Annotated in this window: 192 protein-coding genes, 3 tRNA genes, 5 pseudogenes and 1 riboswitch (1 of these 201 running past the window's edge); of the genes and pseudogenes, 117 read left to right on the top strand and 83 right to left on the bottom strand. The window is 72.5% G+C overall.

The annotated features are described in order from the left end of the window. Both ACZ4M8_RS07535 and nudC read left to right on the top strand, forming a co-directional pair. Positions 1-707, top strand: the 3' portion of a protein-coding gene (locus tag ACZ4M8_RS07535; RefSeq protein WP_467604190.1) for a dipeptidase. It extends 694 nt beyond the left edge of the window; only the last 707 of its 1,401 coding nucleotides appear in the window; its start codon lies beyond the left edge, outside the window; the stop codon is at positions 705-707. A 72-nt stretch (positions 708-779) separates the two neighbouring features. After that, positions 780-1,715, top strand: coding sequence for an NAD(+) diphosphatase (nudC, locus tag ACZ4M8_RS07530; RefSeq protein WP_467604187.1), 936 nt, complete (start codon positions 780-782; stop codon positions 1,713-1,715). Between the two features lie 163 nt (positions 1,716-1,878). Here the strand turns inward: nudC and ACZ4M8_RS07525 are convergent, their stop codons facing one another. Then, on the bottom strand, positions 1,879-2,136 hold the full coding sequence (locus tag ACZ4M8_RS07525) for a glutaredoxin family protein (RefSeq protein WP_467604185.1): 258 nt from the start codon (positions 2,134-2,136) through the stop codon (positions 1,879-1,881). Between the two features lie 549 nt (positions 2,137-2,685). Between ACZ4M8_RS07525 and ACZ4M8_RS07520 the strand changes: the two genes are divergently transcribed. The 5 genes from ACZ4M8_RS07520 to ACZ4M8_RS07500 all read left to right on the top strand — a co-directional run bounded on the left by ACZ4M8_RS07520 (position 2,686) and on the right by ACZ4M8_RS07500 (position 6,621). After that, the gene (locus tag ACZ4M8_RS07520) at positions 2,686-4,935 is read left to right on the top strand and encodes an ATP-dependent DNA helicase UvrD2 (protein WP_467604183.1); all 2,250 of its coding nucleotides are present in this window, start codon (positions 2,686-2,688) and stop codon (positions 4,933-4,935) included. A 142-nt stretch (positions 4,936-5,077) separates the two neighbouring features. Further along, positions 5,078-5,401, top strand: a complete 324-nt coding sequence (locus ACZ4M8_RS07515; protein ID WP_467604180.1) for a hypothetical protein — start codon at positions 5,078-5,080, stop codon at positions 5,399-5,401. Between the two features lie 116 nt (positions 5,402-5,517). Continuing rightward, positions 5,518-5,871 carry a WhiB family transcriptional regulator gene (locus tag ACZ4M8_RS07510; protein ID WP_030280963.1) on the top strand — a complete coding sequence of 118 codons (354 nt, stop codon included), beginning with the start codon at positions 5,518-5,520 and terminating at the stop codon, positions 5,869-5,871. Continuing rightward, positions 5,868-6,185: a hypothetical protein gene (locus ACZ4M8_RS07505; protein WP_467604178.1), complete on the top strand. Its 318-nt coding sequence runs from the start codon at positions 5,868-5,870 to the stop codon at positions 6,183-6,185. Before ACZ4M8_RS07510 ends, ACZ4M8_RS07505 begins: the two co-directional genes overlap by 4 nt. Positions 6,186-6,357: 172 nt before the next feature. Beyond that, positions 6,358-6,621: a hypothetical protein gene (locus ACZ4M8_RS07500; RefSeq protein ID WP_467605388.1), complete on the top strand. Its 264-nt coding sequence runs from the start codon at positions 6,358-6,360 to the stop codon at positions 6,619-6,621. Positions 6,622-6,657: 36 nt separating this feature from the next. Here the strand turns inward: ACZ4M8_RS07500 and ACZ4M8_RS07495 are convergent, their stop codons facing one another. After that, the gene (locus ACZ4M8_RS07495; protein ID WP_467604175.1) at positions 6,658-8,067 is read right to left on the bottom strand and encodes an ABC1 kinase family protein; all 1,410 of its coding nucleotides are present in this window, start codon (positions 8,065-8,067) and stop codon (positions 6,658-6,660) included. 34 nt (positions 8,068-8,101) lie between these two features. Beyond that, positions 8,102-9,238 (bottom strand): ThiF family adenylyltransferase, encoded by a 1,137-nt coding sequence (locus ACZ4M8_RS07490; protein ID WP_467604172.1) that lies wholly within the window; start codon positions 9,236-9,238, stop codon positions 8,102-8,104. 249 nt (positions 9,239-9,487) lie between these two features. On the opposite strand from ACZ4M8_RS07490, the gene ACZ4M8_RS07485 reads away from it, so the two are divergent. The 4 genes from ACZ4M8_RS07485 (at position 9,488) to ACZ4M8_RS07470 (ending at position 13,386) form a co-directional block, all read left to right on the top strand. After that, on the top strand, positions 9,488-10,060 hold the full coding sequence (locus tag ACZ4M8_RS07485) for a M48 metallopeptidase family protein (RefSeq protein WP_467605291.1): 573 nt from the start codon (positions 9,488-9,490) through the stop codon (positions 10,058-10,060). Between the two features lie 107 nt (positions 10,061-10,167). Continuing rightward, positions 10,168-11,913 (top strand): TerD family protein, encoded by a 1,746-nt coding sequence (locus ACZ4M8_RS07480; RefSeq protein WP_467604169.1) that lies wholly within the window; start codon positions 10,168-10,170, stop codon positions 11,911-11,913. A 14-nt stretch (positions 11,914-11,927) separates the two neighbouring features. Then, positions 11,928-12,611 carry an AIM24 family protein gene (locus ACZ4M8_RS07475; protein ID WP_399086148.1) on the top strand — a complete coding sequence of 228 codons (684 nt, stop codon included), beginning with the start codon at positions 11,928-11,930 and terminating at the stop codon, positions 12,609-12,611. A gap of 16 nt (positions 12,612-12,627) precedes the next feature. Continuing rightward, the gene (locus ACZ4M8_RS07470) at positions 12,628-13,386 is read left to right on the top strand and encodes an AIM24 family protein (protein ID WP_467604166.1); all 759 of its coding nucleotides are present in this window, start codon (positions 12,628-12,630) and stop codon (positions 13,384-13,386) included. Positions 13,387-13,570: 184 nt separating this feature from the next. Here ACZ4M8_RS07470 and ACZ4M8_RS07465 read toward each other — a convergent pair whose 3' ends face one another. Beyond that, entirely contained in the window at positions 13,571-14,101 is a 531-nt protein-coding gene (locus ACZ4M8_RS07465; RefSeq protein WP_467604164.1) for an NUDIX hydrolase, read from the bottom strand. Continuing rightward, complete coding sequence (locus tag ACZ4M8_RS07460; protein ID WP_467604161.1) at positions 14,098-15,558, bottom strand: zinc-dependent metalloprotease; 1,461 nt, start codon at positions 15,556-15,558, stop codon at positions 14,098-14,100. The genes ACZ4M8_RS07465 and ACZ4M8_RS07460 overlap by 4 nt, the downstream gene beginning before the upstream one ends. Before the next feature lie 191 nt (positions 15,559-15,749). Here ACZ4M8_RS07460 and ACZ4M8_RS07455 point away from each other — a divergent pair, with 191 nt between their 5' ends. The 4 genes from ACZ4M8_RS07455 (at position 15,750) to ACZ4M8_RS07440 (ending at position 19,056) form a co-directional block, all read left to right on the top strand. Next, entirely contained in the window at positions 15,750-16,901 is a 1,152-nt protein-coding gene (locus ACZ4M8_RS07455; protein ID WP_467604158.1) for an SDR family oxidoreductase, read from the top strand. Positions 16,902-17,022: 121 nt separating this feature from the next. After that, positions 17,023-17,502: a molybdenum cofactor biosynthesis protein MoaE gene (locus ACZ4M8_RS07450; protein WP_467604156.1), complete on the top strand. Its 480-nt coding sequence runs from the start codon at positions 17,023-17,025 to the stop codon at positions 17,500-17,502. Positions 17,503-17,679: 177 nt separating this feature from the next. Next, positions 17,680-17,853, top strand: a complete 174-nt coding sequence (locus ACZ4M8_RS07445) for a hypothetical protein (protein WP_399086130.1) — start codon at positions 17,680-17,682, stop codon at positions 17,851-17,853. Positions 17,854-17,967: 114 nt separating this feature from the next. Further along, positions 17,968-19,056, top strand: a complete 1,089-nt coding sequence (locus ACZ4M8_RS07440) for a YlbL family protein (RefSeq protein ID WP_467604155.1) — start codon at positions 17,968-17,970, stop codon at positions 19,054-19,056. A 90-nt stretch (positions 19,057-19,146) separates the two neighbouring features. Here the strand turns inward: ACZ4M8_RS07440 and ACZ4M8_RS07435 are convergent, their stop codons facing one another. Then, on the bottom strand, positions 19,147-19,701 hold the full coding sequence (locus ACZ4M8_RS07435; RefSeq protein WP_467604153.1) for a PPA1309 family protein: 555 nt from the start codon (positions 19,699-19,701) through the stop codon (positions 19,147-19,149). A gap of 214 nt (positions 19,702-19,915) precedes the next feature. Here ACZ4M8_RS07435 and ACZ4M8_RS07430 point away from each other — a divergent pair, with 214 nt between their 5' ends. The 4 genes from ACZ4M8_RS07430 to ACZ4M8_RS07415 all read left to right on the top strand — a co-directional run bounded on the left by ACZ4M8_RS07430 (position 19,916) and on the right by ACZ4M8_RS07415 (position 25,227). Next, on the top strand, positions 19,916-22,741 hold the full coding sequence (locus ACZ4M8_RS07430) for a UPF0182 family membrane protein (RefSeq protein WP_467604151.1): 2,826 nt from the start codon (positions 19,916-19,918) through the stop codon (positions 22,739-22,741). Positions 22,742-22,858: 117 nt separating this feature from the next. After that, positions 22,859-22,932 (top strand) — tRNA-Met (locus ACZ4M8_RS07425). 238 nt (positions 22,933-23,170) lie between these two features. Continuing rightward, positions 23,171-25,033 carry a tetratricopeptide repeat protein gene (locus ACZ4M8_RS07420; protein WP_467604148.1) on the top strand — a complete coding sequence of 621 codons (1,863 nt, stop codon included), beginning with the start codon at positions 23,171-23,173 and terminating at the stop codon, positions 25,031-25,033. A gap of 120 nt (positions 25,034-25,153) precedes the next feature. Further along, positions 25,154-25,227, top strand: a tRNA-Met gene (locus tag ACZ4M8_RS07415). Between the two features lie 161 nt (positions 25,228-25,388). Here ACZ4M8_RS07415 and ACZ4M8_RS07410 read toward each other — a convergent pair. Further along, positions 25,389-25,808: a Fur family transcriptional regulator gene (locus ACZ4M8_RS07410; protein ID WP_399086115.1), complete on the bottom strand. Its 420-nt coding sequence runs from the start codon at positions 25,806-25,808 to the stop codon at positions 25,389-25,391. Between the two features lie 157 nt (positions 25,809-25,965). Between ACZ4M8_RS07410 and ACZ4M8_RS07405 the strand changes: the two genes are divergently transcribed. Next, complete coding sequence (locus ACZ4M8_RS07405) at positions 25,966-27,429, top strand: catalase (protein WP_467604145.1); 1,464 nt, start codon at positions 25,966-25,968, stop codon at positions 27,427-27,429. 136 nt (positions 27,430-27,565) lie between these two features. Here ACZ4M8_RS07405 and hisN read toward each other — a convergent pair whose 3' ends face one another. Further along, complete coding sequence (gene hisN / locus ACZ4M8_RS07400) at positions 27,566-28,372, bottom strand: histidinol-phosphatase (RefSeq protein WP_467604142.1); 807 nt, start codon at positions 28,370-28,372, stop codon at positions 27,566-27,568. A 154-nt stretch (positions 28,373-28,526) separates the two neighbouring features. Between hisN and ACZ4M8_RS07395 the strand changes: the two genes are divergently transcribed. Then, complete coding sequence (locus tag ACZ4M8_RS07395; protein ID WP_467604139.1) at positions 28,527-29,324, top strand: TetR/AcrR family transcriptional regulator; 798 nt, start codon at positions 28,527-28,529, stop codon at positions 29,322-29,324. 257 nt (positions 29,325-29,581) lie between these two features. On the opposite strand, the gene ACZ4M8_RS07390 is transcribed toward ACZ4M8_RS07395, so the two are convergent. From ACZ4M8_RS07390 to ACZ4M8_RS07375, 4 genes are all read right to left on the bottom strand, one after another. Next, positions 29,582-29,905, bottom strand: coding sequence for a DMT family transporter (locus ACZ4M8_RS07390; RefSeq protein WP_467604136.1), 324 nt, complete (start codon positions 29,903-29,905; stop codon positions 29,582-29,584). An 89-nt stretch (positions 29,906-29,994) separates the two neighbouring features. Continuing rightward, positions 29,995-31,002, bottom strand: coding sequence for a ribosome small subunit-dependent GTPase A (rsgA, locus tag ACZ4M8_RS07385; RefSeq protein WP_467604133.1), 1,008 nt, complete (start codon positions 31,000-31,002; stop codon positions 29,995-29,997). A 13-nt stretch (positions 31,003-31,015) separates the two neighbouring features. Beyond that, positions 31,016-32,368 carry a 3-phosphoshikimate 1-carboxyvinyltransferase gene (gene aroA / locus ACZ4M8_RS07380; RefSeq protein WP_467604130.1) on the bottom strand — a complete coding sequence of 451 codons (1,353 nt, stop codon included), beginning with the start codon at positions 32,366-32,368 and terminating at the stop codon, positions 31,016-31,018. A 223-nt stretch (positions 32,369-32,591) separates the two neighbouring features. Beyond that, entirely contained in the window at positions 32,592-33,332 is a 741-nt protein-coding gene (locus ACZ4M8_RS07375; protein ID WP_467604128.1) for a M50 family metallopeptidase, read from the bottom strand. A gap of 210 nt (positions 33,333-33,542) precedes the next feature. Here ACZ4M8_RS07375 and ACZ4M8_RS07370 point away from each other — a divergent pair, with 210 nt between their 5' ends. Then, positions 33,543-34,376, top strand: a complete 834-nt coding sequence (locus ACZ4M8_RS07370; RefSeq protein WP_467604126.1) for an SOS response-associated peptidase — start codon at positions 33,543-33,545, stop codon at positions 34,374-34,376. Between the two features lie 181 nt (positions 34,377-34,557). Then, entirely contained in the window at positions 34,558-35,205 is a 648-nt protein-coding gene (locus tag ACZ4M8_RS07365; RefSeq protein ID WP_467604124.1) for an alpha/beta hydrolase family protein, read from the top strand. Between the two features lie 230 nt (positions 35,206-35,435). Here the strand turns inward: ACZ4M8_RS07365 and ACZ4M8_RS07360 are convergent, their stop codons facing one another. Continuing rightward, entirely contained in the window at positions 35,436-36,044 is a 609-nt protein-coding gene (locus ACZ4M8_RS07360; RefSeq protein ID WP_467604122.1) for a helix-turn-helix domain-containing protein, read from the bottom strand. Between the two features lie 324 nt (positions 36,045-36,368). On the opposite strand from ACZ4M8_RS07360, the gene ACZ4M8_RS07355 reads away from it, so the two are divergent. From ACZ4M8_RS07355 to def, 6 genes are all read left to right on the top strand, one after another. Then, complete coding sequence (locus tag ACZ4M8_RS07355) at positions 36,369-37,061, top strand: sigma-70 family RNA polymerase sigma factor (RefSeq protein WP_399096799.1); 693 nt, start codon at positions 36,369-36,371, stop codon at positions 37,059-37,061. Continuing rightward, on the top strand, positions 37,058-37,483 hold the full coding sequence (rsrA, locus tag ACZ4M8_RS07350; protein WP_467604119.1) for a mycothiol system anti-sigma-R factor: 426 nt from the start codon (positions 37,058-37,060) through the stop codon (positions 37,481-37,483). The genes ACZ4M8_RS07355 and rsrA overlap by 4 nt, the downstream gene beginning before the upstream one ends. A gap of 160 nt (positions 37,484-37,643) precedes the next feature. After that, positions 37,644-39,095 (top strand): HD-GYP domain-containing protein, encoded by a 1,452-nt coding sequence (locus ACZ4M8_RS07345; protein ID WP_467604116.1) that lies wholly within the window; start codon positions 37,644-37,646, stop codon positions 39,093-39,095. Continuing rightward, positions 39,092-40,402, top strand: coding sequence for an HD-GYP domain-containing protein (locus tag ACZ4M8_RS07340; RefSeq protein ID WP_467604113.1), 1,311 nt, complete (start codon positions 39,092-39,094; stop codon positions 40,400-40,402). The genes ACZ4M8_RS07345 and ACZ4M8_RS07340 overlap by 4 nt, the downstream gene beginning before the upstream one ends. Positions 40,403-40,683: 281 nt before the next feature. Beyond that, positions 40,684-41,670, top strand: coding sequence for a tetratricopeptide repeat protein (locus tag ACZ4M8_RS07335; RefSeq protein ID WP_467604110.1), 987 nt, complete (start codon positions 40,684-40,686; stop codon positions 41,668-41,670). Positions 41,671-41,738: 68 nt separating this feature from the next. Then, the gene (def, locus tag ACZ4M8_RS07330) at positions 41,739-42,380 is read left to right on the top strand and encodes a peptide deformylase (RefSeq protein WP_467604107.1); all 642 of its coding nucleotides are present in this window, start codon (positions 41,739-41,741) and stop codon (positions 42,378-42,380) included. An 85-nt stretch (positions 42,381-42,465) separates the two neighbouring features. On the opposite strand, the gene ACZ4M8_RS07325 is transcribed toward def, so the two are convergent. Both ACZ4M8_RS07325 and ACZ4M8_RS07320 read right to left on the bottom strand, forming a co-directional pair. Beyond that, on the bottom strand, positions 42,466-43,521 hold the full coding sequence (locus ACZ4M8_RS07325; protein ID WP_467604104.1) for a ribonucleotide-diphosphate reductase subunit beta: 1,056 nt from the start codon (positions 43,519-43,521) through the stop codon (positions 42,466-42,468). Then, on the bottom strand, positions 43,522-45,948 hold the full coding sequence (locus ACZ4M8_RS07320; protein ID WP_467604103.1) for a ribonucleoside-diphosphate reductase subunit alpha: 2,427 nt from the start codon (positions 45,946-45,948) through the stop codon (positions 43,522-43,524). A gap of 158 nt (positions 45,949-46,106) precedes the next feature. Further along, positions 46,107-46,264, bottom strand: a riboswitch (cobalamin riboswitch). Positions 46,265-46,392: 128 nt separating this feature from the next. On the opposite strand from ACZ4M8_RS07320, the gene ACZ4M8_RS07315 reads away from it, so the two are divergent. Next, positions 46,393-46,980: a Uma2 family endonuclease gene (locus ACZ4M8_RS07315; protein WP_467604102.1), complete on the top strand. Its 588-nt coding sequence runs from the start codon at positions 46,393-46,395 to the stop codon at positions 46,978-46,980. Between the two features lie 79 nt (positions 46,981-47,059). Here ACZ4M8_RS07315 and mctP read toward each other — a convergent pair whose 3' ends face one another. From mctP to ACZ4M8_RS07300, 3 genes are all read right to left on the bottom strand, one after another. Next, entirely contained in the window at positions 47,060-48,724 is a 1,665-nt protein-coding gene (mctP, locus tag ACZ4M8_RS07310; RefSeq protein WP_467604099.1) for a monocarboxylate uptake permease MctP, read from the bottom strand. Then, complete coding sequence (locus ACZ4M8_RS07305; protein ID WP_467604097.1) at positions 48,721-48,981, bottom strand: DUF3311 domain-containing protein; 261 nt, start codon at positions 48,979-48,981, stop codon at positions 48,721-48,723. The genes mctP and ACZ4M8_RS07305 overlap by 4 nt, the downstream gene beginning before the upstream one ends. Positions 48,982-49,146: 165 nt before the next feature. Then, a complete protein-coding gene (locus ACZ4M8_RS07300) occupies positions 49,147-49,908 on the bottom strand; it encodes a GntR family transcriptional regulator (RefSeq protein WP_467604095.1) in 762 nt (253 codons plus the stop codon). Positions 49,909-50,150: 242 nt separating this feature from the next. Between ACZ4M8_RS07300 and ACZ4M8_RS07295 the strand changes: the two genes are divergently transcribed. The 4 genes from ACZ4M8_RS07295 (at position 50,151) to ACZ4M8_RS07280 (ending at position 55,024) form a co-directional block, all read left to right on the top strand. Next, positions 50,151-51,416, top strand: coding sequence for an extracellular solute-binding protein (locus ACZ4M8_RS07295; RefSeq protein WP_467604094.1), 1,266 nt, complete (start codon positions 50,151-50,153; stop codon positions 51,414-51,416). Positions 51,417-51,565: 149 nt separating this feature from the next. Beyond that, positions 51,566-52,555: a carbohydrate ABC transporter permease gene (locus tag ACZ4M8_RS07290; RefSeq protein WP_399086052.1), complete on the top strand. Its 990-nt coding sequence runs from the start codon at positions 51,566-51,568 to the stop codon at positions 52,553-52,555. Next, positions 52,552-53,382 carry a carbohydrate ABC transporter permease gene (locus ACZ4M8_RS07285; RefSeq protein ID WP_467604091.1) on the top strand — a complete coding sequence of 277 codons (831 nt, stop codon included), beginning with the start codon at positions 52,552-52,554 and terminating at the stop codon, positions 53,380-53,382. The genes ACZ4M8_RS07290 and ACZ4M8_RS07285 overlap by 4 nt, the downstream gene beginning before the upstream one ends. Positions 53,383-53,392: 10 nt before the next feature. After that, positions 53,393-55,024 carry a glycoside hydrolase family 3 N-terminal domain-containing protein gene (locus ACZ4M8_RS07280; RefSeq protein WP_467604089.1) on the top strand — a complete coding sequence of 544 codons (1,632 nt, stop codon included), beginning with the start codon at positions 53,393-53,395 and terminating at the stop codon, positions 55,022-55,024. Between the two features lie 78 nt (positions 55,025-55,102). Here the strand turns inward: ACZ4M8_RS07280 and ACZ4M8_RS07275 are convergent, their stop codons facing one another. Beyond that, positions 55,103-55,885: a glucosamine-6-phosphate deaminase gene (locus tag ACZ4M8_RS07275; protein WP_467604087.1), complete on the bottom strand. Its 783-nt coding sequence runs from the start codon at positions 55,883-55,885 to the stop codon at positions 55,103-55,105. Positions 55,886-56,785: 900 nt separating this feature from the next. Between ACZ4M8_RS07275 and ACZ4M8_RS07270 the strand changes: the two genes are divergently transcribed. Then, positions 56,786-58,255: a sensor histidine kinase gene (locus tag ACZ4M8_RS07270; RefSeq protein WP_399096794.1), complete on the top strand. Its 1,470-nt coding sequence runs from the start codon at positions 56,786-56,788 to the stop codon at positions 58,253-58,255. 160 nt (positions 58,256-58,415) lie between these two features. On the opposite strand, the gene ACZ4M8_RS07265 is transcribed toward ACZ4M8_RS07270, so the two are convergent. After that, positions 58,416-58,673, bottom strand: coding sequence for a WhiB family transcriptional regulator (locus tag ACZ4M8_RS07265; RefSeq protein ID WP_003983230.1), 258 nt, complete (start codon positions 58,671-58,673; stop codon positions 58,416-58,418). A gap of 319 nt (positions 58,674-58,992) precedes the next feature. Next, positions 58,993-59,976: a diacylglycerol/lipid kinase family protein gene (locus ACZ4M8_RS07260; RefSeq protein WP_399086040.1), complete on the bottom strand. Its 984-nt coding sequence runs from the start codon at positions 59,974-59,976 to the stop codon at positions 58,993-58,995. 219 nt (positions 59,977-60,195) lie between these two features. Between ACZ4M8_RS07260 and ACZ4M8_RS07255 the strand changes: the two genes are divergently transcribed. Next, the gene (locus tag ACZ4M8_RS07255; protein ID WP_467604085.1) at positions 60,196-60,654 is read left to right on the top strand and encodes a hypothetical protein; all 459 of its coding nucleotides are present in this window, start codon (positions 60,196-60,198) and stop codon (positions 60,652-60,654) included. A gap of 64 nt (positions 60,655-60,718) precedes the next feature. Here ACZ4M8_RS07255 and ACZ4M8_RS07250 read toward each other — a convergent pair whose 3' ends face one another. The 4 genes from ACZ4M8_RS07250 to ACZ4M8_RS07235 form a co-directional block, all read right to left on the bottom strand. Then, complete coding sequence (locus ACZ4M8_RS07250) at positions 60,719-61,705, bottom strand: RNA polymerase sigma factor SigF (RefSeq protein WP_467605288.1); 987 nt, start codon at positions 61,703-61,705, stop codon at positions 60,719-60,721. Positions 61,706-61,748: 43 nt separating this feature from the next. Continuing rightward, complete coding sequence (locus ACZ4M8_RS07245) at positions 61,749-62,162, bottom strand: ATP-binding protein (protein ID WP_003985353.1); 414 nt, start codon at positions 62,160-62,162, stop codon at positions 61,749-61,751. A 284-nt stretch (positions 62,163-62,446) separates the two neighbouring features. Beyond that, entirely contained in the window at positions 62,447-62,950 is a 504-nt protein-coding gene (locus ACZ4M8_RS07240; protein ID WP_467604082.1) for a GNAT family N-acetyltransferase, read from the bottom strand. A 130-nt stretch (positions 62,951-63,080) separates the two neighbouring features. After that, entirely contained in the window at positions 63,081-63,341 is a 261-nt protein-coding gene (locus ACZ4M8_RS07235; RefSeq protein ID WP_467604081.1) for a UBP-type zinc finger domain-containing protein, read from the bottom strand. Between the two features lie 93 nt (positions 63,342-63,434). Here ACZ4M8_RS07235 and ACZ4M8_RS07230 point away from each other — a divergent pair, with 93 nt between their 5' ends. Further along, positions 63,435-65,033 (top strand): Na+/H+ antiporter, encoded by a 1,599-nt coding sequence (locus ACZ4M8_RS07230; protein WP_467604079.1) that lies wholly within the window; start codon positions 63,435-63,437, stop codon positions 65,031-65,033. A 105-nt stretch (positions 65,034-65,138) separates the two neighbouring features. On the opposite strand, the gene ACZ4M8_RS07225 is transcribed toward ACZ4M8_RS07230, so the two are convergent. Then, a complete protein-coding gene (locus ACZ4M8_RS07225; protein WP_467604077.1) occupies positions 65,139-65,372 on the bottom strand; it encodes a hypothetical protein in 234 nt (77 codons plus the stop codon). Between the two features lie 228 nt (positions 65,373-65,600). On the opposite strand from ACZ4M8_RS07225, the gene ACZ4M8_RS07220 reads away from it, so the two are divergent. Together ACZ4M8_RS07220 and ACZ4M8_RS07215 are read left to right on the top strand one after the other, a co-directional pair. Further along, on the top strand, positions 65,601-66,515 hold the full coding sequence (locus ACZ4M8_RS07220; protein WP_467604076.1) for a glutaminase: 915 nt from the start codon (positions 65,601-65,603) through the stop codon (positions 66,513-66,515). Between the two features lie 97 nt (positions 66,516-66,612). Then, positions 66,613-66,834: a hypothetical protein gene (locus ACZ4M8_RS07215; protein ID WP_467604074.1), complete on the top strand. Its 222-nt coding sequence runs from the start codon at positions 66,613-66,615 to the stop codon at positions 66,832-66,834. A gap of 18 nt (positions 66,835-66,852) precedes the next feature. Here ACZ4M8_RS07215 and ACZ4M8_RS07210 read toward each other — a convergent pair whose 3' ends face one another. The 3 genes from ACZ4M8_RS07210 to ACZ4M8_RS07200 all read right to left on the bottom strand — a co-directional run bounded on the left by ACZ4M8_RS07210 (position 66,853) and on the right by ACZ4M8_RS07200 (position 70,629). After that, the gene (locus tag ACZ4M8_RS07210; RefSeq protein ID WP_467604072.1) at positions 66,853-67,791 is read right to left on the bottom strand and encodes a beta-ketoacyl-ACP synthase III; all 939 of its coding nucleotides are present in this window, start codon (positions 67,789-67,791) and stop codon (positions 66,853-66,855) included. A gap of 409 nt (positions 67,792-68,200) precedes the next feature. After that, positions 68,201-70,459 (bottom strand): heavy metal translocating P-type ATPase, encoded by a 2,259-nt coding sequence (locus ACZ4M8_RS07205; protein WP_467604070.1) that lies wholly within the window; start codon positions 70,457-70,459, stop codon positions 68,201-68,203. Beyond that, positions 70,456-70,629: a hypothetical protein gene (locus ACZ4M8_RS07200; protein ID WP_467604067.1), complete on the bottom strand. Its 174-nt coding sequence runs from the start codon at positions 70,627-70,629 to the stop codon at positions 70,456-70,458. The genes ACZ4M8_RS07205 and ACZ4M8_RS07200 overlap by 4 nt, the downstream gene beginning before the upstream one ends. Before the next feature lie 219 nt (positions 70,630-70,848). Between ACZ4M8_RS07200 and ACZ4M8_RS07195 the strand changes: the two genes are divergently transcribed. Then, a complete protein-coding gene (locus ACZ4M8_RS07195; RefSeq protein ID WP_467605286.1) occupies positions 70,849-71,937 on the top strand; it encodes a magnesium and cobalt transport protein CorA in 1,089 nt (362 codons plus the stop codon). Between the two features lie 87 nt (positions 71,938-72,024). Here ACZ4M8_RS07195 and ACZ4M8_RS07190 read toward each other — a convergent pair whose 3' ends face one another. The 3 genes from ACZ4M8_RS07190 to snpA all read right to left on the bottom strand — a co-directional run bounded on the left by ACZ4M8_RS07190 (position 72,025) and on the right by snpA (position 75,103). Further along, positions 72,025-73,290 carry a CynX/NimT family MFS transporter gene (locus ACZ4M8_RS07190; protein WP_467604066.1) on the bottom strand — a complete coding sequence of 422 codons (1,266 nt, stop codon included), beginning with the start codon at positions 73,288-73,290 and terminating at the stop codon, positions 72,025-72,027. Next, entirely contained in the window at positions 73,283-74,029 is a 747-nt protein-coding gene (locus ACZ4M8_RS07185) for a FadR/GntR family transcriptional regulator (protein WP_467604064.1), read from the bottom strand. Before ACZ4M8_RS07185 ends, ACZ4M8_RS07190 begins: the two co-directional genes overlap by 8 nt. Before the next feature lie 414 nt (positions 74,030-74,443). Further along, on the bottom strand, positions 74,444-75,103 hold the full coding sequence (gene snpA / locus ACZ4M8_RS07180) for a snapalysin (protein ID WP_467604062.1): 660 nt from the start codon (positions 75,101-75,103) through the stop codon (positions 74,444-74,446). Between the two features lie 214 nt (positions 75,104-75,317). On the opposite strand from snpA, the gene ACZ4M8_RS07175 reads away from it, so the two are divergent. Beyond that, the gene (locus ACZ4M8_RS07175) at positions 75,318-76,289 is read left to right on the top strand and encodes a LysR family transcriptional regulator (RefSeq protein ID WP_467604060.1); all 972 of its coding nucleotides are present in this window, start codon (positions 75,318-75,320) and stop codon (positions 76,287-76,289) included. Positions 76,290-76,314: 25 nt separating this feature from the next. Here ACZ4M8_RS07175 and ACZ4M8_RS07170 read toward each other — a convergent pair whose 3' ends face one another. Continuing rightward, positions 76,315-76,785, bottom strand: coding sequence for a flavodoxin family protein (locus tag ACZ4M8_RS07170; protein WP_467605284.1), 471 nt, complete (start codon positions 76,783-76,785; stop codon positions 76,315-76,317). A 307-nt stretch (positions 76,786-77,092) separates the two neighbouring features. Here ACZ4M8_RS07170 and ACZ4M8_RS07165 point away from each other — a divergent pair, with 307 nt between their 5' ends. Next, positions 77,093-77,701, top strand: coding sequence for an ALF repeat-containing protein (locus tag ACZ4M8_RS07165; protein WP_467604059.1), 609 nt, complete (start codon positions 77,093-77,095; stop codon positions 77,699-77,701). A gap of 250 nt (positions 77,702-77,951) precedes the next feature. Here ACZ4M8_RS07165 and sodN read toward each other — a convergent pair whose 3' ends face one another. After that, positions 77,952-78,347: a superoxide dismutase, Ni gene (gene sodN / locus ACZ4M8_RS07160; RefSeq protein ID WP_399085961.1), complete on the bottom strand. Its 396-nt coding sequence runs from the start codon at positions 78,345-78,347 to the stop codon at positions 77,952-77,954. Positions 78,348-78,554: 207 nt separating this feature from the next. On the opposite strand from sodN, the gene sodX reads away from it, so the two are divergent. Then, the gene (sodX, locus tag ACZ4M8_RS07155) at positions 78,555-79,004 is read left to right on the top strand and encodes a nickel-type superoxide dismutase maturation protease (RefSeq protein WP_467605281.1); all 450 of its coding nucleotides are present in this window, start codon (positions 78,555-78,557) and stop codon (positions 79,002-79,004) included. Here sodX and ACZ4M8_RS07150 read toward each other — a convergent pair. Further along, a complete protein-coding gene (locus ACZ4M8_RS07150; RefSeq protein WP_467604056.1) occupies positions 78,908-79,537 on the bottom strand; it encodes a CGNR zinc finger domain-containing protein in 630 nt (209 codons plus the stop codon). The two genes, sodX and ACZ4M8_RS07150, sit on opposite strands and share 97 nt — an antisense overlap. A 93-nt stretch (positions 79,538-79,630) precedes the next feature. Here ACZ4M8_RS07150 and ACZ4M8_RS07145 point away from each other — a divergent pair, with 93 nt between their 5' ends. Both ACZ4M8_RS07145 and ACZ4M8_RS07140 read left to right on the top strand, forming a co-directional pair. After that, the gene (locus tag ACZ4M8_RS07145) at positions 79,631-80,392 is read left to right on the top strand and encodes a class I SAM-dependent methyltransferase (protein ID WP_467604055.1); all 762 of its coding nucleotides are present in this window, start codon (positions 79,631-79,633) and stop codon (positions 80,390-80,392) included. Between the two features lie 147 nt (positions 80,393-80,539). Beyond that, complete coding sequence (locus ACZ4M8_RS07140; protein WP_467604052.1) at positions 80,540-81,337, top strand: SDR family NAD(P)-dependent oxidoreductase; 798 nt, start codon at positions 80,540-80,542, stop codon at positions 81,335-81,337. Positions 81,338-81,464: 127 nt separating this feature from the next. On the opposite strand, the gene ACZ4M8_RS07135 is transcribed toward ACZ4M8_RS07140, so the two are convergent. From ACZ4M8_RS07135 to ACZ4M8_RS07125, 3 genes are read right to left on the bottom strand one after another with little or no spacing between them, the layout of a single operon-like run. Further along, on the bottom strand, positions 81,465-82,217 hold the full coding sequence (locus tag ACZ4M8_RS07135; RefSeq protein ID WP_467605278.1) for an amino acid ABC transporter ATP-binding protein: 753 nt from the start codon (positions 82,215-82,217) through the stop codon (positions 81,465-81,467). A 32-nt stretch (positions 82,218-82,249) separates the two neighbouring features. Beyond that, positions 82,250-83,185 (bottom strand): amino acid ABC transporter permease, encoded by a 936-nt coding sequence (locus ACZ4M8_RS07130; protein WP_467604051.1) that lies wholly within the window; start codon positions 83,183-83,185, stop codon positions 82,250-82,252. Positions 83,186-83,245: 60 nt separating this feature from the next. Next, complete coding sequence (locus ACZ4M8_RS07125; RefSeq protein ID WP_467604049.1) at positions 83,246-84,217, bottom strand: ABC transporter substrate-binding protein; 972 nt, start codon at positions 84,215-84,217, stop codon at positions 83,246-83,248. 532 nt (positions 84,218-84,749) lie between these two features. Between ACZ4M8_RS07125 and ACZ4M8_RS07120 the strand changes: the two genes are divergently transcribed. The 3 genes from ACZ4M8_RS07120 to ACZ4M8_RS07110 all read left to right on the top strand — a co-directional run bounded on the left by ACZ4M8_RS07120 (position 84,750) and on the right by ACZ4M8_RS07110 (position 88,089). Continuing rightward, positions 84,750-85,958, top strand: a complete 1,209-nt coding sequence (locus ACZ4M8_RS07120; RefSeq protein ID WP_467604048.1) for an NAD(P)-dependent malic enzyme — start codon at positions 84,750-84,752, stop codon at positions 85,956-85,958. Positions 85,959-86,295: 337 nt separating this feature from the next. After that, positions 86,296-87,258: a zinc-binding dehydrogenase gene (locus ACZ4M8_RS07115; RefSeq protein ID WP_467604045.1), complete on the top strand. Its 963-nt coding sequence runs from the start codon at positions 86,296-86,298 to the stop codon at positions 87,256-87,258. Positions 87,259-87,390: 132 nt separating this feature from the next. After that, positions 87,391-88,089 carry a HutD/Ves family protein gene (locus tag ACZ4M8_RS07110; protein WP_467604044.1) on the top strand — a complete coding sequence of 233 codons (699 nt, stop codon included), beginning with the start codon at positions 87,391-87,393 and terminating at the stop codon, positions 88,087-88,089. A gap of 165 nt (positions 88,090-88,254) precedes the next feature. Here ACZ4M8_RS07110 and ACZ4M8_RS07105 read toward each other — a convergent pair whose 3' ends face one another. From ACZ4M8_RS07105 to ACZ4M8_RS07065, 9 genes and pseudogenes are all read right to left on the bottom strand, one after another. After that, entirely contained in the window at positions 88,255-88,953 is a 699-nt protein-coding gene (locus ACZ4M8_RS07105) for an antibiotic biosynthesis monooxygenase family protein (RefSeq protein ID WP_467604041.1), read from the bottom strand. A gap of 628 nt (positions 88,954-89,581) precedes the next feature. Next, a pseudogene (locus tag ACZ4M8_RS07100) lies at positions 89,582-90,436 on the bottom strand (SCO6745 family protein); the annotation flags it as partial. 655 nt (positions 90,437-91,091) lie between these two features. Then, positions 91,092-92,261: a PadR family transcriptional regulator gene (locus ACZ4M8_RS07095; RefSeq protein WP_467604040.1), complete on the bottom strand. Its 1,170-nt coding sequence runs from the start codon at positions 92,259-92,261 to the stop codon at positions 91,092-91,094. Positions 92,262-92,263: 2 nt separating this feature from the next. Further along, complete coding sequence (locus tag ACZ4M8_RS07090) at positions 92,264-93,139, bottom strand: DUF4097 family beta strand repeat-containing protein (RefSeq protein ID WP_467604039.1); 876 nt, start codon at positions 93,137-93,139, stop codon at positions 92,264-92,266. A gap of 436 nt (positions 93,140-93,575) precedes the next feature. Then, positions 93,576-93,755, bottom strand: a complete 180-nt coding sequence (locus ACZ4M8_RS07085) for a DUF6104 family protein (protein WP_018536135.1) — start codon at positions 93,753-93,755, stop codon at positions 93,576-93,578. A gap of 281 nt (positions 93,756-94,036) precedes the next feature. Then, the gene (locus tag ACZ4M8_RS07080) at positions 94,037-97,819 is read right to left on the bottom strand and encodes a multifunctional oxoglutarate decarboxylase/oxoglutarate dehydrogenase thiamine pyrophosphate-binding subunit/dihydrolipoyllysine-residue succinyltransferase subunit (RefSeq protein WP_467604037.1); all 3,783 of its coding nucleotides are present in this window, start codon (positions 97,817-97,819) and stop codon (positions 94,037-94,039) included. 259 nt (positions 97,820-98,078) lie between these two features. Continuing rightward, positions 98,079-99,203, bottom strand: coding sequence for a HAMP domain-containing sensor histidine kinase (locus tag ACZ4M8_RS07075; protein WP_467604035.1), 1,125 nt, complete (start codon positions 99,201-99,203; stop codon positions 98,079-98,081). Next, positions 99,200-99,940: a response regulator transcription factor gene (locus tag ACZ4M8_RS07070; RefSeq protein ID WP_030280798.1), complete on the bottom strand. Its 741-nt coding sequence runs from the start codon at positions 99,938-99,940 to the stop codon at positions 99,200-99,202. The genes ACZ4M8_RS07075 and ACZ4M8_RS07070 overlap by 4 nt, the downstream gene beginning before the upstream one ends. 146 nt (positions 99,941-100,086) lie before the next feature. After that, a complete protein-coding gene (locus ACZ4M8_RS07065) occupies positions 100,087-100,833 on the bottom strand; it encodes a spermidine synthase family protein (protein WP_467604034.1) in 747 nt (248 codons plus the stop codon). Between the two features lie 291 nt (positions 100,834-101,124). On the opposite strand from ACZ4M8_RS07065, the gene ACZ4M8_RS07060 reads away from it, so the two are divergent. Continuing rightward, entirely contained in the window at positions 101,125-101,937 is an 813-nt protein-coding gene (locus ACZ4M8_RS07060) for a rhomboid-like protein (RefSeq protein WP_467604032.1), read from the top strand. Positions 101,938-102,064: 127 nt separating this feature from the next. On the opposite strand, the pseudogene ACZ4M8_RS07055 reads toward ACZ4M8_RS07060, so the two are convergent. After that, positions 102,065-102,262: pseudogene (locus ACZ4M8_RS07055) on the bottom strand (GNAT family N-acetyltransferase); the annotation flags it as partial. A gap of 271 nt (positions 102,263-102,533) precedes the next feature. Here ACZ4M8_RS07055 and lon point away from each other — a divergent pair. Then, positions 102,534-105,005, top strand: a complete 2,472-nt coding sequence (gene lon / locus ACZ4M8_RS07050) for an endopeptidase La (protein ID WP_467604031.1) — start codon at positions 102,534-102,536, stop codon at positions 105,003-105,005. 70 nt (positions 105,006-105,075) lie between these two features. Here lon and ACZ4M8_RS07045 read toward each other — a convergent pair whose 3' ends face one another. After that, positions 105,076-105,933 carry a lysozyme gene (locus ACZ4M8_RS07045; RefSeq protein WP_467604030.1) on the bottom strand — a complete coding sequence of 286 codons (858 nt, stop codon included), beginning with the start codon at positions 105,931-105,933 and terminating at the stop codon, positions 105,076-105,078. Positions 105,934-106,366: 433 nt separating this feature from the next. Between ACZ4M8_RS07045 and ACZ4M8_RS07040 the strand changes: the two genes are divergently transcribed. Beyond that, positions 106,367-106,861, top strand: a complete 495-nt coding sequence (locus tag ACZ4M8_RS07040; RefSeq protein WP_467604027.1) for a MarR family winged helix-turn-helix transcriptional regulator — start codon at positions 106,367-106,369, stop codon at positions 106,859-106,861. A 55-nt stretch (positions 106,862-106,916) separates the two neighbouring features. Here the strand turns inward: ACZ4M8_RS07040 and ACZ4M8_RS07035 are convergent, their stop codons facing one another. Continuing rightward, entirely contained in the window at positions 106,917-107,762 is an 846-nt protein-coding gene (locus ACZ4M8_RS07035) for a hypothetical protein (protein WP_467604026.1), read from the bottom strand. A gap of 614 nt (positions 107,763-108,376) precedes the next feature. Here ACZ4M8_RS07035 and ACZ4M8_RS07030 point away from each other — a divergent pair. The 5 genes from ACZ4M8_RS07030 to ACZ4M8_RS07010 all read left to right on the top strand — a co-directional run bounded on the left by ACZ4M8_RS07030 (position 108,377) and on the right by ACZ4M8_RS07010 (position 114,359). Then, positions 108,377-111,493 (top strand): sensor histidine kinase, encoded by a 3,117-nt coding sequence (locus ACZ4M8_RS07030; RefSeq protein ID WP_467604025.1) that lies wholly within the window; start codon positions 108,377-108,379, stop codon positions 111,491-111,493. Continuing rightward, positions 111,493-111,981: a roadblock/LC7 domain-containing protein gene (locus tag ACZ4M8_RS07025; protein WP_467604024.1), complete on the top strand. Its 489-nt coding sequence runs from the start codon at positions 111,493-111,495 to the stop codon at positions 111,979-111,981. Before ACZ4M8_RS07030 ends, ACZ4M8_RS07025 begins: the two co-directional genes overlap by 1 nt. Continuing rightward, positions 111,978-112,379 carry a DUF742 domain-containing protein gene (locus ACZ4M8_RS07020; protein ID WP_399085889.1) on the top strand — a complete coding sequence of 134 codons (402 nt, stop codon included), beginning with the start codon at positions 111,978-111,980 and terminating at the stop codon, positions 112,377-112,379. Before ACZ4M8_RS07025 ends, ACZ4M8_RS07020 begins: the two co-directional genes overlap by 4 nt. A gap of 31 nt (positions 112,380-112,410) precedes the next feature. After that, positions 112,411-113,031, top strand: a complete 621-nt coding sequence (locus tag ACZ4M8_RS07015; protein ID WP_467604021.1) for a GTP-binding protein — start codon at positions 112,411-112,413, stop codon at positions 113,029-113,031. Between the two features lie 65 nt (positions 113,032-113,096). Next, a complete protein-coding gene (locus ACZ4M8_RS07010; protein ID WP_467604020.1) occupies positions 113,097-114,359 on the top strand; it encodes a styrene monooxygenase/indole monooxygenase family protein in 1,263 nt (420 codons plus the stop codon). A gap of 42 nt (positions 114,360-114,401) precedes the next feature. Here the strand turns inward: ACZ4M8_RS07010 and ACZ4M8_RS07005 are convergent, their stop codons facing one another. The 5 genes and pseudogenes from ACZ4M8_RS07005 to ACZ4M8_RS06985 all read right to left on the bottom strand — a co-directional run bounded on the left by ACZ4M8_RS07005 (position 114,402) and on the right by ACZ4M8_RS06985 (position 119,676). Next, positions 114,402-115,616: a C40 family peptidase gene (locus ACZ4M8_RS07005; protein ID WP_467604018.1), complete on the bottom strand. Its 1,215-nt coding sequence runs from the start codon at positions 115,614-115,616 to the stop codon at positions 114,402-114,404. 233 nt (positions 115,617-115,849) lie between these two features. After that, positions 115,850-116,857: pseudogene (locus tag ACZ4M8_RS07000) on the bottom strand (chitinase); the annotation flags it as partial. Between the two features lie 567 nt (positions 116,858-117,424). After that, positions 117,425-117,691: a hypothetical protein gene (locus ACZ4M8_RS06995; protein ID WP_467604015.1), complete on the bottom strand. Its 267-nt coding sequence runs from the start codon at positions 117,689-117,691 to the stop codon at positions 117,425-117,427. Positions 117,692-117,915: 224 nt separating this feature from the next. Continuing rightward, positions 117,916-118,656, bottom strand: a complete 741-nt coding sequence (locus ACZ4M8_RS06990; RefSeq protein WP_467604014.1) for a TetR/AcrR family transcriptional regulator — start codon at positions 118,654-118,656, stop codon at positions 117,916-117,918. A gap of 72 nt (positions 118,657-118,728) precedes the next feature. Further along, the gene (locus ACZ4M8_RS06985; RefSeq protein ID WP_467604013.1) at positions 118,729-119,676 is read right to left on the bottom strand and encodes an AurF N-oxygenase family protein; all 948 of its coding nucleotides are present in this window, start codon (positions 119,674-119,676) and stop codon (positions 118,729-118,731) included. 221 nt (positions 119,677-119,897) lie between these two features. On the opposite strand from ACZ4M8_RS06985, the gene ACZ4M8_RS06980 reads away from it, so the two are divergent. Beyond that, the gene (locus ACZ4M8_RS06980) at positions 119,898-121,028 is read left to right on the top strand and encodes a ferritin-like domain-containing protein (protein ID WP_467604011.1); all 1,131 of its coding nucleotides are present in this window, start codon (positions 119,898-119,900) and stop codon (positions 121,026-121,028) included. A 120-nt stretch (positions 121,029-121,148) separates the two neighbouring features. On the opposite strand, the gene ACZ4M8_RS06975 is transcribed toward ACZ4M8_RS06980, so the two are convergent. The 5 genes from ACZ4M8_RS06975 to ACZ4M8_RS06955 all read right to left on the bottom strand — a co-directional run bounded on the left by ACZ4M8_RS06975 (position 121,149) and on the right by ACZ4M8_RS06955 (position 126,391). After that, on the bottom strand, positions 121,149-121,622 hold the full coding sequence (locus tag ACZ4M8_RS06975) for a VOC family protein (RefSeq protein WP_467604010.1): 474 nt from the start codon (positions 121,620-121,622) through the stop codon (positions 121,149-121,151). A gap of 100 nt (positions 121,623-121,722) precedes the next feature. After that, entirely contained in the window at positions 121,723-122,634 is a 912-nt protein-coding gene (locus ACZ4M8_RS06970; protein WP_467604008.1) for an ABC transporter ATP-binding protein, read from the bottom strand. 270 nt (positions 122,635-122,904) lie between these two features. Next, positions 122,905-123,390: an HD domain-containing protein gene (locus ACZ4M8_RS06965; RefSeq protein WP_467604005.1), complete on the bottom strand. Its 486-nt coding sequence runs from the start codon at positions 123,388-123,390 to the stop codon at positions 122,905-122,907. Between the two features lie 101 nt (positions 123,391-123,491). After that, a complete protein-coding gene (locus ACZ4M8_RS06960; protein ID WP_467604003.1) occupies positions 123,492-124,946 on the bottom strand; it encodes a penicillin-binding transpeptidase domain-containing protein in 1,455 nt (484 codons plus the stop codon). Further along, positions 124,943-126,391, bottom strand: a complete 1,449-nt coding sequence (locus ACZ4M8_RS06955; protein ID WP_467604000.1) for an FtsW/RodA/SpoVE family cell cycle protein — start codon at positions 126,389-126,391, stop codon at positions 124,943-124,945. The genes ACZ4M8_RS06960 and ACZ4M8_RS06955 overlap by 4 nt, the downstream gene beginning before the upstream one ends. 600 nt (positions 126,392-126,991) lie before the next feature. On the opposite strand from ACZ4M8_RS06955, the gene ACZ4M8_RS06950 reads away from it, so the two are divergent. From ACZ4M8_RS06950 to ACZ4M8_RS06940, 3 genes are all read left to right on the top strand, one after another. Beyond that, on the top strand, positions 126,992-128,278 hold the full coding sequence (locus ACZ4M8_RS06950) for a cytochrome P450 (RefSeq protein ID WP_467603998.1): 1,287 nt from the start codon (positions 126,992-126,994) through the stop codon (positions 128,276-128,278). Between the two features lie 214 nt (positions 128,279-128,492). Next, positions 128,493-129,875, top strand: a complete 1,383-nt coding sequence (locus ACZ4M8_RS06945; RefSeq protein WP_467603997.1) for a M64 family metallopeptidase — start codon at positions 128,493-128,495, stop codon at positions 129,873-129,875. A gap of 327 nt (positions 129,876-130,202) precedes the next feature. Then, a complete protein-coding gene (locus ACZ4M8_RS06940; protein ID WP_467603995.1) occupies positions 130,203-133,064 on the top strand; it encodes an FUSC family protein in 2,862 nt (953 codons plus the stop codon). A 134-nt stretch (positions 133,065-133,198) separates the two neighbouring features. Here ACZ4M8_RS06940 and ACZ4M8_RS06935 read toward each other — a convergent pair whose 3' ends face one another. Next, positions 133,199-133,843: a hypothetical protein gene (locus ACZ4M8_RS06935; RefSeq protein WP_467603992.1), complete on the bottom strand. Its 645-nt coding sequence runs from the start codon at positions 133,841-133,843 to the stop codon at positions 133,199-133,201. A 235-nt stretch (positions 133,844-134,078) separates the two neighbouring features. Between ACZ4M8_RS06935 and ACZ4M8_RS06930 the strand changes: the two genes are divergently transcribed. From ACZ4M8_RS06930 to ACZ4M8_RS06875, 12 genes and pseudogenes are all read left to right on the top strand, one after another. After that, positions 134,079-134,351 (top strand): hypothetical protein, encoded by a 273-nt coding sequence (locus ACZ4M8_RS06930; protein WP_467603991.1) that lies wholly within the window; start codon positions 134,079-134,081, stop codon positions 134,349-134,351. Between the two features lie 2 nt (positions 134,352-134,353). After that, the gene (locus tag ACZ4M8_RS06925) at positions 134,354-135,640 is read left to right on the top strand and encodes a putative T7SS-secreted protein (protein WP_467603989.1); all 1,287 of its coding nucleotides are present in this window, start codon (positions 134,354-134,356) and stop codon (positions 135,638-135,640) included. Then, a complete protein-coding gene (locus tag ACZ4M8_RS06920; protein WP_467603988.1) occupies positions 135,637-136,359 on the top strand; it encodes a hypothetical protein in 723 nt (240 codons plus the stop codon). Before ACZ4M8_RS06925 ends, ACZ4M8_RS06920 begins: the two co-directional genes overlap by 4 nt. Next, positions 136,356-136,976 carry a hypothetical protein gene (locus ACZ4M8_RS06915; RefSeq protein WP_467603986.1) on the top strand — a complete coding sequence of 207 codons (621 nt, stop codon included), beginning with the start codon at positions 136,356-136,358 and terminating at the stop codon, positions 136,974-136,976. Before ACZ4M8_RS06920 ends, ACZ4M8_RS06915 begins: the two co-directional genes overlap by 4 nt. Before the next feature lie 120 nt (positions 136,977-137,096). After that, positions 137,097-138,112 (top strand): annotated as a pseudogene (locus ACZ4M8_RS06910) (cytochrome c oxidase assembly protein). Positions 138,113-138,389: 277 nt separating this feature from the next. Then, on the top strand, positions 138,390-140,537 hold the full coding sequence (locus ACZ4M8_RS06905) for an N-6 DNA methylase (protein WP_467603984.1): 2,148 nt from the start codon (positions 138,390-138,392) through the stop codon (positions 140,535-140,537). A gap of 89 nt (positions 140,538-140,626) precedes the next feature. Then, positions 140,627-142,618, top strand: a complete 1,992-nt coding sequence (locus tag ACZ4M8_RS06900) for a type I restriction-modification system subunit M (RefSeq protein ID WP_467603982.1) — start codon at positions 140,627-140,629, stop codon at positions 142,616-142,618. Then, a complete protein-coding gene (locus tag ACZ4M8_RS06895; protein ID WP_467603980.1) occupies positions 142,619-143,929 on the top strand; it encodes a restriction endonuclease subunit S in 1,311 nt (436 codons plus the stop codon). Further along, complete coding sequence (locus ACZ4M8_RS06890) at positions 143,926-147,117, top strand: type I restriction endonuclease subunit R (protein WP_467603978.1); 3,192 nt, start codon at positions 143,926-143,928, stop codon at positions 147,115-147,117. Before ACZ4M8_RS06895 ends, ACZ4M8_RS06890 begins: the two co-directional genes overlap by 4 nt. A 664-nt stretch (positions 147,118-147,781) precedes the next feature. After that, positions 147,782-149,380, top strand: a complete 1,599-nt coding sequence (locus ACZ4M8_RS06885) for a serine/threonine-protein kinase (protein WP_467603976.1) — start codon at positions 147,782-147,784, stop codon at positions 149,378-149,380. A 105-nt stretch (positions 149,381-149,485) separates the two neighbouring features. Further along, a complete protein-coding gene (locus tag ACZ4M8_RS06880) occupies positions 149,486-151,627 on the top strand; it encodes an AIPR family protein (RefSeq protein WP_467603974.1) in 2,142 nt (713 codons plus the stop codon). A 22-nt stretch (positions 151,628-151,649) separates the two neighbouring features. Next, a pseudogene (locus tag ACZ4M8_RS06875) lies at positions 151,650-153,796 on the top strand (UvrD-helicase domain-containing protein). 253 nt (positions 153,797-154,049) lie between these two features. Here the strand turns inward: ACZ4M8_RS06875 and ACZ4M8_RS06870 are convergent. Continuing rightward, positions 154,050-154,121, bottom strand: a tRNA-Arg gene (locus ACZ4M8_RS06870). A gap of 335 nt (positions 154,122-154,456) precedes the next feature. Here ACZ4M8_RS06870 and ACZ4M8_RS06865 point away from each other — a divergent pair. From ACZ4M8_RS06865 to ACZ4M8_RS06745, 25 genes are all read left to right on the top strand, one after another. Beyond that, the gene (locus tag ACZ4M8_RS06865) at positions 154,457-155,041 is read left to right on the top strand and encodes a response regulator (protein WP_467603973.1); all 585 of its coding nucleotides are present in this window, start codon (positions 154,457-154,459) and stop codon (positions 155,039-155,041) included. 222 nt (positions 155,042-155,263) lie between these two features. Beyond that, the gene (gene nrtL, locus ACZ4M8_RS06860) at positions 155,264-156,514 is read left to right on the top strand and encodes an ArgS-related anticodon-binding protein NrtL (protein WP_467603971.1); all 1,251 of its coding nucleotides are present in this window, start codon (positions 155,264-155,266) and stop codon (positions 156,512-156,514) included. Between the two features lie 28 nt (positions 156,515-156,542). Beyond that, positions 156,543-157,934, top strand: coding sequence for a diaminopimelate decarboxylase (gene lysA / locus ACZ4M8_RS06855; protein WP_467603968.1), 1,392 nt, complete (start codon positions 156,543-156,545; stop codon positions 157,932-157,934). Between the two features lie 138 nt (positions 157,935-158,072). Next, positions 158,073-159,374: a homoserine dehydrogenase gene (locus ACZ4M8_RS06850; protein WP_467603967.1), complete on the top strand. Its 1,302-nt coding sequence runs from the start codon at positions 158,073-158,075 to the stop codon at positions 159,372-159,374. Between the two features lie 8 nt (positions 159,375-159,382). Then, a complete protein-coding gene (gene thrC / locus ACZ4M8_RS06845; protein WP_467603965.1) occupies positions 159,383-160,468 on the top strand; it encodes a threonine synthase in 1,086 nt (361 codons plus the stop codon). Positions 160,469-160,786: 318 nt separating this feature from the next. After that, positions 160,787-161,704: a homoserine kinase gene (gene thrB, locus ACZ4M8_RS06840; protein ID WP_467603963.1), complete on the top strand. Its 918-nt coding sequence runs from the start codon at positions 160,787-160,789 to the stop codon at positions 161,702-161,704. A gap of 377 nt (positions 161,705-162,081) precedes the next feature. Next, positions 162,082-164,088: a transcription termination factor Rho gene (rho, locus tag ACZ4M8_RS06835; protein ID WP_467603960.1), complete on the top strand. Its 2,007-nt coding sequence runs from the start codon at positions 162,082-162,084 to the stop codon at positions 164,086-164,088. Positions 164,089-164,498: 410 nt separating this feature from the next. After that, positions 164,499-165,623: an LCP family protein gene (locus ACZ4M8_RS06830; RefSeq protein WP_467603959.1), complete on the top strand. Its 1,125-nt coding sequence runs from the start codon at positions 164,499-164,501 to the stop codon at positions 165,621-165,623. A 210-nt stretch (positions 165,624-165,833) separates the two neighbouring features. Next, positions 165,834-166,058 carry a 50S ribosomal protein L31 gene (rpmE, locus tag ACZ4M8_RS06825; protein ID WP_399085801.1) on the top strand — a complete coding sequence of 75 codons (225 nt, stop codon included), beginning with the start codon at positions 165,834-165,836 and terminating at the stop codon, positions 166,056-166,058. Between the two features lie 163 nt (positions 166,059-166,221). Continuing rightward, positions 166,222-167,301 carry a peptide chain release factor 1 gene (gene prfA / locus ACZ4M8_RS06820; RefSeq protein WP_467603957.1) on the top strand — a complete coding sequence of 360 codons (1,080 nt, stop codon included), beginning with the start codon at positions 166,222-166,224 and terminating at the stop codon, positions 167,299-167,301. A 45-nt stretch (positions 167,302-167,346) separates the two neighbouring features. Then, positions 167,347-168,192, top strand: a complete 846-nt coding sequence (gene prmC, locus ACZ4M8_RS06815) for a peptide chain release factor N(5)-glutamine methyltransferase (protein ID WP_467603956.1) — start codon at positions 167,347-167,349, stop codon at positions 168,190-168,192. Positions 168,193-168,242: 50 nt separating this feature from the next. Continuing rightward, complete coding sequence (locus ACZ4M8_RS06810; RefSeq protein WP_467603954.1) at positions 168,243-168,890, top strand: L-threonylcarbamoyladenylate synthase; 648 nt, start codon at positions 168,243-168,245, stop codon at positions 168,888-168,890. Continuing rightward, a complete protein-coding gene (locus ACZ4M8_RS06805) occupies positions 168,887-169,615 on the top strand; it encodes an arsenate reductase/protein-tyrosine-phosphatase family protein (RefSeq protein ID WP_399085789.1) in 729 nt (242 codons plus the stop codon). Before ACZ4M8_RS06810 ends, ACZ4M8_RS06805 begins: the two co-directional genes overlap by 4 nt. Before the next feature lie 139 nt (positions 169,616-169,754). Further along, positions 169,755-171,074, top strand: coding sequence for a serine hydroxymethyltransferase (locus ACZ4M8_RS06800; RefSeq protein ID WP_467603953.1), 1,320 nt, complete (start codon positions 169,755-169,757; stop codon positions 171,072-171,074). Between the two features lie 141 nt (positions 171,075-171,215). After that, positions 171,216-172,559 (top strand): MraY family glycosyltransferase, encoded by a 1,344-nt coding sequence (locus ACZ4M8_RS06795; protein WP_467603952.1) that lies wholly within the window; start codon positions 171,216-171,218, stop codon positions 172,557-172,559. Positions 172,560-172,860: 301 nt separating this feature from the next. Beyond that, a complete protein-coding gene (locus tag ACZ4M8_RS06790) occupies positions 172,861-173,298 on the top strand; it encodes a hypothetical protein (RefSeq protein WP_399085780.1) in 438 nt (145 codons plus the stop codon). Between the two features lie 279 nt (positions 173,299-173,577). Next, positions 173,578-174,375, top strand: coding sequence for a F0F1 ATP synthase subunit A (gene atpB, locus ACZ4M8_RS06785; protein ID WP_467605276.1), 798 nt, complete (start codon positions 173,578-173,580; stop codon positions 174,373-174,375). Between the two features lie 76 nt (positions 174,376-174,451). After that, on the top strand, positions 174,452-174,694 hold the full coding sequence (atpE, locus tag ACZ4M8_RS06780; protein WP_143940224.1) for an ATP synthase F0 subunit C: 243 nt from the start codon (positions 174,452-174,454) through the stop codon (positions 174,692-174,694). A gap of 47 nt (positions 174,695-174,741) precedes the next feature. Beyond that, complete coding sequence (locus tag ACZ4M8_RS06775) at positions 174,742-175,305, top strand: F0F1 ATP synthase subunit B (protein ID WP_399096779.1); 564 nt, start codon at positions 174,742-174,744, stop codon at positions 175,303-175,305. Beyond that, on the top strand, positions 175,302-176,117 hold the full coding sequence (locus ACZ4M8_RS06770) for a F0F1 ATP synthase subunit delta (protein ID WP_467603949.1): 816 nt from the start codon (positions 175,302-175,304) through the stop codon (positions 176,115-176,117). The genes ACZ4M8_RS06775 and ACZ4M8_RS06770 overlap by 4 nt, the downstream gene beginning before the upstream one ends. A 217-nt stretch (positions 176,118-176,334) precedes the next feature. After that, positions 176,335-177,927: a F0F1 ATP synthase subunit alpha gene (gene atpA, locus ACZ4M8_RS06765; RefSeq protein WP_391640231.1), complete on the top strand. Its 1,593-nt coding sequence runs from the start codon at positions 176,335-176,337 to the stop codon at positions 177,925-177,927. Between the two features lie 20 nt (positions 177,928-177,947). Beyond that, positions 177,948-178,871 carry a F0F1 ATP synthase subunit gamma gene (locus tag ACZ4M8_RS06760; RefSeq protein ID WP_467603948.1) on the top strand — a complete coding sequence of 308 codons (924 nt, stop codon included), beginning with the start codon at positions 177,948-177,950 and terminating at the stop codon, positions 178,869-178,871. A gap of 5 nt (positions 178,872-178,876) precedes the next feature. Continuing rightward, positions 178,877-180,331 (top strand): F0F1 ATP synthase subunit beta, encoded by a 1,455-nt coding sequence (atpD, locus tag ACZ4M8_RS06755; protein ID WP_467603945.1) that lies wholly within the window; start codon positions 178,877-178,879, stop codon positions 180,329-180,331. 108 nt (positions 180,332-180,439) lie between these two features. Beyond that, complete coding sequence (locus ACZ4M8_RS06750) at positions 180,440-180,823, top strand: F0F1 ATP synthase subunit epsilon (protein ID WP_399085766.1); 384 nt, start codon at positions 180,440-180,442, stop codon at positions 180,821-180,823. 148 nt (positions 180,824-180,971) lie between these two features. Beyond that, the gene (locus tag ACZ4M8_RS06745; RefSeq protein WP_345086176.1) at positions 180,972-181,421 is read left to right on the top strand and encodes a DUF2550 domain-containing protein; all 450 of its coding nucleotides are present in this window, start codon (positions 180,972-180,974) and stop codon (positions 181,419-181,421) included. A 208-nt stretch (positions 181,422-181,629) separates the two neighbouring features. Here the strand turns inward: ACZ4M8_RS06745 and ACZ4M8_RS06740 are convergent, their stop codons facing one another. Both ACZ4M8_RS06740 and ACZ4M8_RS06735 read right to left on the bottom strand, forming a co-directional pair. Further along, entirely contained in the window at positions 181,630-182,316 is a 687-nt protein-coding gene (locus ACZ4M8_RS06740; protein ID WP_467603943.1) for a response regulator, read from the bottom strand. Continuing rightward, positions 182,313-183,611, bottom strand: coding sequence for a sensor histidine kinase (locus tag ACZ4M8_RS06735; RefSeq protein ID WP_467605273.1), 1,299 nt, complete (start codon positions 183,609-183,611; stop codon positions 182,313-182,315). The genes ACZ4M8_RS06740 and ACZ4M8_RS06735 overlap by 4 nt, the downstream gene beginning before the upstream one ends. Positions 183,612-183,771: 160 nt before the next feature. On the opposite strand from ACZ4M8_RS06735, the gene ACZ4M8_RS06730 reads away from it, so the two are divergent. Then, on the top strand, positions 183,772-184,377 hold the full coding sequence (locus ACZ4M8_RS06730; RefSeq protein ID WP_467603941.1) for a hypothetical protein: 606 nt from the start codon (positions 183,772-183,774) through the stop codon (positions 184,375-184,377). 66 nt (positions 184,378-184,443) lie between these two features. Here ACZ4M8_RS06730 and ACZ4M8_RS06725 read toward each other — a convergent pair whose 3' ends face one another. Continuing rightward, positions 184,444-185,016, bottom strand: a complete 573-nt coding sequence (locus tag ACZ4M8_RS06725) for a cob(I)yrinic acid a,c-diamide adenosyltransferase (protein ID WP_467603939.1) — start codon at positions 185,014-185,016, stop codon at positions 184,444-184,446. Between the two features lie 241 nt (positions 185,017-185,257). Here ACZ4M8_RS06725 and ACZ4M8_RS06720 point away from each other — a divergent pair, with 241 nt between their 5' ends. The 3 genes from ACZ4M8_RS06720 (at position 185,258) to ACZ4M8_RS06710 (ending at position 189,406) form a co-directional block, all read left to right on the top strand. After that, on the top strand, positions 185,258-186,106 hold the full coding sequence (locus tag ACZ4M8_RS06720; protein ID WP_467603938.1) for a 3-hydroxyacyl-CoA dehydrogenase family protein: 849 nt from the start codon (positions 185,258-185,260) through the stop codon (positions 186,104-186,106). A gap of 241 nt (positions 186,107-186,347) precedes the next feature. Then, positions 186,348-186,671: an STAS domain-containing protein gene (locus ACZ4M8_RS06715; protein WP_467603936.1), complete on the top strand. Its 324-nt coding sequence runs from the start codon at positions 186,348-186,350 to the stop codon at positions 186,669-186,671. Positions 186,672-186,958: 287 nt separating this feature from the next. Beyond that, entirely contained in the window at positions 186,959-189,406 is a 2,448-nt protein-coding gene (locus tag ACZ4M8_RS06710) for an ATP-binding protein (RefSeq protein ID WP_467603933.1), read from the top strand. A gap of 138 nt (positions 189,407-189,544) precedes the next feature. Here the strand turns inward: ACZ4M8_RS06710 and nucS are convergent, their stop codons facing one another. Beyond that, entirely contained in the window at positions 189,545-190,207 is a 663-nt protein-coding gene (gene nucS / locus ACZ4M8_RS06705; protein WP_467603931.1) for an endonuclease NucS, read from the bottom strand. A 248-nt stretch (positions 190,208-190,455) separates the two neighbouring features. Between nucS and ACZ4M8_RS06700 the strand changes: the two genes are divergently transcribed. Next, positions 190,456-190,848, top strand: a complete 393-nt coding sequence (locus ACZ4M8_RS06700) for an SCO5389 family protein (RefSeq protein WP_399085738.1) — start codon at positions 190,456-190,458, stop codon at positions 190,846-190,848. A 180-nt stretch (positions 190,849-191,028) separates the two neighbouring features. On the opposite strand, the gene ACZ4M8_RS06695 is transcribed toward ACZ4M8_RS06700, so the two are convergent. Continuing rightward, on the bottom strand, positions 191,029-192,078 hold the full coding sequence (locus ACZ4M8_RS06695) for an LLM class flavin-dependent oxidoreductase (protein ID WP_467603928.1): 1,050 nt from the start codon (positions 192,076-192,078) through the stop codon (positions 191,029-191,031). Between the two features lie 190 nt (positions 192,079-192,268). Between ACZ4M8_RS06695 and ACZ4M8_RS06690 the strand changes: the two genes are divergently transcribed. Beyond that, complete coding sequence (locus ACZ4M8_RS06690; RefSeq protein ID WP_467603925.1) at positions 192,269-192,586, top strand: ATP/GTP-binding protein; 318 nt, start codon at positions 192,269-192,271, stop codon at positions 192,584-192,586. 273 nt (positions 192,587-192,859) lie between these two features. Here the strand turns inward: ACZ4M8_RS06690 and ACZ4M8_RS06685 are convergent, their stop codons facing one another. The 7 genes from ACZ4M8_RS06685 to mce form a co-directional block, all read right to left on the bottom strand. Then, positions 192,860-193,882 carry an ABC transporter permease subunit gene (locus ACZ4M8_RS06685; RefSeq protein WP_467605271.1) on the bottom strand — a complete coding sequence of 341 codons (1,023 nt, stop codon included), beginning with the start codon at positions 193,880-193,882 and terminating at the stop codon, positions 192,860-192,862. Between the two features lie 380 nt (positions 193,883-194,262). After that, complete coding sequence (locus ACZ4M8_RS06680) at positions 194,263-195,498, bottom strand: ATP-binding cassette domain-containing protein (protein WP_467603924.1); 1,236 nt, start codon at positions 195,496-195,498, stop codon at positions 194,263-194,265. A gap of 143 nt (positions 195,499-195,641) precedes the next feature. Then, positions 195,642-196,412, bottom strand: a complete 771-nt coding sequence (locus ACZ4M8_RS06675) for an ABC transporter permease (RefSeq protein ID WP_467605269.1) — start codon at positions 196,410-196,412, stop codon at positions 195,642-195,644. Positions 196,413-196,414: 2 nt separating this feature from the next. After that, positions 196,415-197,416, bottom strand: coding sequence for an ABC transporter ATP-binding protein (locus ACZ4M8_RS06670; RefSeq protein WP_467603922.1), 1,002 nt, complete (start codon positions 197,414-197,416; stop codon positions 196,415-196,417). A gap of 121 nt (positions 197,417-197,537) precedes the next feature. Continuing rightward, the gene (locus ACZ4M8_RS06665) at positions 197,538-198,473 is read right to left on the bottom strand and encodes a cellulose-binding protein (RefSeq protein ID WP_467603920.1); all 936 of its coding nucleotides are present in this window, start codon (positions 198,471-198,473) and stop codon (positions 197,538-197,540) included. 114 nt (positions 198,474-198,587) lie between these two features. After that, positions 198,588-202,847 (bottom strand): polarized growth protein Scy, encoded by a 4,260-nt coding sequence (scy, locus tag ACZ4M8_RS06660; RefSeq protein ID WP_467603917.1) that lies wholly within the window; start codon positions 202,845-202,847, stop codon positions 198,588-198,590. 236 nt (positions 202,848-203,083) lie between these two features. Continuing rightward, positions 203,084-203,524 carry a methylmalonyl-CoA epimerase gene (mce, locus tag ACZ4M8_RS06655; protein ID WP_345086139.1) on the bottom strand — a complete coding sequence of 147 codons (441 nt, stop codon included), beginning with the start codon at positions 203,522-203,524 and terminating at the stop codon, positions 203,084-203,086. 173 nt (positions 203,525-203,697) lie between these two features. Between mce and ACZ4M8_RS06650 the strand changes: the two genes are divergently transcribed. Together ACZ4M8_RS06650 and meaB are read left to right on the top strand one after the other, a co-directional pair. Beyond that, on the top strand, positions 203,698-204,873 hold the full coding sequence (locus ACZ4M8_RS06650) for an acetyl-CoA C-acetyltransferase (protein WP_467605268.1): 1,176 nt from the start codon (positions 203,698-203,700) through the stop codon (positions 204,871-204,873). Between the two features lie 69 nt (positions 204,874-204,942). Beyond that, positions 204,943-205,899 (top strand): methylmalonyl Co-A mutase-associated GTPase MeaB, encoded by a 957-nt coding sequence (gene meaB / locus ACZ4M8_RS06645; protein ID WP_467603914.1) that lies wholly within the window; start codon positions 204,943-204,945, stop codon positions 205,897-205,899. Positions 205,900-206,122: 223 nt separating this feature from the next. On the opposite strand, the gene ACZ4M8_RS06640 is transcribed toward meaB, so the two are convergent. Continuing rightward, entirely contained in the window at positions 206,123-206,797 is a 675-nt protein-coding gene (locus tag ACZ4M8_RS06640) for a PepSY domain-containing protein (protein WP_467603913.1), read from the bottom strand. Between the two features lie 122 nt (positions 206,798-206,919). Between ACZ4M8_RS06640 and ACZ4M8_RS06635 the strand changes: the two genes are divergently transcribed. Together ACZ4M8_RS06635 and ACZ4M8_RS06630 are read left to right on the top strand one after the other, a co-directional pair. Beyond that, a complete protein-coding gene (locus tag ACZ4M8_RS06635) occupies positions 206,920-207,609 on the top strand; it encodes a response regulator transcription factor (protein ID WP_467603910.1) in 690 nt (229 codons plus the stop codon). Continuing rightward, positions 207,602-208,996 carry a sensor histidine kinase gene (locus ACZ4M8_RS06630; RefSeq protein ID WP_467603909.1) on the top strand — a complete coding sequence of 465 codons (1,395 nt, stop codon included), beginning with the start codon at positions 207,602-207,604 and terminating at the stop codon, positions 208,994-208,996. Before ACZ4M8_RS06635 ends, ACZ4M8_RS06630 begins: the two co-directional genes overlap by 8 nt. Before the next feature lie 228 nt (positions 208,997-209,224). Here ACZ4M8_RS06630 and ACZ4M8_RS06625 read toward each other — a convergent pair whose 3' ends face one another. From ACZ4M8_RS06625 to ACZ4M8_RS06610, 4 genes are all read right to left on the bottom strand, one after another. Further along, on the bottom strand, positions 209,225-209,701 hold the full coding sequence (locus ACZ4M8_RS06625; protein ID WP_467603908.1) for a MarR family winged helix-turn-helix transcriptional regulator: 477 nt from the start codon (positions 209,699-209,701) through the stop codon (positions 209,225-209,227). 144 nt (positions 209,702-209,845) lie between these two features. Next, positions 209,846-210,610 (bottom strand): AIM24 family protein, encoded by a 765-nt coding sequence (locus tag ACZ4M8_RS06620; RefSeq protein ID WP_467603906.1) that lies wholly within the window; start codon positions 210,608-210,610, stop codon positions 209,846-209,848. Next, positions 210,607-211,257 carry an AIM24 family protein gene (locus ACZ4M8_RS06615; protein WP_467603904.1) on the bottom strand — a complete coding sequence of 217 codons (651 nt, stop codon included), beginning with the start codon at positions 211,255-211,257 and terminating at the stop codon, positions 210,607-210,609. Before ACZ4M8_RS06615 ends, ACZ4M8_RS06620 begins: the two co-directional genes overlap by 4 nt. Continuing rightward, a complete protein-coding gene (locus ACZ4M8_RS06610) occupies positions 211,257-211,895 on the bottom strand; it encodes an AIM24 family protein (protein ID WP_467603902.1) in 639 nt (212 codons plus the stop codon). The genes ACZ4M8_RS06615 and ACZ4M8_RS06610 overlap by 1 nt, the downstream gene beginning before the upstream one ends. 240 nt (positions 211,896-212,135) lie before the next feature. On the opposite strand from ACZ4M8_RS06610, the gene ACZ4M8_RS06605 reads away from it, so the two are divergent. The 5 genes from ACZ4M8_RS06605 to ACZ4M8_RS06585 all read left to right on the top strand — a co-directional run bounded on the left by ACZ4M8_RS06605 (position 212,136) and on the right by ACZ4M8_RS06585 (position 215,812). After that, positions 212,136-212,480, top strand: coding sequence for a DUF3817 domain-containing protein (locus ACZ4M8_RS06605; protein WP_467603900.1), 345 nt, complete (start codon positions 212,136-212,138; stop codon positions 212,478-212,480). Next, the gene (locus ACZ4M8_RS06600; RefSeq protein ID WP_467603897.1) at positions 212,477-212,800 is read left to right on the top strand and encodes an MTH1187 family thiamine-binding protein; all 324 of its coding nucleotides are present in this window, start codon (positions 212,477-212,479) and stop codon (positions 212,798-212,800) included. Before ACZ4M8_RS06605 ends, ACZ4M8_RS06600 begins: the two co-directional genes overlap by 4 nt. Positions 212,801-212,968: 168 nt before the next feature. After that, the gene (locus ACZ4M8_RS06595) at positions 212,969-213,478 is read left to right on the top strand and encodes a MarR family winged helix-turn-helix transcriptional regulator (protein ID WP_467603896.1); all 510 of its coding nucleotides are present in this window, start codon (positions 212,969-212,971) and stop codon (positions 213,476-213,478) included. Between the two features lie 146 nt (positions 213,479-213,624). Next, positions 213,625-213,957 (top strand): DUF3817 domain-containing protein, encoded by a 333-nt coding sequence (locus tag ACZ4M8_RS06590; protein ID WP_467603895.1) that lies wholly within the window; start codon positions 213,625-213,627, stop codon positions 213,955-213,957. A 154-nt stretch (positions 213,958-214,111) separates the two neighbouring features. Then, positions 214,112-215,812, top strand: coding sequence for an acyl-CoA mutase large subunit family protein (locus tag ACZ4M8_RS06585; RefSeq protein ID WP_467603892.1), 1,701 nt, complete (start codon positions 214,112-214,114; stop codon positions 215,810-215,812). Between the two features lie 439 nt (positions 215,813-216,251). Here the strand turns inward: ACZ4M8_RS06585 and ACZ4M8_RS06580 are convergent, their stop codons facing one another. After that, complete coding sequence (locus ACZ4M8_RS06580; protein ID WP_467603891.1) at positions 216,252-216,896, bottom strand: TetR/AcrR family transcriptional regulator; 645 nt, start codon at positions 216,894-216,896, stop codon at positions 216,252-216,254. Between the two features lie 327 nt (positions 216,897-217,223). Between ACZ4M8_RS06580 and ACZ4M8_RS06575 the strand changes: the two genes are divergently transcribed. The 4 genes from ACZ4M8_RS06575 to ACZ4M8_RS06560 all read left to right on the top strand — a co-directional run bounded on the left by ACZ4M8_RS06575 (position 217,224) and on the right by ACZ4M8_RS06560 (position 221,556). Next, positions 217,224-218,189: a tetratricopeptide repeat protein gene (locus ACZ4M8_RS06575; RefSeq protein ID WP_467603889.1), complete on the top strand. Its 966-nt coding sequence runs from the start codon at positions 217,224-217,226 to the stop codon at positions 218,187-218,189. A gap of 600 nt (positions 218,190-218,789) precedes the next feature. Then, positions 218,790-219,407 carry a DUF6230 family protein gene (locus ACZ4M8_RS06570; protein ID WP_467603887.1) on the top strand — a complete coding sequence of 206 codons (618 nt, stop codon included), beginning with the start codon at positions 218,790-218,792 and terminating at the stop codon, positions 219,405-219,407. Positions 219,408-219,695: 288 nt separating this feature from the next. Next, on the top strand, positions 219,696-220,238 hold the full coding sequence (locus ACZ4M8_RS06565) for a DUF6114 domain-containing protein (protein WP_467603885.1): 543 nt from the start codon (positions 219,696-219,698) through the stop codon (positions 220,236-220,238). Beyond that, positions 220,228-221,556 carry a hypothetical protein gene (locus tag ACZ4M8_RS06560; protein ID WP_467603884.1) on the top strand — a complete coding sequence of 443 codons (1,329 nt, stop codon included), beginning with the start codon at positions 220,228-220,230 and terminating at the stop codon, positions 221,554-221,556. Before ACZ4M8_RS06565 ends, ACZ4M8_RS06560 begins: the two co-directional genes overlap by 11 nt. A 73-nt stretch (positions 221,557-221,629) precedes the next feature. Here the strand turns inward: ACZ4M8_RS06560 and pyk are convergent, their stop codons facing one another. Genes pyk through pta form a run of 3 tightly spaced genes read right to left on the bottom strand, consistent with a single transcriptional unit; the run spans position 221,630 to position 226,461 of the window. After that, a complete protein-coding gene (gene pyk / locus ACZ4M8_RS06555) occupies positions 221,630-223,054 on the bottom strand; it encodes a pyruvate kinase (protein WP_467603881.1) in 1,425 nt (474 codons plus the stop codon). Positions 223,055-223,114: 60 nt separating this feature from the next. Next, positions 223,115-224,326 carry an acetate kinase gene (locus tag ACZ4M8_RS06550; RefSeq protein ID WP_467603878.1) on the bottom strand — a complete coding sequence of 404 codons (1,212 nt, stop codon included), beginning with the start codon at positions 224,324-224,326 and terminating at the stop codon, positions 223,115-223,117. Positions 224,327-224,370: 44 nt separating this feature from the next. Continuing rightward, positions 224,371-226,461 carry a phosphate acetyltransferase gene (gene pta, locus ACZ4M8_RS06545; RefSeq protein ID WP_467603876.1) on the bottom strand — a complete coding sequence of 697 codons (2,091 nt, stop codon included), beginning with the start codon at positions 226,459-226,461 and terminating at the stop codon, positions 224,371-224,373. Between the two features lie 255 nt (positions 226,462-226,716). Here pta and ACZ4M8_RS06540 point away from each other — a divergent pair, with 255 nt between their 5' ends. Next, positions 226,717-227,742, top strand: coding sequence for an ATP-dependent 6-phosphofructokinase (locus ACZ4M8_RS06540; protein ID WP_467603873.1), 1,026 nt, complete (start codon positions 226,717-226,719; stop codon positions 227,740-227,742). Positions 227,743-227,894: the final 152 nt, after the last annotated feature.

Below are 227,894 nucleotides of genomic sequence, written 5' to 3'. Positions count from 1 at the left end.
CCGCCACCGAAGCCGCCCGCCTGGCCGCCGCCCTCCACGACACCGACCGCCGCGTCACCATCCCCGGCTTCTACGACGGCGTCATCCCCCTCACCGACCAGGAACGCGCCCTCCTCGCCGAACTCCCCTTCGACGAAGCCGCCTGGCTGCGCACCGCCCACTCCCACGCCACCCTCGGCGAGGCGGACCACACCACCCTCGAACGCATCTGGGCCCGCCCCACCGCCGAAGTCAACGGCATCTCCGGCGGCTACCAGGGCCCCGGCGGCAAAACCATCGTCCCCGCCACCGCCCAGCTGAAGCTCTCCTTCCGCCTCGTCGCCGGCCAGGACACCGACGCCGTCCAGCAGTCCGTACGCGACTGGGTCGCCGCCCGCCTCCCCGACGGCATCCGCCACACCCTCACCTTCTGGGGCGCCACCCGCCCCTGCCTCACCCCGCTCGACCACCCCGCACTGCAATCCGTCGTCCGCGCCATGGGCCGCGCCTTCGACCAGAAGATCCGCTTCACCCGCGAAGGCGGCTCCGGACCCGCCGCCGACCTCCAGGACGTCCTCGGCGCACCCGTCCTCTTCCTCGGCATCTCCATCCCCTCCGACGGCTGGCACGCCCCCAACGAAAAGGTGGAACTCGACCTCCTCCTCAAGGGCGCCGAAACCACCGCCCACCTCTGGGGCGACCTCGCGGAGAACTGGCACACCACCTGACCCCCCGTACGCACACCGCCCGCGCCCCGCACGCAGCAACCACCCACGCCACAGGGGAAGTTGGAGACCGCAGTGACCACCTGGACCGACCACAGCGCTGACCGGCCGATCACCTTCAGCGCACCGAGCGGCATCGACCGCGCCGCGCACCACCGCCTCGACGAGGCCTGGCTCGCGGCCGCCTGGAGCCACCCCTCCACCCGCGTCTTCGTGGTCTCCGGCGGCCAGGCCCTCATCGACGACACCCCCGACGGCCGCACCGAACTGATCATGACGCCCTCCTTCGAGGCGCCGCTGACCGAAGCCCACCGCTACTACCTCGGCACCGACGACGACGGCATCAGCTACTTCGCCCTCCAGAAGGACTCCCTTCCCGGCCGCCTCGACCAGTCCGCCCGCGCCGCCGGACTCCGCGAAGCCGGACTGCTCCTCTCCCCGCGCGACGCCGGACTCCTCGTCCACGCCGTCGCCCTGGAGAACTGGCAGCGCCTCCACCGCTTCTGCTCCCGCTGCGGCGAACGCACCGTCATCGCCGCCGCCGGACACATCCGCCGCTGCCCCGCCTGCGGCGCCGAGCACTACCCCCGCACCGACCCCGCCGTCATCATGCTCGTCACCGACGACCAGGACCGCGCCCTCCTCGGCCGCCAGGTCCACTGGCCCGAAGGCCGCTTCTCCACCCTCGCCGGCTTCGTCGAACCGGGCGAGTCCATCGAACAGTCCGTGGCCCGCGAGGTCTTCGAGGAAGCCGGCGTCGTCGTCGGCGACGTCGAGTACGTCGCCAGCCAGCCCTGGCCCTTCCCCTCCAGCCTCATGCTCGGCTTCATGGCCCGCGCCACCTCCTGCGACATCCAGGTCGACGGCGAGGAGATCGAGGAAGCCCGCTGGTTCTCCCGCGACGACCTCACCGCCGCCTTCGAATCCGGCGAGGTCCTGCCCCCGTACGGCATCTCCATCGCCGCCCGCCTCATCGAACTCTGGTACGGCAAGCCGCTCCCCAAGCCCTGACCGGCTGACGCGCGGCGGCGCCCCCCTCCACACCGGACGGGGACGCCGCCGCGCGCGTACCCGCGTCGGCGCCCGGCGCGCCCTCCCTCTCCCGCGCAGCCGCGTCCGGACACGACTGTGCCCTCCCCGGAAGAACCCGGGGAGGGCACAGGAACGCGGTACCTCAGCCGGCCAGCGCCTGCTTGACCTGGTTGAGACTCGGGTTCGTCATGACGACGTTCTCGCCGCCGGACGGGGGAACCACCAGCACGGTCGGCACCGTCTGGTTGCCGCCGTTCGCCTTCTCCACGAACGCCGCGGAATCGGCGTCATGCTCGATGTTGATCTCGGTGTACGCGATGCCCTCACGGTCCATCTGGCTCTTCAGCCGACGGCAGTAACCGCACCAGGTCGTGCTGTACATCGTCACAGTGCCCGCCATGCGCCCCGCGCTCCTTCGGTAAGACTCTCGCAACAGAAGCCGCCACGAGGACGGGACCTACGACCCGACCCACCCGAACCGGAACCCCGAAGCCCCGGTCGGAAGCGGCGACACCACGACAACGTGGCGGGGGGCCGGAGCATTCCCGGGGGGCGGGGAGGGGCGGGGCGTGGCTGAGGAAAGTGGGGCGGAACGAGGAGTGGCGTGGCGGGGGAGGGGCGTGGGGGAGAGGGGGGCTTCGTCGGGCCCTGGGGTTTTCCGCTTCGGTCTCCCTTCCCCCGTCCCTCCCCCCTGGGGGCCCGCCCCCACCCCACCCCTCCTCCGCCCCCACCACGATCAGCCCCACACCCCCAGCCCTCCGACCGCGCTGCGGGGCCGCCCCACGTGACCTCCTCGCCCCACGTGGCCTCCTCGTGTCTCCCCTCACTCCAGCACATTCCGGCGCGGAGCGTCGTCGGCTGTCCACAGCGGGCGGTTGCGGTCGTACCGGTGCCGGGTGCCCTGTGGACGGTTTGGGGTGTCGCCCGGCGGACCTGGCAGCATGGCGGGGTGACTGAAGCATCGGATTCTTCGCTTTTCCCGCAGGTCCCGGATTCGGCCGATGCGGTGCTCGACGGGCTCGATCCGGAGCAGCGTGAGGTGGCGACGGCGCTGCGGGGTCCGGTGTGTGTGCTGGCGGGTGCGGGCACGGGCAAGACGCGGGCGATCACGCATCGGATCGCGTACGGCGTGCGTTCGGGGGTGTGGCAGCCGGCGAGTGTGCTGGCGGTGACGTTCACGGCGCGGGCGGCGGGGGAGATGCGGGGCCGGTTGCGGCAGCTCGGTGCGGGCGGGGTGCAGGCGCGGACGTTCCATTCGGCGGCGTTGCGGCAGTTGCAGTTCTTCTGGCCGAAGGCGGTGGGCGGGGAGGTGCCGCGGTTGCTGGAGCGGAAGGTGCAGGTGGTCGCGGAGGCGGCGGCGCGGTGCCGGGTGCGGTTGGACCGCGCGGAGCTGCGGGAGGTCACGGGGGAGATCGAGTGGTCGAAGGTGACGCAGACGGTGCCGGCGGACTATCCGGCGGCGTTGGTGAAGGCGGGCCGTGCGGCGCCTCGTGACGCGGCCGAGGTCGGGCAGATCTACGCGATGTACGAGCAGCTCAAGCGGGAGCGCGGCGTCATCGATTTCGAGGACGTGTTGTTGCTGACGGTGGGGGTGCTGCAGGACCGGCACGACATCGCGGAGCAGGTCAGGGCGCAGTATCAGCATTTCGTCGTCGACGAGTACCAGGACGTCAGCCCATTGCAGCAGCGTCTTCTGGAGCTGTGGCTGGGGGAGCGGGATTCACTGTGCGTGGTGGGTGATCCGGGGCAGACGATCTACAGTTTCACCGGCGCGACCCCCGATCACCTGCTGAATTTCCGCACCCGCCATCCGGGCGCGACGCTGGTGAAGTTGGTGCGGGATTACCGTTCGACGCCGCAGGTGGTGCACCTTGCGAACGGTGTGCTGGCACAGGCGACCGGCCGGGCGGCGGAGCACCGCCTGGAGTTGGTCTCGCAGCGCGCGCCGGGCCCGGAGCCGGTGTTCGTCGAGTACGCCGATGAGCCGGCGGAGGCGGAGGGCGTGGCCCGGCGTGTCGGGGAACTGATCGCGTCGGGGGTGTCGGCGGGTGAGATAGCGGTGCTGTTCCGCATCAACGCCCAGTCCGAGGTGTACGAGCAGGCGCTGGCGGACGCGGGCGTGCCGTATCTGCTGCGGGGCGCGGAGCGGTTCTTCGAGCGCCCGGAGGTCCGGGAGGCGGGGGTCGCGCTGCGCAGCGCCGCGCGTTTCGGGGGGAACGATGCGCTGCTGGACGACGCGGTGGACGTCCCGTCGCAGGTCCGGGCGGTGCTGAGCACGAAGGGCTGGACGAGTCGGCCGCCGGAGGGTTCGGGGGCGGTGCGGGATCGCTGGGAGTCGTTGGCGGCGTTGATGCGGTTGGCGGAGGACTTCGCGAGGGCCCGTCCGGAGGCGTCGCTCGCGGATCTGGTGGCCGAGCTGGACGAGCGGGCGCGGGCGCAGCACGCGCCGACGGTCGAGGGTGTGACGCTGGCCTCGCTGCATGCCGCGAAGGGCTTGGAGTGGGACGCGGTGTTCCTGGTGGGGCTGACCGAGGGCATGGTGCCGATCTCCCATGCGACGTCCGACGCGGAGGTGGAGGAGGAGCGGCGCCTGCTGTACGTGGGGGTGACGCGGGCGCGGGAGCATCTGGGCTTGTCGTGGTCGTTGGCGCGTTCGCCGGGGGGTCGGGCGTCCCGGCGCCCCAGCCGGTTCCTGAACGGTCTGCGGCCCGGTGGCGGCGGTACGCCCCGCCGCGCGGCCGGCGTGGCCGTGGGCGGTGTCGAACGGGGCGCGGGCGGCCTGTCGGGCGGCTTCCGTCGCCGGGACCGCAAGCCCGCCCGGTGCCGGGTGTGCGGCCGGACCCTGACGGACGCGGGCGAGATGAAGCTGATGCGTTGCGAGGACTGCCCGTCGGAGCTGGACGAGGGGCTGTACGAGCGGTTGCGCGACTGGCGTGCGGAGCAGGCGGCACGGCTGTCGCAGCCGACGTACTGCGTGTTCACCGACAAGACATTGATGGCGATCGCGGAGGCGGTGCCGGATTCGGCGGGGGAGCTGGCGCAGATCTCCGGTGTGGGGCGGCGGAAGCTGGACCGTTTCGGGGCCGAGGTGCTGGCTCTGTGCGCAGGTCAGGAGCTTGACGCCGGTGCTGCGGACGGCCTTGCGGGGGGCACCGGCGCGGACGGCGGGGAGTCCGCGGAAAACTCGTCGGAAAAATAGTTTGCGCACGCGGACGGCATCCCCATAGCCTTCGGAAGCACGGTGATGACGGGCTTCCGGGTCCGGAAACTTCCGTGTTGTACTTGAACATGTTTGGAACGGGATTCCCGGTCCACCGAGACGCCGAGAGGAGGCGAGACCAGTGATCAGCTTTATCGAGATGAACAAAATGACCGATCGTTCGGTCGTCGCCCCCTGCGCTCTCGGCTCCTCGCTCCTGGGCACCGGTATGTCCGGCTTCGGCCGCCTCTCCGGTGTCGAGGTCAAGCGTCCCGAGTCCCTCCTGTCCCTCGTGGCGGAGGAGCGCAGTGCGCGACCGGCGCAGGCACCTGCGGTAGCGGCAGTGGCGGCAGTGGCGAATGCCTCTGTCCCCGCGGCAGCCAATGGTGCCGGATCCCAGCAGCAGTACCGCCAGCATGAAACGTGGGCCTACCGCGGCCTTGAACCCTGGAGAGATCCAGCCTGATCGGCATGATCAGGTCGGCGCCTTCCAGGGCCGCGGAACCCCCACCGGGATCCGCGGCCCTTTTGTTTGCCCAGCGCCCGGCCACCGCCGGGCCACACAGACGAGGAACACACACCGTGCAACTGCAGACGCACACCCCGTCCGTTGCGACCGACCTGATCCCTCCGCCCGATCCTCAGGAGAACTCCTTGCTGCCCCTCACCGAGCTGGACAACGAAATCGACCGTCTCGGCGCCGCCGTGCCGTGCCGGACCTACGACCCCGAGGTCTTCTTCGCCGAATCCCCGGCGGATGTGGAGTACGCCAAGTCGCTCTGCCGTACCTGTCCGGTGCGTGAGGCGTGCCTGGCGGGTGCCAAGGACCGCCGTGAGCCGTGGGGTGTCTGGGGCGGAGAGCTGTTCGTCCAGGGCGTCGTCGTGGCGCGGAAGCGTCCGAGGGGCCGTCCGCGCAAGAACCCGGTCGCGGCATGAACACCCCCGGCACAGGAACGATCGACCGTCCCGGCACGCGGGACCCCCGGAAGCAGGACCCAGTCATGAACCCCACCGTCACCGAAATGCCCGCACCCGTGAACTCCGGTGCGATCGAGTCGCGTCAGAACAGGAACCTCGAAATGCAACTCATCCCAGAAGCCCTGGCGCGTGCCCATATGCACGAACGCCTGCAACAAGCCGAGTCCGAACGCACCGGCCACCGGCTCGCGGCCGCGCGGCGTATGCAGCGGCGCGCGGAACGCGCGTCGCTCCGCGCCCGTCGCGCTCTGGCCATGGCCGTGATGCAGTGACGCGGTAGCAGGATCACGAGAGCGGGCGCGTGCGGTCCCTCCCCGGCCGGGCGGCCGTGGCAGGGGCTCCACGGGGCCCGCTCCGTGTGCTGTGCGCCGAGGCCTGTCCTGCCGGATGGGCCCCGGGCGCGTGTCTCCGCTGCGGCGGGGCCTGCGGAGATATCGTCGTACGGTGGACCGCACGACACATGGCACGGCGCAGCAGCCGACGGCCGGGACCGACACCGAAGCCGAGGACGGCCCGGGAACGAACACGGGCAGCCGGGACGGTGCTGCTCCCGGCATCTCCTGCGCCCGCTGCGGCGCTGTTGCCGAGGGAAGCCCGCCGCTGTGGACCTGTTCGGTGGAGAACGGTGTCCGGCGCTACCACTGTGACGGCTGCGCGCGGGAGAACCTCCGTGCCATCGAAGGACGCCTGGACTCCGTCCACTGGTGACCTGCCGACGCCGTGCGGGCCGGGGTGTCCCCGGTGTCAGCCGGTGGCTCCTTCCGTGGCCACCCGGTCGTCCGGCTCCACCGCCCCCGTCTCGTCCGGTTTGTCGGCGGGGGCGTCCGGAGAGACGAAGCCCGGCAGCCAGTCGGTGAGTTCGCCGCGCAGCCGGACCGTCGCCCCCAGTTGGCACAGCACGCCGATGGTGCTCAGCGTGACCCGGTGTATCAGCAGGTAGGCGGGGGGAAGGTTGAGCTGTTTGCCCAGCTGGTGGGCAGGGGAGCGGGGGTCGCTGATGCGGGCGGCCTGACGCCGCATCCACTCCCGGGTGAAGGTGAACTCCTCGGCCTGTGCCGGTTCGATGATCGGCAGCAGATACTCCAGCACCTCCTCCGGGTCCAGTTCTACGGACTCCTTCACGAATCCTTCGTCGCACAACTGCTGATGGACCACCTCGGCCCGGCCGTCCAGCGTCATCCGCAGTGCGGTGCCGATCGTCGGGGGCAGCCCCTCGGGCAGCCGGTCCACCGTCCCGAAGTCCAGGACTCCGAGCCGCCATTCGCTCACCGGCCCGTCGTCGGCCAGCAACCGGAAGTTGCCCGGATGCGGGTCGGCGTGCAGCAGACCCGTACGTGCCGGGCCGGAGAACAGGAACCGTGCCAGCAACTGCCCCGCGCGGTCCCGCTGCTCCGGGGTGCCATAGGCGATGATCTCTGCCAGCGGTATGCCGTCCAGCCACTCCGTGACCAGGACCTGATCGCTCTGGTGGACCACGGCCGGGACCCGGACGTCCCCGTCGCCGCCGAACTCCGCGGCGTGCGCCTGCTGTGCCTCGGCCTCCAGCGCGTAGTCCAACTCCTCCGCGACCCGGTCGCGCAACTCGGTGATCAGCGGTTTGACGTCCATGCCGGGGATCAGCGGGCCCAGCAGGCGGGCGAAGCGGCTCAGTTGGGTGAGGTCCGACAGCAGCGCCTCGCCGGCGCCCGGGTACTGCACCTTGACCGCCACGGCACGGCCGTCGTGCCACACCGCCCGGTGCACCTGGCCGATGGAAGCGGCCGCCGACGGCTTGTCCTCGAACTCCTGGAACAGCTCCCGCCACTCCTCGCCCAGCCGTTCGGCGAGGACGGCGTGCACGGTGCTCGTCGGCATGGGTGGCGCCGCCTCCTGAAGCTTGGTCAGCGCCGCGCGGTACGGGCCGGCCACCTCCTCCGGCAGCGCCGATTCGAAGACGGACAGCGCCTGCCCGAACTTCATCGCCCCGCCCTTCAGCTCACCCAGCACCTTGAAAAGCTGTTCGGCGGTGCGTTGTTGCAGCTCACGGCCGACGATCTCGGCGGACCGGCCGCCGATCCGCTTGCCGAGACTCCAGGTGGCGCGGCCGGCGAACCCCAGGGGCAGCGCGGCCAGCTTGGCGGTACGGGTGACTGCCTTACGGGGAAGATCAGACATGCGCCCCTCCAACTCACACTGTCCCCGAGCGGGGTTACTCCGTCATTGTGGCGTGCTGCCGCTCCGGGACCGAGGCGGCCTCGGATGCCGCGGACCGCGCGGCACCGCACCCGCACTCCGGGTGCGGCACGATCGACGAGGTGCGCATGCCCGCACCCGGCAGCGCGAACTCCCACCGGGCGCCGGTGCACGGCGGCAGCGTCCCGTCGAGGAACGTCAACGCCTGCGCTGCGGCCTGCCCGGCGACCAGCGTGGCCAACGAGGCGTCACACGCCGGCACCGCGGAGGAGGCCCGGCCCGACCGCCACTGCGCCAGCAGCCTCGGCCACGCCGGCTCCGCCTCCGTACGCCGCAGCTCATCGCACCCGGCACACGCGGACAGGCCCGGTACCACCAGCGGACCCACCACACCCGTCCCCTCGATCACGCCCGCGTACAGATGCGGGATACCGGCCGTCAGCAGCGGCTCGGACAGCAGCGGGTCGGGGGTGTACGCGCCCAGCCCGTCCCGCGGGGTGAGGACCACCAGGGACAGGCCCGGCTCGCCCGTCTCGCTCACCGGGACCACCGGCCGAGGGACCCGCTCCCATGGCGACGCCTCGCGCACCAGCCGCCGTGCGGCCGTGGCCCGCCGCTCTCCGATCTGGTCCGCGCGGTACCCGCCGGGCAGTACGTCCCACGGCTCGACCTTCCCGCCGTCCAGCACCTCCACCCGGCCGATGCCCGACGCGGCGAGCAGCGCGGCGACGGCCGCCCCCACCCGACCGGCGCCCCGCACCCGCGCGCGGACCGCCCGCCGCGCCCCTATACGCCCCCACGCACCTGCGGTCTCCGGATACCGCGCGGACAGCGACGCCAGGTCCGGGCGGAGACGGGCACAGGCCGCGGCGTCCGCCCGGACCGCGTCGGCACCGGGACCGCCCCCGGACGCCACCTCCAGCAGCCCCGCCGCGCCCAGCCGGTCCAGCACGCCCCGCGCGCGGGCGGGCGCCAGATCCAGCGCACGGGCCTGGGCGAGCAGCTCGTCCAGGGTGCGGGTGCCGTCGATCAGATCGAGGAAGTAGCCCGTCGCGATGTCGATGGGCCCCACCACCACCGCGTGCGCGGGCGCCACTCCGTACTGCACCGTCGCCCTGTCCCGCCAACCGCGCCGCAGCGCCGGCTTGATCATCGGACGCATCGCATCCGCCCCCGTTCACCGGTCCTTCCGCGGGCCCTCCGCGGACTGAGAACACAGCATGCGCCGGCGGCCGGAAGCCCCCGCGAGTTGTCCACAGGCCGATGCCACGCGGTCATACGAATCTGGCCGCCTGTGGACAACCGGCCTGGCTCCGGGCCGGGACGGATGTCGGTGGCCGCGAGTAGCCTCGGGCGCGGCACACCCGCCACGCACCCCGTACGCCCCGGAGAAGGAGGACCCCTGCGACCCGCCGCCCCCGACCCTCGTGACTCCCGTTCCGGCGCCCCGGCGGCGCCCGGTCCCGTCGAGGTGCGGCGCAGCGCCCGGCGGCGCAGCACCGTCTCCGCCCGCCGGGAGGGCGACCGCACCGTCGTCCTGATACCGGACCGGATGTCCCGCGCCGAGGAGGAACGCTGGGTCGCCGTGATGCTGGAGCGGCTCGCCGCGAAGGACGGCAGGCGGCGCCCCGGCGACGCCGAGCTGGCCGAACGCGCCGCCGGACTGTCGGCACGGTTCCTGGACGGCGCCGCCCGCCCGGCGTCGGTGCGCTGGGTCACCAACCAGAACAGCCGCTGGGGCTCGTGCACCCCTGCCGAGGGCACCATCCGCCTCTCGCACCGCCTCCAGGGCATGCCCGAATACGTGGTCGACTACGTCCTGCTGCACGAGCTCGCCCACCTCCTCGTACCCGGCCACGGGCGGCGGTTCTGGGAACTGCTCGACGCCTATCCGCGCACCGAACGGGCCCGCGGCTACCTCGAAGGCGTCGCCGCCGCCGGCCGTCTGCCGCACCCGCCCGCAGCCTCCGGCTGACCCCGGACCCGCACCGATCACGCCCCGGCGCCCCGCACTGTCGGTGGCAGCGGATAGCCTGACCCGCAGTACCGACCCACAGCCGGAGCGGGGGACAGGCGTTACCTATGGCCAGGGAATTCCAGCGGGGCCACAAGGCCAAGATCGGTGATCTGACGGCAGGCACCGACCTGTACGTCGGCGTGCAGATCGGCGGACCGGGGCTCACCTTCGACATCAGCTGTTTCGGTCTCGACGCCGACGAACGGCTCTCCGACGACCGGTACTTCATCTTCTTCAACCAGCCCGCCTCGCCCGAGCAGGCCATCCAGCAGCTCGGCGAACAGGCCGGGGACACCCAGTCCTTCCGGGTCACGCTCGACCGCGTCCCGCCGCACATCCGGAAGCTGTCGTTCACCGCGGCTCTCGACGGCGCCGGCCAGGTCTCCCAGATCGGCCCCGGCTACCTCCGCATCGTCGCGGGCGGCGAAGAGGTCGCCCGCTACTCCTTCAACGGCTCCGAGTTCAGCACCGAGCGCGCCGTCATGCTCGGCGACTTCTACCTCAAGGACGTCTGGCGGTTCGCCGCCGTCGGCCAGGGCTTCGACGGCGGCCTGGAGGCGCTGCTGAAGAACTTCGGCGGTGAGGTCGCCGAGGAGGAGGCGGCCCCTGAGACCGCCGCGTCCGAACCCGCGCAGGCCGCGCCCGCCTTCGCCCCGCCTGCCGGGCCGGCCCCGGCCTTCGCCGCCCCCGCCGCGCCGCAGGCCCCGGCGCCCCCGCAGCCCCAGCCGGCCGCCCCGCAGCAGCCGGCCCCCGGCTTCGGCGCTCCCCAGGGCACCCCGCCCGCACCCCAGCAGCCGCAGCCCGCCGCGCCCCAGGTGCACAACGCGCCCACCATGGCCGCGCCCCTCGTCCCGCCCGGCGCCCCGATGACGCCGGCCGCCGCACCCGTACCGCCGCCCGCCGCCCCCGGTATCCCCGGAGGCCAGCACCCGGCGCCGTACGGACAGCCCGCACCCGGCCCCGACCCGTACGGGCAGACCCCCTACGGCACCCCGGGGCAGGCGCCCTACGGCGGGGCACCCGCGCCCGGCGGCCCCGGCGCGCCGCAAGGGCCGCCCGGACAGTTCCCGCCGCAGGCCCCCGCCCCGTACGGGCAGGCGCCCGGCGCGCCCCACCCCGGTCAGGCACCGGCCGTGCCGCAGGACGGCGGGCCCGGTCTCGGCGTCGTCCTGGAGAAGTACAAGGAAGCCCCCACCGGGCAGCGCTGGACGCTCCAGAACGGCAAACTGATCCGCGTCGACCTCGGTGTCGACGGCCAGGCGGTCCTCGCCCGCCAGGGCAGCATGGTGCTTTACCAGGGCAAGGTCGACTTCAACTACAAGGGCGCGGGCCTGCGCGGCCGCCTCGTCGGCAACGCCACCGGCCAGGAGATGCAGCTGATGCGCTGCACCGGCCAGGGCCAGGTCTTCTTCGCGGAGGAGGGCACCCACATCCACCCCGTGGAGCTCCAGGGCGACGCCCTGTGCGTCTCCGCGGACAGCGTCCTCGCCTTCGACGAGTCGCTCCAGCACGAGGTGCGCCGTATCGAGGGCCACGGCATACCGGGGGGCGCCCTGTTCACCCTCCAGTTCCAGGGCACCGGCACCGTCGTGATCAAGACCCACGGCACCCCCGTCGTCCTGCCCGTCACGCCCACCACCTTCGCCGACGCCAACGCCGTCGTGGCGTGGTCCGCCGCCGCGCAGGTGATCGTCTCCAGCCAGGTGAGCATGCGCCGCCACGCCTACCCCGGCCACTCCGGCGAGTCCGTGAACCTCCAGTTCCGCGGCGCGCCCGGCAACTTCATCGTCGTCCAGCCCTACGAGGTCTGAGGGAGCCCGCCATCATGACCCAGCAGCAGCTGTCGGGCTACGCCCCGACCCCGCCCGCCGCCCGCATGGAGAACCACGGCAGCGCCATGGCCAAGATCGCCATGCAGAGCGGCCACGACGTCTACGCCCGCACCGGATCGATGATCGCCTACGAGGGCTTCATCCAGTACGAGCCCAACCCGCCCGCCGTCCGTCAGATGGCCTCCCAGTGGATCACCGGCGAGGGCGCCCCGCTGATGAAGTGCAGCGGTGACGGTGTCCTCTACCTCGCCGACTACGGCGCCGACGTCGTCTGCATCCACCTCAACGGCGAGTCGCTGTCCGTCAGCGGCACCAACCTCCTCGCCCTCGACGCCCAGCTCCAGTGGGGCGTCCAACGCGTCAAGGGCATGGCCAAGTTCGCCGGTCAGGGACTGTTCAACGTCGGCATATCCGGCACCGGCTGGGTGGCCCTCACCTCCCGCGGCACCCCCATCGTCGTCGACTGCGGACGCGGCGAGGACGAGACGTACGTCGACCCCGACGCCCTCGTGGCCTGGTCGACCAACCTGAAGATGAAGGGCAAGCGCAGCTTCAAGGCGTCCTCGATGATCGGACGCGGCAGCGGCGAGGCGTACCAACTCGGCTTCTCCGGCCAGGGTTTCGTCGTCGTCCAGCCCAGCGAGGACAGCACCGACCGGCTCCGGGCCCGGGGCTGAAGGGGGACCGAGGAACATGCAGAGCCCGCTTTTCGCCCACACCGAGGCGCAGACCCAGGACCGCTACGCACTGCAGAACTCCCAGCTGCTGCGCGTCGCCCTCGAAGGACACGAGGACCTCCTCGCCCGTAAGGGCTCCATGGTCGCCTACCAGGGACTCCTCGAATTCGAGGGCGACTACCAGACCCAGGGCCAGCACCGCGCCCGCGCCGTCACCGGTGAGGGCCTGGACCTGATGCGTATCTCCGGCCAGGGGACCGTCTACCTCGCCAACCTCGCCCAGTACGTCCACATCCTCGACGTCGACCACCAGGGCCTCACCGTCGACAGCAGCTACGTCCTGGCGCTCGACTCCGGTCTCCACTGGGACGCCGTCTCCGTCGACAGCCAGTACGGCATCTCCGGCACCGGCAAGTACCAGCTCAACATCGCAGGTCAGGGCAAGGTCGTCCTCATGACCTCCGGCCAGCCGCTGATGCTGCCGGTCACCCCGGAGACCTACGTCAACGCCGACGCCGACGCGGTCGTCGCCTGGTCCGCGTCGCTGCGCGTCCAGATGCAGGCCCAGACACACTCCTCCGGCGTCTGGCGCCGCCGCGGCAACACCGGCGAGGGCTGGGAGCTGAGCTTCCTCGGTCAGGGATACGCCCTGGTCCAGCCCAGCGAACTGCTCCCGCCGCAGAACGCCGTCATCGGCTCCGGCCTCGCCGCCCAGTTCGGCATGGGCCAGCAGGGCGCCCGCGGCTACAACCAGGGCAACATCTTCACCAACTGACGGCGCGGGTCCGGGCCCGGGACGGCGAAGCCACCCGGGCCCGGATCTCCTCCGACCGCGGAGCCGCGGAGCCTGCTCTTCACGGCTGCGGAGACGGCGCTCCGGCGGCAGCCCGTACGGCGGCCGACCGGGCGCCGCCGCCGGCCGTGCGGCACCCGCCCGTACGGCGCCCCGGGCATGCCCGCTACAGCAGCGCCCGCGCGCCTTCCATCAGCCGGACCACCGAGTCGTCGGCGACCGCCGCGACCTCGTCGTAGCGGAACCACAGCAGATCCAGCGATTCGTCGCTGATCCGGGCCACCGCGCCCTCGGGCACCACCGCGGCGTACTGCACATCCAGATGCCAGGCGCACGGTGTGTGATGGCGGTCCAGCCGCACCGGGCCGCCGGGCAGCAGCTCCAGGCCCCGCGTGATGCCGGACTCCTCACGCGCCTCACGCAGCGCCGCGTCCGCCAGCGTCGCGTCCTCCGGCTCGCAGTGACCGCCCATCTGCAGCCACATCTTCAGCTTGCGGTGCAGCGTCAGCAGCACCCGCCCGCCCACCGGATCGATCACCAGCGCGCTCGCCGTCAGATGCCCCGCCCGGCAGGGCTTGCCCGTACCGTCGGGGTGCGCGGCCAGATGCTCCAGGTACGCCAGCCGCAGCTTCTCCTGGGTGGGCGACGGCGCGGACCACTCCTTGAGCGCCCGCACCGCCTCGTCGTGGAGGCTCATCGGCCGCCGTCGCCCTTCGTGTCACCCTCGCCGTCCGCGCCGGAACCGCCGTCCGCCTGCGGCTTCCGCGGCCCCTCGGTACCGCTCGCCGCATCGCCCAGCATCTTGTCCAGCTCGGAGAAGTCCATCTGCTCGTGGTGGACGAAGCCGTCCGGATCGTCGAGATCGGCGGCGGTCGGCAGCATGTCCGGGTGCGCCCACAGGGCGTCGCGGCCCTCCAGACCCCGGGCGTCCGTCAGCGACGCCCACAGCCGGGAGGCGTCCCGCAGCCGCCGCGGCCGCAGCTGGAGCCCGATCAGCGTGGAGAACGTCTGCTCCGCCGGGCCACCGGTCGCCCGCCGCCGCCGCAGCGTCTCCCGCAGCGCGTCCGCGGACGGCAGATGCGGCGCCGCGGCGGCGTGCACCACCGCGTCCACCCAGCCCTCGACCAGCGCCAACGCCGTCTCCAGCCGCGCCAGCGCGGCCTTCTGCTCCGGGGTGTCCTCCGGCTGGAACATGCCCTGCTGAAGGGCGTTCTGCAGCTCCTCGGGGTGCTGCGGGTCGATCTGGCCGACGACGTCCTCCAGCTTCGAGGTGTCGACCTTGATGCCCCGGGCGTATCCCTCCACCGCGCCGAACAGATGCGAGCGCAGCCACGGCACATGCGCGAAGAGCCGCTGGTGGGCGGCCTCCCGCAGCGCCAGATAGAGCCGCACCTCCTCCTCGGGCACGCCGAGCCCGGAGCCGAACGTCGCGATGTTCTTGGGCAGCAGCGCCGCCTTCCCGGCCGGGCCCAGCGGCAGCCCCACGTCCGTGGAGCCGACGACCTCGCCCGCCAGAACGCCCAGCGCCTGCCCGATCTGGGTGCCGAACATCGCACCGCCCATGGAGCGCATCATGCCCAGCAGCGGACCCGCCATGGCCTGCATCTCACCGGGCAGCACATCGCCCATCGCCGACCCGACCCGCTCCGCGAGCGGATTCACCAGGTCCTTCCAGACCGGCAGGGTCTCCTCGACCCACTCCGCCCGGCTCCACGCCACGACCGTCCCGGCACCCGACGGCAGCGACGTCACACCGTCCAGCCACAGGTCGGCCAGGCGGACCGCCTCCTCGACCGCGGTGCGCTCACCCGGCGAGACGGAGGCGTCCTTGCCGCCCTCCTCGGTGCCCTGCGCGACCGTCTGCCGCGCGATGTCCTTGGCCATCTCCCAGTTCACCGGCCCGCCCTCGTACGAGAGCATCTGGCCCAGCTTCTGGAAGGCGGCGCCGAGGTCGCCGGGGCTCATCTGGCCCTCCGGGCCGCCCATGCCGCCGAAGAGCGCCGCGAACGGATTGTCCGCGCCACCGCTCCCGCCGCCGAACCCGAACGGGTCCGCGGGGCCCTGGCTACCTCCCTGGCCGCCCTTCTTCTTGCCGTTGTCGCCGTCCTCCGGCTCCTCCGGCGGAAGGCCGAATCCGAATGGGGTGTCACTCACGGGTTTCCTCGGCTCGTAGGGCCGCCGGCCCCGGGCCGACGGCGGCTGCCCGACATCACCCTCCAGCCTAGACACCCCGAGAGCTTCGGGGCTCGGTGCTCCGCTGTCGGGACGCCTGCGGCAGGATGGACGCCACCTGTACGTACGCGCCGGTACGCATACGTACTGAAGACAACCGCTGGAGACGCCCGGTGAGTTCCCCAGATCCGACCGTTCGCGCAGCGCGAAACGCTGACGCCCCGACCCCGCAGACCGGGCCCGGCACCGAGGGCCCGGCCCCGCGGCCAGGCCGCCGCCCCGTCATCGCCGTCACCGGAGCCGCCACCGGCGTCGGCGCGCTGCTGACCCGCGCCCTGGCCGCATCCGACGAGGTCAAGCAGGTCATCGCCATCGACGAGCGGCGCGGTGACGTCCCCGAGGCCCACTGGCACGTCCTGGACATCCGGGACCCGGCCATCGCCGGGAAACTGCAGGGCGCCGACGTCGTCGTGCACCTCGCGCTCGACCTCGACCTGGAGTCCGACGCCGCCGCCCGTACCGCCTACAACGTCCGCGGCACCCAGACCGTCCTGACCGCCGCGGCCGCCGCCGGGGTGCACCGCGTCGTGCTCTGCACCTCCGCGATGGTCTACGGCGCGCTCCCCGACAACGACATCCCGCTGGCCGAGGACGCCGAGCTGCGGGCCACCGCCGACGCCACCGGGGTCGGCGACCTCCTGGAGATCGAACGCCTCGCCCAGCGCGCGCCCCGCGCCCACCCCGGCCTGAACTGCACCGTCGTCCGGCCCGCCGTCCTCGTCGGCGGCACCGACACCGCCCTGACCCGCTATTTCGAGTCGCCGCGCCTCCTGGTCGTCGCGGGTTCCCGCCCCGCCTGGCAGTTCTGCCACGTCGAGGACCTGGTCGGCGCCCTGGAGTACGCCGCCCTGGAGAAGGTCGAGGGCGAGCTGGCGGTCGGTTGCGACGGCTGGCTGGACCAGGAGGAGGTCGAGGAGCTGTCCGGCATCCGGCGCATGGAACTGCCGTCCTCGGTCGCCCTGGGCGCCGCGGCCCGGTTGCACCGCATCGGGCTGACCCCCTCGCCCGCCGGGGACCTCGCGTACACCATGCACCCCTGGGTGGTCAGCGGCAGCCGGCTGCACGAGGCGGGCTGGCGGCCCCGGTGGACCAACGAGGAGGTCCTCGCCGAGCTGCTGGAGGAGGTCGCCGGACGGCACACCGTCGCCGGACGCCGTCTGGGCCGCAAGGACGCCACCGCCGCCGGCGCCGCCGGTGCGACCGTCGCCCTTCTGGGCACCGCCGCGCTGGTCCGCCGCGCCCGGAAGGCCCGCCGCCGGATCTGACCGGGCCCGCCGTGTGCGGCGCCCGGGGGCCTGTGCCTGTAGGACCCTCCAAGTGCGGGCGTCCCGCGCCCGGGGGAAACGGCCATTCCCGTTCCGGGGCCCGGTGCGGCACGATGGCGGCATGTCTGGCACGCACGTCACCCCGACCCCAGGCCGTGACCACCCCGGAGAGCGGGCGGCGGCCGACCCCGTACGGCTGCTGGCGATCCGCGAGACGCCGCTCTCCGTCGACGAGGTGTTCGCGGCCGTCGGCGACGCCGCGGCGGGCGGCACCGCGCTGTTCGTCGGCACGGTCCGCTCCCACGACGGCGGCACCGACGTCGACGGGCTCGGCTACTCCGCGCACCCCACGGCCGAGGCGGAGCTGCGGCAGGTCGCCGAGAAGGTCGCCGCCGACTTCCCGGTCCGCGCGCTGGCCGCCGTCCACCGCGTCGGCGATCTGGCCGTCGGCGATCTCGCCGTCGTCGTCGCGGTCTCCTGCCCGCACCGCGCCGAGGCGTTCGCCGCGTGCCGCAGGCTGATCGACGACCTCAAGGCGACGGTGCCGATCTGGAAGCACCAGACCTTCTCGGACGGCACCGAGGAGTGGGTCGGCGCCTGAACGCACCCCGGATCACGCACCCGGCCCCGGCACACCGCCCGGACGGCCCCCGGACACGGAGCCGACCGGGTGGGTGGATTCCGGTTGCGTAACCCGCCCCCTGGCGTGAGCGTTGAGCTGGCAGATGGTTAATCTGCTTATTCGTCGATCGCGGTGGGACATTTTCAGGAGGCCACTATGGGTGCGCTCCTCTGGCTGTTGATTCCGGTTCTCGCCGCGCTCGCCGCCGTCCTGTGGAGCACCTGGGCACAACGCAACCGCAAGAGCGGCGGTGACATCGCGGAACTCGCCGGATACGAACGCTTCCGGGCCGCGATGGAGCGCGAGCACTCCGGATCCGATCTGGTCTGACCCGACGGCCGCCCGCCGCACCGGAACGTCCGGGCGGCGGGCGGCCGTCGGCCGATCGCCTCGTACGGACGGCCCCGCGAGCCGGTTGTCATACCCGTCCCGTACTGTCGTTCCATGCCACGCCGCACCGCGACGCTGCTCGCCTCGACACTGATGCTGATCGCGCTGCTCTGCGCCGGGGTGCTCATTCCCGTGCCGTACGCCGAGATGTCACCGGGCCCCACCGTCAACACCCTTGGCGACCACGACGGCCAGCCGGTGCTGCGGATCTCCGGCCACAAGACGTATCCGACGACCGGTCACCTCAACATGACCACCGTCCGCGTCACCGGCCCCGACTACACCATGAATCTCCTGGAAGCGGTCTACGGCTGGCTCGACCCCGACGCCGCCGTCGTCCCGCACAAGACGCTCTACCCCGAGGGGCAGACCGCCGAGCAGGCCGACCAGGAGAACGCCGAGGAGTTCTCCCAGTCCCAGGAGAGCGCCAAGGTCGCGGCGTTGAAGCAGCTGAACATCCCCGTCGCCACCCAGACCGTCGTCGCCTCCGTGCTCAAGGGCAAGCCGGCCGACGGCCTGCTGCACGCCGGCGATGTGATCAAGGCCGTGGACGGTACGCCGGTGAAGGCGCGGGACGACGTCACCAAGCTCGTCACCCGTCACAAGCCCGGGGACAAGGTCGTCTTCACGGTCATCCCCGCCAAGAACGCGGCGGCGGACGAGAAGAAGGGGAAGCAGCCCGGGAGCGGCCGCAAGGACATCACGGTCCCGACGGTGAAGGCCGACGGCCGCGCCCTCGTCGGCATCCAGGCGGGCGTCGACCACGTCTTCCCGTTCACCATCGACGTCAAGCTCGCCGATGTGGGCGGCCCCAGCGCCGGGCTGATGTTCGCCCTCGGCATCGTCGACAAGCTCAGCGAGCAGAACCTCACCGGCGGCAAGTTCATCGCGGGCACCGGCACCATCGACGACGACGGCAAGGTCGGCCCGATCGGCGGTATCTCCATGAAGACGGTCGGCGCGCGCGCCAAGGGCGCCGAGTACTTCCTCACCCCGAAGGACAACTGCGCCTCCGCGGCGAAGGACACCCCCGAGGGGCTCACCCTCGTCAAGGTCGACACCATAGGTGACGCCGTCAAGGCACTGCAGAAGATCAGCAGCGGGCATCCCGAGGGTCTGCCCAGCTGCTCCCCGTCCCACTAGGGCATCGCACGCCGGGCGGGGCGCGGCGGGCGCGCCCCGGGGCCGCGTCCGGCGTACGGGGGAGTCATCCCGTACGCCGCCCGCCCCGGGTCACGCCTCGAACGTCGCCGCCAGCGCGTCCGCGAGGCCCGGTACCAGCGAGGCGCCCGTCAGCACCTCGGACGTCGCGTCCTTCTCCCGCAGCCGCAGCGCCGACTCGCGGTCACCGTCACGCAGCACGGCCACCGTCATCCGGACCTCCTGACGGTCCGGGTGCTCGGCCACCCACGCGGCGAGCTGCTTCTCGTCCAGCCCGGCGGGCACCGCGTCCTCGGCCGACGGCGGCAGCATCAGCCGCTCCACGGTCAGCGCGCACCCGGCGACCGCGTCCGGCCAGGCGATGGTGGCGAGGAATTCGTCGAGCGGGGTCCCGGCGGGGATCTCGTCCTGCTCGACAGGGGTCAGCGACGCGGCCGCGTCGTCGTCGATGCCCAGCTGGGAGGCGAGTGCGGGCTCCTGTTCCCGCAGCTTGGCGGAGTCCACGAGGGCGAAGAGGCGGGCGGGCTGGTCCCAGCCCAGTCCGGCGCTGTACTCGTCGATCTCGAGTACCGCGCGGGTCAGCGGAGAGGCGGCGAGCGGGGTGCCGTCCACGGGGAGGTTCGTCATGTTTCACATCGTGCCCTGTGAACCCCGGAAATCGGGAACCGGGTAAAGCCTTCGTAAGTTGGTTCAGTGGGTCCTACTATCTCCGGGCCTGTTCCACACGACAGCGATCTTCGAGGTGCGCACCTTGGCTTTCCAGATGCCGGACCGCGGCGGAGGCCCCACCGGGCCGCGGATGAGAGTCGGCCGGCCGTCGCGGCGGGCCCGGACCCTCTTCATGACGGTGGGCGTGCTGGCCGTCCTGGCCATGCTCTTTGTGATGTTCTCCGGGTTCTGGACCGACTGGCTCTGGTACCGCTCGGTGAAGTACGCCTCCGTCTTCACCACCACCCTGTGGACGAAGATCGGCCTCTTCGCCGTCTTCGGCGTGCTGATGGCCGTGGTCGTCGGCGTGAACATCTGGCTGGCCCACCGCCTGCGGCCGCCGCTCAGCGCGATGTCCATGGAGCAGCAGAGCCTGGACCGCTACCGCATGAGCCTGGCGCCCTTCAAGAAGTGGGTGCTGCTGGCGATCGCCACGGTCGTCGGACTGGTCGCCGGAGCCTCCGCGTCCGGTGAGTGGCGCACCTGGCTGCAGTGGATCAACGGCGTGCCGTTCGGCCGGAAGGACCCGCAGTTCGGCAAGGACGTCGCGTTCTACGCCTTCGACCTGCCCTGGTACCGCACCCTGCTGAGCTTCGGCTTCGCCGCCGCGGTGCTCTGCCTGGTCGCCGCCGCGCTCACCCACTACCTCTACGGCGGACTGCGGCTCACCAGCCCCGGCCAGCGCGCCACCGCCGCCGCCACCGGCCATCTGTCGGTGCTGCTGGGCATCTTCGTCTCGCTCAAGGCCATCGCGTACTGGCTCGACCGCTACGGCCTCGCCGTGAAGTCGAGCGGACTGCGCTCCGCCGACGGCTGGACGGGCCTGCGGTACGTCGACGCCAATGCCTACCTCCCGGCGAAAACGATCCTGTTCTTCATCGCGGCGATCTGCGCGGTGCTGTTCTTCGCGACCCTGTGGCGCCGCACCTGGCAGCTGCCGGTGATCGGCTTCGGCCTCATGGTCCTCTCGGCGGTGCTGATCGGCGGCCTCTACCCCGCGATCGTGCAGAAGTTCCAGGTCCAGCCGAACGAGCAGGCCAAGGAAGCGCCGTACATCCAGCAGAACATCAAGGCGACGCGGGACGCGTACGACATCCAGGACTCGGAGGTCACCGGCTACAAGGGTGACTACCAGCCCGGCAGCAAGACCGAGAGCCAGAAACTCCGGGACAACGCCGACACCACCGCCAGCATGCGGCTGCTCGACCCGAACGTCGTCTCCCCGGCGTTCCAGCAACAGCAGCAGGTGCGCGGCTACTACCAGTTCCCCTCCACCCTCGACGTCGACCGCTACAAGGACAAGGACGGCGCCGAGCAGGACACCGTCATCGGTCTGCGCGAGCTGAACATCGCCGGTATCCCCGAGCGCAACTGGATCAACGACCACTTCAAGTACACCCACGGCTACGGTGCCGTGGCGGCGAAGGGCACCGAGACCTCCGAGGGCGGCGGCCCCAAGTACACCGAGTCCGACCTGCCGTCGAAGGGGCAGCTGCCCAAGTACGAGCAGCGGATCTACTACGGCGAGAAGACCACGCAGTACTCCATCGTCGGCGGTCCGCAGAAGGAGCTGGACTACTCCGACGACAGCGGTGAGAAGAGCTACACCTACCGGGGCAAGAGCGGCGTCAGCCTCTCCAACCCGGTCAGCCGCGCCGCCTACGCGGTGGCGTTCGGCGAGCCGCAGATCCTCTACTCCGGCGCCATCGGCGACGGCTCGAAGATCCTCTACAACCGCACGCCCAAGGAGCGCGTCGAGGCGGTCGCGCCGTGGCTGACCATCGACGGCGACGCCTACCCCGCGGTCATCAACGGCCGCGTCCAGTGGATCGTCGACGCGTACACCACCAGCAACGGCTATCCGTACGCCTCGCGGACCACGCTCGGCGACACCACCGCCGACTCGCTCACCAACGGACAGCGGGCGGTGATGGCCCAGCAGAACCAGGTCAACTACATCCGCAACTCCGTGAAGGCGACGGTCGACGCGTACGACGGCACCGTCAAGCTCTACCAGTGGGACAAGGCGGACCCGGTCCTCAAGACCTGGATGAAGTCCTTCCCCGGGACGGTCGAGCCGCGCAGCAAGATCAGCCCGCAGCTGATGGAGCACCTGCGCTACCCGCAGGACCTCTTCAAGGTCCAGCGGCAGCTGCTGACGACGTACCACGTCACGGACCCGGGCACCTTCTACACCGGCTCCGAGCGCTGGCAGATCCCCAACGATCCGACCAACAAGTCGGGCAACTCCGTGCCGCCGTACTACCTCAGCATGAAGATGCCCGACCAGAAGGACCAGACGTTCTCGCTGACGACGACGTTCACGCCCAACAAGAGGGACAATCTCGGCGCGTTCATGGCCGTCGACGCGAACGCCACCAGCGGCGACTACGGCAAGATCAGAATCCTGAAACTGCCGTCCGAGACACCGGTGCCGGGCCCGCAGCTGGTGCAGTCGAAGTTCAACTCCGATCCGCAGATCGCCAACGAACTGAACATCCTCAAGAAGTTCGGTGACTCGGAGATCGAGTACGGCAACCTGCTGACCGTGCCTCTGGACGGCGGTCTGCTCTACGTCGAGCCGGTTTATCTGCGCGGCGCCAACACCAACTACCCGCTCCTGAAGAAGGTGCTGGTGAGCTACGGCGACAACAAGCCCGTCCTGGAGAACTCCCTCAAGGACGCGCTCGACGTCGTCTTCGGCAAGAAGGCACCGACCAGCACCACACCGGGCGAGGAACCACCCGCGGGCGGTGAGACGACCCAGCCACCGTCCGACCAGACGGTGCAGGAGGCGCTGACCGACGCGCAGAAGGCGTACGAGGCGGGCGAGAAGGCCCGGGTCGACGGCGACTGGAGCGCGTACGGCGAGGCGCAGAAGAAACTCAAGGAGGCGCTGGACCGCGCCGCCGCCGCCGAGAAGAAGGCGGGCAAGAAGGGCGGCGGCTCGGGCGGCTGACCGCCTCCGCCGCCCGCGGTGGCCGCCGGACACCCGGCGGCCACCGGGCACCGCCGACGTGGGGCGGGGTTTGTGCGAGGCCCCGCCCCGCGTCGTGGTAGGTTGAGGACACAACGACGCGGGGTGGAGCAGCTCGGTAGCTCGCTGGGCTCATAACCCAGAGGTCGCAGGTTCAAATCCTGTCCCCGCTACTGAAGACGAAGGCCCGGATTCCTCAGAGAATCCGGGCCTTCGTCATGAACGCGGCCGCATCGGGTACCCGCCCGGCGCGACCGCGTTCTCCCTGCGTGCGACCGGGTCGAACGGCCGATGTGGGGAACCTGTGTGCTGGAGTTTGGCAAGTCGTTGTGTCGGGAAGTCGACAAAACGCTGAAGTGACCTCGCCGGGTGCTGTATACCAGGTGTACGAGGGTTACGGGTGGTGCGACGATGGCTCTTATGGGGGACAAGGCAAGGTTGTTGGAGACGGACCGGTTTGTGCATGCGCCCGACGAAGGGCGCGCATCCGAGTTGCCGATGGACGAGATGGACGCCGCGGAAGCGGCCGAGGCGTCGGAGGCGGTGACCGAATCCGGTCACCGCCGCGCCGCCGAGGCCGGTGACACCGCGGCCATGAGCGCACTGGGCGCACTGCTGCTGCGCCGGGGGGACCTCGACGGCGCCGAGCCGCACCTGCGCTCCGCGACCGTCGCGGGCGACCGCGCGGCCGCGAACAACCTCGGCGTGCTGCTGCACCAGAGGGGGTACACCGACGAGGCGGCCGGCTGGTGGCGGATCGCCGCGGTCGCCGGTTCCGCCGCCGCGGCACACGCCCTCGGGCGGCACCACCGGGAGCGCGGCGACGAGCCCGCCGCCGAGTACTGGCTGCGCCAGTCCGCCGAATCGGGCCACTGCCTGGGCGCGTACGCCCTCGCCGACCTGCTCGAACACCGCGGGGACGTGGGCGCCGAGCGCTGGTTTCGCACCGCGGCCGAGCGCGGGCACCGCGAGGCGGCCTACCGCCTCGCCCGGCTCGTCGAGGAAGGGCGCGGCGGGGACGGGCGTACCGCGACCGCCTACGGCGAGCTGAGCCGTGAGGCCGAGGCGGAGCAGTGGTACCGCCAGGCCGCCGCGCGCGGGCACCGGCGCGCGGCGCTCCAGCTCGGCACGTTGCTGGAGGAGCGCGGCGACGTCCAGGAGGCGGGCCGCTGGTACCTCTCCGCCGCCCAGGACGGCGAGGCGAAGGCCGCCTGCGCGCTCGGCTTCCTGCTCCGCGACGCGGGGGACACCGAGAGCGCCGCGGAATGGTGGCGCCGCGCCGCCCAGGACGGCGACGGCAACGCCGCCAATGCCCTGGGCGCGCTCCACGCCGACCGCGGAGAACTGCAGACCGCCGAGCGCTGGTACCGCGCGGCGCTCGACGCGGGCGACGTCAACGGTGCCTACAACCTCGGGCTGCTCTGCGCCGAGCAGGGCCGGGCCGGGCGCGGTGAGCAGTGGTACCGCCGCGCCGCGTACGCCGGTCACCGCGAGGCCGCCAACGCCCTGGCCATCCTGCTGCTCCAGCGCGGTGACGCGGCCGGCGCCGAGCCGTGGTTCTCCAAGGCGGCCGAGGCCGGCAGCGTGGACGCGGCGTTCAACCTCGGCATCCTGTTCGCCGGGCGCGGCAGCGAGCGCGCCGCGCAGATCTGGTACGAGCGGGCGGCCGCGGCCGGGCACACCGAGGCGGCGCTCCAGGTCGCCATCGCGCAGCAGCGGGACGGCGAGGACGAGGCGGCGGAGCGCAATCTGCGGTGCGCGGCGGACGGCGGCAGCGCGGAGGCGGCGTTCCGCCTCGCCGACCTGCTGGACCGCCGGGCCGCGGAGAGCACGGACCCCGACGACCCGTGGCCCACGGGCCAGGCGCGGACGCCGGACGCGGAGTCCAGTCGCTGGTACGAGAAGGCGGCCGCCCAGGGGCACCGCCGCGCCCAGGTACGGGTTGGCATGTTCGCGGCGGCCCGGGGTGAGACGGTCGAGGCGGCCCGCTGGTACCGCGCCGCCGCTGAGGCCGGCAGTCGTAACGGCGCCTTCAACCTCGGGCTGCTCCTGGCCCGGGAGGGCAGTCTGCCCGAGGCCGCCCTGTGGTGGCAGCGCGCCGCCCGCGACGGTCACGGCCGGGCCGCACTCCGGCTGGCGTTGCTGGCCGCGCGGCGCGGGGCGCTCGCCGAGGCCGGTACGTGGTGTGCGCGCGCCGTGGAGCTGGGGCCGCCGGAGGTCGCCGAGCGCGCGGCCCGGCTGCGCGCCGCGCTCCAGGAGGAGCTGAGCGCCTGACGGCGCTCTCCGGTGGCGGTGCCGGTCGGGGCGCCGCCACCGGGGCGGCGTCCCGAGCCGCGCTCGGGACGCGGATTTGCGCTGGTCGTCGACGTGGGGCTAGAGTAAACATCGCAACGGCGCGGGGTGGAGCAGCTCGGTAGCTCGCTGGGCTCATAACCCAGAGGTCGCAGGTTCAAATCCTGTCCCCGCTACTGAAGGCGAAGGCCCGGATTCTTTCGAGAATCCGGGCCTTCGTCGTATGCGTGGAGGGTGTCGCACGCCGGGCGCGGGCATGGCAACGGGCCCGCACCCGGGCGGGGTGCGAGCCGATCAAGGGGGCGGGGCGGCCCGGACGGGGGCGGGCCCGCGGTGCTCAGGAGGTGGCGGCGCAGGTGGGGCACAGGCCCCGGTAGGTGACCGTCACCTCGGAGACCTGGAAGCCGTACCGCTCGGGCTCGGGGAGAGCGGAGAGCGGGTCGCCGTGGAGGTGGACGTCCCGGATGGTGCCGCAGCGCGAGCACACCAGGTGCTGGTGGTCGTGGTGGGCGTTGGGGTCGTAGCGCTTGGCGCGGCCGTCCGTGCTGACTTCCAGTACCTCGCCGAGCGAGACCAGCTCGCCGAGGGTGTTGTAGACGGTGGCGCGGGAGATCTCGGGGAGCCGTTCGGTCGCGCGGGCGTGCACCTCGTCGGCGGTGTAGTGGACGTGGTCGCCGTCCAGCACCTCGGCGACCACGCGCCGCTGCGCGGTCAGTCGCCAGCCGCGGTCCCGAAGCCGTTCCAGCAGGTCACTCATGCCATTCACCTATCAGTCAGATACGCCCAGGGTAACAGTGCACCGTCCATCACCGGATCAGGTACGACTCTCGGTCCCTTCTTGACTTAGACAATGTCCAATGTAGGATCGGCGACGGCGCAAGCCAAGGGCAGGTAGCAGACTTCAGGAGGCGCACGTGTCGGTAGAGAGCACCACGGGACCGCTGACCACGGAGTCCGGAGCTCCGGTTGCGGACAACCAGAACAGCGAGACGGCCGGCCTGGGCGGACCCGGACTGATCCAGGACCAGCTCCTGATCGAGAAGCTCGCCCACTTCAACCGCGAGCGGATCCCGGAGCGCATCGTCCACGCCCGCGGCGCCGGCGCGTACGGCACCTTCACCGTCACCGCGGACGTGACGAAGTACACCCGCGCGAAGTTCCTTTCCGAGGTCGGTAAGCAGACCGAGACATTCCTGCGGTTCTCGACCGTCGCGGGCAACCTCGGCGCGGCCGACGCGGTCCGTGACCCGCGGGGTTTCGCGCTGAAGTTCTACACCGAGGAGGGCAACTACGACCTCGTCGGCAACAACACCCCGGTGTTCTTCATCAAGGACGCCATCAAGTTCCCCGACTTCATCCACACCCAGAAGCGCGACCCGTACACCGGCTCGCAGGAGGCGGACAACGTCTGGGACTTCTGGGGCCTGTCGCCCGAGGCGACGCACCAGGTGACGTGGCTCTTCGGGGACCGCGGCATCCCGGCCTCGTACCGGCACATGGACGGTTTCGGCTCGCACACCTTCCAGTGGAGCAACGAGGCGGGCGAGGTCTTCTGGGTCAAGTACCACTTCAAGACCGACCAGGGGATCAAGAACCTCACCAGCGAGGAGGCCGCCAAGCTCGCCGGTGAGGACCCCGACAGCCACCAGCGTGACCTGCGGGAGTCCATCGAGCGCGGCGACTTCCCGAGCTGGACGGTGGGCGTGCAGATCATGCCCGCCGCCGAGGCCGCGAACTACCGCTTCAACCCGTTCGACCTCACCAAGGTGTGGCCGCACGCGGACTACCCGGTCATCGAGATCGGCAAGCTGGAGCTGAACCGCAACCCGCAGAACATCTTCGCCGAGGTCGAGCAGTCGATCTTCTCCCCGCACCACTTCGTGCCGGGCATCGGCCCCTCGCCCGACAAGATGCTCCAGGGCCGTCTCTTCGCGTACGGCGACGCGCACCGCTACCGCGTCGGCATCAACGCCGACCACCTGCCGGTCAACCGCCCGCACGCCACCGAGGCGCGCACCAACAGCCGGGACGGTTTCCTGTACGACGGCCGCCACGCGGGTGCGAAGAACTACGAGCCGAACAGCTTCGGCGGTCCCACCCAGACCGGTCGGGCGCTGTGGGAGCCCTTCCAGCTCTCCGGTGCCACCGGTGAGAGCGCGGCGCCCTCGCACGCCGAGGACGACGACTTCGTCCAGGCGGGCAACCTCTACCGCCTGATGTCGGAAGAGGAGAAGGAGCGGCTGGTGGGCAACCTCGCCGGCTTCATCGCCAAGGTCTCCCGCGACGACATCGCCCAGCGTGCGATCGAGAACTTCCGCAAGGCGGACGCGGACTACGGCAAGCGGCTCGACGCCGCGGTCCAGGCCCTGCGCGGCTGACCGGCCACCCCGTGCACGGGCCGGCTCCCTCCGGGGCGGGCCCGTGCACGGGCGGCCACCCGCTTGCCGTACCAGCCGAAGAGGCCGGATGCCATGGGGCTCCGGCCTCTTCGTACGTTCGGTACCGGGTGCGGCGTCAGCTGGGGGCGTCGCCCACGTACGACAGCAGATCCTCGTGGAGCAGGCCGTTGGAGGCCGCGGCGTTGCCGCTGTGCGGGCCCGGCCTGCCGTCCAGCCCGGTGAAGCGGCCGCCGGCCTCCTGCACCACGACGGCGCAGGCCGCCATGTCCCACAGCGACAGTTCCGGCTCCGCGCAGATGTCCACCGAGCCCTCGGCGACCATCATGTAGGGCCAGAAGTCGCCGTACGCGCGGGTGCGCCAGCAGTCGCGGCTCAGGTCGAGGAAGCCGGGCAGCTTGTTGCGCTCCTCCCAGCCGGTCAGCGAGGAGTACGCGAACGAGGCGTCCCGGATGCTGCCGACCTCGGAGACGCGCAGGCGGCTGGCGGAGGTCAGACTGCGGCCGGTGAAGGCGCCGAGCCCCTCGGCCGCCCACCAGCGACGGCCCAGGGCGGGGGCGGAGACGATGCCGACGACCGGGCGGTCGCCGCCCGTGCCCCGCTCCATCAGCGCGATCAGGGTGGCCCAGACCGGGACCCCGCGCACGTAGTTCTTGGTGCCGTCGATCGGGTCGATGATCCAGCGGCGCGGGCCGGTGCCCTCGGTGGTGCCGAACTCCTCGCCGAGGACGGAGTCACGCGGCCGGGCCCGCTGGAGATGACCGCGGATCAGCTCCTCGGCGGCCTTGTCCGCCTCGCTGACCGGCGTCATATCCGGTTTGGTCTCCACCTTGAGGTCGAGCGCCTTGAACCGCTCCATGGTGGCGGCGTCCGCGGCGTCCGCGAGAACGTGTCCGAGACGGAGATCATCGTGATAGTCGGGCATGTACGAACAGTATCTACTGGTATACGCCGACAGCCACATGGTCGGGCTCCGCGGGGCGGATAGGCCCCGGACGGCCGCACGCGGCGCCCCTTGACAGCCCCTGACGGCGCCTCAATTCTGTGCGCACACGCCCCGTCACCCAGGGGAGGCGACGATGCCGACAGCGCGGGAAGCCCTGCTCGACGCCGCCTACGCGGCGCTCGCGGACCGGCCCTGGGCGGTGGTCCGGATGGTCGAGGTGGCCGCCGCCGCCCGGGTCTCCCGGCAGACCCTCTACAACGAGTTCGGCAGCAAGGACGGGCTGGCCCGCGCGCTGGTGCGCCGTGAGACGGACGCCTATCTGGCGGGGGTCGAGCGGGCGTTGGGCGGGACGCCGGGCGGCCCGGCGGGGCTCGGCGGCGCGGCGGCCCGGCCGGGTGTGCCGACCGGACCACCCGGTGACGGAGCGGACCGGGTCGCCGCAGCCGCCACCTGGACGCTCCGTACGGCTCGGATGAATCCGCTGGTCAGGGCGGTGCTGACCGGGTGCTGGGGAGACCGGTTGCCGCCCCGGACCGCGGCCGCGCCGCCCCCGGCGCGGCGCCGTGGCGTACGGCGGTCCGTCCCGGCGCAGCGGTCGGGAGGGGTGGACGAGAGGGAGGCGCCTCCCGGGCCCGCCGATCTCGTCGGGCGGTTCCGGGAGCGCGCGGTGGCGGCGCTGGCCCCGCACTGGCCGGACGAGGAGTTGCCCGCGCTGGACGCCGCGTGTGAGGCGGCCGCCCGGCTCACCCTCTCCTGTGTGGTCGCGCCTGCGGGGGCGGATGCGCCGGAGCCTTCCTGGTCGGGGCCCGGTCGGGGCGGTGCCCGTACGGCCGTGGCCGGTGGTGGCCGGGACGCGGAGAGCGAGGCGGTGGCGCGGTTGGTGCGTGGGGCGTTCGCCGGGGTACGGGGGAGGGGCGGTTCGGGCGGCTGACCTGGTGGGACGGCGGGTGAGGTGGGTGGTGTGGCTCGCGCCCGGCCGGGGGTGCGCCCCGGGAGGTGGGGCCGGGTGGCGGCCCGGCGGGTCCCCGGCCGGGCGCGGGCCGGGTGGGGAGGGCGGAGAGCCGTGGCCCCGCGCGGGGCCGGAAAGCGTGCGATGCCGCGGCCCGGCCCCGGAGAGCGCGGTGGCTGTGCCCTCAGATGGACCGGCCCCGGGCGGTGTGGCCCGGAAGGACCGGCGGGCGCCGCGGGTCAGTGTGCCGAGCCCGAGAGCTGCAGGCCGATCACGCCGACGATGACGAAGCCGATGGAGACGAGCTTCAGGGTGGAGACCAGGTCACCGAGGAAGACCATGCCGTAGACGGCGGTGCCGGCGGCGCCGATGCCCGTCCACACCGCGTACGCCGGGCCGACGTCCAGCTTCCGCAGGGACAGGGTCAGCAGGCCGAAGCTGCCGAGGGCGAACGCGGCGAACGCGATGGTCGGCCAGAGGCGGGTGAAGCCGTGCGACAGCTTGAGGCAGACGGCGAAGCCGGTCTCCAGGAGACCCGCCACCACGACGAGCAGCCACGCCATATCCCATGCCTCCGTCAGTCGGTGACCGCTTCGTCCGCTTCGGTGTGATTATGCAGTTACCTCGGACGGTGGGCAGGGGATTGGGCGGCTCAGTCGCCTTCGCGTCGCTCGCGGGTCGCCAGGAGCCGGCGCAGCGAGTACAGCCGCGCCGGATCGGCGTGCCCCTCGGCGACCCAGTCGTCCAGCGCGCAGTCCGGCTCGTCGTGACTGCAGGCCCGGGGGCAGCCGTCGGTGCCCGGCACCAGATCGGGGAAGGCCAGCACCACACGGGACGGGTCGACGTGGTGCAGCCCGAAGGAGCGGACGCCCGGGGTGTCGATCACCCAGCCGCTGTCACCGGGCAGTGGCAGCGCCAGCGCGGAGGTGGTGGTGTGACGGCCGCGTCCGGTGTGCGCGTTGACATGGCCGGTGGCCCGGCGGCGCTCCGGCACCAGGGCGTTGACCAGCGTCGTCTTGCCCACGCCGGAGTGGCCGACGAACGCGGTCATCCGCCCGGCCAGCCGCTCGCGGACCCGGTCGGCGGCGGAGCCGTCGGCCAGCTCGTCGCGGTTGGTGACGAGATAGGGGACGCCGAGCGCACCGTAGGAGGCGAGGAGGGCGTCGGCCGGGGCGAGGTCCGACTTGGTCAGCACCAGCAGCGGATCGAGCCCCGCGTCGTACGCCGCCACCAGACAGCGGTCGATGAGCCGGGGGCGCGGCTCCGGGTCGGCGAGGGCGGTGACGATGGCGAGCTGATCGGCGTTGGCGACGACGACGCGCTCGTACGGATCGTCGTCATCGGCCGTCCGGCGCAGTGTGGAGGTGCGCGGCTCGACCCGCACGATGCGGGCCAGGGTGTCCTTGGCGCCGCTGAGGTCGCCGACGACCGCGACCCGGTCGCCGACGACGGCGCTCTTACGGCCCAGCTCACGGGCCTTCATCGCGGTGACCTTGCGGTCGTCGATGAGGACCGTCAGCCGCCCCCGGTCGACGGTCAGGACCAGGCCCTCGCTGGCGTCCTCGTGCTTGGGGCGGATGCTGGTACGCGGGCGGTTGCCCTTGCGGTTCGGGCGGACCCGGACGTCGTCCTCATCGGGGTTCTTGCCGTAGCGGCGCATGGCGGCGGGGCCCTCAGCCTCTCCGGGCGGCCGGTACGGCCGGGTCGAGCATCGCGTTCCACAGCGCGGGGAAGTCCGGGAGGGTCTTGGCGGTCGTCGCGACGTTCTCCACCTGCACCCCCTCGACGGCGAGGCCGATGAGCGCGGCGGCGGTCGCCAGGCGGTGGTCCTCGTAGGTGCGGAAGACGCCGCCGTGCAGCGGGCGCGGGCGGATGTGCAGGCCGTCGGCGGTCTCGGTGACGTCACCGCCGAGGTTGTTCAGCTCGCGGGTGAGCGCGGCCAGGCGGTCCGTCTCGTGGAGCCGCAGGTGGGCGACGCCACGGAGGGTGGACGGGGAGTCGGCGAGAGCCGCGACGGCGGCGATGCCGGGGGTCAGCTCGCCGACCTCGCCGAGATCGACGTCGATGCCGTGGATCGCGCCGCCGCCGGTGAACGTCAGCCCGGCGTCGGTCAGTTCGCAGGAGCCGCCCATGGCGGTGAAGATCTCGCGCAGCGCGTCACCGGGCTGTGTGGTGTGCGCCGGCCAGTCCGGGATGGTGACGCGACCGCCGGTGACCAGCGCCGCGGCCAGGAACGGCTGCGCGTTGGAGAGATCCGGCTCGACGACGAGATCCCGGCCCAGCAGGGCGCCCGGGGTGACCCGCCAGACGTTCGGCTCGCCGCCCGCCTCCGGGGTGTCGACCTGGGCACCGGCGGCGCGCAGCATGTCGACCGTCATCCGGATGTGCGGCATGGACGGCAGCGAGGTACCGGTGTGCCGCACCTCCACACCCTGGTTGAAACGGGGCGCCGAGAGCAGCAGGGCGCTGACGAACTGGGAAGAGGAGGAGGCGTCGATGGCGACCGGGCCGCCGTCGAGGGCACCGGTGCCGTGCACCGTCATGGGGAGCGCGCCGCGCCCGTCGTCGTCGATCCGGGCACCGAGGGCGCGCAGCGCCTCGATGACCCCGCCCAGCGGACGCTCGTACGACCGCGGGTCGCCGTCGAAGCGGACCGGGCCGTCGGCGAGCGCGGCGAGGGGCGGCAGGAAGCGCATGACCGTACCGGCGTTGCCGACGTCGACGGTGGCGGGGCCGCGCAGGCCGGAGGGGATGATCCGCCACGCCTCGCCGCCGCCGGGCTCGGCGGAGCTGGAGGAGGCGGTCTCCTCGATGCCGACGCCCAGGGTGCGCAGCGCCTCGGCCATCAGGAGGGTGTCGCGGGAGCGGAGCGGGCGGCGCAGCCAGCCGGGCTCGGCGGCGAGGGCGGCGAGCACGAGCCCGCGGTTGGTGACGGATTTCGAGCCGGGCACGGTGACGGTCGCGTCGACCGCCCCCGACGCGACGGGGGCGGGCCAGAGGGCGGGGAGTGCGGTGCTCTCGGTCATGCCCTCACTTTAATCGCTGGGCTTTAGTGCCCATCTTGATCAAAAACGGTGCGACTGCGACGTACCTGCGACGCACACCGCGCTGATCAGGCAACAGTCCTGCCACGCCGCTGCTCGTGCCGCCCGCGATGCGCACGATCGAGGGATGCGCACCCGGGGAGGGCCGGTTCCGCGGCGGTCCGGGCCGGACCGGCGGCGCCGGAAGCCCGCCGCAAGGGGTGGGTCAGAGGCCGAGCAGCCAGCGCCCGCCGCCGAACAGCGAGCAGAGCGTCACCACGTGGAAGAAGCCGATCCAGACGAACGCCGGGGCGTGCGTCAGCCGGGCCAGCTGGTCGGGGTCGGAGTCCGGCGCACCGCTCGGCGACCCCGGGCGCGGTGCGGGCCCGCGGCGGCGCTTGCGCTGCAGTTCGAACACCGGCCGGACGCCGCCGAGCAGCAGGAACCACACCGCCGCGTAGGCGAAGGCCGCCTGGACGTCGGCGGAGGTCAGCCAGGAGACGAGGAGGAAGGCGGCGCCCGTGAGGACGACGGTGAGCACCCCGTAGGCGTTGCGGATCATCACCAGCATGACGAGGAGCAGCAGCGTCGCGCCCCACAGCAGCGCCGTGATGTGGCCCGCCGCCAGCAGCGCCGCGCCCGCCAGGCCCAGCAGGGACGGGGTGATGTACCCGGCGGCCGCGGTCAGGATCATGCCGGGGCCGGTCGGTCTGCCGCGCGAGACGGTCAGCCCCGAGGTGTCGGAGTGCAGCCGGATGCCCTCCAGGCGGCGGCCGGTGAGCAGCGCCAGCAGGCCGTGGCCGCCCTCGTGGGCGATGGTCACCGCGTTCCGGGCCAGCCGCCAGGCCGGGTGCGGCAGGACGACGGCCAGCGCCAGCACCCCCGTCGCGACCACCAGCCAGACCGGCGGGTCGGGCTGGGTCCCGAAGACGCGGCTCCCTATGTCGGTGAGGCGATCGGTGTCCATGACGTCCCTTCGTGTGGCCTGGCAGTGTGGCACGCCCCCGGGACGGTACGCGGCGGGCCTTGGCCCCCGGGGCACGGCAGGGCGCGGAGCGGGAACGGGGAGCGGGAACGGAGGGGCGCCCGGCGGCGGTCCGCGCGCCGGTCGTACCGGGCCGCCGGCCGCCCCGGCCGCCTAACCTGGTGGAGCAGCAGGTCGAAGGGGTGGATTGCGGTGTGTGGCAGGTACGCGGCCAGTCGTGGGGCCGAAGAGCTGACGGAGACCTTCGGGATCGGGCATCTGGTGCCCGAGGAGACGCTCGCACCGGACTACAACATCGCCCCGACCGTCCCCGTACAGGCGGTTCTGGAGCGTCCGCTCAAGGGCGCCGCGGCGCAGGCGTTCCCTCCGGGGGCGCCGGTGCGGCAGCTGCGGACGCTGACCTGGGGCCTGGTGCCGTCGTGGTCGAACTCGCCGGACGGCGCCGCGCGGATGATCAACGCCCGCTCCGAGACGGTCCACGAGAAGCCCTCCTTCCGGCAGGCGTTCGCCGCCCGCCGCTGCCTCCTCCCCGGGGACGGCTACTACGAGTGGGTGACCGCCCCCGAGGAGCGTGAGCTGGAGGAGCGCGGGGTGAAGAAGCGCCCCCGTAAGCAGCCGTACTTCGTCACACCCGCCGACGGTTCGGTGATGGCGATGGCCGGGCTGTACGAGTTCTGGCGCGACGCCACGCTCCCCGCCGATCATCCGCGGGCCTGGTGGGTGACGTGCGCGGTCCTCACCACGGCGGCCGAGACCACGCCGCTGGCCGGGGCGGACGGCGGCGAGGGGCCGCAGTCGCTGGCCGACATCCACCCCCGGATGCCGCTGGTGATGACGCCCGACCGCTGGGACGCCTGGCTCGACCCGGCCCACACCGACCCCGACGGGTTGCTCGCTCTGCTCGCCCCGCCCCCGGCCGGGCTGATGCGCGCGTACCCGGTGCCGACGGCCGTCAGCAACGTCCGCAACAACGGCCCGGAGCTGCTCACCGAACTCGACGGGCCCGAGGTCGGCACCCTGTTCTGAGCTGCCCCGGGGGAGAGGGGCATCGGCCCCGGGACGGGCGGCTTCCGGACCGGTCCTCCCGGGTGCGCCGCGTCTTCCGGGTGTTCCGGGGCGTACGCCCGGCTCTCCCGTGGAGCCGCCCGTACGCCGCCCGGGGCGGGTCCGCGCGGCCGCGGTGTTCCCGGGGCGGGAGGATGGGCGTATGAGTTCCGGTGAGCACGAGAGCGAGACGGTCGCCACGCCCGTGGGCGAGGCGCGGATCACCTGGTACCGGGCGCCCGTACCGGCGCGGGCGGTGCTGGCGGTGAGCCACGGCGCCGGAGGCGGGATCGAGGCGCGTGACCTGCGGGCACTGGCCGCCGCGTTGCCCGGCCGCGGTTACACCGTCGCGCTCGTGGAACAGCCGTGGCGGGTCGCCGGGAAGAAGGTGGCGCCCGCCCCGAAGACCCTCGACGCCGGGTGGACGGCGCTCTGGCCGGCCCTGGAGAAGCCCGGACTGCCGGTCGTCGCCGGCGGCCGCAGCGCGGGGGCGCGGGTCGCCTGCCGCACCGCGCGCGAACTGGGCGCGCACGCCGTCCTCGCGCTGAGCTTCCCGCTGCACCCGCCGGGCCGCCCGGAGAAGTCCCGCGCCGACGAACTGACCGCCACCGGGGTGCCGGTCCTCGTCGTCCAGGGGGACCGGGACCCCTTCGGGCGGCCCGAGGAGTTCCCGCCCGGTACCGAGCTGCGCGAGGTGCCCCACGGCGACCACGGTTTCGCGGTCCCCAAACGGGCCGGGGTCACCGAGGACGCGACGATGGCGACGCTGACGGACGCCGTGGCGGGGTGGCTCGACGGCCTCTTCGGCTGAGCCGAGGGGCCGCGGGGCTCAGGCCCCCGGCCGGGCCCGCGGCCCCCGGGCACCATGGCCCGAGAACGCACGGTCCGCGCCCCGACCCGCCCGGTCCCGGCCCCACACCGGGACACCCGGGAAGCCCGGCCGCCGCCCACCGGCCGCCGCCCGGCCCCGTGCCCCGGCGCACCGCCGTCCGCCCCCGGGGCGAGGACCCGCCCCTCCGCCCCGGCGCCGGGCCGGGCCGCTCATCCCCCGTGCCCCGGGCCCTCATCCCGCGTGCCCCGGGGCCGGGCGCGGACGTGCATCCGTTCGCCCTGGCGGCCGAAGAGGCTGAGCAGCTCCACCGGCTTGTCGTCCGCGGGCCCGAACCAGTGCGGCAACCGGGTGTCGAACTCGGCCGCCTCACCCGCCTTCAGCTCGACGTCACGGTCGGCCAGCAGCAGCCGCAGCCGCCCCGACAGGACGTACAGCCACTCGTACCCCTCGTGGGTGCGCCGCTCGGGCGGGCCCGGGACCGGGTCGACGACGAGTTTGAACGCCTGGAGGGAGCCCGGCTGCCGGGTCAGCGGGACGAACGTCATGTGCGCCCGGCGCTGCGGGACCGCCCGCACCCGGGGGTCACCGACCTCGGGGGCGCCGACCAGTTCGTCCAGCGGCACCTGATGGGCGCGGGCCAGCGGCAGCAGCAGCTCCAGGGTGGCGCGGCGGCGCCCGGACTCCAGGCGGGAGAGGGTGCTGACCGAGATGCCCGTCACCTCCGACAGCGCGGCCAGGGTCACCGAGCGCTCCTGCCGCAGCCGCCGCAACCGCGGTCCGACCTCGCCGAGCACCCGTTCGTACGCGTCATCCGTCATCCCCCTATTGCCGAACCGGCAAGCCACCTTGTCAACCGCCGCCCTCCGGTGCCCGCCGGGAAAAGACCGCCGCGGGCCGGGAATGCGGCGTGGGGCGCGGCTGTTGACCGTGGCGTAAGACGTCCGAACACCACTCGCGCAGTACGAGGAATGGGAGCCCGCCGCATGGGAATCGCCTGCCCCGCCCGTCCGGCCGCCGATCTGCGATGGCTGCAGACACAGGTACCTCAGGCCGCTCCGGCTGGAGCGGCGGCGGTCCGGGAACGTCGTCTATTCTCCGAATCGAGTGGATCCGCATCCGGATCCGTCACGGTGTTGGAGGAGGTGGGTCCGGTCACCGGTACCGACGCAGGGACCGACGGCGCGGCACAGGAGCACACCGCGGACCGGAAGGAGAGCCCCGCCGAGCGCAACGCACGCTTCGAGCGCGACGCCCTCACCTTCCTGGACCAGATGTACTCCGCCGCGCTGCGCATGACGCGCAATCCGGCCGACGCGGAGGACCTGGTGCAGGAGACGTATGCCAAGGCGTACGCGTCCTTCCATCAGTTCCGGGAAGGCACCAACCTCAAGGCGTGGCTCTACCGCATCCTGACCAACACCTTCATCAACTCCTACCGCAAGAAGCAGCGTGAGCCGCAGCGCAGCGCGGCGGAGGAGATCGAGGACTGGCAGCTGGCGCGCGCCGAGTCGCACATGTCCACCGGACTGCGCTCCGCCGAGTCGCAGGCGCTCGACCACCTGCCCGACTCCGATGTGAAGGCGGCGCTCCAGGCCATTCCGGAGGAATTCCGCATCGCGGTGTATCTCGCGGACGTCGAGGGCTTTGCGTACAAGGAGATCGCGGACATCATGGGGACACCCATCGGCACGGTGATGTCCCGTCTGCACCGCGGCCGGCGCCAACTGCGCGGCATGCTGGAGGACTACGCCCGGGAGCGCGGGCTCGTCCCGGCCGGGGCAGGGGCCGCCACGCAGGCACCGCAGCCGCACGACCGGAAAGGCTCGGGATCATGAGCTGCGGAGATCCGCACGACAAGGACTGCTCCGAGGTGCTCGACCACCTCTACGAGTATCTCGACCGTGAGATGCCGGAGGGCGAGTGCGAGAAGTTCCAGGTGCACATCGACGAGTGCTCGCCGTGCCTGGAGAAGTACGGTCTCGAACAGGCCGTCAAGAAGCTCGTGAAGCGCTGCTGCGGCCACGACGACGTCCCCAGCGACCTGCGGTCCAAGGTCATGGGCCGGATCGACCTGATCCGGGCCGGTGAGACCGTCCCGGAGGTCAGCGTCCTCGACCAGATCCGTCATGACGCGGCCCGGAGTGACACCGCCACCGGCGCCCGGGAGACGGGCGGCGCGGCCGACGCTCCCGCCGCCTCCCCTGAGGCAGCGGCGGAATCCGCCGATGCACCTACCGAGGCAGCGCGCGCCGAATAACGCCGCGTATCACCCGAAGGGATGAGTGGCGGGGTTTTTCTCCGCGCTCGGCCCCCGATGCGCCGTCGTGCCCGCCCGACCCCCTCTATCCTCGCCGCACCCCCCACACCGCACAGGACACTGCGCGGAATCGGGCCGTGGTTTCGGGGAGGAGGGCGCGATGCGGGCACTGCCGGCAGCCGCACGCGGCTGTATCGGAGGCGCCGTACTGGCCGCGGCGGTGTGCGCCGCCCCGGCCGTCCGGCTCGGGCCCGGCGCCCCCTGGGCGGACGCCGCCGCCCTCGCCGCCCTCCACGCGGGGTGCGAGACGGTGCGCCGCCGCCCGCCGCCGGGCATCCGCCTCCCGGCCGGTACCGGACCGTTCCTCACGGCCCTGCCCGTCCTGCTCGCCGGAGCGTTTCTGCTGCCTCCGCCGCTGGCCGCGCTGACGGCCGTCCCGGGCGCGCTGCTCGCCCCCGCCGAGGAGCCCGCGCGCACCGCCCGCCGTATCTGGCACGCCGCCGGGCTCGCCCTCGCCTGCTGGGCCGCCGCCCGGCTCTTCGCCGCCGCCGGGGCCGACCCGCTCGCCGCTCCGCGCCTGCCCTGGGTGCTGCTGCCCGCCCTCGCCGCCGCGGCGCTCTTCAGCGCGGTGCTCGCCGCGCTCGACGGCGCGGTGCGCGTCACCGCCGAGCGACAGCCGCCGCGTACCGCCTGGCGCGGTCTGCTGCGCGGCGCCCTGGGCCCGCACCTGGTGCACGGCCCGGCCGGGCTGATGGCGGCGGTGCTCTGGCGCAGTGCGTACGGACCGGCGGCGGCGCTGCTGGTGCTGCCGCCGATGTACCTCTCGTGCTGGGTCTTCGCCCAGTACCACCAGGAGCGCGCCGCCCACCGGGCCACGATCCGGGCGCTGGTGCAGGCCGTCGACATCAAGGACCGCTACACCCGTGGCCACGGCGAACGCGTCGGCCGCGCCTCGGCGCTGATCGCCCGGGAGCTGGGCCTGCCCGAGGACCGTACGGAGGCGCTGCGGATCGCCGGGATCCTGCACGACGTCGGCAAGCTCGGCGTCCCCACCCGGCTGCTGCGCAAGGACGGACCGCTCACCCCGGAGGAGCGCCGCCTGATCGAACTGCACCCGGAGTACGGCCACGAGATCGTCCGCGGGATCGGCTTCCTCGGGGAGGCGCGGGAGGCGATCCTCCACCATCACGAACGGCTCGACGGCCGCGGTTATCCCTACGGCCTCAAGGGCGCGCAGATCCCCGAGTGCGCCCGGGTGGTGGCCGTCGCCGACGCCTTCGACGCGATGACCTCCACCCGTTCCTACCGCCGGGCCAGGCCGGTCCCGGTGGCGGTCGCCGAACTGCGGAAATGTGCCGGGAAGCAGTTCGACCCGCGGATGGTGCGGGCGCTGGCCGCCGCGTTGGAGCGGCACGGCTGGCACCCGGACCTGATCATGTCGGCCGACCCCGCCCCCGAGCCGCCGCGCGGGGCGGGCGGCCCGCCGCCGGGGCCGCAGCTCCCCGCGCCCGGCGGAGCCCGCCACGGCGGTACGGGGACGCCGCGCGGCCGTCACGCCGCCCCGCGCGGCGGACGGGCCCGGCACCACTCCGGCCGGTCCGGTGACGTGTGAGCGGCCCGGCCGTCCGCCCGGACACCCTGCCGCCCCCGGGAGCGGCGCCCCCCGACGGCGCGCGGCGGGCGGCCCGGACCGCACCGGGCGCCGCGCTCGCCCTGGCGGTCCGTACGGTCGCGGCCGGGCTCGGCCTCTGGGCCCTCGTCCACACGGTCCGGTCCGGCCTCGCGCAGCCCGGTGTCGCGCTGGCCTTCGGGACGCTGATCGCCGTGGGGGAGCTGGCCCGTCACGGGCCCGCCGGGGCGCGGGCGCCCGGGGAGTGCGTACGGGCGCCCCTGGGAGCGGCGGCGGGGCTGGCGTACGCGCTGCTCGGTGAGGTGGCGCAGGTTCCCGCCACGCACGGTCCGGCGCAGACCCTCGTGGTCGTCGGCGTCGCGGGGCTGGCCGGGGCGGTGCGGGGGCCGGGCCCGGGGCCGGTCTGCGACCCGCTCGTACGACACCTGCTGACCTGCGGTTTCGCGGCTGTCTGCGGGCAGTCGCTGTATGCCGCGGGGCTCCTGGCGTACTGGGCGGGGCCCCTGGCGCTGTTCGGGCTGCTGGCGCTGACCGTGCTGGGCGACACGGCGCTCGCCGCGGTGTTCGTCCGGGCCCGCACCGGCCGTCCGTACAAGGTGCTGCTCCGCCGGGAGCTGCGGGCTTCCGGCGGCCTCGGGCCGGCGATCGGCGCCACCGGTGTGGTCATCGCGCTGGCCACCGCCCTCGCCGGGCTGTGGGCGCTGCCGGTGTTCTCGCTGCCGCTGCTGCTGACGCAGTTCGCGCTGCGCCGCTTCGCCGCCGCCCGTGCCACCTACCGCCAGACCATCGCCTCGCTCGCCCGCGCCACCGAGATCGCCGGGTACACCCCGCACGGCCACGCCCGCCGGGTCGCCGCCCTCAGCCGGGCCGTCGGAAGTGAACTGGGGCTGCGCGAGCCGGAGCTGGATCTGCTGGAGTACGCGGCGCTGATGCACGACATCGGGCAGCTCTCGCTGGTCGACCCGGTGCCGTCGGGGGCGACCGCGCCGCTGCCGCCCGCCGAGCAGCGCCGGATCGCCCTGCTCGGCGGCGCCGTCGTCCGGCAGACCGGCGCCCCCGCCGAGGTCGCGGTGATCGTCGAGCGGCAGGCCGATCCGTACCGCGAGCAGCCGGTCACCGCGCGCATCGTGCGGACCGTCAACGCGTACGAGGACTGGGTGGGGCAGGCGGCCGGACCGGGCGGGCCGGGGGCGCTGGAGCGGCTGCGGGCGGCGGGCGGGCGGGACTTCGCGCCGGAGGTCGTGGCGGCGCTGGCGCGGGTGCTGGCCCGGGGCGGCCGTACGGAGTGAGGACCGGGGCGCCGGAGCCTTCCCCAGAGTTCCGCCCCTGGTGAACGCGGTGGGGAACCCATGGGTAATGAGCGCCCGCCGAGATGGGCATGGTTGGATGCGAAGGAAGCCCCGTCGAGGGGATTCAGGGGGAGCACGCAGGGCAAGGGAGCCGCAGGGGCCCCGGCGACGACGCTGAGGCCGACGGCGATCCGTGGCAGGTTGCCGGTGGGCCCCTCAGGTGGCCCCGGGCACCGCTCGGGACCCCTCCAGCGGCATCGAGCAACCAGCAGGCGGGAATCGTGAAGATCTTCGGCAAGGTACGGCACCGGCCCTCCGCCTCGTGGCGGCAGGCGACCGACCGGGCTTTCACGCTGATCGGCGACGGCCGTTACGACGACGCGGGCGCGCTGCTGACGCGCGCCGCCGACATGGAGCCGTGGCTCTCGGAGTCCTGGTTCAACCTCGCCCTGCTGCACAAATTCCGGCACGACTGGGAGCAGGCCAGGTCCGCCGGGCTGCGCGCCGTCGCCCTCCTCGACCGTTCCCCGGGCGCGCCCGACTGGTGGAACGTCGGCATCGCCGCCACCGCCCTCCAGGACTGGCCGCTGGCCCGCCGCGCCTGGCAGGCGTACGGCCTGAAGGTCCCCGGCGGCGGCGTCGCGCAGAGCGAGCCGTCCGGGATGGCGCTGGGCAGCGCCGCCGTCCGGCTCTCCCCGGAGGGCGAGGCGGAGGTCGTCTGGGGCCGCCGGCTGGATCCGGCGCGGATCGAGGTGCTGTCCATCCCGCTGCCGTCCTCCGGGCGCCGCTGGGGCGAGGTGGTGCTGCACGACGGCGTCCCGCACGGTGAGCGTGTCACCGCCGCCGGGCCCTCGTACCCGGTCTTCGACGAGATCGAGCTGTGGGCGCCGTCGCCGGTGCCCACCTGGGTCGTCCTGCTGGAGGCCGCCACCGAGGCGGACCGGGACGCGCTGGAGCGGCTGGCGGCGGACGCCGGGTTCGCCGCCGAGGACTGGTCGTCGTCGGTGCGGCTGCTGTGCCGGACGTGTTCGGAGTCGAGCATGCCCAGCGACGAGGGCGACGGTGAGCACCTCGACCCGCACGATCACAGCGAGCCGGGTCACCCCGGGCCGCTCGGCCACCGCACCACGGGCTCCGGTTCGCTCTGGGTGCCCGAGCGGGAGTGCGGCATAGCGGCGCCCGCCGCCCTGGTGCGCGGGCTGCTGGACGGCTGGGTCGCGGACAGCCCGGACACCCGCGAGTGGCGCGATCTGGAAGAGGTCTGCTGACCGCTGCGGCGCCCCCGTAGTCTTGAGGGTGACTGAGTTAAGGGTTCCAAGGAAGGCGTACGGCGGAGATGGCCCAGCAGCCTGTGTTTGATCAAGACGGTGAGCAGCGCGTGGACGAGTTCGTCGACGACACGACGGACGCGGCGGAGCGGGAGCGCGCCCACCGTGAGCGGGGCACGTCCCGGCCGATCACGGTTGTCGGCAACCCCGTGCTCCACAAGGAGTGCCAGGACGTCACGGAGTTCGGCGACGAGCTGGCGCAGCTGATCGACGACATGTTCGCCAGCCAGCGCACCGCCGAGGGCGTGGGCCTGGCGGCCAACCAGATCGGTGTGGACCTCAAGGTCTTCGTCTACGACTGCCCGGACGACAACGGCGTCCGCCACGTCGGCGCGGTCTGCAACCCCGTCCTCGACGAACTCCCCGCCGCCCGCCGGGTGCTGGACGACTCCAACGAGGGCTGCCTGTCGGTGCCCGGCGCCTACGCCGAGCTGCCCCGCCCCGACTACGCCGTCGTCCGCGGCCAGGACGCCAAGGGCAACCCGATCTCCGTCGAGGGCACCGGCTACTTCGCGCGCTGCCTCCAGCACGAGACCGACCACCTCTACGGCTACCTCTACATCGACCGCCTCTCCAAGCGGGACCGCAAGGGCGCGCTGAAGCAGATGGCCGAGCAGGAGCCGCGCTACCCCGTCGTCGCCAACGACTGACCGGCGGAGCGGGAAAACGCGGCGCGGCCCGTGGACGGGAACTCCGTCCACGGGCCGCGCCGCGTCGTACGGTCCGGAAGCCGGCCTAGAAGTCGTCGTCGAACGAGACCGAGCCCTCGACGGCGACCTGGTAGGCCGACGCCCGGCGCTCGAAGAAGTTCGTCAGCTCCTGGACGTTCTGCAGCTCCATGAAGGAGAACGGGTTCTCCGAGCCGAAGACCGGCGCGAAGCCCAGCCGCTGGAGGCGCTGGTCGGCGACGCACTGGAGGTACTCGCGCATCGACGCGGTGTTCATGCCCGGCAGACCCTCACCGCACAGGTCGTGCGCGAACTGCAGCTCCGCCTCGACGGCTTCCTTCAGCATCGCGGTGACCTGCTGCTCCAGCTCCGCGTCGAAGAGGTCGGGCTCCTCGGCGCGGACGGTGTCGACGACCGAGAACGCGAAGTCCATGTGCATCGTCTCGTCGCGGAACACCCAGTTGGTGCCGGTGGCCAGGCCGTGCAGCAGGCCGCGGGAGCGGAACCAGTACACGTAGGCGAACGCGCCGTAGAAGAACAGGCCCTCGATGCAGGCGGCGAAGCAGATGAGGTTGAGGAGGAAGCGGCGGCGGTCGGCCCGGGTCTCCAGGCGGTCGATGGACTCGACGGAGTCCATCCACTTGAAGCAGAACTCCGCCTTCTCCCGGATGGACGGGATGTTCTCGACGGCGGCGAACGCGGCGGCGCGGTCGTCCGGGTCGGGCAGGTAGGTGTCGAGCAGCGTCAGATAGAACTGGACGTGCACGGCCTCCTCGAAGAGCTGACGGCTCAGGTAGAGCCGCGCCTCGGGGGAGTTGATGTGCTTGTAGAGCGTCAGCACGAGGTTGTTGGCGACGATCGAGTCACCGGTGGCGAAGAACGCCACCAGCCGGCCGATCAGGTGCTGCTCGCCCGGGGAGAGCTTGGCGAGGTCGGCGACGTCGGAGTGGAGGTCGACCTCCTCGACGGTCCAGGTGTTCTTGATCGCGTCGCGGTAGCGGTCGTAGAAGTCCGGGTACCGCATGGGCCGCAGGGTCAGCTCGAAGCCCGGGTCGAGGAGGTTCTTCGTGCCGGTGGTGGCGGTGTGCGCCGCGGCGGCGTTCGTTTCGGGGACGGTGGACATTTACTGGCAGGCCTCGCAGGACTCGGGGTTTTCCAGGGAGCAGGCGACCGCTTCGGGGTCGGCCACCGGCAGCTGCGCGGGGACGGCCGCGCGGGCGGACTGCGCGATCCGGGTGGCCGGACGCGAGCGCAGGTAGTACGTGGTCTTGATGCCGCGCTTCCAGGCGTAGGCGTACATCGAGCTGAGCTTGCCGATGGTCGGCGACGCCATGAAGAGGTTCAGCGACTGGCTCTGGTCGAGGTACGGGGTACGGGCCGCGGCCATGTCGATCAGCGCGCGCTGCGGGATCTCCCAGGCGGTGCGGTACAGCGCCCGGATCTCCTCGGGGATCCACGCGACGTCCTGGACCGAGCCGTTGGCCTCGCGCAGCGCGTCCCGGGTGCGGGCGTCCCACAGCCCCAGCGCCTTCAGCTCCTCGATCAGATATGCGTTGACCTGGAGGAACTCACCGGAGAGGGTTTCGCGCTTGAAGAGGTTGGAGACCTGCGGCTCGATGCACTCGTAGACGCCCGCGATGGAGGCGATCGTCGCGGTCGGGGCGATGGCCAGCAGCAGGGAGTTGCGCATCCCGGTCGCGGCGACGCGGGTGCGCAGCGCGGCCCAGCGGTCGGCCCAGCGCGGCTCGGCGTCCGGGTAGTGGTCGGGGTGGAGCACCCCGCGGGCGGTGCGGGTGGCCGACCACGCCGGGTGCGGGCCGTGCCGCTCGGCGAGGTCCGCGGACGCCTCGTACGCGGTGAGCATGATCCGCTCGGAGATCCGGGTGGACAGCGCGCGGGCCTCGGGGGAGTCGAACGGCAGCCGCAGCCGGAAGAAGACGTCCTGGAGACCCATCAGGCCCAGGCCCACCGGGCGCCAGCGGGAGTTGGAGGCCGACGCCTGCTCGGTCGGGTAGAAGTTGATGTCCACGACGCGGTCGAGGAAGGTGACGGCGGTGCGGACGGTGGCGTCCAGCCGCTCCCAGTCCATCGCGTCCTCCCAGCCGGCGCTCACGTCGCCGAGGTGGGCGGCGAGGTTGACCGAGCCGAGGTTGCAGACCGCGGTCTCACCGTCGTCGGTGACCTCCAGGATCTCCGTGCAGAGGTTGGAGGAGTGGACGACCTTGCCGGGCTCGGCGGTCTGGTTGGCGGTGCGGTTGGCGTGGTCCTTGAAGGTCATCCAGCCGTTGCCGGTCTGCGCCAGCGTCCGCATCATCCGGGAGTACAGCACCCGCGCCGGGACCTGCTTGAGGGCGCGGCCCTCGGCCTCCGCCTTCCGGTACGCGGCGTCGAACGCGTCGCCCCACAGGTCGACCAGTTCCGGCGCGTCCGAGGGGGAGAAGAGCGACCAGTCGGCGTCCGCCTCGACGCGGCGCATGAACTCGTCGGGGATCCAGTGCGCGATGTTGAGGTTGTGGGTGCGCCGCGCCTCCTCGCCGGTGTTGTCGCGCAGCTCCAGGAACTCCTCGATGTCCGCGTGCCAGGTCTCCAGGTAGACGCAGGCGGCGCCCTTGCGCCGGCCGCCCTGGTTGACGGCGGCGACGGAGGCGTCCAGCGTCCGCAGGAACGGCACGATGCCGTTGGAGTGCCCGTTGGTGCCGCGGATCAGCGAACCGCGGGCCCGGATACGGGAGTACGACAGGCCGATCCCGCCGGCGTGCTTGGAGAGCCGGGCGACCTGGTGGTAGCGGTCGTAGATCGAGTCCAGCTCGTCCAGCGGCGAGTCCAGCAGGTAGCACGAGGACATCTGCGGGTGGCGGGTGCCGGAGTTGAAGAGCGTGGGGGAGGACGGCAGGTACGACAGTGAGCTGGTCAGGCGGTACAGCTCGGCGACGTCGGCCAGCGCCCGCGCCGAGTCGTCCTCGGCGAGCCCGCAGGCGACCCGGAGCAGGAAGTGCTGCGGGGTCTCGATGACCTGCCGGGTGGTGGGGTGGCGCAGCAGGTAGCGGGAGTGGACGGTGCGCAGCCCGAAGTAGCCGAACCGGTCGTCGGCGCCGTCGGCCAGCGCCCGGGTGACGAGCGCGTCCAGCTCGGCGGCGTGGGTGGCGACGAACGCGGCGGTGGCGTCGGCGATCAGGCCCTCGCGGTGGCCGGTGGCGACCGACGCGGAGAACGACGTGGCGCCCTCGCCCGCGGCCTCCTCGGCGATGGCGAGGGTCAGCAGCCGCGCGGCGAGCTTGGAGTACTGCGGCTCGTCGCCGATCAGCCCGGCGGCCGCGTCGATCGCCAGCTCGCGCAGTCCGGCCGCGTCGGAGCCGGGGTGGCGGCCGCGGAGCGCGGCGGCGGCGACCTTGCCGGGGTCGGTGGCGGTCAGGTCGGCGGTCAGCTCGGTCAGGGTGCGCAGCAGGGCGGTGCCGGGCGGGTCCTGGCCGGGTACGCCGGCGGGGAACGTGGCCGTCTCAAGCGCTGCGGCCTCGGCGTCGGTCGCGGACTGCGGTGGCGCGGTGGTCACGTGGTGCTCTCCCTCACTCGGCGGGGGCCGGAGGGAGGCGCGACGGGCGCACGGCGGGCGGCGGCGCCCGGCAGCGCACAGGCGCGGGCGCACGGGAGCCCGCGCGGCGTCCACCGGCCCATCCCTCGGGGCCCGGACATCTCGACGTCCGGCCAGGCGGCGCGGACGTACCATCGGCAGGTCTTCGGACTCACGGGCACATCCCGGGCCGGCCGGGCGATATCAAGGGATATCCATGTGCTCGTACACCGTTGCGGGACAGTTCCGGACTCACACCGGATTCCCCTGCGACGACAGCGAGGATGAGCATACATGTGGTGGTGGCCTCTTGGGTGCACCCCCATATCTAGTGCGGTGCGGTGAGCGGGCGGTGGCTGTCGGTGGTCTCGGATATCGTCGGTACCGCAGTCCCCGCAGGGCTTGGCGACGCACGAGGAGGCTCCCGTGACCGCGCTCATCGACCGGCCGCACGCCACGCTCACCGACTACTTCGAGGAAGCCGCCCGGATAATCGACAGGGCGGAAGAAGGTGTACGGCTGGAACTCATCGACGGGAAGATCAGGAGCAAGGCCGTGCCGGACGGGGACCACGGGCGGATCATCCAGTGGCTGACACGCATCTGCATGCAGCACCGGCCGGAGCTGTGGCTCAACCCTGACCAGGGCCTGAAGGTGGAGACGTACCGCAGTGGCCGAGCGCGCCCGGACGGTTCCCTCGCGGCCAGCGAGGCGTTCGTGGGGCAGGGCGAGTGGGCCGATCCGGACTCCGTGCTGATGGTCGTCGAGGTCACCTCCCACGACTCCGACACCGACCGCCGCGACCGGGTGGAGAAGCCCCGGGCCTATGCGGAGTCCGGCATCCCCCTCTGCCTGCTGATCGACCGGGAATCCTGCGAGGTGACCCTCTTCAGCGAGCCGGACGGCTCCCGCTACGAGGACGTCCACACCGTCCCGTTCGGCAAGGCGCTCCACCTGCCGGACCCGGTGAACATCACGCTGGAGACCGAGCCGCTCAAGGACTGGGTGAGCTGACGCCGCCGTCCGCAGCAACGACAGCAGGCCGCCGCTTCCCGTGCGGAAGCGGCGGCCTGTGCGGAGCGGGTGCGGGGTGTCAGCGCCCCGCCGGCGCCTCCGCCGCGGCGGCCGGCCGGTCCGCGGCGGCGCTCTCGTCGCCGACGTCCGCGGTGTAGTCGCCGGGGCTGGTCTCGTCGGCGCCGTCGGGGGCCTTGAAGGCGCGGAGGGCGAAGGTCAGGGCGACCGTCACCGCGATGTTGAGAACGAACGCGGTCAGGCCGATGTAGCCGATCTGGCCGATGCCGGGGATCTCCGCGCTGGAGCCGCCGAAGTGGGCCTGGGTCGGGCTCGCCACGCCGTAGGCGGCGAGCGTGCCGTAGATCATGCCGGCCGCCCAGCCGGCCAGCAGCGCCCAGCGGTGGAACCAGCGGGTGAACAGGCCGCCGACCAGCGCCGGCATGGTCTGGAGGATCCAGATGCCGCCCAGCAGCTGGAAGTTGATGGCCACGGTCTTGTCCATGCCGAGTACGAAGACCAGCGCGCCGACCTTCACCAGCAGCGACACCAGCTTGGCGACCTTGTGCTCCTGCTCGGGCGTGGCGCCGGGCTTGAGGAAGTCCTTGTAGACGTTGCGGGTGAAGAGGTTGGCCGCGGCGATGGACATGATCGCGGCGGGCACCAGCGCGCCGATGCCGATCGCGGCGAACGCCACGCCCGAGAACCAGCTGGGGAACATGTCCTCGAAGAGCTGCGGGATGGCGAGTTGGGCGTTGCCGTGGGTGTCCGTGCCCGCCTTGATCGCCATGAAGCCGAGCAGCGCGAGGAAGCCGAGCATCAGCGAGTACAGCGGCAGGATGGTGGTGTTGCGGCGGATCACGTTGCGGTTGCGGGAGGAGAGCGTCGCGGTGATCGAGTGCGGATACATGAACAGCGCGAGCGCCGAGCCGAGAGCCAACGTGGCGTACGCCCACTGGTTATGGGGGCCGCTGGCCAGCTCACCGCGGGGCTTGCCGGTCGGTCCCGGCTCGGCGAACGCCTTGCCCGCCGCGTGGAAGACCGCGTCGAACCCGCCGAGCTTGATCGGGATGTAGATGATCGCGACGCCGATGACCAGGTAGATCAGCCCGTCCTTGACGAACGCGATCAGCGCCGGCGCGCGCAGCCCCGAGGAGTAGGTGTACGCGGCGAGCACCGCGAACGCGATCAGCAGCGGCAGGTCCTTGACGAACCAGTTGGTGTTCTCGCCGCCGCCGACGCCCATCACGTCCAGCACCGCCTGGATACCGACGAGTTGCAGCGCGATGTACGGCATCGTCGCCAGGATGCCGGTCAGCGCGACGGCCAGCGACAGGCCCTTCGAACCGAAGCGTCCGCGCACGAAGTCGGAGGTGGTGACGTAGCCGTGCTTGTGCGAGACCGACCACAGGCGGGGCAGGAAGGTGAAGATCAGCGGGTACACGAGGATCGTGTACGGCACCGCGAAGAAGCCGGACGCGCCCGCCGCGTAGATCGCCGCGGGGACGGCCACGAAGGTGTACGCGGTGTAGAGATCGCCGCCGAGCAGGAACCACGTCACCCAGGTGCCGAAGCTGCGGCCGCCAAGACCCCATTCGTCGAGGTTGGCGGACTGCTCGGCCTTGCGCCAGCGGGCGGCGAGAAAGCCCATGACGGTGACGGCGACGAAGAAGAGGACGAAGACGGTGAGGGCGACGCCGTTGACGCCGCCCGAGCCGGACGCGGCGAGCGCGGAGGAGGCGATCACTTGGCCGCACCGCCCTTACGCGCGCGGTTCTCCCGCTGGATCAGCTTGTACGCGGTCATCGTCAGCGCCGTGGAGATCAGCACCCACAGCATCTGGTACCAGTAGAAGAACGGGATGCCGATGAGTGTCGGCTCGATCCGCGCGTACGAGCCGACCCAGAGCATCGCCACGAACGGAGCGATCAGGCACAGACCGGCCACCACACGCGTCGGTGTGACGACCGGTCCGGAGGTGGATATTCCGTCGTGCTCCGTCATGGCGGCTCCGTCCCTGGCGATCTCCTGCGATGGGCTGGAAATCTATGGCAGGTTCGCGTCAGCCGTCACTAGGTGTCCGCATATCGGTACGGCAACGGCGGCTGCCGGAGGGCCACTCGGGCACCTCCCGCCGACCGCCGCCGCCCCGCGCGGACCGCCGCCGCGTCACTCCACCGGACGGCTCAGCCGGGCCACGAACTTGTAGCGGTCGCCGCGGTAGACGGACCGCACCCACTCCACCGGCCGCCCCTGCGCGTCACGCGAATGGCGGGAGAGCATCAGCATCGGCAGCCCGACATCGGCGCCGAGCAGTCCCGCCTCGCGCGGGGTGGCCAGCGAGGTCTCGATGGTCTCCTCCGCCTCGGCGAGCCGCACGTTATAGACCTCGGCCAGCGCGGTGTAGAGCGAGGTGTACTTGACGAGGTTACGGCGCAGCGCCGGGAACCGCTTGGCGGACAGATGGGTGATCTCGATGGCCATCGGCTCACCGCTGGCCAGCCGCAGCCGCTCGATGCGCAGCACCCGGCCGCCGGCGGCGATGTCCAGCAGTCCGGCGAGCCGGTCATCGGCGGTGACGTAGCCGATGTCCAGCAGCTGGGAGGTGGGCTCCAGCCCCTGGGCGCGCATGTCCTCGGTGTAGGAGGTCAGTTGCAGCGCCTGGGAGACCTTCGGCTTGGCGACGAACGTGCCCTTGCCCTGGATGCGTTCCAGCCGCCCCTCGACCACCAGCTCCTGGAGGGCCTGGCGGACGGTGGTGCGGGAGGTGTCGAACTCCGCGGCCAGCGCCCGCTCCGGGGGCACCGGGGTGCCCGGCGGCAGCGTTTCGGTGATCTCCAGCAGGTGCTTCTTGAGGCGGTAGTACTTGGGTACGCGGGCGCTGCGCGTCGTTGTCGCGCCGTTCTCCGCACTGCCCCCGTCGGTCTGCATGACCCGCCCTTCCGCCCTCTGTCGTGCTGCCGTCACCGGCTCCTCCGTACCTTGCGCCTCACATCGTGGCACGGGCGTGGTCGCCGGGCCCTTCCGCGGGCCCGCACCCGGCAGATGTCGGTCCGGTAACGGAGCCGACAGCGACTCTTATACACCCTTGACACCCCAAAAGGTCTAGGCCAAGCTGCGGGGCACTGGTCTAAACCATTAAAGACCACACCCGGCCTCTAGGGGAGAGCGCAATGAAGCGTGGACTCATAGCAGCGACCGCGGTCGCGGGAATGCTGATGAGCGTCGCTGCCTGTGGGTCCAGCGGCAGCGGGAACGGCGCGGACGGCTTCAAGGGACAGAAGCTGACCGTGTGGGTGATGTCAGGGTCCAACCCGTCGCAGTGGACGGCCCAGGTCTCCGAGGAATTCGCGAAGAAGACCGGCGCCACCGTCGACTTCAAGGTCCAGCAGTGGGACGGCATCCAGCAGAAACTGACGACCGCCCTGTCCGAGGACAGCCCGCCCGACGTCGTCGAGATCGGCAACACCCAGACCGCCGCCTACGCCAAGGCGGGCGCCCTGCTCGACCTCGGCGACCTCAAGAAGGAGATCGGCGCCGACTGGAGCGACTCCTTCAACAAGGCGGCGATGGCCGACGGGAAGCAGTACGCGCTCCCGTGGTACGCCGGCAACCGCGTCGTGATGTACAACAAGAAGATCTGGGCGAAGGCCGGGATCAAGGACCTCCCGAAGACGCGCACCGAGCTGTTCAAGGCGTTCGACACCATCAAGGACAAGACCGACGCCGAACCGCTCTACCTGCCCGGCCAGAACTGGTACTTCTTCGACGGTCTGACCATCGGCACCGGCGCCGATCTCGTGAAGAAGAGCGGCGGCAAGTGGGTCTCCAACCTCGCCGACCCCAAGGTCGCCAAGGCGATGGACATCTACAAGACCTACCAGTCCTTCAGCGACGCCCCCACGAACAAGGACGAGGCGACGCCGCAGCAGGCCGAGGTCTTCGCCAAGGGCCGGACGGGCGCCATCATCGCCATGGGCTACGAGGCGGCCACCGCGATCAAGGCCAACCCGGACATCAAGAAGGACATCGGCTTCTTCACCATCCCCGGTGAGACCGCGGACAAGCCCGAGGGCGTCTTCCTCGGCGGCTCCAACTTCGCCGTCGCCGGCGGCAGCACCAAGCAGGACCTCGCCAAGGAGTTCCTCAAGATCGCGCTGTCGAAGAAGAACGACGCGCAGATGGTCAAGGAGGTCGGCTGGAGCCCCAAGTCCCCCGACCTGGCGAGCGCCGCCAAGGGCAACCCGGCGGCCGAGGCGGCGGCCCCCGCGGCCGCGAAGTCCGGCGGCACCACCCCGCTCATCCCGGAGTGGGCGGCCGTCGAGAACGTCCCGAACCCGATCAAGAACTACATGACCGCCGTGCTGAACGGTAAGACCGCCGACGACGCCGCCAAGGCCGTCGAGCCGGAGATCAACAAGCGGCTCGCCCAGAAGTAGGCGACCGCCACCGAAGGGGCGCCGCCCGTCCGGGGGCGCCCCTTCGCGGACCCGGCACACCCGGTCCCGGCGTACGGCCCGGCCGCCCCGGCCCGTACGCCAGGCACCCGCAACGCGCGCGACATCGGTACGAAGGGGAGCGAACGGCCATGGCAGTGCAGCTCGACGACGCGGTGGACAAGAGGGCGCCGCGCATCGGCAAGGGCGGTGCGCCGCCCGCCGGCCGCGCCACCGGAGCCCGGCGGACCCGCACCGGGAGAGCCACGCCCTATCTGCTGCTGCTCCCCGCGCTGCTGGCCACCGCCGTCTTCCTCGGCTGGCCGATGGTCCGCAACATCCTGCTCTCCTTCCAGACCCTCAACATGAAGGAGTTGATCCAGCACCTGACGGTCTGGCGGGGCACCGGCAACTTCCAGGAGATCCTGGGCAACGAGGAGTTCTGGCGGGTCACCCTCCGCACCCTCGTCTTCACCGCCGTCAACGTCGTCCTGATCATGGTGCTGGGTGTCCTCATCGGCCTGCTCCTCGCCCGCCTCGGCAAGAAGATGCGCCTGGCGCTCTCCGTCGCGCTGGTGCTGGCCTGGGCGATGCCGGTCATCGCCGCCACCACCGTCTTCCAGTGGCTCTTCGACTCCCGCTACGGCGTCGTCAACTGGGTCCTGGACCAGCTCGGCTGGCACGCCATGGCCCACTACGACTGGGTCGGCACCCAGCTCTCCACCTTCTTCGTCATCACCCTGCTGATCGTCTGGCAGTCCCTGCCGTTCGTCGCCCTCAACCTCTACGCGGCGACCACGACCATCCCCAAGGAGCTGTACGAGGCGGCCCGGATGGACGGCGCCGGCACCTGGAAGGTCTTCACCACCGTCACCTTCCCCTTCCTCAAGCCGTTCTTCCTCGCCACGACGTTCCTGGAGGTCATCTGGGTCTTCAAGGCGTTCCCGCAGATCTTCGCGATCAACAAGGGCGGCCCCGACCGGCTCACCGAGACCCTGCCGATCTACGCGTTCACCGAGGGCGTCGGCAACCTCCACTTCGGCATGGGCGCCGCGATCTCCCTGCTCACCATCGCCGTCCTGCTCGCCGTGACCGCGTACTACCTGCGTCTGACGCTCAAGCAAGAGGAGGACGAGCTGTGAAGCGCTCGCTCGCCGGCCGGATCTGGCCCAACGCGACGGCGGTCGTGCTCGCCATCGGATTCGTCTTCCCGGTCTACTGGATGTTCAACACGGCGTTCAAGCCGACCGGCGACATCATCAGCGACGTGCCCGTGTGGTTCCCGCTGCACGGCACCTTCCAGCACTTCGCGACCGCCGTGGGCGCCCCCGACTTCTGGACGCTGGCGGGCAACTCCGTCCTCGTCACCGCCCTCGCCGTCGGCCTCTCGCTGCTCATCGCGCTCTGCGCCGCCTTCGCGCTGACCCGGATGCGGTTCAAGGGACGCAAGGCGACGCTGCTGGTCTTCATGGTCGCGCAGATGGCGCCCTGGGAGGTCATGGTCATCTCGATCTACATGATCGTCCGCGACGCCGCCATGCTGAACAGCCTCGTCCCGCTGACCGCCTTCTACATGCTGATGGTGCTGCCCTTCACCCTCCTGACGCTGCGCGGCTACGTCGCCGCCGTGCCCAAGGAGCTGGAGGAGTCCGCGATGGTCGACGGCTGCTCGCGCCGCCAGGCGTTCACCAAGGTCGTCTTCCCGCTGCTCGCCCCCGGTCTGATGGCCACCTCGCTCTTCGGCTTCATCACCGCCTGGAACGAGTTCCCGCTCGTCCTGGTGCTCAACAAGGAACCGGCCAAGGGGACCCTGCCGCTGTGGCTGTCGCAGTTCCAGAGCCAGTTCGGCGACGACTGGGGCGCCACCATGGCCGCCGCGTCGATCTTCGCCGTACCGATCCTGGTCCTCTTCCTCTTCCTCCAGCGCAAGGCCGTCGGCGGTCTCACCTCCGGCGCCGTGAAGGGATGACGCGGACCCCATGAACACCACCCGGACCCGCGCGGCCACCGACACCCTCACCCGCGACGCCCTCGCCGTCCTCCAGCCCGGCTTCACCGGCACCACCCCGCCCGACTGGGTGCTGCGCCGCCTCGACGAGGGCCTCGCCGCCGTCGCCGTCTTCGGCCGCAACGTCGTCGGCCCGGACCAACTCGCCGCCCTCACCGCCCGGTTGCGCACCGTACGCGACGACGTCCTGGTCGCCGTCGACGAGGAGGGCGGCGACGTCACCCGCCTGGAGGTCCGTACCGGCTCCTCCTACCCGGGCAACCTCGCGCTCGGCGCCGTCGACGACCCGGCGCTCACCCGCGCCGTCGCCCGCGATCTGGGCAGCCGCCTCGCCGCCTGCGGCATCAACCTCAACTGGGCGCCCTGCGCGGACGTCAACTCCGACCCGGACAACCCGGTCATCGGCGTCCGCTCCTTCGGCGACACCCCGGCGCTCGTCGCCCGGCACACCGCCGCGTACGTCGAGGGCCTGCAGTCCGCCGGCGTCGCCGCCTGCACCAAGCACTTCCCCGGCCACGGCGACACCGCCGTCGACTCGCACCACGACATGCCGCGGGTCGGCGTGGACCTCGCCACGCTCCGGGAGCGCGAGCTGGTGCCGTTCCGCGCCGCCGTCGCCGCCGGCACCCGCGCCGTCATGAGCGCCCACATCCTGCTGCCCGCCCTGGACCCGGCCCGCCCGGCGACGCTCAGCCCGGCCGCCCTGCACGGTCTGCTGCGCGCCCCCGAGTCCGACGGCGGCCTCGGCTTCGAGGGGCTGATCGTCACCGACGGCATCGAGATGCGCGCCATCTCCGCCGCCTACGGCATCGAACGCGGCAGCGTCCTGGCGCTCGCCGCCGGCGCCGACGCGCTCTGCGTGGGCGGCGGCCTCTGCGACGAGGCCACCGTCCTCCGTCTGCGCGACGCCCTCGTCCGCGCCGTCCACGACGGCGACCTGCCCGAGGAACGCCTCGCCGACGCCGCGGCCCGCGTCCGCGCCCTGGCGGGGTGGGTACGGCAGGCCGGGGGAGCGGACCCCACGCCCGCGGCCCCGGCACACCCCGTCACCGTGGCCCCGGCGACGGGCACGGAGGAGGGCATCGCCCCCGGGCCGGAGGGGCCCGCACCCGCCCCGGAGGGCACCGCCCCCGGCCTGATCGCCGCCCGCCGGGCGCTGCGCCGCACCGCGCGGGAGCCGTTCACCCCGCTCGGCGCACCGGTGCACGTCGCCGCGTTCACCCCCGCCGCCAACATCGCCGTCGGCGACGAGACCCCCTGGGGCGTCGCCGCCGAGCTGACCCGGCTGCTGCCGGGCACCACCACGACCGCGTACGGCGCCGGACGGGCCACCGCCGAGGGCACCGACCGGCTGGTCGCCGCGGTGCTCACCGAGGCCGGGCGGCGCCGGCTGGTCGCCGTCGTCCGCGACGTGCACCGCCACCCCTGGATGGCCGAGGCGCTCACCGCCCTGGTGGCCGCCCGCCCGGACACCGCCGTCGTCGAGATGGGCGTCCCGCAGGCGGCGCCGTGCGGGGCGCTCCACCTCGCCACCCACGGCGCCGCCCGGGTCTGCGCCCGCGCCGCCGCCGAGGCGCTGACGGCGGACGCGGCGACGGGCTGACCGCCGCCCCGCAGACCGACGGCCGGTGCGCTCCCACGTGGGGGGAGCGCACCGGCCGTCACCTGTCCGGGGCAGCGGCTACAGCCCCTGCCACGCGGGCTTGGCCGCGTACGTCGCCCGGAAGTAGTCCGCGAGCCGCAGCTCGGCCGCGGCCGCCTCGTCCACCACGACCGTGGCGTGCGGGTGCAGCTGGAGCGCGGACGCCGGCACCACCGCGGCGACCGGGCCCTCGACCGCCTGCGCCACGGGGTGTGCCTTGCCCGCGCCGGTCGCCAGCAGCACCAGGTGGCGCGCCTCCAGGATCGTCCCGATGCCCTGGGTGATGACGTGGTGCGGCACCTCGTCCGGACTGTCGAAGAACCGCGCGTTGTCCTCACGGGTCTGCCGCGTCAGCGTCTTGATCCGGGTACGCGAGGCGAGCGAGGAGCACGGCTCGTTGAAGCCGATGTGCCCGTCCGTGCCGATCCCGAGGATCTGGAGGTCCACCCCGCCGGCCGCCCGCAGCGCCGCGTCGTACGCCGCGCACGCCGCCGGGATGTCGTCGGCGGAGCCGTCCGGGCCCATGAAGGACCCCTTGTCGATCCCGAGCGGTTCGACGACCTCGCGCAGCACCACCGAGCGGTACGACTCGGGGTGCCCGGCGGGCAGCCCCACGTACTCGTCGAGCTGGCAGACGCGCATCCGCGAGGCGTCCACCGCACCCGAGGCGACCTGCGCGGCGAGCGCTTCGTAGATGGGCAGCGGGGTGGAGCCGGTGGCGACGCCGAGCAGCGCGTCGGGCTTGCGGCGCACCAGGGCGGCGACGGCGTCGGCGATGAGCCTGCCGCCGGCGGGGGCGTCCGGAACGATGACAACTTCCACGCGTGGCCTGCCGTTCTGAAGATGGACTCTGGTGGTATAGACCAATCTATCAGAGGGGGCGCCCTCGGGCCGGGCCCACGGAAAAACCGTCACCCTCCGTTCCCCCGCCCTTTCCCCGCGGCGCCGAATTCCCCGCCCGGCCCCATTTCCCACCCTCCGTATCCACCTCCGGACACTCCGCATTTCCACCGCCCGGCTATTACCGTACGGAATTCCGTAATTCCCTTACCGGAAAGGGGAAATGAGGGTGGCGAACGGCGGCGGAAAGAGCGGGCCGCGGCCGGAAAAAAGGGGTGCGCCGCCGGAGCCGGCCCGACGGGGGACGGGCGGATCCGGCGGCGCACCCGGGCGGCCGCCCGGGGGGAAGCGAACGGGCGGCCGAGCGGGGAGGGTCGCGTGATGACGCGCTTCCAGCATGGGCGCGGCGCATCAAATGGCGGTCAACGGCAGATCAACGCGGGATCCCGCCGCGGAAGGGGCCGGGCCCGGGAGGCCGCCCGCCGGATCGGCCCCGGAAACACCCGCGGGCCGCGGCGCCGGGACAGGACCCTCAACCTGTCCGGCACCGCAGCCCGGAGCTACATCGGCCGGCTCCGTGGACGGTCGGACACCCCGAGTGCGGTAGGGGCGGCCCCCGTCCGGGAACCGGTCGATCGGAGACCGCCGCGTAGTCAGGGCAGAGAACGCGCCGGTCTCGATCCGCCCCCCTGTGCGGGGAGGGCGGAGGTCTGTGATGGAAACATTGTGGACTAGACCATTCTGATCTGTCCATGCCCATGCGGCGCGGAAGCTCCGCGCCGCTCCTCGTACGGGACGGCCGCCCCACGAGAGGCTCTCCGTACGGAGAACACGGGAAGAACAGGGACACCGTACGCCGGTAGGCTCGCAGACGTGCCCTCCATGAACGATCTCGTACGCCAGCACACCGCTCTGAGCGACTCCGACCTCGAATGGCTGCACCTGCTCGTCTCGGAATGGCAGCTGCTGTCCGATCTGTCCTTCGCCGATCTGGTGCTGTGGGTGCCCACCCTCGACGGGACCCGCTACGTCTCGGTCGCCCAGATGCGGCCGAACACCGGGCCCACCTCCTACCAGGACGACATGGTCGGCCACCTCGTCCCGCGCGGTCGCCGCCCGATGCTGGACTCCGCACTGGACGAGGGGCGGATCGTCCGCGAGGGCGACCCGGAGTGGCGGGAGGAGGTGCCGGTCCGTGTCGAGTCGATCCCGGTCCGCCGCGAGGGCCGGGTGCTCGGCGTGATCGCCCGCAACACCAACCTCCTCACCGTCCGCACCCCGAGCCGCCTGGAGCTGACCTACCTCCAGAGCGCCTCCGACCTGGCCCAGATGATCGCCGCCGGAACGTTTCCCTTCCCCGGCCAGCAGGTCGACATGGATGCCTCACCCCGCGCCGGCGACGGCCTGATCAGGCTCGACGCGGACGGTGTCGTCCAGTACGCCAGCCCCAACGCCCTCTCCGCCTATCACCGCCTCGGCCTCGCCGCCGACCTGGTCGGCCACCACCTCGGCCGCACCACCGCCGAACTGGCGCCCGCCCGCGGCCCGGTGGACGAAGCGCTGGTCAAACTGGCCAGTGGCTGGGCGCCCCGGGAGTTCGAGGTCGAGGGCGACGAAGGCGTCATCCAGCTCCGGGCGATCCCGCTCAAGCCCAAGGGCACCCACAGCGGTTCACTGGTCCTCCTCCGCGACGTCACCGAACTCCGCCGCCGCGAACGGGAATTGATCACCAAGGACGCCACCATCCGGGAGATCCACCACCGGGTGAAGAACAACCTCCAGACCGTCGCCGCCCTGCTCCGCCTCCAGTCCCGCCGGATGGACTCCGCCAAGGGCCGCGAGGCGCTGGACGAGGCGGTGCGCCGGGTCGGCTCGATCGCCATCGTCCACGAGACGCTCTCCCAGAACCTCGACGAACGCGTCCAGTTCGACGAGATCGCCGACCGGGTCCTCGCGATGGTCGCCGAGATCTCCCCCGGCAAGGTCACCACCCGCCGCACCGGCCGTTTCGGCATCCTCGACGCCGAGGTCGCCACCCCGCTCTCCATGGTGCTGACCGAGATCCTCCAGAACGCCCTGGAGCACGCCTTCGACGAGGGCGAGTCGGGCGCGGTCGAGGTGGGCGCGGTACGCGGCGGCAGCCGCACCGAGCCGAGGCTGCTGGTCACCGTCCAGGACAACGGCCGCGGTCTGCCCGAGGGCTTCGACCCGCACAGCGCCGGAAACCTCGGGCTCCAGATCGTACGCACCCTGGTCGAGGGGGAGTTGGGCGGCGCGTTCGACATGGTCCGCGGCGCCGAGGGCGGGACGCAGGTGCTCCTCGACGTACCGGTCCGGCCCGAGAAGAGCTGAACGGGCCGGGCGCCGGGGTCGCCGGGGGAGCGGCGCGTACGACGGCGGTCCGCACAGCAGTAAGCCCCGGACCATGGGATGGTCCGGGGCTCAAAGCTCACGTTGCTCTGCGCATCGGGGGTACTGCGCGCTGCGGCTCGGGGGCCACGGGGAGTCTGTGTCAGGCGCTGGCGTTGCGCGCCCGGTTGCGAGCTGCACGGCGCTTCATCGCGCGGCGCTCGTCCTCACTCAGACCACCCCAGACGCCGGAGTCCTGGCCGGACTCGAGCGCCCACTGCAGGCACTGCTCCATGACGGGGCAGCGGCGGCAGACGGCCTTGGCTTCCTCGATCTGCAGGAGCGCAGGACCGGTGTTGCCGATGGGGAAGAAGAGCTCGGGGTCTTCTTCGCGGCAAACGGCGCGGTGACGCCAGTCCATGGCTGCTCCATCTCCTCGTATAACGGGAACGTTGCTTGTGAATGTGAACGCTTTCACGAATCCCTCCGCAGGGGAAGGGCCGAATGCCAGTCGACAAACTGGTGCGGTCCTGTGGAATGAGGAGGGGATTCGGGCTCTCAAGGGGGCCGGTGAAGCGGCCGTCCCGATCGCCATGAAGAGACTCGCAAACCTCGGCGACGGATACAACCCCTACCGGAAACTTTTTTTGATTCCTCGGTGTCAGCTAGGTCACAGCCGTACTTCTAGGGGGTGGAAGTCAGCCTAAACGTTCGAGTGAAAGGACTTTAGGCCCTACTGCTCACACAATCACACGCAGTGCACGGCGAACGCCTGTGAACGTCACACTTGTACGCAGTCCGAGGTGGTCGCCGTCCATCTGAAACGGCAGCGGGACCTGTGAATGCAAGGTGAAGGCCGTCAGGTCGTGGAGTGACAGTGCGTGCTTGCCGTGGGGGCCGCGCTCCGGCGTGGAGGCCAGCAACTGGGTCGCGTAACGCGTCACGGCGGCGGGGGAGAGGCGGCTCAGCGCGAAGACGTCCAGCGCGGTGTCGAACGAGGCTTCCGGGAGCGGGTAGAGCGGGCGATTGCCCAGGTAGCTCCAGGGAGAGGTGTTGCAGATTATCGACATCACCAGGCCGTCGGTGATCTCCGGGGCGCCGCCGCCGGGGGCCGGGCGCTCCAGGGTGATGGCGCCCTCCCGGCGGTTCTGGTCGCCCAGGAACTGCCGGACGACCTGACGGACGTAGAGGCTGTGGGTCGAACGCTTGCCGCGCTCGCGCTGCTGTTCGACGCGGCCGACCACGCCGGCGTCGAAGCCGAATCCGGCGCAGAAGGTGAACCAGCGTCCCGGGGCGCCTTCGTCCTCGCTGCCGCGGGTGCCCGCCGCGTGGCCGAGGCCGACCGTCCGCTCGCTGCCGTCCCGGAGCGCGTCCAGCAGCGCGCCGGTCGCCTCCACGACGTCGTTGGGCAGGCCGAGCGCGCGGGCGAAGACGTTGGTGGAGCCGCCGGGGACCACGGCGAGGCGGGGGTGGGACTCCGGGTCGGGGCCGTGGGTCAGCAGGCCGTTGACGACCTCGTTGACGGTGCCGTCGCCGCCGAGCGCCACCACCAGCTCGGTCCGGCCGTCCTCGGCGGCGTGCCGGGCGAGATCGCGGGCGTGGCCGCGGTACCGGGTCTCGGCGACCGTCAGATCCAGATCGCTGGCGAGCGCGTGGGCCAGAACGTCACGGGTGCGGGCACTGGTGGTGGTGGCAGCGGGATTGACCACGAGAAGCGCGCGCATGACCGCCAGCGTACCTACCCGGGGGTACCTGCCCGGCGACGCACCTCCTCCTGGAGGGGCGCGGGCGGGCGGCCGCGCGCCGCCGGCGGGGCGGACGCCGGGCGGTACGGGTGACGGAGCGCGGCGGCCGGAGCGCGGGAGGCGGGCGCCCGGGGCGGAGCGCGGCGGGCGGTGCCGGGGGCGGCCGGGGCGGGGCGGGCCCGGCGCTACCCTGCTGGGGTGAGCAGTGAGCAGCAGAAGAAGTCCGCCCGCCAGGCCGCCGCCGCGCCCGCGGCCCCCGAGCCGACCGGACCGCGGCCGGCCCGGCTGAGCGCCGCCGCGGTGCTCACCGCTGTCGAGGGCGTCGCGCTGGCCACCCTCGGTGTCTGTCTGCTGATCGAAGGCGTCACCGGTTCGCCGGACAGCCCGCAGCAGGCCGTGACCGGCGCGGTGACGGTGCTCGCGCTGGCGGTGTTGCCGCTGGTCGCCGCACGCGGGCTGTGGCTGCTGCGCCGCTGGAGCCGCGGCCCTTCGCTGATGACGCAGATCGTGGCGCTGCCGGTCGCCTGGACGCTGATCAACGGCGGTGGCGCGCTGATCGCCGCGGGCGCCGGGCTGGCGGTCGTGGCCTTCGTCGTCCTGGGGCTGCTGGTCAACCCGACGGCCACCGTGGCGCTCGGTATCGCCCCCCGGGAGTGACGGGGCGGAACGGTGGAGGGGGCGGGCCCGTGCGGGCCCGCCCCCTCCGTGCGTCAGCGGACGCTCACTCCTCGACGAGGAGACGGTCGCGCAGCTGGGCCAGGGTGCGGGCCAGCAGCCGGGAGACGTGCATCTGCGAGATGCCGACCTCCTGGGCGATCTGCGACTGGGTCATGTTGCCGAAGAACCGCAGCAGCAGGATCTTCTTCTCGCGCGGCGGCAGATCCTCCAGCAGCGGCTTGAGGGATTCGCGGTACTCGACGCCCTCCAGCGCCTCGTCCTCCGCGCCGAGGGTGTCGGCCACCGCGGGGGACTCGTCGTCGGTGTCGGGGACGTCGAGGGAGAGCGTGGAGTAGGCGTTCGCCGACTCCAGGCCCTCCAGGACCTCTTCCTCGGAGAGCCCCAGATGCTCCGCCAGCTCGTGGACGGTCGGGGCCCGGCCGTGGCGCTGGGACAGCTCGGCGGTGGCCGTCGTCAGCGACAGCCGCAGCTCCTGGAGGCGGCGCGGCACCCGGACCGCCCAGCCCTTGTCCCGGAAGTGGCGCTTGATCTCGCCGACGACGGTGGGCGTCGCGTACGTCGAGAACTCCACCCCGCGGTCCGGGTCGAAGCGGTCGACGGACTTGATCAGGCCGATGGTCGCGACCTGGGTGAGGTCGTCCAGGGGCTCGCCGCGGTTGCGGAATCTGCGGGCCAGGTGCTCGACCAGCGGGAGGTGCATCTGGACCAGGGTGTTGCGCAGCTCCGCGCGCTCCGGGGAGCCGTCGGGGAGTTCGCGCAGCTCGTGGAACATCGCCCGCGCACCGCTGCGGTCGTGCGGGTCGTGGGCGTGTGCCGGGTCGTGGGCGTGCGGGGGCTCCGGGGCGTCGGGCTCCGGGGTCTCCTGGGGCGGGCGCGGCGTGTGCTGTGCCCGCCCGTCCTGCTGCTCGCTGTCGTCCATGTGGTCCGCCCGCTCTGCCTGCTCCGCTGCGTCCGGCCGGCTGCCGGGGTCGTCCGCGCCCGTCGGGTGCGGCCGGGCCTGCTGGTCCGGGATGGTCGCACCCGGCGCGATCCCCGCGCCGCGTTCGAGATCTTTCACGGGGCCCCCTGTTCGGTCATGACGGTCCGGGACCGGCGCCGCGCTCCTTGTAGAGGCTGATGGTGACCGTACGGTCCTCGGCGACGGTGGAGTCGACCTTGCCGGCCAGTGCGGAGAGCACCGTCCAGGCGAAGGTGTCGCGCTCGGGTGCGCGGCCGTCGGTGGTCGGCGCCGAGACGGTCACCTGCAACGCGTCGTCGATGAGGCGGAAGACGCAGCTCAGCACGGAGCCGGGGACGGCCTGCTGGAGCAGGATCGCGCACGCCTCGTCCACCGCGATGCGCAGGTCCTCGATCTCGTCGAGGGTGAAGTCCAAGCGGGCTGCGAGACCGGCGGTGGCCGTCCGCAGCACGGAAAGGTAGGCACCCGCAGCGGGCAGCCGGACTTCCACGAAGTCCTGGGTCCCGGGCTCGCCTGCGATCTGGGACACCCTCACCTCCAAGGTGGCACAAGCTGGATTGAGCTGATACGAGTTGAGCTGATGTGCGGCCGCTGTGCCGCTCCGGGCGGGGGGCCGGTCGATCCCGCGGGATCGGGCGGTGGCGCGGCGCAGCACATGGGTCGGCTGTGACGCTACCGCGATCCGCGGGCCGGTGTCGCCCGGAAGGAGCAGGGCGCTCGTCCGGAATGCGAACGGATCCGGGAGGGCCCGGAACCGCTGTCGTCACTCATTGTAAACACATGCGTACGCACAGTGGCTAGGGGTCGGGGGTGTCAAATCCTCGACGGTGACGCTCCGTTGACCTGTGCGGTGCCCGCGAGGTCGCGCAGCGCCTCTCCAGTGAGCCGGAAGACGGACCATCCGTCCATGGGCCGCGCGCCGATCGACCGGTAAAAGCCGATGGACGGTTCGTTCCAATCCAGGACGGACCACTCGAAACGCTCGTAGCCGCGGGCGACGCAGATCTCCGCGAGCGCCGCCAGCAGCGCCTTGCCGTGGCCTGCGCCGCGTGCCTCGGGGCGGACGTAGAGGTCCTCCAGGTAGACACCGTGCGTGCCCGTCCACGTCGAGAAGTTGCGGAACCACAGGGCGAAGCCCACCGGCTCGCCGTCCGCCTCCGCGATCAGCGCGAAGGCGGCGGGCTGCGGACCGAAGAGCGCCTCGGTGAGCTGCGCCCGCGTCGCCCGCGCGGCCTCGGGGGCGCGTTCGTACGCGGCGAGTTCGCGGATCATGGCCAGGATGACGGGGACGTCGGCGACGGCTGCTTCGCGGATCATGCCGTCAGGCTAGACCGCGCCGGTGACAGGCCGGCAGGGAGGCCGGGGGCGCCGGGTGGGAAGGCCCCCGGCGGCACCGTCGCGCGCCGGGCCGTACGCGCTCCCGGCCGGGGCCGTCCCGTCGCCGTCCTCAGACCAGGAGCTGGTCGGCGAAGCACCAGCGCCAGGTCTCACCGGGCTCGAAGGAGCGCATCACCGGGTGGCCGGTCTGCTCGTAGTGCGCGGTGGCATGGCGGAACGGTGAGGAGTCGCAGCAGCCGACGTGGCCGCAGACCAGGCAGAGCCGCAGCTGGACGGGGTGGCTGCCCGCCTCCAGGCACTCCGGGCAGGTGTCGGTCAGCGGGACGGGTTCGGCGCGTGGCAGATCACGGACGTGCACACACTCGCTCATGATGGCCAGGTTACGACCCGGGGAGCGCCGGCCCCGGGCACGGGACCGGCGGCGCCGCACACGGGCCGCTCCGGGGACGGACGGGACGGGCCGATGGACGTCATGCCGCTGCTGTTGCTGATCGCCGGGAGCGCCGCGGTCGCCGCGCTCGCCCGGCGTACGCCCGTCTCCGCACCGCTGCTGCTGGTCGCGGTCGGGCTCCTCGCGGCGTACGTCCCCGGGGTGCCGGACTACACGCTCGATCCGCACATCGTGCTGCCGTTGGTGCTGCCGCCGCTGCTGCACACCGCGGCGCTGGAGAGCTCCTACCTGGACCTGCGGGCCAACTGGCGGCCGGTGGCGCTGCTCTCCGTGGGGTACGTGCTCTTCGCCACCGTCGCCGTCGGGCTCCTCGCCCACCTGGCGGTGCCGGATCTGCCGCTGCCCGCCGCGCTCGTCCTGGGGGCGGTGGTCGCGCCGCCCGACGCCGTCGCGGCGACCGCCATCGCCCGGCGGCTGGGGCTGCCCGGCCGGATCACCACCATCCTCCAGGGTGAGTCGCTGGTGAACGACGCCACCGCCATCACCGCCTACAAGGTGGCCCTGGCCGCGGCGGTCGGGGTGGGCGCCACCTGGGCGAGCGGCGCCGAGGAGTTCGCCGTCGCCTCCCTGGGCGGTATCGGCGTCGGGCTCGTCCTGATGGTGCCGCTGCACTGGCTGCGCCGCCGGCTGCGGGACGCGCCGCTGCTGGAGAACACGCTCTCGCTGCTCATCCCGTTCGTGGCGTACGCCGCCGCCGAGCAGATCGGGGCGTCCGGGGTGCTCGCCGTGGTCGTCGTCGCCCTCTATCTGGGGCACCGCTCCTGGCAGGTGGACTTCGGAACGCGGCTCCAGGAGGCGGCGGTGTGGCGGATGGTGTCGTTCCTGCTGGAGTCCGCGGTCTTCGCGCTGATCGGGCTCCAGTTGCCGGTGGTGCTGCGCGGGCTGGGGGAGTTCAGCGGCGCGCAGGCCGCGTGGTACGCGGCGCTGGTCTTCGTGGCGGTGGTGGTGGCGCGGTTCGTGTGGGTCTTCCCGGCGACGTATCTGCCGCGGCTGTCGGCCCGGATCCGGGAGCGGGAGCCGGATGTGACGGTCGCGGCGCCGCTGATCGTCGGCTGGGCGGGGATGCGGGGCGTGGTGTCGCTGGCCATCGCCTTCTCCATCCCGGCGACGGTGCACGGCGGCGGCCCCTTCCCCGCCCGCAACCTGGTGCTCTTCCTGACGTTCACCACCGTCATCGGCACGCTGGTCGTCCAGGGGCTGACGCTGCCGCCGCTGATCCGCGCGCTGAAGCTGCCCGGCCGGAACGCGCGCACCGAGACGCTCGCCGAGGCGCAGGCGCAGAACGAGGCGTCGCGCGCCGCCGAGGCGCGCCTGGACCAGCTCCTCGCCGACGACCGCAACGCGCTGCCGGGGCCGTTGGAGGACCGGCTGCGCACGGTCATGGAGCGGCGCCGCAACGCCGTCTGGGAGCGGCTGGGCGCGGTCAATGAGGCGACCGGTGAATCCGCCGACGAGACGTACCGGCGGCTGGCCGGCGAGATGATCGACGCCGAACGGCGGGTCTTCGTCCGGCTGCGCGACACCCGCCGCATCGACGACGAGATGCTGCGCACCCTGCTGCGCCGCCTCGACCTGGAGGAGGCGGCGGCCTACCGGGAGGAGCGGGGGTGAGGGGCCGGGCGTGCGGCGCCGGGCGGGCCGCCGCTCCGGCGCCGTGGTGCGGCGGGACCGGCCGCCCGCCGTGCCGCCCGGCGCCCGCCCGCCGTCACCCGGGAGCTATCCCTTCAAGAACGCGTCGCCGTGGGCGCTGATGTGGGCCTCCAGTGCGGCCAGGGCGCTTCCGGTGGCCTCGGGGGTGCCGCTGCCGCGCCGTTCGGCGTAGTAGGCGGCGCCGAGCTTCTTGAGGAGGTCGTTGCCCGCGCGCTGCTGCTGGACCTCGTCCACCTTCTGCTTGCCCTGTTCGAGGGCGCTCTGGGCCTGCTCCTTGGCGCGGTCGAGAAACCCTGCCATCACTGCCTCCTGTGAACGATTCGGTCTCATCGGGATCAACGGTCCGCCCGGCCGCCGGGTTCCCCGTGCCAGGCTCCGCCACCCGGGCGGCGGACGCGAGACGGGCGGGCCATCGGGCGGTCCGCCGGGCGGGTCCGTGGACGGGACGAGAGCCCGTCGCCCGGTGGCCGGTGCGGTAAAACGGGCCCCGCCGCCGGGCGCGGGAACGGCCGGGTTAGCGTGTCCGATATGGACTACCAGGCCGTTCTTGATGAGGTAGCGGCCCATGCGCGGCCGTATGCGGGGCAGGGCGCGGTCGCCGATTACATCCCGGCGCTCGAACGTGTCAGCCCCGACCGTTTCGGTATCGCGCTCGTCGACATCGACGGCTCGGTGTACGGGGCGGGCGATTGGGAGACACCGTTCTCCGTGCAGTCGATCTCGAAGACCTTCTCGCTGGCGCTGGTGATGGCGCACGCCCACGACGAGGAGATCTGGACCCGGGTGGGCCGCGAGCCGTCCGGTACGCCGTTCAACTCCCTGGTGCAGCTGGAGTGGGAGAACGGCATCCCGCGCAATCCCTTCATCAACGCCGGCGCGCTCGTCGTCACCGACCGCCTCCAGACCCTCACCGGTGACGCCAGTACGACGATGCTGCACTTCCTGCGGGAGGAGAGCGGCAACGAGGAGCTGGCGTTCGACCAGGCGGTGGCCGGTTCGGAGGCCGAGCACGGGGACCGGAACGCCGCGCTCGCGCACTTCATGGCGTCGTTCGGCAATCTGGAGAATCCGGTCCCCAGCGTCATCGAGCACTACTTCTGGCAGTGCTCGATAGAGATGAGCTGCCGGGACCTTGCGACCGCCGGCGGTTTCCTCGCCCGGCACGGGCTGCGTGCCGACGGCACCCGCCTGCTGGAGGCGCGGGAGGCCAAGCGGATCAACGCGGTGATGCTGACCTGCGGCACCTACGACGCGGCGGGGGAGTTCGCGTACCGGGTGGGGCTGCCCGCCAAGAGCGGGGTCGGCGGCGGGATCCTCGCCGTCGTACCGGGCCGCTGCACGCTGTGCGTCTGGAGTCCGGGGCTGGACCGGCGCGGCAACTCCGTCGCCGGCGCCGCCGCGCTCGACCACTTCACGACGCTCACCGGCTGGTCGGTGTTCTGAAGCCACCCGGGCGGGCCCGCCGTGCGCCCGCCCGGCTCAGGCCGCGTTGTGGCGGCGATCTTCCGGGCGCATCGTGGGCGTAGGGAGGTGCACCGCCATGGAGCACGAGATGCGCGCGGAGTACGAGGACGGCGTGACACCGGGAGAGGGCGCCCCGGTCAAGATCTGGCACATGGTCCGTCTCGACGGGATCAAGGCGATGTGCGGCCGGATCCTGGCGGAGTCCGCCGCCGTCCAGCCGGCCGATCTGTGGGGCACGCCCGAGGGCGAGCCGTTCTGCCATTCCTGCGGTGCGATGTACCTGCGTGAGGTGCCCTGAGCGGCGGCGTCCGCGGCGTCAGGGGCAGTGGATGATCTGGCCCGCGTAGGAGAGGTTGCCGCCGAAGGCGAAGAGGAGGACCGGGTCGCCGGTGGTGATCTCGCCCCGTTCGACCAGCTTGGACAGGGCGAGCGGGACGGACGCGGCCGAGGTGTTGCCGGAGTCGACGACGTCCCGGGCGACGACGGCGTTGACCGCGCCGATCTTCCGGGCGATCGGTTCGATCATCCGCAGGTTGGCCTGGTGGAGGATGACCCCGGCGAGGTCGGCGGGGGTGAGGCCGGAGCGTTCGCAGACCTGGCGGGCGATGGCCGGCAGCTGGGTGGTGGCCCAGCGGTAGACGGTCTGTCCCTCCTGCGCGAAACGGGCCGGTTCGCCCTCGATACGGACCGCGTGGCCCATCTCGGGGACCGAACCCCACAGCACCGGGCCGATCCCCGGCTCCTCGGAGGCGGTGACCACGGCGGCGCCCGCACCGTCCCCGACCAGGACGCAGGTCGTACGGTCCGTCCAGTCGGCGACGGCGGTGAACTTCTCGGCGCCGATGACCAGCGCCCGCCGCGCGGAGCCGGCGCGGATGGCGTGGTCGGCGGTGGCGAGGGCGTGGGTGAAGCCGGAGCAGACGACGTTGATGTCCATCGTCGCGGGGGCCGTCATGCCGAGCGTGGCGGCGACGCGGGCGGCGGTGTTGGGGCTGCGGCCGGTCGCGGTGCAGGTGGCGACGAGGACGAGGTCGATGTCCTCGGGCGGGACGCCGCCGGCGGCGAGGGCCTTCGCCGCGGCCTGGGAGGCCATCGCGTCGACGCTCTCGTCCGGTCCGGCGATGTGCCGGGTGCGGATGCCGACGCGGCTGCGGATCCAGGCGTCGTCGGTCTCCACCATGGCGGCGAGATCATCGTTGGTGAGCACGCCCGGCGGCTGGTAGTGGCCGACCGCGAGAACGCGTGAACCTGGCATGTCATCCCCTTCCGGACCTGCGGTGTCGTGCGACCAGTGTGACCCGCTGCGGCCGGGCGTCCCTTGCGAGAACCACCAATCTTCCGCCGTCTTCTCTGGAGAGATCCGACTCCTGCCGGACCAGGCCCCGCAGACGCGTTCGACGGGAGCGGGCCGCGGCCGGCGAGGAGGTACGGGCCGGGGAGGGTGAGCCGCGTCACCGCAGGCCGGACGGGGTGCCGGGCCCCGCACACGTGCCACCCGGTACGCGCACCGGGCCGCATTCCGTACGCCCGCCCCGTACGCACCTTCGTACGGCACCTTCGTACGGCATCTTCGTACGGCGCCTTCGTACGGAGGCGGGGCCCCGGCCTTCCCGGCCCGGGGCCCCGCCTGCCGTACGTCCGCTCCGCCGCGGGTCGCTCCGGTGTCATTCCGCCGTCGCGCGGAAGCGGCGCAGGCGGAGGCTGTTGCCGACGACGAAGACCGAGGAGAAGGCCATCGCGGCGCCCGCGATCATCGGGTTGAGCAGACCGGCGGCGGCCAGCGGCAGGGCGGCGACGTTGTAGCCGAAGGCCCAGAAGAGGTTGGTGCGGATGGTGCCGAGGGTGGCGCGGGCCAGCCGGATGGCGTCCGCCGCGGCCCGCAGGTCGCCGCGGACCAGGGTCAGGTCCCCGGCCTCGATGGCGGCGTCGGTGCCGGTGCCCATGGCCAGGCCCAGATCGGCGGTGGCCAGCGCCGCCGCGTCGTTGACACCGTCGCCGACCATCGCGACCGTACGGCCCTCGGCGCGCAGCCGCTCCACCACGGCGACCTTGTCCTGCGGCAGCACCTCGGCGATGACCTCGCCGATCCCGACCTCGGCGGCGACCGCCTCGGCGACCGCGCGGTTGTCGCCGGTCAGCAGCACCGGCGTCAGACCCAGTGCGCGCAGCCGGCGGACCGCTTCGGCGCTGGTCGGCTTCACCGCGTCGGCGATCACCAGGACCGCGCGGGCGGCGCCGTCCCAGGCGACCGCGACGGCGGTGGCGCCCGCCTCCTCGGCCCGCCGCTTCGCCGCCGCCAGCGGCTCGGGCAGCGTCAGCCCGGCATCGGCCAGCAGCCGCTCCCGGCCGACCAGCACGGTGTGGCCGTCGACCGCGCCGCGGACGCCGAGCCCGGGGACGTTCTCGAACCGCTCGGGCGCCGGCAGCGCGCCGGGGGCCGCCTCCTCGGCGGCGGTGGCGACGGCGCGGGCGATCGGGTGCTCGGAGGCGTGCTCCAGCGCGCCGGCCAGCCGCAGGGCGGTGGCGCGGTCGGTGCCGTCGGCGAGGTGGACGCCGGTCAGCGTCATCACGCCGGTGGTGACCGTGCCGGTCTTGTCCAGGACGACGGTGTCGACGGCGCGGGTGGACTCCAGCACCTCCGGGCCCTTGAGCAGGATGCCCAGCTGGGCGCCGCGGCCGGTGCCGACCATCAGGGCGGTCGGGGTGGCCAGGCCCAGGGCGCACGGGCAGGCGATGATCAGCACCGCGACGGCGGCAGTGAACGCGGCGGTGGCCCCGGCGCCCGTCCCGAGCCAGTAGCCGAGGGTGCCGACGGCCAGTGCGATGACGACCGGGACGAAGACGGCGGAGATCCGGTCGGCCAGCCGCTGGGCCGCGGCCTTGCCGTTCTGCGCCTCCTCCACCATCCGCGCCATCCGGGCGAGCTGGGTGTCGGCGCCGACCCGGGTCGCCTCGACGACGAGGCGGCCGCCGGCGTTGACGGTGGCGCCGGTGACGGTGTCGCCGGGGCCGACCTCCACGGGGACGGACTCGCCGGTCAGCAGGGCGGCGTCCACGGCGGACGAGCCCTCGGTGACCCGGCCGTCGGTGGCGATCTTCTCGCCGGGGCGGACGACGAAGCGGTCACCGACGGCCAGCTCGGCGGTGGGGATACGGATCTCCCGGCCGCCGCGCAGCACCGCGACGTCCTTGGCGCCCAGCTCCATCAGGGCGCGCAGCGCGGCCCCGGCCTTCCGCTTCGCGCGGGCCTCGAAGTAGCGGCCCGCCAGGATGAAGGTGGTGACCCCGGCCGCGGCCTCCAGGTAGATCGAGCCGCCGCCGTCACCGCGGGTCAGGGTCAGCTCGAAGGGGTGGCGCATCCCGGGCATCCCGGCCGTACCGAAGAACAGTGCCCACAGGGACCAGCCGAACGCGGCGAGCGTGCCCATGGAGATGAGGGTGTCCATGGTGGCCGCGCCGTGCCGCAGGTTGGTCCAGGCGGCGCGGTGGAACGGCCAGGCGGCGTAGACCACGACCGGGGCGGCGAGGGTCAGCGAGAGCCACTGCCAGTTGGTGAACTGCAGGGCCGGGACCATCGCCATGAGGATCACCGGGACGGACAGCACCAGCGCGGTCAGCAGCCGCTGCCGCAGCGTGGTGAGGCCGTCGTCCTCCGGGGCGCTCCCCTCGTCGTCCGGCTCCGGCTCGGGCGGCGCCGGGACCGCGGCGGTGTAGCCGGTCTTCTCGACGGTGGCGATGAGGTCGGCGGCGCCCAGGGGGCTGCCCTCGTCGAGGGAGACACGCGCCTTCTCGGTGGCGTAGTTGACCGAGGCGGTGACGCCGTCCATGCGGTTGAGCTTCTTCTCGACGCGCGCCGCACACGAGGCGCAGGTCATCCCGCCGATCTCCAGCTCGATGTACTGCTCTCCGGGCACGGTGATCACGACTGCTCCTCGTGGTACGGGTGGGGGGTATGCGGGGTGCTGTGCGGCGCGGGGTGTGCGGGCGGCGCCGGGGCGCCGGCGGTGCGGCCGAGGCCGAATCCGGCGGCGAGCACGGCCAGCAGGATCAGTGCGTAGCCGCCGAGCAGGACCGGGGTGGTCGGTGCCGTCATTGCCGTACTCCTCACAGGGATACCGGAACCGGGGGACGCGGGCGCTCCCGGGGGGTGGGGACGGCGGCGCCACCGGCGTCCCTTCCTCTCCAACTGTATACCCCCCAGGGGTATTCCGTCACGGGGTGGCGGCCCCGCCCGCGGCGCCCCGCGGCCGCCGCCCCGGGCGCCCGGTCCCTGCCGTCCGGCGGGCCGGGGCGCCATACTGACCCGGTGTCGATGATCCGTAGCCTCCGCCGCGCCGTCCGGTTGCCGCAGCCGCGCACCCGCGGGGTCGACCTCAGCCACCCCGCCCGCTCCCCGCTCGGCACCGCCGTCGTCAACTGCGCGATCTACGAGAACGGTGTGCGCCAGCCCGGCGACCACCCCGCCGACGAGGCGATCCGCCGGGTGCGCCGCTCCGGGACGGGCTTCGTGTGGATCGGGCTGCACGAGCCCGGGGAGGCCGAGTTCGCGGGCATCGCCGAACTGTTCGGGCTGCACCCGCTCGCCGTCGAGGACGCCGTCCTCGCCCACCAGCGCCCGAAGATCGAGCGGTACGACGGCTCGCTGTTCACCGTCTTCAAGACCGTCCGCTACGTCGAGCACGAGCAGCTCACCGACACCAGCGAGGTCATCGAGACCGGCGAGCTGATGGTCTTCACCGGAGCCGACTTCGTCATCACCGTCCGGCACGGCGGCCACGGCTCCCTCGGCCCGCTCCGCGAACAGCTGGAGCAGGACCCCGAACAGCTGGCCATCGGCCCGTCGGCGGTGCTGCACGCCGTCGCCGACCTCGTGGTGGACGACTACCTCGACGCCGCCGCCGAGATCCAGGACGACATCGACGACGTGGAGAGCGAGGTCTTCTCCGTCAGCGGCGGGCGCGGCGGCGCCGGCCGGATCTACCAGCTCAAGCGGGAGCTGCTGGAGCTCAAGCACGCCGTCGCCCCGCTCGACCGGCCGCTGCAGACGCTCGTCACCCGCCCGATGCCGTTCGTCGACGCCCGGCTGCGGACGTACTTCCGGGACGTCGCCGACCACCTCGAACGGGTCGTCGAGCAGGTCACGTCCTTCGACGAACTCCTCAACTCCATACTCCAGGCGCACCTCGCGCAGGTCACCGTCGCGCAGAACGAGGGGATGCGCCGGATCAGCGCCTGGGTCGCGATCCTCGCCGTCCCGACCATGGTCTGCGGCGTCTACGGCATGAACTTCACCTACATGCCGGAGAAGGACTGGACGTTCGGCTACCCGCTGATCATGGCCATCACCCTGGCCCTGTGCTGGCTCATGCACCGCGGCTTCAAGCGCAACGGCTGGCTGTGACGGGCCGGGGCTCAGGCTGATCCCCGGACACGGCGGACCGGGCCGCTTCCGCGAGGAGGAGACCCGGTCCGGGAAGCGTCCGGCGCGCTACCGCCCGGCGACGTGGCGCGGGCGCGCCGCCCCGAAACCCACCGCGATCTGCGGGACCAGCAGCACCAGCAGCACCGCCAGCGGCACCGTCCAGCCGCCCGTCGTGTCGTGCACCGCGCCCAGCACCGCCGGGCCGGTCGCCGCCAGGATGTAGCCGAAGCACTGCGCCATGCCGGACAGCTGCGCGGTGTGCCGGGCGTCCGGCGCCCGCTCCACGATGAACAGCAGCGCCAGGCTGATCGCCCCGCCCTGCCCCAGCCCCAGCAGCGTCATCCAGACGTACGCCCCGCCCACCGGCGCGGCCGGCAGTCCGGCGAACGCCGCCGCGCACAGCACCGCGCTCACCGCGGCGAGCGTCCCGGCGCGCAGCCGCCGCCCCACGATCACCGGCGCGAGGAACGAGCCCGCGATGCCCAGCAGCGACGAGTACGACAGCATCCACCCGGCGTCGCCCGCCGGCATCCCGGCGTCCTTGAGCACCGTCGGCAGCCAGGCGGCGGCCGCGTAGTAGCTCAGCGACTGGAGTCCCATGTAGCCGGTGACCTGCCAGGCCAGCGGGGAGCGCCACAGGCCGCGCACCGGGTGCGCCGCCGCGGACGCCGCACCGGCCCCGGGCCGGGTACGGGCGCCGGTCTGCGGCAGCCAGCACACCAGCGCCACCACCGCCAGGGCGCCCCAGCCCGCCAGCGTCGCCTGCCAGCTCAGCCCGGCGGCCCGCTGTACCGGGACGGTCACCCCGGCGGCCAGCGCCGCGCCGCCGAACAGCGACATCGAGTACAGGCCGGTCATCAGCCCGGCGCGGGCCGGGAAGTCCCGCTTGATCAGACCGGGCAGCAGCACGTTGGCGACCGCGATCCCGGCGCCGATCACCACCGTCCCGGCGAACAGCGCGACCACCGAGTCCACCAGCCGCAGCGCGGTCCCGGCGCCGATCAGCGCCATCGTGCCGAGCAGCGTCCGCTCCGCGCCCAGGCGCCGGCCCAGCCGCGGCGCGATCGGCGCCAGCAGCCCGAAGCAGAGCAGCGGCAGCGCGGTCAGCAGGCTCGTCGCCGCCGCCGACATCCCGCTGTCGTCCCGGATGGTTGCGGCCAGCGGCGCGACCGCGACCAGCGCGGGCCGCAGGTTGAGCGCCAGCAGGACGACGCCGAACCCGAGGTACAGCGCGCGGCGCCCGGTCGGTACGGGCGGCGCCCCGAGGGCGGCGGGGCGCGGCGGCGCGGCGGATATCGGGCCGTCCGCGACGGCGGATCCGGGGTCAGGCACGGTGGTCTCCGGTGGTGTGCGGAGCCCCGGCGGTGCGGGCGCCGTCGCCCGTGTCCCCGCGCAGGGCGTCCCTCGCTTCGGTCAGATGCGCCAGGACGGCGCGTTCGGCGGCGTCCGCGTCGCCCGCCTCGATGGCGTCGACGATCGCGGTGTGCCCGTCGAGCTGGTGGTGGACCGCGTCCGGTACGTGCGCGGCGAGCACCGCGTGCAGCGTGGCCCGCAGCGCGTCGCTGAGGTGCGCGTACAGATCCGCCAGCACACCGTTGTGCGCGGCCTGCGCGATCAGCTGGTGGAAGCGGACGTCGGCCGCCACGAACGCGTCGGTGTCCCCCGACTCCCAGGTCCGCACCCGCTCGGCCAGCACTGCACGGAGCGCCGCCAGATCCTCCGGGGTGCGCCGCACGGCGGCGTGGCGCGCGGCGTCCCGCTCCAGTGCGGCACGGACCTCGTACGCCTCCAGGCTCTCCGCGCGGCGCAGCCGGCGCTGCACCGCGGCGCCGAAGTCGCTGCGGGCGCGGACGTAGGTGCCGTCGCCCTGCCGGGCCTCCAGCAGTCCGGTGTGGACCAGCGCCCGGACCGCCTCGCGGACGGTGTTGCGCCCCACGTCCAGCTGCTCGACGAGTGCGGGCTCCGGCGGGATCTTCGTCCCGACCGGCCACTCGCCGCCCGCGATCAGCGCCTCCAGCTGCTCGATGACGAGGCCGACCAGGCTGGTACGGGCGGTGTTGCGCAGCGGCATCGGTGCGGCGTCCTCTCCTCGGACCAAGGCGGCGGACCGCCTCCCGGCCCACCGCATTCTCCGGGTCATGGGAACATCCCATGTTTCCGCCTGTCAAAAGAGACGGACCCCGCACACACCCGCGGCGGAGTCCGTGAGGACTCCGCCGCGGGGCGCGTACGGGGAAGACGTGCACGGGGCGGCCGTACGCGGGGCCGCCCGGTGATCCGGGCAGGGGACCGCCGCCGTCCGGCCGCCGTCCTCCGGTGGCCCGCGCCGGTCGGGCGCGGGCGGCCGGGGTGAGGGGCCGGGCGGCAGGCGGGTGGGGAACCCCTGCCTCCGGGGCGCGGCGTACCGCGCCGGGGTGCCGTACCGGCGGGCGGCGCCCGACGGAGCGTCAGGACGGCGCGGCGGCCGGTGCGCCGGGCGGACGGGTCAGGACGCCTTGGCGAAGAGCTTCGCCAGACCGTTCGCCCAGAGCTGGTCCACCTGCGCGCGCTCGTTCTCGTCCGGCTGGGTGTTCTGGCAGGACGGGCCGGGGCCGCCGCCGGACATCAGCTCGCTGCACGGACCCTCGTAGTGGTCCGGCAGGCCCAGCACGTGACCGGTCTCGTGGGTCACCACGCGGGTGGAGTTGTACTGCTGGTTCTGCGCGTAGTCCAGGAAGACGAAGCCGCTGCCGTGGCCGTCGGTGCTGGCGTACGAACCGCGCGGGTCGTTGCCCTCGCGGTACTGGAAGTCGCCCCCGCTGCCTTCCTGGAGCTTGACGTTGGAGACCGCGCTGTTCCAGATCTGCGCGGCCTGCGATATCTGGTTCGCGAACGTCGGGGCGGCGCTGGCGTCGTAGGTCACGGTGACCGACTGCGCGTGCGGGTTCGCCTTGAGCTTCTTCGCCACCGACTTCACCACGGCGTCGAAGAACGCCTTGTTGTCGGCCTGCTGCGCGGCCGAGCCGGTGTACGCGGCCACCGTGGCGGCCGTGGAGCGGTGGGAGGCGGGGGAGGAGGGCGTCGCGGACGCCGGGACCGCCGCGGTGAGTGCGGCGGCGAGGCCCAGGCCGAGCGCCGCCGACAGCGCCGTCTTGGGAGATCTCATGTGGGGGCTCCTTAATTTCCGAGGGCTACGGCCGCCGTGTGGGGCGGCGGCCGGGGCCCCGGATTTCTTGGTGCCGCCGAGTCTGGACGCAGTTCACCCGCCGGGCGGAGATGCCAGGAGGCGATAGGACAGGCCAATACCCCGGGCAAAAGAGCCAGTTCATGGCGGTTCAGGAGTCTGGTGCCAGGCCATCGCGCATGGCTATGCTCCGGACGTGGAGCTAGAGGTGAGGCATCTTCGAGCCCTGTGCGCCATCGCCGACTCCGGCAGCGTACGGAAGGCGGCCCGTCAGCTGGGCATGACCCAGCCGTCGTTGACCACGCAGCTCCACCGCATCGAGAAGGCCCTCGGCGGCCAGCTCTTCTTCCGCGCCGCCACCGGCAGCCGCCCCACCCCGCTCGGCCATGTGGTGCTCTCCCGCGCCCGCCCGATCGTCGCCGACATGCGCGCCCTGGTCGACGAGATCACCGCCGTCTCCGTCCGCGAACAGGGCGCCCGGCTGCGCATCGGCAGCACCAGCAGCCGCGCCGTCGCGGGCTGGCTGCGCCGGATGCGCGACCGGCTGCCCGGCGCCGATCCGGCCCTGCGCATCGACGTCTCCGCCAACGCGCTGCTGCAGATGGTCTCCTCCGGCCAGCTCGACGCCGTCTTCGTCCACGAGGTCGAGGGCGCCCCGCTGCGGGTCCCCGCCAACCTCGTCCAGCACGAACTCCTGGCACGCGAGCCGCAGTTCATCGCGTTGCCCGCCACCCACCCGGCCACCGCCAAGGAGGTCGTCGACCTCGCCGACCTCGCGGGCGACCCGTGGATGGTCGATCCGACCGTGGACGGTGAGTGGGCCGGGCTGCGCCGCATCTGGGCCGCCGCCGGCGTCAACCCCCGGGTGGTGCACGGCGATTACCTCACCGCCGCCGATCTCGTCGCCGCCGGTGAGGTCGTCACCCCCTGCCAGCCGACCTCCCGCCCCCGCCACGGGATGGACATCCGGCCCCTGCGCGGCGATCCCCTCGCCGTCCGCCTCTTCATGGCCTGCCGCTCCGACGCCACCCTCGCCGTACCGCCCGAAGCCCTCTTCGCCGACCTCACCGCCTCCTACAGGGAGATCGCCTGGGCCAGCGGCGTGTACCGCTCGTGGCTGATGCGGCACGGGGAGGGGGCGCTGCGGAGGGGGCTGGCGTCGGCCTAGGGCCTCCGGTCCGCGGCCGCGGGTGTCAGGACGCCGGGGGCCGCCCGTCCCGGAGCCGGGCGGCGAACGCGCGGGCGGCGGCCAGATCGCCGTCGTCCGGCCGCTGTTTGCGGATACCGCCGATGAGTTTGAAGGGCAGCATGGTGTCGCGCGCCCGGCAGGTGAAGCGCCCCGCCACCTCGTAGCCCTTGCCTTCGAGGAGCCGGACCAGCGGGCGGGTGAACGGCGCCGGCGCCAGTTCGGGGAACCCGCTGGTGGCGAAGACGAACGCCCGGCGCCTTCCGGCGGGAAGCGTCTCGGCGAAGCCGGTCAGACGGGGATGGAGCCGCTGGTGGAAGACGCCCGAACCGAATCCCACGAGGTCGGCGGCGGCCAGCTCCGCCGGGTCGGCCTGTTCGGGGGTGACGACCTTCGCGTCCAGTACCTCGGCCATGGTGCCGGCGATCCGGCGGGTGTTGCCGTGCGACACGGAAGCGCACACGATGACGGCCTTCATCCTCACGATCCCTTCTCCCGGTTCGGCCCCCAGGACAGCACGAAGGACAGCGCGGCGGCACGGGATGTGACACCGCGCCGCCCGGAGCGGGCGGTGCGGCGCCGGCCGGGGCGCGGGCGGTCAGCCGGGGCGGGGGCGCGTAGGCGCAAAGGGCAACCGCCTCGGCCGCGATTCCCGCCGGGCGGCCCACCAGGACCTCCCGCAGGGCGAACCCCCGGCAGACAACGGGACCCTGGCGGTGACCTCGTGCACCACCACCGGGCAGAATGACCGCGCCCCCCCGCGCGACCCTTCTGGAGGCAATCCCGTGAAACCCGCTCGCGCCGCACTGCTCCTCGCGTCCGCCGCCCTGGCGTCCGCCCTGCTCCTCGCCACCCCGGCGTCCGCCGCGTCCCCGTCCCCGTCCGGCGCGGTGACGGCCCCGACGGCCGCAGCCGCCGACGGCACCCCGGTGGACGAGATGTCCGAGGACGATCTCCGTATCGCCGTCCTGCGGATCCTGGCGGACAAGACCAGCGGCCGGGCGGTCGTCCGCGAGGCGAACAAGGCCCTCGACGGCACCGTCGACGACCTGCGCACCTTCCTCAAGACCGGCTACCGGCTGGCCCGCGCCGAGGACGACCGTGTCGAGATCGCCCGGCTCCTGGCCGACCCGGCCTCCGGCAAGGCGGTGCTGCGTGAGGCCGGCAAGGCGCTGGACGACGGCAGCCCGGAGGTGGTGCGCGCCTTCCTGGAGACCGGTCTGCGGCTGGCCCGCGCCGAGGACGACCGCGTCGAGGTCGCCCGCATCCTGGCCGACCCGACCATCAGCGACGCCCTGCGCGCCGCCGCCGAGAAGGCCATCGACGGCACCCCGGAGGAACTGCGGTACTTCCTGGAGACCGGCCGCTACGAGGCGGACCGGCCGGCGTCCTGACACCGGTCCGTCCGGGCGGGAGCCCGTGACGCGGGCCGGCCCGGACGCGAGCCCCTGCCCGGCCACCGGCCCCGGACCGGCCACCGGTCCCGGACCGGCCCTGGACGCCCCCGGCGTGACCTCGCGTCACCCGGGCCGCGTCATCTGAAGACCGCGTCACCTCAACCCGAAGGGGCCCGGCGGAACATCCGCCGGGCCCCTTCGCGCGGCGCCGGCCCGCTGAGGCGCGGGGCGGCGGCCTGGCCTCGGATCAGGCCTTCTTGGTCTCCCAGAAGATCTTGTCGACCTCGGCGATGAGGTCCAGGGCCTTCTGGCCGGTGGCCGGGTCGTTCGAGCCCTTGGCGGCCGAGAGGGCCTTGAGGGTGTCGTTGACCAGCTGGTGCAGCTGGGGGTACTTCTCGAAGTGCGGGGGCTTGAAGTAGTCGCTCCACAGCACCGAGATGTGGTGCTTGGCCAGCTCGGCGCGCTGCTCCTTGATCAGGACCGCGCGGGTGCGGAAGTCCGCGTCCTCGTTGGCCTGGTACTTCTCCTGAACGGCCTTGACCGACTCGGCCTCGATACGGGCCTGGGCGGGGTCGTACACGCCGCAGGGCAGGTCGCAGTGGGCGCTGACCTTCACCTTGGGGGCGAACAGGCGGGAGAGCATGTTCAGTCCTTCCTCGTGATCGTCTTCTCACGGGCGAGATTACTCGGTGCCGGAAGGCTTTTCTCGGGCGGGCCGGGGGTCTTAGGGCAAAAGTCCGGCCGCCCGTGGGACCGGAGCCCGGCCACCGGGCGGAACTGATGGAGGATGAACCCCGTGAGCTGGAGGAAGGGTCCGGTGGCTGCCGGAGCGGACCGGGAGGTGGGCCGGATGCCCGAGCGGACGGACGGGCGCGGGCCCAAGGGCGGCGGCGGGGCGCGGCGGCGCGGCCCGGTGTTCGGGCTGGCCGAGGTGTACAACCCGTCGATGCTGCCGACGCTCCGGCCCGGTGACCGGCTGCTGCTGCACTACGGCTGCGTGGTCCGGCCGGGTGATGTCGTGGTGGTCCGGCATCCGTTCCGGCAGGACCTGCTGATCGTCAAGCGGGCCGTGGAGCGGCGGGACGGCGGCTGGTGGGTGCGGGGCGACAACCCGCGGGTGGTCAACGACAGCCGGGAGTTCGGGGCGGTGCCGGACGAGCTGGTGGTGGCCCGCGCCCGGGTGCGGCTGCGGCCGCTGGGGGCTCAGCGTTCGCCGCTGGCGGTGGTCGCCTGGGCGCTGTCGGCGGTGCGTCCGCTGCGGGCGGCGCGTTCGCTCTCCAGCTTCTTGCGGGCGCGGTAGGCGGCGACGTTGGCGCGGGTCGCGCAGCGGTCGGAGCAGTAGCGCCGGGAGCGGTTGGTGGAGGTGTCGAGGTAGACGTTCCGGCAGGGGCGGGCCTCGCAGACGCCGAGCCGGTCCACGCCCAGTTCGGTGAGGTGGAAGGCGAGGCCCATACAGGCGGTGGCGGTGTAGCCGGCGGTGGCGTTGGCGGCCTGGTCGGCGATGTGCATGTGCCAGTCGGGGCGATTGTCCGCGTCGCGGTACTCGTGGCCGGAGATCTGCGGGCTGACCGGGAACTCCATCATCAGCGCGTTCAGCAGGTCGACGGCGCGGACCTCGTCCCCCTCGGCCGCCGCCTCGAAGACGGTCCGCAGCCGGGTGCGGACCGCGCGCAGCCGGGTCACGTCGCTCTCCGTGGCGCGGCGGGCGATCTGCTGCGCGGGCCCGAAGAGCGCGCGGACCGCCTCGACGGAGGTCAGGCTGTCGCCGCCGCGCTCGGGCTGCTCGGTGTTGACGAGCCGCACGGCATAGTCCGAGTAATAGGCCAGTTCCACTTGTAGTCCTTACGGGCGCGGGCTATCGTTCCGGGCGGGTAGCCGTAATGGGTGTTGTGGCTACGAGGGTATTACATGCGGAAGGGGTTCGTGATGACCGAGACCGTGTCCGGGGCCGACTGGCAGGCGTGGCAGGACAGTTGGGACCGGCAGCAGGAGTGGTACATGCCGGACCGCGAGGAGCGGTTCCGGGTGATGCTCGACATGGTCGAGGCGCTGGTGGGCACCGCGCCCCGGGTGCTCGACCTCGCGTGCGGCACCGGCTCCATCTCCGACCGGCTGCTCAAGCGCTTCCCGGAGGCCGAGAGCGTCGGCGTCGACCTGGATCCCGCGCTGCTGGCCATCGCCGAAGGGTACTTCGCCGGTGACGAGCGGGTCCGCTTCGTCCGCGCCGACCTGAAGGACCCGTCCTGGACGGAGCGGCTGCCGCACACGTCGTACGACGCGGTGCTCACCGCCACCGCGCTGCACTGGCTGCACACCGAGGACCTGCGCGGGCTCTACGGACAGTTGGGCACCGTGGTGCGCGACGGCGGCGTGTTCATGAACGCCGACCACATGCCGGAGGAGTCCACCCCGCGCATCAACGCCGCCGACCGCGCGCAGCGCCATGCCCGGATGGACCGCGCCAAGGCCGCCGGCGCGCTCGACTGGGCCGACTGGTGGAAGCTGGCCGCCGCCGACCCGCTGCTGGCCGGGCCGACCGCCGAACGGTTCGAGATCTACGGGGAGCACGCCGACGGCGACACCCCCTCCGACCGGTGGCACGCCGAGGTCCTGCGGGACTCCGGCTTCGCCGAGGCGCGCACGGTGTGGCGCTCGCCGAGCGATGCGCTGGTGCTCGGACTGAAGTGACGCCGGTGCGGTCCGGGGTGCGCTCCTCGTGAGTGTGCCCCGGGCCGTCGCCGTACGCCCGCGCCCGGCCCGGCGCCGTACGGCCCGCGCCGTCCGAGGGCCGGGACGGACCGCCGCCGCGCGGTGCGGCCCGTTTATGGTGCGGGCATGACATCTCAGACCCCGCAGCCGCCCGACCGCTACCTGACCGGCCTGTTCTCGCTGACGGGGCTGAACGCCGTCGTGACCGGTGGCAGTTCCGGTATCGGCCGGGCGATCGCCGGGGCGCTCGCGCGGGCCGGGGCGCGGGTGGTGATCGTGGCGCGCCGGGAGGCGGAACTCGCCGCCGCCGTCGGCGAACTGACCGGCGAGGGCTGCCGGGCCGCCGCCGTCAGCTGCGATCTGGGCGACCGGGCCGCGCTCCGCGCTGGTGCGGAGGAGATCGCCGCCGTCTTCGGTGAGCCCGACATCCTGGTCAACAGTGCCGGGATCAATCTGCGGCCGCCGATGGGCGAGATGACCGACGAGGTCTGGGACGCCACGATGGCGGTCAACCTGGAGGCGCCGCATCTGCTGGGGCGGCGGTTCGGCCCCGGCATGGCCGAGCGGGGCTTCGGCCGGATCATCCACGTCAGCTCGCAGCAGGCGCACCGCGCGTTCGTGCAGAGCGGGGTCTACGGGGTGTCCAAGGGCGGGCTGGAGTCGCTGGCCCGCTCGCAGGCCGAGGCGTGGTCCCCGCACGGCGTCACCTGCAACACGCTGGTGCCGGGCTTCGTGATGACCCCGCTCAACGCGCGGCTGTCGTCCGACCCGGAGCGGGTGGCGGCCCTCGCCGGCCGCACCCTGACCGGCCGCAACGGCCTGGCCGAGGACTTCGCGGGCGCCGCCGTCTTCCTGGCGAGCCGCGCCGCCGCCTACGTCACCGGGCAGAGCCTCTTCGTCGACGGCGGGTTCTCCGTGCACTGATCCGTGCACTGATCCGTGCAGTGAGGGGCCGCTCGGGGCGCCCGCCCCCCCCACACACACCGGAGGCGGTACGGGCCCCGGGCCCGTACCGCCTCCGGTCACACCCGCCGGGGCTCCCGGCCCCCGCTCACAGCACCTTGGACAGGAACGACTTGGTGCGCTCGTGCCGCGGTGCGCCCAGGACGTCGCGGGGGTGGCCGGATTCGACGACCACGCCGTCGTCCATGAAGACCAGCGAGTCGCCGACCTCGCGGGCGAAGCCCATCTCGTGGGTGACCACGACCATCGTCATCCCGTCCGCGGCCAGGTCCTTCATCACGTCGAGGACGTCGCCGACCAGCTCCGGGTCGAGCGCGGAGGTCGGCTCGTCGAAGAGCATCAGCTTCGGCTCCATCGCCAGCGCGCGGGCGATGGCGACGCGCTGCTGCTGGCCGCCGGAGAGCTGCGAGGGGTAGTTGCCGGCCTTGTCCTTCAGGCCGACGCGGTCCAGCAGCTTGCCGGCGCGCTCCCGGGCGGACGCCTTCGACTCGCCCTTGACCTGGACCGGCGCCTCCATGACGTTCTCCACCGCGGTCATGTGCGGGAAGAGGTTGAAGCGCTGGAAGACCATGCCGATGTCGCGGCGGCGGGCCGCCACCTCGCGGTCGCGCAGCTCGTAGAGCTTGCCGTTCTGCTCGCGGTAGCCGACCAGCTCACCGTCGACCGAGAGCCGGCCGGCGTTGATCTTCTCCAGGTGGTTGATACAGCGCAGGAACGTCGACTTGCCGGAGCCGGACGGGCCGATCAGGCAGAAGACCTCCTTGGGCGCCACCTCCAGGTCGATGCCCTTGAGGATGTGGGCCGCGCCGAAGGACTTGTGGACACCCTCGGCCTTCACCATCGGGACGGCCTTCGAGGCGGTCGGGCTGGCGGTCATGCGGCACCTCCGGCGCGGTTGAGGCCCGCCAGCTTCGCCTTGACGCGCTGGAGGGGGGTGGGCGGCAGCTGGCGGCTGGCGCCGCGGGCGTAGTACCGCTCCAGGTAGTACTGACCGATGCTGAGCACCGTCGTGGCGATCAGGTACCAGGCGGCGGCCAGGATGAGCATCTCCACCACGACACCGGAGTCCCGGCCGACGTTCTGCGCCGCCTGCAGCAGGTCGTAGTACTGGACGGCGATCACCAGGGAGGAGGTCTTCAGCATGTTGATGACCTCGTTGCCGGTCGGCGGGACGATCACCCGCATCGCCTGCGGCACGATGATCCGGCGCAGCGTCTTCGCGTGGCTCATGCCCAGCGCGTGCGCCGCCTCGGTCTGGCCCTCGTCGACGGCGTTCAGCCCCGCCCGGCAGATCTCCGCCATGTACGCCGCCTCGTTGAGCCCCAGGCCCAGCAGCGCGCACAGGAACGGCGTCATGAAGTCCGACCACTCGTCCTTGTAGATCGGCATGATGTCGATGTACTGGAAGACGAGGCCGAGGTTGAACCAGAGGAAGAGCTGGACGTAGACCGGCGTGCCGCGGAAGAACCAGATGTAGAACCACGAGACCGACGAGGTCACCCAGTTCTTCGACTGGCGCATCACGGCGAGGATCACGCCGAGCACGATGCCGATGACCATCGACAGCACGGTGATCAGCAGGGTGTTGCGCAGACCCTTGAGGATGTCCGCGTTGAAGAGGTACTCGGGGATGGCGTCCCAGTTGACGTTCCCGGTGGCGAAGGCCCGCACGAGAGCCGCGATCACCCCGAGGACGACGAGCGCCGCCACCCAGCGGCCGTAGTGGCGGACGGGAATGGCCTTGATGGACTCGGGCGGGGACGGGGTCCCGGCCGGGGACCGGTCCGACTTCTCGACGTCGACTGACACGGATGCTGCCTTTCGGAGGTTCAGCGGATCGGCGGACGGGGCGGGGAGGCGGGGCGGCGGTCAGGAACCGCCGTTGAGCTTCACTTCCTCGACCGCCGCGTCCTTGACGTCCCACTTGTCGAGGACCTTGGCGTAGGCGCCGGTCTTGATGGCGCGCTCCAGCGCCGCCTTGAGCGCGTCGCGCAGCTTCTCGCTGCCCTTGGGTACGGCGATGCCGTACGGCGCGGCCTTCACCGGCGCGCCGCCGACCATCTGGAAGTCGTTGCCGTGGCCGGAGACCTTCACGGCGTACGCGGCGACCGGGTAGTCGCTGGAGACCGCGTCCACCCCGCCGGTGCGCAGCCGGGTCTGGGCCTCGGAGTCGTTGTCGAACGCCTCCATGGCGATCGGCTGCTCACCGTTCTTCTCGCACGTCTTCGACTGCTCCTTGGCCAGGTCGTGCGAGACGGTGCCGCGCTGCACGGCGATCTTCTTGCCGCACAGGGCGTCCCAGCCGTCGATCCCCTGCGTCTTGCCCTTCTGGGTGTAGATCGAGACGCCGACGTTGAGGTAGTCGATGAAGTCGACGCCCTCACCGATCTTCTTGCCGGTGTTGGAGTCGATGCCCTGCTGGCGCTCCTTGGTATCCGTCATCGCGGACATCGCGATGTCGTACCGCTTGGACTTCATACCGCCCATGAGGGTGTCGAAGGTGGCGTTGTTGAAGTTCAGCTTGACGCCCAGTTCCTTGCTGAGCACGGCCGCCAGATCGGGGTCGATGCCCTCGATCGCGCCGTTGCTGCGGAATTCCACGGGCTTGTACGTGATGTCCGAGCCGACCTGGATGAGCGCCTTCTCCTGGATGTCCTTGGGGAGCATCTTGAAGAGCGGGGCGCTGGTGTCACGATTCTTCACCGCCTCGCGGCGGGCGATCGCCGCGTCGGTCTGGTCCCCGCAGGCCGTCAGCAGCAGCGCGGCCGCGACCGCGGTCGCCCCGGCCACGGCCGTACGGGAGCGGCCGGCGGCGGGGCGACGGGTGGGGCGTGCGGTCATGCTGATCCTCCTGCGGGTGGGGAAAAGCCGGCGGGTGACGGCCGGGAGGGGCGCTCACGGCCACCGCGACCTCGGTCGATGGACGGAATCCTGCCATCAGGAATCCGGTATTCGGACTGCCGTTCAGGTCAAAATCGGATAACGGACGACCGGCGTTCGCTCCGTCCTGCTCCACCGCCGGGCGGTGACCGGCGGCGACGGCGGCCCCGCCGTCCGCCCCCGCCCGTCCCGACGTCTCGGAATGTGGACGCGGACCCCTAACCCGCCCGGGGATTCGCCCCATTGATGTTCAATACCCGATCCGCCGGGGCCGGGGTGACCGATCTGGCTCGTCGCCCGCCACGCCCGTCCGGTAGAAAGGGGCGTTACACCCCTCATCCGGGGCTCAGGGCGCGTGTGCGGCGCGCCCGGTGTCCGTACCTCCCCCCGCGCACCGGCCATCCGGCGCGCAGGGAACGGACGCGGTGCCCGCCCACCTCCCAAACCAGGGGGTGGCCACCCTCACCATTTACGAACAAAGGGGTTCAACAAAGTGGCAGCGGAGATCGTCAATCCTCGCAGCGACAGCACCGACGAGGCGCCCGACGGCGCCTTCGACCCGGCCTTCGCGCTGCACCGTGGCGGCAAGATGGCCATCCAGGCGACCGTCCCCGTCCGCGACCGGGACGACCTGTCCCTCGCGTACACGCCCGGCGTCGCCAAGGTCTGCAGCGCCATCGCCGAGCAGCCCGAGCTGGTGCACGACTACACCTGGAAGTCCCAGGTCGTCGCGGTCGTCACGGACGGCACCGCGGTGCTGGGCCTGGGCGACATCGGCCCGGAGGCGTCCCTCCCGGTGATGGAGGGCAAGGCCATCCTCTTCAAGCAGTTCGGCGGCGTGGACGCGGTGCCGATCGCGCTCGCCACCACCGACGCCGACGAGATCGTCGAGACCGTCGCCCGGCTGGCGCCCTCCTTCGGCGGCGTCAACCTGGAGGACATCTCCGCGCCGCGGTGCTTCGAGATCGAGCGCAAGCTCCAGGAGCGGCTGGACATCCCGGTCTTCCACGACGACCAGCACGGCACCGCCGTCGTCACGCTCGCGGCGCTGCGTAACGCCGCCAAGCTGACCGACCGGACGCTGGGCCAGCTGCGCGCGGTCATCTCGGGTGCGGGCGCCGCCGGTGTGGCCATCGCCAAGATCCTCATCGAGGCGGGCATCGGCGACGTCGCGGTCTGCGACCGCAAGGGCATCGTCTCCACCGACCGCGGCGACCTCACCGAGGTCAAGCGGGAGCTGGCGGGCTTCACCAACAAGGGCGGGCTGACCGGTTCGCTGGAGGACGCCCTCGACGGCGCGGACGTCTTCATCGGTGTCTCCGGCGGTACGGTCCCCGAGTCCGCGGTCGCCACCATGGCGAAGAACTCCCTGGTCTTCGCCATGGCCAACCCGAACCCGGAGATCCACCCGGACGTCGCCCACAAGTACGCGGCCGTCGTCGCCACCGGCCGCAGCGACTACCCGAACCAGATCAACAACGTGCTGGCCTTCCCCGGCATCTTCGCCGGTGCCATGCAGGTGCGTGCCTCGCGCATCACCGAGGGCATGAAGCTCGCCGCGGCCGAGGCGCTGGCCACCGTCGTCGCCGACGAGCTGAGCGCCGACTGCGTGATCCCCTCGCCGTTCGACGAGCGCGTCGCCCCGGCGGTCACCGCCGCCGTCGCCGCCGCCGCCCGCGCGGAGGGTGTGGCCCGCGCCTGACGCGCGCCACGCTGCCGAACGGGCCGGGCCCGCACCTTTCACGGGGTGCGGGCCCGGCCCGTTTCCGCGCGCGGGGCGGCGCGGGCCGGGCTCCGGGTGCGGCCCGGCTCCCGGCGGAGGCCGCGGCCGGCTCAGGAGGGACGCTCCGGGGCCTGGCCCGGCCGGCCCGGCCGCGCGGTGCCCGCGGAGCGGCGCGGCCGGTTCCTCCTCCCGTCGCCGGACGTCGCCGGACGTCGCTCGTCCCGCGACGTCACCGCCGTACGCCGCCGCGCGCACGCGGTGCGCGTCACAGTCACGCCCCGTACCGCGCCGGGCGCGGGCGGCCTAGGTTGGCCTCATGTTTGCTGCCTATGCCGCGCGCATCGACCGTGACCAGCCGCTCGACGGCCTCGAACTGGGCGAACGGCCCGCCCCGGAGAGCCGGCCGGGCTGGACCACCGTCAACGTCAAGGCCGCCTCCCTCAACCACCACGACCTGTGGACGCTGCGCGGGGTCGGGATCACCGAGGACGCGCTGCCGATGATCCTCGGCTGCGACGCCGCCGGTACGGACGCCGACGGCAACGACGTCGTCCTGCACTCCGTCATCGGCCAGACCGGTCACGGCACCGGACCCGGCGAGACCCGCTCCATCCTCACCGAGCGCTACCAGGGCACCTTCGCCGAACAGGTCACCGTCCCCACCTGGAACGTCCTGCCCAAGCCGAAGGAGCTGACGTACGAGGAGGCCGCCTGCCTGCCGACGGCGTGGCTCACCGCGTACCGCATGCTCTTCACCAACGCCGGGGTGCGGCCCGGTGACAGCGTCCTCGTCCAGGGCGCGGGCGGCGGGGTGGCGACCGCGGCGATCGTGCTGGGCGCCGCCGCCGGTCTGCGGATCTTCGCCACCAGCCGCGACGAGGCCAAGCGGCGCCGCGCCGTGGAGCTGGGCGCCGAGGCGGCGTTCGACAGCGGGGAGCGGCTGCCGCACCGGGTGGACGCGGTGATCGAGACGGTCGGCGCCGCCACCTGGGCGCACTCCGTCAAGTCGCTGCGTCCCGGCGGCACCCTCGTCATCTCGGGCGCCACCACCGGCTTCCACCCCGACCGCACCGAACTCAACCGGATCTTCTTCCTGGAGCTGAAGATCATCGGCTCCACGATGGGCAGCAAGGAGGAACTGGCCTCCCTGCTCAGCTTCTGCGCCGCCAAGGGCGTCCGCCCCGTCATCGACTCGACCCTGCCCCTGGACCGGGCACGCGAGGGCTTCGCGAAGATGGCGGAGGGCGACCTGTTCGGCAAGGTCGTCCTGACGGTCTGAGGGGCTGACGGTCTGAGGGTCTGACGGTCTGAGGGACGGCGGCCGGACCAGCCGGCCGGTGATCCGACGGATCGATGGTCCGGCGGGCCGGCGGCCGACCGGATCCGGCAGGACGGCGGGAGGCGACGGAGGATGAGGGGCCATATGACCGGCGGCGTACGGGTGTTGCGGGCGGTGGGGCGGGCCGCCGCGCCGTGGAGCAACGGCGGTGGGGTGACGCGGGAGATCGCCGCCCACCCCGAGGGCGCGGGCTGGTCCGCCTTCCACTGGCGGGTCAGCCTGGCCGACGTCACCCGCGACGGGCCGTACTCCCCGCTCCCCGGCATCCGCCGCGTCCTCACCGTCGTCGACGGCGCCGGGCTGCACCTGACCGTCGACGGCACGCCCCACCCGCCGCTGCCCCGCCACACCCCCTTCGCCTTTCCCGGCGCCGCCACCACCGACTCCCGTCTCGTCTCCGGCCCGGTCGTCAACCTCAACGTCATGGTCCGCGAGGGCCGCACCCGCGCGGACGTCACGCTCGCCCGGGGCACGTACGGCCTGCCGCGTACGCCCGGCGTACGGCTGGTGGTGGCGTTGCCGGACGGGGAGGGGGAGCGACCGGGCGGCCCGGAGGGCGCGGCCGTGGCCCCGGGCGGCGCGGTCGTGACCTCGGGCGGCGCCGTGGTGGCCGAACTCGGTGTGTACGAAGCGGTGTTGCTGCCGACCGGAACGGCCGCGGAGCTCCGTACGGAGGGGATCGCCGCGGTGATCACGCTGACGGAGGAAGGCGCGGGGACCGGAGCGGGGGCGGAGCCCTCGGCGGGGGAGGAGGGAACGGGGAGGGCGTAGGGGGCGGTAGGGGAGACGACGGGCCCGGCGCCGCTGATCACGCTGACGGGGGAGGGGCGCGGGGGCGACGGCCCGAGGCGGCGGTGGCGTTGACGTTGCCGGGCGCCGGGGAGGGTGGGCCCGCGGGTGCGGTCTCCGGGGTGGCGCACCTCGGGCCTCGCGGGGTCAGGCCGGAGGTGCCACGTTCTCCAGGGCGCCGTGCAGGCGGTAGCGGGGGACGCCGTTCGCGCCGCCGGGCAGCGGGGTGACGCCGTCCAGCGCCGCGATCCGCGCCGCGATCCGCGCCGACACCGGGCCGTCGGCGAACGCCCGCCACGCCGCGAGATCCTCCCACTCCGCGTGGTTGAGCACCCGCGAACCGTCCTCGCTCACGTGCAGATGCGCGCCGAGCAGCCCCGGCACCCGCGCGTCGGCCAGCGCGCCGAGCACGGTGTCCGCCAGCGCCCGCCGGGCCGCCGGCCCCGAGACGGCGAAGACCGGTGTGACCAGCGCCCCCGGCTCCTTCCCCGATGCCCCTTCCGGCACATGGCCGCGGTCGGGGCGGTAACGGACCGGACCGGGCCGCCGGATCCCCGGGACCGCCGCGTCGAGCGGGGCGAGAGCGGCCGACCGGTGCGCCCGAGCCCACTCCCGGTGCGCCTCGTCACTCGTCCACTGCGCGTGGTGCAGGATCTCCGTGCCGTCGAGACCGACGAACACCGAGAGCGACAACATCGCGTCCGGCCGCTCCTGCGCCTCCCAGATCCCGAGCACGGCATCGGCCACCGTGCTCTGCACCGCGGGGTCCGGCACGATCCAGCTGCTGATCAGCACGGTCGCGGCATCGGCCCGCCGCACATCGGGGAAACGGGAGGTCCTGGGCATCACATGCTCCGTTCAGGTCGGGACGGGAGGACGGGTCGGGAGGGCGGGGCGAGGGGTGGAAACGGGCCCACGGACTCGCGCGCTCCTCCCGCCGCCCGGTGACCCGCGCTCTTCCAGGAGTCTCCTTCCTCAAGTGCGGTTGAGGTCAAGGCGGTTGCCGGGGGGCCGGGCCGGAGGTCTCCCGACAGGGCCGCGAGAGGCACTGGGACGCGACGCCCGGGGCTCCCGACGGGGCGCGAGGCGTACCGGTACGCGGCAATGAGGCCCGGCCTCCGGTAACGCGCAACCGGCCGCGGCCCCTACGCACCGGTACCCGGGCACCAGGCCCCGGCCGCCCGCAGTCCGCCCGGCACCCCCGCCCGCCCCGGCGCTACGACGCGCCCCCGGGGCCCGTGAGCGCGGCCACCGGGGCGGACGGCCCGGCGTACCGCGGCGACGAGGGCGACGGGGGCGGTACCGGGGACGGCGCGGACGGAGGCGGCGGCGTCGACGGCTGGGGTATCCGGCCCGGCGGGAGCGGACCCACCGCGCCCACGGTCTCCGCGCCCCGCACCGCACCCACAGCCGGCCGCCCCGCCGGCAATGTCCCCCGGGGGTACGGCGGTACGGGCTCGGGAGCCGCGTCCGGAGGCCGGACACCCGCCGCGAACAGGGCGTGGTTCAGCGGACGCAGCAGCAGGGACAGCCGCTCGGCACCGGACAGACCGAGCGCCCGCCACGGCCCCGCCGCCAGCTGATCCGTCATCCGCTCGATCGCTTCCCGCTCCCGCAGTCCCAACGGGGTGGCGCCGCCGTCCGCCGTGAGCCAGCCGCGCGCCGCGAGCCGGTCGTGGGCATCGCTCCACTCCCGGGCGCTCCAGCCGCGCGCCGCCGCGGACACGGGTGCGATCCAGCCGTCCCGCTCGCGCCCACCGCCCGCCGCCGCATGCGACACCAGCGCCTCGCACGGATCAAGCCCCCAGGTCAGCAGGGCCGCGAGATGGCCGTCACCACGATGCTCACGGAGCACCGCCGTGGCCTGCCACAGCATCAGATGCGGCGGCGCCGGCCACGGCAGGTCGCGGTTGGCGGCGGCGAGCGGACGTCCCGCGGCAGGCGCGTTCTCCGCGGCGCGCCGCGCCAGTTGGGCGGCCTCGGCCATCTCGGGGCCGGACAGCCGGTCGCCCAGCAGCCGGCTCAGCGCGCGGTCGACGGCCCGCAGCCGCGCGTCCAGCACCGCACCCGGCCGGGCCGTCGCCCAGACCCGCGGTACGTACTGGGCCACCAGCCGTGGCGCGAAGGTGTAGTACGTCGCGGTCACCAGCTCCGGCCCGACGGCCCCCAACGGGGCCGTGCGCCAGGCGAAGTAGCCGGGGCGGCGCGACGTGGTGTCGTAACCGAGACCCGCCGCGACCCACTGGGCCTCGGGGGTGGAATAGGCGGTGGCGTGCAGCGGTTCGAGCCGCTGCCACATGCGGCGGGCGACCGAAGGGTAGTCCGACATCGCTGTACCTCATGGCCTTCACGATGCGTGCGTGCAGAGAGGAAACGGCCGTTGGCGCGCGCCGCGAGGGCCAGGGGTCCACGCCTCGGGCGCGTCCGCGGACCGTGTGGTGCCGGTACGGGGCGGCGGACGCCGTACGGAGAACAACTCCGCACGGACCGCGGGGCACACTCACGCGCGCCCCGCTCCGCACACGGCCCGCCCGGCCCCGAGCCGGGAAACCCACCCCGGCACCGAACGAAAAACCGTGCGACAGATGACGTTCCCCGATTACGTCCGGTGAATCCTGGCTCCAGGAAATAACTCTCCGTAAAGGGGTCGGGAGTGTGCGCGAAGCGGCACAGTCATCCCGGGAGGAGCCACGGCCACGAGGAGCCAGGGCGGTCCACCGCGGTGACACGGAGACGGGAGAGGCGGCCCGCGACGCCGCACCGCACCGCGCCACGCGATGGGACGAACACCCGGGCCCCGAGGGCCACTTCCTCCCACACGGACGGGCACCCACTCGCATCCGCCGCGGTGCTGCGACGAACTCCCGCCCACACCTGCCTCGGTGCCGCGTGGCACTCGGCTGCGCCGACCCGCACGCCGCGCCGCCGCCAGGCCCGGCATGTCTGCCCGGCGATACGCCGCCCGGCCGCCTCGCCCCCGCCACCTACACGCCGCTCAGCCCCTCGCCCGGCTCCCGCAGCAGGGCGTCGATCTCCGTGGCGGCTGTCGCCAGACGGTGCCTGGCCCGGTGGACCTGATCGGCGGTGACGCCGTGGTCGCGAGCGGTGTCCCGGAGGTCGTCGCGGAAGCGGTCCAGCAGGCGGTCGAAGTCCCGGGCCGGATCGGGGCCCGGCGGCTCGTCCGCCCACGCGGGCGCGGCCGATGCCCCGGCCCGCTCCGACGCGGTCGCCGCCGGGCCCGCGTCCGGCCCCGTGGCGTTTCCCGCGGTCTTGCCGAACCGCGCGCCCTCGGGCGCTGTCCCGTCCGGCCCGGCGCCGGCCACCGGCCCGTCCGTCTCTTCCGGACGGGCGTCGTGCCCGCCGCGCGGCCGGGCTCCGCCGTCCGCCGCAGGGCGCGTGGCGCTCTCCCGCCCCGTGTGATCGTCGGCGTACGGGCTGCCCGCGAAGCGGCCGACCTCGCGGGAGACCTCGGAGAGCGCTTCGCGGACCGCACCCGCCCAGTCGCCGGAGCGGACCCGCTCCTGTGCCTGCTCCTGCACCCGCCGGAGGGCCCGCTGCACCTCTTCGCGGGCGAACGCCTGGGCCTCGCGGGCCTCTTCGCGCGCGCGGCGGGTCTCCTGCTCGGCGCGGCGGCGTTCGTCCTTCGCCCGGCGGGCCTGCTCCTTCCACTCCTCCTTGGCGCGGCGGAACTCCTCCTTCGCCTGCCGCCACGCCTCCTTGTCGCCGGGCTCGGGGCCGGTGCCGTCGCGCCCCTGACGGCCCTGCGCCCGTGCCTGCTGGGCGGCCTCACGGATCTCGCGGCGCAGGTCGCTCGCCGAACCGCTCACATCCGCCCGGATGTCGGAGGCCAGCGCGGCCACCGAATCGCGTATCTCCAGCTCCAGTTCGGCCAGTTCACCGCCGCGCCCGGCCAGCTCCGCGCGGCCCGCGTCGGTCAGTGAGTAGACCTTGCGGCCGCCCTCGGTGGCGTGGGTGACCAGGCCCTCGGCCTCCAGCTTCGCCAGCCGCGGATAGACCGTACCGGCCGACGGCGCGTACAGGCCCTGGAAGCGCTCCTCCAGCAGACGGATGACCTCGTAGCCGTGGCGCGGGTTCTCGTCGAGGAGCTTGAGGAGGTAGAGGCGCAGACGGCCGTGGGCGAAGACGGGGGGCATGCTCAGAGCACCTTCTTCTCTATGGGCGGGGTGGCCGGGCCGTCGCCGGGGTGGCCGCCCGCGGTCTCGAAGACCGGCCGGCGCAGCAGCGCGAGGCCGCCGGAGACCGTGGTCGCCTTCAGTCTGCCCGCACCGGAGCCGAGCGTTCCGCTGATGTTCTTCGCGCCCCACCCGCCGCCGACCCGCAGCGTGTCGAAGGCGTTGGAGACCGTGCCGCTGGTGGTGCCGGCCTCCACCCGGGTGTCGGCGGGCTCCGGCAGCCGGATCGCCACCTCACCGGAGACGCTGGTCAGCTGGATGTCCGCGCCCCGGTCCGACGCATCGAGGTCAAGGGCCATGTCGCCGCTCACCGAATCCGCCCGCACCCTCGACGCGCCGCCGTCCAGCACCGTCAGATCCCCCGAGACGGAGTGGAACCGCAGGCCACCGGTGACGCCTTGCGCCTCGACGCGGCCCGAGACGGTCTCCGCGCGCACCTCGCCGGTCAGCCCGACGAGCGTGCTGTCGCCCGAGACGGTGTGGACCCGGGTGGGACCCGCCACGCCCGTCACTATCGCCGTGGCGCCGACCGAGCTGACGTCCACCCGGGCGGTGGCCGGGACGGTCACCGACACCACCGCGCCGTGGTCGCGCCACCCCTTGTGCTGGAGGAAGGCGAACAGCTTCTTCCAGGGGCCCTTCCAGGGCGGGTTGTCGTACCCGATGGAGAGGGTGCCGCCGTCGAGGGAGACGGCCAGCGGCTCGCCCGTGACCTCGCCGATCTCCACCCGCGCCGGGCCCTCCTCGGCCGTGCCCACCACGTTGACCGCGCCGCCGCACAGCCGGATCTCCAGGGCCCGCACGGGCTCGTCGATCTCCAGGGTGCGGGGCTCGGCCACGCGGAGCGGATATCGCGGCCGGGAACTCCCCGGCGTACCGGCCCCGGGCGCGGAAGAACTCGACGTACCGAAACTCGACGTGCTGGACATATCGATCCCCCCGGATGACGGAAACCCAACGCAACATATCGCGTCTTCGTCATACACGATATATCGCGCTCGGTCGAAGTCAAGAGTGAAGCCGGGGACCGGCGAGCGGAGGCCGCTGACACGACTGCGACCCGGGACGAGAGGGACGGAGCCGCGTGCCGGAAGACGCAAGCCGGAAGCCGCAAGCCGGAAGCCGGAAGCCGGAAGCCAACGGCCGGGTGCCGGGAAAGCTCCGGACGCCACAGACGCCCGCAGACACCGCAGACGCGACAGGGCCGGCGGCCGGGAGGCATCCCCCCGGCCGCCGGCCCCGGTCCCGTCGCCCCCGTGGGGCGCGCGCCTGCGGCTACTCGTCGTCCTCGTCGTCCAGCCGCGCCAGCCAGGTCGCCAGCCGCTCCACCGGCACCTCGAAGTCCGGGTTCAGGTCGACGAACGTACGCAGCTGTTCGGCCACCCAGCCGAGGGTGACCTCCTCCTCGCCGCGTCGGCTCTCCAGCTCTTCGATGCCGCGGTCAGTGAAATACACGGGCTCTCCACCAGGGGTCAGTAGGACGTTCCCGGCCAGGATAGGCAGGCCGGACAGACCGCCGCGCACGGCCCGCCCCGCACCGGCCCCGGCCCGTACGGCCCGCCCCGGCACCTCCCGGCGACCGGCCCCGGCACCGGGCCGCCCCGGGCCCGCCACCGGCCGCACACCGGCCCCGAAGCCCGCCCGCGCCCCGGGGACGCGCGCCCCGGCACGGCGAAGGGCCCGCCCCCTCGTGGGGGCGGGCCCATCGCGATGTCCCGGATCTCCGGGGCGGACGACTACGCGTCGAACGCCTCCGCGATCAGCTGGGCCTGCTCCGCCTGGTGACGCTTGGCGGAACCCACCGCGGGCGACGAGGAGTGCGGCCGCGAGATGCGGCGCAGACGCTCACCGTGCGGGATGTCGGCACCGACCGCCAGGTCCAGGTGGTCGATGAGGTTGAGCGCGATGAACGGCCACGCACCCTGGTTGGCCGGCTCCTCCTGCACCCACAGGTACTTGCCGGCGTTCGGGTACTTGGCGATCTCTTCCTGGATCTCCTTGCCGGGCAGCGGGTACAGCCGCTCCAGCCGGATGATCGCGACATCGTCGGCACCGCGCTTGTCCCGCTCGGCGGCCAGGTCGTAGTAGACCTTGCCGGAGCAGAGCAGCACCTTGCGGACGTTCTTCGGGTCCGCCTTCGCGTCGCCGATCACCGGGCGGAAACCGCCGGTGGTGAACTCCTCCGCCTTCGACGCCGCGGCCTTCAGACGCAGCATCGACTTCGGGGTGAAGACGACCAGCGGCTTGTGGTGCGGGTTGTGGACCTGCCAGCGCAGCAGGTGGAAGTAGTTCGACGGCAGCGTCGGCATGGCGACCGTCATGTTGTTCTGCGCGCACAGCTGGAGGAAGCGCTCGATACGGGCCGAGGAGTGGTCCGGGCCCTGGCCCTCGTAGCCGTGCGGCAGCAGCAGCGTGACGCCGGAGGTCTGGCCCCACTTCTGCTCGGCGGCGGTGATGTACTCGTCGACGACGGTCTGCGCGCCGTTGACGAAGTCACCGAACTGCGCCTCCCACATGACCAGCGCCTCGGGGCGGGCCAGGGAGTAGCCGTACTCGAAGCCCATGACCGCGTACTCCGAGAGCAGCGAGTCGTAGACGTTGTAGCGCGCCTGGTCCTCCGAGAGGTACAGCAGCGGGGTGTAGTCCTCGCCGGTCTCCCGGTCGACCAGCACCGCGTGACGCTGGCCGAAGGTGCCGCGGCGGCTGTCCTGGCCCGACAGGCGGACCGGGGTGCCCTCCAGCAGCAGCGAACCGATGGCGAGGGTCTCGCCCATGCCCCAGTCGATCGTGCCGTCCTCGATCATCGAGGCGCGGCGCTGGAGCTGCGGCAGCAGACGCGGGTGGACGGTGACCCGGTCGGGGATGTTGACCTGCGACTCGGCGATCCGCTTGACGACCTCGTGGGAGATCGCGGTCTTCACCGCCACCGGGAACTCCGCCTGCGGGTCCGGCACCTCGGCTGCACTCGGGGCGGCGACGGCCTCGCGGACCTCGGCGAAGACCTTCTCCAGCTGGCCCTGGAAGTCCTGGAGCGCCTGCTCCGCCTCCTCCAGGGTGATGTCGCCCCGGCCGATCAGCGACTCGGTGTACAGCTTGCGCACCGAACGCTTCTTGTCGATCAGGTCGTACATCAGCGGCTGGGTGAAGCCCGGGTTGTCGGTCTCGTTGTGACCGCGGCGGCGGTAGCAGATGAGGTCGATGACGACGTCCTTGTTGAACGCCTGCCGGAACTCGAAGGCCAGCCGGCCCGCGCGGACGACGGCCTCGGGGTCGTCGCCGTTGACGTGGAAGATCGGCGCCTCGATCATGCGGGCCACGTCGGTGGCGTACATCGACGAACGCGACGACTCCGGGGCGGCGGTGAAGCCGACCTGGTTGTTGATGACGATGTGGACCGTGCCGCCCGTGCGGTAGCCGCGCAGCTGCGACATGTTGAGCGTCTCGGCGACCACACCCTGGCCCGCGAAGGCCGCGTCACCGTGGAGGGTGACCGGCAGGACCGTGAAGTCCGTGCCGCCCTTGTTGATGATGTCCTGCTTGGCGCGGGAGATGCCCTCGATGACCGGGTCGACCGTCTCCAGGTGGGACGGGTTCGCCGCGAGGGTCACCTTGATCTGCTCACCGTCCAGGCCGGTGAAGACACCCTCCTGGCCCAGGTGGTACTTCACGTCGCCGGAGCCGTGCATCGACTTCGGGTCGAGGTTGCCCTCGAACTCCCGGAAGAGCTGCGCGTAGGACTTGCCGACGATGTTGGCGAGGACGTTGAGACGGCCGCGGTGGGCCATGCCGATGACGACCTCGTCCAGCCGCGACTCGGCGGCCGAGTCGATGACCGCGTCCAGCAGCGGGATGACGGACTCGCCGCCCTCCAGCGAGAAGCGCTTCTGGCCGACGTACTTGGTCTGCAGGAACGTCTCGAACGCCTCGGCGGAGTTCAGCCGGCGCAGGATGCGCAGCTGCTCCTCGCGCTCGGGCGAGTTGTGCGGCCGCTCGACACGGTCCTGGATCCACTTGCGCTGCTTGGGGTCCTGGATGTGCATGTACTCGATGCCGGTGGTGCGGCAGTACGAGTCGCGCAGCACGCCGAGGATGTCGCGGAGCTTCATCATCGACTTGCCGGAGAAGCCGCCGACCGCGAACTCGCGCTCCAGGTCCCACAGGGTGAGGCCGTGCTCGATGATGTCGAGGTCGGGGTGCTTGCGCTGGTGGTACTCCAGCGGGTCGGTGTCGGCCATGACGTGGCCGCGGACCCGGTAGGAGTGGATCAGGTCGAAGACCCGGGCGGCCTTGGTGACGTCGTCGTCGTGGGAGACGTCGATGTCGCGCAGCCAGCGGACCGGCTCGTAGGGGATCCGCAGCGACTTGAAGATGTCGTCGAAGAAGTCGTTCTCGCCGAGCAGCAGCTGGCTCATGATCCGCAGGAACTCGCCGGAGGCGGCGCCCTGAATCACGCGGTGGTCATAGGTGCTGGTCAGCGTCATGACCTTGGAGATGCCCATCTTGTTCAGGGCATCCTGCGAGGTGCCCTGGAACTCGGCGGGGTAGTCCATGGCGCCGACGCCGATGATGAGGCCCTGACCGGGCATCAGACGCGGCACGGAGTGAACGGTGCCGATACCGCCCGGGTTGGTCAGCGACGCGGTGACTCCGGTGAAGTCCTCCATCGTCAGCTTGTTGTTGCGGGCGCGGCGGACGATGTCCTCGTACGCCTGCCAGAACTCGAAGAAGGTGAGCGTCTCGGCCTTCTTGATGGCGGCGACGACGAGCTGGCGGTCACCGTTGGGCTTCACCAGGTCGATGGCGAGGCCGAGGTTGACGTGCTCGGGCTTGACCAGCGTCGGCTTGCCGTCCTTCTCCTGGAAGGAGTAGTTCATCGACGGCATGGCCTTGAGGGCCTGCACCATCGCGTACCCGATGAGGTGGGTGAAGGAGACCTTCCCGCCCCGGGCGCGCTTGAGGTGGTTGTTGATGACGATGCGGTTGTCGAACAGCAGCTTCACCGGGACGGCGCGGACGGACGTGGCCGTCGGCAGCTCCAGCGAGGCGTTCATGTTCTTCGCGACGGCGGCCGACGGGCCGCGCAGCGTCACCAGCTCGGGGCCGGCCGGGGCCTCGGTGGCCTTCGTGGCGGCGGGCTTCGCGGCCGCCGGCTTCGCGGCGGGCGCGGCCTTCGCGGGCGCCGGGGCCGCCTTGGCGGGGGCCGGGGCGGTCGCGGCGGGCTGCGCCGGGGCGGCCGGGGTCGCGGGCTGGGCGGACGCCGGGGTGGCCACGGGCTTCTCCTGGGTCGGCGGTACGGGGGCGGGGCCCTCGGCCGGCTGGCTCGGCGCGGCGGTGGCGCCCTGCTTGTAGTCGGCGAAGAAGTCCCACCAGGCTCGGTCTACCGAGTTCGGGTCCTGGAGGTACTGCTGGTAGATCTCGTCAACGAGCCACTCATTCGCACCGAACGCGGCGGCAGGGGACTTCCCCTGCCCGTCTTGGTCGGTCGAGATGTTCGAGCTGTTGGGGGACTGTGGCGACACGGCGGCAACCGCCCTCTTCCGCTTCCTAAGGTGGTGGACAGCGGAAATAAAGGCTACGCCTCTTGGAACCTTTGGTGCAGTCCGGGAGGGGTACAGGTAGCGCACGTCACATTCGCCGACGGGTTTCGCGGCATGACTTGGCGGGAAACACTCGGGGTTCGTCCGCGCGCGGGTACGCCTCGGCGCGGGGAGACGTCCCTGATCAGGGACGTGCACCGCCGTTCGTGTGCTTCCGGCACCGACCCTACGCCACGGGTCGTCAGCCGCGGCCGGACTCCGTTCCCGGAAGAGTGACCCGGATCCGGCAACCGCGCTCGGATTCGGCCACGCCGATGCGTCCGCCGTGCAGGTCCACCGCCCAGCGCGCGATGGCCAGACCCAGACCCGTACCGCCGTCGGTCCCCGGGCCGGACGGTGCGGGACCGCCGCGGTTGAAGCGTTCGAAGACGCGGTAGCGCTCCGCCTCCGGGATGCCCTCGCCCTCGTCCTGCACCTCCAGCTCCAGGCTCTGCGGGCCCTCGCCGCGCCGGGCGTGCACGGTGACCCGGCCGTGGCGCGGACTGTGCTTGATGGCGTTGTCGATGAGGTTGGCGACGACCTGGTGCAGCCGCTCGGCGTCCGCGTACGCGGTCAGCTCCGGCGGCGAGACGTCCAGGTGGAGATGGACATCTGTACGGGTGTGGGTGCCGGACCCGGCGGTTCCGGCGAGGGTGGAGGCGCCGCGGCTCATGTTGGCCTCCTTCAGCACCCCGGACAGGTACGGCCAGACCTCGAAGCGGCGGCAGTGCAGCGGGACGACGCCGTTGTCCAGCCGGGAGAGATCCAGCAGATGCTCGACGAGCCGGCCCAGCCGCTCGGTCTGCTTCAGCGCCGTCCGCATCGTCTCCGGGTCGGGCTCGGAGACGCCGTCGACGACGTTCTCCAGCACCGCGCGCAGCGCCGCGATGGGGGTGCGCAGCTCGTGCGAGACGTTGGCGACCAGCTCCTTGCGGTGGGTGTCCACCGCCTCCAGATCGGCGGCCATGCGGTTGAAGGCGCTGGCCAGGTCGCCGAACTCGTCACGCCGCTCGGCGCGCACCCGGCGGGTGTAGTCGCCCTGCGCCATCGACCGCGTCACGTCCGTCATCTCGTCCAGCGGCGCGGTCAGGCTGTTCGCCACGAACTGCGTGATCAGCAACGAGGCGATGATCGAGAAGACGGTGATGACCCGCAGTTCGGTCGCCGAGTGGATGGCGACGAAGACCAGCAGGGTGGTGATGATCACCGAGACGACGACCAGCGCGCCGAGCGCCGCCTTCACCGAACGGTAGGGGTCGAGCGGCCGCAGCCCCTCCCACAGGCGCCCGGCCAGGGCGCGCCCGCGCGCCCGCCAGCCACGGGTCATGCGGGCGGGGTCTCCAGGGCGTAGCCGACGCCGTGGACCGTACGGATGCGCTCGGCGCCGATCTTGCGGCGGAGCGCCTTGATGTGGCTGTCGACCGTGCGCGTCCCGGACGCGTCGGCCCAGTCCCACACCTCGGCCAGCAGCTGCTCACGGGAGAGCACCGCGCGCGGGGTGTTGGCCAGACAGACCAGCAGGTCGAACTCGGTCGGCGTCAGATGGACGTCGGCTCCGCGCACCCGCACCCGGCGCTGCGCGTGGTCGATCTCCAGCTCGCCCAGGCGCAGGATGCCGCTGCGCGGGGTGTGCGCGGCGAGCGCCGCCCGCTCCACGCGGCGCAGCAGGACGTGCACCCGCGCGGCCAGCTCCCGCATGGAGAACGGCTTGGTCATGTAGTCGTCGGCGCCGACGCCGAGACCGACCAGCATGTCCGTCTCGTCGTCACGCGCGGTCAGCATCATCACCGGCACCGGGCGCTGCGCCTGCACCCGGCGGCACACCTCCAGGCCGTCGAAGCCCGGCAGCATCACGTCGAGGACCAGCAGGTCGGGCTGCCACGCCTCGGCGGTGTCGACGGCCGCGGGGCCGTCCGTGGCCGTCTGCACCTGGAAGCCCTCGGCGCGCAGCCGGGTCGCGATGGCGTCCACGATCGTCGGGTCGTCCTCGACGACCAGCACCCGGCGCTGGGCGCCCGGCGTGGCCGCGGCGGTGCCGCCCTGGCTGGTCTGAGTCTGGTCCATCGCCCGCCCCTGCATGTCCCCGTGTGCCTGGTCGCGTAGTGACTGGATGTGCGGCCTCACGGCGCGCGGCGGCCCGTCGCGGGCCGTGTGCCGCGGCGCCGCGTCACATCCAGGGGAGCAGCGTAAGCGCACGGTGTGACTGTCGGCTACGCGCCCTTGTGCGCGAGGTGAACGACGTCGGGGACACCTCGGGCAACGGGCACCTCTTCCGTGCGAACGTGACAGAACCCGGCATTCCGGAGGGCCTGGTCGAAGGCGGGTGACGGCTGCGCCGACCAGACGGCCAGCACCCCGCCCGGCGTCAGCGCCGCACGGCAGCCCGCGAGCCCGGCGGGGGAGTAGAGCCCGTCGTTGCCGTCGGTGACGGTCCAGTCCGGGCCGTTGTCGATGTCCAGACAGAGCGCGTCGTACGCACCGGGCGCCGTGTCCTCGCGCAGATGGGCCACGAGATCGGCGTGGACGATCGCGGCGCGGGGGTCGGCGAGCGCCCGGCCGGTGAGTGCGGCGAGCGGGCCCGTGCGGTGCCAGTCGATCACCGCGGGCTCCCGCTCGATCACCTCGATCCGCCCCCAGCGCTCCTCCTCCACCGCCCTGACCAGCGAAAATCCCACACCGAGACCGCCGATCAGGACGGCCGGACGCTCCCGCTCGGGCGGCAGGGAGGCGAGCGCCGCGTCGATCAGCAGCCGTTCGGAGCGGCCGTCGGAGGTGTCCATCAGGAAGCAGCCGTTGGCGATGATCTCGAAGACCGGCGCGCCACCGGAGCCGTCCGCGCCGTCACGCCGGCGCAGCACCACCTCGCCGTACGGGCCCTCGCGGCGGTCCAGTGTGACGGGCCCCGCCGCGGGGCCGGCCGGGGACGGGAAGGTCGGGTCGCAGGGAACGGGAGTCATACGGCCATCCTGGCCAACGTCCGCGTCGCCGGTCCAACCGGCGGCGCGGACGACGCGGCACACCCCGCCCGGGTTGCGCACCGTGACGTACCTCACCCGGTGCGGACCGCCGGGGGGTGAACGGCCGGGCGCCGCCGCGCGTTGAGTACGCGGACGCCCCGGGGGCGCGGGGCGGCGGGACCGGACGGGGCGACGGGGAAGGGGAGGGGCGGTGCGATGGGGACGGACGGTGGGGCGGCGGTGCCGTCCCGGGGCGGGTGCGTGGCCGGAGCCGGGCGGGTCGTTCGGGGCGTGCGGCAGGGATTCGCCGTTCGGGCGGCCGGTTCCGGGGCACCGGCGGGCGGGCCCCGCCGGACGGAGGCGGCGGACGGGCCGCCCGGCGGCACGGCGCGGTCGCGGTGGTGGCCGGGGCGGCTGCTGCCGGGGCCCCGGGCGACGCCCTTCACCTTCTGGTACACGCTGCTGCTGGTGGCGACGTCGCTGTTCGCGGCGTACGCGGACCCGGCGCGGGTGACGGAGCTGCTGCGGGCCTCCAGCACCGACGCGGCGCATCTGGCCGCCGCGCCGCTGCGGGTGCTGGTGGCGAGCGCGCTGTGGAGCGACGGCGGGATGCTCTCCGGGTTCGCGCTCGCCTTCGTCGTGGTGCTGACCGCGCTGGAGCGGCGGGTCGGCGCCGCGCGCACCCTCGCGGTCTTCGCCGGCGGCCATGTGCTGGCCACCCTCGCCACCGAACTGCCGGTGGGTGCCGCGGTCGCCGCCGGGACGCTGCCGCCCGGTGCGGCGCACCGCCTCGACTACGGCATCAGCTACGGCGTGATGGCCTGCGCCGGAGCGCTGGCCGGACTGCTGCCGGGGCGGCTGCGGTGGCCACTGCTCACCGGCGCCGCCGGCTACGCCGCGGCCGGTCTGCTGACCTTCGCCGATCCGCTCAGCTCCTGCGGCCATCTCCTCTCCCTCGCCATCGGCGCCGCCGCCCGGCACCCGCTGCGCCGCGGACGCTCCGGCCCGCGCCCGGCCCGGCTCCACGGCGACCTCGGCCATCCGGCGCTGCGCCGGGCGCCGGGCCGCCCGGGGCCGGTCGCGGGGGCGCGCCGGCGGGGGTGAGCCCGGAGGGTGGGGCGGACGCCGACCGCCCGCGTGAGACCGCCTCACCCGGGGGCGGCCTGTTTCCGCAGGTCACCGGCGTGTGCATGCCCGTTGGTCCGCCCCGTCGCGCCGGGTCCGGGCGCCCTCAGGCGCCCGGCGGTGTCCATACGTACGGCGTGGTGGTGGTGACGGCGTGGAGGCCGAGGCGGCGGAGGATGGGGGCGCTGTCGGCGGAGGCGTCCACCTGGAGGAGGTCCACGCCGTGGGCGACGGCGAGGGTGGCGCGGGCGGCGACCAGCGCGCGGTAGAGGCCGCGGCCGCGCCAGGCGGAGAGCGTCGAGCCGGGGCCCGTCCCACCGGGCGGCGCCCGGCCGGAGCCGCGCCCGGCACCGTCCGCGCCCCGTCGAGCGGAGGGCACGGGCCGGGGCCGCTCGCGCCCCGTCCGCCGGGCCGCCCGCGAGGGCCGCCGCCCCGCCGCCGGTCCGGAGCCGCCCCGGCCCGTGCCACCGCCCCGTCCCCCTCTGATCGCTCACAGCGAACACCGGTCGGGGAACATCCGGCCGCGCAGCTGCATTGAGTGAGTACAGCTCAACTTGCCTGCCGAAGGGGAGATCATGGCTTCGTCGTCCCACACGCTCACTCTGCCCGTGCTGCCCCTCGATGACGAGGTGGTCCTGCCCGGCATGGTCGTGCCGCTGGACCTGTCGGACGCGGACGTGCGCGCCGCCGTCGAGGCCGCGCAGTCCGCCGCCGACCAGGGCAACAAACCGGAGGTGCTCCTTGTGCCCCGGGTCGACGGCACGTACGCGGCGATCGGCACGCTCGGGCGGATCGAGCAGGTCGGGCGGTTGTCCGACGGCGACCCGGGCGCGCTGATCCGCGGCCTGCGCCGGGTGCGCATCGGCTCCGGCACGACCGGGCCGGGCGCCGCCCTCTGGGTGGAGGGCACCGCCGTCGAGGAGACGGTGCCCGGCGCCGGAGGTGAGGGCGGCCGTACGCTCCCCGGCGCCGTCACCGAACTCGTCACCGAGTACAAGGCGCTGGCCACCAGCTGGCTGCGCAAGCGCGGTGCCTGGCAGGTCGTCGACCGCGTCCAGCAGATCGAGGACGTCGCAGCCCTCGCCGACAACGCCGGCTACTCGCCCTTCCTCACCACCGAGCAGAAGGTCCGGCTGCTGGAGACCACCGACCCGGTGGCCCGGCTGAAGTTCGCCACCGAGACGCTCCGCGACCACCTCGCCGAGCAGGACGTCGCCGAATCCATCGCCAAGGACGTCCAGGAGGGCGTCGACAAACAGCAGCGGGAGTTCCTGCTGCGGCGGCAGCTGGAGGCGGTCCGCAAGGAGCTGTCCGAGCTGAACGGCGACGACGGCGACGAGAGCGGCGACTTCCGTGCCCGTGTCGAGGCCGCCGCCCTCCCCGAGGACGTCCGCAAGGCCGCCCTGAAGGAGGTCGACAAGCTGGAGCGGGCCGGTGACCAGAGCCCCGAGGGCCCCTGGATCCGCAACTGGCTCGACACCGTCCTCGAACTGCCGTGGAACGAGCGGAGCGAGGACGCCTACGACATCGCCGGTGCCCGCGCCGTGCTCGACGCCGACCACGCCGGTCTGGACGACGTCAAGGAGCGCATCACCGAGTACCTCGCGGTCCGCAAGCGCCGCGCCGAACGGGCGGCCGGGGCCGCTCCGGAGGGCCCGGAGGCCGGCGGCGCCCGCCGCGCCGGGGGCGCCGTGCTGGCGCTCGTCGGCCCGCCCGGCGTCGGCAAGACCTCGCTCGGCGAGTCCGTCGCGCGGGCCATGGGCCGCTCCTTCGTCCGCGTGGCGCTCGGCGGTGTCCGGGACGAGGCGGAGATCCGCGGTCACCGGCGGACGTACGTCGGCGCGCTGCCCGGCCGGATCGTCCGGGCGATCAAGGAAGCCGGTTCGATGAACCCGGTGGTGCTGCTCGACGAGATCGACAAGGTCGGCTCCGACTACCGCGGCGACCCCGCCGCCGCCCTCCTGGAGGTCCTGGACCCGGCACAGAACCACACCTTCCGCGACCACTACCTGGAGGTCGAACTCGACCTCAGCGACGTGGTCTTCCTCGCCACCGCCAACGTCCTCGACGCCATCCCCGGCCCGCTGCTGGACCGTATGGAGCTGGTGCGGCTCGACGGCTACACCGAGGACGAGAAGATCGTCATCGCCCGGGACCACCTGCTCCCGCGCCAGCTGGAGCTGGCCGGACTCGCGCCCGGCGAGGTCACCTTCGACGACGCCGCGCTGCGCAAGCTGGCCGGGGAGTACACCCGCGAGGCGGGCGTACGGAACCTGGAGCGCGCGGTAGCCAGGCTGCTGCGCAAGGTGGCCGCCGGGCACGAACTGGGCGAGCGGGAGCTGCCGTTCACCGTCACCGCCGAGGAGCTGCGCCCGCTGATCGGGCGGCCGCACCACACCCCGGAGGCGGCGCAGGATCCGGCCGTGCGGCGCACCGCCGTGCCCGGGGTGGTCACCGGCCTCGCGGTCACCGGCGCCGGCGGCGACGTGCTGTACGTCGAGGCGTCGCTCGCCGACCCCGAGACCGGCGCCTCGGGGCTGACGCTCACCGGGCAGCTCGGCGACGTGATGAAGGAATCGGCGCACATCGCGCTGTCGTTCCTGCGCTCGCGCGGCGCGGAGCTGGAGCTGCCGGTCGGCGACCTCAAGGAGCGCGGCGTCCACCTGCACGTGCCCGCCGGAGCCGTCCCGAAGGACGGGCCGAGCGCGGGCGTGACGATGACGACCGCGCTGGCCTCGCTGCTGTCGGGCCGTCAGGTGCGGCCGGACGTGGCGATGACCGGTGAGGTGTCGTTGACCGGGCGGGTGCTGCCGGTCGGCGGGATCAAGCAGAAGCTGCTCGCCGCGCACCGCGCGGGCATCACGACAGTGATCATCCCGCAGCGCAACGAACCGGACCTGGACGAGGTCCCTGAGGAGGTCCTGACCGCCCTCGACGTGCGGCCGGTCGCCGATGTGCGCACCGTGCTGGAGCTGGCGCTGACCGACGCCGCCGTGCCGGTCCGCGACGTGGCCGCAGTGGACGGGGCGGTGCCCGCCGCGGCGTGAGGGACGCGGCGGTCACCGCACCGGGGCCCCTCCCGCACCGCGCGGGAGGGGCCCGTTCGTGCGGGGCGGCTCAGCCGTTGGCGAGCGCCTGGAGCCGGTCGTAGGCGCCGTTGAAGGAGTTGTGGTCCCCCACGGTCGGGCCGGTCGAGGTGTACTGCCAGATGGTGTGGAAGCCCCAGCCGGCCGGGAGTTCGCCGACCGAGGAGCCGTAGCGCGGCACCCACAGCGGGTTGACGGAGCCGAAGCCCGCGTAGTTGCCGGTGCACTGCTTCCACCAGCTGGTGGAGGTGTAGATGACGGCGTCCCGTCCGGTGCGCGACTTGTACGTCGCGAACCAGTCCTTCATCCAGTTGACGAGTCCGGTGGCGCTCATGCCGTAGCAGGTGGAGCCGTACGGGTTGTACTCCATGTCCAGGGCGCCCGGCAGGGTCTTGCCGTCCTTGGACCAGCCGCCGCCGTGGTCGACGAAGTAGTTGGCCTGGGCGGCGCCGCTGGAGGTGTTCGGCGTGGCGAAGTGGTACGCGCCACGGATCATGCCGATGTTGTACGAGCCGTTGTACTGCTGCGCGAAGTACTCGTTGACGTAGCTGGTGGACTCCGTCGCCTTGACGTACGCGAACTTCACGCCGCTGTTCCACAGCGTCTGCCAGCTGACGTTGCCCTGATGGCCGCTGACGTCGACACCCTCGACCCCGGCGAGCAGCCCGGTCGCCGGGCGGCCGGTGCCGGTGCCCTCGTGTGCGGCGATCTGTGAGCCGGCCCAGTCCTGGCCGGGGTGGGACGGTTCGGGCGCGTCGCCGGCGGGCGTCGCGGCGGTCGCGCTGCCGCCGGACAGGCCCAGCAGCAGCGCGAGGGCCGTGAGCAGGGCGCCGGCCACGGCGGCCAGGGAGCGGGTGCGGTGCGGGGAGCCCGACCTGTGCACGAGCATGCGTGTCTCCGGTTTTCGTGTGGTGACCTGAGGGGGGACGGAGCCACGGCGTGCCGGGCTCCGGGTGTTCGCGCGCCGCCGGGTACGGCGACCGCGTGGTGCGTGATGGTGCGCGGTACGTGGTGCCGAGGTGCGAGGTGCGCGAACGCGCCGTACGGAAGTGCGGAGGTGCGGAAAGTGCCGACGTGCGCGGTGCGGTGGTGCGTGGTGCGCGCGGGCGCCGTCGGTGCGTGCGCGCCGCGTGGACCGGCCCTGACCACATCTGACTTGGTGTGGTCATGCCAGAAATGACGATACGCGCGTAGACCGCGGCGATAAAAGGGGGGCACGGGGCTGCCGTTGGTCTAATCCTGCGAAATACTGGCGGAGCTGCGGCTTCGGCCGCGACGAGCGGAAACTTTTCACGAACGGAAACGCCGGAAAGGGTGCTGACGTGCGCGACACCGGAGCCGACGGAGCGGCGGAGCAGGGCGACGCGGCAGGTGTGGACCAGGTATTCCTCGCCCTGGAGCGCGAGTTGGCGGTCTTCCTGCGCCGGGCCCGCGCGTCCTCCGGCGAACTGGCCCGCGAGGTCCACCCCGATCTGGAGCCCGCCGCGTACGGCCTGCTGGTGCGGCTCGACGACGCCGGGGCGCAGCGCGCCACCGACCTCGCCGGGTACTTCGGCGTCGGCAAGGCGACCATGAGCCGTCAGCTGCACGCCCTCGAAGGGCTCGGACTGGTCGCCCGGGAGCCGGATCCGGCCGACGGCCGCGCCGTCCTCGTCCGCCTGACCGACGAGGGGCGCGAGCGCTACAGCCGCGTCCGCCTCGCCCGCCGCGCCCGCTACGCCCGCCGCCTCGCCGCCTGGGACCGCAGCGAGATCGCCGAACTGAGCCGCCTGCTGCACCGCCTCAACGCGGAACAGGAGGGCGAGGAGGCGCCGTAGGGCGCGGACGCCGGGGCGCGCGCCGACCGCCCCGCCGTCCCCGCGGGCGCGCCCCTCACGGCTCCACGTACACCACCGCCGCGTCGTCGTGGCGCTTGCCGCGCGGGTACGCGGCGCCCTGCGGGTCCGCCTCCTCCGCCGCGCGGACCGCGTCGATCAGCGCCTGCGGACCGCGCTCCGCCACCAGCGCCGCGCACTCCCGCCAGGAGCCCTCGCCGAACACCTCGACCCAGCGCCCCGCGCCGTCGCTGAGCGCGGTGAGCGCCCGCACCTCCTCGCGCGGCGTCCGGCCGGTCAGCGCGCGGGCGGCCACCGACGGATCGGCCGCCGCCGTGAAGAACCCGCCCTCGGCGTTGCGCAGCGCCTCGACCGAGCGCACGTACGCGCGCACCGCCGCCTCCCGCCCGGCCGCCCCGGGGGGCATCGCCCGCAGCGCCTCGCGCTCGGCGCGGACGTGCGGCGGCAGGTCGGCGAGCCGGGTGTCGCGGACCGCCGTCACGGCACCGTCCGCACCCTCCAACAGCAGGACCGAGTCGGAGAGTACGAGGTGCTCGACGCTCTCCTCGGACCACCGCACGGCGACCACTGTGGCCTGCGGAGTACGGGGGTGAGAAAGGTCACACGTCGAGCGGTGAATGGCGGCCGTACGGGAGATGGCCTCCGCGAGCACCTCAGGGAGCGTCATGTCCCGGTGCGAACCCGACAGTTCGAGCATCGCGCCCCCGAGCCGCGCGGTGAACCACGCCACCGGATGCCCGCAGCCGTAACCGCCCTCGGGCGGCGTCACCCCGTCCAGCAGGACGAGAGTCCCTCCCCGGCCGGACGCGGGAAGGGCCACGGACGCGTAGTCCTCGTTCGGGTGTTGGGGATCGCCGGGGGCGACGGCGAGTTCGATGCGCATGGCGGGCAGTCTGCCGGAGGGGCGCCGGGCGGCGGCGGTGGCGGCGCGGCGCGGGCGGAGGAACGGCGGTGCGCCGCCCGTCCGTACGCGGCGGGGCGCCCCGTGCGGGGGCGCGCGGTGCGGGCGCGCATCTTTGCAGGCGCCGACCGGTTCTCCAAACGGGTCGCCAGGTTGCGCATGGTTGCACCGGGAATCGGCCCCGCGCGGAAGTTGATGGTCAACTTCCGATTGTTGTTCACTCATTCGCGTGGCCGGGCAGGTGTTGCCGAGCCACTGCGCGGAGCCGGTGGAAAGGTCGTTTCCCGGATCATGGGGGCGGGCCGGGACATTCGTCGCGCCGCGCAAAGCCGGGCTGTTTCCCTTCGCGGAAGTGTGCACTGCTGCGGTTTCGCGCAGGTTCGCCCCGCGAGCGGAAACCGAGCCGGACCCGCGCGCCACACGGCGTGGGCAGGCGAGAAACAGGAATGCGAGCAGCGGTGCGGAAGAAGCGGCTTCGGGGCAGCGCAGGGAAGCCGGGTACACCGGCCCGACCGGTCCCGGTACCGGACACGGGCACGGGCCCCGGCGCGGACGCGGCGGCCGGTGGTGACCGGACGGGCAGGCGTCCCGCGCGCGTGCGCAACCGTCTGATGGGCGCGGTGGCGGTGGTCGCGGTCGCCGTGGCCGGCGCCGGCGCCCCCGGCATCAGCGCCGCGGTGGACGACACCCACACCAGCCAGCGCCTGGTGGACCTCGCCCAACTCGACGCACGGGCCATCGCGCTCTCCCACTCCCTCGCCGACGAACGCGACGTCATGACGTCGTACGTCGCCACCGGACGCGGCGGGAACACCGCCGCCGGGTACGCGTCGCTGCGCGCCCGCGTCGACCGGCAGCTGCGCGATCTGCGCGCCGCGGCGCAGGGCGCGGCCGGTGAGACCGCCGTCTACACCACCGCCGAGAAGCAGCTCGCCACGCTGGCGCAGACCCGCCAGGAGGCCCTGGCCGGACCGACCACCGCGGACGCCACCTACGAGGCGTACACCCGCACCCTCCAGGCGCTCGGCGCCATCGCCGACGACATCGCCCGCTCCCTGCCCGGACGCGCGGACGCCGACGACGCCGGCACCCGCGCGCTGCCCGCGCTGGGCCGCGCCGTCGAACAGGCCGCCGGGACCCGCGCACTGCTGCTCGCGGCGCTGCGGGCGGGCGGCGAACAGCCCCGCCTGACCGCCGCCGCCCAACTCGCCCACCTGCGCGAACAGGGCGCCCTCGCGGACTTCACCCAGCTCGCCGGGGAAGCCGCCCAGGACCGCTACGACGCCACCGTCAACGGCGCCGACGTCACCACCGCCGAGCGGTACCTCACCCGCCTCACCGACCAGCCGCGTCTGGACGCCGCCGACACGGCGCTCAGCCGCTCGCGGGTGCAGGCCAGCCTCACCGCCCGTACGGATCTGATGCGCGGCGTCGAGTCGGCCCTGGCCACCCAGGAGATCCAGCGCCTGTCCGCCCTGCGCGACGACGACGTCACCGCGCTGGAGATCGAGATCGCGCTGGTCGGCATCTGTCTGCTGCTCGCGCTCGGCGTCTCGGTCTCCGCCGCCCGCTCCATGACCCGTCCGCTGGCCGCGCTCCGGCTCGGCGCCAGGCGGGTCGCCGCCGACCCGGCGCACGAGGAGCCGATCGCCTTCAAGGGCCGCAACGACGAGTTCGCCGCCGCGGTCCGCTCCGTCAACGCCCTGCACGCGCAGGTCGCCGAGGTCGCCCGGCGCACCGCCGAGCTGGAGGGCGAGCGCGGCCGGCTGATCACCGCCCGGCAGCGCCTCGCCGACGAGCGCGAGGTCCTCGACGGCGAACGGGCGGCGCTCAAGACCGAGGTCGCGGAGTTGACCGAGCGGCTGGCGACGCTGCGCACCGGGGTGCACGGCCGGTACGTCAACCTCGCGCTGCGCACCATCAGCCTGGTCGAGCGGCAGCTCCACGTCATCGAGTCGATGGAGGAGCAGGAGCAGGACCCCGAGGCCCTGCAGACCCTCTTCAAGCTCGACCACTTCGCCGCGCAGATGCGCCGCTACAGCGAGAACCTGCTGGTCCTGGCCGACACCGAGCACGGCACCAGCAACGCCGGCCCGGTGCCGCTGCTGGACGTGCTGCGCGCCTCGGTCAGCGAGATCGAGCGGTACGACCGGGTGGTCATCCAGGCGCTGCCGCCGCACGCGCAGGTCGCCGGGTTCGCCGCCGACGACGTCAGTCACCTGGTCGCCGAACTCCTGGAGAACGCCACCGCCTTCTCCCCGCCGGAGGCCCATGTCGAGCTGTCCGGCTGGCTGCTGGAGACCGGTGAGCTGATGCTCTCGGTGCAGGACGAGGGCATCGGCATGACCGCCGAGCGCCTCGCCGAGCTGAACGAGCGGCTCGCCGACGCGGAGACCGCGTCCACCTCCGAGACCATCGACGACGCCCTGGGCCTGGGCCTGTACGTCGTGGTGCGGCTCGCCGCCCGGCACGGCGTCCGGGTGCAGCTCCGCGCCCAGCAGCAGGGCGGCGTCACCGCCGTCGTGGTGCTGCCCGGCTCGATCCTGCCGACCCGTCCGGGCCCGGTGAACACCCGCGCGGGCGCCCCGGCCCCCGGCCCGGCCCTGCCCGGCTCGGTCGCCGAGGCGAACTCCAACGCGCTCCAGTCGCGGGTCCCGCGCGCCGACCCGTCCGCCCTCCCGAAGCGCGGCGCGACCCCGGCGCGGCAGGCCCCGGCCCCGGCGCCCACCGGGCCCGTCCCCGCGCAGCCCGCGCCGGCACCCGCCCCGCAGGCCCACCCCGCGCCGGCACCCGCCCCGCAGGCCGACCCGCTGGTCGCCGCCGCCGAGCGCGCCATCGACGCGGCCGGCCTCCCGGACCGGGGCGCCCCCGCCGGCCCGGCGGCCCCGCAGGCCCCCGCCGCGCCCCCCGCACCTGCGACGCCCCAGGCGCAGTCGCCCGACGGGCCGCAGGCACCGACGGAGCCGCAGGCACCGGCCCCGCGGCCCCCGGGCGCGCAGTCGCCCGCCGCCCCGGGCGCCCCGGGCGCGGCGCCCGGCCGTCCGGCCCCGGCCGGTCCCGTCGCCCCGTACGCCGAGGCGCCCGCCGGGCCGCGGACGCCCGCGCCGCAGGCGTCCGGCATACCGCAGGCACCGGCGCAGCCGCAGGCACCCGCGGCCCCGCAGCCGTCCGGCGCGGACGGCGGCAGCCCGTACGGGCCGCGGTCGTCCGGCCCGTACGGGCCCGGCACCGGCAGCCACCGCCGTCCGGAGGCGCCCGCCGCCCCGGCCGACCCGTACGCCATCGGGCCCGACCAGCACAGCCGGCCCGCTCCGGCCCCGGAGACCGGACCGGTGGCCGCACCGCACGGCGGTGAGGCCGCGGCGGGGGCGGGGGAGCAGCCCGCGGTGCCCGAGCAGCGCCGTACGGACATGGGCCTGCCCAAGCGGACGCCGAAGATCGTCGCGCCGAAGGCGACCAACGCCGCACCGCGCAAGAGCGGCACGGCCAACGCGGAGGCGCTGCGCCGGCGGCTCGGCGGCTTCCAGCAGGGCGCGCGCTCCGGCCGCCGTGAGGTCGAGGCGGAGCTCGCGGGCGGGACCGAAGGACTGTTCGGGGGCGCGCCGCAGCCGGCGGCGCAGCCCGGGACCGGGCAGCAGACCAACGCAGAGAAGGACACCGACGGAGCGGGGGCCCCGGGTAAGAGCCACATGGCCGAGGAGGCACGCGATTGATGGCCCGAGTACCCATTGCCCACGGAGCAGGCCGGAGCACCCAGGCCCGGAACCTGCACTGGCTGCTGACCAATCTCGTCGACGAGGTCCCGGGGATCCTCTCCGTGGCCGTCGTCTCCTCCGACGGGCTGCTGCTGCTCTCCTCCGACCCCGGACGGAACGAGGCGGCGGGCCGAAGCACCGGCGGGGGCCCGAGCGGCTCCAGCGCCGATCTGGCCACCATCGTCTCCGGACTGGGCAGCCTCACCTCCGGCGCCGCCAAGCTGATGTCCGGCGGGCTGGTCAAACAGACCATGGTCACCATGGACGAGGGCAGTCTCTTCGTCATGTCGATCAGCGACGGTTCGCTGCTCGGCGTGCACGCCACCCCGGACTGCGACATGAGCGTCATCGCGTACCACATGGCGCTCTTCGTCGGCCGGGCCGGACATGTCCTCACCCCCGAACTCCGCAGCGAACTGCGTAAGTCGATGGAGAGCGCCCAGTGAGCACCACACCCCAACTCCCCGTGCGCGGCGGGGACCGCAAACCCGCGCGCGTACGACCGTATTCACTGACCGGCGGCCGGACCCGCTTCGGTCACGTCCTGCTCGTCGAGACGTTCGTGGCGGCGCTGGACGCGCCCGGGGAGCGGCCGGAGCTGACCTCCGGTGGCTGGGGCGACCGGGTCATGCCGGAGATGCGCGCCATCGTGGAGCTGTGCCGCCGGATGCGTTCGGTGGCGGAGATCTCCGCGCTGCTCAAGATGCCGCTCGGCGTGGTCCGGGTGCTGCTGAGCGACCTCGCCGACCAGGGAAAGATCCGCGTCTACGGCACCGGGCACGGCACCGGCCGGCCCGACCGCGCGCTGCTGGAAAGGGTGCTGAGTGGACTTCACAGGCTCTGACACGATAACGGCCGGTGCGGCGGGCTCGGACGTGGACCTGTTCGCCGGCGGTGCGCAGTCCGCCGCCGACGCGGGCCTGCAGAGCTGGCAGACCGACCGCTCCCGGGCCCCGATCGCCACCAAGATCGTGGTGGCCGGCGGTTTCGGCGTCGGCAAGACCACCTTCGTCGGCTCGGTCTCGGAGATCACCCCGCTGCAGACCGAGGCGGTGATGACGCAGGCCAGCGCGGAGACGGACGATCTGTCCGCCACGCCGGAGAAGAAGACCACCACGGTCGCGATGGACTTCGGCCGCATCACCCTCGATCAGGAGCTGGTGCTCTACCTGTTCGGCACGCCCGGACAGCAGCGCTTCTGGTTCATGTGGGACGACCTGGTGCGCGGGGCGATCGGCGCGATCGTGATGGCGGACACCCGGCGCCTGGAGGACTGCTTCCCGGCGCTCGACTACTTCGAGAGCTGCCAGCTGCCCTACGTCGTCGCCGTCAACCACTTCGAGGGAACACCGATGTACGCGGTGGAGGACGTACGGGACGCGCTGACGGTGCCCCCGCACGTACCCGTCGTGATCATGGACGCGCGGAGCCGGCCCACGGTCGTCGAATCGCTGCTGGCACTGGTCGGCCACGCGCTGGCCGAAACGCCCGAATAGGCTTCCCGCCGGCACCGACCCCACCCCCCTCCCCGAAGCAGCAGCAACGCAGAGAAGAGCCCGCCATGCGGAAGATACTCGTCGTGGGAGCCGGCCAGTCCGGCCTCCAGCTCGCCCTTGGCCTCCAGTCCAAGGGGTACGAGGTCACCCTGATGTCCAACCGCACCTCCGACGAGATCCGCTCCGGCCGGGTCATGTCGACGCAGTGCATGTTCCACACCGCCCTCCAGCACGAGCGCGACCTCCAGCTGAACTTCTGGGAGAACCAGGCCCCGCGGATCGAGGGCCTCGGCGTCTCGGTCGCCGCCCCCGGCAGCTTCGAGTCGCCCGAGGGCTCCCAGCGCGCCATCGACTGGGTCGGCAAGCTCGACGGCTACGCCCAGTCCGTCGATCAGCGGGTCAAGATGGCCGGCTGGATGGAGACCTTCGCGCAGCGCGGCGGTCAGCTCGTCATCCACGGCGCCGCCGTTTCCGACCTGGACTTCTTCGCCTCCCGCTACGACCTGACGCTGGTCTCGGCGGGCAAGGGCGAGCTGGTCTCGATGTTCGGCCGTGACGCGTCCCGTTCGCCGTACGACGCCCCGCAGCGCGCGCTGGCCGTCGCGTACGTCCACGGCATGGGGCCGCGTCCGGAGCACCCCGAGTTCGACGCGGTGCGCTGCAACCTCGTGCCGGGCGTCGGTGAGCTGTTCGTCATGCCGACGTTCACCAACACCGGCCGGGCGGACATCCTCTTCTGGGAGGGCATCCCCGGCGGGCCGCTCGACGCGTTCCAGGGTGTCAAGGACCCCAACGAGCACCTGGCGCTCACCCTCGAACTGCTGGAGAAGTTCCTGCCCTGGGAGTACGCCCGCTGCACGAAGGTCGAACTGACCGACGCGCAGGGCACGCTGGCCGGGCGGTACGCCCCGACCGTGCGCAACCCCATCGGCCGGCTGCCCTCCGGCGGTCTGGTCCTCGGTGTCGCGGACGTCGTCGTCGCCAACGACCCGATCACCGGCCAGGGCTCCAACTCCGCCTCCAAGTGCGCCCACGCCTACCTGCAGTCCATCGTCGAGCGCGGTGACCAGCCGTTCGACGCGGCGTGGATGCAGGCCACCTTCGACCGCTACTGGGAGACGGCGCAGCACGTCGTGAAGTGGACCAACGCGATGCTGGCGCCGCCGCCCGAGCACGTGCTGAACCTGATCGGCGCCGCCGGGCAGATCCAGCCGGTCGCCGACCGCTTCGCCAACGGCTTCAACGACCCGGCCGACTTCGACAACTTCTTCTTCGAGCCCGAGAAGACCGCGGCGTACCTCGGCTCGTTCGGCGGTCCGGCCGCCTGACCTCCGGCCGCGCCCACCGCTTCGCCGTCCGCCGTCCCCGGCTCAGTGCCCGGGGGCGGCGGACGTCGCGTATCCGGCGTCCGCCGCGCCGGGCGCCGGGCCGTCCGCCGTGACCTGGCGGGGCGCGGACCAGCCGGTGACCGGCCGGGCCTCCGGGTCGGGGCGGACGGCGCCGAGCGGCGGGTTGGCGGCGAGCGGCGAGAGACGGACGGCGGTGCCCGGACGCGGCGCCTGGACGACCTTGCCGCCCCCGACGTACAGCGCCACATGGGTCGCGCCGGGGAAGTAGACGACGAGGTCACCGGGGCGCAGCCGGTTCAGCGGGACGCGCGGCAGCCGTTTCCACTGCTCCTGGCTGGTGCGCGGGACGGCCCGCCCGGCGTGCGACCACGCCTGCGAGGTGAGGCCCGAGCAGTCGAACGCGTCGGGCCCGGCGGCGCCCCAGACGTACGGTTTGCCGATCTGGCGCAGTCCGTAGGCGACGGCCCGGTCGCCCGCTGACGAGGGGGCGCCCGCCGCGCCGAGGGCGCCGCGCGAGACCAGCGCCCGCTGCGCGGTGGCGGCGCCGTCGCGCTCCAGCCGGTCGAGCGCGGTGAGCTGGTCGTCGGAGAGCCGGGCGAGCAGCCGCTCGACGTCCTTCAGCCGCTGCTGCACGGTGGTCCGCTGCCGGGCGCGCTGTGCGGTGAGGGTGCGCTGCCGGGCGAGAGCGGCGTCCGCCTGCCGGGCCAGGGTGTCGGCCCGCCGCGCGCCGCGGGCCGTCCGCTCGACGGTGGCGGCGGCCTCGGCGGCGGCGGTGCGCAGCAGATGGCCGCGGTCCATGGCCTGTTCCGGGTCGGCGGCGAGCAGCACCCGGACGTACGAGGCGAGGGTGGCGGGGCCGCCGCCCTGGTACTGCTGGCGGGCGAGGCGCCCGGCGTCGGCGCGGGCCCCGGCGAGCCGGGCGCGGGCCTGTCGCAGCTGCGCGCCGAGGCGGTTGGCGCGGCTCTGCGCGGTCCGCAGCGCCTCCTGGGTGGCGTTGTACGCCTCGGTCGACTCCTCGGCGGAGCGGTAGAGGCCCTGGAGCCGGCGGAGGAGAGCGGCCGGACTCGTGGCGCCGGGGGCCGGGTCGTCCGGAGAGGCGGCCGTCGCCGCCGGGTCCGGTGCGGGCGCCGCGGCGGCGGGGGCCGCGGGTGCGGTCAGCGCGGTCGCGCCGAGGAGCAGCGCGGCACCGGCCGACCGCAGGGAGCGCGACGACCACGGCAAGGGACCGGACCTCATCTGACCACCTCCGACGCCGGCGGCCGGTGCCCCGGGACACCCGGTGCGCCGGCCGCCCGCCCGTTTCCGTGACGTGCGGACGGAGGGATGCTGCCACGGAGGGGGGCGATTTTCGTACGAAGGCGGGGGAAGTGGACGGCCGGCTCACCCGATCGGCGCCGGACGGGGGCGTGACCGGATCTCCGGGCCACGCTCCGTCCCGGAGGTCCGGGCCGATCGGCGGACGGCTGCGCTCAGCGGCCGAAGTAGGCGTCGAAGTTCTTCTGGAACTCGTAGTTGTGGAAACGGTCCCAGTTGATCGACCAGGTCATCAGGCCACCGAGGTCGGGCCAGGCGCCGTGCGGGGTGTAGCCGCCGCAGTCGGTGTTCCGGGTGAGGCAGTTGAGGGCCTTGGTGACGTCGCCGGTGGAGGTGTGGCCGTTGCCGGCGTTGGGCGAGGCGGGCAGGCCGATCGCCACCTGGGAGGGTTTGAGCGGCGGGAAGACCTTGTCCTTGTCGCCCGCCACCGGGAAGCCGGCGAGCAGCATGTCCGTCATCGCGATGTGGAAATCCGCGCTGCCCATGGTGTGGTACTGCTCGTCCAGCCCCATGATCGGGCCCGAGTTGTAGTCCTGGACGTGCAGCAGCGTCAGATCGTCGCGGAGCGCGTGGATCACCGGCAGGTACGCCCCGGCGCGCGGGTCCTGACCGCCCCAGGGGCCGGAGCCGTAGAACTGGTGGCCCAGCTGGACGAAGAAGGTCTCCGGCGCCATCGTCAGCGTGAACTTCTCGCCGTACTTGGCCTTGAGCGACTTCACCGCCGCGATGAGGTTGACGACGGAGGGCGTGGTGGGCTTGGTGAAGTCGGTGTCGCCCTCGTCGAGGGAGAGGGAGTGGCCCTCGAAGTCGATGTCGAGGCCGTCGAGTCCGTAGCGGTCGATGATGGCGCCGACGGACTTCACGAATGTGTCCCGGGCGGCGGCGGTGGTCAGCTGGACCTGGCCGTTCTGGCCGCCGATGGAGATCAGCACCTTCTTGCCCGCGGCCTGCTTCGCCTTGATCGCGGCCTTGAACTCGTCCTCGCTCTCCACCCCCGGGCACTCGCTCCGCGGGCACAGCGAGAAGCGGATGTCGCCGGAGGTGGCGGAGGTCGGCTCGCCGAAGGCCAGATCGATGATGTCCCAGCTGTCGGGGACGTCGGCGAGGCGGGTGTAGCCGGAGCCGTTGGCGAAGCTGGTGTGGAGGTAGCCGACGAGGGTGTGTCCGGCGGCCGCGGCGGCGGGCCGGGCGGCGGCCGGGGCGGGAGCCGGTGCGGCGTGCGCCGGTCCGCTGCCGGCCAGTGCGGTGAGCGCCGCGGTGGTGGCGACGGCGGCGAGCGCGGCGGGCAGGGCGCGGCGCCGGCGGGCGGCGGTGCGGCGGACGCGGGCGGGGCGGGGCGGGCCGGGGCGCATGGCGGGTGCTCCTTCGGTCGACGGCGCGGAACGGTGGCACGGGGCGGTGCACGGGCGGTGGCGCGGTGTCGAGACGGGGGAGGCCGCCCCTGAAGGGGTCGGTCCGGTCAGGGAGGCGGGGCGGCTCCCCCGAGCAGGAAGCAAACAGGACTAGACCATTGAGTGTCAATGGTCCGGACCAGAGGGGAATCGGGGTGCGAGGAACGGGGGTTGGCCGCGGGGGCGCAGAGGAACGGGCGCGGCCGGACCGGGCGCCGCGAGGTGCGCGGGGCGCGGGACGGGCGTCGCGCCGGAGGGCGGGTGCCGACCGGATCCGCGCGGTGGGCGCTCACCGGGCCGACGCGCCCGCCGTCCGCCGGGCCCGCGCGGCAGGGCGTCTCAACTCTCCCTGGACCAGGGCCACCTGATCCGCCGCAGACCGGACTCCCCGGCCGGGTCGTACACGTAACGCCAGCCGCGTGGCAGGCCGAGGCGGCCGGCCGGGCCGGGGACGCGGCGGTAGACGTGCACCGTCGGCGGGGTGCCGTCGTCGTGCGGGACCGGCACGGTGTACACCTTCGGCGGGCGGCCGGTCGCGCCGGTCAGGACCGGCAGGACGCGGCCGTCCAGCGGCCCGCCGGTGAACGGGGTGTTCTCGCTTCTCACGGCCCCAGTGTCACACCGGCGGCGGGGCCGTGGCGGGTCGGCGCGGGGCGGTCGGCGGCGCCGGGGGCCGGGCGCGTCCGCCCGGGGCACGTGCGGAGCGCCGGAGTTCCCGGCCGGAGCCGGTCCGGACGTGGCCGGTGGCCGGGCCGGGTGCGGCGGTACGGCCGGGGCGCGGTCACGGTGCGGCGCCGGATCGGCCGCGCCCCGGCCACCGCCCCGCCCCGTCAGAGCAGATGCCCCGCGTCGCCGAGGACCGGGAGGGCGCGGCGGGCCAGGTCGCCGACGCGGCCCTCGCGGGTCTCCAGGGCCAGGACCCGCCGCACCACCCGGGCGGTCTGCGGGTCACGGGCCGCTGTCGAGGTCAGCATGGCCATGAAGTGGTCGACCAGCCAGTCCCGCAGTTCGCCCAGGTCGGGGTGTTTCTCCTCGTCCAGCCAGATCAGCGAGGCGGCCTCCACCGTCGTGATCCACATCCGGACCGTCATCCGCAGCGGACGGCCCGGCTCCGCCTCGCCGAGGTGGTGCAGGATGTGGTCGGCCGCGGAGCGCCGGATGCCGTCCACGATCGCCGACGTCCGTGACGTCTCGACCACGCTCCCGCCCTGGAGCAGGGCGCTGAACCCGGTGTCGTGCTCGTCGACGAAGGCGAGGTAGCGGTCGAGGGCGTGGGAGAGGCGCTGGGTGGCGGGGCCGGTCTCCGGCTCGTCGAAGCAGTCCTTCAGGGCGTCGGCGGCGGTGTGCAGCGCCGCCTCGTACAACTGCTGCTTGCCGCCGGGGAAGTAGCGGTAGACCAGCGGGCGGGAGACGCCGGCGGCGGTCGCGACGTCGTCGAGGGTGACGTCCTCGGGCGCGCGGTGGGCGAACAGGCCCAGCGCGGCGCTGAGGAGTTGGCTACGGCGCTGCTCCACGCCCATCCTGCGGTAGGCGGGTCGGGGTACTGCTGGGGCGGTGCCGCTGCCGTTCATGGACAGCAGCGTATCGGCCCCGTGTTCGCGGCCGCACAGCTCCCCGGGGGCCTGCCCGCCGGGCCGCGCGGATCAGGCCAGCAGCCCGGAGCTGCGCCACAACTTGCGGCCCGCGCCGCGCAGTACGCCGATCTCGTCGAGGAAGTCGGTCAGCCGCTTCGCGCCGGACTGCATGACCTCGCGGCGGTGCCCGCTCGCCCTGACCTGCGCGACGGCCTCCCGCCGGTCCAGCCCGACATCGCTGTAGACCCGCGGGTTGACGAACGCCACGGAGAAGACCCGCGCCGCCTCGCCCGCGCTGACCCGGGTCAGCTCCCGCTCCCAGCGCGGCGCGGTCACCATCTGCCGCCGCAACTCCTCACGGGCGTAGCGCACATGGCGCGCCTCCTCGACGACGTGGATGCGGGTCACCCCGCGCACCAGCGTCTGCACCCGCTCGTCCGGGAAGGTCAGCCGCTGCATCCAGTCGAGGATCTCCTCGCCGAGCAGGGTGCAGGCGAACGAGCCGGGCGTGGTGGAGATGGTCTTGAGGAGCCGGGCGAGGTTGTGGTTGAGGCGCGAGACCGGGTACGCGGGCGCGCCGCTGCGGGTGATCAGCCGCGCGAACATCTTCGAGTGGCGGCACTCGTCCGCGATCTCGGTGAGCGCGTAGCGGACGTGCGCGCTGGTCACGGGCTTGTCGTAGATGTGCCGGACCAGCAGCTGCATCAGGATGATCTCGAACCAGATGCCCAGGGAGGCCAGGGACGCGGCCTCGTGGCGGGAGAGGTCCTGCTGCTGTTCCACGGACATCTTGTGCCACAGGGGCGTGTCGTAGAGGGAGACCAGCTCCGGGGGCCAGTACCACTTGCCCGCTTCGAGCGGGGCGTCCCAGTCGAGTTCGGTGTCGGGGTCGAAGGAGTGCTTGGCGGAGGAGTCGAGCAGGCGCTCGGCCACCTGTTCCCGGTCCTTGAGGAGCCCGAGGGCGTCCCGCAGGACTTCGGTGTCCGGCACGGTCATCGCGGTCGTCGCGCTCGTCATGGCTGTGGCTACCTCGCTGTGGGGTTACCGGCGGTCACGTCTTATGAGACTGCCTGTCAGCAAGGTCGTCAATCCCTCTCACACGACTTCTTGACCCGCCGGTAAGGAGCGTGTGAGCCTGCGGGAGAACCCGCCGCCGCACCGCCTGTACGGCGCGTCCACGGCCGGCGGGCGGAGCGTGACGACAGGTTCCAGCAGCCCGGTGAGCCGAGGAGGCCCCCGTGTCGAGCCGCGAGACCTACACCCAAGACCCCGGCGACACCCTCCTGTGGGAGGTCCCCGCCACCGGTGCCGCCCGCTTCACCTGGGAGTACGACGAGGGGCGCGCCCGCCTCCTCGCCCTCTACCAGAAGGGCAAGGACAAGCAGTGGGACGCCACCACCCGCATCGACTGGGACCAGGAGGTCGACCCGTTCGACCCGCTCGGCACCCCCGACGAGGCGATCGCGCTGTACGCCACCCCGTACTGGGACAAGATGTCCGCCCGGGAGCGCGGTGAGCTGCGGCAGCACTTCGCGTCCTGGCAGTTCAGCCAGTTCCTCCACGGTGAGCAGGGCGCGATGGTGTGCGCCGCGCGGATCACCGAGGCGGTCCCCGACCTCGACGCGAAGTTCTACTCCGCCACCCAGGCCATGGACGAGGCCCGGCACGCCGAGATCTACAGCCGCTTCCTGCACGAGAAGATCCAGCTGCTCTACCCCGTCAACGACAGCCTGCGCGGCCTCCTCGGAGACACCCTGCGCGACGCCCGCTGGGACATGCCCTACCTCGGGATGCAGGTGCTCATCGAGGGGCTGGCGCTGGCCGCCTTCGGCATGCTGCGCGACACCACCACCAAGCCGCTGCCGCACCAGATCCTCGCCTACGTCATGCAGGACGAGGCCCGGCACGTCGCCTTCGGCCGGATGGCGCTGCGCGACCACTACCGGCAGCTGTCCGACGCCGAACTGCGCGAGCGCGAGGAGTTCGTCATCGAGGGCTGCTACCTGATGCGCGACCGGCTGCGCGGTCTGGAGGTCCTGGAGAACTTCGGCGTCCCGCACGCCGAAGCCGTCGACCTCACCGAGCGGTCGGAGTTCCTGCACCTCTTCCGCAAACTGCTCTTCAGCCGCATCGTGCCGTGCGTCAAGGACATCGGCCTGTGGGGCCCCCGGCTGCGCCGCGCCTACGCCGACCTGGGCGTCCTCGACCTGGGCGACGCGGAGCTGGACGCGCTGATGGACCAGGACGAGGAGATCGCCGAGCAGCTGGACGCGCGGCGCTTCGCCGCCGAGGAGGCGGACCGCACCGCGGAGGTCGCCGCGACGGTGGCGGAGGGAGCCGCGCAGGACGGGGGAGCGGGGCGGAGCTGAGGCCGGGCGCGGGCCGGGCCTCCCCGGGTCGGCGGGAGCCCGCCGTCGCGGGAGGCCGCGGCGGTACGGGACGGCGGGCCGCCGTGCCGCGGGGCCGGGCCCCCGGCCGGCCCGGCCCGCTCAGTCCCCGTCCGCCGCCGCCCGCAACGCCTCGACGTCGAGTTTCTGCATGCCCAGCATCGCCTGGAGCGCCCGCTGGGCGCGGGCCGGATCGGGGTCGGTCATCAGCTCGCCGAGCGCGTCGGGGACCACCTGCCAGGACAGTCCGTAGCGGTCCTTGAGCCAGCCGCACGGACCGGTGCGGCCGCCCTTGCCGAGGGCGTCCCAGTAGTAGTCGACCTCCGCCTGGTCCGCGCAGTTGATCAGCAGCGAGATCGCCTCGTCGAAGGTGAACTCCGGGCCGCCGTTGATCGCGGTGTACGGCTGCCCGTCCAGTTCGAAATCGACGGTCAGCACCGTCCCGGCCGGCCGCGGACCTGCCTCGCCGTAGTACGAGACCTGGTTGATGCGGGAATTGGGGAAGACCGAGACGTAGAACTCGGCGGCCTCCCGGCCCTGGGTGTCGAACCAGAGGTTCGGGGTGATCTTCGGCACGGTGCGCTCCTGGTGTCGGCGGGCGGGACGCGTGTCCCGCTGCCCTGACAACGACGGCCCCGCCCCGGGGCGGCGCCGCCATTGGGGTGCGCGCGCCCGCTCAGCGCAGGGGGGCACGGCCGGAGCGGGCCGCCCAGCGGCCGGCGTGCCGGGACACCTCGATGGGGCGCCCGAAGCACGCCGTCATCCGGGGCCCGGTCAGCACCTCGCCGACGGGCCCGCGCGCCTGCACCCGGCCCTCGCGCAGCAGCAGCGCGTGCCCGATGGCTGGCGACAGCTCCTCCAGGTGGTGGGTGACGGTGACGGTCGCCAGCTCCGGGCGGTCCACGGAGAGCCGGTGCACCGCGTCGATCAGATCCTCGCGCGAGGGCAGATCCAGGGCGTTGAACGGCTCGTCCAGCAGGAGCAGCGACGGATCGGCCATCAGCGCGCGGGCGATCAGGATCCGCGCCCGCTGCCCGCCCGAGCACACCCCGTAGGGCCGGTCGGCCAGCTCCTTGCAGTCCAGTTCCGCCAGCAGCGCGTGGGCCCGCTCCCGGGTGGCGTCGTCGTACTTGCGCCACAGCGGCTGGACGGTGCCGGTCGCGCCGGTGAGCACCACGGTGTGGCCGCTCGCGTCCTGCGGCACCTTCTGAGCGCCGGACACCAGCCCGATCACCGCGCGCAGCTCCCGTACGTCGACGGAGCCGAGCCGGTGCCCGAGGACCTCGACGGTGCCGACCGTGGGGAACATCAGCGCCCCGATCAGCCGCAGCACGGTGGTCTTGCCCGCACCGTTCGCACCGAGCAGCGCCCAGTGCTCACCGGCGCGGACCGTCCAGTCGACGTCCTCCAGGATGGCCTGCTCGGTGCTCTGCCGCCGTACGCCGACCCCGGCCAGCGCGGCGACGACCCGGGGGCCGGCGGCGGGCGTGACGGCGGCCGGTGCGGCGGTGTGCGGGGCGTCCAGGGGCCGCGCGTCCCGCGGCCGGGTGTCGGGTGACGGGGCGTCCGAGGGCTGCGGAAGAGACATACGGCGCAGGGTAGCTGCGGTGACCATCTTTCGGCGGGGGCGTCCGGGAGGTGGACCCCGGGCGGGGCGGCCCCCTGCCGGGTCCGGAGCGCGCGGGGCCCGGCCGCTGCCCCCGGGACGGGCCGCTCCCGGGCCCGGGAGCGCGGGGGCCGGCCTTGCTTCCGGTCCGGCCCGCTCCCGGGCCCGGTGCCGCCCAGGGCCGGGCGACGCGCGGCCCGGGTCCGCCCCCGGGGCCCGCTCGGATCCGGACCCCGGGACACGAAGCGGCGGTTACCCGTCCAGCCCCAGCAGCGCCCGCATCCGCGCGTACTTCGCGGTGAGCCGTTCGCGGGTCGGGGCGTCCAGGGCGGCGAGGCGGGAAGGGTCGGCGTTGTGGGCCAGGTCGGCCGTCTTGACCAGCAGGGCGCCCGGGGTGGCCAGGATGCGGGCGGCATACGTCTCAGGGGGCTCGCCGGTCCGCTTGGTGACGGCGAGGACCATCGCCTTCGTCGCGTCGGTCAGCGCCGCCCGCGCCAGCCACTCCTCGGTGAGCGCCCCGTCCTCGACGGCGTCGTGCAGCCACGCCGCGGCGATCTGCTCCGGGCCGCCGCCCCGCACCCGTACGCCCTCGGCGACCGCCGCCAGATGCTCCGTGTACGGACGGCCCGCCTTGTCGGTCTGTCCGGCGTGCGCCCGCCGCGCCAGCGCCTCGACCTCCGCCGTGCCGAGCAGGGGCCCCGCCCCGGACACCGCCGTACCGCCGTCAGTTTCCGTCATGCGGGCCATTGTGCCGGGGCGCCCGGAACGGCCTCCGGGCCGGGCGGCACCGGCCACGGCCGCCCGGCGCCCGCGCGGCCGGCCCCTCCGCGCCCGCCGCCTCAGCGCAGCGCCGCCCGCATCACCGCGCCCGCGAGGGGGGCGGCGCTGCCGCCGCCGCTGATCTCGGTGCGGTCGGCGGCGGCGTCCTCGACGACCACCGCCACCGCCACCGCCGGTTGGGGAGCGTCCGCGCGGCGGGCCCAGGAGATGAACCACGCGTAGGGGGTGCCCTCGTTGTGGACGCCGTGCTGGGCGGTGCCGGTCTTGCCGCCCACGATCGCGCCGGGGACCGCGGCGCGGTGCCCGCTGCCGTGCTCGACCACGTCCACCATCAGCTCCTGGAGCCACCGGGCGGTCGCCGGACCCATCGCCCGGACCGGCGACGGGCGCTCCGGGGCGGGCAGCGCCGTCCCCGACGCGTCGGTCACCTCGTCCACCAGGTACGGCGCCACGCGCTCCCCGTCGTTCGCCACCGTCGCCGCGACCGACGCCATCTGGAGAGGTGTCGCCGTCGTGTCGTACTGGCCGATCGACGACAGCGCCAGCTGCGCGCGGTCCATCCGGGTGTCGAAGGTGCTCGGCGCGACGGGGGAGGGGATGTGCCTGACCTTCCCGTCGAAGCCGAAGGCGCGGGCCGTGCGCACCATCGTCTCCAGCCCCACGCCGACGCCCAGCCGTGCGAAGACCGTGTTGCACGAGACGCGGAACGCCTCCCGCAGCGAGGCGTCCTCACAGTCGTCCGCCTCGTTGACCAGCACCGTCCTTGTCCCGGGCAGGGTGTACGGATCGGGTGAGCCGGTGGGCGCGTCCGGATCGGTGACCAGTCCGCTCTCCAGCGCCGCCGCGGCGGTGACGACCTTGAACGCCGACCCGGGCGGATACGTCTGCCGGATCGCCCGGTTGAGCATCGGCTGCCGCGCCGCCCCGGTCAGCCGCTGCCACGCCGCCGTCACCTTCCGGCCGTTGCCCGACAGCTCGGCCGGGTCGTACGAAGGCGTGGAGACCAGCGCCAGGATGCGGCCGGTACGCGGTTCCACGGCGGCGACCGCGCCGGTGCGGCCGCGCAGCCCGGCGAAGGCGGCGCGCTGCACCGCCGGGTCGATCGTCGTCGCCACCGCCCCGCCGCGCGGCCGCGCCCGGGTCAGCCCGTCCCACCAGGGGAACGCCGACAGCCGCGGATCGGTGCCGGACAGCACCCCGTCCTCGGCGCGCTCCAGCAGCGAGGTGCCGTACGTCTGCGAGGAGAAACCGGTGACCGGCGCGTACAGCGGTCCGTCGGTGTACGTCCGCTCGTGCCGCAGCCGTCCGCCGCTGTCCCGGGAGCCGGTCACCGGCCGCCCGGCGACGAGCACCGCGCCGCGCGGCTGGGCGTACCGCGCGATCTGCGCCCGCCGGTTCGCCGGATCGGCGGCCAGCTCCGGCGCGCGGAAGACCTGCAGCCAGGCCGCGTTGCCCAGCAGCGCGACGAAGAGCAGCAGACAGAAGACGGCGGCATGCCGTGAGCAGCGGATCACCGGCCGGCCTCCGGGGCGCGTCCGGCCGCCGGCACCGCCGCGGTCCCGGCGGTGTCCCACGGCCCGTCCGCCGCGCCCGGCGCCGGGCGCGGCGGTCTGCGGGAGCGGTCGCTCAGCCGCACCAGCAAGGCCACGACCAGCCAGTTCGTCACCAGCGACGAGCCGCCCTGGGCGAGGAACGGCAGCGCCATGCCGGTCAGCGGGATCAGCCCCATCACCCCGCCCGCGATCACGAAGACCTGGACCGCCGGGAGCGAGGCGAGCCCCACCGCCAGCAGTCCGCCGAACGGGTCGCGCAGCCCGAGACCGGCCCGGAACCCCCGCGCAACCAGGATCGCGTAGAGCAGGAAGAGCGCCGTCAACCCGGCGAGCCCCAGCTCCTCCCCGAACGTCGCCAGCAGGAAGTCCGACTTCATCGCGAAGCCGATGAGATACGAATCGCCGCGCCCGAGCCCGGTGCCCAGCAGCCCGCCCGCCCCGAACGCGTACAACGACTGCGCCAGCTGTCCGGGACCCGCGCCCGACGCCAGGCCCGCGAACGGATGCAGCCAGTCCGCGACCCGGCCGTGCACATGCGGCTCCAGCGCCGCGACGGCGCTCGCGCCCGCCCCCGCCAGCAGCAGCCCGAGCACCAGCCAGCCCAGCCGGCCGGTCGCCACGTACAGCAGCACCACGAAGACGCAGAAGAACAGCAGCGAGGTGCCCAGATCGCGTTCGAGGACGAGGATCGCGACGGACAGCAGCCAGACCGCGGTGACCGGGCGGAGCATCCGCAGCGCCGCGCGGCGTGCGGCGCCGGGACCCTCCGGCCGCGGCGCGGCGCGGTGGGCCGCCAGCCGCGCCGCGAAGAACACCGTGATCAGCACCTTCGCGAACTCGCCCGGCTGGATCGAGTACCCGGCCAGCCGGATCCAGATCTTCGCGCCGTTGACCGCCGGGAACGCCAGCGGCGCGAGCATCAGCACCAGCGCCGCCGCCGCGCACAGCGGCCCGTACCGCGCCAGCCACCGGTGGTCGCGCACCAGCAGCACCGCCGCCGTGAACAGCGCGATCCCCACCGCCGTCCAGAGCAGCTGGGCCGGCGCCGCGCGGTGGCCGGGCGTGGCCAGGTCCAGCCGGAAGATCAGGACGAGGCCGAGCCCGTTGAGGAGGACGGCCACCGGCAGCAACAGCGGATCGGCGCAGGGGGCGCCGAACCGCACCGCCAGATGGGCCACGAGGGCGAGGGCGCCCAGCCCCGCGCCGTACTCCGCGGCGCCGCCGGGCACCGCGCCGCGCACCGTCAGCCCGACGACGGCGTACCCGCAGACGCTGATCAGCACCGCGCCGGTGAGCAGCGCCAGCTCGGTGCCGCGCCGCCGGGGCCGCGGGGGCGGCGGCGGGGGACGGTCCGCCGCGGGGGCGGCGGACGGCGCCGGGGCGGGAGGCGGGGCCGTTGCCGTCATGTCTGGCAACGTAGCAAGTAAGGCGGCTTATATGTGTTATGTCGGTTCGCGCGGCGCTCATGTCGGAATACCCCTTCCTGGCCGGGGTGTTCCGGTTCATTCCTCCGGAGGTACGGGCACGGCGGCGGATCGTGGTGCCCGGAACCGGGACGCGTACGCCCCGGCGCGCGGTGACCGGGTCCGCGCACCGGGGCAACTCCGTAACGGAAACCGGCGTCCTGATAGGGGAAGTTCAGCGGTGGCGCCTCGGCCGGTACGGGAGCGGTGATGAAGGTCGGGTGGGGGATCGGGGAAATTCCAGGGATGTCCCCGACGTTTGTCAGGGCCGTTCTCTCGGAGCCGTCCGAGGCGCTTTGTAAACTCGACGGGAAAGACAAGGGCCGAGCGCGTCACGCCGGCCGCGGGCGACCGGCGATGCCGGTCGACGTCACGGACCCGCGCCGTGACCGCCGCAAGCGAGGGGCGGGGGGTGCCGGAAAACACCCCCTGCGGCGTTCGGCAGCATTGCGCACGCCGAGCGGACGCCCCGCGCTTCCTCGGTCCCTCCGGGCCGCCGAGTGCGGATGACCGTCCCCCTCGACGAAAGGCAGTATTGACGTCATGACGACACTCCGTTCCCGGATCATCGCCTGGGCCGGCCGGCTGTATCTCGCGAGAACGCGGAAGAAGGGCTTCGACCTCTCGCGGATGTCCTTCCTCCCCGAGTCCGTGCTGATGCCGCTGCGGCGCGACGGCCTCGACCCGGTGCCCGAGCTGGGAGCCGTCCGGGAGAAGGAGCCCATCACCAAGCTGCCGGTCCCGATAGCCGCGAACGTCTGGCTGGTCACCGGCTACGACGAGGTCAAGGCGGTCCTCGGCAAGGCGAACGCCTTCAGCTCGGACTTCACCCACCTCGTCGGCAAGGCGGGCGCGGAGGCGGAGCAGAATCCGGGCGGACTGGGCTTCGCCGACCCGCCCGTCCACACCCGGCTGCGGCGGCTGCTCACCCCGGAATTCACCATGCGCCGGCTCAGCCGCCTCACCCCGCGGATCCACGAGATCGTGGAGGAGCGGCTGGACGCGATGGAGCGCGCCGGGAAGAACGGCGAACCGGTCGATATCGTCCAGGATTTCGCGCTGCCCATTCCGTCCCTGGTGATTTGCGAACTCCTCGGTGTGCCCTATGAGGACCGCGCCGATTTCGAGCGGCTGAGCGCCGCCCGCTTCGACCTCTTCAGCGGAGCCAACGCGTCCTTCGGCGCCATATCGGAATCCCTGACGTATTTCCGGGAGGTCGTCAAGAAGCAGCGCAAGGACCCGGGCGACGGCCTGCTCGGAATGATCGTCAAGGAGCACGGCGACTCCGTCAGCGACGAGGAGCTGGCCGGTCTCGCCGACGGCGTCCTCACCGGCGGTTTCGAGACCACCGCCAGCATGCTGGCGCTCGGCGCCCTCGTCCTCCTCCAGGACCCGGACCACTTCGCCGCGCTCAAGGACGGCGACGACGCCGTCGAGCGGTACGTCGAGGAGCTGCTGCGCTACCTCACCGTCGTCCAGGTCGCCTTCCCGCGCTTCGCCCGCGAGGACCTGGAGATCGGCGGGGTGCGGATCTCCGCCGGCGACGTCGTGCTGTGCTCGCTCAGCGGCGCGGACCGCGACGGCGGTCTCGGCCCCGACATGGAGCGCTTCGACCCGGAGCGGAACGTCCCCTCCCACCTCGCCTTCGGCTACGGCATCCACCGCTGTGTCGGCGCCGAGCTGGCCCGCATGGAGCTGCGCGCCGCCTACCCCGCCCTCGTCCGCCGCTTCCCCACGATGCGCCTCGCGGTCGAGCCGGAGGACCTCAGCTTCCGCAAGCTCTCCATCGTCTACGGCATCGACTCGCTCCCGGTCCACCTGGGCGGCTGAGCCCCGCCCCGGCACGCCGCCCCGGCGCGCCCGTCCGGCCCCTCGGCACGGACGGACGCGCCGGGGCGGCGTGCTTCCGGCCCCCGTTTCCGCCAACTCCCGTACCTCCTGGGCGAGTTGACGGCACACCGTTGCCGGTCCCCGCCCCGCGGCCTAGATTGAGCCGGCCCATCCGGCTCACCCGCCGTACGGTCGGCGGGACTTGGGAGGATCCATGCGTATACGCGCCTCCGTCCGCACGTCCGGCGACGCCCCCGTGCGCCGCCGCGGCGCCTCGCCCGGCCGCCGGCGCACCGCGCCCCTGCGCGCCGCCGCGGCCGCCGGTGCGGCCTTCGCCGCCGCCCTGGCGCTGACCGCCGCCGCACCCGCGGGCGCCGCCCCGGCCCCGGCGGGCGCCCCGAAGGTCGGCCCGGCGCAGCCCGTCGAGTACTTCACCGGACCCGGCGGCCACCCCCGCCACACCACGGTGCCCGCCTCCGCCCCGCTCACCCCGGCCGCACGCACCGCCATCGCCGCCGACGGGGACGTCACCCCGCTCGTGCAGAACGGCCCGGTCGCCGACAAGCTCGACGTCGTCTTCATCGGCGACGGCTACACCGCAGATCAGCAGGGAGACTTCCACAAGGCGGCCCGCGCCAAGTGGGAGAAGATGACGGCCGTCGAGCCGTACGCCTCGTACACCACGCTCTTCAACGTCTGGGCGGTCGACGCCGTCTCCCGGGACTCCGGCGTCTCCGGCGACCCGACCCAGGACGTCGTCCGCGACACCGCCCTCGGCTCCGCCTTCTTCTGCAGCGGCACCGAGCGGCTGCTCTGCGTCGACACCGCGAAGGTCGAGGCGTACGCCGCCAAAGCGCCCGCCGCCGACCTCGTCGTCGTCCTCGGCCACTCGTCCAAGTACGGCGGCGCCGGGTACAACAACGTCTCCTCGCAGGTCGGCTACGACGGCATCGCCACCGCCTCGTCCGACCACGACCAGTCCGACCAGATCGCCGTCCACGAGACCGGCCACTCCCTGGGCAAGCTCGCCGACGAGTACGACTACGGGCAGGAGGGCACCTACACCGGCCCGGAGCCCACCGACGCCAACCTCTCCACGCTCGGCGCGGACGCGATGAAGTCCCAGCGGAAGAAGTGGTACCGCTGGCTGGGCCAGGAGTCCCCGGACGGCGGCACCGTCGGCACGTACGAGGGCGGCGGCTACTACGAGAAGGGGCTCAACCGCCCCACCGACAACTCGATCATGCGGACCCTGGGGCGGGAGTTCAACCTCCCCGGACGCGAGGCGATGATCGCCGGGTTCCACCGGCACGCCAAGACGCTGACCTCCGACGTCCCCACCGGGCGGCCGCTCGCCCGGAGCAGCACCCTCCGCGTCACCGCGCTGCCGGGCGCCGCCTTGCACTGGTACGTCGACGGACGCGAGGCCCGCGCGGCGCGCGGCGCGGCAACGGTGCGCCCCGCCGCCCTCGGCGTCCCCGCCGACGGCCGGACGCACACCGTCTCCGTCCGTGCCACCGACCCCACGGGCGCCGTCCGCGACCCGGCCCTGCGCCCCCTGCTCACCTCCGCGCTGAGCTGGCGCGTCACCGGCTGACCCACGCGCGCGGCGCCTCTCGGGGACGGCCACCGGGGCGAAATCCCCGGTGGCCGTCCCCGTCGGCGTATATGATTGCGATATGCATCTATCGCCGCCGCCGGAGCCCGTACGGAGCCCGGCGCCGGACGAGGGACAAGCCGGGCACCCCGCCCGTACCGCACGGGTCCCGCGCCGCACCCCACCGGGTCTCACCCCCCAACTTCCGTGCCGCGCCGCACCGTTGACCGCCCGTCGCCGCCCCGGCCCCCGGCTCCGCGCCGCCGTCGCCCGCCGGCTGCCGGACGCCGCCGCGCCCCCGCCCCACGCCACCGAACCGGAGGTCAGTTGACCACCCCAGCCGACGCCAGGACCCAGGACACCGCGGCACCCCGCCGCGCCGCGACCACCGCCGGCGACCGCGCCGAGCCGGCGCCCCGGCCCCGTACCGGACCGCTCGCGCCGTACCGCGTCGCCGGGCCCAGACGCTGGTGGGACCGGGTCCTCGCGGCCGACCCGGGGCTCGGGCAACTCCAGTCCGGGTGGCGGTCGCTGGTCTCCATGACCGCGTCGCTGGCCACCGGCTACGGCATGTCCGTCGCGCTGGACCTGCCCGCCGTCCTCGCCATGACGGTGGCCGGGATGATGGGCCTGATGAGCGCGTTCGTCATCGCCGAGAACACGCCGCTGCGGCTGGCCCGCGCCTCCCTCTGGATGCCGCTGCCGTACTCCGCCGCGCTGCCGCTCGCCGCCTGGCTCCACCAGGACCGGCTGCTGGAGATCGTCCTCATGGTGACGGCGCTGGCGCTGACGTTCTTCCTCGCCCGCTTCGGCACCCTCGCGCTGCTCGCCGGAATGATGGTCTTCAACGCCTTCATGGCCGCCATGCTGGCCGCCGTCCCGCTCGCCCTCTGCGGGGAACTCTTCGTCGTCGCGCTGACCGCCTCCGCCGCGGTTCTCGCCGCCCGTCTCCTGCTGTGCTACCCGATGCCGCGCGAGGACCTGCTCCGCACCCAGCGCGCCTTCGTCGTCGAGGCCCGCCGCGTCGCGGACGCCGCCACCGCCGCCCTCGACCCGGACGCCGACCACGAGGTCGCCGTCGCCCGGATGCGCCGCAGCCTGCGCCGCCTCAACACCACCACCGTCACCATCGACGGCCGCCTCGCCCAGCCCGAGGTCGCCGCCGACCCGGTCGCCGCCGAACTCCTCCACCGCCACCTCTTCGACGCCGAACTCGCGCTCCGCGGTATCGGCGAGGCGATCACCCGCCTCACCCGCCTCCAGGCCCCCGCCCACCTGCGCGAAGCCATGGTCGTCGGCCTCGTCATCGCCCGCGACACCCCGCTCGGCCGCGCCGACGCCCTCCACCCCGCCGCCCAGCTCATCCGCCAGCAGGCCGCCTTCGTCCTCGACGACCCGCAGGCCGGGCCCGCCGACGCGGAGGCCGCCGCCCTCGCCCGCCGCGTCGGCGACCTGCTGGACTCCCTCGCCGACTCCCTCGCCCACTGGCTCGACCTCGGCAGCGCCCCCACCACCCGCGCCGATGTCCCGTTCCGGCCGACCGTCGCCCTGGAGAAGGGGCAGCCCGCGGGCACCGGCGCGGTCGCCCGGCGCGTCGTCGCCGCCCGCGACGGCCACGGCTGGCGCCGCGCCGTCCCGTACCTGCGCGTCCCGCTGCACGCCGCGGTCGCCTCGGCGATCGTCTGCCCGCTCACCGACGCCATCGACCCGCGCCGCTTCTACTGGGGCCTGGTCGGCGTCATGATCACGCTGTTCGGCACCAGCACCACCCACGAACGGCTGCGCAAGTTCGCCCACCGCATGGCCGGCACCGTCGCCGGGGCCGTCCTCGGCATCCTCCTGCTCCACCTCATCGGCCCCGGCCACGTCTACGCCACCCTCGCCGTCATCGTCCTCGGCCTCGCCGCCGGCTCCTGGGGCATGCAACGCCGCTACGCCTACTGGGTCGTCGGCCTCGTCACCGCCCTCACCCAGCTCTACGGCATGACCACGCCGTACGACGCGATGGAGGGTCTGCTCGCCGAACGCCTGCTGGACAACGGCCTCGGCGTCCTCGCCGCCACCGCCTGCGCCGCGCTGATCTTCCCGGTCTCCAACCGCCGCGTCGCCCAGGAGGCCGAACGCGGCTACCTCTCCGCGACGGAACACCTCCTCGACCAGATCGCCCTGCGCTGGGACAACCCGGACGCACCGGTCCGGCTGCGCGGCGCCGCCCGCGCCATCGACGCCGCCCTCGTCCCCGTCGACGGAGTGCTGCGCCCGCTGGTCCGCATGCCGCTCGGCATCCGCGGCCGCGGCCCCGAGAACCGCCTCGCCCTCCTGACCAACGCCACCGCCCACGCCCGCGCCCTCGCCGCGGCCGCCGACACCGACCTCGACCTCGCCCCGCACCTCGGCGCCCGCGTCCGGCAGATCCTCACCACCCTCACCGCCTCCCTCCACGCCCTGGACCGGCACGCCGCCGGCGACACGGCCCCCGGCCCCTGGACCCGCGTCAGCCCCCTCGTCCGCGACCTCACCGCCCAGCTGAAGGCCCCGGCCGGCCCCCGCGCCGACCGCCTCCACACCGCCCTGCGCGAACTCGCCGCCCTCGACGAGGCGCTGGCCGCCTACGCCGAACACCGCGGCCTGACCCTCACCACCGCCGCACCCGCCGCCCCGGCCCCCCGCCCCGCGACCCCCACCGCCCCGGCGTCCGCCCCCGCCACCACCGCCGCCGAGCGCCGCACCCAGCAGGCCCTCGCCGCCTGGGCGGCCCGCAACCAGGCCGCCCACCCGCGGGGGACGGCAGCCGTGGACCACACCCCCCGGCCGACCCCGCCGGCCGCACCCCGGAACGACGCGGCCCCGGCCCCGGACGGAGCCACACCCCCGACGGCCCCGGCCCCGGCCCCCGCGCCCGCCGCCCGGCCGCGCACCCCGGGCGCCACGGTCACCGGCGCCCTGCGCTGCACCGACCACCCCGGCGGCTGCGACGCCTGGATCACCATCGTCAACGCCCGCGGCAAACGCCGCGCCACCAGCCGCGCCACCGCCGGCCACTACCGCATCCCCGCCGTCCCGTCCGGCAGCTACACCCTCATCGCCTCCGGCTCCGGCCACCCCCCACGCGCCGCGTTCCTCTCCGTGAGCCCGGACGCCCGCGAGGTCCGGCACGACATCGCGCTGGGGGCGGTGGACGGGGGGTGAAGGTGGTCGGCGGCCGTCCGCACACCGTCACCGTCCGTGCCGCCGGTCCCACGGACGCGGTCCGTGCCCCGTCGCCGTGTTCCTCGCCCACCACCACCGCGCCGGGCCGGTGCGTCACGGGCTGACCGGCCGGGCTACGCCGATCCGCGCGGGCGGTCCGGGATGGATCCCCGCTCCGCCCGCGTGGCGTAGGTGATCACCCCTCCACGAACGCTGATCTCCATGGGGCGTCCGCCGCCGGGAAGCGCGAGCACGCCCGTGCGCTGCAGGTCTCCGGCGTGCCAGGCGCCCCGCTCCAGCGCCTCGGGCCACTGCCGTCGCGGCCGGGTCCCGCGGGTGGACATGTCCCTGGTCCACTCGCCCCCGTCCTCCAGGCGCAGCCGCACCGGGACGCCGGCGTCCTTGTTCCGCGGCAGCCGCCGCACCGCGGACACCGGGCGCCAGGGGTGTGCCTCCAGGATCCGGCGAATGCGCTTCAGGGCACGCAGGAGCATGACGTGGTAGCAGAGGACGGCGAAGTAGCCGAGCAGGCTCATGCCACCGATCGCGCCGAGCAGATTCCCGGCACCTCGCCCCCGGCGGCCGCTCCACTTCACGTCGGACAGTGAGATGACCCCGAATCCATCGAGCACCGAGAGCGCGAGGACACCCCCTGTCCACAGGACCGTCCAGAGCATCAGGCGGATCCGCACCCGCCGCCGCTCCGCGTCCCAGGCGGACCGTGTCCCCGCGTCCTCGAAGGCGGCCGTGGCCGGAACCGTATGCTCCGCAGACTTCACCGGAAAGTCCCCCTTTTCGCACGTCGGACCGTTGCCGGGAGGGTCGTCCCGGGCCGGGTATTACAAGAACTTGGTACTTGCTATACCTTAGCTTCGCGTCACGCCGGGCGGCACATAGGTGCCCCAATTGCCCCTCGTGTGACGTATGTTCGCTTCGTTTCCCGGGGGAAGAAGAGGTTTACCGGTGTCTGACGAGTTCAAGGTGGATCTCACCCAACTCGGAGAATTCGGCCGCGTGTTGAAAAAATCCATCTCGGATCTGGAGAGCGCCCGCAAAGCCCTTTCGTCCGTCAGCGCCGAACAGATCGGAACGGCGCGGCTGGACGAGGCGTGCGAGACCTTCCAGGAGCGGTGGAAGTACGGCACCGGTGAGCTGAAGGAATTGATCGAGGCGGTCGACGAAGGCGTGGAGAAGACCGCATTGAGCTACAAGGAGCTGGAGGACAACCTCTCCAAAGCGCTCAAGAAGATGGAAGAGACCGCAGCCACCAACGCGGGGGAGCGCTGATCATGGCGGCAAATCCTTATCCGAGCCTGGGCTGGAACCCGGTCCCCGGACTGCCCGAGTCCGTCACCGGTCTCTACACCAAGGTGAAGGCGGCAGCCGACACCCTGAACAACTGCTACCGGCAGATCGATTACCTCCTCGGCGCCAGCTCCAGCTGGCAGGGGGATGCCGCCAGCGCATTCCGCGACACGGTGGACGGCGACCTCAAGCTCGCCGTGATGAACGCGGGCCACTCCCTGGAGAAGGCCGCCAATTGCCTCAAGGGCTGGGAAGGCGACCTCTCGTCCCACCGCGATCTGGCGAAGAAATACGATGACGCCGCGCGGGAGAAGAAAGCCGACGCGGAGAGCGCCCGGAAGCGCTACGACACGGCCAAGGCCGACCCGGACCTCAAACTCGGTGGCAAGGAATACCCCAGCCAGGCGGAGGCGGATGCCGCCACGGACCGCCTGCGCGCCGCCGAACGCGCGCTCAACGAAGCGTCCCAGCAGGTGGAGAACGCCAACTCCGCCTACGACGACATCGTGAAGAAGGCGCGCGAACTCGAAGACCTCCACAGCCGTCGCGCCAATGAGGTCGCCGGAAAACTCGACGAAGCCGACGACAAACTCGCCCCCAAGGAACCGGGCTGGTTCAGTAAAACGGTCAGCGCCATCGGCGAAGGGCTCGCGGCGGTCGGCAAATTCCTCGTCGATCACGCCGGAACCATCGGCGCCATCGCCGGTCTCCTGGCGCTGCTCCCGACCCCGGCGGCGCCGCTCTTCGCCGGAATCGCGGTAGCCGCCAGCGCGGTGTCCATGGCCAAGAACCTCGCCAGCGAGGACTTCAGGGACGCCTTGACCGGGAAATACGGCTGGAAGGAAGGGCTTTTCGCCAGCGCCTCCATGGTTGGCGACACCCTCGGCATGGTGCCGGGCGTCGGCGCCCTCGCCCGCGCGGGCAGTGAGGCGGGGCTCGCGGCGGCGGTCGCGCGTGAAGGCGGCGAGGCCATGTCGATCGGCTCGAAACTGGGCACCTTCGGCCGTGAAATCGTGCCCGCCTTCAGCTACAAGGCACTCGACGTCGCCACCGACGCCACCACCGGCGCCCTCCAGTACGGCATCAACGGCGTCAATGTCGCGGCCAACATGGCGTCGTCCCTCGAAACCGTCGGCGTCCTTCCGAAGGACGGCCCCGGGCACGACAGCGCCGAGATCACCAAGGGAGTCGCTGCCGGTACCGGCGTGACGGGCGGGGTCTCGGAAATCGCCACCGACGTGGCAGAACTGGTGAGGGGAATCCGGCTGTGAACGGCCTTGTCGACACCACGGTGACCGAACCGAAGCCGGAATTCTGGTACGGAATGCCCTACGGCTACCTCCCGCTGGATCTCCGGCCCGCCCCCGAGGCGATCCAGGAGGCGGCCCGCCAGATCACCCTGCTGCCTCCCGAACACCGCGACCGCGCCGACCAGGTGTTCCGGCTCTACGCGGCCGTGCTGACGATGCTGCGCAAACGCGAGGTGATGGGGTGCGCCCTCGGCATGCATCCCGACGACGACGGCGAGCCCACCCTCTCCGTCCTCACGGTCTCCACCGTGACGACCTCGGGCGCCAATCCCCACGCCGTTCTGATGCAACTCCTGGGCGGCGAAAGCACGGGAGCCGGCCGCGCCGACGGCATCGCTCCCGTGGAAATCCCCGCCGGCACCGGATATCTGTGGGAAACGGTCCGCCGCGCGCCTTCCCCGGCCGCTCCCCCCGAGGGATCGGAACCGGAAGAGGAGACGGATACCCGCGAAGGCACCGTCTGGCAGGGCACGGTGGCCGTCCCCCGCCCCGGCGCCGCGTCGATCGTCATGCTGCAGATCGTCACCCCCGCCGTGGAATCCGCCCAGGACTACCGCGGCGTACTGCTCGGAGTCGCCCGCACCCTTTCCTTCACCGACCCGGCGGCACAGCCGGCGGGGAACGGAATTCCGGGCTCGCCCGCCACCCCTGACCCGTCGGAGCGGAGCCCCTTCGGGTGACCCCGGCACCACGCGGGGAAGGCACCGTCAGAAAGGCCGTTCCAGCGCCCTACCCGACCGACGGCACAGACTTCTCCGGGGCGCTGAAGCACCATTACGCCGTCGCCACGAAGAAATTCCTGACATTCTTCCCTGCGTGTGTCCTGCTCTGGGTCCAGCTGTACCTCTTCAAGAACACCTCGCTCCTGTCCGTGGCCGTCATCGGCCTCTTCGGTGGCCTGATCTCCTTGCTGGCATTCCGGCAACGTATCGCCCTGACCCGTAAATGCGCCCGGGTGCTCCGTACCTATCCCCTGGAATTCCGCTCCCCCGTGGAGCAGGCCCACCGGCAGGCCTCCCGCACCCTCTTCCTCCGCCTCGGCGCAGGGGCGGACGCCCGGACCCTGAGGGCGAAGGACCCGCTGGGCCGCTCCGTCCGGCCGGATCTCGCCGCAGGCGTCCGGTTCGCCGGGGACGAGCCGTTCGGCGGCGTCGCCCTGGTCCCGAGCACCGGCGAACTGCTGTTCCTGCAACCGGAACCCTGGGAGGGCAGCGCCCCGGCACGCGCCAACGCGAGCCCCGACCGCACACGGCAGGCAACCCGCGCCGGCATCACCCGGCCCGCCCGCATCCGCTGACCGGGGCGCCCCTGCCCCGTCGCCGCGGACCGTCCGTCCGCCCCGCCCGGACACCGGCGGCCCCGCCCCCACTCCGCACCCCGCCCCGCGGCAGGTCTAGCGTGGTCCCCCGTGACACCGATCCCGCTTTCCACCGGTTTGCCGGAGCTGACCGCCGCCCGGCTGGCCGGCAACTGGCAACTGGATCCGTACGCCTTGCCCCTGGTGCTGCTGCTGGGCGGCTTCTATGCCTGGGGCGTCGTACGGCTCGCGCGTCGCGGTGAGCGCTGGCCGCTAGCCCGCAGCGCCGCGTTCGCCGGCCTCGGACTCGGCGCGATCACCGTGGCGACCATGTCGGGACTCGCGGTCTACGACCACGAACTCTTCTGGCCTGCAGCGGTGCAGAACATCGTCCTCGACCTGATCGCCCCGCTCGGCCTGGCACTCGGCGACCCCCTGGCACTGGCCCTGCGCGCCCTGGACACACGGTCGCCCACCGCCCGCCGGCTACGCGCCGCACTCTCCGGCCGCGCCCTGCGCCTGCTGACGTTCCCCCTGGTCAGCACCGTCCTGGTACTCGCCTCCGAGCTGGCGATCTACTTCACGCCGTACTTCCCGACGGCCCTGCGGCACGGCCCGCTGCACGAGCTGATGTATCTGCAACTCCTCGTCATCGGCAGCCTTTTCGTCCTGCCGATGCTCACCCGCGAGGCACTGCTCTGCCCTCCTGGTGCAGTCACCCCGTCCGCGCCCTCCTCGTCCTCGTCGACGGACTGGTCGACTCGGTCCCCGGCATCGTCGTGATGACCAGCGGCACTCTCGTCGCGGGCGGCTGGTACACCGCCCACCACCGCCCCTGGGACCCCACCCCGCAGCGCGACCAGATGATGGGCGGCGGCCTCATGCTCACCCTCGCCGAACTGATCGGACTCCCCTTCCTCATCGCCGTCTTCGCGGAGTGGGTACGTGCCGAACGCGGCAGAACGGCGGCGCTGGACGCCCGCCTGGACCGCGAACTGACCCCGGCCACCCCGACCCCCGCGCCGGCCACCCTCACACCCCTGCTCACCGAACGGACCCGCCCCTGGTGGGAGACCGACCAGGGCACGGTGGGGGAGCGATACCGGCGCGAGGGAGGGGGAGCTCCGAGGGGCTGAGCCGCAGCTGGGGGTGGCGACGCGACCTTGGGCCGAGGCGGCGACCAGGCGAAGAGGTTCTGGTCCGTGTAGCTCTTTCGGTCGATCTCCCGTGACGCGGGGGAGCGTGGGAGGGCTGCCGGGGCGAGTGGCATGAGGCTCCTGGGGATGCGATCCGAGACGTAAACGACGGGCGTTCGAGCTAGGCGTGAAAGCGCCGTCAATCATCAATTTTCGTTTGGCTCGTGGTGTAGGGTGTGGACGGTTCAGTCAGGGAGAGATGAGGTGTCGCCCGGCCATGCCCGAGTCCATCGCCCACGTGACAGCCGCGGAGATTTCCCGCCTCGCCGGCGTCACGCGGGCCACCGTGAGCAACTGGCGTCGACGGCACGACGACTTTCCTTCCCCGTCCGGTGGCACCGAGACAAGCCCGCTCTACGACCTCGGGGCTGTTCGGGTGTGGCTCAGGTCACGCGGTCACGTGCAGGTTGCCGACCCTCGGGCGGAACTGCGCACAGCGGTCCGTTTCCAGGCGCCAGATCCGGACAGGACGTCCGGACATATCAGCTTCGTCCTCGCGCTTGCCCGCCACACCTCGGACGAGACCGCGGCGCTCGCCGACCTTCCGGACGCCGAGCTCGTCGCTCGTGTCACCGACGAGGTGGCCGGTCTCCTGGACTCCCTTCCCGGGCCGACGCCCACGGTCCCCCTGTTCTCGGCTGCTGATGGCACCACACTGCGCGCGCTGCTCCGCTGCGTGAGGGAGGAAGGCGGGCCGGCCGCGCTCGCGGTACTCGCGGAAAGGGAGTTGGAGGAGAGTGCCGCGACCGGCGTCTACGGGACTCCCGAACCCCTGGCGCAGCTCGTCGGGGGACTGCTTCCGACCGGGGCCGCGCAGGTGCTGGACCCGGCCTGCGGCAGCGGTGCGCTGCTGGACGCCGCCGCCCGGCGCGGCGCTACCACGCTCCTCGGCCAGGACTCCGTGCCCGTGCAGGCCCAACGCGCCGCGGTCGGCCTGAGCCTCTCCGCGCCACAGGCCGAGGTGACGGTACGCATCGGGGACAGCCTGCGTGCGGACGCCTTCACCGGCCGGACGGTGGACGCGGTGCTGTGCAACCCGCCGTACGGAAATCGCGACTGGGGCCACGACGAGCTCGCCTATGATCCGCGCTGGGCGTACGGCGTACCCGGGCGGGCCGAATCCGAGCTGGCCTGGGTACAGCATTGCCTTGCTCACCTCATTCCGGGCGGCCGGGCCGTGCTGATCCTGCCGCCCGCCACCGCGTCCCGCCCTTCCGGCCGCCGGGTGCGGGCGGAACTGGTACGCAGTGGCGCCGTGCGGGCCGTACTGGCCCTGCCGGCCGGGGCCGCGCCCCCGCTGCATGTGGGCCTGCAACTCTGGGTGCTGCAACGGCCCGAGCCGGGCGACCCGGAACGCAAGTCGGTGCTGTTCGTCGATGCGGCCGGGGCGTCTTCCCCGGGCGCCGGGAAGCAGGCGACCGGCTCGCCGCGTACGGGCTCCTCCCGTGCCCCGCTCGACTGGGTCGGCCTGACGGCCCGGACGCTCGCCCACTGGGAAGCCTTCACCGCCGATCCGGACGGATTCGTCGCCGAGCCCGGCGCCGCGCGCACGGTGCCGGTCGTCGACCTCCTCGACGACCTCGTCGACCTCACCCCGGCCCGGCAGGTCCGCATCTCCCGTACGGACATCGACCCCGCCGAGCTGTCTGCACGCACGGACACGGTGCGCCGCGAGCTGACCGAAGCCGCCCGCTCCCTTCTCGACGCGGCGGGCCTCGCCGGCTCGACCGAACCCGGCGTCGCGGCCCCGGAATGGCGTACCGCCACCGCCTCCGACCTCGCCAGAGGCGGCGCGCTGACCCTGCTCCGCACCGTGCCGGATCCCAAGGGCCCGGAGCCGGAAGGTGCCGCCTCCGCATCGATGTCGCCGGTCCTCACCGGGGAGGACATCGCGCAGGGCACGGGCCCGACCGGCGACCCGGCCGAGCTACGATCCGGCGCCGCACCCGTGATCGCCGCCGGTGACGTCCTGGTCCGGGCGATCGCGGGCGGCACCGGCCCGATGGTCCGGGTCGCGGACGAGGCGGACGCGGGCGCGTTCCTCGGCCCCCAAGTTCACCTCCTGCGCCCCGATCCGGCGCGCCTGGATTCCTGGTTCCTGGCCGGTTTCATCGGCGCGAAGGAGAACGTCGCGGGGGCCTCGACCGGCAGCACCGTCCTGCATGTCGCCCCGGGCCGGCTGCGCGTCCCGCTCCTGTCACCGGACGAGCAGCGCCGTTATGGCGAGGCGTTCCGGCACGTCCACGAGTTGCGCACGCGAGCGCGGCACGCGGCGCGGCTCGCGGAGGAGACAGCCGCACTGCTGTCCGACGGCTTCACCGGCGGTGCACTGCTCCCGGCAGCGGCCGGTCCCGGCCCGGCCTGAACCACACTCGAACCTGTCCGCCATCCACCACACTCGTCCGCACCCGCTCCGGTTGGGCGGGACGGTCCGGAAGGAAACCGGGGAACCCCTTGAACAGCAGTAAGCACACGGAACTGGCGAATCACGCCTGGTCCGTCGCCGACCTCCTGCGCGGCGATTACAAGCAGTCCGACTACGGCAAGGTCATCCTGCCGTTCACGGTCCTGCGCCGGCTGGAGTGTGTGCTGGAGCCGACCCGCGAGCAGGTCGCGGAGACCGCGGCCGAGTACCAGGGTCAGGACCTCGACCCGGACTACTGGCTCCGCAAGGCATCGGGACACTCCTTCTACAACAAGAGCGCCCTGACCCTGAAGAAGATCGCCGCCGACCCGCAGAATGCGGCGACGAACCTCCAGGTGTATGTGGGTTCCTTCTCGGACAACGCCCGCGAGGTCCTCGACAAGTACGAGTTCGCCCAGCAGATCAAGCGGCTGGACACCGCCGGCCTGCTCTACAAGGTCATCGGCAAGTTCACCGACCTGGACCTGCACCCCGAGGTCGTGTCCAACCACAACATGGGCTACGTCTTCGAGGAGCTGATCCGCCGCTTCGCGGAGCAGTCGAACGAGACGGCGGGTGAGCACTTCACCCCCCGCGAGGTCATCAAGCTGATGGTGAACCTCCTGATCGCCCCCGACGGAGACGCGCTCACCGTCCCGGGCGCGGTCCGTACGGTCATGGACCCCGCCTGCGGTACGGGCGGCATGCTGTCCGCGGCCGAGGAGCACATCCGGTCCCTGAACCCGGACGCCACGGTCGAGGTGTACGGCCAGGAGCTCAACCCCGAGTCCTGGGCCATCTGCCGGTCCGACCTGATGATCAAGGGGCAGGACCCGGAGCACATCGCATTCGGCAACTCCTTCAGCGACCCTGCCCACCGCCGGGAGAAGTTCGACTACCTCCTGGCCAACCCGCCGTTCGGCGTGGAGTGGAAGAAGGTCAAGGACGAGGTCGAGTACGAGCACAAGCACATGGGCGAGGCCGGGCGCTTCGCCGCGGGCCTGCCACGCATCAACGACGGCTCGCTCCTCTTCCTCCAGCACATGATCTCGATGATGAAGCCGGTGGACGCGAAGGGCGGTGGCGGCTCCCGCATCGCCATCGTCTTCAACGGCTCCCCGCTCTTCACCGGCGCGGCCGGCTCGGGCGAGTCCGAGATCCGCCGCTGGATCCTGGAGAACGACTGGCTGGAGGCGATCGTCGCCCTCCCGGACCAGCTCTTCTACAACACCGGCATCTCCACGTACTTCTGGATCCTCACCAACCGCAAGTCCCCGGACCACAAGGGCAAGGTCGTCCTGCTGGACGCGCGTGACCAGTTCCAGAAGATGCGCAAGTCGCTGGGCGACAAGCGCAAGGAACTCGGCAAGCAGCACATCGCGGACGTGACGCGCCTGTACGCGGACGCGATCCAGGCCGCTGCGGATCCGAACCACGGGCTCCACGCCAAGGTCAAGGTCTTCGACAACGAAGCCTTCGGCTACCAGCGCATCACGGTCGAGCGCCCGCTGAAGCTCCGCTTCGAGGTCACGGAGGAGACGCTTGCCGCGCTGGCGGCGGCGAAGCCGGTCCAGAAGCTGGCGGAGGCGGACGCGTTCGTGGCCGCCGTCCGTACGCTGCTGGGGTCGTCGTGGACGACCAAGTCCGAGGCGCTGGTGGCCCTGAAGGACGCGGTGGTCGCCGCCGGCCTGCTGTGGCCGACGGGCGCCCCCTTCGCCAAGGCGCTCCGGGACGCGATCGGAGTCCGCGACCCCGAGGGCGAGGCCCAGAAGATCAAGGGCAAGCCGGAACCGGACACGGAGCTGCGGGACTATGAGAACGTCCCGCTGGGCGAGGACGTCGAGGACTACCTGAAGCGCGAGGTCCACCCGCACGTCCCGGATGCGTGGATCGACCACACGAAGACGAAAATCGGCTACGAGATCCCGTTCACGCGGCACTTCTACGTGTACGAGCCGCCGAGGCCACTTGCGGAGATCGACGCGGAATTGAAGGCCCTGGAGACGGAGATTCAGAAGTTCCTGGGCGAGGTGGCGGAGTAGATGGAGATGCAGGACACGTCACTTGGGTGGGCGCCAGCGATTCCGAGTCACTGGAAAGTAGTCCCGCTGAATTTCGTTGCGAAGATGGGGACTGGACATACCCCTGACCGAGGGAGGAAGGAGTACTGGGAGAACTGCACTGTCCCTTGGGTCACTACGCCGGATGTGTCTCGAAGGGGCGACGCACTTGAGCCGCTGATGGAAACAGAGCAGCACATCAGCGAACTTGGCATGGCAAACAGTGCTGCGGTTTTGCACCCGGCGGGTACAGTGATGCTGTCACGGACGGCCTCCATTGGCTATAGCGTGCGGATCGGTCGACCCATGGCCACCACGCAAGCCTTCGTTACTTGGCTTGCCGACCCCTTCCTCGACCCACGCTACCTGCTGCTGGTGCTGCGGGCGATGAAGCAAGAGTGGCGGAAGCTTGCGTACGGATCCACGCACCTGACCATCTACATGCCTGATCTTGAGTCCGTTCGCATCCCTCTCCCTCCGCTGGAAGAGCAGCGCCGCATCGCCGACTTCCTCGACGCCGAAACCGCCCGCATCGACAGCCTGGTTTCCATGAGGACTCAACAGTCCCGGTTGCTGGAGGATCGCCAGCGAAGCAGGCTCTCTGGGGTTACTCAGATCCTTGAGGAGGGGTTCGGAACCATCCGTCTGCGCCACGTCCTCACGCGGATCGAGCAGGGCTGGTCTCCGCAGTGCGAGGATCGACTGGCGAGGGAAAGTGAATGGGGCGTTGTCAAGGCTGGTTGTGTTAATTCTGGCGAATTCGACCATCTCCAGCACAAAGTGCTACCCGCCGGGGTTGAACCGCGCCGCGAGTTCGCGCTGCAGCAGGGGGACTTGCTCATGTCCCGGGCTAGCGGATCAGCCGATCTCATCGGGAGTGTCGGCATCGTACGAGAACCAGTCCGCAATCTTCTGCTGTGCGACAAGGTTTACCGGATCACGCTCGATCCCTCTCACGTTCACGCCGATTACGTAGCCCATATGCTTCGCAGCCATCAGGTGCGGGAGCGTATCAAGAACGGCATCTCAGGCGCGGAGGGTATGGCGAACAACCTTCCGACGAGCGTCGTCAAGGATCTTCCAATCCCGAATGTTCCCCTCGACACTCAGGAATCCATCGTTGCCGAACTGGACTCGGCCGCACAACGCCTCGACCGCGCCAAGAGCGTGATGAACAGGGCCATCAATCTCCTCGCCGAACGCCGCCATTCCCTGATCACCGCCGCCGTAACCGGCCAGTTCGACGTCTCCACCGCCGGCGGACGCAACGTCACGGAGGGAATCACCGCATGAACCCCGGCCCCGTCCACAGCGAGTCCGCGTTCGGTGAAGCCATAGTCGCCGCCATGACCGCGCGCGGTTGGCGCGAGGTCAGTCCCTCCGGCTACCGGCCCGACCTCGGTCTGGATACCCAGGAACTCTTCGATTTCCTCGGCAAGACCCAGGCCGAGGAGTGGCACGAGCTCCGCACCATCTACGGCGACCCCGACGAGGCCCAGCGGGGTTTCGCCCGCCGCCTGGACCAGGCCATCGCCAACGACGGCCTGCTCCACGTCCTCCGCAACGGCGTCAAGGACCGCGGCGTACTCCTCCGCGTCGCCTACTTCAAGCCCAACCTCGTCGCCGACGACTCCGTCCTCGACGGCTACCGGGCCAACCGCCTGACCGTCGTCCGCGAGCTCCCCTACGCCACGAAGCAGCTCGACTGGAACAACCGCCTCGACCTCACCCTGTTCCTCAACGGCATCCCCCTCGCCACCGCCGAGCTCAAGAACCCTCTGACCGGTCAGGGCGTCGAGCACGCCAAGGAGCAGTACCGCGCCGACCGCGACCCCACCGAGCTGATCTTCACCCGCCGGGTCATCGCCAACTTCGCCGTCGACCCCGACCTGGTCTTCGTCGCCACCCAGCTCAAGGGGAAGAACACCCGCTTCCTCCCCTTCAACACCGGCTCGGACGGGCCCGGCCGCCCCGGTGGCGCCGGCAACCCGGCCCCCACCGCGTACGGCCAATATGCGACCTCCTACCTCTGGGAGCAGGTCTGGCAGCGGGACAGCTGGCTGGACCTCCTCCAGCGCTTCGCCCACCAGCAGAAGTCCAGGACTCCCGGCGGCGCCACCACCCGCACCACGATCTTCCCGCGCTACCACCAGTGGGATGTGGTCAGGAAACTCACCGCCCATGCCGCCATCCACGGCGCCGGCCAGAACTACCTGATCATGGCCTCGGCCGGCTCCGGCAAGTCCAACACCATCGGCTGGCTCGTCCACCGCCTCTCCGACCTGCACGCGGACAACGACCCCCGCACGCTCAACACCGAGGCCCTGGCAGCAGGCTTCATCAAGCCCGGTGAGCCCGTCTTCGACAAGGTCATCGTCATCACCGACCGCCGGAACCTGGACGCCCAGCTCCGCGAGACGGTCGGCAGCTTTTCCCAGACGGACGGCCTAGTCGTCAAGATCGATGAGAAGTCCGGCGCCAAGAGCGAACAGCTCGCCCGCGCCCTCTCCCGTGACACCGGCAAGATCGTCACGGTCACCCTGCACTCGTTCCCCGCGCTCCTCGACTACCTTCAGCGCAACCCGACCGAGATCAAGGGCACCACCTTCGCGATCGTCATCGACGAGGCCCACTCCTCCCAGTCCGGGGACGCGGCCACCTCCGTCCGTGCCGCTCTCCGCGAGCTCGGTCTCGACTCCGACTCCGAGGACGTCGGCGCGACCAGCGTCACCGTCACCGACAAGCTCAAGAAGAAGGCACTGGAGCGTTCCCGGGCCGCCAACCTCTCCTACTTCGCCTTCACCGCCACCCCCAAGTCCAAGACCCTCGAACTCTTCGGTACCCCGGACCAGGTGGACGGCAAGAACGCCTACCGCCCCTTCCACACGTACTCCATGCGCCAGGCCATCGAGGAAGGGTTCATCCTCGACCCGCTGCGCAACTACGTCACGTACAACACGTACTGGAAGCTGGTGAATCAGAACCACGATGAGCGCGAGGTCGACCCCGCCAAGGCGAACTCGCTCCTCGCCCGGTACGTGCTCACCCACGACTCGACCGTTGCCCAGCACGCCCAGGTGATCGTCGAGCACTTCGTCGCCCACACCAGGGGCCGACTCGGCGGGCGCGCCAAGTCGATGGTGGTGACCGCCTCCCGGCAATCCGCCGTCCAGATGGCCCGCGCCATCAAGAGCTACATCAAGGACCGCGACTACCACACCAAGTACCCGGACCTGGGCGTCCTGGTCGCCTTCTCCGGCTCCCTCACCATCGAGGGCAAGGAGACCACCGAGCCGAAGGAGAACGGGGGCCTCGCCGAGACCGCTCTCCCCAAGGCGTTCGGCTACACGCGCGCTGACGACAAGGCGGTCAAGGCCGGAGCGAAGGGGCAGCAGGAATACCGGATCCTGGTTGTTGCCGAGAAGTACCAGACCGGCTTCGACCAGCCCCTGTTGACGACCATGTACGTCAACAAGACGCTGACCGGCATCGCGGCCGTCCAGACCCTCTCCCGTCTGAACCGCACCACCGACCGCAAGACACAGGCCGACCTCGCCATCCTGGACTTCGCCAACGAGGCCGAGGACATCAAGGAGGCGTTCCGCCCGTACTTCGAGGAGGCGAACACCCTCCCCTCGGACCCCAACCTGCTCTACACCGCCCAGAGCCGCGTGATGTCCGCGCCGATCATCTCCGAGGCGGAGATGGACGAGTTCGCCGCCGCCTACTTCCAGGCGAAGGAGAAGGCCGCCGGCTCACCGGCCAAGTGGGAGAAGCTGCACGCCGAGCTCTACCGTCTCTTGTCCCCGGCCGTCACGCGCTACGAGGCCCTGCGCGACGAGGACGAGGACGAGGACGAGGTCAAGACGGCCGAGGACTTCCGCGCCGACCTCATCGACTACGTACGGAAGTACGGCTTCCTCGCCCAGATCGTTCCCTACCACGACCCCGACCTGGAACGCCTCCACCTCTACGGCCGCTATCTCCTCACCCGGCTGCGTGGACGTACGGACGGCGGGGTGGACATCGGTGAGGTGGACCTCAGCCATCTGCGCGTGCAGAAGACCGGTGAGCATGACGTCTCCCTCAGCCCGGAAGGGCCCGCGACGATGCCGGGCTTCGGGGAGGGGCCGGGCGGCGCCAAGGAGGCCGAGAAGTCACTCCTGTCCGAGCTGATCGAGAAGTTCAACGCCAAGTTCGGCACGGACTTCACCGAGCAGGACGTCATCCGGCCCTTCGAAGAGGCCAAGGCCGACGCCAAGGTACGGGCGGCGGCCGTCGTCAACGATGAGGACAACTTCGGCAAGGTCTTCGACAAGGTCTTCGCGGACAAGATGGCCGACCACGTCGGCACCATCGCCGGTCTCGGCCGCCAGTACTTCGGCTCCGACCGGAACTTCAAATCCAACCTGGACCGCAGCGCCCGCCGCGCCGCGTGGCGGATGATCCGCCGCGAGGAGGGCGTGGACGACGCGGCGTAGCCCTCTCACACGCGTCGGGGCCTTCGTTACACCTCGCCGGTGTACGAAGGCCCCGCGCCGCGTCAGGCCGTGCGGCCGGCCTCCGGTTCCACGCCTCCGGCCCCCTGCCCAACCCGCCACGCTCACCCACCACTTCGCGACGCGGTTCACCTCCACGCCGCGCGGTGCCCGCCTCGCCCGCCGGCTGTGCGCGGAGCGGCTGCACGCCTGGGGGCCCCGTATGGCGCCGAGGCCCACGACAGGGTCGTCCTCCTTGCCGGCGAACTCGCGCGAACGCCGTTCTCCACGACCGGGTGCCGGAACGTGCCTTCCACATGCGGCTCATCGTCCCCACAGCCCCTCGCGGGTGACCGACACTCGCGGCGAGCGGACGCCCGAGCCCGCACAGCACCTCCCGGGCCGGGACCGTACGGAGGGGTGCGGCCTGCTGCTCGTTGCCGCCCCCGCCGACCGCTGGGGCTGATGCCCCGTCCCGGCGGAGCGCCCGGCAAGAAGGTGTGGGCCGAATGCGAGCGCAGCGAGAGCGGCAGCACGGCGTGGGCACTTCTCGGCCATAGCTGCGAACTCGGCCGACCTCACTGGACGGAAGATCGCCGCACCGCCCAGACTGGCGTTGATATGTCGGGCCGGCCGACACCACCTGGGTACGCACGCCGGCGCACGGATGCAACGGGGGCGGGGCAGGGTGCCGCAGCAGGTGATCGCCGGACGGTACGAACTCCTGGAGGAACTGAGTCACGGCGGTATGGGCGATGTCTGGCGCGGCTATGACGGCGTACTGGACCGGCCCGTCGCCGTGAAGCTCATCCGGCAGCAGTCCGTCACCTCACCGCAGCTTGCGGACGAGTTCGCCAAGAGGTTCCGCCGCGAGGCCCGGATCACCGCTCGCATCCAGCACCCCGGCGTCCCGCAGGTGTACGACGCGGTTCTCGACGACACGCACGAGCGGCTGTTCCTCGTGATGGAGCTGGTCGAGGGCGTGCAGCTGTCCGCGTATGTCGACGCGGCCAGACCGCTGCCGGTGAGCTGGGCGGCGGCTGTCGTAGCCCAGGTCGCCACAGTGCTGTCACATGCTCACGACGTGCCGGCCATCCACCGGGATCTGAAGCCGGGCAATATCCTCGTCGGCCGCGACGGGACGGTGAAGGTCCTCGATTTCGGCATCGCGGCCATTCTGCGCACCGACGCGACCAAGCTCACCGCGACCGGCACGCCCATCGGGACCTCGCAGTACATGGCGCCCGAACAGGTCCGCGGCGGCCGTATCACCCCGCAGACGGACCTGTACGCGCTCGGGTGTGTCCTCCACGAACTGCTCAGCGGGCGCGTCCTCTTCCACGCGGACAGTGAGTTCGCCCTCATGTACCAGCACGTCAGCGCCGCCCCCACCTCCCTCCGGCAGCTGCGCCCCGAGGTCCCGGCCGAGCTGGAGGAACTCGTCCTGCACCTGCTCCGTAAGGCCCCGGAGGCGCGGCCCGCCGACGTCCAGGAGGTGTACGAGCGGCTGCGGCCCTTCCTGCCTGCGGTGGGCCAGATGCCGGTGCCCGGAGAAGGGGGGCCGACGGGAGTCCCGGACCCGACGGGGCTCTTTCGCCATCCGTACGCGCCGCGCTCCCGGCCCCGACCGGCGGCTGCACCGGCGCCCTCGGGGGAGCCGGTACCCGCGCCCGCTCAAGTGCCGGACGACCTCAGGGCGGAGATCAAGGAGGCGTATGCACACTCCGACGCCCTCCTCGAAGAGGAGCGGTTCGCGCAGGCCGCGGAGGTATTGGGCGAGGTCATCGAGCCGGCAGTCCGTGCCCTCGGCGCGGAGAACCGGAAGGTGTTGGAGCTGCGCACCCAGCGGGCGGCGATCCGGCTGCTCGGCGGGGACTACCGGGCCGCCCTACCCGAGTTCACCGCACTCGCCGACGCGTACGGCCGTATCGCCGGTCCCGCGAGTGAGCGGGCCCGCGCCTGCCGGGCCCAGGCCGCCCGCTGCCGCGCCGAACTCGGCCAGGTGACGGAGGCGCTCACGGCGCTGGAATCGGTGCTCGCGGTCGTCCGGTCCGTGGACAGCGACGTCAGCGAGGAAGCCATCGAACTGCGCCGTGACATCGGCATGCTGCTGCTCGCCCAGAGCCGCGCCACCGACGCCCTGGTCATCCTCGAACCCCTGCACGCCGACCTGAATGTCGTCTACGGACCCGCGGATGAGCTGACGGCCGAGGTCGCCGAGGCGCTGGCGCTGATACGACTGGATCTCGACGGGACGGCTGGCTGAGTCCGCTGCGCCCCGTACGGCAGGAAGCAAGACGGTCGGACGTGCGCCGACTGTGGGAGGGAACCCACGAACATGAACACACACCACTCCTCCGACGCTCCGAGCGTGACCACGCAGGTGCGTCAGGTGGGCAACGCTCTCAAACAGTTCTATGGCGAGCTCCTCGACGTCAGCGACCTGGACGGCATGCCGGACAAGGAGCGCGAACCTCGCCTGCTCTCCCGGGCCTTGACCGCTCAGGCCGTGCGCATGGTCACGGGTTTCAGTCCCGAGGAGGCGGCCGGCACCGTCATCGACGGGCACGCGGACCAGGGCATCGACGCGATCGCTGTCGTGGACGGACCCCGCCCGCATGTGTACCTGGTCCAGGGAAAGTGGAGCAAAGACGGTAAGGCCAAGGGTGAGCGGGACGCGGTGCTGGAACTCCTGGCCGGGTTGCGCCTGATCGACGACGAGGACTTCGCCCCGTTCAATCCGCGCGGACGGCAGCTTGCGGAGTACGCCAAAACGATCATGGACCGCGGCCCTGTGCCCGTCACCCAGGTCATTGTCCTGATGCGGCCCGACACGCCTGGTATCGGCTTCCGGCAGGCCATCGTCACCGGCGAGAAGGAATTCAACCGTTACGGAGAGATCCTCGACCACCGGATCATCCTGGCGCCCGAGGTATGGTCTTCCGTCCGCCGGGACCTCACGCCTGAGCCAGCGCGCCTGTCGGCCACTTTGTTCCCCTGGTTCGGTATCAGTTCCCCGTACGAGTCGTACCAGGGTGTCGTCGCGGCCGAAGAGGTGGCGCAGTGGGCCAAGAGCGGCTCCAGCCTTTTCAACCTGAACATCCGGAACCCCCTGGGCAGGACCCCGATCAACAATGAGCTGGTCAAGACGCTCAGCAAGACACCGGCGCTGTTCTGGTACTTCAACAATGGCATTACCGTGCTCTGCGATTCCGTCGAGAAAGCCCAGCAGAACATGCGCGCGCCCCAGCACCACCCTTTGACGCTTACCCTGAACCACGCGAGCGTCGTCAACGGCGCTCAGACCGTCCGGTCGGTTGCCGAAGCGCTCGCCGCCGATGACATCGCGGCCGAGGCTCAGATCGGCGTGCGGATCATCGTCACGGGTAAGGCGGAGGAATTCGCCAAGGAGACCACCAAGGCCACAAACCGGCAGAACAGCGTCGGTGCACGCGATTTCATCGCGCTCGACCCGGTGCAGGCCGCGATCCTGGAGGAGATGAGGGCGGAACTCGGCCTGGAATACAGCGTGAGGCGCAGCGAGCTGGACCCGCCGGAGGAGTCGGGCTGTTCCGTGGTCGAGGCCGCCTGCGCCCTCGCTTGTGCCCGGTCCGACAGCCAGTACGCGGCGCGCATAGCCCTTTCCCTGGAACCGCTCTGGGAGCGCGGCTCGCAGGGTGTCTACGACGTCCTGTTCCGGCCGCAGCCCGGCGTCTTCCTGCTCTGGAACGCGGTGCAGGTGCTGCGTCAGGTGCGGCGCAGTCTCCTCGAACTCCGCAAGCGCTACGAGGGACGTGGTGCGGCTCTGACGGAGCATGGCACCTATCTGCTGACCCACCTGGTGTTCCGCCTGCTGGACACCGACGCCATCGGGGAGCCCGACCAGGACCTCGCATGGGCCGCGGATGCGAAGGAGAAGACGAAGGCCCTCGTCGAGCGGCTGCTACCTGTCACTGCGGCAGCGATCGACGAACTCTTCACCGAGCGTTCTGTTATCCGCGCCGTGTGTTCCGACATCACCCGTTGCCGAGAACTCGCCGGGCATGTGCTCGCCACCATGTCGGGGGAGCTCGGCGACACCGTGCCCGACACGTACCGTCGTGTCCGTCCGAAGCGGAAGCGGCGCCGACCCAACGCTGTCCATGTCCTCGTGGACAAGGGAATTCTGAGCAACGGGGATCCGCTCACCTTGAGCAGCGGCTACCCGCTCGAAGCAGCAGCGCTGCGGGATTGGCTTGCCGAAGATGAGCGGCGTGGTCGGGCCACCTGGGTCAATCACCGTACGAAGCCGATTCTGTGGGCGGCTGACGGCAAGCAGTACGCGCCCTCCGGTCTGATCACCCATATGTGGGAGGAGGCCGGCTGGACGGACCGACCCGTGGCGAACCAGGGAACCGCCCGCTGGGTGACCCTGTCGGGAGCGAGCCTTGCCGATCTGGCGTGGAGTGTCTTGGACGCCTTGGAGGAAGCGGACGAGTCTGTGGACCCGGCCGTCGACCAAACTCACCGGTAGAACCACCAGGAGAACCTCCGCCATGCCCCGCCTCGCCTTCTGCGCCCAGCTCCCCAAGCTCCAGGGCACGGTCCGTAAGGGGGGCTTCGACGCCTGGGAGAAGTTCGAACGGCTCACCCTGGACCAGCTGTTCAAAGACCCCGGCCTGAAACTGGAGTCGCTCAAGAACGCTCGCGACCCGCACATCCGGACGATCCGGATCGACCGCGGTACCCGAGCGGTCGTGCTGGCGCCCGACAGCGGCGACACGTACGTCCTGCTGCGAGTACTGCCGCACGACGACGCGAACTCATGGGCGATCAAGCAGAAGGCGAGCATCAACACGGTCACCCGGGCCGTCGAGATCCGCGACATCGCAGTCCCAGAGGAACTCACCCCCGCCTATGAACGGATCGCGCCCGCCCCCGAGCAGCGGCTCTTCGCCCGATTCTCGGACGGGGATCTCGCGGCCCTCGGCATCGACGGGACGACCCTGCGTCAGGCCCGGGCTCTCACCAGCCTGGAGCAGCTGGAAGCCTTCGCGTCGTTCTTCCCGCAGGATCAGCGCGAGGTAGGAGTATCTGGCCGCAGGCTTCACGGTGGAGGACGTGTGGCGCGAGGTGGTGGCCATCAACCTGGCCGCCACCGACAGCGCGGAACCCGTGAACCCCGCCGACTACGAGACCGCCATCCGGCACACCCGGACCCGCATCTCCGTGGTGACCGGCTCGGAGGAACTCCGCGAGATCCTCGACAAGCCCTTCGCCGCGTGGCGGGTCTTCCTGCACCCGTCCTAGGACAAGGTGGCCTACCGACCCTCCTACTCCGGCCCGGCCCAGGTCACCGGAGGCCCCGGCACGGGTAAGACGGTCGTCGCCCTGCACCGCGTACGCCACCTGCTCCGCCATCTGCGCGACGGCGACCGCGTCCTGCTCACCACGTACACCAACGCCCTGGTGGCCTCCCTGCGCGCGGGCCTCGCCGAGTTCGTCGACGACGAGACGCGCCGGGACCGGGTGGACATCATGACCGTCGAAGCGTTCGCCGGGCGTGTGTTGTCCACGTCACGCAGGCCCCTGCGTGCCGACGAGGAGCCGGCCCGCTGGCAGCGGGCCGCCCGGACCGGAGGCTTCACCGGGAGCTCGCAGTTCCTCGCTCAGGGGTACAAGCACGTCGTCCTCGCCCAGAACCTGCGCACGTACGAGCAGTACGAAGCCGCCGAGCGCAAAGGGCGCGGCAGCGCGCTGCACGTGGCGGCTCGGCCGTCGGTGTGGGGCGCCATCGAGGAGTTCACCGCCAGGCTGGCCTCCGACGGGCTGCGGACCTACCTCGGCACCTGCTCGGAGGCCGCGGACCTGCTGGAGCGGACCGGGCCCCGCTACCGACATGTCGTCGTCGACGAGGCCCAAGATTTTCACCCCGCCCAGTGGCGCCTCCTACGCGCCGCCGTGCCGGCGCGCCCGGACGACCTGTTCATCGCGGGCGACCCGCATCAGCGGATCTACGACAACAAGGTCTCCCTGAAGGCGGTCGGGATCAAAGTCGCGGGACGGTCGACGAAGATGCGCAAGAACTACCGCTCCACGCACGAGATCCTGAGCTGGTCCACCGCACTCCTCGTCGGACGTCCCTTCGCGGAGCTTGAGGATGACGCCCGCCACGAAACTCTGCTCTGCTACCGCTCGGCTCTGCACGGGAGTGGCCCCGAGGTGCACGCGGCCAGCTCCCTCGAAGCGGAGCTGACAGCACTCGTCGCACGTGTCCGCAGCTGGCTGGAGGACGGCATCTCTCCCGGTGACATCGGTGTGAGCGCCCGCTTCGAAGCGAACCTGCGACCAGGTGGCGGAGCGCCTGTCGGCCGCCGGAATTCCTGCCCAGCGACTGCGAGCGGATCGGCCTGCAGCGGCTGACGCGGTGAACGTAGGCACCATGCATTCTTTCAAGGGCCTGGAGTACCGATGCGTCGCGGTGGTCGGTGTCCACGATGGTGCTGTGCCGTTTCTCAAGGCGGTGACGCCGGCGGATGTCGACCGCCTTCAGCACGAGGCCGACCTTCTCGCGGAACGCTGCTTGCTGTTTGTCGCCTGCACCCGAGCCCGCGACGGCCTGTACGTGTCGTGGTCAGGGGACCCCAGTCCGTTCCTGCCGCAGGCGGGGTGTGAGGTGGGAACGCCCGGCACTGTTCCGTAACGGCTACGCGCAGGGTCACAGCGATGCGAGGAAGAGCGGTGGTAGACCTGGTGGCCTGCATGGCCGGAGAGGCAGTGAGCCGCTTTGACGAGCCCGCTGGAGGAGAGGGTGGCACAACCCGATGAGTGTGTCGGGGGTGTGTCGCACATAGTGGGCAACAAGGAGAGAGGGTGGGAGTCAGCGGTACTGACTCCCACCCTCTCTGATGGCACTTACCGAATCAGATCACTGTCTCGGACCATTGACCGGCGAGTGCCCCCGGCAGGATTCGAACCTGCGCACACGGCTCCGGAGGCCGTTGCTCTATCCCCTGAGCTACGGGGGCGTTTCGCCGTGTTGCTCGGCGACGGGTAGAACACTACCAGCTCCGATGGGGTGTTCCGGCACGTGATGGAGGGAGGGGTGCGGAGAGTGTTCCGGGTGGTCGGGAGCGTGGTGGCCGTCGGGGCGAAGAGGCGGGCCGACGGGGGCGGCGAAGATCGCTGTCGTCGCACGGGGTGTACCGGCCCGACGGGCGGTCCGTACGGGCGGCGGGCTCCGGGAGCGGGGTGTAGCGCATGGCGGGGGCGGGTGGGGAGTGGTCCGGGAAAGGTCCCCCGCACGGGGGCCGAAGTGCGGAAAAGCGGTACACCGCCGGAGACGGGCCCCTAGTCTCGTCGTGTGCCTGGCTTGTGCGGTCGGATCCTTGTCGTCGATGACAGCGAAGTGATCCGGCAGTTGATCAGGGTCAATCTCGAGCTGGAGGGCTTCGAGGTCGTGACCGCGGCTGATGGTGCCGAATGTCTGGACGTCGTGCATGACGTGAGACCCGATGTGATCACCCTCGACGTGGTGATGCCGCGGCTCAACGGTCTGCACACGGCGGCGCGGCTGCGGGCCGACCCGCGGACGTGGGACATCCCCCTCGCGATCATCAGTGCCTGCACGGGGAGCGAGGCGGAGAGCGGGGAGTCCGTGGGCGTCGACGCGTTCCTGGGCAAGCCGTTCGAGCCGGCGGAGATGGTGCGGACGGTGGCGCGGCTGGCCAGGGAAGGGCGGCGGCCTGCGGTCGGCGGCGCGGCGGCGGACCGGTCGGCGGCGGAGCGCGCCGCCGGGCTCGCGGCGGCGCGTCAGCAGCCGGGCCTCGCCGAGCACGTCGCGCACCTCGAATGCGGCGACCATCTGGACCGGCGGGACCACTTCGCGGTGCGGCCGGAGCGGCTGGAGCACCTCGGCGGGGGCCGCCGGGAGCGCTCCCACGGCTGACCGGGGCGGCTCCCGGTGAGCTTCCCCGGAGGGCCGGCCCCGTGTCCGGGCCGGCCCGGGAGTTCCTCGCGCGCACCGGGGTGCCCGGGTGACCATCCGGTGGGCCGGCTCCCGGTGCCCGGAAGGGGGCGGGGCGCGTGAGGTGCGCCACGTCCGGGCCCCGGTGTCCACCAGGCGAAACCTGGTCGCATGGGTGGCCCCGTTCTCCCATACGCTTGTCCTGTGACCCCCGCCGAGCTGTCCTGTGCCGTGCTGCGCTCCGTGCGTGGCGCCGTGGCGGAGCGGGAGCTTTCCGTGGCGGTGCCGGAGCGGGTGGTGGTGCGCCCCGCACCGCACTCCGGGGACTACGCGTCCAACGTCGCGCTCCAGCTCGCCGCCGGTGCCGGACTGCCCGCCCGGGAGGTCGCCGAGGTGCTGCGCAGGCGGCTGGCCGGCTGTCCGGGCCTCGCCCGGGTCGAGGTCGCGGGGCCCGGCTTCCTGAACTTCACGCTGGGCGGCGACGCATCCGCCGAACTGGTCCGCACCGTCCTCGCCCAGGGCCCCGCGTACGGCACGGGCGGCGCCCGCCCGGGGCGCCCCGGAGCCGCCGTGCCGCCGCCCCGGGGAGCGCGGGGACTCGTCGTCGCCGAAGCCCTGGCCCGGATCGACGCGGCGGCCGCCGCCCCGGGGCCGGACGCGCCGGACTCCCGCGACCGGCACCGCCCGGACGCCCTCGTGACCCGGGCGGACGACGGGCCGCGGGCCGCCGCCGGGGCCGGGCCGTCATCCGAAGCCGCCGGGACCGCGCCGTCCCCCGAGTCCGGGGCCGCCGCCGAGCTGGACCGGCTGGTCGCGCGGCTCGGCGGGGACGAGGCGCGATGGGCGCTGCTGCGGCCCGCCGCGCACGACCCGGTGCGGCTGCCCGAGCGGCCCGCGCAGCGGGAGGAGAACCCGCGCTTCCGGGTGCAGTACGCGTACGCCCGGACCCGGGCGGTGGCGCGGAACGCCCGGGAGCTGGGCTTCACGGGTGAGCCGGGCGACACCGGATCCGGGACGTATCCCAGCGCCGGTACGGGTACCGCCACCGGCACGGCCGCCGCGCCGGACCCGCGCGGGCCCGCCCCGGTCGGCTCCCGCGACGACACGGCACACAGCCCGGCCCCTGGAACGACCGCTGTGACCACCGCGTCCGGCCCGTCCGCCGCCCCCGGAGCGCCCGCCCACGGCGCCCACGCCCTCCATCTCCTCCTCGGCGGTTTCCCGGACGCCGTCGCCGCCGCGGCGCGCTACCGGGCGCCGGACCGGGTGGTGCGCCATCTGGAGGCGGTGGCCGACGCGTATCTGCGCTGGCAGGGAGAGTGTCCGCCGCTGCCCGTCGGCGAGGAGAAACCCTCGGCCGTGCACCGCGCCCGGGTGGCCCTCGCCGAGGCCACCGGGACGGTGCTCGCCAACGGCCTCCGCCTGCTCGGCGTCCTTGCACCCGTACGACTCTGAACGACATTTCGAGGGGATCTCCACCACCATGAGCCGTTCCGCCCACCCCGCCGGGCCCCGTCACGCCGACGTCCTGCCCGAGGGGCACTACGCCGGGCCGCCCGCCGACCTCAACTCCCTCGACCCGCGGGTCTGGTCGCGTACCGTCCGGCGCGACGCCGACGGTGTGGTGACCGTCGGCGGACTCGACGTGAAGGCGCTCGCGGAGGAGTTCGGCACCCCCGCGTACTTCCTCGACGAGGAGGACTTCCGGGCGCGCTGCCGGGCCTGGAGGGAGGCGTTCGGCACGGACGCCGACGTGTTCTACGCGGGCAAGGCGTTCCTCTCCCGCGCGGTGGTGCGGTGGCTGACCGAGGAGGGCCTCAACCTCGACGTCTGCTCCGGCGGTGAGCTGGCGACCGCGCTGGACGCCGGGATGCCCGCCGAGCGGATCGCGCTGCACGGCAACAACAAGAGCACCGAGGAGATCACCCGCGCCGTCGAGGCGGGCGTGGGGCGGATCGTCCTCGACTCCTTCCAGGAGATCGTGCGGGTCGCCGACATCGCGCAGCGGCTCGGCAAGCGGCAGCGGGTGCAGATCCGCGTCACCGTCGGCGTCGAGGCGCACACCCACGAGTTCATCGCCACCGCGCACGAGGACCAGAAGTTCGGCATCGCGCTCGCCGGCGGCCAGGCGGCCGAGGCCGTGCGGCGCACGCTGACCCTCGACGGTCTGGAGCTGACCGGCATCCACAGCCACATCGGCTCGCAGATCTTCGACATGGCCGGTTTCGAGGTCTCCGCCCGGCGCGTGGTCCAGCTGCTGACCGAGGTGCGCGACGAGCACGGCGTGGAGCTGCCGGAGATCGACCTCGGCGGCGGCCTCGGCATCGCGTACACCTCGGACGACGACCCGCGTGAGCCGCACGAGATCGCCAAGGCGCTCGGCGAGATCGTCACCAAGGAGTGCGAGGCCGCCGGGCTGAGCGTGCCGCGGATCTCCGTCGAGCCGGGCCGCGCCATCGTCGGCCCCACCGCCTTCACGCTGTACGAGGTCGGCACCGTCAAGGAGCTGGAGGGGCTGCGGACGTACGTCTCCGTCGACGGCGGGATGTCCGACAACATCCGCACCGCGCTGTACGACGCGGAGTACACCGTCGCACTGGTCTCGCGGACCTCGGACGCCGAGCCGATGCTCTCGCGCGTGGTCGGCAAGCACTGCGAGAGCGGCGACATCATCGTCCGGGACGCCTTCCTGCCGTCCGACGTGGCCCCCGGCGACCTGCTGGCGGTGCCCGCGACCGGCGCGTACTGCCGCTCGATGGCCAGCAATTACAACCACGCGCTGCGGCCGCCGGTGGTGGCCGTCGCGGGGGGCGCGGGCCGGGTGATCGTCCGCAGGGAGACGGAGGAGGATCTCCTGCGGTTGGATGTCGGATGACGCACTCCTCCGGGTGTCCGGAGCGGGCGACATAAATGTCTCGGTATCCGGACGAGGCGCGGAAAGTGCCATCCGGTGCGTGAGACTGAGAAATTACCGAGCAGAAAAACGGCAGTATCGATGAAGAGCAGAGGTCGAATGATGCGTACGCGTCCGCTGAAGGTGGCGCTCCTGGGCTGTGGTGTGGTCGGCTCAGAGGTGGCGCGCATCATGACGACGCACGCGGACGACCTCGCGGCCCGCATCGGTGCCCCCGTGGAACTGGCCGGGATCGCCGTCCGCCGCCCCGACCGCGTGCGCGACGGCATCCCGGCCGAGCTGGTCACCACCGACGCGATGGAGCTGGTCAAACGTGAGGACGTCGATGTCGTCATCGAGGTCATCGGCGGCATCGAACCGGCCCGTGAGCTGATCACCACCGCCTTCGCGCACGGTGCCAGCGTCGTCTCCGCCAACAAGGCGCTGGTCGCCGCCGACGGCGCCGCGCTGCACGCCGCGGCCGAGCGGCACGGCGCGGACCTCTACTACGAGGCGGCCGTCGCCGGTGCGATCCCGCTGGTCCGCCCGCTGCGTGAATCGCTCGCCGGCGACAAGGTCAACCGCGTCCTCGGCATCGTCAACGGCACCACCAACTTCATCCTCGACAAGATGGACACCTCCGGCGCCGGATACAGCGAGGCGCTCGACGAGGCCACCGCCCTCGGGTACGCCGAGGCCGACCCGACCGCCGACGTCGAGGGCTTCGACGCCGCCGCGAAGGCCGCGATCCTCGCCGGGATCGCCTTCCACACCCGCGTCACCATCGACGACGTGCACCGCGAGGGCCTGACCGAGGTCACCGCCTCCGACATCGCCTCCGCCAAGCGGATGGGGTGCACCGTCAAACTGCTCGCCATCTGCGAGCGCGCCGCGGACGGCGCGTCCGTCACCGCCCGCGTGCACCCCGCGATGATCCCGCTCAGCCACCCGCTGGCCTCCGTCCGCGAGGCGTACAACGCGGTCTTCGTGGAGTCCGACGCCGCAGGTCAGCTGATGTTCTACGGACCGGGCGCGGGCGGTTCGCCGACCGCCTCCGCGGTCCTCGGCGACCTCGTCGCGGTCTGCCGCAACAAGCTCGCCGGCACCACCGGGCCGGGGGAGTCCGCGTACACGCAGCTGCCCGTCAGCCCCATGGGCGAGGTCGTCACGCGGTACCACATCAGTCTCGACGTGGCCGACAAGTCCGGCGTCCTCGCGCAGGTCGCCACGGTCTTCGCCGAGCACGGGGTGTCGATCGACACCGTCCGTCAACAGGGGCGGCCCGACGCCGACGGCGAGGCGTCCCTCGTCGTCGTCACCCACCGGGCGGCCGACGCCGCCCTGTCGTCGACCGTCGAGGCTCTGCGCGAGCTGGACACCGTCCGTGGTGTCGCCAGCATCATGCGGGTCGAAGGGGAGTAAAGGAACCCATGTCTGCCAATTCCACCGCGTCCGCCGCGAACGGTCAGTGGCGCGGAATCATCGAGGAATACCGCGACCGGCTGCCGGTCAGCGACACGACCGAGGCGGTCACCCTGCGGGAGGGCGGCACACCGCTCGTCCCCGCGCAGGTGCTGTCCGAGCGCACCGGCTGCGAGGTGCACCTCAAGGTCGAGGGTGCCAACCCCACCGGCTCCTTCAAGGACCGCGGGATGACGATGGCCATCACCCGCGCCAAGGAGGAGGGCGCCAAGGCCGTCATCTGCGCCTCCACCGGCAACACCTCCGCCTCCGCCGCCGCGTACGCGGTGCGGGCCGGGATGGTCTGCGCCGTGCTCGTCCCGCAGGGCAAGATCGCCCTCGGCAAGATGGGTCAGGCGCTGGTGCACGGTGCGAAGATCCTCCAGATCGACGGAAATTTCGACGACTGTCTGACGCTCGCCCGTGGACTTTCGGACAAATATCCGGTCGCACTTGTGAACTCCGTCAACCCTGTGCGCATCGAGGGCCAGAAGACCGCGGCGTTCGAGATCGTCGACATGCTCGGCGACGCGCCCGACATCCATGTCCTGCCCGTCGGCAACGCCGGCAACATCACGGCGTACTGGAAGGGCTACCGCGAGTACGCCGCCGACTCCCTCGCCTCGCACACCCCGCGGATGTGGGGCTTCCAGGCGTCCGGCAGCGCCCCGATCGTGCGCGGCGAGGTCGTCAAGGACCCGCACACCATCGCCACCGCCATTCGCATCGGCAACCCCGCGTCGTGGTCGTTCGCCGAGCAGGCGCGGGACGAGTCGGGCGGCGCCATCGATGAGGTGACCGACCGTCAGATTCTGGCGGCCTACCGGCTGTTGGCCGCGCAGGAGGGCGTCTTCGTGGAGCCCGCGTCGGCCGCCTCGGTCGCCGGTCTGCTCAAGGCCGCCGACGAGGGCAAGGTCGACCCCGGTCAGCGCATCGTCTGCACGGTGACCGGCAACGGCCTCAAGGACCCCGACTGGGCCGTGGCCGGCGCGCCGCAGCCCGTCACCGTCCCGATCGACGCGGACGCCGCGGCCCAGCGCCTCGGCCTCGCGTAACCGGCGACCGCACCCGCCGGGCGTACGGCGGGCCACCGGCCCACGGGGCGGGTGACCCGCCGTATCGCAAAGTCTGCAAAGGCTGCAAAGTCGGAAGTGAGGCACGGTTCGGCGTGCGACACGCACCGTGCGCCTCCCGTGCGCCCTATGTCGCCACAGAACCTTCCTTCGATAGGCTGGCAGCCAACTCCCCTCCGCACGGCATGACGCAGTGGTGTGCAGGGCAGGTCAGAACAGACCCCGGCGGCCGGCCGGGCGCCTCGGCGCCGCGGTGGCGCGGGGCAGTACCGCACATCAATCAAGGAGAGTCATCGAGCGATGGCCGGTCCCGCGTTCCGTGCCGCCGCCGTCCGGGTGCGCACCCCCGCCACCAGCGCCAACCTCGGCCCCGGCTTCGACGCCCTCGGCCTGTCGCTGGGGCTGTACGACGATGTCGTGGTGCGGGTCGCCGACTCCGGTCTGCACGTAGACATCGCAGGTGAGGGCAGTGAAACCCTGCCGCGCGACGAGAGCCACCTGCTCGTACGCTCGTTGCGTACCGCCTTCGACCTGCTCGGCGGGCAGCCGCGCGGGCTGGAAATCGTCTGTGCCAACCGCATTCCGCACGGCCGCGGCCTCGGCTCGTCCTCGGCGGCCATCTGCGCCGGCATCGTCGCCGCCCGCGCGGTGACCATCGGCGGTGAGCAGCGGCTCGACGACACCGCGCTCCTGGAGCTGGCCACCGAGATCGAGGGCCACCCCGACAACGTCGCCGCCTGTCTGCTCGGCGGCTTCACGCTGGCCTGGACGGACGCCGGCGCGGCCCGCGCGATCCGGATGGAGCCGGCCGACTCGGTCGTCCCCGTGGTCTTCGTCCCCGGGAAGCCGGTGCTCACCGAGACCGCCCGCGGACTGCTGCCGCGCGCCGTCCCGCATGTGGACGCGGCGGCCAACGCCGGACGCGCCGCACTGCTCGTCGAGGCGCTGACCAGGCGCCCCGAGCTGCTGCTGGCCGCGACCGAGGACCGACTTCACCAGGAGTACCGCGCCCCGGCGATGCCGCAGAGCGTGGCCCTGGTGAACCGACTGCGTGCGGACGGTGTCCCCGCGGTCATCTCCGGTGCGGGCCCGACGGTGCTCGCACTGGCCGAGGAAGCCTCGGCCGACAAGGTCGCCGCGCTGGCGGGAGAGGGCTGGGCGGCCAACCGGCTGACCCTCGACGCGGCGGGCGCGTGCGTCCTGCCGCTCGCCGGGTGACCGGCGCGGGTGATCGACGATTGCCGGTCTCGGGAAGGGGGAATGTTTGTTGGATCCGGTAGTGTTAACCTCAAGTCAGTACTCGACGCCTGAGTGGCGCGATGCTTCGTGTCCCTATCGGGACCACCTTTCTTCCGGGAGCCTCCCAAACTGCTCGAAGCAATGGCCCGAGCAGGAGTGAGCACGCTCCGGAATCGGCGTGACGGACATGGGTCACACAGCATCCCTTCGCGCCGGACCAATGAATTGATCTCTCCGCCGTATCCGGCGGGACCACCGCCCCGGCCCGGTTCGCAACACCGCGGGACCACCAGCCGGACAGCACAACCGGTCGCCGAGCCAGACAGGCCGACGCCCGCTCCAGGGAAGGACCCTTCGTGAGCGACACCACCGATCTGATGGGCGTGCGCACCGATGGCAGTGCCACCGCGCCCGCCACGGACGCTCCCGCCGCGCCTGCCACCGGTGCTGCCGGCACCACGCGGCGCCGCCGTTCCGGTACCGGCCTCGACGGCATGGTCCTGGCAGAGCTGCAGCAGGTCGCCTCCGGCCTCGGCATCAAGGGCACCGCGCGGATGCGCAAGAGCCAGCTGATCGAGGTCATCAAGGAGAGGCAGGCCGCGGGCGCCTCCGGCGCCGCCAAGGCCGACGCGCCCGCCGAGACCGACACCAAGCCCAAGCGCCGCACCACCTCCAAGGCCCGTACGGGTGAGGGCGACGCCGCCAAGGCCGCCGACAAGCCGGCCAAGGCCGACAAGAGCGCCGACAAGCAGGCCGGGCAGCAGCAGATCGACATCCCCGGTCAGCCCGCCAGTGACGAGCAGCCGGCCGGTGAGCGCCGTCGCCGCCGGGCCACCGCCGCCGCCGGCAGCCCCGAGGGCGCCGCCGAGCCCAAGGCCGAGCCGAAGGCCAAGGCCGACACCGCCGCCGACGAGCGCCCCGCCAAGGGCGAGCAGTCCGAGCAGCAGCACAAGGGCGGCGACCGCCAGGACCGCGGGGACCGTCAGGACCGCGGCCCGAAGGGCGACCGCCGCGACCGCCAGCAGGGCCGCCGCAACAAGAACGACGGCAACGACTCCGGCAACCAGGGCGACCGCCAGGGCCGTCAGCGGGACAACCGTCACGACGACGGCGACGACTTCGAGGGCGGCCGCCGTGGCCGCCGCGGCCGCTACCGCGACCGCCGGGGCCGTCGTGGCGGCCGTGAGGACTTCGGCAACGAGCCGCAGGTCTCCGAGGACGACGTGCTGATCCCCGTCGCGGGCATCCTCGACATCCTCGACAACTACGCGTTCATCCGGACCTCCGGCTACCTGCCCGGCCCGAACGACGTGTACGTCTCGCTCGCCCAGGTCCGTAAGAACGGTCTGCGCAAGGGTGACCACGTCACCGGTGCGGTGCGCCAGCCGCGGGACGGCGAGCGCCGCGAGAAGTTCAACGCGCTGGTCCGCCTCGACACGGTCAACAGCGTGGCGCCCGAACAGGGCCGTCAGCGGCCGGAGTTCGGGAAGCTGACGCCCCTTTACCCGCAGGAGCGGCTGCGCCTGGAGGGTGAGTCGGGCGGTCTGACGACCCGGATCATCGATCTGGTGACGCCGATCGGCAAGGGCCAGCGTGGTCTGATCGTGGCCCCGCCGAAGACCGGTAAGACCATGATCATGCAGGCGATCGCCAACTCGATCACCCGCAACAATCCCGAGTGCCACCTGATGGTCGTCCTCGTCGACGAGCGGCCCGAAGAGGTCACCGACATGCAGCGGTCGGTCAAGGGCGAGGTCATCTCCTCGACCTTCGACCGCCCGGCCGAGGACCACACCACCGTCGCCGAGCTGGCCATCGAGCGCGCCAAGCGCCTCGTCGAGCTGGGTCACGACGTGGTCGTCCTGCTGGACTCCATCACCCGTCTGGGCCGTGCGTACAACCTCGCGGCGCCCGCCTCCGGCCGCATCCTGTCCGGTGGTGTCGACTCGACCGCGCTCTACCCGCCGAAGCGGTTCTTCGGCGCGGCGCGCAACATCGAGGACGGCGGTTCGCTGACCATCCTGGCCACCGCGCTGGTCGAGACCGGTTCGCGGATGGACGAGGTGATCTTCGAGGAGTTCAAGGGCACCGGCAACCTGGAGCTCAAGCTCGACCGCAAGCTCTCCGACAAGCGGATCTTCCCCGCGGTGGACGTCGACGCGTCGTCCACCCGTAAGGAGGAGATCCTGATGGGCGCGGACGAGCTGGCCATCGTCTGGAAGCTGCGCCGGGTGCTGCACGCCCTGGACCAGCAGCAGGCGATCGAGCTGCTGCTGGACAAGATGAAGCAGACGAAGTCCAACGCGGAGTTCCTGCTCCAGATCCAGAAGACGACGCCGACCACGGGCAACGGCAACGACTGACGCCCCGGTCACACGCCGTGACCACGGAAAGCCCCTCGCACCTCCGGGTGCGGGGGGCTCCGTGCTGTCCGGGGCGGAGCGGGTGCCCGGCGGCCAGGCCCGGTCGCGTACGGGGTACGGGCGCGTGCCGGGGGCGGTCGGTCCGTATCCCTCCGTCCGGGGCGTCCCGCTGAGACCTTTCGCACAGGAAATGCCCGGAACCGACCGCCCGCGGGTGGCCGGAAAGTGACCATCGTCCCTGGTCGGGGCGGCCGGACGGGCGGGGCGGCGGAGCGCGGTCGCCGCCTTGCCGTCACCGGACCGGCACAGGTCGCTGTGCAACCCTTCCGTCCGGCTCCCCGTCTCCCACGACATGACGCGCCGTGCCCGCACGGGGCGGGCGGGGGCAGCGCACACGGACCGAGGAGCACATGGCCGACAGCAACGGGACGCAGCAGGAGGCGGCGGGCCGCAACCGCCGCATACGCGCCACCGGCCGCCGCCGCAAGGCGCCCAGCCGGCGCCGCCGTGCCCTGACCATCACGCTCTGCGCGGGAGTCAGCTGTCTGCTGCTCACCGGCGCCGGACTCGGTTACGTCTACTACCAGCTCAACGGCAACCTCAAGGGCATCGACATCAACGCCGCCCTCGGCAAGGACCGGCCCGACGACGTCGACAACGGCTCGCTCGACATCCTCGTCCTCGGCTCCGACTCGCGGGCCGGCAGCAACGCCGAGTACGGCGCCGACGAGGGCGGCGCGCGCTCCGACACCGCGATGGTGCTGCACGTCTACAAGGGCCACAAGAAGGCGAGCGTCGTCTCCATCCCGCGCGACACCCTCATCACCCGGCCGTCCTGTCTGAAGGACGGCAAGGAGGTGCCCGGGGCGCGGCGGGTGATGTTCAACACCGCCTACGAGGTCGGCGGTCCGGCGTGCGCCGTCAAGACCGTCGAATCGCTCAGCGGCATCCGTATGGACCACTTCGTCGAGGTCGACTTCACCGGGTTCAAGAAGCTCATCGACGCGCTCGGCGGGGTGCCCCTCACCACCAGCAAGCCGATCGACGACGACTCCAGCCACCTCCACCTGCCCGCCGGACACCACGTCCTGACCGGCGAGCAGTCCCTCGGACTCGTCCGCACCCGGCACGGTGTCCCCGGCGGCGACGGCAGCGACCTCGGGCGCATCCAGCTCCAGCAGACCTTCGTCAAGGCGCTGATGCAGCAGGTCAAGAGCGTCGGCGTGTTCACCAGCCCGGCCAAGCTCTACGACATCGCCGACACCGCCACCAAGACCGTCACCACCGACACCGACCTCAACTCCGTCGGCGCGCTGACCGGCCTGGCGAAGTCGCTCGCCTCCCTCGGCTCGCAGGACATCCGCATGGTCACGCTGCCCGTGGCGTACGACAAGCTCGACCCGGCACGGGTCGCCCCGCTGCCCCGGCAGACCGCGCAGGTCTGGGACGCGCTGCGGCAGGACCGCGCCATCCCCCGGAGCGCGCTCAAGGACTCCGCGGGCGACAAGGGCGGCACCGGTTCGTACGTGAAGTAGCGGCGGATCACCACGCGAAGTGGGGGAGTGGAAACGGCGGGTAACCGCGGGATCCCGGGGGTTTCCCCGCGTACGGGGCGGGGAATACCCGGCGGTCCACCCCGGTTTTGGGAGATGCGACAAGTCCTGGCAGACTGGACCGTCGGCCCCGGTTCACGTGACGCAAACCCGCGGCACGACCCGGAGCACTCCCGAACCTAGGAGATCCCCTTGAAGCGCGACATCCACCCGGAGTACGTCGAGACGCAGGTCAGCTGCACCTGTGGCGCGGCCTTCACCACCCGTAGCACCGTCGAGGGCGGCAGCATCCGCGCCGACGTCTGCTCCGAGTGCCACCCGTTCTACACGGGCAAGCAGAAGATCATGGACACCGGTGGCCGTGTGGCCCGCTTCGAGGCCCGCTTCGGCAAGGCCGCCGGTTCGGCCAAGAAGTAGCGACCCGCAAGGCGCCGGTTGCCGGTCGCCCCTCGAAGGGGCGACCGGACCGGCGCTTTGTCGTCCAGGCCACGGACCCGGCCGGAGGTCCGGCGACGCCGCGGCCCCGCGCCGCACCAGGTGACCGGCGCCCGGAAACACCAGTCAGCTAAGGAACCCCACGATGTTCGAGGCGGTCGAGGAACTGATCGGCGAGCACGCCGGTCTGGAGAAGAAGCTGGCCGACCCCGCGGTCCATGCCGACCAGCGCGAGGCCATGCGTCTCAACAAGCGCTACGCCGAACTCACCCCGATCGTCGCCACCTACCGTTCCTGGAAGCAGACCGGCGAGGACATGGAGACCGCGCGGGAACTCGCCGCGGACGACCCGGACTTCGCCGACGAGGTCAAGGAGCTCGACGCCCGGCGCGATGAGCTGACCGAGAAGCTGCGGCTGCTGCTCGTCCCCCGCGACCCGAGCGACGACAAGGACGTCATCCTGGAGGTCAAGGCCGGTGAGGGCGGCGAGGAGTCCGCGCTGTTCGCCGGTGACCTGCTGCGGATGTACCTGCGCTACGCCGAGCGGGCCGGCTGGAAGACCGAGATCCTGGAGGCCAACGAGTCCGACCTCGGTGGCTACAAGGACGTCCAGGTCGCCGTGAAGACCAAGGGCGGCGGCGGGGCGACCGAGCCCGGCCAGGGCGTCTGGGCCCGGCTGAAGTACGAGGGCGGGGTGCACCGCGTCCAGCGCGTCCCCGCCACCGAGTCGCAGGGCCGTATCCACACCTCCGCCGCCGGGGTGCTCGTCACGCCCGAGGCCGAGGAGGTCGAGGTCGAGATCGGCCCCAACGACCTGCGGATCGACGTCTACCGCTCGTCCGGCCCCGGCGGCCAGTCGGTCAACACCACCGACTCCGCGGTGCGCATCACCCACCTGCCCACCGGCATCGTCGTCTCCTGCCAGAACGAGAAGAGCCAGCTCCAGAACAAGGAGCAGGCGATGCGCATCCTCCGCTCGCGGCTGCTGGCCGCCGCCCAGGAGGAGGCCGAGCGGGAGGCGTCCGACGCCCGCCGCAGCCAGGTCCGCACCGTCGACCGCTCCGAGCGCATCCGGACGTACAACTTCCCGGAGAACCGCATCTCCGACCACCGCGTCGGCTTCAAGGCGTACAACCTGGACCAGGTGCTCGACGGTGAGCTCGACCCGGTCATCCAGGCGTGCGTGGACGCCGACTCGGCGGCCAAACTCGCCGCCGCCCAGTAGGACCCCGCACCACCCGCACGCCCGCACGACCGGCTGGAGGAACCCGTGAACCTGCTGCTCGCCGAGGTGGCCCAGGCCACCCAGCGGTTGGCCGACGCCGGCGTGCCCTCACCGCGCTTCGACGCCGAGGAGCTGGCCGCGCACGTCCACGGCGTCAAGCGCAGCCAGCTGCACACCGTCGCCGACGCCGACTTCGACGCCCGGTACTGGGAGGCCATCGCCCGCCGCGAGGCCCGCGAACCGCTCCAGCACATCACCGGGCGGGCGTTCTTCCGCTACCTCGAACTCCACGTCGGCCCCGGCGTGTTCGTGCCCCGCCCGGAGACCGAGTCGGTGGTCGGCTGGGCCATAGACGCGGTGCGCGCGCTGGACGTCGTCGAGCCGGTCATCGTCGATCTGTGCACCGGCTCCGGCGCCATCGCCCTCGCCCTGGCGCAGGAGGTGCCGCGCTCCGAGGTGCACGCCGTGGAGCTGTCCGAGCAGGCCCTGACGTACGCCCGGCGCAACGTCGAGGGCTCGCGGGTCACCCTCCACCACGGCGACGCGCTGACCGCGCTGCCCGAGCTGGACGGCCAGGTGGACCTGGTCGTCTCCAACCCGCCGTACATCCCGCTCACCGAGTGGGAGTACGTCGCCCCCGAGGCCCGCGACCACGACCCCGAGCTGGCGTTGTTCTCCGGTGAGGACGGGCTGGACACCATCCGGGGCATCGAGCGGACCGCGCACCGGCTGCTGCGGCCCGGCGGGCTCGTCGTCGTCGAGCACGCCGACACCCAGGGCGGCCAGGTGCCGTGGATCTTCGCCGAGGAACGGGGCTGGGCCGACGCGGCCGACCACCCGGACCTGAACAACCGGCCCCGTTTCGCCACCGCGCGCCGGGTGTCGCCATGACGGCCACCCCGACGCCCGATGTATCCGTTCCGCACGAGGAGGACCGTTAAATGGCACGGCGATACGACTGCAGCGACGCGACCGACCGCGCGACCGGTCTGCGTGAGGCCGCGTCGGCCGTCCGCCGCGGCGAGCTGGTCGTCCTGCCGACCGACACCGTCTACGGCATCGGCGCGGACGCGTTCAGCGCCGAGGCCGTCGGTGATCTGCTGGAGGCCAAGGGCCGCGGCCGCGGCATGCCCTCACCGGTCCTCATCGGCTCGCCCAACACCCTGCACGGCCTGGTCACCGACTTCTCCGAGCAGGCGTGGGAGCTGGTCGACGCGTTCTGGCCGGGCGGGCTGACCCTCGTCGCCACCCACCAGCCGTCACTGACCTGGGATCTCGGCGAGACCCGCGGCACCGTCGCGGTGCGGATGCCGCTGCACCCCGTCGCCATCGAACTGCTCACCGAGTTCGGCCCGATGGCGGTCTCCAGCGCCAACCTCACGGGACACCCCTCCCCGCAGGACTGCGACGCCGCCCAGGAGATGCTCGGCGACTCCGTCTCCGTCTACCTCGACGGCGGCTCCACGCCCGCCGCCGTGCCGTCCTCCATCGTCGACGTCACCGGCCGGGTCCCGGTGCTGCTGCGCGAGGGCGCCCTCAGCGCCGAGGAGCTGCGGAAGGTCGTGCCCGAGCTTGAGGTGGCCAATTGATGGCGCCCCTGGGGCGCGGCATAACGGGGCCGGGCGAGACCGCCTTCCCGTCGGTGCCGCCGTCCGGCTACGCCGCCGCCGTCCAGGCCCGCGCCGCGGCGCCGGCCGCGCCCGCCCGCTTCCGGATCCTGCACGTCTCCACCGGCAACGTCTGCCGCTCGCCGATCACCGAGCGGCTGCACCGGCACGCCCTGGACCTGCGGCTCGGCGGCGGGACGAGCGGTCTGGTGGTGGAGAGCGCCGGCACCTGGGGCCATGAGGGCGCGCCCATGGAGACGCACGCCGCGACGGTCCTCGCCGACTACGGCGCCGACCCGGCCGGGTTCCTGGGCCGGGAACTGCTCGACGAGCACGTCATCCGCGCCGACCTGGTCCTGACCGCCACCCGCGACCACCGCGCCCAGGTCATCTCGATGGGCCACTCCGCGGGGCTGCGCACCTTCACGCTGAAGGAGTTCAACCGCCTGGTCCGGGCGATAGACCCGGCCACCCTGCCCGAGCCCGACCCGGAGCTGCCCGACCACGGACTGGTCGAGCGGGCCCGCGCCCTGGTCGGCGCCGCCGCCGCGCTCCGCGGCTGGCTGCTGGCGCCCGACCCGGAGTCCGACGAGGTCCACGACCCGTACGGCGCCCCCATCACCTTCTTCCGCTCCATCGGCGACGAGATCAACCAGGCCCTCGACCCGGTCGTCACCGCCCTCACGGGGGTCCCGGCACGGGCGTAGGGGAAACCCGGGCCCGGACACCGGGGCCGCCCACGGCCCTCTCCCGCCCCGTACGCCCCCGGTGCCCCCGCCGCCGCGCCCGATCGCCGTACCGCGCCTACATTGGACGTGAGTCCCCGTACGAGGCCCGGAGCGCGCCATGTCCGCCACCACCGCGTCACCCCGCAGTACGCCACCGGACGGCGCGCGTCCGGACGCCGTGGCGGCCGCCGACGCCGGGGCGTGTCCGGCCGACTTCGCGGCGCTGGCCGCCGCCGACCCGGAGATCGCCGGCGTGCTGGTCGGCGAGAGCGCCCGGCAGAGCGAGACGCTCCAGCTCATCGCCGCGGAGAACTTCACCTCGCCCGCGGTCCTCGCCGCCCTCGGCTCCCCGCTCACCAACAAGTACGCGGAGGGCTATCCGGGCGCCCGCCATCACGGCGGCTGCGAGATCGTCGATCTCGCCGAGCGGATCGCCGCCGAACGCGCCAGGGCCCTCTTCGGCGCCGAACACGCCAACGTCCAGCCCCACTCCGGCTCCTCCGCCGTGCTGGCCGCCTACGCCGCCCTGCTGCGCCCCGGGGACACCGTGCTGGCCCTGTCCCTGCCGCACGGCGGGCACCTCACCCACGGCTCGCCCGCCAACTTCTCCGGCCGCTGGTTCGACTTCGCCGGCTACGGCGTCGACGCGGCCACCGGCCTCCTCGACCTCGACGAGGTCCGCGCCCTGGCCCGCGAACGCCGCCCCAAGGCGATCGTCTGCGGGTCGATCGCCTACCCGCGCCACTTCGACTACGCCGCCTTCCGCGACATCGCCGACGAGACCGGCGCCTACCTCATCGCCGACGTCGCCCACCCCGCCGGACTGATCGCCGGGGGAGTGGCGCCCAACCCGGTGCCGTACGCCGACGTCGTCTGCGCCACCACGCACAAGGTGCTGCGCGGGCCGCGCGGCGGGATGATCCTGTGCGGGGCGCGGCTGGCCGAGCGCATCGACCGCGCGGTCTTCCCGTTCTCGCAGGGCGGCGCGCAGATGAACTCCGTCGCCGCGAAGGCCGTCGCGTTCCGCGAGGCGGCCACCGACGCGTTCCGCGGCTACGCCCGGCGGACCGTCGACAACGCCCGGACGCTCGCCGCCGCCCTCGCCGACCAGGGCCTGACGCTCGCCACCGGCGGCACCGACACCCATCTGATCGTCGCCGACACCGCGCCGCTCGGCCTCGACGCGGCGGCGGCCCGCGCCCGGCTGGCCGCCGCCGGGATCGTCCTCGACACCTGCGCGCTGGCCTGCCCGGACGGACCCGCGCGCCGTACCGGCATCCGGCTGGGCAGCGCGGCGGTGACGACGCAGGGGATGGGCGGGCCGGAGATGGCGCGGATCGCGGAGCTGATCGGCGCGGCGCTGCGCGGGGAGCGCGCGGTCCGGCCGCGCACCGCGGCCCTCGTCGGCGGTTTTCCGCCGTATCCCGGCCGGAACTGAACGGGAACCGCGTACGGCCCCCCGCCGTCCCACACCGCGGGGACGGCGCCGGACCTCTGTCACCCGGCAGCCCGCCACCTGTGTGTACGGCGTGGTCGCGGACCCGCATAGGGTGTGGGGCTGTGATGGCCAGCTATATCTGTGGGGCAGCCCGTGCGTGAATACCTGCTGACGCTGTGCGTCACGGCCGCGGTGACCTATCTGCTGACCGGCCCGGTGCGGAAGTTCGCCATCGCGGCCGGGGCGATGCCGGAGATCCGCGCGCGTGACGTGCACCGCGAGCCGACGCCCCGGCTCGGCGGCATCGCGATGTTCGGCGGGTTGTGCGCGGGCCTGTTGGTGGCCTCCCATCTGACCAATCTCAAGAGCGTCTTCGCGGACTCCAACGAACCGCGCGCCCTGCTCTCCGGCGCTGCGCTGATCTGGCTGCTGGGCGTCCTGGACGACAAGTGGGGCGTGGACGCGCTGGTCAAGCTGGGCGGTCAGATGGTCGCCGCGGGCGTGATGGTCCTCCAGGGTCTGACGATCCTGTACATCCCGATCCCCGGCGTCGGCACGTACCTGCCGTCGCCGACGCAGGGCACCCTGCTGACCGTCGCGCTGGTCGTCATCACCATCAACGCGGTGAACTTCGTCGACGGTCTCGACGGTCTCGCCTCCGGCATGGTCTGCATCGCCGCCGCGGCGTTCTTCATGTACGCGTACCGCATGTGGTTCGGCTACGGCATCGAGGCGGCGGCGCCCGCGACGCTGTTCTCGGTGGTGCTGATGGGCATGTGCCTGGGCTTCCTGCCGCACAACATGCACCCCGCGCGGATCTTCATGGGCGACTCCGGATCGATGCTGATCGGCCTGGTGATGGCCGCCGGCGCGGTGTCGGTGACCGGTCAGGTCGACCCGGATCTGCTCAGCCTGAAGACCGGCGGTATCCGCGAGGCGACGCACTCGATGGTCCCGGTCTACATCCCGCTGCTGCTGCCGCTGACCGTCATCGCGGTGCCGGTCGCCGACCTGATCCTGGCGATCGTCCGGCGCACCTGGAACGGCCAGTCGCCGTTCGCCGCGGACCGCGGTCACCTCCACCACCGGCTGCTGGAAATCGGCCATTCCCACAGCCGCGCCGTCCTGATCATGTACTTCTGGTCGGCGCTGATCGCGTTCGGCGCGGTCGCGTATTCCGTCAACAACGCGAGCATGTGGATCGTCCTGGGCATCGTGCTGCTGAGCGCCGTCGGACTGGTGCTGCTCCTGCTGCCGCGGTTCACGCCGCGGGCGCCGATGTGGGCGCAGCGCATCGTCCCGCCGCGCTACCGCAGGGTCGTCCGCCCCGAGCCCGCCGAGGGCGCCGTGGCGGAGCCCGCCGAGGGCGTACGGGAGGAGCGGGACGCGGCGCGCGAGGCGGTCGCCGCGGGGCTGCACGGCGCCACCGCGATCGGCGAGCGGTCACGCTTCGTGGACCACCGCCGCGCGGACAGTCACCGCTGAAACCCGTGTGCGACGTCATCGGCGTCCGTCAACTGCGTCATCAAATCGGGTGAGTTGGCGCTATAGCAGACAAAGTGCTTTCTGTCGCTGCACCAACGCGCAGGATCACGCTCACGTGTGACAGGTGGCACACCATAGAGGTAAAGACCTCATCAAATAGTTTGTGATACCGTTCACGAGACTCGGCGACAGGGCCGAAGGCCCGCACAGTTCCGGGCCTTTGGGCCCATCAGGTTCTTCCGCCGGCCGGGTCTACGCTCGTTCCTGACGAACACCCCCACCCCCTTGCCGGAGCGCCGCCATGCAGTCGAATGACGCCCGACTTCTCGTTCATGCCCTCGTGCCCACGCTTGCCGCCGGCGTCGTCGCCGTCGCGGTCAGCGCCGCGCTCGTCGGCGGCGCGGGGGCCATCGGTGCCGTGGTCGGCACCCTGCTGGTGGTGTTCGTGATGGGGGCGGGGCTCGTCGTCCTGCAGCAGACCGCGAAGAATCACCCGCAGCTCTTCCAGATGATGGGGCTCCTGCTCTACACGGTGCAGATCCTGCTGGTCGCGGTCTTCATGATGGCCTTCAAGGACACCACGCTCTTCGACACGAAGGCGTTCGCCTTCACGCTGCTCGGCGCCACCCTCGTGTGGATCGCCGCGCAGACCCGCGGTCACATGAAGGCGAAGATTCTCTACGTGGACCCTGACTCCGCTGAGGCGAAGAAGGCGGAGACGGCGGGGTCGCCGACGTGACACGTAGGGCCGGAATAAAAGGCCGTTCGCGGGCCTGCTATCGTCCGGTGCCAACTACGGCACAGTCGACGCAGGCGGCTGAGCACCCGCGTTCCACGAGCTGGAGCCGGTGGTCCTCGTGGCCGATGCCTGCGATCCGACCCGGCCCCGCGCCGAGACGCCACCCCCTAATCCGCAAGACCAGTCCAGTGCCGCTCCGTGGCTCAATGCCGCGCCGACACAACGAGGTTGCCGTACCCATGCGCCACGCTGAAGGAGCCCGCGGTGAGTGCTGAAACGATGCTCGCCTTCGACACGGAGTGCCACCTCTTCATCCCGGGGTGTGGCTTCGAGGCCCCGGGCCTTCATTCGTTCGTCTTCGATCCGCTCTTCACCATCGGCGGCATCAACTTCAACAAGCCGATGCTGCTGGCTCTGCTGAGCACGGTCGTCGTGGTGTGGTTCTTCTGGGCCGCCTTCGGACGCGCCAAGGTCGTGCCGGGCAAGCTCCAGATGGTCGCTGAGGCGGGTTACGACTTCGTGCGCCGCGGGCTCGTGTACGACGCGCTCGGCAAGAAGGAGGGCGAGAAGTACGTCCCCTTCATGGTCTCGCTGTTCTTCTTCGTGTGGATCATGAACCTCTGGTCGATCATTCCGGTCGCCCAGTTCCCGGTGACCTCGGTCATCGCCTTCCCCGCGGGTCTGGCCCTGATGGTCTGGGTCCTGTGGATGTTCCTCACGTTCAAGAAGCACGGCTTCGTCGGCGGTCTGAAGAACATCACCGGCTACGACAAGTCGCTGGGCGCGGTCCTGCCGCTCCTGATGATCATCGAGCTCTTCTCGAACGTGCTCATCCGGCCCTTCACCCACGCGGTGCGACTGTTCGCGAACATGTTCGCGGGCCACATGCTCATCGTGATGTTCACCATCGCCAGCTTCTACCTGGCGAACGGCGTCGGCTTCGTCTACGCGGGCGCCTCGTTCGTGATGACCATCGTGATGACCGCTTTCGAGCTGTTCATCCAGGCCGTCCAGGCGTACGTCTTCGTTCTCCTGGCCTGCAACTACGTGCAGGGCGCGCTCGCCGAGCACCACTGAGCACCCCGCCTCCCTCAACCCCCAGACGTCCGGTGGCCAACCCCCACCGGTACTTGAAAGAGAAGGAAGAACCGGCATGTCCGCTCTCCAGACCCTCGCCTCCGCAGACGCGTTCACCGGCAGCGCCAGCGCGATCGGTTACGGCCTGGCCGCCATCGGCCCCGGCGTCGGCGTCGGCATCATCTTCGGTAACGGCACCCAGGCCCTGGCCCGCCAGCCCGAGGCCGCGGGCCTGATCCGCACCAACCAGATCATGGGTTTCGCCTTCTGTGAGGCGCTCGCCCTCATCGGCATCGTCATGGGCTTCGTTTACAAGTAAACGAACCGCACCGACGATCCCCTTAGACGGAAGGCATTGACGTGACCCTGGTCAGCCTGGCGAGTGAGGTCGAGGTTCCCGAGAACCCGCTCATCCCGCCGATCCCAGAGCTTGTCATCGGTCTGGTCGCCTTCTTCATCGTCTTCGGCTTCCTCGCCAAGAAGCTCCTCCCGAACATCAACAAGGTTCTGGACGAGCGCCGCGAGAAGATCGAGGGCGGGATGGAGAAGGCGGAGGCCGCACAGGCCGAGGCCCAGCAGGTCCTGGAGGACTACCGGGCCCAGCTCGCCGACGCCCGCCACGAGGCCGCGCGCCTGCGCCAGGAGGCGCAGGAGCAGGGCGCGACGCTCATCGCCGAGATGCGGGCCGAGGGCCAGCGGCAGCGTGAGGACATCATCGCTGCTGGTCACGCCCAGATCGAGGCCGACCGCAAGCAGGCCGCGCAGTCCCTGCGCCAGGACGTGGGCAAGCTCGCCACCGACCTGGCCGGCAAGCTCGTCGGCGAGTCCCTGGAGGACCACGCCCGGCAGAGCCGGACCATCGACCGCTTCCTCGACGAGCTCGAGGCCAAGGCGGCGTCGGACACGACGAAGGCTGAGGCCGGCCGATGAACGGAGCGAGCCGCGAGGCACTCGCCTCCGCACGCGAGCAGCTCGACGCGCAGACGGACAACGCGTCCGTCGACGCGGCGAAGCTCGCCGAGGAGCTGGCTGCCGTCACCGCTCTGCTCGACCGCGAGGTCTCGCTGCGTCGGGTCCTGACCGACCCGGCGCAGTCCGGCGAGGCGCGGGCCGAGCTGGCCGACCGGCTGCTCGGCACCAAGATCGGCGGCCCGGCCGCCGCCCTGGTGTCCGGCATGGTCCGGTCCCGCTGGTCGCGCTCGCGTGACCTCGCCGACGCGATGGAGGAGCTGTCCTACAGCGCCGACCTCGCCGCGGCACAGCGGTCCGGCCGGCTCGACGACGTCGAGGACGAGCTGTTCCGGTTCGGCCGGATCCTCACCTCCAACGGCGAGCTGCGCCGCGCACTGACCGACCGGAACGCCTCGGTCGCCGCCAAGACCGAGCTGGTGACCACGCTGCTGGGCGGCCGGGCCAACCCGGTGACCGCACGCATCGTGGGCCGGCTCGTGGCCCAGCCGCGAGGCCGTAGCCTGGAAGCGGGGCTCGACGCCCTCTCCAAGCTGGCCGCGCACCGGCGCGACCGCATGGTCGCGGTGGTCACCACGGCGGTGCCGATGAGCGAGGGCCAGCGCACGCGCCTCGCCGCCGCGCTGGCAGCGGTCTACGGACGGCAGATCCACCTGAACCTCGACGTGGACCCCGAGGTCCTCGGCGGTGTCCAGGTGCAGATCGGCGACGAGGTCATCAACGGGAGCATCGCGGACCGCCTCGACGAGGCGGCCCGGCGGATGGCCGGCTGACCCAGCCACCAACTCAAGAGCTGCACCACCGGTGGCAGGGCGCCACCGCCGACGGGCCGGACCGCGAGGTCCGGCCGCGGCCGGGAGCCCGCACCGGGAGACAGCACAAGCACGACGGCGGCCCGAGTTGGGCCGTAGGCGGAAACCCCCCGGGGGAACGTAACCCCCGGACCCCCGCAAGTAACTTCGGGCCCAACAAGGAGAGCAGGGAACCCAGATGGCGGAGCTCACGATCCGGCCGGAGGAGATCCGGGACGCGCTGGAGAACTTCGTCCAGGCGTACAAGCCGGACGCGGCCTCGCGCGAGGAGGTCGGCACGGTCAGCGAGGCCGGTGACGGCATCGCGAAGGTCGAGGGCCTTCCCTCGGCGATGGCGAACGAACTGCTGAAGTTCGAGGACGGCACCCTCGGCCTCGCGCTCAACCTCGAAGAGCGCGAGATCGGTGCGGTTGTCCTCGGCGAGTTCAACGGGATCGAGGAGGGCCAGCCGGTGCAGCGCACCGGTGAGGTGCTCTCGGTCGCCGTGGGCGAGGGCTACCTCGGCCGCGTCGTCGACCCGCTGGGCAACCCGATCGACGGCCTCGGCGAGATCGAGTCCGAGGGCCGCCGCGCCCTGGAGCTGCAGGCTCCGGGCGTCATGGTCCGTAAGTCGGTCCACGAGCCGATGCAGACCGGCTACAAGGCTGTCGACTCGATGGTCCCGATCGGCCGTGGCCAGCGTCAGCTGATCATCGGCGACCGCCAGACCGGCAAGACCGCCCTGGCCGTCGACACGATCATCAACCAGCGCGACAACTGGCGCTCGGGCGACCCGAAGAAGCAGGTCCGCTGCATCTACGTCGCCATCGGCCAGAAGGGCTCCACCATCGCGTCCGTGCGCGGTGCGCTGGAGGAGGCCGGCGCCCTGGAGTACACCACCATCGTCGCCGCCCCGGCGTCCGACCCGGCGGGCTTCAAGTACCTGGCGCCCTACACCGGTTCGGCCATCGGCCAGCACTGGATGTACCAGGGCAAGCACGTCCTGATCATCTTCGACGACCTCTCGAAGCAGGCCGACGCCTACCGCGCCGTCTCCCTGCTGCTGCGCCGCCCGCCGGGCCGCGAGGCGTACCCGGGTGACGTCTTCTACCTGCACTCGCGTCTGCTGGAGCGCTGCGCGAAGCTCTCCGACGAGCTGGGTGCCGGTTCGATGACGGGTCTCCCGATCGTCGAGACCAAGGCGAACGACGTGTCGGCGTTCATCCCGACCAACGTCATCTCCATCACCGACGGCCAGTGCTTCCTGGAGTCCGACCTGTTCAACGCGGGCCAGCGCCCGGCGCTGAACGTCGGTATCTCGGTCTCCCGTGTCGGTGGCTCCGCCCAGCACAAGGCCATGAAGCAGGTCTCCGGCCGTCTCCGTGTGGACCTCGCCCAGTACCGCGAGCTGGAGGCGTTCGCCGCCTTCGGTTCCGACCTGGACGCCGCCTCGAAGGCCCAGCTGGAGCGCGGTAAGCGCATGACCGAGCTGCTCAAGCAGGGTCAGTACGCCCCGTACCCCGTCGAGGACCAGGTCGTCTCCATCTGGGCCGGCACCACCGGCAAGATGGACGACGTGCCCGTCGAGGACATCCGCCGCTTCGAGCGGGAGCTCCTGGACTACCTGGGCCGGGAGAAGAAGGACCTGCTGGTCAGCATCGTCGAGGGCGGCAAGATGTCCGACGACACCATCCAGGCGCTCACCGATTCCGTCGCCGCCTTCAAGCAGCAGTTCGAGACCTCGGACGGCAAGCTTCTCGGTGAGGACGCTCCGGTCAGCACCGCCAAGTGACGACGGAAGGGACCTGATCCATGGGAGCCTCGCTCCGGGTCTACAAGCGTCGCATCCGCTCCGTCACCGCGACCAAGAAGATCACCAAGGCGATGGAGATGATCGCCGCCTCGCGCGTCGTCAAGGCGCAGCGCCAGGTGGCGGCGTCGACGCCGTACGCGAGTGAACTGACCCGCGCGGTGACAGCGGTTGCCACGGGCTCGAACACCCAGCACCCGCTGACGACCGAGGCGGAGCGGCCGACCCGCGCCGCGCTGCTGCTCATCACGAGCGACCGCGGTCTGGCCGGCGGCTACTCCTCCAACGTCATCAAGGCCGCGGAGCTGCTCACCGAGCGGCTCCGGGCCGAGGGCAAGGAGGTCGACGCCTACATCGTCGGTCGCAAGGGCGTGTCGTACTACGCCTTCCGCGAGCGGGCGGTGCAGGAGTCGTGGACCGGCTTCACCGACAGCCCGACGTACGCCGACGCGAAGGCGGTCGCCGCGCCGCTGATCGCGGCCGTGCAGAAGGACACCGCCGAGGGTGGTGTGGACGAACTCCACATCGTCTTCACGGAGTTCGTGTCGATGATGACGCAGACGGCGCTCGACGACCGGCTGCTGCCGCTCAGCCTCGGCTCCGCCGCGGGTGGGACGGAGGAGCCGGCGAAGGGCGGGGAGATCCTTCCCCTCTTCGAGTTCGAGCCCTCGGCGGAGGACGTCCTCGACGCCCTGCTGCCGCGGTACGTCGAGTCGCGGATCTACAACGCGCTGCTCCAGGCCGCCGCCTCGAAGCACGCCGCCACGCGGCGCGCGATGAAGTCGGCCACCGACAACGCCGAAGAGCTCATCAAGTCGCTCTCGCGGCTTGCCAACGCGGCCCGCCAGGCCGAAATCACCCAGGAAATCAGCGAGATCGTCGGTGGCGCCAGCGCCCTGGCCGACGCGACCGCGGGGAGTGACTGACAACTATGACCACCACTGTTGAGCCGACCGCCGCGTCGGGCGTGGCCGCAGGCCGCGTCGCGCGGGTCATCGGCCCGGTCGTCGACGTGGAGTTCCCCGTCGACGCGATGCCGGACATCTACAACGCGCTGCACGTCGACGTCGACGACCCTGCCGAGCAGGGCACGACCAAGACGCTGACCCTTGAGGTCGCCCAGCACCTGGGTGACGGCCTCATCCGGGCGATCTCGATGCAGCCCACCGACGGTCTGGTCCGCCAGGCTCCGGTGACCGACACCGGCGCGGGCATCACCGTGCCCGTCGGTGACATCACCAAGGGCAAGGTCTTCAACACCCTCGGCGAGATCCTGAACAAGCCCGAGGCGGCCGCCCAGGTCACCGAGCGCTGGCCGATCCACCGCAAGGCGCCCTCCTTCGACCAGCTCGAGTCCAAGACCGAGATGTTCGAGACCGGCGTCAAGGTCATCGACCTGCTGACCCCGTACGTCAAGGGCGGCAAGATCGGTCTGTTCGGTGGTGCCGGTGTCGGCAAGACCGTTCTGATCCAGGAAATGATCTACCGCGTGGCCAACAACCACGACGGTGTGTCGGTGTTCGCCGGTGTCGGTGAGCGCACCCGTGAGGGCAACGACCTCATCGAGGAGATGACGGACTCCGGCGTCATCGACAAGACCGCGCTGGTCTTCGGTCAGATGGACGAGCCCCCGGGCACCCGTCTGCGCGTCGCCCTGGCCGGTCTGACGATGGCGGAGTACTTCCGTGACGTCCAGAAGCAGGACGTCCTCTTCTTCATCGACAACATCTTCCGCTACACCCAGGCGGGTTCCGAGGTGTCCACGCTGCTCGGCCGTATGCCGTCCGCGGTGGGTTACCAGCCGAACCTGGCGGACGAGATGGGCCTCCTCCAGGAGCGCATCACCTCGACCCGTGGTCACTCGATCACCTCGATGCAGGCGATCTACGTCCCCGCGGACGACCTGACCGACCCGGCGCCGGCCACCACCTTCGCCCACCTCGACGCGACGACGGTGCTCTCCCGTCCGATCTCGGAGAAGGGCATCTACCCGGCGGTGGACCCGCTGGACTCCACGTCCCGCATCCTGGACCCGCGGTACATCACGCAGGAGCACTACGACTGCGCCTCGCGCGTCAAGACGATCCTGCAGAAGTACAAGGACCTCCAGGACATCATCGCGATTCTGGGTATCGACGAGCTGGGTGAGGAAGACAAGCTCACCGTCTACCGCGCCCGTCGTATCGAGCGGTTCCTCTCGCAGAACACCCACGTCGCGAAGCAGTTCACCGGCGTCGACGGTTCGGACGTCTCGCTCGACGAGTCGATCCACGCCTTCAACGCCATCGCGGACGGCGAGTACGACCACTTCCCCGAGCAGGCCTTCTTCATGTGCGGTGGCATCGAGGACCTGGAGCGGAACGCCAAGGAGCTGGGCGTCTCCTGACCCCGGCCTCGGCACCGGGGGCGGCCCTGGCCGCCCCCGGCCCGTACGACCACTAGTATTTGACCCAACATCTGCCGGACCCGGCAGGTGGAGACCCGAGGAGCCATCGTGGCTGAGCTGCACGTCGAGTTGGTGGCAGCGGACCGGCAGGTCTGGTCCGGTGAGGCCAGCCTGGTCGTCGCGCGCACCTCGTCGGGCGACATCGGCGTCATGCCCGGACACCAGCCGCTGCTCGGCGTGCTGCAGTCGGGCCCGGTGACGATCCGTACGACCGGCGAGAGCGGGGACGGTACTGTCGTCGCCGCGGTGCACGGCGGCTTCATCTCGTTCGCCGACAACAAGCTGTCTCTGCTCGCGGAGATCGCCGAGCTGTCGGACGAGATCGATGTCCAGCGCGCGGAGCGGGCACTGGAGCGAGCGAAGTCGGACGCTGACGCGGCCGCCGAGCGTCGCGCCGATGTCCGGCTGCGTGCGGTGGCGGGCGTTCACTGAGCCCCGTCGCCGACGAGATCGATCCTCAGCCGCGGGCTGCCCGGAGACTTCCGGAGCGGCCCGCGGCTGAGGCAATGCAGGTGCGTTTCCCTCCCTCGCGCCCGACCCGGCGCGGGGATCCCCCACAGAGGCGAGGAGGTCGGTCGAGATGGTCCTCGCTCTGCTCGTGAGCGGCGCGGTCGTGGTGCTGGTGCTGCTGGGGCTGTTCGTCTTCGGGCTGCGGCGGCGGCTCATCCAGCGGTCCGGCGGTACCTTCGACTGCAGCCTGCGCTGGGACGTACCGGAGGACGAGCGCGAGCCCAGCGGCAAGGGCTGGATCTACGGCGTCGCCCGCTACAACGGTGACCGCGTCGAGTGGTTCCGTGTCTTCTCCTACGCGCCGCGGCCCCGCCGCATCCTGGAGCGCTCCGCCATCGAGGTCGTCGAGCGCCGCACCCCGCAGGGCGAGGAGGAGCTGGCGCTGCTCTCCGACTCCGTCGTCCTCGTCTGCCGCCACAGCGGCACCCGCCTGGAACTGGCCATGAGCGAGGACGCCCTCACCGGCTTCCTGGCGTGGCTGGAGGCGGCACCTCCTGGCCAGCGGGTCAACGTGGCGTGAAGTGCTGTCCCGCTGGGAGGGGGTCCCCCCGGACGGAGTTTGGGGGAGGGTCAACGTGGCGTGAAGTGCTGTCCCGCTGGGAGGGGGTCCCCCCGGACGGAGTTTGGGGGAGAGAACGGCGAGGCGGCTTGAGCGGGCTCGTCCCTGACGGAGTGATCTCCGGTGGCCGGCGCCGATTGAGTCCGTTCGTCCGCTCCCTGCCGTAGGGCTACGGCGGCGGTTCCACGCCCAGTTCCTGGGCGAGGACGGCCGCCTGGACGCGGCTGCGCAGGCCCAGTTTGGCCAGCAGGTGGCTGACGTGGGTTTTCACGGTGGCCTCGGCCATCTCCAGGCGTAGCGCGGCCTCGGCGTTGGACAGGCCGCGGCCCAGGACGCCGAGGACCTCCCGTTCGCGGCGCGTCAGGGTCTCCAGTACCGCCGGGTCGGGGGCGGGCCCGGTGCGCTCCCGGGGCGCGGAGGTCCCGGCGAACTCGGCGATCAGCCGGCGGGTGACCGCGGGTGCGACGATGCCGTCCCCGGCGGCGACGGTGTGCACCGCGGCCAGCAGCGCCTTCGCGTCCATGTCCTTGAGCAGGAAGCCGGCGGCCCCGGCGCGCAGCGCGCCGAAGACGTACGCGTCGAGGTCGAAGGTGGTCAGCACCAGGACGTCCGCCAGCCCCTCGGCGGTGATGCGGCGGGTGGCCGAGACGCCGTCGAGGCGGGGCATCTGGACGTCCATGAGGACGAGGTCGGGGCGGAGCTCGCGGGCGAGGTGCAGGGCCTCCTCGCCGTCGGCGGCTTCCCCGGCGACCTCGATCCCGGGGTCGGAGCGGAGGATGAGGACGAGCCCGGCGCGGACCGCCGACTGGTCCTCGGCGACGACGACGCGCAGCGGACGCGGGGGTGTGCCGGTCATACCGGAGGTGCCTCCTCGGTGGTGGGAAGGGTGGCCCGTACGCGCCACACGGGACCGTCGGGGCCGTCGGCCCGGCCCGCCTCGCAGTCGCCGCCGAGCAGGGCGGCGCGCTCGCGCATACCGGTGAGTCCGGCGCCGGAGCCCGGCAACCGGGCGGCCGATGGCCTGCGGCGGACGCCGTACGGGCTGGTCACGACGGTGGTGAGCGGCCCGCCCGGCGGCCGGTCGAGGCGGACGGTGACCTCGCCGGGTGCGGAGTGCTTGAGGGCGTTGGTGACGGACTCCTGGATGATTCGGTAGGCGGCCAGCTCGACGGGGACGGGGAGTGGCCGGGGTGCTCCGGGGCCGCCCCGGGGCGCGGGGCCGGGCCGTGTACCGCCGTCGTCCGGGCCTCGGGCCGTACCGCCGTCGTCCCGGGGGCGGGCGTCGTCCAGGCGGAAGGTCAGGCCGCCGGCGGCTCCGGCGGCGCGGGCGCGGGTGAGGAGGGCGGGGAGGCCGTCGAGGGTGGGGACGGCGGCCGGTTCGCCGTCGGCCTCGGCGCCGCCGGAGGCGCGCAGCAGTCCGATGAGGCGGCGCATCTCGGCCAGGCCGCGGACGCTGTTCTCGCGGATGACGCCCAGCGCCTCGCGGGTCGCGGCCGGATCGTCGAGGGTCTGCGCGGCGGTGGTGTGCAGGGCGATGGCCGACAGATGTCCGGCGACCACGTCGTGCAGCTCCCGGGCCATCCGTGCGCGCTCGGCGGCGACCGCCTGCACCCGGTCGGTCTCGGCGAGCAGCGCGGTCTGCTCGGCCCGCAGCCGGGCGGCCTGCGCCGCGTCCCGGTGGTTGCGCACGATCAGGCCGGTCCAGGCGGGTGTGAGGGTGACCAGGCCGATGAGCACGCCGATGAACAGCCCCCGCTGGTCGCGGACGACGGCGAGCGCGACCAGCGTGCCCAGGACGGTCACCAGCGCCGAGCCCGGCGGGATGCGGCGGGCCGTGCGGGGCCCGCCGTGCAGCACCGCCGCGTACACCAGGTCGGTGAACATCATGACGGTGGCCAGGAGCGTCCCGGCGCAGGTGTCCAGGGCGAGGGCGGCGGTGGCGAGTGCCAGACCGGTCAGCGGTGCGGTGCGGCGCAGCAGTTCGGCTCCGGCGGCGACGGCGAGCGCCACCAGCGCCGCCCAGGACGGCAGCTGCGGCAGCAGCGGCGTCCCGCGCAGCCCCAGCGCCCACAGGAGCGCCCCGCCGAGCAGCCCGGCGGCCGCGATGAGGACGTCGTCGCGGTGCGGGCGGGCGGGGCGGGGGAGCGGCATCCGTCCATCCAACACGGCCGGGCCGCCGCCCGCCTCCTCGCCGTGGCGGGCCTTCCCCGCCCGTCGCTCCATCGAAAGATGCAGCCGTAAATCGTCACGGGCGACGACGCCGCGGGCCGCGGGCGGGCCCAGGCTGGTGGTGTACCGGAGGAGGAACGCCATGGTCGTGACGTTGATCATCGTCTGCGAGGTCGGTTTCTGGGTGCTGCTCGCGGCGGGTCTGACGCTGCGGTACGGCCTGCGGATGCCGCGTGCCGGCGCCGCCGTACTGCTGCTGGAGCCGCTGCTGGAGCTGGCGCTGCTGATCGTCACCGCGATCGATCTGCGCAATGGCGCCACGGCGGGCTGGAAGCACGGACTGGCCGCGGTCTACATCGGCTACACCGTCGCCTACGGGCACTACACGATCCGCTGGGCCGACGGCCATGTGGCGCACCGCTTCGGCGGCGCCCCGCGGCCGGTGAAGCCGCCCCGCCACGGGCTGCCCCGCGCCCGCCACGAGGGCAAGCTGTGGCTGCGGACGGTCGTGATGGGCGCGGTCGCCGCCGGGCTGCTGCAACTCGCTGTGGAGTACGTCGGCGCAGGCGGTGACACCTCGACGCTGCGGGGCTGGCAGCTGACCATGGCCCGGGTCGTCGCCGTCCACGGGGTGATCGCCCTGTCCTACCTGCTCTGGCCGAAGAAGACGCCGACCGGTGCGAAGAAGACGCCGACCGGTGCGGCGCCGGACAGGGAGCAGGCCCGGCCGCCGAAGGCGCTGCGCTGAGCGCGGGCCGGACCGCGGCGGGGGCGGCCCGGCCGATCGGCGCGCGGACGTCCGTCCGGGACGGAGCTACCGCTCGCCGCCCGGCACCCACAGCACGTCCCCGACCTCCTTGTTGGCGGTACGGGCCAGGATGAACAGCAGGTCGGAGAGGCGGTTGAGGTAGGTGGCGGTGAGCGGGTTCATGGTGTCGCCGTGCTCCTCGAACGCCGCCCAGGTCGCGCGTTCGGCGCGGCGGACGACCGTGCACGCCTGATGCAGCAGCGCCGCCCCGGCGCTGCCGCCCGGGAGGATGAAACTGCGCAGCTTCTCCAGCTGCTCCAGGAAGCGGTCGCAGTCCGCCTCCAGCTTGTCGATGTAGCTCTGCTCGACGCGCAGCGGCGGGTATTTCGGGTCCTCGACGACCGGCGTGGACAGATCCGCGCCGACGTCGAAGAGGTCGTTCTGCACGCGCAGCAGCACCGTCCGGACCTCCTCGGGCAGGTGCCCCAGGGCCAGGGCCACGCCGAGCGCCGCGTTGGCCTCGTTGGTGTCCGCGTAGGCGGCGATGCGGCGGTCGGTCTTGGCGGTGCGGCTCATGTCGCCCAGCGCGGTGGTGCCCTTGTCGCCGGTGCGGGTGTAGATACGCGTCAGATTCACCATGGGCACGAGCGTACGCGGGCGGGCCGCCGGACCTCTCGCCCGCGCGGGCCGGGCGGGCGAGGGGCCCGAACTGCGCCGCGTACGGGGCCCTCTGACGGCTTCCCGGGGCCGCCGGGTCCGGCCTCCGGGCCGTTCGCCGGGCCCCGGCGTGACGCGTGTCTCTTACCTACCAAACGATCGCTCAGTCCAGATATCGTCACCCTGACCGATTCTGGGAAACACAGCGTGTGAGGGGACAGCAGTGGCAAAGAAGCTCGCCGTCATCGGTGCCGGGCTCATGGGGTCCGGTATCGCACAGGTCTCCGCCCAGGCGGGGTGGGACGTGGTGCTCCGCGATGTGACGGACGGGGCGCTGGCCCGCGGCAAGGGCGGTATCGAGGCGTCGTACGGGAAGTTCGTCGCCAAGGGGAAGCTGGACGCGGACGCCGCAGAGCAGGCGCTGGCCCGGATCACCATCACCACCGATCTGGACGCGGTCGGCGACGCGGACGTCGTCGTCGAGGCGGTCTTCGAGAAGATCGAGGTCAAGCGGGAGATCTTCCAGGCGCTCGACAAGCTCGCCAAGGACGACGCGATCCTCGCCTCCAACACCTCCGCGATCCCGATCACCAAGATCGCCGCGGCGACCTCCTGCCCCGAGCGGGTGGTCGGGACGCACTTCTTCTCGCCGGTGCCGATGATGCAGCTGTGCGAGCTGGTGCGCGGCTACAAGACCAGTGACGAAACCCTCGCCGCCGCCCGCGAGTTCGCCGAGTCCGTCGGCAAGACCTGCGTCGTCGTCAACCGCGACGTCGCCGGCTTCGTCACCACCCGGCTGATCTCCGCGCTGGTCGTCGAGGCGGCCAAGCTCTACGAATCGGGCGTGGCGAGCGCCGAGGACATCGACCTCGCGTGCAAGCTGGGCTTCGGCCACGCGATGGGCCCGTTGGCCACCGCCGACCTCACCGGCGTCGACATCCTGCTGCACGCCACCGACAACATCTACGCCGAGTCGCAGGACGAGAAGTTCGCGCCGCCGGAGGTCATGCGGCGGATGGTCGACGCGGGGGACATCGGCCGCAAGAGCGGACGCGGCTTCTACGCGCACTGAAACGACGGCGCGGCCTGGCATCCTGGAAGCTCAGGAGGCGCCCTGTCCACGGATGCTGACGTGACGTCAGATCAGGGGCGGCGAAGTGGTCACCCCGTCGGGTGAATTCGGTATCGGTTCGCTCACGGGCGGCAACTTCGCCGTCGGAGAGGCAGTCAGTTCGGTAGACCCTCCAGGGGTGGCCCCGCCGGGAACGGCGGGGCCGCCTCCAGCACGGCACCACACCATTCGGGGAGCGCATATGCACATCAAGGGCGACTACGCCGAGCTGATCGTCGGGGGCCGCCTCGACGTCCGCAGCGCGGCGGACGCCCGTACGGCCCTGCACGCCGCCGTCGACTCCGGGTACGGCGATCTCGTGCTGGATCTGACCGAGCTGGACTCCTGGGACGCCACCGGGCTCGGCGTGATCATGGGGGCGCACCGCCGGGCGGGCCGGGTCAACCGCCGCCTCGTACTGCGCGGGGTGCCGCCCCAGATGCAGCGGCTGCTGGTCGCCACCAAGCTGCACCGCATCCTCGCGATCGAGGGCGGGCTCGCGGCGGAGACGCTGCCCCGGGTGTGAGCCCCGGCGCGCCCGGCGGTGCGCCGTCCGGGTCCGGCGGCTCCGCCGTCATCCGGCCGGAACGGGTCGTTCCGGACATGTCAGGGCCCCGGCGGCGGACCCGTACCATCCCGGGGCTAGGGTCACCTTCCGCGTCCGCGACAGCCGCGGCAACTGACCTCTGCCCGGCCCGCACCGCGCGGCCGGGGCATCGGCCGGACCACACGACGACGGCGCGCACCCGGCCGCGAGGACGGGCCCGCGCGGCCGGGCGGAGCGAGACAGAAGGGCAGCTGGGGGCTGTGAGCATGGACCCGAACACCGGGCGGGCGCCCGAGGAGAACGGCGTCCCGGCGGGCGGCGCCGCGCCGGGCGCACCGGCCTTCGGCGGGATGCAGACCGGCCCCGACGAACCCGTCCGCACCGTCCGCCTCGTCGCCGGACGCTATCTGGTCACCGTCAATCCCCTCGACGGCAGCGAGATGGAGCCCTGCCCGCCCGGGGAACGCCCGGCGGAGCCCGCCCGCCGCGACGCGGCAGAGCGCGCCGAGGCCGCCCGCGCCGCCGCGCCGCCGGTACCGCCCGGCGCGCCCGTCCACGCCTCCCGCACCGCCACCCTGGAGGAGCGCGGCGAGGAGACCGAACGGCTGGTCCGGCTGCTGACCCGGGGCCGCTCCGTCCGGCTCACCGGGCCGTCCGGCGCGGGCCGCACCCGCCTCCTCGACGCCGTCGCCACCGCCTGCGCCGGCGTCGCCCCCGACGGCGTCGTCCGCCTCTCCGGCTACCACCGCACCCCCACCGACCTGCTGTACGCCCTCCTCGCCGCGGTTCACCGCACCCCGCAGTACCGGCCCGACCGCGAGGAACTGCTGCGGCTGCTCCCCGGGATCGGCGCGATCGTCGTCCTCGACGACCTGGAGTTCGGTGGCCGGGCGCTGGACGAACTGCTCGACGCCACCCCCGAGTGCGCCTTCCTCTTCTCCGCCACCCCCGACGTCCCGGCGCCCAGCCCCGGCTGCCCGGTCGAGGAGGTCTTCCTCGGCGGTATCGGCCGCGCCGCCTGTCTGCGCCTGCTGGAGCGCGCCGTGCAGCGGCCGCTGACCGACGAGGAGACCGCGTGGGCCGCCGACCTGTGGTTCGAGTCCGAGGGGCTGCCGCTGCGCTTCGTCCAGGCGGCGGCGCTGCTGCGGCTGCGCGACCGCGGCGGCGACGCCGCCGGTGACGGTCCGGGCCTCTTCGCGCCCGCCTCCGCGGGCGCCCCCGGCCGGCACCACGCCCCGCTGCCGTCCGCCGCCGACGCCGCGGCCCCCGCGCCGCTGATCGCCGACCGGCTCGGCCCGGCCGCCCAGGAGACGCTGCGCTTCGCCGTGGCGCTCGGCGGCGAACTCCCGCACCAGGCCCATCTGCCCGCCCTCACCCAGGACACCCACGCCGACGCCGCCCTCGGTGACCTCCTCGGCTGCGGGCTGATCACCCCGGCGGGCGGCCACTACCGGCTCGCCGCCACCGTCCGCGACCAGCTGGCCGCCGCCGGATACGCCGACGACGCCACGGCCCGCGCGCACACCGCCGCCCAGCACTACGCCTGGTGGGCCGGGCACCCCTCGGTCACCCCGGAGCGCGCCGCCGCCGAGGCGGACGCCGTCCTCGCCGCGATGGCCGCGCTCACCGCGGGCCGCGAGGGCGGTCATGCCAGCGCCGCCGTGCTGCTGGCCCGCACCGCCGCCCCGGCGTTCGCCGCCGGACTGCACTGGAGCGCCTGGGAGCGCGGTCTGCGCCACGGCCAGGAGGCCGCCCGGCTGGCCGGCGAGGTCGCCGAAGAAGCCTATTTCCACCACGAGTTGGGCGTCCTGGCGCTCTGCGGCGACCACCTCGACCGGGCTCGCGCCGAACTGGAGGCGTCCATCGGGCTGCGCGGCGTGCTCTCCGACCGCAGCGGCGCGGTCGCCGGACGCCGCGCCCTCGCCCTCGTCGCCGACCGGGAGCGGCAGAGCGCCGAGGGCACCGGCACCCCGCCGCCGCCCGCGCCCGGCGCCGTACCGACCGGCACCCCCGTACCGCCCGCGACAGCCTCCGCCTCCGCCGCCGGACCGCGGCACGCCCGCCCCGGCCCGGCGACCCCGGTGGCCGGCACACCGCTCGTCACCACCCGCACCGCGTCCGCCGGGAAGAAGGACGACGAGACCGCCGTGCGGCCCGCCGCCGCGACCGGGAGGTCCACCACCCGCCGTAACCTCGCCGCGGCGGGCGCCGGTGTGCTGCTCGCCGCGGTGCTCGGCACCGTCGTCACGCTCGGCGCCACCGCCGGCGACGGCGACGACCGCCCCGGCGGCCCGGCCACCCTGGAGCAGCCCACCACACCGGACGGCGGGCCGACGACACCCGCGGACACCTGGTCGCCCGAGCCGCCGCCCGCCACCTCCGCCTCGGCCACCCCGTCGCGGGAGTCGCAGAGCCCGTCCCCGTCGACCGGCGCGCCCAGCAGCACCTCGCCCACCACCTCCCCGACGCCGACGGACCCGTCGACCGCCCCGACCCGCCCCACCGGCCGTCCCACCGAGCCGACCGGCCGCCCGACCCGCCCCACGCAGCGGCCGACCGACCCGACGCCCACCGACAAGCCGACGGACGAGCCGACGACCCCGGACCCGACCGGCCCCACCGGCAAGCCGACCGGCCAGAGCCCGTCCGCCTCGGACTCACAGAGCGGCCCCGCCGCCCGCACGGCCACCGCGGACGGCTCCCCGACGGCCTGACGACGCCGCGGCGTACGGGCCGTACGGGAGTTTCCGTACGGGCCGTACGGAACGCGCGACGGCCCGGTACGCGTCCCGGCCCGCCTCCGTGGGCGGTCGGGTGCGTACCGGGCCGTCGTACGGGCCGGGGGCCGGGGGTCAGAACAGGCGGAGCTTGTCGTCCTCGATGCCGCGCAGACCGTCGTAGTCGAGCACCACACAGCCGATCTGGCGGTCGGTGGCCAGCACCCGGGCCTGCGGCTTGATCTCCTGGGCGGCGAAGATGCCCTTGACCGGCGCCAGGTGCGGGTCGCGGTTGAGGAGTTCGAGGTAGCGGGTGAGCTGCTCCACCCCGTCGATCTCGCCGCGCCGCTTGATCTCCACGGCCACGGTCTGACCGTCGGCGTCGCGGCACAGGATGTCCACCGGGCCGATGGCGGTGGGGTATTCGCGCCGAATCAGCGAATAGCCCTCGCCGAGCGTTTCGATCCGGTCGGCGAGCAGCTCCTGGAGGTGGGCCTCCACACCGTCCTTGATCAGACCCGGGTCGACGCCCAGCTCGTGCGAGGAGTCGTGCAGGACCTCCTCGATGGTGATGATGAGCTTCTCGCCGCCCTTGTTCTCCACCGTCCACACCTGACCGTCGCCCTCCTTGAGGGTGCACGGCGGCGACATCCAGTTGAGGGGCTTGTAGGCACGGTCATCCGCGTGGATGGAGACCGAACCGTCCGCCTTCACCAGGATGAGGCGGGGGGCGGAGGGGAGATGGGCGGTGAGCCGGCCCGCGTAGTCCACGGAGCAGCGGGCGATGACGAGACGCATGGGGCGTCACGCTACTCGACCGGGGGCCGCCCGCGCGATTCGCCCCGGAGCCGCGGACCTTTCCGGCGGAAACCCCCGCACCTCCGGCAGCGGTCCTTGGCCGGTTGTCTGTGCAATCTTCTGGTGCCCGGCTCTTGCGCGCCCTACGGTTGATGCGGGGGGTCGTGAGGCGAATACGCTCCGTCGCGATGCCCCATGTCCCGTCCCTTAGGCCCCCCGACCCGGTGGGGCCGCGAGAGGAGAACCTCATGTCGCTCGACGTCTCACCGGCCCTCCTCGAACAGGCCGAGCGAGGCGAGGTCGACGAAGCCGCATTTGTCGACTGCGTCCGTACCTCCCTGCCCTACGCATGGGGAATGATCAGCTCGCTGGTGGTCCGGCTGAAGGAGGACGGCGGGGAGTTCGCCGACAATCAGACGCCGCCGCCGGACGAGCAGGCGCGCGGTCAGTTGCTGCGCGCACTGGCGAGCGATGCGATCCGCGGATCGCTGGAACGTCACTTCGGCGTCCGTCTCGCCTTCCAGAACTGCCATCGCGTCGCGGTTTTCCCGCTCGACCCGGCGGTCGACGACCGCCTGGGCCGCTTCACCTCCATCCGCGGTCAGCTGCTGAACCAGTCACCGGAACTGCGCGACTGCTGACCGGGGCCGCTGCCGCCGCGCACCCTTTCCGCCGCGCCGCTCAGGCGCCTTGCACACGGGTGCGCGCGGCAGTGGCACCGGCCGGGACCCCGACCGCCCGGACGTACAGCGCGAAGCCGTCCGCCGCGTCCGGTGCACGGCCCTCCCACCGCACGCCGCTGCCGCCCGGCCGCCGCCGGCTCACCCCAGCTGCGGCTTGACGTCCTCGCCGAGGCGGCGGACGTTCTCCTCGGTGGCCGCCAGATCACCCGACCCCTCGACGAGCAGCGCATGCGTGGTGATGCCCGTACGCTCCGCCGTGGCCGCCAGCTTGTCGGCGCAGCTCCGCGGCGTTCCGACGGGATGCAGCGCGCACAGTTTCTCGGTGTACGCGACCGGGTCCCGCATGGCGCGGGCCCGGCCGTCGACGGTGACATGGGCGCTCAGGCCCTGGCGCAGCCAGCCGGGCATCGCCTTCGTCAGCGTCTCGACCGCGTCCCGCCGGTCGTCGGCGATCTGCACCACACCGGCCGAGACATGGCGGACGGCCGCGATCTCGTCGCCGTCCCGCCCGGCCTCACGTGCGGCGGTCCGCCACAACGCCACCATCTCGGCCTTCTCGTCGTCCGCGCAGTGCATGCCCAGCAGCATCGGCAGGCCGCGCGCGGCCGCCAGCCGCACCGACGCGGGGGAGGTGCACGCCACCAGCACGCCGGGGCCCGGGACCTCCGCGTCCGGGTCGTCCGGCGGCGCCAGCGCCTGCGCGGGGCGCGGCACCACCGCCACCTCCCGGAACGTGTACCGCTCGCCCGCCGCGCCCACCCGCGGCTCGCGCAGCCAGCGCAGCAGCAGATCGAGCGCCTCGGGGAACCCCCGCTCGTACGCGGCGAGTCCGGCGCCGAAGACCTCCAGATCGACCCAGGGGCCGCCGCGGCCGACCCCGAGGGTGAAGCGGCCGCCGGAGGTCAGGTGGAGCAGCGCCGCCTGTTCCCCGAGCGCCACCGGGTGCTGGGTCGGCAGCACGCTGACCGCGGTGCCGATCCCGATCCGTTCCGTCCGGCCCAGCAGCAGGGCGGCGAGCGTCACCGCCGACGGGCAGACGCCGTACGGCACGAAGTGGTGCTCCGCCAGCCAGACGTCGTCGAGCCCGGAACGCTCCGCGACCTCCGCGCAGCGGACCGCTCTGTGCAGTGCTTCCCCCTGTCCCTGACCCGGGAATTGAGCGGCCAGGACGAAAGCCCCAACGCGCATCGCTCTCCGCCTCCTCGCAGCCGACGCGGCTTCCCCCACGTACGGCAATAACGGCTGACACGTGCCAAAGGCACGGCCCGGCGGCGGGTTCTGCCGATGATCGCAGGAACGCACCGGGCCCGCCGTGGCCGCCCGCGTGGCGCGTACGCTGGTGACGGCCCGTGCCCCCGCAGATCTCCCGAGGTGCCCTGTGTCTCCGCGTCGAAACCGCCAGCGTGGCGGTGCGAAGCCCGCCGAACGCGCAGAGGGGGACCGCTACGGTCTGGAACAGACCGCCCAGTGGCGCGGCGAGGAGTGGGTGGTCCGGCACGTCGGCGGGGGCGGCGCCGCCAAGCACTACCGCTGCCCCGGCTGTGACCAGGAGATTCCGCCGGGCGTCCCGCATGTCGTGGCCTGGCCGCAGCTCGGCGACGTCGACGACCGCCGGCACTGGCACAAGGCGTGCTGGAACGCGCGTGACCGCCGCAGCGCCCGCCTCCAGCGGTCGCGGAACGCGCCGCGGTACTAGGGAGCACCCCTGGAAGCGGAGCACCCCCAGAAGCAGGACGCGTTCTCCGGCTCCGCTGCCGTCCGCAGGCGCCACAGCCAGCCCAGCGGGGTCAGGCGCAGACGGCGGGCGACCGCGCGGGAGGCGTGGTTGGCGGCGGTGGTGCTGGAGAAGAGCGCCTTGGTGCCGCACGTGGGCGGGAGTCCCGTACGGCGTCCGGTGCGGCCGTGCGGGAACGGCGAAGGGCGTGCCGCCGGTGAACGGGGGCACGCCCTTCGGGCTCGGGAGCGCGGCCTACACGTCGCGCTTGGACTGGGCGGCGAAGGCGGCGCCCAGGACGACCGCGGTGACGCCCAGCAGGATCCAGAGGGGCTCCCAGCCCTGCGGGCCGCTGTCCGTGCCGAGGAACGGGTTGCCGTACAGCGACGCCAGCGAGTTGGGCACGGAGAACTCGATCAGCGCCTTGCTCACCGACTTCAGGCTCTCCGAGCCGAGCATGAAGACGGCCAGCAGCATCGGCAGCAGCACCAGTCCGAGCATCGCGCTGATGGCGCCCGCCGAGTGCCGCAGCAGTGAACCGACGGCGAGCGCCAGCAGGCCGAGCACCGATACGTACAGACCGGCGCCGACGGTGACCCGGAGCCACTCGTCGGTCGTCGGGTCGGGGCCGGTGACCATGCCGTTGGTGAGCACCGCGACGAGCGTGGTGGTGATCGTCGTGATGACGAAGGACAGCGCCGTGAAGACGATCGACTTCGCGGCGAGCACCCGGGCGCGGTGGGGGCAGGCGGTCATCGTCGTACGGATCATGCCCGTGCCGTACTCGGAGGAGATCACCAGGACGCCGAGCGGGATGACGCAGAGCGTGCCGAGGAGGACGCCGAAGAACGCCATGCCGAGCTTTGGCTCGACGTAGCGCTGGCTGCCCAGGGCGAGGGCGGTCAGTGTGCCGATGCCGAAGATCATGACGAAGAGGGCGCCCAGGGTCCACATCGTCGAGCGCACCGAGCGGATCTTGGTCCACTCGGAGGCGAGCGCGTGCCCGAGGTGGGTGGGGCGCACCGGGATCGGCGAGACGTAACCGCCGGGCGCGCCCTGGAACGCGCCGGGGTGCGGCTGCCCCTGCGGCGGCACCGGGGGGCCGGGCTGCGCCGCGGCGGGCGGCTGCGGGGCGTGCCCGGCGTGCGGGAACTGCCCGGCAGGGGGGACCGGCTGACCGGCGGGGGCCGGCTGACCGGCCGGTGCCGGGGCGGCGGGCGGCGCGGCACTCGGCTGCGGGGCGCCGGGGCCGGGCTGCGCGGCCGGGGCCTTGAGCATCATCGTGCCGGGCTCCGCGGCCAGGCTGCCGCCGGCCGCCAGCGGCTGCGGCGGCGGGCCGTCGCCCTGGCGCGCGGGGAGCTGCTGGGCCTGGAGCATCATCGTCCCCGCCTCCCGTGCGGGCCGCTCCGGCACGGTGCCGAGCACCACGGTGCCGTGCTCACGCGCGGGCCCCTCCTGGGGGGCGGCGGGCTGCTGTCCCTGGGCGGCGGCGTCACCGGACGGCGCGGGGGCCGCGGGCGCGGACTGCGCCGGAGCGCCGTCCGGCCGGACGGCCGGGGGCTGCGGCGCTGCGGCGGGCGGCTGACCCGGTGCGGCGGGGCCCTGCGCCGGGGCGTCGTCGTTCGGGCCGCGCTCGGGCTGCGGCTGCTGAGGGCTGGTCATCGGGCTTCCTCGTGGTGCGGCGCGGTCATGTCGGCGGGAGCGGCCTGCGGCATCGGGGCCGCGGCCTGCTGCGGGGCGTACGGGTTCGGCTGCGCGCCGGGCACCGGGCCCTGCGGCACCGGTCCGCCCTGCGCGGGCGGCGGATACCCCTGGCCCCCAGCGGCCTGCGGCGCGTACGGGCCCTGGGGGGCGTACGGGTTGGGCTGCGCGCCCGGGACCGCGCCCTGCGGCGCCGGTCCGCCCTGGAGGCCGGGCCCGCCGCCGAACTGCTGCTGCGGATGGCCGGCGGGCTGCTGGAGCCCGGCGCGGGCGTCGGCGGTCGAGCGGTAGTCCACCGCCCCCTGGGTCAGGCGCATGTACGCCTCCTCCAGGGACGCCTGGTGCGGCGACAGCTCCCAGAGCCGGACGCCCGCCTCGTGGGCGAGATCGCTGATACGGGGGAGCGGCAGCCCCGAGACCCGCAGCGCGCCGTCCGGCTCGGGCGCGATCTGCGCACCGGCCTCACCGAGCGCCGCGGTCAGCTTCTCGCGCTGCTCCGGCTCGGTGTCGGGGGTACGGACCCGGGCGAAGTCGGCGGAGTTGGCCGAGATGAAGTCCTTGACCGGCATGTCCGCCATCAGCTGACCCCGGCCGATCACGATCAGGTGCTCGGCGGTCAGTGCCATCTCGCTCATCAGGTGCGAGGAGACGAAGACCGTACGGCCCTCCGCGGCGAGCCGCTTCATCAGGTTGCGCACCCACAGGATGCCCTCCGGGTCGAGGCCGTTGACCGGCTCGTCGAAGAGGAGCACCTGCGGATCGCCCAGCAGCGCGGCGGCGATGCCCAGCCGCTGTCCCATGCCGAGCGAGAACCCCTTGGAGCGGCGCCCCGCGACGTCCTGCAGACCGACCACGCCCAGGACCTCGTCGACCCGGCGCGCCGGAATGCCCGACAGCTGCGCCAGCGACAGCAGATGCGCCCGCGCGCTGCGCCCGCCGTGCACCGCCTTGGCGTCGAGCAACGCGCCCACCTGCCGCGGGGCGTTGGGGAGCTGACGGAACGGGCGGCCGCCGATGGTGGCGTGGCCGGACGTCGGGGCGTCGAGCCCCAGGATCATCCGCATCGTCGTGGACTTGCCGGAACCGTTCGGTCCCAGGAAGCCCGTGACGGTGCCCGGCCGCACCTGGAACGACAGGTTGTGCACGGCCGTCTTGGCGCCGTAGCGCTTCGTCAGGCCGACTGCCTCGATCATTCTCCGCCCCTCGCAGATGGTCGGGGCAGAGGCGCCCTCGTGCCCCCGTGAGGGTTAGGAGGCTATCGGTCCCTTGACGGTTCTCGCCAAAACGGGGCGCGGCGGGCGGCACCCGCCACCCGCCGCCGCTGCGGACCGCCTGCTCAGGCGTCGCGCCGCTTCAGCAGGACGTACCCGCAGATCAACGCCGTCGCCGTCCACACCGCCATGATCCCGAAGCCGCCCCACGGCCCGTACGGCACATCGGTGTCGTGCGGGATCACCTGCATCACCTTCTGGCCTGCCTGGTCGGGCAGGTAGCGGCCGATCTTCCGGGTCGCGGAGACGTTGCCGAGGATGTTGGAGACGAGGAAGAAGAACGGCATCAGGATGCCCAGCGACAGCATCGGACTGCGCAGCATCGTCGCCACCGCCATCGAGAACAGCGCGATCATCGTCATGTACAGCCCGCCGCCGAACACCGCGCGCAGCACCCCGGGATCACCGAGGTACGCCCGGTGGTCGCCGAGCATCGCCTGTCCCGCGAAGAACGCGAGGAAGCTGGTCGCCAGGCCCACGGTGAAGACCAGCGCGGTCGCCACCGCCAGCTTGCAGAAGAGGAACGTGCCCCGCTGCGGTACGGCCGCCAGCGAACTGCGGATCATGCCGGTGCTGTACTCGTTGGAGACGACCAGCACCCCGAACACGATCATCGCCAGCTGGCCCAGCCCCATCCCGGCGAAGCTCACGTTGGTGGCGTCGAAGGTCAGCCGGTCGCGTACCGGCATCGACGCGAAGTCGTTCGCCGCCAGCGCGCAGATCAGCACCCCCAGCGCGACGGTGACGACCACCGCGATGCCCAGCGTCCACACCGTCGACCGCACCGACCGGATCTTCGTCCACTCCGACCGCAGCACCTGCCCGACCGCCGCCATCGTCAACTCCCCTTCTTCCGCCAGTCGCCGCCCCAGCCGCCACCGGACGCGGCCGTCACACCGGGCGGCGCGGCCGGCACCGCGCCGCCGCCCGGCTCCCCGTCGTGCGCGTGGTACTCCACCGACTCCGCCGTCAGCTGCATGAACGCCTCCTCCAGGGATGCCTGCTGCGGGCTCAGTTCGTGCAGCACCAGACGGTGGCGGGCGGCCAGTTCGCCGAGCCGCTCGGGCGGCTCCCCGTCGACCTCCAGCGCGCCGCCGGCCGCCTCGCCCGCCGCGATCCCCTCCGCGTGCAGCACATCCCGCAGCCGCTCCGGCTCCGGCGACCGCAGCCGTACGTACGAGCGCGAGTTACCGCGGATGAACTCCGGCATCGACGTGTCCGCCAGCAGCTTCCCTCGCCCGATCACCACCAAGTGGTCCGCCGTCAGCGCCATTTCGCTCATCAAATGCGAGGAGACGAAGACCGTACGGCCCTGGGCGGCGAGGTTCTTCATCAGGTTGCGGATCCAGTGGATGCCCTCCGGGTCGAGGCCGTTGACCGGCTCGTCGAAGAGGAGCACCCGCGGATCACCGAGCAACGCCGCCGCGATCCCCAGCCGTTGGCCCATACCGAGCGAGAACCCCTTGGACCGCTTCTTCGCCACGGAGGTCAGACCGACGGTGTCCAGCACCTCGCCGACCCGGCGGCGCGCAATACCGTTGCTCTGCGCCAGACAGAGCAGATGGTGGTACGCGCTGCGCCCGCCGTGCACCGCCTTCGCGTCCAGCAGCGCCCCGACGGACCGCAGCGGATCCGTCAGCCGGCGGTAGTGCACCCCGTCGATCCGCACCGCACCGGACGTCGGATTGTCCAGGTCCAGCATCATGCGCATGGTGGTCGACTTGCCGGCGCCGTTCGGGCCGAGGAAACCGGTGACGATGCCCGGCCGCACCGTGAAGGTGAGGTGGTCCACCGCGACCTTGTCACCGTAGTGCTTGGTCAGCCCGTCCAGCTCGATCATGTAAGCACGCTAAGTCCGCCCGGATACCCCCGCCACCGGACGGCCGCCGCCCGGACGGCCGAGCGCCCCCGCACCGCCTGCGCGGCGGAACGGGGGCGCTCGTACGGAACGGAACCGGGCGTCAGTGGGACTGCTGCGCCGGGATGCCGCGGGAGGCGGTCTCGTCGTCCGGGGCGCCGGCGGCGGCCACGGCCGCACCGGTCAGCGTCGCCAGCATCTCGCGGACGTTGGTGAGCTGGGCGTTGATCGAGTCGCGGCGGTTGGTGAGCGCCGCCAGCTCGCGCTCGGACTCGCTGCGGACCCGGTCGGCCTTCTGGTTGGCGTCGGCCACGATGTCCTCGGCCTGACGCTGCGCGGTCTCCACCGTCTGACGGGCCCGGCGCTCGGCGTCCGTACGCAGCTTCTCGGCCTCCAGCCGCAGCTGCTCGGCGCGGTGCTCGATCTCCGCGAGACGCTTCTCGGCCTTGGCCTGACGCGAGGCGAGGTCCCGCTCGGACTGCTCGCGGCGCTTGGCGAGGTTGGTCTCGAAGTCCGCGGCGGCCTGCGCGGCCTTGGCGCGGGTCTCCTCGAAGAGGGAGTCCGCCTCCTCACGCTTGGACTGCGCGTCCTTCTGCGCCTCGGAACGGAGCGTGGACGCGTCGCCCTTCGCCTTCTCGACGATCCGCGAGCCCTCGTCCTCGGCCTTCGCCTTGCGCTCGGCGGCGAACTGCTCGGCGTCGTTACGGACCTGCTGGGCGGCCGACTCGGCCAGCTCGCGGTGCTGCTCGGCGGAGCGCCGGGCGTCCTCGCGCAGCTCCGCTGCCTCCTCCTCGGCGAGACGGAGGATCTTCTCCACGCGGGCCCCGAGCCCCGCGTACGACGGCTCGGCGTCGGTGACCTGGGCCTGGGCGTTCTGCGTTTCGAGGTGCAGCTCCTCGATCCGCTTTTCCAGCGAGGTGATACGGGACAGCGCGCTGTCGCGGTCCGCGACGAGCTTTGTGATGCGGTCATCCACCTGACCGCGGTCGTACCCACGCCGCACGAGCTCGAAGCCGAAGGGGGAGGAAGTGTCGCTCATGGGGTTCCTGTCGAAAGAGACCGGTGAGGTGATAAGGAGAATCCTAGGGGCCCGACCGGCGTGTCATCGAGCCCATGTCCGTTTGAAGAGGAGAATGACCCCTCATTTGAGTGGCTACCCTTCAGACTGCTTGCCACTCGAACGAGTTGACGATGCTCCCGCGGCGGTTTTGCCGCCCCCGGCCTTGCCCTCCCCGGCGCCCGGCGTCTCGAACGACTCCAGGGCCTCCAACACGTCCTGCACCCGCGAGATCTCGGTGTTGATGTCCTTGCGGCGGCGGGAGAGGACCTCCAGCTCCTGACGGCCCTCCTCGATGATCCGGGCGGCCTCCGCCTCGGCCTCCGCACGCATCCGCTCCGCGTTGCGCACCGCCTCGGCCCGCTTGTTCTCGGCCTCCTTGATCAGACCCTCGGCCTTCTTCACCGCCGCGATCCGCACCCGGCTGGCCTCGCTGTTCGCGTCCGACACCAGCTTCTCGGCCTTCTCCTCGGCCTCGGCCTGCTGCTGCGTGGCCTGCGCGATGAGCTTGTCGACCCGCTCGCCGGCGTTCTTCATCGCCTCCGACGACTCCCGGCGCGCCCGGTCGTGCAACTCCTCGACCTCGGACTCGACGCGGGCGCGCAGCTCCTCGGTGCGCTCCCTTATGGCGGTGGCGTCCTGACGCGCCTCGCTCAGCAGCGTATCGGCGTCCGTACGGGCCTTCTCCACCCGCGCGTTGCCCTCCGCCGTCGCCTCCGTGACGATGCGGCCCGCCTCCTTGCGGGCCGCGCCGACCATCGTGTCGGCCTGCTCCTCGGCCGCCGCGGCCGCCCGTACGGCCTCCTCCTGGGCCTTGGCGACCAGCTGATCGGCCTGCTCGGCGGCGTCCGCGCGGCGCTTGGCGGCGTCCTTGCGGGCCTCGTCCAGCAGCCGGTCGGCCTCCTGCTGCGCCGCGGTCCGCAGCCGCTCCGCCTCGGCCTCGGCGTCCTTCTTGACCTTGGCCGATTCGGTGTGGGTGCGGGTGGCGTGCTCCTGCGCGGCGGTGACCGTCGCGGCGGCCTCCGTCCGCAGCCGGTCGGCCTCGGCGGTGGCGGTGGCCACCAGGTGGTCGGCCTGCTCCCGGGCGTCCGCCCGCGTACGGTCGGCGTCCCGCTCGGCCTGCGCGCCGGTCTCGGCCGCCTCCGTCCGCAGCTTCTCGGCCTCGGCGCCCGCCTCCGTCAGCAACTCGTCGGCCTGGACCGCGGCGTCCGAACGGGTCTTGTTGGCGGCCTTGCGCGCCTCGTCGCCGGTGCGCTCGGCCTCCGTACGGGCCTGCTCCAGCGCCTGCTCGGCCTCGGCGCGCAGCCGCTCCGCCTCCGCGGCCGCCTCGGCCAGCCGCGCCCGCGCCTGCTCCTCGGCCTCGGTACGGATCCGCTCGGCGGACTCCTGGGCCTCCTTGACCGTACGGTCGGCGTCCTCCTGCGCCGAAGAGGTCAGCTCCGCCGCCTCGTTGACGATCCGTTCGGCCTCGGCGCGGGCCTCGGTGACGAGCCGGTCGGCCTGCTCCGCGGCCTCCGAGCGGATGCGGTTGGCGTCGCCGCGCGCCTCGGCACGGGCCCGCGCCGCGTCCTGCTCCCCGGCGGCCAGCGCGTCCGACGCGTCGGTACGCAGCTGCTGCGCCTTGGCGGTGGCGTCCGCGACCAGCTTCTCGGCCTGCGCGGTCGCCTCCGTGACGAGCCGGTCGGCCTGCTCGGCGGCCTCCGTACGGGCGGTGCCCGCGTCCCGGCGGGCCTCGTCGAGCACCCCGGCGGCCTCGGCGCGCAGCCGCTCGGCCTCCTCGATGGCCTCCGTGACCGTCCGCTCCGCCAGCTCCCGCGCGGCGCGGGACGCCTCCTGCGCCTCCTCGCGCACCCGGGTGGCGTCCGCGGAGGCCCGCTCCCGCTCGGCGTAGGCGTCCGCGCGGACCCGCTCGGCCTCCTCACCGGCCTCGGTCCGGGTCCGCTCCGCGGCCTGCTCGGCCGCCGACCGCAGCTCGGCGATCTCCTCCTCGGCCTGCCCGTGCAGCCCGGCGACCGCGTCCCGCACCTGCTGGGCGGCGGTCTCGGCGGCCGCCACCAGCTCCTCGGAACGCTGCTCGGCCTCGCCGACCAGCCGCTCCGCCTCGGCCTGCGCCTCGCTGACGCGGGTGCGCGCCGACGCCAGCAGCTCCTCGCTCTGCTCCCGCGCCGCGGTGCGCTCCTGGTGGGCCTCCTCGCGGGCCTCGCCCAGCAGCTGCTCGGCCTCCCGGCGGCGCCGCGCGGCCTCCTCCTGCGCCGCGGACAGCGCCTCGGCGGCCTCGCTGCCGGCCCGCTCGGCGGCGGCCTCGGCCTCCGTCCGGATCCGGTCGGCGCTCTCCTGCGCCCGGTCCTTGAGCCGCTCCGCCTCGGCCGCGGCCTCCTCGCGCAGCCGCTCGGCGGCGGACTCGCCCTCCGTACGGGCCGCCGACGCGTCCCGCGCGGCCTCGGCCCGCAGCCGCTCGGCCTCCTCCTCGGCCTGCTGCTGGAGCGTACGGCGCCGCTCGGCGGCCTCCGTCTTGAGCCGGGCCGCCTCCTCCTGGGTCTCACGGCGCAGCCGCTCCGCCTCGGCGCGGGCCTGGCGCAGCGCCTCCTCGGCCGACGCGGCTTTCTCCTCGGCGTCGGCGGTGAGCCGGTCCAGCTCGGCCTGCGCCTGTGTGCGCAGCTCCGTGACGGCCGCCTCGGTCTCCTCGCGCAGCCGCGCCGCGGACTCCTCCGCCTCCGACGCGACCAGCTCGGCGGCCTGCGCGCCCTCGGTCAGCAGCTCCTCGGCCTCGGCCCGCGCCCGCTCCAGCGCCTGCTCGGCCTGGCGGCGCAGCGCGGTGGCCCGCTCGATGGCCTCGGTACGGACCCGCTCGCTCTCCGCACCGGCCTTGGTACGGGTCTCCTCGGCGTCCGCCTTCGCCTTGGTCAGCAGCTCCTCGGCGGACCCGGCCGCCTCCTCGATCTGCTGGACGGCCTCGCGGCGCGCCTCGCCGCGGATCCGCTCGCCCTCCGCGACGGCGTCGGCGCGCAGTTGCTCCGCCTCGCCGCGCAGCCGCCGCGCCTCCTCCTGGAGTTCGGCGGTCTTGGCGCGGTACTCCTTGGTGTCGTCCTTCGCCGCGCCCTTGAGCTGCTCGGCGGTGTCGTGCGCCTCCTCGCGCAGCCGGTCGGCCTCCGACTCGGCCTCGCTGCGCAGCCGTTCGGCCTCCTCGGCTGCCGCCTTCGTGGTGGCCTTGGCGTCCTCGGACGCCTTGGTCAGCACCTCCTCGGCGGTCCGCGCGGCCTTCGCCAGCTGCGCCGCGGAGTCCTCCGCCGCCTTGGAACGGGCCTCCTCGCGCGCCTCGTCGACCAGCCGCTCGGCCTGGGCCGCGGCGTCCGCGCGCAGCTGCTCGGCCTCGGCCCGCAGCGCCTCGGCCTCCTTGGTCGCCTCGCTGACCAGCCGGGCGATCTCCGCCTTGGCGGTACGGGTGCGCTGCTCGTTCTCCGACTCGGTGGCCGACAGCCGCTTGGTGGCGTTCTGCTGCGCCTCCTCGACCAGCTTCTCGGCCTCGGCGCGCGCCTCGCGCAGCGCCGTGTCGGCCTCCTTCAGCCGCGCCTCGGCGCTGCGGGTCAGCTCGGCGGCGGCGCGCCGCGCCTCCTCCGACTCGCTGCCCGCGCTCGAACGCAGCTGCTCCGCCTGCTCGGTGGCCTCCTGGGCCTGTACGGAGGCGGCGTTCAGCAGCCGTTCGGCGTCGGCCCGCGCCCGGCGCAGGATGGCCTCCGCCTCACCGCGGGCCTCCTCCGCCGCGGTGTCCAGCCGCTCGCGGGCCCGCTCGGCCAGCCGCTGGGCCTCGGCCCGCGCGGCCGACAGCGTCTGCTCGGCCTCGGCCCGCGACTCGTCCATCAGCCGGCGGGCCTGGGCCTCCGTACGGGCGCGCAACTGCTCGGCCCAGGCGACGTTTTCGTTGACGTGCGACTCGACGGTCTGGCGGCGCTCGTTCAGCTCCTCGTCGAGCCGCTGGCGGCGGGCGACCGCCTCGGCGTGCAGCTCGGCCTCCATGCGGGACTGCCGCTCGGCCTGCTCCTGTAGGAGGCGCTGGGTCTGCGCCCGCGCCTCGCGCAGCTCGCGCTCGGAGTCGGCGCGCAACTGCTCGGCCTGCATCTGGGCGTTGCGCAGCAGCTGCTCGGCCTGGTGGCTGACATTGTCGTAGGCGGGCCGGCTCGCGATCGTGCGGCGCGCCTCGTGCAGCTTGGCGCGCAGCACCTCGACCTGATAGCCGAGGTCGTCGGCGTGCTGGACGGCCTTGTCCCGCTCGGTCTTCAGCCGCTCCATCTCGGCCTCGAACCGCGAGAGGTGATCGGCCTCAGCCCGCTGACGCTCCTGGCGCTCGTTGCCCCGCACTGCGCGGTCCCATCCGTCCCATGGTCATGGTGGCGGCCGTCCCCGGTGCTGCGGCGCGGGCCCGTACACGTCATGTCGTACGGGGCTGCGCCCCCGGAGCCGGCCCTTCCGAAGAAATGGTGTCAGATCATCGGCGGAGTATGGACCGAGCACCGTCCCCTGGAAGCGCTCGCACCGTGCGTGAGCACCTCGTACCCCGGCCGAAGCTGCACTCTACCGGCCGGGGGAGGCAAAGGTCAGTGCTCGTCCGGGGCGGAGGGGGCGGCGGTGACCAGTTCGGTGAGCACGCCGTGGCAGTCCTTGGGGTGCAGGAACGTGATCCGGGACCCCATGGAGCCCTTCCGCGGCTCGTCGTAGAGGACCCGGACGCCCTTGTCGCGGATGTCCGCGGCGTCGGTGTCGACGTCGGCGGTGCCGAAGGCGATGTGGTGCACGCCCTCACCGTTCTTGGCGAGCCACTTGCCGACCGCGGAGTCCTCGCGGGTGGGCTCCAGGAGCTGGAGGTAGGAGGCGCCGCCGTCCGACGTCTCGTTGATCTTGAGCATCGCCTCGCGGACGCCCTGCTCCTCGTTGACCTCGGAGTGGAACACCTCGAAGCCGTAGGTGGCACGGTAGAACTCGACGGTCCGGTCCAGGTCGAAACAGGCGATCCCGATGTGGTCGATTCGCGTCAGCATGGCTCCAGTGCACCGCCCGCACGGCCGGTTACGCAACGTGCGCGCCGTCACACCGCCTTGCCGGTGACCCGGCGCGTACCCCTCAGTACATTGACGGGAACCCTCGTTAACTTCCCTGCAAAGGAAGGCCGCACCGCATGTCTGCAACGAACGGCACGAACGGCACCACCTCCGTGATCGTGGCGGGGGCGCGCACCCCCATGGGCCGCCTCCTGGGATCGCTGCGCACCTTCTCCGGCGCCGACCTCGGCGGGGTGGCGATCAAGGCGGCGCTGGACCGCGCGGGCATCGGCGGCGACCAGGTGGAGTACGTGATCATGGGCCAGGTGCTCCAGGCCGGTGCGGGCCAGATCCCCGCCCGCCAGGCCGCCGTCAAGGCCGGTATCCCGATGAGCGTCCCGGCGCTGACCGTCAACAAGGTCTGCCTCTCCGGTCTGGACGCGGTGGCCCTGGCCGACCAGTTGATCCGCGCCGGGGAGTTCGACGTGATCGTCGCCGGCGGCCAGGAGTCGATGACCAACGCCCCGCATCTGCTGCCGAAGTCCCGCGAGGGCTACAAGTACGGCGCCGTGGAGATGCTCGACGCGATGGCGCACGACGGCCTCACCGACGCGTTCGACAACATCGCGATGGGGGAGTCGACGGAGAAGCACAACACCCGCCTGGGCATCGCCCGGCCCGAGCAGGACGCCTTCGCCGCCCGCTCCCACCAGCGCGCCGCCGCCGCGCAGAAGAACGGGATCTTCGAGGCGGAGATCACCCCGGTGGAGATCCCGCAGCGTAAGGGCGATCCGGTCGTTTTCAGCCAGGACGAGGGCATCCGCCCGGAGACCACCGAGGAATCGCTCGGCAAGCTCCGCCCGGCCTTCGCCAAGGACGGCACGATCACCGCGGGGTCCGCCTCGCAGATCTCCGACGGCGCCGCCGCGGTCGTGGTGATGAGCAAGGCCAAGGCCGAGGAGCTGGGCCTTGCGTGGATCGCCGAGATCGGCGCGCACGGCAATGTCGCGGGCCCCGACAACTCCCTCCAGTCGCAGCCGTCCAACGCGATCAACCACGCCCTCGGCAAGGCGGGGCTGACCGTCGAGGATCTTGATCTGATCGAGATCAACGAGGCGTTCGCCGCGGTCGCCGTGCAGTCGGTGAAGGACCTCGGCGTGTCCCCCGAAAAGGTGAATGTGAACGGTGGCGCCATCGCGCTGGGCCACCCCATCGGCATGTCCGGCGCCCGCCTCGTCCTCCACCTCGCGCTGGAGCTGAAGCGGCGCGGCGGCGGCACCGGCGCGGCCGCCCTGTGCGGCGGTGGCGGCCAGGGCGACGCGCTGATCATCCGCGTCCCGGGGAAGTGAGCACCGCCGGCCCGCGCCGGTGAACGCACTGTTCGTACGAACCGTAGAGGCCGAAGGAGCCGAGCAGCGATGGTGGACGTCCCGCAGCTGGTGGAGCAGGCACGGCAGGGCCGGCCCCGGGCGGTGGCCCGGCTGATCTCCCTGGTGGAGGGCGCCTCCCCGCACCTGCGGGAGGTGATGGCGGCGCTGGCGCCGTTGACCGGAAACGCCTACGTCGTCGGCTTGACCGGCTCGCCCGGCGTCGGCAAATCCACCACCACGTCGGCGCTGGTCACCGCATACCGCAAGGCCGGGAAGCGGGTCGGGGTGCTGGCCGTCGACCCGTCCTCGCCGTTCTCCGGCGGGGCGCTGCTGGGCGACCGGGTCCGGATGAGCGAGCACGCCTCCGACCCCGGTGTCTACATCCGGTCGATGGCCACCCGCGGCCATCTGGGCGGTCTCGCCTGGGCGGCGCCGCAGGCGATCCGGGTGCTGGACGCGGCCGGGTGCGAGGTGGTGCTCGTCGAGACGGTCGGTGTCGGCCAGTCCGAGGTGGAGATCGCCTCGCAGGCGGACACCAGCGTGGTGCTGCTGGCGCCGGGCATGGGCGACGGCATCCAGGCGGCGAAGGCCGGAATCCTGGAGATCGGCGACGTCTACGTGGTCAACAAGGCCGACCGGGACGGCGCGGACGCCACCGCCCGGGAGCTGAACCACATGCTCGGGCTGGGCGCCGCGCGGTCCGCCGGGGACTGGCGGCCGCCGATCGTCAAGACCGTCGCGGCGCGCGCGCAGGGCGTCGACGAGGTCGTCGAGGCGCTGGAGAAGCACCGGGCGTGGATGGAGGAGCACGGCGTCCTGGCCCGGCGCCGCCACGCCCGCGCCGCCCAGGAGGTCGAGACTATCGCGGTGACGGCGCTGCGCGAACGGATCGGCGATCTGCACGGCGACCGCCGTCTGGAAGCCCTCGCGGACCGCATCGTCGCAGGTGAGAGCGATCCGTACCAGGCGGCGGACGAGCTGATCGCGGGGCTCACGGGCGCCTGAGGCGGGCGGTGCGGGGCGGGCGCGCGATCCGGGCGGCGGGTCCGGACCGCCGCCGGTGCCTGCCGCCGCTCGGCCCTCGCCCCGCCGCGTACGCCCGCGGGAGCCCCGCGTACGTCTGCCGCTCCGGGCACGCCCGTGGCCCCGCGACACGAGAGACGGCCGTGGCCCAGCCCCCGCGCGATGCGGGGCCGGGGCCACGGCCGTGCGTCCCTCACCGGTGCCTTCAGTCGTCGTCCTGGTCGTCGTCGTGGTCGTCGTCCGCCGGGGCGGCGCTCACCGCGGCGGAGCGCGGGTCGACGAGGTAGGTGTGCTCCCTGCCGTCGCGGGTGACGGTCTCGACCTCCCAGACGGCCTTGGTGCCGTGGTCGTCCTCGAAGTCGACGGACGTCACCGTGCCGCGTCCCTGGCCGGTGGCGCGGGCGGCGGACGCCGCGTCCACCGTGGTGCCGCGCAGCGCCGCCCGCACCCGGTCCTGGCCGTGCGCGCCGCTGGTGTCCCGGTCGGTGTGGGAGCCGGTCACGCGGGTGGTGAGCGGGTCGAGGGTCAGGTGGTGCCAGGCGCCGTCGCGGCCGAGGACGTCCGCCTCCCAGACCAGGGCGCCGTGCTCCTCGTCCAGTTCGATCTCGGTGACGGTGCCGGGAACCGCCCGCACCGCGGCGGTGGCGGCCTGGGCGGCGGTGGTCCGCACCCCGGCGGCCTGCCGGGCCTCGGCGGCGTCCTCGTGGTCCTCGGCGGCGGCGCCGTTCGCCCCGGCGGTCGCGGCGAGCTGTGCGGTGGTCCGGGCACCGGACTGCGGGCTGCCGGGGCCGCTGCCGGTGTTGACGGCGACGGCGGTGGTGGCGCCCCCGGCGATGAGGACGGCGGCGGCGGTGACGGCGAGGACGATACGGCGCTTCATGGTCGGTGTGCTCCCCTGAGATCGGCGGTGTTCGGCGATGACCACACCGTCGCAAAACCGAGCTGAAGCGGAGCTGAAGGCCCCTGAAGAACGCTTCAGGAACGGGGTGCGAAGCTGGGCGCATGCCTGATCCCACGCCCGCGCGCCCCTTCCGCCTGCTCCTTGTCGAGGACGAGAAACGGCTGGCCCGCGCGCTGGCGAGCGGTCTGATCGCCGAGGGCTACGCCGTCGACGTGGTGCACGACGGCACCGAGGGCCTGCGCCGCGCGGGCGACGGCTCCTACGACCTGATCGTCCTCGACATCATGCTGCCGGGCCTGAACGGCTACCGCGTCTGCGCCGCCCTGCGCGCCGCCGGGAGCGACGTCCCCGTCCTGATGCTGACCGCCAAGGACGGCGAGTACGACGAGGCCGAGGGGCTCGACACCGGCGCCGACGACTACCTCACCAAGCCGTTCTCGTACGTGGTCCTCGTCGCGCGGATCAAGGCCCTGCTGCGGCGCCACGGGCGGTCGGCCGCGCCGGTCCTGCGGATCGGCTCGCTCACCGTCGACCAGGGCGCGCACACCGTGCTGCGGGACGGCGAGGAGGTGGCGTTGACCGCGAAGGAGTTCGCCGTACTGGAACAGCTCGCGCTGCGCGCCGGAGAGGTCGTCTCCAAGGCCGCGATCCTCGACCACGTCTGGGACTTCGCGTACGAGGGCGACCTCAACATCATCGAGGTGTACATCAGCGCACTCCGCCGCAAGCTGGGCGCCGGGTACATCCGCACGGTGCGCGGCGCCGGGTACCGGCTGGTGACCGATGCGTGAGGCGTTCGGCTCGGTACGCGCCCGCGCGACGGCCGGCGCGACGCTGGTGGTGGCGCTGGCCCTGGTCGCGGCCGGTACGGCACTGCTGCTGGTGCTGCGTGGCAACCTCCGCGACCAGGCCGACCTCCAGGCCGAGGTCGCCGCCCGCGCCGTCGCCGTCCGCATCGCCACCGGCTCCGTCCACGGCGATCTGGACCTGCCGGACGGCGACGACCGCCCGGTGGTGGTGACCGACGACGACGGCCGGCCGCTGGGCGTGGGCGACGACGTGGAGGAGATCGACGGGAAGCGGTTCGACGGCGCGCCCGACGGCTCCGGCTCCGACGAGGGCGGGGGCGGGCGCGGGGGCGGCGACCACGGTGAGGTGGACGACGACGTGCGGACGGCCGACGGCACGGCCACCGTCGACGGCCACCGCGCCGCCTACCGCTTCGCCACCGTCGAGGCGGAGGACAGCGCGGGTCGTAAGGCCGTGGTGCGCGCGGGGGCGCCGCTGGCCCCGGCCCAGGAGACGGTGGGCTCGCTGCGGACCGCGATGTTCCTCGGCCTGGCGCCGCTGCTGCTCGTCGTGGCCGCGGTGACCTGGCTGGTGACCCGGCGGGCGCTCCGGCCCGTCGAGGGCATCCGGAGCGAGATGGCCGCGATCACCGCGAGCGCGGACCTGGGCCGCCGGGTGCCGGTGCCCGCGGCGCGGGACGAGATCGGGCGGCTGGCGCGGACCACCAACGAGACGCTGGCGGCGCTGGAGACCTCAGTCGAGCGGCAGCGCCGCTTCGTCGCCGACGCCTCCCACGAGCTGCGCAGCCCGATCGCCAGCCTCCGCACCCAGCTGGAGGTGGGCGCCGCCCACCCGGAGCTGCTGGACGTCCCGGGCGCGGTCGAGGACACCGTACGGCTTCAGCAGCTCGCCGCCGATCTGCTGCTGCTGGCCCGGCTGGACGCGGGGGAGCGGCCCGCGGGGGCCCCGGTCGCGCTGGCCGCCCTGGTGCGCGAGGAGACCTCGCAGCGGACCGCCGACCGGATCGCCGTCACCGTCGGACGGCTGGACGAGGCGGAGGTGACCGGTTCCCGGAGCCAGTTGGTCCGGGTGCTGGGCAACCTCCTGGACAACGCGCAGCGCCACGCCGTCTCGGCGGTCCGCGTCGAGGTGGTCCGCGAGGGCGCGGAGGCGGTGCTGCGGGTCGATGACGACGGCCCGGGTGTGCCGCCCGGCGACCGCGAGCGGATCTTCGAGCGGTTCGTCCGGCTGGACGACGCGCGGGCGCGGGACGACGGCGGCGCCGGTCTCGGCCTGGCCATCGCCCGGGACGTCGCCGGACGGCACGGCGGCTCCCTGCGGGTACGCGAGGGCTCGGTCTTCGAACTGCGGCTGCCGGCACCGCGCTGACCTGCGGGGGAGCGGGGTCGGTGGGCGGCGGACGAGGCGGGGCGCGGGCGGGGAGGGGCCGCGGGCCGGACCGCCGTACGGGCCGGTTTTGCGACCGGGCGGAGCCGGGAACGCGCTCCGGGAACGCGGCCGGGGGCGCGGTCCGGTCCGGGGGCGCGCTGCCGCGTGGTCCGGCGCCGTGGCCCGGGGCCCGTGCCGCGGCCCGGGGGCGGACCGCGGCGGGTGGGCTCAGAGGGTGCCGCGCTGCTCCCGCAGCCGGGCGGCGACCGGGCTCAGCGAGGCGTGCAGCTGCGTCAGGCCCTCCGGGGTGAAGAGGTCGATGAAGTGCCGGCGGACCGAGGCGACGTGGTGCGGCGCGACCCGGCGCATGGTCTCCCAGCCCTCCTCGGTCAGGACGGCGTAGAGCCCGCGGCGGTCCGACTCGCAGTGCTCACGGCGGACCAGACCGGCGTTCTCCATGCGGGTGATCTGGTGCGAGAGGCGGCTCTTGGACTGCAGGGTGCTCGACGCGAGATCGCTCATCCGCATCCGGTGGCCCTCGGCCTCGGAGAGGTTGACGAGGATCTCGTAGTCGTTGTTGGTCAGCCCGAACGGCTGGAGATCGCGCTCCAGTTGGTGCATCAGCAGCCGGCTGACGTCCAGATGGGTACGCCAGGCGCGCTGTTCCTGGTCGGTCAGCCAGGGGGTGTCGCTGTCGGTCGTCATGGAGGAATTCTACCCGTGAAAGTTGAATAATGAAATAAAATCGGGTGGATCGGACGGAGCGCACAGGGGTCGCCGGTCCGGCTCCCCGCGGCCGGACGCGGCTGATTCAGACGTTCGAGCCGCTCACCCTGCGCAGACTACCGTTCACAGCCCGAAACGTTGCTGGAGACCACCGAGCGCGCCCGGCAGCTGTGGTACTTGTGAGCCACCTCCCCCACCTCCCCCGGGAACGCCCGCCTCCGGCACCACCTCACCCGTGGGCCGCTCCGCCATCATCTGCTCCGTCGACTGCAGCAGGACCGTACCGGCGCCCACGAACTCGAATTGGTGCTCCTCGCCCGACACCCCGCCCAGCCCCGTGTGCGCCCGGACACCGCCGAGGAATCCCCGCAGGTACTGGTGGTCGTAGTGATGGCACGGCGAGGGGCAGTCCGCCCAGCCGACGAGGGCCTGCGGGTCCACCCGGACCGGCGGTTCGACGAAGACGACCGGGCCGTTGGAGGCGGCCACGAACGTGCCGGTGCCCAGCAGCGTCAGGAAACCCGGGATGATCGACTGCTTCAGCGACAGAGATGGCTGAAAGGCGAGCAGATTGCCGGAGCGAATGGTGAGGTTGCCGTCGTCGAGGTCGTAGGAGTTCACATCGAACGCCCGGTCGGCGAGGACCATCTTGCCCCGGCCCTCGGCCACCACCCAGTCCGCCGCGTGCAGCGGGGAGTGGAAACTCGTCGCGACCAGCCGCTCCAGCGGACCGTGCCCGATGCCGTGGAAATCGATCGCGCCGTAGTACGCGATCATCTTCCCCTTCTGCAGGAACCACCGGCCCTCCAACTCCACCGAGAACGCGTAGGGATTGACGTTGTCGTTCCGCGGCAGTGTGTGGACGTCGTGGACGACGGGTGTACTCACAGCTTCTCCTCCGACGCCTGTACGTAGACGGTGCCCTGGCCCGACAGCTCCAGCTGGAACGCCTCGCCCGAGCCGCGGCCCACCATCTCCCGCCAGCCGAGCGCGGCGGAGAGCTTGTTGCGCACCTCACCGCGGTGGGCGACGTACGCCTGCGGATCGACGTGGACCGGCCGCTGCGGGGTGATCGGCAACTCGATGACGCCGCCGTGGGCCATCACCGCCGCCGAACCGTGCCCCTGCAGCGTGGTGGTGAACAGCCCCTGGCCGGTCACCTGGCCGCGGACCATGCCCATCACCCCGCCCTGCGAGCCCATGAACATCGTGCCCTGCCGCAGCGCACCGTCGAACGCCAGCAGCCGGTCCGCCTCGACGTACAGCGTCTCGCCGGTGAGGTCTATGACCTGGACGTGATGGCCGCCGTGGCCGAACATCACCGTGCCGTCGCCCTCCACCGTCATCAGCGGTGTGGCCTCGCCCGCCAGCCGGCGGCCGATCATCGAGCCGATACCGCCCTGACCGCCCTGGATGTTCGGCGTGAAGGAGACCTCACCGCGGTAGGCGAGCATCGCGCCGCGCTGGCTGTACAGCCGCGCCCCCGGGGTCACCCGCGCCTGAACCATGCGGGAGTTGAGCACCGTGAACGGCATCAGACCTCACCGCCGACGGTGTTGCGCTCGCTGGGCTGGACGTACACCAGACCCTCGCCCTCGAAACGGATCTGGAACGCCTCGCCGGAACCCTCGCCCAGGAACGTGCGGAAGTTCACCCCGGACTGGAAGTGCTGCTTGAGACCGCCGGTGTGCGCGATGTACGCGCCCGGGTCGACCTGGAGCGGATACTCCCGGGTCACCCGCAGGACCACCGCCTGGCCGTCGGAGAGCAGCGCCGCCTGCCCGGTGCCCTCCACGGTGGTGGTGAACAGGCCGTTGCCCTGTGAGGCGCCGCGCAGCCCGGTGAAGGTGGTGCCGGTGCGCAGCGCGGCGTCGGTGCACAGCAGATTGCTGGCCTCGACGTACAGCTTCTCGCCGCGCAGCTGCACCAGATTGATCTCGCTCGCGCGGTCGGCGAAGTAGCAGGTGCCCTGCCCCTTCACCTCCATGACGGCCATCTGCTCACCGGTCAGCCGCCGGGTGACCATCCCGCGCAGCCCCTCACCCCCTCCGGTCTTCTTCCTGAAAGACATCTGTCCCTCGTACGCGACCATCGCGCCGTTCTTCGCCTTGACGGCGTCGCCGTTCATGTCGACGGCGAGCACCTTGCTCCCGTGGAGCCGAAACTGAGCCACGTCCCAGACGGTAGCCGCAGGGTCACCCGCCGCGGGAGGCCCGCCGACCCCTGATCCGCTGGGGGATCGCCCCCATCCGACCCGGACGCCGGACGCCGCCGATCCCCTACGGGACCGTCGTCAGGCCCCCGGCGCGGCCGGTCGCGGCGCGGCTGTAACAATGGACGGCAGCCTTGTGAACTCTTGCACAAGCGCTGTGCCCCTCCGCCTGCCGCCACCTGCCACCCGAACGAGGTTCCCGTGGACATCAAGACCGCCGCCGCACTCCACCGGCTCCGCCTGATCTCCGCCCCCGAGGCGATCTCCTTCCTCCTGCTGCTGTGCTGCTCGGTCCTCAAGCGCACCACCAGCTTCGACGGCGTCATGGTCATGGGCATGGTCCACGGCGTGCTGTTCGTCCTCTACGTCCTCTTCTGGCTGGACGCCTGGAACCGCACCAAGTGGGACCTGAGGACCGCCGCCCTCTACTTCATCCTCTCGGTGCTGCCCACCGGCGGTTTCTTCGCCGAGCGCAAGCTCAAGCGCGAGGCGGAGAGCTCCGTCATCGCCGCCCGCGCCCGCCGCGAGGGGACGGTCAACGCATGATCGTCGCCTTCTCGGTCAGCCCGCTGGGCGTGGGCGAGGACGTCGGCGAGTACGTCGCCGACGCCGTCCGCGTCGTCCGCGAGTCCGGCCTGCCCAACCGCACCGACGCCATGTTCACCTCGATCGAGGGCGAGTGGGACGAGGTGATGGATGTGGTCAAGCGCGCCGTCGCCGCCGTCGAGGCCCGCGCGGGCCGGGTCTCCCTCGTCCTCAAGGCCGATATCCGCCCCGGCGTCACCGACGGCCTGACCTCGAAGGTCGCCACCGTCGAACGCCACCTCTCCGCCGGCGCCCCGGCGGACGGCGACACCTCCGCCTGACCGCGCGCGGCCGCCGCGCCGCCCGCCCCACGGCCCGCCGGGCCGCCGCCCTCCCGTACGGGACGCGGCGGCACCGGGCGGGCCGTCCGCGTTCCCGGCCCACCGGCCGCCCGCCCGTATCCCGAGACGCGTCGGACCGGTATATGACCGCCCGGTAGGGTCGGCGGCGTGTCGAAGCCGCTCAGTCTTGCTTTTGATCCCATCGCGCGCGCCGATGAACTCTGGCGGCAGCGCTGGGGCGCCGTGCCGTCGATGGCCGCGATCACCTCGATCATGCGGGCCCAGCAGATCCTGCTGGCCGAGGTGGACGCGGTGGTCAAGCCGTACGGTCTGACCTTCGCGCGCTACGAGGCGCTCGTGCTGCTGACCTTCTCCAAGGCCGGTGAGCTGCCGATGTCGAAGATCGGCGAGCGGCTGATGGTCCACCCGACCTCGGTCACCAACACCGTCGACCGGCTGGTCAGGTCGGGTCTGGTCGCCAAGCGGCCCAACCCCAACGACGGCCGCGGCACCCTCGCCACCATCACCGCCAAGGGCCGCGAGGTGTGCGACGCCGCCACCCGCGACCTGATGGCGATGGACTTCGGACTGGGCGCGTACGACGCCGAGGAGTGCGCCGAGATCTTCGCGATGCTCCGCCCGCTGCGCGTCGCCGCGGGAGACTTCGCCGAGGACTGACGGAGCCGCCCGCCGCCGGGCCGCCGGGCCGCGCACCGGGCCCGTCCGGCGGCGGCCGGCCCCGTTCCGCCCCGCGTCCCGCCGGCCGCCGCCGTGCCCCGGGGGCGGCGAAGATCGCCCCAGGAGGTCCGGTTACGCTCGGGGGCATGAAGCCCAGCGTCCTGACCCGGTACCGGGTGATGGCCTACGCCACCGCCGTCATGCTCCTCGTCCTGTGCGCCTGCATGGTGGCCAAGTACGGCTTCGGTGCGGGCAAGGACCTCACCCTGGTCGTCTCCCAGATCCACGGTGTGCTGTTCATCATCTATCTCGTCTTCGCCTTCGACCTGGGCTCCAAGGCGAAGTGGAAGTTCGGCAAGCTGGTGTGGGTGCTGATCGCCGGCACCATCCCGACCGCCGCGTTCTTCGTCGAGCGGCAGGTCGTCGCCGAGATCCGGCCGCAGCTCCAGGACGCGCCACCGCAGCCGGTCAAGGTCTGATCCGCCGTACCGACGCCGCCACGCGCCCTCCCCGCCCGGGGACGGGCGCGTTCGCGCTGTCCGGGGCGGTGGACGCCCCTAGGGGAGCGATCAGGGGGACATCGGGGGCGCTTGCCATCGACAATTACTTGGACGTCCTAGTAAATTCGCGGGTATGGACGCCGACGCGATCGAAGAGGGCCGCCGCCGCTGGCAGGCCCGGTACGACTCCGCGCGCAAGCGCGACGCGGACTTCACCACGCTCTCGGGCGACCCCGTGGAGCCCGTCTACGGTCCGCGCCCCGGCGACACCGTCGACGGCTTCGAGCGGATCGGCTGGCCCGGCGAGTACCCCTTCACCCGGGGGCTGCACCCCACCGGCTACCGGGGCCGCACCTGGACCATCCGCCAGTTCGCCGGCTTCGGCAACGCCGAGCAGACCAACGAGCGGTACAAGATGATCCTGGAGGCGGGCGGCGGCGGCCTCTCCGTCGCCTTCGACATGCCGACGCTGATGGGCCGCGACTCCGACGAACCGCGTGCGCTCGGCGAGGTCGGCCACTGCGGCGTCGCCATCGACTCCGCCGCCGACATGGAGATCCTCTTCAAGGACATCCCGCTCGGCGACGTCACCACCTCCATGACGATCAGCGGCCCCGCCGTCCCCGTCTTCTGCATGTACCTCGTCGCCGCCGAACGCCAGGGCGTCGACCCCGGCGTCCTCAACGGCACCCTCCAGACGGACATCTTCAAGGAGTACATCGCCCAGAAGGAGTGGCTCTTCCCGCCCGAGCCGCACCTGCGGCTGATCGGCGACCTCATGGAGCACTGCGCGGCGAAGATCCCCGCGTACAAGCCGCTCTCCGTCTCCGGCTACCACATCCGCGAGGCCGGGGCGACGGCCGCGCAGGAGCTGGCGTACACCCTCGCCGACGGCTTCGGCTACGTCGAACTGGGCCTCAGCCGCGGCCTGGACATCAACACCTTCGCCCCCGGCCTGTCCTTCTTCTTCGACGCGCACCTCGACTTCTTCGAGGAGATCGCCAAGTTCCGCGCCGCGCGCCGCATCTGGGCCCGCTGGATGCGCGACGTCTACGGCGCGACCAGCGAGAAGGCCCAGTGGCTGCGGTTCCACACCCAGACCGCCGGTGTCTCGCTCACCGCCCAGCAGCCCTACAACAACGTCGTCCGCACCGCCGTCGAGGCGCTCGCGGCCGTTCTCGGCGGCACCAACTCCCTGCACACCAACGCCCTCGACGAGACCCTGGCGCTCCCCAGTGAGCAGGCCGCCGAGATCGCGCTCCGCACCCAGCAGGTGCTGATGGAGGAGACCGGCATCGCCAACGTCGCCGACCCGCTGGGCGGTTCGTGGTTCATCGAGCAGCTCACCGACCGGATCGAGGCGGACGCCGAGAAGATCTTCGAACAGATCAAGGAGCGAGGTACCCGGGCCGTCCCGGACGGACAGCACCCCATCGGCCCGGTCACCTCCGGCATCCTGCGCGGTATCGAGGACGGCTGGTTCACCGGCGAGATCGCCGAATCCGCCTTCCGCTACCAGCAGTCCCTGGAGAAGGGCGACAAGAAGGTCGTCGGCGTCAACTGCCACGACGGCTCGGTCACCGGCGACCTGGAGATCCTCCGCGTCAGCCACGAGGTCGAACGCGAACAGGTCCGCACCCTCACCGACCGCAAGGCCGCCCGCGACGACGCCCGCGTCACCGCCGCCCTGGACGCGATGCTCACCGCCGCCCGCACCGGCACCAACATGATCGAACCGATGCTGGAGGCGGTCCGCGCCGAGGCCACCCTCGGCGAGATCTGCAACGCCCTCCGGGACGAGTGGGGGGTCTACACCGAGCCCGCCGGGTTCTGAAGCGGAGGCGCGGCCTCCCCGGCCGCGCCTCCCCGGCTCCTTGCCACCACCTCCCGATTCCTTCCCTCCCCGTAGCCGTCCGCTACGCGCTGCACGGGGTCGGCCCGGGTTGGGGAGCGTCTTCGGCGTTCCGTACGGGAGGGCGGGTCGGGGTCCCGCGCCCGAGCCAGGCGGACATACGGCGAAAAGCCCCGCCCGGCCCCCCCGACTCGGGGGGGGCCGGGCGGGGCTTTCTCGCGGTCTTCCGTGGCCGGCGGGGCAGCTCCGTTCGGGGTAGGGCCCGGAGCGGGGCGGTGCCGGCCGGGTGGAGTGCGGTGTCGTGCGACGCCGGGTGGAAGCGTTGAATCCGCCGGTCCGACGGGTAGTTGGGCCCCCAAGGGGGGCATCGGACCCTTACGGGATCAGCCCTAAGGGATCAGCCCCCGGCCCCCGCCCCTTCTCACCCCACCCCCGCCAGCCCCGTCAGCAGGATGGTGGCGAGGCGGCGGGCCCAGGCGGGGTCGACCGGTTCGGCGGAGACCAGGGTGCGGTGGACGATCGCTCCGGCGATGACGTCGAAGATCAGGCCGACGGTCTCGGCGGCGGCGTGGGTGCCTTCGGGGTCGGGCGGGTCCGGGGGGAGTTCGCCGCGCTGCTGGGCGCGTTCGCGGCCGAGGATCACCAGCCGGATCTGCCGGTCGACGATGGTGGTCCGGATGCGTTCGCGCAGCGCCGCGTCGGCGGTGGACTCGGCGACCACCGCCATCAGCGCGGTCTTCGTCTCGGGGCGTTCCAGCAGCCGGCCGAACTGGAGGACCACGCCTTCGATGTCGGCCTGGAGGCTGCCGCGGTCGGGGAGTTCCAGTTCGTCGAAGAGGACCGCGACGGCGTCCACGGCCAGTTCGTTCTTGTTGGCCCAGCGGCGGTAGAGCGTGGTCTTGGCGACCCCGGCGCGGGTGGCGACGTCGCCCATGGTGAACCGTCCCCAGCCCAGATCGACCAGGGCCGCCCGCGCGGCGTCGAGGATCGCGCGGTCGGTCTCGGCGCTGCGCGGGCGGCCCGTGCGGCGCTTCCGGGGGCAGGAGTGCGGCATGCGGGCGACCATACCGGCCAGTAGGGCCTTTTCCGGTGCGGCTCGTGAGGCAGATCACGGCGGTGGCTTTCCGGTGAGGGGTGCCGCCGCGGGACCGTCACCAGTTACGCTACGACCCGTAGCGTAAGAGCGATGATCACACCGGCCCGGGTGGGGACCCGTGGCCACAGGAAGGGCCTCGCGAGAGGCTCGCATCGGGCGCCAGGCCCGGCCGTGCACCGCACACCGGCGGAGTGTACGGACGGCCCGAGCACCCGGGAAGAGGATCCGGTGCGGCCCTCGGGCCGGATTTTCCGTATCGCTTTCCGGAACGGGCCGTTCAGGGGGGAGGATGGACCCATGCAGCCACGCAACATGTCCATGAGCGGAGTCGTCGACCTCGCAGCGGTGAAGGCCGCCGGGGAGGCGAAGCAGAAGGCCGAGCAGGCGCGCGCCGAAGCGGCGCGTACGGGCGAGGTGCCCGCCGCCGGCACCCCCCTGGTGTTCAACGTCGATGAGGCCGGTTTCCAGCAGGACGTCCTCCAGCGCTCCACCGAAGTGCCGGTCGTTCTCGACTTCTGGGCCGAATGGTGCGAGCCGTGCAAGCAACTCGGCCCGCTGCTGGAGCGGCTGGCCGGTGAGTACGCCGGGAAGTTCGTGCTCGCCAAGGTCGACGTCGACGCCAACCAGATGCTCTTCCAGCAGTTCGGGGTGCAGGGCATCCCCGCGGTCTTCGCGGTCATCGCCGGGCAGCCCGTCCCGCTGTTCCAGGGCGCGGCCCCCGAGCCGCAGATCCGCCAGGTGCTGGACCAGCTGATCCAGGCCGCCGAGCAGCAGTTCGGCATCGTCGGTGCCCCCGTCGGCCCGCAGGGCGCAAAGGCCCCGGCGCCCGCCGAGGCCCCGGCCGGTCCGTACGACGCGGCGCTCGCTGCCGCCGGTGCCGCGCTGGACGCCGGTGATCTGGGCGGCGCCGTGCGGGCGTACAAGAACGTCCTCTCCGACGACCCCGCCAACCCCGAGGCGAAGCTCGGGCTGGCCCAGGCCGAACTGCTGCAGCGGGTGCAGGACCTCGTCCCCGCCGACGTCCGCAAGGCCGCCGCGGAGAGCCCGGCCGATGTGCAGGCGCAGATCCGCGCCGCCGACCTCGATCTGGTCGGCGGTCATGTCGAGGACGCCTTCGGCCGTCTCGTCGACACGGTCAAGCGCTCCGCCGGTGACGACCGGGAGGCCGCGCGGGTGCGTCTCCTTGAGCTGTTCGAGGTGATCGGCGGGGACGACCCGCGGGTCGTCTCGGCGCGCACCGCGCTCGCCCGGGTCCTTTTCTGAGGGCCTCGGGACCCGTCCGGCGGCCGGTACGTACACCGACCGGGTGAAACGATCAGCGGCCACGCTTTACCAAATCTTGGTAATCGTGGCCGCTGTTACTCGCAGTAAGTCCAACGGGGTGGCGTGTCGGCATGTAGTCGGTAATGCCCCGTATTTCCGGGACTGGCGTCGCAACGCTGTGTGCCTGTGCGATATCGGTCGGTCGCGGCCCGGTGATCTGCCCGTTACCCGCAAGTAACGAACCCCTTGTGCGGCGGCGGGGAATGCACCACGATCGGCCACGCTCGGTCCATTTCCCTCAGTCCGGCAGCCGGCCGGCACCACGGGCAGATGGGTCCCCACCGAGTGGTCGGCGGCCCCTGCTGCCGGCCTTGGACAGGGGGGTCCCCGCCGTCAACGGCAGGGCCTGTCCAGCAGGTTGCGCGAGAGCGTGGCCAGTGGTTGTCGCTCGGGGGTGATCGCCGGTATCCGGAACGGCTCGCGCCTTCCGGGCACGGCGCTCTCCTTCCCGAGGACGTAGCACTTCTCCCATCCCGGGTACCACGGAGCCCCTACGGGTCCGCCGGTGCCGGAGATGTACGTCCGAGAAGGAGGAAAGTCATGGAGTCCCTGGCTCGTGGCGGGACCAGATGGAAGCGGTTCGCCGTCGTCATGGTGCCCAGCGTCGCGGCGACCGCCGCGATAGGCGTCGCCCTGTCGCAGGGCGCCCTCGCGGCATCGTTCAGCGTGTCCGGCCAGCAGTTCAAGGTCAGCACCGACCGGCTGGACGGCACCGGCTTCGTCCAGTACGGAGCGGTCGACGCCCAGAAGGACGGCAAGCAGGTACCGGTCGCGGTCTCGGCGTTCTCCGACGCCAAGATCAAGAACCTGTGCCAGTCGGTCGTCGTGCCGGTGCCGGTCTTCGGCGATGTGTCGATGAAGCTCATGGCCGGCGGCGGTGGCACACCGGTCGTGGCGAAGAACCTCTACATCGACCTCGATCAGCTGCAGGCCGACGCGACCTTCAAGAACATCAACATCGGTGTGGCCGCGGGATCGTCGTCCAAGGGCCCCGGCATGAAGAAGGGCGACAAGGCCGATCCCGGTTCGTTCGCCCAGGAAGCCGACACGGCCACGCTGACCGGCGTCAGGCAGACGGCGTGGGCGACCACGGCCGGCACGTTCAAGCTGAGTGGCCTGCAGATGAAGGTCACCAAGGGCAAGAGCGAGTGCTACTGACGCACTGAGCGTACGGGCGCGGGGGGCGGGGCCACGGTCCCGCCGTGGTGACCCCGCGCCTGTCCGCCGATGGCGTCAGCAGTCATCCAGTCCAGCCCAGAACCACCGATGTGCCAGTCCCGAGGAGCTGTACGGCATGAGCGAACCTCGCGAGCGAGACATGGTCAGGTGCGCGCCGCGGGTGCGGGGCGGAGCGGAGCGAGGGTACGGCATACACGCGCTTCGTGAGCGGAACAGGGAACGGAGCGCGCCGCGGGCACGCGGGGCCGAGCGAAGCGAAGGTATGGCATGAGCGCCGATACGCGACCACGACTGAACGAGAACCTCGGACACAAGCGTCTCGCGTTCCGGCAGTGGCGCGGGCAACGCCCCTTCTGGGCCGGCCTGCTGACGCTGCTGGCCGGTCTGCCGATCATGTACTTCCCCTATGCGAACCTCACGATCGGCTCGCTGACCGTGCGGATGGCGACCACCGCCGGTGCCGGATCGCTGATCATCGGCGTGCTGTTGGTCGTCCTCGGCCTGACGCTGTGGTTCCAGCCGGCCTCGCGGGTCTTCGCGGGGGTGGCGGCCATCCTGCTGTCCCTCGTCTCCCTGGTCGTCTCGAACTTCGGTGCCTTCCTGATCGGCTTCCTGCTGGGACTGTTCGGCGGGGCGCTCGGCGTCTCCTGGGCGCCGGGCCGGGCGGCGGAGGGCGGCGGGCCGGAAGGCGCACGGGCCGGAGGGCAGCCGGTCACGGCCGGTGCGGCTCCGGGGCCGGGCGACGGACTGGACGACCTGTCAGGAACGAGCCCGACCAACGGAACGAACGGGAGGCACCGTGCCGGGTGACGAGCTGCACGAGAACGCAGCCGCCGGGGCGAGATCCGGACCGAGGCACGCGGCGCCGAAGAAGCCGCTGCTGACACGGTTCCACGTGCCCGCGGGCAAGGCGATAGCCATCGCCGCGATGCCGTCCGCCGTGCTCATGGGCATGGGGTTCACACCCCAGTTGGCGGTGGCCAAACCGGCGCCCGAGAGCCCCTTCAAGGACGGTCCGTGCGTCACCGCTCCGGACAAGCAGGAGCAGCAGGCGCAGGCCGAGGAGAAGGCTGCGAAGGACAAGGCTGCGAAGGACAAGGCGGCCAAGGACAAGGCGGCCGAGGAGAAGGCCGCGAAGGAGAAGCAGCACGGCGGGAAGGCCGGCGAGGACGGGAAGGCGGGGAGGGCGCCGGGAGCGGGCAGCCCGTCGTCCGGCGCCTCGCCGTCACCGTCCGGCTCCCCGTCCGGCGGCGGCTCCGGGACGTCCCCGTCCACCACCCCGTCGCCGTCCCCGTCCACGGGCGACGACGGCAACCCCTGGTACGACCCGCTGGGCTGGGGCAAGAAGATCGAGGACGCCCTCACCCCCGGCGGCGCGAAGGACACCGAAGCGAAGGACACCGAAGCGAAGGACGGCGCAGCGGGAAGCGGCGGGGACGCCGCGTCGCCGTCGCCGTCCCCGACCCCGGACGCCGGACCGTCGAAGGAGAGCGGGAAGCCCGGGAAGAAGGCCACCGATCCCGTACGGGACACGGTGGACAAGGTCACGAAGCCGGTGAAGGACGCGGCGGACGAGGCCACCGGGAAGACGGACGACGATGCCACGCCCACCACCGGCGCCGGTGCGCCGGACGCGGACGGGAAGAAGCCGTTCCCGTGTGTCGTCGAGAAGAAGTCGGACGGTACGGACGAGCAGCCGCCGTCCACCGTCCCGAACGACCCCTGGCACCTGGAAGCCACCTCGCTGACGCTGAAGGACCTCGACTACAAGGGTGTGGTCAACCTCCGGACGCCGAACGGGCGGACCAAGCAGGCGCTGAAGTTCACCGCCGGCGGGATCGACATCGGTGACCTGCACCAGATCGTGGACGGGCCGAACGGCCTGAAGTACCACGTCCGGTCCACACCGGGCTCCACGTCGACCATCCGCGACGGGCAGGTCACGCTCTACACCGAGCGGCTCCAGGGCAACCTCTTCGGGCTGATCCCGATCGTCTTCGACCCGGAGCACCCGCCGCCCATCAACGTCCCGTTCGCGTACTTCACCAAGGTGAAGCTCGCCCAGGCGGGGCAGTTCGGCGGCACGCTGCACGTCCCCGGTCTGCACGAGACCATCGAGAACAGCTGAGACGGCGGCGAACGGCGGTGGCCGCCCCCGGTGCGGGGCGGCCACCGCCGTTCGCCGTGTCAGGGGCGCCGGATCAGCTCTCGCCGCCCAGCCGGTGGACGCGGACCATGTTGGTGGTGCCGGGGACGCCGGGGGGCGAACCGGCCGTGATGATCATGGTGTCGCCCTCGTTGTACCGCTGGAGCTTGAGCAGCTCCGCGTCGACGAGGTCCACCATCGCGTCGGTGTTGTCGACGTGCCGCACCACGAACGTCTCCACGCCCCAGCTCAGCGCGAGCTGGTTGCGGGTGGCGGCGTCGGTGGTGAAGGCCAGGATCGGCTGGGCCGCGCGGTAGCGGGACAGCCGCCGGGCGGTGTCACCGGACTTGGTGAACGCCACCAGCGCCTTGCCGCTGAGGAAGTCCGCCATCTCGCACGCCGCGCGGGCCACCGCGCCGCCCTGCGTCCGCGGCTTCTTGCCCGGGACCAGCGGCTGGAGCCCCTTCGACAGCAGTTCCTCCTCGGCCGCCTCGACGATCTTCGACATCGTCTTGACGGTCTCGATCGGATACGCGCCGACCGACGACTCCGCGGAGAGCATGACCGCGTCCGCGCCGTCCAGGATCGCGTTGGCGACGTCGGACGCCTCGGCGCGGGTCGGCCGCGAGTTGGTGATCATCGACTCCATCATCTGGGTCGCCACGATCACCGGCTTGGCGTTCCGCCGGCACAGCTCCACCAGGCGCTTCTGCACCATCGGGACCTTCTCCAGCGGGTACTCCACCGCGAGGTCGCCGCGGGCCACCATCACCGCGTCGAAGGCCATGACGACCTCCGTCATGTTGGCGACCGCCTGCGGCTTCTCGACCTTGGCGATGACCGGGACGCGGCGCCCGACCTCGTCCATGACGCGGTGCACGTCCTGGACGTCCTTGGCGTCGCGGACGAAGGAGAGCGCGACCATGTCGCAGCCCATGTTCAGGGCGAACTTCAGGTCCTCGATGTCCTTCTCGGACAGGGCGGGGACGTTGACCGCCGCGCCGGGCAGGTTGATGCCCTTGTGGTCGGAGATCACACCGCCCTCGATGACGATGGTGCGCACCCGCGGGCCGTCGACGTCGACGACCTGGAGCGCGACGTTGCCGTCGTTGATGAGGACCGGGTCGCCCTTGGAGACGTCGCCGGGCAGGCCCTTGTACGTCGTGCCGCAGATGGTCCGGTCGCCGGGGACGTCCTCGGTGGTGATGACGAACTCGTCGCCGCGCACCAGCTCCACCGGTCCGTCGGCGAACGTCTCCAGGCGGATCTTCGGGCCCTGGAGGTCGGCGAGCACGCCCACCGCGCGGCCGGTCTCCTCGGACGCCTTGCGGACGCGGTGGTACCGCTCCTCGTGCTCCGTGTGGGTTCCGTGGCTCATGTTGAAGCGGGCCACGTTCATCCCTGCCTCGATCAGCGTCTTCAGCTGGTCGTAGGAGTCGACGGCGGGGCCCAGGGTGCAGACGATTTTCGAACGGCGCATGGGCTGAATCCTATCGGTTTTGTTTCGGAGCGGAATATTCCCTCGGGGGCGGGCGCGGAGCTAGGCGGTGACCAGGGCGTATGTCTGGCGGGCGATCTCCAGCTCCTCATCCGTCGGGACGACGGCGACCGCGACGGAGGCGCCCTCGGGGGAGATCAGCCGCGGCTCGTCGGACCGTACGGCGTTGCGGTCGGCGTCCACGGCCATGCCCAGGCCCTCCAGACCGGCCATCGCCGCGGCGCGTACCGGGGCGGCGTTCTCACCGACGCCCGCGGTGAACGCCACCGCGTCGACCCGGCCGAGCACCGCGGTGTAGGCGCCGAGGTACTTCTTCAGCCGGTGGATGTAGATGTCGAAGGCGAGAGCCGCCGCCTCGTCGCCCTCGTCGATACGCCGGCGTATCTCCCGCATGTCGTTGTCGCCGCAGAGCCCGACCAGTCCGCTGCGCTTGTTGAGCAGGTCGTCGATCTCGTCGGCGGACATCCCGGCGACCCGCTTGAGGTGGAACGTCACCGCCGGGTCGATGTCGCCGGAGCGGGTGCCCATCACCAGGCCCTCCAGCGGCGTCAGCCCCATCGAGGTGTCCACGCACCGGCCGCCCGCGACGGCCGACGCGGAGGCGCCGTTGCCCAGGTGCAGCACGATGACGTTGACCTCGGACGGGTCCTTGCCCAGCAGCTGGGCGGTGCGCCGGGAGACGTAGGCGTGCGAGGTGCCGTGGAAGCCGTAGCGGCGGATGCGGTGGGCGTCGGCGGTGGCCACGTCGATGGCGTAGCGGGCCGCGTGCTCCGGCATCGTGGTGTGGAACGCGGTGTCGAAGACGGCGACCTGCGGCAGGTCCGGGCGGAGCGCCTGCGCGGTGCGGATACCGGTGATGTTCGCCGGGTTGTGCAGCGGCGCGACCGGCACCAGCCGCTCGATCTCCTCAAGGACCGCCTCGTCGATGACGGTCGGCGCGGTGAACTTCAGCCCGCCGTGCACCACGCGGTGCCCGATGGCGGCCAGTTCCGGGGAGTCCAGGCCCAGCCCGTCGGCGGCCAGCTCCGCGGCGACGGCCTTCAGCGCCGCGTCGTGGTCGGCGATCGGGCCGTCGGTCACCCGCCGTTCGCCGCCGGTGGCCAGCGGGGTGTGGGTCAGCCGCGAGGTCTCCTCACCGATCCGTTCGACGAGCCCGACGGCCAGGCGGGCGCTGTCCGCCATGTCGAGCAGCTGGTACTTCACCGACGAGGAGCCGGAGTTGAGGACGAGGACGCGGGTGGGGTTGGCAGTCATGGAGCGCTTTCCGGTGGGTTGCGGGACGGGGCGGACGGGCCGGTTCAGACGGCACCGGCACCGGGCGGGGCGCCCTGAGCCTGGATCGCGGTGATCGCCACGGTGTTGACGATGTCCTGCACCAGCGCGCCGCGCGACAGGTCGTTGACCGGCTTGCGCAGCCCCTGGAGGACCGGCCCGACGGCGACGGCGCCCGCCGAGCGCTGCACCGCCTTGTAGGTGTTGTTGCCGGTGTTGAGGTCCGGGAAGATCAGCACCGTCGCCCGGCCCGCGACCTCCGACTCGGGCAGCTTGGTGCGCGCCACGGACGCGTCGACCGCCGCGTCGTACTGGATCGGGCCCTCCACCAGCAGGTCGGGGCGGAGCTTGCGGACCAGTTCGGTGGCGCGGCGCACCTTGTCGACGTCGGCGCCGGAGCCGGAGGTGCCGGTGGAGTACGACAGCATCGCGATCCGCGGCTCCACCCCGAACTGCGCGGCGGTCGCCGCCGACTGGATGGCGATGTCGGCGAGCTGCTCGGCATCCGGATCCGGGTTGACCGCGCAGTCGCCGTAGACCAGCACCCGGTCGGCCAGACACATGAAGAAGACCGACGAGACGATTTGCGCGTCCGGCTTTGTCTTGATGACCTCGAACGCCGGGCGGATGGTCGCCGCCGTGGAGTGCGCCGCGCCGGAGACCATGCCGTCGGCCAGCCCCTCCTGCACCATCAGTGTGCCGAAGTACGAGACGTCGGCGACCACGTCGTACGCCAGCTCGTAGCCGACGCCCTTGTGGGCGCGCAGCTCGGCGTACCGCTCGGCGAAGCGCTCGCGCAGCGGGGAGGTGTGCGGGTCGATGAGCTGTGCGTCCGCGAGGTCGATGGCGAGGTCGGCGGCGCGCTTGCGGATCGTCTCCTCCTCGCCGAGCAGCGTCAGCGCGCAGACGTCGCGGCGCAGCAGGACGTCCGCGGCGCGCAGCACCCGCTCCTCGGTGCCCTCGGGCAGCACCACCCGGCGCCGCCCGGAGCGGGACCGCTCGATCAGCTCGTGTTCGAACATCATCGGCGTGACCCGGCCGGAGCGGGCCACGGAGATACGGTTCGTCAGCTCGACGGTGTCCACATGCCGCTCGAACAGGCCGAGTGCCGTCTCCGCCTTGCGCGGCGCCGCGGCGTTCAGCTTGCCCTCGACGGCGAACAGCTCGGCGGCGGTGGGGAAGGAGCCGCCGGGCACCGAGATGACCGGGGTGCCGGGTGCCAGCCGGTTCGCCAGCGCCATGATGTCCGGGCCGGGCCGCTCGTCCAGGGTCAGCAGCACCCCGGCGATCGGCGGGGCGCCCGCGCTGTGCGCGGCGAGCGAGCCGATGACGAGGTCGGCGCGGTCCCCGGGCGTCACGACCAGGCAGCCCGGCGTCAGCGCCTTCAGGAAGGTCGGCAGCATGGCGCCGCCGAAGACGAAGTCGCGGGCGTCGCGGGCGAGCCCGGAGTCGTCGCCGAGCAGCACCTCGGCGCCGAGGCTGTGCACCAGCTGCCCGACGGTCGGCGCGGAGAGCGCGCCGTCCTCCGGCAGGGCGTAGCAGGGCACCGGCAGCCGGGCCGACAGCCGCTCGGCGATGGCCTTCTGCTGGTCGGGGGCGACGCGGTTGACGACGAGGGCGACGACGTCGCAGCCGAGCGAGTGGTAGGCGCGGTAGGCGTTGCGGGCCTCCGCGCGGACCGATTCGGCCTCCTGGCTCTGGCCGCCGACGACCGGTATCACCGCGGCGCCGAACTCGTTGGCCAGCCGGGCGTTGAGGCTCAGCTCGTCCGGCAGGTTGGTGGCGGCGTAGTCCGAGCCGAGGACCAGGACGTACTCGTACTCCCCGGCCACCGCGTGGAAGCGCTCGACGAGCTGGGTGACCAGCGCGTCGGTGCCGTGTTCGGCCTGGAGGTCGGCGGCCTCGTCGTAGCCGAGGCCGAAGACGGAGGCGGCCGGCTGGGTGAGGCGGTAGCGGGCCCGCAGCAGGTCGAAGAGGCGGTCCGGTCCGTCGTGGACCAGCGGGCGGAAGACGCCCACCCGGTCGACGTGACGGGTCAGCAGCTCCATCACGCCCAGTTCGACGACCTGACGGCCGTCGCCGCGGTCGGTACCGGTCACATACACGCTGCGTGTCACGCGTGCTCTCCGTCCATCCGTTGTCGTCAGGGGCAGATCAGCGGGGCTGCCGGAGTAGGGTCGGAAACAGCCGTTATGGCGGGCTCGCCCTCTTGACAATACCCGCGGCTCTGGATAGGCCGCGCGTCCCAGTTTCCCCGAGGGGGCGGGCCCGGAGAAGGGCGGGGCGCCGGGCGGGTGAGGGCGGGCCCCGGGGCCCCGTGAAAGAATCGGACCGGCCGCGCGTCCGACAGCGAGCACAGGAGACAGAGCACGATGCGTATCGGAGTCCTCACCGCAGGCGGCGACTGCCCCGGGCTGAACGCTGTGATCAGGTCCGTCGTGCACCGCGCCCTGACCGGCCACGGTGACGAGGTCATCGGCTTCGAGGACGGCTTCAAGGGACTGCTCGACGGGCGCTACCGCAAGCTCGACCTGGACGCCGTCAGCGGCATCCTCGCCCGCGGCGGCACCATCCTCGGCTCCGCCCGCCTGGAGCGCGCCCGGCTGCGCGAGGCGTGCGAGAACGCCAAGGACTTCTCCCGCGAGCACGGCATCGACGTCCTCATCCCCATCGGCGGCGAGGGCACGCTGACCGCCGCCCGGATGCTGTCGGACGCCGGACTGCCGGTCGTCGGCGTCCCCAAGACGATCGACAACGACATCTCCTCCACCGACCGCACCTTCGGCTTCGACACCGCCGTGGGCGTCGCCACCGAGGCCATCGACCGGCTCAAGACCACCGCCGAATCGCATCAGCGGGTGATGGTCGTCGAGGTCATGGGCCGGCACGCCGGGTGGATCGCCCTGGAGTCCGGGATGGCCGGCGGCGCCCACGGCATCTGCCTCCCGGAGCGCGAGTTCGACGTCAGCGACCTGGTCCGGATGGTCGAGGAGCGGTTCTCGCGCGGCAAGAAGTTCGCGGTGATCTGCGTCGCCGAGGGCGCCCACCCCGCGCCCGGCACGATGGACTACAAGAAGGGCGCCATCGACCAGTACGGCCACGAGCGGTTCTCCGGCATCGGCAACGCCCTCGCCGTCGAACTGGAGCGGCGCCTCGGCAAGGAGGCGCGACCGGTCATTCTCGGCCACGTCCAGCGCGGCGGCACCCCCACCGCGTACGACCGGGTCCTCGCCACCCGCTTCGGCTGGCACGCCGTCGAGGCGGCGCACCGCGGGGAGTACGGGAAGATGACGGCGCTGCGCGGTACGGACGTGACGATGGTGCCGCTCGCCGACGCCGTCACCGAGCTGAAGCGGGTCCCCGCCGACCGGATGCGGGAGGCCGAGTCGGTCTTCTGACCGGCCCTGTTCACCTACGGACGGCGGCGGGGGGGGGGGGGGGGGGGGGGGGGGGGGGAGAGGGGAGAAAAAAAAGGCACGACCATAGAGACGGGGAAGGGGGTAATGCCTGCACCAAGCATGCGAGAACGGAACAAAAGCAGAAGAGGGAG

It is taken from the genome of Streptomyces sp. NPDC027185 (assembly GCF_055567035.1).
The sequence above is the reverse complement of the archived record's forward strand: the minus strand, read 5'-3'. Positions and strand labels throughout refer to the sequence as shown.

Excerpts from the sequence above, each read along its gene's own strand:
- ACZ4M8_RS07525 (WP_467604185.1), bottom strand. The coding sequence starts at position 2,136 with ATGGCGGGCACTGTGACGATGTACAGCACGACCTGGTGCGGTTACTGC.
- ACZ4M8_RS07505 (WP_467604178.1), top strand. The coding sequence starts at position 5,868 with ATGAACACCCCCGGCACAGGAACGATCGACCGTCCCGGCACGCGGGAC.
- ACZ4M8_RS07495 (WP_467604175.1), bottom strand. The coding sequence starts at position 8,067 with ATGTCTGATCTTCCCCGTAAGGCAGTCACCCGTACCGCCAAGCTGGCC.
- ACZ4M8_RS07490 (WP_467604172.1), bottom strand. The coding sequence starts at position 9,238 with ATGATCAAGCCGGCGCTGCGGCGCGGTTGGCGGGACAGGGCGACGGTG.
- ACZ4M8_RS07480 (WP_467604169.1), top strand. The coding sequence starts at position 10,168 with ATGGCCAGGGAATTCCAGCGGGGCCACAAGGCCAAGATCGGTGATCTG.
- ACZ4M8_RS07475 (WP_399086148.1), top strand. The coding sequence starts at position 11,928 with ATGACCCAGCAGCAGCTGTCGGGCTACGCCCCGACCCCGCCCGCCGCC.
- ACZ4M8_RS07470 (WP_467604166.1), top strand. The coding sequence starts at position 12,628 with ATGCAGAGCCCGCTTTTCGCCCACACCGAGGCGCAGACCCAGGACCGC.
- ACZ4M8_RS07465 (WP_467604164.1), bottom strand. The coding sequence starts at position 14,101 with ATGAGCCTCCACGACGAGGCGGTGCGGGCGCTCAAGGAGTGGTCCGCG.
- ACZ4M8_RS07450 (WP_467604156.1), top strand. The coding sequence starts at position 17,023 with ATGTCTGGCACGCACGTCACCCCGACCCCAGGCCGTGACCACCCCGGA.
- ACZ4M8_RS07445 (WP_399086130.1), top strand. The coding sequence starts at position 17,680 with ATGGGTGCGCTCCTCTGGCTGTTGATTCCGGTTCTCGCCGCGCTCGCC.
- ACZ4M8_RS07440 (WP_467604155.1), top strand. The coding sequence starts at position 17,968 with ATGCCACGCCGCACCGCGACGCTGCTCGCCTCGACACTGATGCTGATC.
- ACZ4M8_RS07435 (WP_467604153.1), bottom strand. The coding sequence starts at position 19,701 with ATGACGAACCTCCCCGTGGACGGCACCCCGCTCGCCGCCTCTCCGCTG.
- ACZ4M8_RS07430 (WP_467604151.1), top strand. The coding sequence starts at position 19,916 with ATGACGGTGGGCGTGCTGGCCGTCCTGGCCATGCTCTTTGTGATGTTC.
- ACZ4M8_RS07420 (WP_467604148.1), top strand. The coding sequence starts at position 23,171 with ATGGCTCTTATGGGGGACAAGGCAAGGTTGTTGGAGACGGACCGGTTT.
- ACZ4M8_RS07410 (WP_399086115.1), bottom strand. The coding sequence starts at position 25,808 with ATGAGTGACCTGCTGGAACGGCTTCGGGACCGCGGCTGGCGACTGACC.
- hisN (WP_467604142.1), bottom strand. The coding sequence starts at position 28,372 with ATGCCCGACTATCACGATGATCTCCGTCTCGGACACGTTCTCGCGGAC.
- ACZ4M8_RS07395 (WP_467604139.1), top strand. The coding sequence starts at position 28,527 with ATGCCGACAGCGCGGGAAGCCCTGCTCGACGCCGCCTACGCGGCGCTC.
- ACZ4M8_RS07390 (WP_467604136.1), bottom strand. The coding sequence starts at position 29,905 with ATGGCGTGGCTGCTCGTCGTGGTGGCGGGTCTCCTGGAGACCGGCTTC.
- rsgA (WP_467604133.1), bottom strand. The coding sequence starts at position 31,002 with ATGCGCCGCTACGGCAAGAACCCCGATGAGGACGACGTCCGGGTCCGC.
- aroA (WP_467604130.1), bottom strand. The coding sequence starts at position 32,368 with ATGACCGAGAGCACCGCACTCCCCGCCCTCTGGCCCGCCCCCGTCGCG.
- ACZ4M8_RS07375 (WP_467604128.1), bottom strand. The coding sequence starts at position 33,332 with ATGGACACCGATCGCCTCACCGACATAGGGAGCCGCGTCTTCGGGACC.
- ACZ4M8_RS07365 (WP_467604124.1), top strand. The coding sequence starts at position 34,558 with ATGAGTTCCGGTGAGCACGAGAGCGAGACGGTCGCCACGCCCGTGGGC.
- ACZ4M8_RS07360 (WP_467604122.1), bottom strand. The coding sequence starts at position 36,044 with ATGACGGATGACGCGTACGAACGGGTGCTCGGCGAGGTCGGACCGCGG.
- rsrA (WP_467604119.1), top strand. The coding sequence starts at position 37,058 with ATGAGCTGCGGAGATCCGCACGACAAGGACTGCTCCGAGGTGCTCGAC.
- ACZ4M8_RS07345 (WP_467604116.1), top strand. The coding sequence starts at position 37,644 with ATGCGGGCACTGCCGGCAGCCGCACGCGGCTGTATCGGAGGCGCCGTA.
- def (WP_467604107.1), top strand. The coding sequence starts at position 41,739 with ATGGCCCAGCAGCCTGTGTTTGATCAAGACGGTGAGCAGCGCGTGGAC.
- ACZ4M8_RS07325 (WP_467604104.1), bottom strand. The coding sequence starts at position 43,521 with ATGTCCACCGTCCCCGAAACGAACGCCGCCGCGGCGCACACCGCCACC.
- ACZ4M8_RS07305 (WP_467604097.1), bottom strand. The coding sequence starts at position 48,981 with ATGACGGAGCACGACGGAATATCCACCTCCGGACCGGTCGTCACACCG.
- ACZ4M8_RS07300 (WP_467604095.1), bottom strand. The coding sequence starts at position 49,908 with ATGCAGACCGACGGGGGCAGTGCGGAGAACGGCGCGACAACGACGCGC.
- ACZ4M8_RS07295 (WP_467604094.1), top strand. The coding sequence starts at position 50,151 with ATGAAGCGTGGACTCATAGCAGCGACCGCGGTCGCGGGAATGCTGATG.
- ACZ4M8_RS07290 (WP_399086052.1), top strand. The coding sequence starts at position 51,566 with ATGGCAGTGCAGCTCGACGACGCGGTGGACAAGAGGGCGCCGCGCATC.
- ACZ4M8_RS07280 (WP_467604089.1), top strand. The coding sequence starts at position 53,393 with ATGAACACCACCCGGACCCGCGCGGCCACCGACACCCTCACCCGCGAC.
- ACZ4M8_RS07270 (WP_399096794.1), top strand. The coding sequence starts at position 56,786 with ATGAACGATCTCGTACGCCAGCACACCGCTCTGAGCGACTCCGACCTC.
- ACZ4M8_RS07265 (WP_003983230.1), bottom strand. The coding sequence starts at position 58,673 with ATGGACTGGCGTCACCGCGCCGTTTGCCGCGAAGAAGACCCCGAGCTC.
- ACZ4M8_RS07260 (WP_399086040.1), bottom strand. The coding sequence starts at position 59,976 with ATGCGCGCGCTTCTCGTGGTCAATCCCGCTGCCACCACCACCAGTGCC.
- ACZ4M8_RS07240 (WP_467604082.1), bottom strand. The coding sequence starts at position 62,950 with ATGATCCGCGAAGCAGCCGTCGCCGACGTCCCCGTCATCCTGGCCATG.
- ACZ4M8_RS07235 (WP_467604081.1), bottom strand. The coding sequence starts at position 63,341 with ATGAGCGAGTGTGTGCACGTCCGTGATCTGCCACGCGCCGAACCCGTC.
- ACZ4M8_RS07230 (WP_467604079.1), top strand. The coding sequence starts at position 63,435 with ATGGACGTCATGCCGCTGCTGTTGCTGATCGCCGGGAGCGCCGCGGTC.
- ACZ4M8_RS07225 (WP_467604077.1), bottom strand. The coding sequence starts at position 65,372 with ATGGCAGGGTTTCTCGACCGCGCCAAGGAGCAGGCCCAGAGCGCCCTC.
- ACZ4M8_RS07220 (WP_467604076.1), top strand. The coding sequence starts at position 65,601 with ATGGACTACCAGGCCGTTCTTGATGAGGTAGCGGCCCATGCGCGGCCG.
- ACZ4M8_RS07215 (WP_467604074.1), top strand. The coding sequence starts at position 66,613 with ATGGAGCACGAGATGCGCGCGGAGTACGAGGACGGCGTGACACCGGGA.
- ACZ4M8_RS07210 (WP_467604072.1), bottom strand. The coding sequence starts at position 67,791 with ATGCCAGGTTCACGCGTTCTCGCGGTCGGCCACTACCAGCCGCCGGGC.
- ACZ4M8_RS07200 (WP_467604067.1), bottom strand. The coding sequence starts at position 70,629 with ATGACGGCACCGACCACCCCGGTCCTGCTCGGCGGCTACGCACTGATC.
- ACZ4M8_RS07195 (WP_467605286.1), top strand. The coding sequence starts at position 70,849 with ATGATCCGTAGCCTCCGCCGCGCCGTCCGGTTGCCGCAGCCGCGCACC.
- ACZ4M8_RS07185 (WP_467604064.1), bottom strand. The coding sequence starts at position 74,029 with ATGCCGCTGCGCAACACCGCCCGTACCAGCCTGGTCGGCCTCGTCATC.
- snpA (WP_467604062.1), bottom strand. The coding sequence starts at position 75,103 with ATGAGATCTCCCAAGACGGCGCTGTCGGCGGCGCTCGGCCTGGGCCTC.
- ACZ4M8_RS07170 (WP_467605284.1), bottom strand. The coding sequence starts at position 76,785 with ATGAAGGCCGTCATCGTGTGCGCTTCCGTGTCGCACGGCAACACCCGC.
- sodN (WP_399085961.1), bottom strand. The coding sequence starts at position 78,347 with ATGCTCTCCCGCCTGTTCGCCCCCAAGGTGAAGGTCAGCGCCCACTGC.
- sodX (WP_467605281.1), top strand. The coding sequence starts at position 78,555 with ATGCCCGAGCGGACGGACGGGCGCGGGCCCAAGGGCGGCGGCGGGGCG.
- ACZ4M8_RS07145 (WP_467604055.1), top strand. The coding sequence starts at position 79,631 with ATGACCGAGACCGTGTCCGGGGCCGACTGGCAGGCGTGGCAGGACAGT.
- ACZ4M8_RS07140 (WP_467604052.1), top strand. The coding sequence starts at position 80,540 with ATGACATCTCAGACCCCGCAGCCGCCCGACCGCTACCTGACCGGCCTG.
- ACZ4M8_RS07135 (WP_467605278.1), bottom strand. The coding sequence starts at position 82,217 with ATGGTGAAGGCCGAGGGTGTCCACAAGTCCTTCGGCGCGGCCCACATC.
- ACZ4M8_RS07125 (WP_467604049.1), bottom strand. The coding sequence starts at position 84,217 with ATGACCGCACGCCCCACCCGTCGCCCCGCCGCCGGCCGCTCCCGTACG.
- ACZ4M8_RS07115 (WP_467604045.1), top strand. The coding sequence starts at position 86,296 with ATGTTTGCTGCCTATGCCGCGCGCATCGACCGTGACCAGCCGCTCGAC.
- ACZ4M8_RS07110 (WP_467604044.1), top strand. The coding sequence starts at position 87,391 with ATGAGGGGCCATATGACCGGCGGCGTACGGGTGTTGCGGGCGGTGGGG.
- ACZ4M8_RS07105 (WP_467604041.1), bottom strand. The coding sequence starts at position 88,953 with ATGCCCAGGACCTCCCGTTTCCCCGATGTGCGGCGGGCCGATGCCGCG.
- ACZ4M8_RS07095 (WP_467604040.1), bottom strand. The coding sequence starts at position 92,261 with ATGCCCCCCGTCTTCGCCCACGGCCGTCTGCGCCTCTACCTCCTCAAG.
- ACZ4M8_RS07075 (WP_467604035.1), bottom strand. The coding sequence starts at position 99,203 with ATGACCCGTGGCTGGCGGGCGCGCGGGCGCGCCCTGGCCGGGCGCCTG.
- ACZ4M8_RS07070 (WP_030280798.1), bottom strand. The coding sequence starts at position 99,940 with ATGGACCAGACTCAGACCAGCCAGGGCGGCACCGCCGCGGCCACGCCG.
- ACZ4M8_RS07065 (WP_467604034.1), bottom strand. The coding sequence starts at position 100,833 with ATGACTCCCGTTCCCTGCGACCCGACCTTCCCGTCCCCGGCCGGCCCC.
- lon (WP_467604031.1), top strand. The coding sequence starts at position 102,534 with ATGGCTTCGTCGTCCCACACGCTCACTCTGCCCGTGCTGCCCCTCGAT.
- ACZ4M8_RS07045 (WP_467604030.1), bottom strand. The coding sequence starts at position 105,933 with ATGCTCGTGCACAGGTCGGGCTCCCCGCACCGCACCCGCTCCCTGGCC.
- ACZ4M8_RS07035 (WP_467604026.1), bottom strand. The coding sequence starts at position 107,762 with ATGCGCATCGAACTCGCCGTCGCCCCCGGCGATCCCCAACACCCGAAC.
- ACZ4M8_RS07025 (WP_467604024.1), top strand. The coding sequence starts at position 111,493 with ATGGCCCGAGTACCCATTGCCCACGGAGCAGGCCGGAGCACCCAGGCC.
- ACZ4M8_RS07010 (WP_467604020.1), top strand. The coding sequence starts at position 113,097 with ATGCGGAAGATACTCGTCGTGGGAGCCGGCCAGTCCGGCCTCCAGCTC.
- ACZ4M8_RS07005 (WP_467604018.1), bottom strand. The coding sequence starts at position 115,616 with ATGAGGTCCGGTCCCTTGCCGTGGTCGTCGCGCTCCCTGCGGTCGGCC.
- ACZ4M8_RS06990 (WP_467604014.1), bottom strand. The coding sequence starts at position 118,656 with ATGAACGGCAGCGGCACCGCCCCAGCAGTACCCCGACCCGCCTACCGC.
- ACZ4M8_RS06985 (WP_467604013.1), bottom strand. The coding sequence starts at position 119,676 with ATGACGAGCGCGACGACCGCGATGACCGTGCCGGACACCGAAGTCCTG.
- ACZ4M8_RS06970 (WP_467604008.1), bottom strand. The coding sequence starts at position 122,634 with ATGTCTCTTCCGCAGCCCTCGGACGCCCCGTCACCCGACACCCGGCCG.
- ACZ4M8_RS06965 (WP_467604005.1), bottom strand. The coding sequence starts at position 123,390 with ATGACGGAAACTGACGGCGGTACGGCGGTGTCCGGGGCGGGGCCCCTG.
- ACZ4M8_RS06955 (WP_467604000.1), bottom strand. The coding sequence starts at position 126,391 with ATGACGGCAACGGCCCCGCCTCCCGCCCCGGCGCCGTCCGCCGCCCCC.
- ACZ4M8_RS06950 (WP_467603998.1), top strand. The coding sequence starts at position 126,992 with ATGACGACACTCCGTTCCCGGATCATCGCCTGGGCCGGCCGGCTGTAT.
- ACZ4M8_RS06945 (WP_467603997.1), top strand. The coding sequence starts at position 128,493 with ATGCGTATACGCGCCTCCGTCCGCACGTCCGGCGACGCCCCCGTGCGC.
- ACZ4M8_RS06925 (WP_467603989.1), top strand. The coding sequence starts at position 134,354 with ATGGCGGCAAATCCTTATCCGAGCCTGGGCTGGAACCCGGTCCCCGGA.
- ACZ4M8_RS06905 (WP_467603984.1), top strand. The coding sequence starts at position 138,390 with ATGCCCGAGTCCATCGCCCACGTGACAGCCGCGGAGATTTCCCGCCTC.
- ACZ4M8_RS06895 (WP_467603980.1), top strand. The coding sequence starts at position 142,619 with ATGGAGATGCAGGACACGTCACTTGGGTGGGCGCCAGCGATTCCGAGT.
- ACZ4M8_RS06890 (WP_467603978.1), top strand. The coding sequence starts at position 143,926 with ATGAACCCCGGCCCCGTCCACAGCGAGTCCGCGTTCGGTGAAGCCATA.
- ACZ4M8_RS06885 (WP_467603976.1), top strand. The coding sequence starts at position 147,782 with ATGCAACGGGGGCGGGGCAGGGTGCCGCAGCAGGTGATCGCCGGACGG.
- lysA (WP_467603968.1), top strand. The coding sequence starts at position 156,543 with ATGAGCCGTTCCGCCCACCCCGCCGGGCCCCGTCACGCCGACGTCCTG.
- ACZ4M8_RS06850 (WP_467603967.1), top strand. The coding sequence starts at position 158,073 with ATGATGCGTACGCGTCCGCTGAAGGTGGCGCTCCTGGGCTGTGGTGTG.
- thrC (WP_467603965.1), top strand. The coding sequence starts at position 159,383 with ATGTCTGCCAATTCCACCGCGTCCGCCGCGAACGGTCAGTGGCGCGGA.
- thrB (WP_467603963.1), top strand. The coding sequence starts at position 160,787 with ATGGCCGGTCCCGCGTTCCGTGCCGCCGCCGTCCGGGTGCGCACCCCC.
- ACZ4M8_RS06830 (WP_467603959.1), top strand. The coding sequence starts at position 164,499 with ATGGCCGACAGCAACGGGACGCAGCAGGAGGCGGCGGGCCGCAACCGC.
- prfA (WP_467603957.1), top strand. The coding sequence starts at position 166,222 with ATGTTCGAGGCGGTCGAGGAACTGATCGGCGAGCACGCCGGTCTGGAG.
- ACZ4M8_RS06810 (WP_467603954.1), top strand. The coding sequence starts at position 168,243 with ATGGCACGGCGATACGACTGCAGCGACGCGACCGACCGCGCGACCGGT.
- ACZ4M8_RS06800 (WP_467603953.1), top strand. The coding sequence starts at position 169,755 with ATGTCCGCCACCACCGCGTCACCCCGCAGTACGCCACCGGACGGCGCG.
- ACZ4M8_RS06790 (WP_399085780.1), top strand. The coding sequence starts at position 172,861 with ATGCAGTCGAATGACGCCCGACTTCTCGTTCATGCCCTCGTGCCCACG.
- atpB (WP_467605276.1), top strand. The coding sequence starts at position 173,578 with ATGCTCGCCTTCGACACGGAGTGCCACCTCTTCATCCCGGGGTGTGGC.
- atpE (WP_143940224.1), top strand. The coding sequence starts at position 174,452 with ATGTCCGCTCTCCAGACCCTCGCCTCCGCAGACGCGTTCACCGGCAGC.
- ACZ4M8_RS06770 (WP_467603949.1), top strand. The coding sequence starts at position 175,302 with ATGAACGGAGCGAGCCGCGAGGCACTCGCCTCCGCACGCGAGCAGCTC.
- atpA (WP_391640231.1), top strand. The coding sequence starts at position 176,335 with ATGGCGGAGCTCACGATCCGGCCGGAGGAGATCCGGGACGCGCTGGAG.
- ACZ4M8_RS06760 (WP_467603948.1), top strand. The coding sequence starts at position 177,948 with ATGGGAGCCTCGCTCCGGGTCTACAAGCGTCGCATCCGCTCCGTCACC.
- atpD (WP_467603945.1), top strand. The coding sequence starts at position 178,877 with ATGACCACCACTGTTGAGCCGACCGCCGCGTCGGGCGTGGCCGCAGGC.
- ACZ4M8_RS06745 (WP_345086176.1), top strand. The coding sequence starts at position 180,972 with ATGGTCCTCGCTCTGCTCGTGAGCGGCGCGGTCGTGGTGCTGGTGCTG.
- ACZ4M8_RS06740 (WP_467603943.1), bottom strand. The coding sequence starts at position 182,316 with ATGACCGGCACACCCCCGCGTCCGCTGCGCGTCGTCGTCGCCGAGGAC.
- ACZ4M8_RS06735 (WP_467605273.1), bottom strand. The coding sequence starts at position 183,611 with ATGCCGCTCCCCCGCCCCGCCCGCCCGCACCGCGACGACGTCCTCATC.
- ACZ4M8_RS06730 (WP_467603941.1), top strand. The coding sequence starts at position 183,772 with ATGGTCGTGACGTTGATCATCGTCTGCGAGGTCGGTTTCTGGGTGCTG.
- ACZ4M8_RS06725 (WP_467603939.1), bottom strand. The coding sequence starts at position 185,016 with ATGGTGAATCTGACGCGTATCTACACCCGCACCGGCGACAAGGGCACC.
- ACZ4M8_RS06715 (WP_467603936.1), top strand. The coding sequence starts at position 186,348 with ATGCACATCAAGGGCGACTACGCCGAGCTGATCGTCGGGGGCCGCCTC.
- ACZ4M8_RS06710 (WP_467603933.1), top strand. The coding sequence starts at position 186,959 with ATGGACCCGAACACCGGGCGGGCGCCCGAGGAGAACGGCGTCCCGGCG.
- nucS (WP_467603931.1), bottom strand. The coding sequence starts at position 190,207 with ATGCGTCTCGTCATCGCCCGCTGCTCCGTGGACTACGCGGGCCGGCTC.
- ACZ4M8_RS06700 (WP_399085738.1), top strand. The coding sequence starts at position 190,456 with ATGTCGCTCGACGTCTCACCGGCCCTCCTCGAACAGGCCGAGCGAGGC.
- ACZ4M8_RS06695 (WP_467603928.1), bottom strand. The coding sequence starts at position 192,078 with ATGCGCGTTGGGGCTTTCGTCCTGGCCGCTCAATTCCCGGGTCAGGGA.
- ACZ4M8_RS06685 (WP_467605271.1), bottom strand. The coding sequence starts at position 193,882 with ATGCTCAAGGCCCCGGCCGCGCAGCCCGGCCCCGGCGCCCCGCAGCCG.
- ACZ4M8_RS06680 (WP_467603924.1), bottom strand. The coding sequence starts at position 195,498 with ATGATCGAGGCAGTCGGCCTGACGAAGCGCTACGGCGCCAAGACGGCC.
- ACZ4M8_RS06675 (WP_467605269.1), bottom strand. The coding sequence starts at position 196,412 with ATGGCGGCGGTCGGGCAGGTGCTGCGGTCGGAGTGGACGAAGATCCGG.
- ACZ4M8_RS06670 (WP_467603922.1), bottom strand. The coding sequence starts at position 197,416 with ATGATCGAGCTGGACGGGCTGACCAAGCACTACGGTGACAAGGTCGCG.
- ACZ4M8_RS06665 (WP_467603920.1), bottom strand. The coding sequence starts at position 198,473 with ATGAGCGACACTTCCTCCCCCTTCGGCTTCGAGCTCGTGCGGCGTGGG.
- mce (WP_345086139.1), bottom strand. The coding sequence starts at position 203,524 with ATGCTGACGCGAATCGACCACATCGGGATCGCCTGTTTCGACCTGGAC.
- meaB (WP_467603914.1), top strand. The coding sequence starts at position 204,943 with ATGGTGGACGTCCCGCAGCTGGTGGAGCAGGCACGGCAGGGCCGGCCC.
- ACZ4M8_RS06640 (WP_467603913.1), bottom strand. The coding sequence starts at position 206,797 with ATGAAGCGCCGTATCGTCCTCGCCGTCACCGCCGCCGCCGTCCTCATC.
- ACZ4M8_RS06635 (WP_467603910.1), top strand. The coding sequence starts at position 206,920 with ATGCCTGATCCCACGCCCGCGCGCCCCTTCCGCCTGCTCCTTGTCGAG.
- ACZ4M8_RS06630 (WP_467603909.1), top strand. The coding sequence starts at position 207,602 with ATGCGTGAGGCGTTCGGCTCGGTACGCGCCCGCGCGACGGCCGGCGCG.
- ACZ4M8_RS06625 (WP_467603908.1), bottom strand. The coding sequence starts at position 209,701 with ATGACGACCGACAGCGACACCCCCTGGCTGACCGACCAGGAACAGCGC.
- ACZ4M8_RS06615 (WP_467603904.1), bottom strand. The coding sequence starts at position 211,257 with ATGCCGTTCACGGTGCTCAACTCCCGCATGGTTCAGGCGCGGGTGACC.
- ACZ4M8_RS06600 (WP_467603897.1), top strand. The coding sequence starts at position 212,477 with ATGATCGTCGCCTTCTCGGTCAGCCCGCTGGGCGTGGGCGAGGACGTC.
- ACZ4M8_RS06590 (WP_467603895.1), top strand. The coding sequence starts at position 213,625 with ATGAAGCCCAGCGTCCTGACCCGGTACCGGGTGATGGCCTACGCCACC.
- ACZ4M8_RS06585 (WP_467603892.1), top strand. The coding sequence starts at position 214,112 with ATGGACGCCGACGCGATCGAAGAGGGCCGCCGCCGCTGGCAGGCCCGG.
- ACZ4M8_RS06580 (WP_467603891.1), bottom strand. The coding sequence starts at position 216,896 with ATGGTCGCCCGCATGCCGCACTCCTGCCCCCGGAAGCGCCGCACGGGC.
- ACZ4M8_RS06575 (WP_467603889.1), top strand. The coding sequence starts at position 217,224 with ATGCAGCCACGCAACATGTCCATGAGCGGAGTCGTCGACCTCGCAGCG.
- ACZ4M8_RS06570 (WP_467603887.1), top strand. The coding sequence starts at position 218,790 with ATGGAGTCCCTGGCTCGTGGCGGGACCAGATGGAAGCGGTTCGCCGTC.
- ACZ4M8_RS06565 (WP_467603885.1), top strand. The coding sequence starts at position 219,696 with ATGAGCGCCGATACGCGACCACGACTGAACGAGAACCTCGGACACAAG.
- pyk (WP_467603881.1), bottom strand. The coding sequence starts at position 223,054 with ATGCGCCGTTCGAAAATCGTCTGCACCCTGGGCCCCGCCGTCGACTCC.
- ACZ4M8_RS06550 (WP_467603878.1), bottom strand. The coding sequence starts at position 224,326 with ATGACTGCCAACCCCACCCGCGTCCTCGTCCTCAACTCCGGCTCCTCG.
- ACZ4M8_RS06540 (WP_467603873.1), top strand. The coding sequence starts at position 226,717 with ATGCGTATCGGAGTCCTCACCGCAGGCGGCGACTGCCCCGGGCTGAAC.